This window comes from Polaribacter pectinis (assembly GCF_014352875.1).
Lineage (GTDB): Bacteria > Bacteroidota > Bacteroidia > Flavobacteriales > Flavobacteriaceae > Polaribacter > Polaribacter pectinis.
The window spans coordinates 3,129,970-3,360,655 of sequence record NZ_CP060695.1 but is presented as its reverse complement, the minus strand read 5'-3'; the positions used below and the strand labels follow the sequence as shown (position 1 = coordinate 3,360,655).

The 230,686-nt window shown below is 30.4% G+C and carries 166 protein-coding genes, 3 tRNA genes and 1 pseudogene (2 of these 170 running past the window's edge); 65 read left to right on the top strand and 105 right to left on the bottom strand.

Annotated elements, in window-relative coordinates; translation table 11 throughout:
- Window positions 1-773: the 5' portion of an Rne/Rng family ribonuclease gene (locus tag H9W90_RS14850; protein WP_187482355.1), read on the bottom strand. It extends 757 nt beyond the left edge of the window; the window shows 773 of its 1,530 coding nt (coding positions 1-773); the start codon lies at window positions 771-773; its stop codon lies off the left edge, out of view.
- A gap of 322 nt (window positions 774-1,095) precedes the next feature.
- Window positions 1,096-1,386, bottom strand: coding sequence for an HU family DNA-binding protein (locus H9W90_RS14845; RefSeq protein WP_187482354.1), 291 nt, complete (start codon window positions 1,384-1,386; stop codon window positions 1,096-1,098).
- A gap of 141 nt (window positions 1,387-1,527) precedes the next feature.
- Between H9W90_RS14845 and mutY the strand changes: the two genes are divergently transcribed.
- Genes mutY through gldD form a run of 4 tightly spaced genes read left to right on the top strand, consistent with a single transcriptional unit; the run spans window position 1,528 to window position 4,940 of the window.
- Window positions 1,528-2,571 (top strand): A/G-specific adenine glycosylase, encoded by a 1,044-nt coding sequence (gene mutY / locus H9W90_RS14840; RefSeq protein WP_187482353.1) that lies wholly within the window; start codon window positions 1,528-1,530, stop codon window positions 2,569-2,571.
- A gap of 40 nt (window positions 2,572-2,611) precedes the next feature.
- Window positions 2,612-3,043 carry a single-stranded DNA-binding protein gene (locus tag H9W90_RS14835; protein WP_187482352.1) on the top strand — a complete coding sequence of 144 codons (432 nt, stop codon included), beginning with the start codon at window positions 2,612-2,614 and terminating at the stop codon, window positions 3,041-3,043.
- An 18-nt stretch (window positions 3,044-3,061) separates the two neighbouring features.
- Entirely contained in the window at window positions 3,062-4,390 is a 1,329-nt protein-coding gene (gldE, locus tag H9W90_RS14830; RefSeq protein ID WP_187482351.1) for a gliding motility-associated protein GldE, read from the top strand.
- Window positions 4,383-4,940 (top strand): gliding motility lipoprotein GldD, encoded by a 558-nt coding sequence (gene gldD, locus H9W90_RS14825; protein WP_187482350.1) that lies wholly within the window; start codon window positions 4,383-4,385, stop codon window positions 4,938-4,940. Before gldE ends, gldD begins: the two co-directional genes overlap by 8 nt.
- 190 nt (window positions 4,941-5,130) lie before the next feature.
- Here the strand turns inward: gldD and H9W90_RS14820 are convergent, their stop codons facing one another.
- The 13 genes from H9W90_RS14820 to rplU form a co-directional block, all read right to left on the bottom strand.
- Window positions 5,131-6,900, bottom strand: coding sequence for a MutS-related protein (locus H9W90_RS14820; protein WP_187482349.1), 1,770 nt, complete (start codon window positions 6,898-6,900; stop codon window positions 5,131-5,133).
- Between the two features lie 5 nt (window positions 6,901-6,905).
- Window positions 6,906-7,997: a HesA/MoeB/ThiF family protein gene (locus H9W90_RS14815; protein WP_187482348.1), complete on the bottom strand. Its 1,092-nt coding sequence runs from the start codon at window positions 7,995-7,997 to the stop codon at window positions 6,906-6,908.
- Complete coding sequence (locus tag H9W90_RS14810; RefSeq protein ID WP_187482347.1) at window positions 7,998-9,128, bottom strand: NTP transferase domain-containing protein; 1,131 nt, start codon at window positions 9,126-9,128, stop codon at window positions 7,998-8,000.
- A complete protein-coding gene (gene moaC, locus H9W90_RS14805; protein ID WP_187482346.1) occupies window positions 9,121-9,597 on the bottom strand; it encodes a cyclic pyranopterin monophosphate synthase MoaC in 477 nt (158 codons plus the stop codon). Before moaC ends, H9W90_RS14810 begins: the two co-directional genes overlap by 8 nt.
- Window positions 9,597-10,784 (bottom strand): molybdopterin molybdotransferase MoeA, encoded by a 1,188-nt coding sequence (locus H9W90_RS14800; RefSeq protein WP_187482345.1) that lies wholly within the window; start codon window positions 10,782-10,784, stop codon window positions 9,597-9,599. Before H9W90_RS14800 ends, moaC begins: the two co-directional genes overlap by 1 nt.
- Before the next feature lie 2 nt (window positions 10,785-10,786).
- Window positions 10,787-11,779, bottom strand: coding sequence for a GTP 3',8-cyclase MoaA (gene moaA / locus H9W90_RS14795; RefSeq protein WP_187482344.1), 993 nt, complete (start codon window positions 11,777-11,779; stop codon window positions 10,787-10,789).
- 64 nt (window positions 11,780-11,843) lie between these two features.
- Window positions 11,844-12,257 carry a YeeE/YedE thiosulfate transporter family protein gene (locus H9W90_RS14790; RefSeq protein ID WP_187482343.1) on the bottom strand — a complete coding sequence of 138 codons (414 nt, stop codon included), beginning with the start codon at window positions 12,255-12,257 and terminating at the stop codon, window positions 11,844-11,846.
- A 2-nt stretch (window positions 12,258-12,259) separates the two neighbouring features.
- A complete protein-coding gene (locus H9W90_RS14785) occupies window positions 12,260-12,817 on the bottom strand; it encodes a YeeE/YedE family protein (protein WP_187482342.1) in 558 nt (185 codons plus the stop codon).
- A 2-nt stretch (window positions 12,818-12,819) separates the two neighbouring features.
- Window positions 12,820-14,052: a 3-deoxy-D-manno-octulosonic acid transferase gene (locus H9W90_RS14780; protein WP_187482341.1), complete on the bottom strand. Its 1,233-nt coding sequence runs from the start codon at window positions 14,050-14,052 to the stop codon at window positions 12,820-12,822.
- 249 nt (window positions 14,053-14,301) lie between these two features.
- Window positions 14,302-15,024 (bottom strand): LytR/AlgR family response regulator transcription factor, encoded by a 723-nt coding sequence (locus H9W90_RS14775; protein WP_187482340.1) that lies wholly within the window; start codon window positions 15,022-15,024, stop codon window positions 14,302-14,304.
- A 98-nt stretch (window positions 15,025-15,122) separates the two neighbouring features.
- Window positions 15,123-17,045, bottom strand: a complete 1,923-nt coding sequence (locus tag H9W90_RS14770) for a sensor histidine kinase (protein ID WP_187482339.1) — start codon at window positions 17,043-17,045, stop codon at window positions 15,123-15,125.
- Window positions 17,046-17,173: 128 nt separating this feature from the next.
- Window positions 17,174-17,434, bottom strand: a complete 261-nt coding sequence (gene rpmA, locus H9W90_RS14765) for a 50S ribosomal protein L27 (protein WP_036782547.1) — start codon at window positions 17,432-17,434, stop codon at window positions 17,174-17,176.
- A gap of 40 nt (window positions 17,435-17,474) precedes the next feature.
- A complete protein-coding gene (gene rplU, locus H9W90_RS14760) occupies window positions 17,475-18,143 on the bottom strand; it encodes a 50S ribosomal protein L21 (RefSeq protein ID WP_187482338.1) in 669 nt (222 codons plus the stop codon).
- Window positions 18,144-18,408: 265 nt separating this feature from the next.
- On the opposite strand from rplU, the gene H9W90_RS14755 reads away from it, so the two are divergent.
- Window positions 18,409-19,731, top strand: a complete 1,323-nt coding sequence (locus H9W90_RS14755; RefSeq protein WP_187482337.1) for a M16 family metallopeptidase — start codon at window positions 18,409-18,411, stop codon at window positions 19,729-19,731.
- A gap of 20 nt (window positions 19,732-19,751) precedes the next feature.
- Window positions 19,752-21,800, top strand: a complete 2,049-nt coding sequence (locus tag H9W90_RS14750) for a M16 family metallopeptidase (RefSeq protein WP_187482336.1) — start codon at window positions 19,752-19,754, stop codon at window positions 21,798-21,800.
- Between the two features lie 56 nt (window positions 21,801-21,856).
- On the opposite strand, the gene H9W90_RS14745 is transcribed toward H9W90_RS14750, so the two are convergent.
- Window positions 21,857-22,729 (bottom strand): DMT family transporter, encoded by an 873-nt coding sequence (locus H9W90_RS14745; RefSeq protein WP_187482335.1) that lies wholly within the window; start codon window positions 22,727-22,729, stop codon window positions 21,857-21,859.
- Window positions 22,730-22,822: 93 nt separating this feature from the next.
- Here H9W90_RS14745 and H9W90_RS14740 point away from each other — a divergent pair, with 93 nt between their 5' ends.
- The gene (locus tag H9W90_RS14740; RefSeq protein ID WP_187482334.1) at window positions 22,823-23,272 is read left to right on the top strand and encodes a cation transporter; all 450 of its coding nucleotides are present in this window, start codon (window positions 22,823-22,825) and stop codon (window positions 23,270-23,272) included.
- A gap of 75 nt (window positions 23,273-23,347) precedes the next feature.
- Here the strand turns inward: H9W90_RS14740 and H9W90_RS14735 are convergent, their stop codons facing one another.
- Window positions 23,348-24,517, bottom strand: coding sequence for a beta-helix domain-containing protein (locus H9W90_RS14735; RefSeq protein ID WP_187482333.1), 1,170 nt, complete (start codon window positions 24,515-24,517; stop codon window positions 23,348-23,350).
- 125 nt (window positions 24,518-24,642) lie between these two features.
- Window positions 24,643-27,351, bottom strand: coding sequence for a TonB-dependent receptor (locus H9W90_RS14730; protein WP_187482332.1), 2,709 nt, complete (start codon window positions 27,349-27,351; stop codon window positions 24,643-24,645).
- A gap of 332 nt (window positions 27,352-27,683) precedes the next feature.
- On the opposite strand from H9W90_RS14730, the gene H9W90_RS14725 reads away from it, so the two are divergent.
- Together H9W90_RS14725 and H9W90_RS14720 are read left to right on the top strand one after the other, a co-directional pair.
- The gene (locus tag H9W90_RS14725) at window positions 27,684-28,892 is read left to right on the top strand and encodes a porin (protein WP_187482331.1); all 1,209 of its coding nucleotides are present in this window, start codon (window positions 27,684-27,686) and stop codon (window positions 28,890-28,892) included.
- Window positions 28,893-28,971: 79 nt separating this feature from the next.
- On the top strand, window positions 28,972-31,224 hold the full coding sequence (locus H9W90_RS14720) for an inorganic phosphate transporter (protein WP_187482330.1): 2,253 nt from the start codon (window positions 28,972-28,974) through the stop codon (window positions 31,222-31,224).
- A gap of 65 nt (window positions 31,225-31,289) precedes the next feature.
- Here the strand turns inward: H9W90_RS14720 and H9W90_RS14715 are convergent, their stop codons facing one another.
- Window positions 31,290-33,488: a patatin-like phospholipase family protein gene (locus H9W90_RS14715; protein ID WP_187482329.1), complete on the bottom strand. Its 2,199-nt coding sequence runs from the start codon at window positions 33,486-33,488 to the stop codon at window positions 31,290-31,292.
- A gap of 2 nt (window positions 33,489-33,490) precedes the next feature.
- Window positions 33,491-35,281 carry an excinuclease ABC subunit UvrC gene (gene uvrC, locus H9W90_RS14710; protein ID WP_187482328.1) on the bottom strand — a complete coding sequence of 597 codons (1,791 nt, stop codon included), beginning with the start codon at window positions 35,279-35,281 and terminating at the stop codon, window positions 33,491-33,493.
- Window positions 35,282-35,463: 182 nt separating this feature from the next.
- On the opposite strand from uvrC, the gene H9W90_RS14705 reads away from it, so the two are divergent.
- From H9W90_RS14705 to H9W90_RS14680, 6 genes are all read left to right on the top strand, one after another.
- The gene (locus H9W90_RS14705; RefSeq protein ID WP_187482327.1) at window positions 35,464-35,865 is read left to right on the top strand and encodes a hypothetical protein; all 402 of its coding nucleotides are present in this window, start codon (window positions 35,464-35,466) and stop codon (window positions 35,863-35,865) included.
- An 872-nt stretch (window positions 35,866-36,737) separates the two neighbouring features.
- Entirely contained in the window at window positions 36,738-37,529 is a 792-nt protein-coding gene (locus H9W90_RS14700) for a sensor histidine kinase (protein WP_187482326.1), read from the top strand.
- 12 nt (window positions 37,530-37,541) lie between these two features.
- Complete coding sequence (locus H9W90_RS14695) at window positions 37,542-38,222, top strand: response regulator transcription factor (RefSeq protein ID WP_187482325.1); 681 nt, start codon at window positions 37,542-37,544, stop codon at window positions 38,220-38,222.
- 163 nt (window positions 38,223-38,385) lie between these two features.
- Window positions 38,386-38,976, top strand: coding sequence for a phage tail protein (locus tag H9W90_RS14690; protein ID WP_187482324.1), 591 nt, complete (start codon window positions 38,386-38,388; stop codon window positions 38,974-38,976).
- A gap of 326 nt (window positions 38,977-39,302) precedes the next feature.
- The gene (locus H9W90_RS14685) at window positions 39,303-42,764 is read left to right on the top strand and encodes a T9SS type A sorting domain-containing protein (RefSeq protein ID WP_187482323.1); all 3,462 of its coding nucleotides are present in this window, start codon (window positions 39,303-39,305) and stop codon (window positions 42,762-42,764) included.
- A 26-nt stretch (window positions 42,765-42,790) separates the two neighbouring features.
- Complete coding sequence (locus H9W90_RS14680) at window positions 42,791-42,970, top strand: hypothetical protein (protein WP_187482322.1); 180 nt, start codon at window positions 42,791-42,793, stop codon at window positions 42,968-42,970.
- A 64-nt stretch (window positions 42,971-43,034) separates the two neighbouring features.
- Here H9W90_RS14680 and H9W90_RS14675 read toward each other — a convergent pair whose 3' ends face one another.
- From H9W90_RS14675 to H9W90_RS14620, 12 genes are all read right to left on the bottom strand, one after another.
- Window positions 43,035-43,631, bottom strand: a complete 597-nt coding sequence (locus tag H9W90_RS14675) for a DUF4230 domain-containing protein (protein ID WP_187482321.1) — start codon at window positions 43,629-43,631, stop codon at window positions 43,035-43,037.
- Window positions 43,632-43,663: 32 nt separating this feature from the next.
- Window positions 43,664-44,281: a lipoprotein signal peptidase gene (locus tag H9W90_RS14670; protein ID WP_187482320.1), complete on the bottom strand. Its 618-nt coding sequence runs from the start codon at window positions 44,279-44,281 to the stop codon at window positions 43,664-43,666.
- A gap of 42 nt (window positions 44,282-44,323) precedes the next feature.
- Complete coding sequence (locus H9W90_RS14665; RefSeq protein WP_187482319.1) at window positions 44,324-44,980, bottom strand: hypothetical protein; 657 nt, start codon at window positions 44,978-44,980, stop codon at window positions 44,324-44,326.
- Window positions 44,981-45,033: 53 nt separating this feature from the next.
- Window positions 45,034-45,411 carry a TraR/DksA family transcriptional regulator gene (locus tag H9W90_RS14660; RefSeq protein ID WP_187482318.1) on the bottom strand — a complete coding sequence of 126 codons (378 nt, stop codon included), beginning with the start codon at window positions 45,409-45,411 and terminating at the stop codon, window positions 45,034-45,036.
- 4 nt (window positions 45,412-45,415) lie between these two features.
- The gene (ileS, locus tag H9W90_RS14655) at window positions 45,416-48,823 is read right to left on the bottom strand and encodes an isoleucine--tRNA ligase (protein WP_187482317.1); all 3,408 of its coding nucleotides are present in this window, start codon (window positions 48,821-48,823) and stop codon (window positions 45,416-45,418) included.
- A gap of 115 nt (window positions 48,824-48,938) precedes the next feature.
- A complete protein-coding gene (locus H9W90_RS14650; RefSeq protein ID WP_187482316.1) occupies window positions 48,939-50,921 on the bottom strand; it encodes an OmpA family protein in 1,983 nt (660 codons plus the stop codon).
- Window positions 50,922-50,937: 16 nt separating this feature from the next.
- Window positions 50,938-51,861 carry a PorP/SprF family type IX secretion system membrane protein gene (locus H9W90_RS14645; protein ID WP_187482315.1) on the bottom strand — a complete coding sequence of 308 codons (924 nt, stop codon included), beginning with the start codon at window positions 51,859-51,861 and terminating at the stop codon, window positions 50,938-50,940.
- Between the two features lie 20 nt (window positions 51,862-51,881).
- The gene (locus H9W90_RS14640; protein ID WP_187482314.1) at window positions 51,882-82,517 is read right to left on the bottom strand and encodes a cadherin-like domain-containing protein; all 30,636 of its coding nucleotides are present in this window, start codon (window positions 82,515-82,517) and stop codon (window positions 51,882-51,884) included.
- Window positions 82,518-82,594: 77 nt separating this feature from the next.
- Window positions 82,595-87,376 (bottom strand): DUF11 domain-containing protein, encoded by a 4,782-nt coding sequence (locus tag H9W90_RS14635; RefSeq protein ID WP_187482313.1) that lies wholly within the window; start codon window positions 87,374-87,376, stop codon window positions 82,595-82,597.
- A 236-nt stretch (window positions 87,377-87,612) separates the two neighbouring features.
- Window positions 87,613-88,674 carry a DUF11 domain-containing protein gene (locus H9W90_RS14630; RefSeq protein WP_187482312.1) on the bottom strand — a complete coding sequence of 354 codons (1,062 nt, stop codon included), beginning with the start codon at window positions 88,672-88,674 and terminating at the stop codon, window positions 87,613-87,615.
- Window positions 88,675-88,683: 9 nt separating this feature from the next.
- Window positions 88,684-90,003 carry an IgGFc-binding protein gene (locus H9W90_RS14625; RefSeq protein WP_187482311.1) on the bottom strand — a complete coding sequence of 440 codons (1,320 nt, stop codon included), beginning with the start codon at window positions 90,001-90,003 and terminating at the stop codon, window positions 88,684-88,686.
- Between the two features lie 87 nt (window positions 90,004-90,090).
- Window positions 90,091-90,846 carry a TerB family tellurite resistance protein gene (locus H9W90_RS14620; RefSeq protein WP_187482310.1) on the bottom strand — a complete coding sequence of 252 codons (756 nt, stop codon included), beginning with the start codon at window positions 90,844-90,846 and terminating at the stop codon, window positions 90,091-90,093.
- A 309-nt stretch (window positions 90,847-91,155) separates the two neighbouring features.
- Here H9W90_RS14620 and H9W90_RS14615 point away from each other — a divergent pair, with 309 nt between their 5' ends.
- The 3 genes from H9W90_RS14615 to H9W90_RS14605 all read left to right on the top strand — a co-directional run bounded on the left by H9W90_RS14615 (window position 91,156) and on the right by H9W90_RS14605 (window position 92,559).
- Complete coding sequence (locus H9W90_RS14615; RefSeq protein WP_187482309.1) at window positions 91,156-91,566, top strand: BrxA/BrxB family bacilliredoxin; 411 nt, start codon at window positions 91,156-91,158, stop codon at window positions 91,564-91,566.
- A gap of 92 nt (window positions 91,567-91,658) precedes the next feature.
- Window positions 91,659-91,898 carry a hypothetical protein gene (locus tag H9W90_RS14610; protein WP_088352813.1) on the top strand — a complete coding sequence of 80 codons (240 nt, stop codon included), beginning with the start codon at window positions 91,659-91,661 and terminating at the stop codon, window positions 91,896-91,898.
- A gap of 1 nt (window position 91,899) precedes the next feature.
- On the top strand, window positions 91,900-92,559 hold the full coding sequence (locus tag H9W90_RS14605) for an HD domain-containing protein (RefSeq protein WP_187482308.1): 660 nt from the start codon (window positions 91,900-91,902) through the stop codon (window positions 92,557-92,559).
- A gap of 154 nt (window positions 92,560-92,713) precedes the next feature.
- Here H9W90_RS14605 and H9W90_RS14600 read toward each other — a convergent pair whose 3' ends face one another.
- The gene (locus tag H9W90_RS14600) at window positions 92,714-92,887 is read right to left on the bottom strand and encodes a hypothetical protein (RefSeq protein ID WP_187482307.1); all 174 of its coding nucleotides are present in this window, start codon (window positions 92,885-92,887) and stop codon (window positions 92,714-92,716) included.
- A gap of 167 nt (window positions 92,888-93,054) precedes the next feature.
- Entirely contained in the window at window positions 93,055-93,927 is an 873-nt protein-coding gene (locus tag H9W90_RS14595) for an AraC family transcriptional regulator (protein ID WP_187482306.1), read from the bottom strand.
- A 190-nt stretch (window positions 93,928-94,117) separates the two neighbouring features.
- On the opposite strand from H9W90_RS14595, the gene H9W90_RS14590 reads away from it, so the two are divergent.
- Both H9W90_RS14590 and H9W90_RS14585 read left to right on the top strand, forming a co-directional pair.
- Window positions 94,118-94,705, top strand: coding sequence for a T9SS type A sorting domain-containing protein (locus H9W90_RS14590; protein WP_254712505.1), 588 nt, complete (start codon window positions 94,118-94,120; stop codon window positions 94,703-94,705).
- A 267-nt stretch (window positions 94,706-94,972) separates the two neighbouring features.
- Window positions 94,973-95,557, top strand: a complete 585-nt coding sequence (locus H9W90_RS14585; RefSeq protein WP_187482305.1) for a hypothetical protein — start codon at window positions 94,973-94,975, stop codon at window positions 95,555-95,557.
- Window positions 95,558-95,671: 114 nt separating this feature from the next.
- Here H9W90_RS14585 and H9W90_RS14580 read toward each other — a convergent pair whose 3' ends face one another.
- The 9 genes from H9W90_RS14580 to H9W90_RS14540 form a co-directional block, all read right to left on the bottom strand.
- A complete protein-coding gene (locus H9W90_RS14580; RefSeq protein ID WP_187482304.1) occupies window positions 95,672-96,445 on the bottom strand; it encodes an enoyl-CoA hydratase/isomerase family protein in 774 nt (257 codons plus the stop codon).
- Between the two features lie 57 nt (window positions 96,446-96,502).
- On the bottom strand, window positions 96,503-97,912 hold the full coding sequence (locus H9W90_RS14575) for a sensor histidine kinase (RefSeq protein WP_187484009.1): 1,410 nt from the start codon (window positions 97,910-97,912) through the stop codon (window positions 96,503-96,505).
- Window positions 97,913-97,963: 51 nt separating this feature from the next.
- Complete coding sequence (locus H9W90_RS14570; RefSeq protein WP_187482303.1) at window positions 97,964-98,425, bottom strand: hypothetical protein; 462 nt, start codon at window positions 98,423-98,425, stop codon at window positions 97,964-97,966.
- 113 nt (window positions 98,426-98,538) lie between these two features.
- Window positions 98,539-99,036: a lipocalin family protein gene (locus tag H9W90_RS14565; protein WP_187482302.1), complete on the bottom strand. Its 498-nt coding sequence runs from the start codon at window positions 99,034-99,036 to the stop codon at window positions 98,539-98,541.
- A 10-nt stretch (window positions 99,037-99,046) separates the two neighbouring features.
- Window positions 99,047-102,406 (bottom strand): leucine--tRNA ligase, encoded by a 3,360-nt coding sequence (locus H9W90_RS14560; protein WP_187482301.1) that lies wholly within the window; start codon window positions 102,404-102,406, stop codon window positions 99,047-99,049.
- Window positions 102,407-102,520: 114 nt separating this feature from the next.
- Complete coding sequence (locus tag H9W90_RS14555; protein ID WP_187482300.1) at window positions 102,521-103,078, bottom strand: DUF2911 domain-containing protein; 558 nt, start codon at window positions 103,076-103,078, stop codon at window positions 102,521-102,523.
- 207 nt (window positions 103,079-103,285) lie between these two features.
- The gene (gene feoB / locus H9W90_RS14550; RefSeq protein WP_187482299.1) at window positions 103,286-105,394 is read right to left on the bottom strand and encodes a ferrous iron transport protein B; all 2,109 of its coding nucleotides are present in this window, start codon (window positions 105,392-105,394) and stop codon (window positions 103,286-103,288) included.
- Complete coding sequence (locus tag H9W90_RS14545; protein WP_187482298.1) at window positions 105,395-105,625, bottom strand: FeoA family protein; 231 nt, start codon at window positions 105,623-105,625, stop codon at window positions 105,395-105,397.
- A gap of 51 nt (window positions 105,626-105,676) precedes the next feature.
- Window positions 105,677-106,357, bottom strand: coding sequence for an SCO family protein (locus H9W90_RS14540; protein ID WP_187482297.1), 681 nt, complete (start codon window positions 106,355-106,357; stop codon window positions 105,677-105,679).
- Window positions 106,358-106,528: 171 nt separating this feature from the next.
- Between H9W90_RS14540 and rseP the strand changes: the two genes are divergently transcribed.
- Entirely contained in the window at window positions 106,529-107,884 is a 1,356-nt protein-coding gene (rseP, locus tag H9W90_RS14535; protein ID WP_187482296.1) for an RIP metalloprotease RseP, read from the top strand.
- Between the two features lie 272 nt (window positions 107,885-108,156).
- Here the strand turns inward: rseP and H9W90_RS14530 are convergent, their stop codons facing one another.
- Together H9W90_RS14530 and H9W90_RS14525 are read right to left on the bottom strand one after the other, a co-directional pair.
- Window positions 108,157-109,032, bottom strand: coding sequence for a cupin-like domain-containing protein (locus tag H9W90_RS14530; protein WP_187482295.1), 876 nt, complete (start codon window positions 109,030-109,032; stop codon window positions 108,157-108,159).
- A gap of 116 nt (window positions 109,033-109,148) precedes the next feature.
- Window positions 109,149-110,969 (bottom strand): TonB-dependent receptor, encoded by a 1,821-nt coding sequence (locus H9W90_RS14525; RefSeq protein WP_187482294.1) that lies wholly within the window; start codon window positions 110,967-110,969, stop codon window positions 109,149-109,151.
- 68 nt (window positions 110,970-111,037) lie between these two features.
- On the opposite strand from H9W90_RS14525, the gene H9W90_RS14520 reads away from it, so the two are divergent.
- From H9W90_RS14520 to H9W90_RS14500, 5 genes are all read left to right on the top strand, one after another.
- Window positions 111,038-112,534, top strand: coding sequence for an aminotransferase-like domain-containing protein (locus H9W90_RS14520; protein WP_187482293.1), 1,497 nt, complete (start codon window positions 111,038-111,040; stop codon window positions 112,532-112,534).
- An 82-nt stretch (window positions 112,535-112,616) separates the two neighbouring features.
- The gene (locus H9W90_RS14515) at window positions 112,617-113,891 is read left to right on the top strand and encodes a Y-family DNA polymerase (RefSeq protein ID WP_187482292.1); all 1,275 of its coding nucleotides are present in this window, start codon (window positions 112,617-112,619) and stop codon (window positions 113,889-113,891) included.
- 92 nt (window positions 113,892-113,983) lie between these two features.
- Window positions 113,984-114,418, top strand: a complete 435-nt coding sequence (locus tag H9W90_RS14510) for a LexA family protein (RefSeq protein WP_187482291.1) — start codon at window positions 113,984-113,986, stop codon at window positions 114,416-114,418.
- Between the two features lie 139 nt (window positions 114,419-114,557).
- A complete protein-coding gene (locus H9W90_RS14505) occupies window positions 114,558-115,259 on the top strand; it encodes a Bax inhibitor-1/YccA family protein (RefSeq protein ID WP_187482290.1) in 702 nt (233 codons plus the stop codon).
- Window positions 115,260-115,273: 14 nt separating this feature from the next.
- Window positions 115,274-115,708 (top strand): DUF8479 domain-containing protein, encoded by a 435-nt coding sequence (locus H9W90_RS14500; protein ID WP_187482289.1) that lies wholly within the window; start codon window positions 115,274-115,276, stop codon window positions 115,706-115,708.
- Between the two features lie 68 nt (window positions 115,709-115,776).
- Here H9W90_RS14500 and H9W90_RS14495 read toward each other — a convergent pair whose 3' ends face one another.
- A complete protein-coding gene (locus tag H9W90_RS14495) occupies window positions 115,777-116,226 on the bottom strand; it encodes a nucleoside deaminase (protein ID WP_187482288.1) in 450 nt (149 codons plus the stop codon).
- Between the two features lie 67 nt (window positions 116,227-116,293).
- Here H9W90_RS14495 and dxs point away from each other — a divergent pair, with 67 nt between their 5' ends.
- On the top strand, window positions 116,294-118,063 hold the full coding sequence (gene dxs / locus H9W90_RS14490; protein WP_187482287.1) for a 1-deoxy-D-xylulose-5-phosphate synthase: 1,770 nt from the start codon (window positions 116,294-116,296) through the stop codon (window positions 118,061-118,063).
- 50 nt (window positions 118,064-118,113) lie between these two features.
- On the opposite strand, the gene H9W90_RS14485 is transcribed toward dxs, so the two are convergent.
- From H9W90_RS14485 to H9W90_RS14465, 5 genes are all read right to left on the bottom strand, one after another.
- Window positions 118,114-121,263, bottom strand: coding sequence for a T9SS type A sorting domain-containing protein (locus H9W90_RS14485; RefSeq protein ID WP_187482286.1), 3,150 nt, complete (start codon window positions 121,261-121,263; stop codon window positions 118,114-118,116).
- Window positions 121,264-121,316: 53 nt separating this feature from the next.
- On the bottom strand, window positions 121,317-122,657 hold the full coding sequence (locus tag H9W90_RS14480; RefSeq protein WP_187484008.1) for a deoxyguanosinetriphosphate triphosphohydrolase: 1,341 nt from the start codon (window positions 122,655-122,657) through the stop codon (window positions 121,317-121,319).
- Window positions 122,658-122,680: 23 nt separating this feature from the next.
- Complete coding sequence (locus H9W90_RS14475) at window positions 122,681-123,283, bottom strand: hypothetical protein (protein ID WP_187482285.1); 603 nt, start codon at window positions 123,281-123,283, stop codon at window positions 122,681-122,683.
- A 220-nt stretch (window positions 123,284-123,503) separates the two neighbouring features.
- Window positions 123,504-125,285: a ribonucleoside-diphosphate reductase subunit alpha gene (locus H9W90_RS14470; protein WP_187482284.1), complete on the bottom strand. Its 1,782-nt coding sequence runs from the start codon at window positions 125,283-125,285 to the stop codon at window positions 123,504-123,506.
- Between the two features lie 3 nt (window positions 125,286-125,288).
- Window positions 125,289-126,563, bottom strand: a complete 1,275-nt coding sequence (locus H9W90_RS14465) for a ribonucleotide-diphosphate reductase subunit beta (protein WP_187482283.1) — start codon at window positions 126,561-126,563, stop codon at window positions 125,289-125,291.
- Window positions 126,564-126,975: 412 nt separating this feature from the next.
- Between H9W90_RS14465 and H9W90_RS14460 the strand changes: the two genes are divergently transcribed.
- Complete coding sequence (locus tag H9W90_RS14460; protein ID WP_187482282.1) at window positions 126,976-128,016, top strand: COX15/CtaA family protein; 1,041 nt, start codon at window positions 126,976-126,978, stop codon at window positions 128,014-128,016.
- Window positions 128,017-128,185: 169 nt separating this feature from the next.
- Here H9W90_RS14460 and H9W90_RS14455 read toward each other — a convergent pair whose 3' ends face one another.
- Window positions 128,186-128,608, bottom strand: coding sequence for a molybdenum cofactor biosynthesis protein MoaE (locus tag H9W90_RS14455; protein WP_187482281.1), 423 nt, complete (start codon window positions 128,606-128,608; stop codon window positions 128,186-128,188).
- A gap of 63 nt (window positions 128,609-128,671) precedes the next feature.
- On the opposite strand from H9W90_RS14455, the gene H9W90_RS14450 reads away from it, so the two are divergent.
- The gene (locus H9W90_RS14450) at window positions 128,672-128,944 is read left to right on the top strand and encodes a DUF3817 domain-containing protein (RefSeq protein WP_187482280.1); all 273 of its coding nucleotides are present in this window, start codon (window positions 128,672-128,674) and stop codon (window positions 128,942-128,944) included.
- Window positions 128,945-128,946: 2 nt separating this feature from the next.
- Here the strand turns inward: H9W90_RS14450 and H9W90_RS14445 are convergent, their stop codons facing one another.
- The 6 genes from H9W90_RS14445 to H9W90_RS14420 all read right to left on the bottom strand — a co-directional run bounded on the left by H9W90_RS14445 (window position 128,947) and on the right by H9W90_RS14420 (window position 136,325).
- Window positions 128,947-129,189 (bottom strand): MoaD/ThiS family protein, encoded by a 243-nt coding sequence (locus H9W90_RS14445; protein ID WP_187482279.1) that lies wholly within the window; start codon window positions 129,187-129,189, stop codon window positions 128,947-128,949.
- Between the two features lie 11 nt (window positions 129,190-129,200).
- Window positions 129,201-131,669, bottom strand: coding sequence for a DUF5686 and carboxypeptidase regulatory-like domain-containing protein (locus H9W90_RS14440; protein WP_187482278.1), 2,469 nt, complete (start codon window positions 131,667-131,669; stop codon window positions 129,201-129,203).
- A gap of 136 nt (window positions 131,670-131,805) precedes the next feature.
- Entirely contained in the window at window positions 131,806-132,492 is a 687-nt protein-coding gene (locus H9W90_RS14435) for an N-formylglutamate amidohydrolase (protein WP_187482277.1), read from the bottom strand.
- Window positions 132,492-133,715: a glutamate-cysteine ligase family protein gene (locus H9W90_RS14430; protein ID WP_187482276.1), complete on the bottom strand. Its 1,224-nt coding sequence runs from the start codon at window positions 133,713-133,715 to the stop codon at window positions 132,492-132,494. Before H9W90_RS14430 ends, H9W90_RS14435 begins: the two co-directional genes overlap by 1 nt.
- A 1-nt stretch (window position 133,716) precedes the next feature.
- The gene (locus H9W90_RS14425; RefSeq protein WP_187482275.1) at window positions 133,717-135,162 is read right to left on the bottom strand and encodes a RimK family ATP-grasp domain-containing protein; all 1,446 of its coding nucleotides are present in this window, start codon (window positions 135,160-135,162) and stop codon (window positions 133,717-133,719) included.
- 140 nt (window positions 135,163-135,302) lie between these two features.
- Window positions 135,303-136,325, bottom strand: a complete 1,023-nt coding sequence (locus H9W90_RS14420) for a LacI family DNA-binding transcriptional regulator (RefSeq protein ID WP_187482274.1) — start codon at window positions 136,323-136,325, stop codon at window positions 135,303-135,305.
- A 214-nt stretch (window positions 136,326-136,539) separates the two neighbouring features.
- Here H9W90_RS14420 and H9W90_RS14415 point away from each other — a divergent pair, with 214 nt between their 5' ends.
- The 14 genes from H9W90_RS14415 (at window position 136,540) to H9W90_RS14350 (ending at window position 161,186) form a co-directional block, all read left to right on the top strand.
- Window positions 136,540-137,865, top strand: a complete 1,326-nt coding sequence (locus H9W90_RS14415) for a sugar porter family MFS transporter (protein ID WP_187482273.1) — start codon at window positions 136,540-136,542, stop codon at window positions 137,863-137,865.
- A gap of 4 nt (window positions 137,866-137,869) precedes the next feature.
- Window positions 137,870-139,453 carry a glycoside hydrolase family 32 protein gene (locus tag H9W90_RS14410; protein ID WP_187482272.1) on the top strand — a complete coding sequence of 528 codons (1,584 nt, stop codon included), beginning with the start codon at window positions 137,870-137,872 and terminating at the stop codon, window positions 139,451-139,453.
- 34 nt (window positions 139,454-139,487) lie between these two features.
- Window positions 139,488-142,649: a SusC/RagA family TonB-linked outer membrane protein gene (locus H9W90_RS14405; RefSeq protein ID WP_187482271.1), complete on the top strand. Its 3,162-nt coding sequence runs from the start codon at window positions 139,488-139,490 to the stop codon at window positions 142,647-142,649.
- An 11-nt stretch (window positions 142,650-142,660) separates the two neighbouring features.
- Complete coding sequence (locus H9W90_RS14400; RefSeq protein ID WP_187482270.1) at window positions 142,661-144,406, top strand: RagB/SusD family nutrient uptake outer membrane protein; 1,746 nt, start codon at window positions 142,661-142,663, stop codon at window positions 144,404-144,406.
- Between the two features lie 113 nt (window positions 144,407-144,519).
- The gene (locus H9W90_RS14395; protein WP_187482269.1) at window positions 144,520-145,404 is read left to right on the top strand and encodes a carbohydrate kinase family protein; all 885 of its coding nucleotides are present in this window, start codon (window positions 144,520-144,522) and stop codon (window positions 145,402-145,404) included.
- A 70-nt stretch (window positions 145,405-145,474) separates the two neighbouring features.
- Window positions 145,475-146,776: an MFS transporter gene (locus H9W90_RS14390; RefSeq protein ID WP_187482268.1), complete on the top strand. Its 1,302-nt coding sequence runs from the start codon at window positions 145,475-145,477 to the stop codon at window positions 146,774-146,776.
- Between the two features lie 30 nt (window positions 146,777-146,806).
- Entirely contained in the window at window positions 146,807-147,745 is a 939-nt protein-coding gene (locus tag H9W90_RS14385) for a carbohydrate kinase family protein (RefSeq protein WP_254712503.1), read from the top strand.
- Between the two features lie 41 nt (window positions 147,746-147,786).
- Entirely contained in the window at window positions 147,787-149,511 is a 1,725-nt protein-coding gene (locus H9W90_RS14380) for an alpha-amylase family protein (RefSeq protein ID WP_187482267.1), read from the top strand.
- A 90-nt stretch (window positions 149,512-149,601) separates the two neighbouring features.
- Complete coding sequence (locus H9W90_RS14375; protein ID WP_187482266.1) at window positions 149,602-151,884, top strand: NADP-dependent malic enzyme; 2,283 nt, start codon at window positions 149,602-149,604, stop codon at window positions 151,882-151,884.
- Window positions 151,885-151,918: 34 nt separating this feature from the next.
- Complete coding sequence (gene ruvA / locus H9W90_RS14370) at window positions 151,919-152,500, top strand: Holliday junction branch migration protein RuvA (protein WP_187482265.1); 582 nt, start codon at window positions 151,919-151,921, stop codon at window positions 152,498-152,500.
- Between the two features lie 4 nt (window positions 152,501-152,504).
- Window positions 152,505-159,647 (top strand): T9SS outer membrane translocon Sov/SprA, encoded by a 7,143-nt coding sequence (gene sov / locus H9W90_RS14365; RefSeq protein WP_254712502.1) that lies wholly within the window; start codon window positions 152,505-152,507, stop codon window positions 159,645-159,647.
- Between the two features lie 30 nt (window positions 159,648-159,677).
- The gene (gcvH, locus tag H9W90_RS14360; RefSeq protein WP_187482264.1) at window positions 159,678-160,058 is read left to right on the top strand and encodes a glycine cleavage system protein GcvH; all 381 of its coding nucleotides are present in this window, start codon (window positions 159,678-159,680) and stop codon (window positions 160,056-160,058) included.
- Window positions 160,024-160,401, top strand: a complete 378-nt coding sequence (locus tag H9W90_RS14355) for a VanZ family protein (RefSeq protein WP_187482263.1) — start codon at window positions 160,024-160,026, stop codon at window positions 160,399-160,401. The genes gcvH and H9W90_RS14355 overlap by 35 nt, the downstream gene beginning before the upstream one ends.
- Window positions 160,402-160,466: 65 nt before the next feature.
- A complete protein-coding gene (locus H9W90_RS14350) occupies window positions 160,467-161,186 on the top strand; it encodes an energy transducer TonB (protein WP_187482262.1) in 720 nt (239 codons plus the stop codon).
- Window positions 161,187-161,538: 352 nt separating this feature from the next.
- On the opposite strand, the gene H9W90_RS14345 is transcribed toward H9W90_RS14350, so the two are convergent.
- A complete protein-coding gene (locus H9W90_RS14345; RefSeq protein WP_187482261.1) occupies window positions 161,539-161,892 on the bottom strand; it encodes a toxin-antitoxin system YwqK family antitoxin in 354 nt (117 codons plus the stop codon).
- Between the two features lie 165 nt (window positions 161,893-162,057).
- On the opposite strand from H9W90_RS14345, the gene H9W90_RS14340 reads away from it, so the two are divergent.
- The 4 genes from H9W90_RS14340 to H9W90_RS14325 all read left to right on the top strand — a co-directional run bounded on the left by H9W90_RS14340 (window position 162,058) and on the right by H9W90_RS14325 (window position 164,279).
- Window positions 162,058-162,258, top strand: coding sequence for a dodecin family protein (locus tag H9W90_RS14340; RefSeq protein WP_187482260.1), 201 nt, complete (start codon window positions 162,058-162,060; stop codon window positions 162,256-162,258).
- A gap of 71 nt (window positions 162,259-162,329) precedes the next feature.
- Window positions 162,330-162,686, top strand: coding sequence for a DUF1304 domain-containing protein (locus H9W90_RS14335; RefSeq protein WP_187482259.1), 357 nt, complete (start codon window positions 162,330-162,332; stop codon window positions 162,684-162,686).
- An 81-nt stretch (window positions 162,687-162,767) separates the two neighbouring features.
- Entirely contained in the window at window positions 162,768-163,574 is an 807-nt protein-coding gene (locus tag H9W90_RS14330; protein WP_187482258.1) for a mechanosensitive ion channel family protein, read from the top strand.
- 42 nt (window positions 163,575-163,616) lie between these two features.
- Window positions 163,617-164,279 (top strand): hypothetical protein, encoded by a 663-nt coding sequence (locus tag H9W90_RS14325; RefSeq protein ID WP_187482257.1) that lies wholly within the window; start codon window positions 163,617-163,619, stop codon window positions 164,277-164,279.
- Here H9W90_RS14325 and tsaB read toward each other — a convergent pair.
- The 16 genes from tsaB to H9W90_RS14245 all read right to left on the bottom strand — a co-directional run bounded on the left by tsaB (window position 164,257) and on the right by H9W90_RS14245 (window position 181,731).
- On the bottom strand, window positions 164,257-164,949 hold the full coding sequence (gene tsaB / locus H9W90_RS14320; protein WP_187482256.1) for a tRNA (adenosine(37)-N6)-threonylcarbamoyltransferase complex dimerization subunit type 1 TsaB: 693 nt from the start codon (window positions 164,947-164,949) through the stop codon (window positions 164,257-164,259). The genes H9W90_RS14325 and tsaB overlap by 23 nt on opposite strands.
- A 93-nt stretch (window positions 164,950-165,042) precedes the next feature.
- Window positions 165,043-166,374 carry a TolC family protein gene (locus tag H9W90_RS14315; RefSeq protein WP_187482255.1) on the bottom strand — a complete coding sequence of 444 codons (1,332 nt, stop codon included), beginning with the start codon at window positions 166,372-166,374 and terminating at the stop codon, window positions 165,043-165,045.
- 223 nt (window positions 166,375-166,597) lie between these two features.
- Window positions 166,598-166,819 (bottom strand): hypothetical protein, encoded by a 222-nt coding sequence (locus H9W90_RS14310; protein ID WP_187482254.1) that lies wholly within the window; start codon window positions 166,817-166,819, stop codon window positions 166,598-166,600.
- The gene (locus tag H9W90_RS14305) at window positions 166,812-167,351 is read right to left on the bottom strand and encodes a DUF420 domain-containing protein (protein WP_187482253.1); all 540 of its coding nucleotides are present in this window, start codon (window positions 167,349-167,351) and stop codon (window positions 166,812-166,814) included. Before H9W90_RS14305 ends, H9W90_RS14310 begins: the two co-directional genes overlap by 8 nt.
- Entirely contained in the window at window positions 167,344-167,991 is a 648-nt protein-coding gene (locus tag H9W90_RS14300; protein WP_187482252.1) for an SCO family protein, read from the bottom strand. Before H9W90_RS14300 ends, H9W90_RS14305 begins: the two co-directional genes overlap by 8 nt.
- Window positions 167,988-168,650, bottom strand: coding sequence for a hypothetical protein (locus H9W90_RS14295; RefSeq protein WP_187482251.1), 663 nt, complete (start codon window positions 168,648-168,650; stop codon window positions 167,988-167,990). The genes H9W90_RS14300 and H9W90_RS14295 overlap by 4 nt, the downstream gene beginning before the upstream one ends.
- Window positions 168,651-168,735: 85 nt before the next feature.
- Complete coding sequence (locus H9W90_RS14290; protein WP_187482250.1) at window positions 168,736-169,077, bottom strand: cytochrome C oxidase subunit IV family protein; 342 nt, start codon at window positions 169,075-169,077, stop codon at window positions 168,736-168,738.
- Between the two features lie 21 nt (window positions 169,078-169,098).
- On the bottom strand, window positions 169,099-170,079 hold the full coding sequence (locus tag H9W90_RS14285) for a cytochrome c oxidase subunit 3 (protein WP_187482249.1): 981 nt from the start codon (window positions 170,077-170,079) through the stop codon (window positions 169,099-169,101).
- A gap of 55 nt (window positions 170,080-170,134) precedes the next feature.
- Window positions 170,135-170,722 carry a cytochrome c oxidase subunit 3 gene (locus H9W90_RS14280; protein WP_187482248.1) on the bottom strand — a complete coding sequence of 196 codons (588 nt, stop codon included), beginning with the start codon at window positions 170,720-170,722 and terminating at the stop codon, window positions 170,135-170,137.
- A 2-nt stretch (window positions 170,723-170,724) separates the two neighbouring features.
- The gene (gene cyoE / locus H9W90_RS14275; protein ID WP_187482247.1) at window positions 170,725-171,627 is read right to left on the bottom strand and encodes a heme o synthase; all 903 of its coding nucleotides are present in this window, start codon (window positions 171,625-171,627) and stop codon (window positions 170,725-170,727) included.
- 218 nt (window positions 171,628-171,845) lie between these two features.
- Window positions 171,846-173,921 carry a gliding motility protein RemB gene (locus tag H9W90_RS14270; RefSeq protein WP_187482246.1) on the bottom strand — a complete coding sequence of 692 codons (2,076 nt, stop codon included), beginning with the start codon at window positions 173,919-173,921 and terminating at the stop codon, window positions 171,846-171,848.
- Between the two features lie 30 nt (window positions 173,922-173,951).
- Window positions 173,952-174,701 (bottom strand): deoxyribose-phosphate aldolase, encoded by a 750-nt coding sequence (gene deoC, locus H9W90_RS14265; RefSeq protein WP_187482245.1) that lies wholly within the window; start codon window positions 174,699-174,701, stop codon window positions 173,952-173,954.
- A gap of 125 nt (window positions 174,702-174,826) precedes the next feature.
- Window positions 174,827-175,564: an energy transducer TonB gene (locus H9W90_RS14260; RefSeq protein ID WP_187482244.1), complete on the bottom strand. Its 738-nt coding sequence runs from the start codon at window positions 175,562-175,564 to the stop codon at window positions 174,827-174,829.
- A 163-nt stretch (window positions 175,565-175,727) separates the two neighbouring features.
- On the bottom strand, window positions 175,728-176,447 hold the full coding sequence (locus H9W90_RS14255; RefSeq protein ID WP_187482243.1) for a hypothetical protein: 720 nt from the start codon (window positions 176,445-176,447) through the stop codon (window positions 175,728-175,730).
- A gap of 8 nt (window positions 176,448-176,455) precedes the next feature.
- A complete protein-coding gene (locus tag H9W90_RS14250; RefSeq protein WP_187482242.1) occupies window positions 176,456-180,421 on the bottom strand; it encodes a T9SS type A sorting domain-containing protein in 3,966 nt (1,321 codons plus the stop codon).
- 56 nt (window positions 180,422-180,477) lie between these two features.
- Window positions 180,478-181,731, bottom strand: a complete 1,254-nt coding sequence (locus H9W90_RS14245) for a DUF4412 domain-containing protein (protein ID WP_187482241.1) — start codon at window positions 181,729-181,731, stop codon at window positions 180,478-180,480.
- Window positions 181,732-181,969: 238 nt separating this feature from the next.
- Here H9W90_RS14245 and H9W90_RS14240 point away from each other — a divergent pair, with 238 nt between their 5' ends.
- The 4 genes and pseudogenes from H9W90_RS14240 to H9W90_RS14230 all read left to right on the top strand — a co-directional run bounded on the left by H9W90_RS14240 (window position 181,970) and on the right by H9W90_RS14230 (window position 186,083).
- Window positions 181,970-182,704 (top strand): LytR/AlgR family response regulator transcription factor, encoded by a 735-nt coding sequence (locus H9W90_RS14240; RefSeq protein ID WP_187482240.1) that lies wholly within the window; start codon window positions 181,970-181,972, stop codon window positions 182,702-182,704.
- Between the two features lie 8 nt (window positions 182,705-182,712).
- On the top strand, window positions 182,713-184,629 hold the full coding sequence (locus tag H9W90_RS14235; RefSeq protein ID WP_187482239.1) for a tetratricopeptide repeat-containing sensor histidine kinase: 1,917 nt from the start codon (window positions 182,713-182,715) through the stop codon (window positions 184,627-184,629).
- A 2-nt stretch (window positions 184,630-184,631) separates the two neighbouring features.
- Window positions 184,632-185,225, top strand: a pseudogene (locus H9W90_RS15535) (7TM diverse intracellular signaling domain-containing protein); the annotation flags it as partial.
- A gap of 6 nt (window positions 185,226-185,231) precedes the next feature.
- Entirely contained in the window at window positions 185,232-186,083 is an 852-nt protein-coding gene (locus H9W90_RS14230) for a sensor histidine kinase (RefSeq protein ID WP_187484005.1), read from the top strand.
- On the opposite strand, the gene H9W90_RS14225 is transcribed toward H9W90_RS14230, so the two are convergent.
- Window positions 186,075-186,644 (bottom strand): DUF3109 family protein, encoded by a 570-nt coding sequence (locus H9W90_RS14225; RefSeq protein ID WP_187482238.1) that lies wholly within the window; start codon window positions 186,642-186,644, stop codon window positions 186,075-186,077. The two genes, H9W90_RS14230 and H9W90_RS14225, sit on opposite strands and share 9 nt — an antisense overlap.
- A gap of 86 nt (window positions 186,645-186,730) precedes the next feature.
- On the opposite strand from H9W90_RS14225, the gene H9W90_RS14220 reads away from it, so the two are divergent.
- The 3 genes from H9W90_RS14220 (at window position 186,731) to H9W90_RS14210 (ending at window position 188,803) form a co-directional block, all read left to right on the top strand.
- On the top strand, window positions 186,731-187,318 hold the full coding sequence (locus H9W90_RS14220; RefSeq protein ID WP_187482237.1) for a MarC family protein: 588 nt from the start codon (window positions 186,731-186,733) through the stop codon (window positions 187,316-187,318).
- Between the two features lies 1 nt (window position 187,319).
- Window positions 187,320-187,925: an NAD(P)/FAD-dependent oxidoreductase gene (locus tag H9W90_RS14215; protein ID WP_187482236.1), complete on the top strand. Its 606-nt coding sequence runs from the start codon at window positions 187,320-187,322 to the stop codon at window positions 187,923-187,925.
- Window positions 187,926-188,074: 149 nt separating this feature from the next.
- Window positions 188,075-188,803 carry an energy transducer TonB gene (locus H9W90_RS14210; RefSeq protein WP_187482235.1) on the top strand — a complete coding sequence of 243 codons (729 nt, stop codon included), beginning with the start codon at window positions 188,075-188,077 and terminating at the stop codon, window positions 188,801-188,803.
- A 54-nt stretch (window positions 188,804-188,857) separates the two neighbouring features.
- On the opposite strand, the gene glmS is transcribed toward H9W90_RS14210, so the two are convergent.
- From glmS to H9W90_RS14195, 3 genes are read right to left on the bottom strand one after another with little or no spacing between them, the layout of a single operon-like run.
- Window positions 188,858-190,714, bottom strand: a complete 1,857-nt coding sequence (glmS, locus tag H9W90_RS14205; protein ID WP_187482234.1) for a glutamine--fructose-6-phosphate transaminase (isomerizing) — start codon at window positions 190,712-190,714, stop codon at window positions 188,858-188,860.
- Window positions 190,715-190,738: 24 nt separating this feature from the next.
- On the bottom strand, window positions 190,739-192,307 hold the full coding sequence (locus tag H9W90_RS14200; protein ID WP_187482233.1) for a DUF4270 family protein: 1,569 nt from the start codon (window positions 192,305-192,307) through the stop codon (window positions 190,739-190,741).
- A 10-nt stretch (window positions 192,308-192,317) separates the two neighbouring features.
- Complete coding sequence (locus H9W90_RS14195; protein WP_187482232.1) at window positions 192,318-193,127, bottom strand: glycogen/starch synthase; 810 nt, start codon at window positions 193,125-193,127, stop codon at window positions 192,318-192,320.
- Window positions 193,128-193,224: 97 nt separating this feature from the next.
- On the opposite strand from H9W90_RS14195, the gene panC reads away from it, so the two are divergent.
- From panC to radA, 5 genes are all read left to right on the top strand, one after another.
- Window positions 193,225-194,073, top strand: coding sequence for a pantoate--beta-alanine ligase (panC, locus tag H9W90_RS14190; RefSeq protein ID WP_187482231.1), 849 nt, complete (start codon window positions 193,225-193,227; stop codon window positions 194,071-194,073).
- Between the two features lie 27 nt (window positions 194,074-194,100).
- Window positions 194,101-194,451 (top strand): aspartate 1-decarboxylase, encoded by a 351-nt coding sequence (gene panD / locus H9W90_RS14185; protein ID WP_088352642.1) that lies wholly within the window; start codon window positions 194,101-194,103, stop codon window positions 194,449-194,451.
- 2 nt (window positions 194,452-194,453) lie between these two features.
- The gene (locus H9W90_RS14180; protein WP_187482230.1) at window positions 194,454-195,416 is read left to right on the top strand and encodes a lysylphosphatidylglycerol synthase transmembrane domain-containing protein; all 963 of its coding nucleotides are present in this window, start codon (window positions 194,454-194,456) and stop codon (window positions 195,414-195,416) included.
- A 40-nt stretch (window positions 195,417-195,456) separates the two neighbouring features.
- On the top strand, window positions 195,457-196,074 hold the full coding sequence (locus tag H9W90_RS14175) for an HPP family protein (protein WP_187482229.1): 618 nt from the start codon (window positions 195,457-195,459) through the stop codon (window positions 196,072-196,074).
- A gap of 206 nt (window positions 196,075-196,280) precedes the next feature.
- Window positions 196,281-197,642, top strand: a complete 1,362-nt coding sequence (gene radA / locus H9W90_RS14170; protein WP_187482228.1) for a DNA repair protein RadA — start codon at window positions 196,281-196,283, stop codon at window positions 197,640-197,642.
- Window positions 197,643-197,704: 62 nt separating this feature from the next.
- On the opposite strand, the gene H9W90_RS14165 is transcribed toward radA, so the two are convergent.
- The 13 genes from H9W90_RS14165 to H9W90_RS14105 form a co-directional block, all read right to left on the bottom strand.
- A complete protein-coding gene (locus tag H9W90_RS14165; protein WP_187482227.1) occupies window positions 197,705-198,469 on the bottom strand; it encodes an SDR family NAD(P)-dependent oxidoreductase in 765 nt (254 codons plus the stop codon).
- Window positions 198,470-198,513: 44 nt separating this feature from the next.
- Entirely contained in the window at window positions 198,514-199,815 is a 1,302-nt protein-coding gene (locus H9W90_RS14160; RefSeq protein WP_187482226.1) for an MFS transporter, read from the bottom strand.
- Window positions 199,816-199,958: 143 nt separating this feature from the next.
- Window positions 199,959-200,663 (bottom strand): FadR/GntR family transcriptional regulator, encoded by a 705-nt coding sequence (locus H9W90_RS14155; RefSeq protein WP_187482225.1) that lies wholly within the window; start codon window positions 200,661-200,663, stop codon window positions 199,959-199,961.
- An 87-nt stretch (window positions 200,664-200,750) separates the two neighbouring features.
- Complete coding sequence (locus tag H9W90_RS14150) at window positions 200,751-201,722, bottom strand: polysaccharide lyase family 7 protein (RefSeq protein ID WP_187482224.1); 972 nt, start codon at window positions 201,720-201,722, stop codon at window positions 200,751-200,753.
- Window positions 201,723-201,733: 11 nt separating this feature from the next.
- Window positions 201,734-202,732 carry a PKD domain-containing protein gene (locus tag H9W90_RS14145; RefSeq protein ID WP_187482223.1) on the bottom strand — a complete coding sequence of 333 codons (999 nt, stop codon included), beginning with the start codon at window positions 202,730-202,732 and terminating at the stop codon, window positions 201,734-201,736.
- A gap of 19 nt (window positions 202,733-202,751) precedes the next feature.
- On the bottom strand, window positions 202,752-204,197 hold the full coding sequence (locus H9W90_RS14140; protein ID WP_187482222.1) for a RagB/SusD family nutrient uptake outer membrane protein: 1,446 nt from the start codon (window positions 204,195-204,197) through the stop codon (window positions 202,752-202,754).
- Between the two features lie 29 nt (window positions 204,198-204,226).
- Complete coding sequence (locus H9W90_RS14135; RefSeq protein WP_187482221.1) at window positions 204,227-207,319, bottom strand: SusC/RagA family TonB-linked outer membrane protein; 3,093 nt, start codon at window positions 207,317-207,319, stop codon at window positions 204,227-204,229.
- A gap of 356 nt (window positions 207,320-207,675) precedes the next feature.
- On the bottom strand, window positions 207,676-208,050 hold the full coding sequence (locus H9W90_RS14130; protein WP_187482220.1) for a cupin domain-containing protein: 375 nt from the start codon (window positions 208,048-208,050) through the stop codon (window positions 207,676-207,678).
- An 18-nt stretch (window positions 208,051-208,068) separates the two neighbouring features.
- Complete coding sequence (locus H9W90_RS14125; RefSeq protein WP_187482219.1) at window positions 208,069-210,315, bottom strand: alginate lyase family protein; 2,247 nt, start codon at window positions 210,313-210,315, stop codon at window positions 208,069-208,071.
- A 67-nt stretch (window positions 210,316-210,382) separates the two neighbouring features.
- Window positions 210,383-211,738: a T9SS type A sorting domain-containing protein gene (locus tag H9W90_RS14120; protein WP_187482218.1), complete on the bottom strand. Its 1,356-nt coding sequence runs from the start codon at window positions 211,736-211,738 to the stop codon at window positions 210,383-210,385.
- Between the two features lie 260 nt (window positions 211,739-211,998).
- Window positions 211,999-213,045, bottom strand: a complete 1,047-nt coding sequence (locus H9W90_RS14115) for a polysaccharide lyase family 7 protein (protein WP_187482217.1) — start codon at window positions 213,043-213,045, stop codon at window positions 211,999-212,001.
- Between the two features lie 20 nt (window positions 213,046-213,065).
- On the bottom strand, window positions 213,066-215,372 hold the full coding sequence (locus H9W90_RS14110) for a chondroitinase-B domain-containing protein (protein WP_187482216.1): 2,307 nt from the start codon (window positions 215,370-215,372) through the stop codon (window positions 213,066-213,068).
- Window positions 215,373-215,554: 182 nt separating this feature from the next.
- Window positions 215,555-216,640: a T9SS type A sorting domain-containing protein gene (locus tag H9W90_RS14105; protein ID WP_187482215.1), complete on the bottom strand. Its 1,086-nt coding sequence runs from the start codon at window positions 216,638-216,640 to the stop codon at window positions 215,555-215,557.
- Window positions 216,641-216,944: 304 nt separating this feature from the next.
- Between H9W90_RS14105 and H9W90_RS14100 the strand changes: the two genes are divergently transcribed.
- The 3 genes from H9W90_RS14100 (at window position 216,945) to acs (ending at window position 219,172) form a co-directional block, all read left to right on the top strand.
- Window positions 216,945-217,016, top strand: a tRNA-Gly gene (locus tag H9W90_RS14100).
- 20 nt (window positions 217,017-217,036) lie between these two features.
- Window positions 217,037-217,122 (top strand) — tRNA-Leu (locus H9W90_RS14095).
- Between the two features lie 142 nt (window positions 217,123-217,264).
- The gene (gene acs / locus H9W90_RS14090) at window positions 217,265-219,172 is read left to right on the top strand and encodes an acetate--CoA ligase (RefSeq protein ID WP_187482214.1); all 1,908 of its coding nucleotides are present in this window, start codon (window positions 217,265-217,267) and stop codon (window positions 219,170-219,172) included.
- 349 nt (window positions 219,173-219,521) lie between these two features.
- Here the strand turns inward: acs and H9W90_RS14085 are convergent, their stop codons facing one another.
- The 10 genes from H9W90_RS14085 to pdxA form a co-directional block, all read right to left on the bottom strand.
- Complete coding sequence (locus H9W90_RS14085; protein ID WP_187482213.1) at window positions 219,522-220,220, bottom strand: LytR/AlgR family response regulator transcription factor; 699 nt, start codon at window positions 220,218-220,220, stop codon at window positions 219,522-219,524.
- A gap of 16 nt (window positions 220,221-220,236) precedes the next feature.
- The gene (locus tag H9W90_RS14080; protein WP_187482212.1) at window positions 220,237-220,554 is read right to left on the bottom strand and encodes an Hpt domain-containing protein; all 318 of its coding nucleotides are present in this window, start codon (window positions 220,552-220,554) and stop codon (window positions 220,237-220,239) included.
- Between the two features lie 6 nt (window positions 220,555-220,560).
- Window positions 220,561-220,986 carry a response regulator gene (locus H9W90_RS14075; protein WP_187482211.1) on the bottom strand — a complete coding sequence of 142 codons (426 nt, stop codon included), beginning with the start codon at window positions 220,984-220,986 and terminating at the stop codon, window positions 220,561-220,563.
- Window positions 220,987-221,111: 125 nt separating this feature from the next.
- The gene (locus tag H9W90_RS14070; protein WP_187484004.1) at window positions 221,112-221,561 is read right to left on the bottom strand and encodes an Lrp/AsnC ligand binding domain-containing protein; all 450 of its coding nucleotides are present in this window, start codon (window positions 221,559-221,561) and stop codon (window positions 221,112-221,114) included.
- 93 nt (window positions 221,562-221,654) lie between these two features.
- The gene (accC, locus tag H9W90_RS14065) at window positions 221,655-222,992 is read right to left on the bottom strand and encodes an acetyl-CoA carboxylase biotin carboxylase subunit (protein WP_187482210.1); all 1,338 of its coding nucleotides are present in this window, start codon (window positions 222,990-222,992) and stop codon (window positions 221,655-221,657) included.
- 81 nt (window positions 222,993-223,073) lie between these two features.
- Window positions 223,074-223,550 (bottom strand): acetyl-CoA carboxylase biotin carboxyl carrier protein, encoded by a 477-nt coding sequence (accB, locus tag H9W90_RS14060; protein ID WP_187482209.1) that lies wholly within the window; start codon window positions 223,548-223,550, stop codon window positions 223,074-223,076.
- Window positions 223,551-223,575: 25 nt separating this feature from the next.
- Window positions 223,576-224,571 carry a beta-ketoacyl-ACP synthase III gene (locus H9W90_RS14055; RefSeq protein WP_187482208.1) on the bottom strand — a complete coding sequence of 332 codons (996 nt, stop codon included), beginning with the start codon at window positions 224,569-224,571 and terminating at the stop codon, window positions 223,576-223,578.
- Window positions 224,572-224,724: 153 nt separating this feature from the next.
- On the bottom strand, window positions 224,725-224,919 hold the full coding sequence (rpmF, locus tag H9W90_RS14050) for a 50S ribosomal protein L32 (RefSeq protein WP_187482207.1): 195 nt from the start codon (window positions 224,917-224,919) through the stop codon (window positions 224,725-224,727).
- Window position 224,920: 1 nt separating this feature from the next.
- Window positions 224,921-225,457 (bottom strand): YceD family protein, encoded by a 537-nt coding sequence (locus H9W90_RS14045; RefSeq protein WP_187482206.1) that lies wholly within the window; start codon window positions 225,455-225,457, stop codon window positions 224,921-224,923.
- A gap of 83 nt (window positions 225,458-225,540) precedes the next feature.
- Window positions 225,541-226,575 (bottom strand): 4-hydroxythreonine-4-phosphate dehydrogenase PdxA, encoded by a 1,035-nt coding sequence (gene pdxA / locus H9W90_RS14040; protein WP_187482205.1) that lies wholly within the window; start codon window positions 226,573-226,575, stop codon window positions 225,541-225,543.
- Window positions 226,576-226,634: 59 nt separating this feature from the next.
- Between pdxA and H9W90_RS14035 the strand changes: the two genes are divergently transcribed.
- A complete protein-coding gene (locus H9W90_RS14035) occupies window positions 226,635-227,219 on the top strand; it encodes a riboflavin synthase (protein WP_187482204.1) in 585 nt (194 codons plus the stop codon).
- Here H9W90_RS14035 and H9W90_RS14030 read toward each other — a convergent pair.
- Window positions 227,214-227,399, bottom strand: coding sequence for a PID-CTERM protein-sorting domain-containing protein (locus H9W90_RS14030; RefSeq protein ID WP_187482203.1), 186 nt, complete (start codon window positions 227,397-227,399; stop codon window positions 227,214-227,216). The genes H9W90_RS14035 and H9W90_RS14030 overlap by 6 nt on opposite strands.
- A gap of 89 nt (window positions 227,400-227,488) precedes the next feature.
- Window positions 227,489-227,562 (bottom strand) — tRNA-Ile (locus H9W90_RS14025).
- A gap of 98 nt (window positions 227,563-227,660) precedes the next feature.
- Between H9W90_RS14025 and H9W90_RS14020 the strand changes: the two genes are divergently transcribed.
- Complete coding sequence (locus H9W90_RS14020; protein ID WP_187482202.1) at window positions 227,661-229,520, top strand: FG-GAP-like repeat-containing protein; 1,860 nt, start codon at window positions 227,661-227,663, stop codon at window positions 229,518-229,520.
- On the opposite strand, the gene H9W90_RS14015 is transcribed toward H9W90_RS14020, so the two are convergent.
- On the bottom strand, window positions 229,517-230,488 hold the full coding sequence (locus H9W90_RS14015; RefSeq protein WP_187482201.1) for a polyprenyl synthetase family protein: 972 nt from the start codon (window positions 230,486-230,488) through the stop codon (window positions 229,517-229,519). The two genes, H9W90_RS14020 and H9W90_RS14015, sit on opposite strands and share 4 nt — an antisense overlap.
- A gap of 127 nt (window positions 230,489-230,615) precedes the next feature.
- Between H9W90_RS14015 and H9W90_RS14010 the strand changes: the two genes are divergently transcribed.
- Window positions 230,616-230,686: the 5' portion of a TetR/AcrR family transcriptional regulator gene (locus H9W90_RS14010; protein ID WP_187482200.1), read on the top strand. Its footprint extends 529 nt past the window's final position; only the first 71 of its 600 coding nucleotides appear in the window; its start codon is at window positions 230,616-230,618; the stop codon falls past the right edge of the window.

Here is a 230,686-nt window from a genome sequence, read left to right as displayed (position 1 = left end):
TTCAGTGTTTCATCATTTGTTACAATATTTGTAAAAGAATCATTCATTACATCTCTTAAAATAGAAGATGCTCTGTTTAATTCACTCAATATTTTTGTTGGTGTGTTTGTGTTTGCAATTCGCTTACACATAGTTTTCCAACGCTCTAATGAGTTTTGCAAATCTTTATCTAATTCTGCTACTTTTTTTCCTTCTGCAACAGTTCTTAAAATAACGCCAAAACCTTTAGGTTTTATGCTTTTTGCTAATCTTTTTAAACGTTCTTTTTCTTTTGGGTCTTCAATTTTTTGAGAAACTGAAACTCTGTTTGAAAAAGGAACTAAAACTAAAAATCTACCAGCTATAGAAAGTTCTGAACTTAATCTTGGGCCTTTTGTAGAAATTGGTTCTTTTACAATTTGTACTAACAGGTTTTGTCCTGTTTTTATTACTTTGTTAATACTACCGTCTTTGTTAATGTCTTCCTCTTTTTGGAAGTTCTTTAAAGTGAATTCTTTATACTTACCTGTGCTTACTTTCTTAAGGAATGAGTTTAATGAGTTTACCTGCGCACCTAAATCATGATAATGTAAAAACCCATCTTTTGGGTAACCTACATTTACAAAGGCCGCATTTAAACCTGTTAACACTTTTCCTATTTTGGCTAAAAATATATCGCCAACAGAAAACTTGTTACCAGTTGTTTCATTATTTAATTCAATAAGTTTTCCATCTCTTAATAAGGCAAAATCAATATCAGATGAATTTGAACGAATTATTAATTCTGTTTTCATGCTGAATTTGGTTTTAACACTGCACGTAATTGTGCAGATGGATTAATATTGTCAGGTATTTTTGTAATACCGTGAGAAAATTTACAGCCTTACACTGCTTGCAAATCTTCTAATGTCAATGAACTTTTTTGTTTGATTGATTTTCTTCTCGCTAAACAATAAACGAAAAAGTAAGCGTTAGCTTACTTTTTCTTCTTGTGTCTATTTGCTCTAGCTCTTTTCTTTCTTTTGTGTGTAGAGATTTTTGCTCTCTTTCTTTTTTTACCACTTGGCATAATGCTTGTTGTTTTTTAAACCAATTAAGGTTTAGATTAGTATTTTGTTACTTAACAGCTACTTTACTTTTTACTCCTTCAGTAAAAGTTTTTGCTGGTTTAAAAGCTGGAATGTTGTGAGCAGGAATTTTAATAGTAGTATTTTTTGAAATATTTCTACCTGTTTTTTCTGCTCTAGTTTTGATAATAAAACTACCAAAACCTCTTAAATAAACGTTGTCACCACTTTCTAATGCACCCTTTACTTCAGTCATGAATGCTTCAACAGTTGCCAAAACATCCGTTTTTTCAATTCCTGATTTGTCTGAAATTTTTGATACGATATCTGCTTTCGTCATGTCTCTATTTTTACTATTTTTTTATTAATTGTCTTCTAAAAATGCGGATGCAAATATATGATAATTAATCAATAGCAAAAAAATAAAGACTTAAATTTATGTGAATTTTAAAATGTAATATTGCATTTCTATTTTTTTAAAATGAAATTTTCTAACACATTAATATACTGGTACTTACAAAACAACAGAGAACTACCCTGGCGTAAAAGTAAGAACCCATATTTTATTTGGTTGAGCGAAATTATGCTTCAACAAACAAGAGTTGCTCAAGGTTTATCTTATTATTTAAAATTTACGGAAGCATTTCCAACAGTTTTCGACCTTGCAAAAGCAGATGAAAGTACCGTTTTAAAAATGTGGCAAGGTTTGGGTTATTATTCGCGTGCAAGAAACTTACATTTTTCTGCAAAATTGATTGCAAATGAATTAAATGGCGAATTCCCATCAACTTATAAAGAAATTATAAAATTAAAAGGAATTGGAGATTATACAGCTTCTGCAATAGCTTCTATATGCTTTAACGAACCAACAGCAGTTGTAGATGGAAACGTTTACAGAGTGCTTTCTCGTTATTTTGGCATTTTTACAGCAATTAACTCGACTGCAGGAATTAAAGAGTTTAAAACACTTGCACAGACTTTAATTGATGAAATCAAACCAGGAACTTACAACCAAGCAATTATGGATTTTGGCGCACTACATTGCAAACCTCAAAATCCACTTTGCAATTCTTGTCCTTTTTCTGAAAGTTGTATTGCTTTTGAAAAGAAATTAACCAAAGAATTACCTGTAAAAGAGAAGAAAATAAAGGTCAGAAAGCGTTATTTTAATTTTCTTGTAATAAAAACCGATGATAACAAAACCATTTTATCCGAAAGAAAAGGAAAAGGAATTTGGCAAGGTTTGTATCAATTTCCATTAATTGAGAGTGAACAAATCATCAATCAGGAAGAAATTATTGCTTCAGAAAAATTTATTGATTTATTTCCTAACGAAACAACCATTTCGCTTTTCAATAAAAAAGAGATAATACACAAACTTTCTCATCAACATTTATATACCAATTTTTGGGTTGTAGAAACAAAAAAACATAAGAAAGCTAATGTTTCTTGGAGTAAAATTGAAGATTTTCCAGTACCTATTCTTATTGCTAATTTTTTAGATCAATTCCAACTTAAAAAGTAATCGATATTTTTAGTACTTTTGATATAGAAATACGCAAGCTATGGCAGGAACAATAAATAAAGTAATTTTAATTGGTAATTTAGGAGATGATGTAAAAATGCATTATTTTGATGATCAAAATTGTGTAGGACGTTTTCCTATTGCAACTAGTGAAAGTTACACAAGTAAGCAATCTGGCGAAAAAGTAACTAATACAGATTGGCACAATATTGTTGTTAGAAATGGTTTGGCAAAAGTTTGCGAAAAATACTTATCTAAAGGTGATAAAGTATATGTGGAAGGAAAATTAAAAAATAGACAATGGGAACAAGATGGCGTTAAGCGTTATTCTACTGAAGTTCATGTTAATGAAATGACTATGTTGTCTACCAAAAAAAATTCTGAAAACAGCAATACTCCGCAGCAAAATACACCAACTAATGTTGCACCAAAATCTGTTGCACCGGAAGAAAATGACGATTTACCCTTTTAATAACTTAAATTTTTAAATTTGGACCCAGATCCCGAATCTTTATTTATACTACTAGCTTCATTCGATTTTATTACTTCTTTAAATGGAATCGTTTTAGTTGCATTGCTTATTAGTTCTGCTTTAATTTCTGGATCAGAAATTGCTTTTTTCTCGCTAAACCAAACTGATATAAATGAACTTTCTAACAATGGTAAAGAAGAAAACATTGTTGTTACCTTATTAGAAAGACCAAGAAAGTTATTGGCAACCATTTTAATAACCAATAATTTTATTAATATTTTAATTGTATTAATTTTTGCTTCTTTATCAGAAACTTTATTTAGCGATTTTAATTACCAACTAAACCTTTTCTATTTTACAATTCCAATTCGTTTTTTATTAGAAATTATACTAGTTACTTTTCTAATTCTTTTATTTGGTGAAGTTTTACCTAAAGTTTACGCCTCTAGAAATGCACTTCGCTTTTCTAAAGTAATGTCTAAATTTATTAACGGAATAAATATTCTTTTAACACCATTTAGCCTGCCTTTAATCAATTTAACAAAATGGATAGAAAAAAAGTTAGGAAACAAAAACTCTAATTTTTCTGTTGAAACTTTATCTCAAGCATTAGAGTTAACCTCGCAAGGAGCAACTACTAAAGACGAACAAAAAATTTTACAAGGAATTGTAAACTTCGGAAACACCGAAACCGTGCAAATAATGGAACCAAGAATAGATATTTTTGCACTATCGGATGACGAAACTTATGAAGCAGTTTTAGATAAAATTCTTACTAACGGATATTCTAGAAACCCTGTTTATCATGATAATATAGATAACATTATTGGGGTTTTATATGCAAAAGATTTATTAGCGCATTTAAACAAACAAGCTTTTAAATGGCAAAGTTTAATACGCGAACCTTTTTTTGTGCCAGAAAACAAAAAGTTAGATGATTTATTAGGCGATTTTAGAGCCAAGAAAAACCATTTAGCAATTGTGGTAGATGAATATGGAGGAACAAGCGGATTAGTAACTCTAGAAGATGTTATTGAGGAAATTGTTGGTGATATAAATGATGAATTTGATGATGATGACTTGTCATATTCTAAAATAGATGCCAACAACTATATTTTTGAAGGCAAAACAACTATTAAAGATTTCTGTAGAGTTTTAGACGATGAAGATGAAGAAATTTTTGAGGAAGAAAAAGGTGAAAGTGAAACACTTGCAGGTTTCATTTTAGAGATTTCTGGTAAATTTCCTAAAAGAGGCGAGAAAATAAACTTTAAGAATTATACGTTTACCATAGAAGCGTTAGACAAAAAACGTATTAAACAAGTTAAAGCAACCAGAAATGCGTAACATTTTTACATTCTTATTTTTATTGATTTTTCTTTCTTGTAAAGAAGACGTTTTACCAAAGCCCAAAGCATATTTAAGCTTATCATATCCAGAAAAAAAGTATGAAAATTTAAAATTACAAAGACCTTATACTTTTGATGTTTTAAAAAATGCTACTCTTATTAACGAACCTAACAATTGGTTAACAATTAAATACCCCAATTTAAAAGCTTCTATAGATATTACATACAGGCCAGTAGAGAATAATATTACAGAATTACTTACAGAAGCGGAAAAATTAGTTTTTAAACACACTGTAAAAGCAGAACAAATTATACCAAAAGACTTTGTTAATAAAAATAAAAGAGTATTTGGAAGCATTTATGAAATTACCGGTAATGCAGCATCTCATATTCAGTTTCATGTAACAGACAGTACAAAAAACTTTATAAAAGGTTCTTTATATTTCTATGCCAAACCAAATTACGATTCTATTCTACCAGCAGTAGATTATATTAAAGAAGATATATTACGTTTGGTGGAAACGCTAGAATGGAAAAACCCATCTTAATCTTCCCAAAGGGAAGAAACACTCTTGTGTTAATTTCTTTACTTTAATTGTTTCTCAAAAGGTTCACAGAGGTTTTTATAAATTTATTTTAGCAAAACATCGAACTATAAAATCTTACGTCATTCAGTCTTATTCTTCTTGGTTCTTGATTCACTTTTTTTAAATCCTATCTCTTTTCACACAAAAACCTCTAAATAATCTCCATTTTCTGTAACAAGAAAGAAGCATTCATGTTTTTACAAACACCATTTTTTAAAGTATAATCGAAATGCAATTCGTTGTTGATTATTTCTGCATCGAAATAATAGTTTTTAATGTCTTCAAATTCATTTTCCAACTCACATAAACTTACATCGTGTGTTGCAATAATTCCTGTAGATTTAGATTTCGATAATTTCTCTACAAACTTTTTAGAGCCAATTGCCTTGTCTTTACTGTTGGTTCCTTTTAAAATTTCATCTAAAATGATAAAATAATCTTTGTCTTCTATTTCATCAACAATAAATTTTAAACGTTTTAATTCTGAGTAAAAATACGATTCATCTTCCGTTAAAGAATCTGTAGTTCGCATACTTGTAATTAGTTTTATTGGCGAATATTTAAAACTTTCTGCACAAACAGGCAAACCACAATTTGCCATAACTATAGATAAAGAAACCGTTCTTAAAAACGTACTTTTCCCAGCCATATTTGCACCAGTAACAATAAAAAACTCTTCTTTATTGATGTTGAAGTCATTATCAACTCTTTTTTCTGAATTCAATAAAGGATGTCCTAAATTAGAAGATTTAATTACATTTTTTTCTGAAGTAATTTCGGGAAAAATAAACTTTGGATGATTGAATTTAAAGTTCGCCAACGAATTTTGAGCATCAAAATAAGCAACAACATCAAACCAATTTTCTACAGTATGTTTGTAAGCTGAAATCCATTTTTCTACTTTACAGACATTGTAAATTTCAGACAGAAACAATCCATTTCCAAAAATTGCGATAACAATATTATTTCTTTGATCGAAAGTGTCTAAAATTCTCGCGAATTCTTTAAAAATAACAGAAGCTTTTTTACTTTCTGAATTGATAATTTGCTGTTTCTCCTTTAATATTTTTGAAGTAAATCCCTCATTTTCAATTTCATTTAATAAATAATGATATTGCTTAAATGTATCTCTTGCTTTACTTGCTTCTGTGTATAAGTGGTTTATTTTCATTACAAATCTACCCGTAATAAAAAGTCCGACAAAAAACCAAATAACAATATAAGTGAAAGAAATTTGTCCGAAAGAAATCAAACCAATTAAGCTTAAAGAAACGATTGTAAAAACAATTTGAAGCGTTTTTAAAAATTTTGGAAACACAGAATTGTAATTAGAAATCCAACCAACAATTGCGTTTGTAGTACTATTTACAGACACCAAACTTGCCAAAGCAGAGAAATGCTGACGCCATTTTACTTTACCAGAAAGTTCTCTTAAAGCATCTTGTTTTTCTAAAATAGTATCTGTTTTATTTTCTGTTAAGCAGTTTGCTAAAACTACTTTTCCGTCTTTTGTTTTTGTTCTATTTATATATTGATAGAAAGACCCCAATCCAAATAAATCGATATCATTACTATAATAATGTGCAGGATTTATAAATTCCTCACCAGTTTCTAAATGATGAAAATCTCTATTTAAAACCTGAATTTCAACTGCATTTATTTTAATTTTTTCAGCAAGAATATTTCTTTTTCTTTTAAGATTTACATGTTTTGTAACCAAAAAACCAAACAGTAAAAGTCCTAAAAAAGCAACAATAAAAATATCAGGATATTTTCCAAAAGTCAAGTAAATTAAAAAACAAGTTGCTAAAAAAACAGCAAATCTAAATACACTTAAATTAGCTGATTTACTTTTTAACTCTTTCGCCTTTTCTTCTAATTCAGCTTTATGCTTTGTATAAAATTCTATTGGATTTTTCATTTATTTTATTTGTAACTCGAAATTCCTCCAGTTAAATTCAACACTTCTAAATCTGGATATTTATTTTTCAATTTTACAGTTGCTCTGTAGCTATTAAAACCGCGCTGACAAACCATTACATAAGTTTTACTTTTATCAACCGTAATTTTATCTGCATCAAAACTATTTATATGAATTGTTTGTTGCACCTCAAAAGGAAGTTTTAAGTTGTTTAAAACTGCAATAATTTCCAGATTATTAGCCTCTGCTCGAAATGACAAACGTTTTTTTAATTCTTCTGGGGAAATTTGCCAATCAGAGTTTTGTCCACTACAAGCAGCATCTACATAGGTCTGGACTTTAAATAGTTTCACAATTTTATCTTTCAAAAAAGTAGGTTTTAACTTCATTTTTAACTCTGTGTTTTGCAACGTATTATATATACGAAGTTGATTTATTAACGGTTTTCCAATGCCTGTAACTAATTTTAAAACTTCATTTACTTGTTGCATGGCAATCATGCCAACAATTGGATTTAATGTTCCTGCTTCCTCGCAATTTGGAATATCTGTTGCCATTTCTGGAAAAGCATCTCTTAAGTTTGTAGAATAACTTCCATCATTTTGTAAGACATTAAAAGTAGCTACATAACCATCAAATTTATACAAAGAACCATAAACCAAAGGTTTGTTTTTAATAACACAAGCGTCGTTTAACAAATATTTTGTTGGTAAGGAATCTGTTCCATCTACAATAATATCTACTTTTTCTATCAATTCAAAAACATTATCTTTTGTAATTGGGTTGTTAGAAAAAATTACTTCTGTAAAAGGCGCTCTTTTTTTTATAAATGCTGATAAAACTTCCGCTTTTGGTTGATCTACATCTTCTAAAGAATAAAAAACTTGTCTGTGCAAATTTGTAATATCAACAGTATCGAAATCTACTAAATGGATTTTTCCAATACCACTTGAAGCCAAATAAACTGCAATTGGGCTTCCCAAACCTCCACAACCAACCACCAAAACAGATGCGTTTTGTAGTTTTTCTTGTCCAACTTCTCCAATTTCTTGAAGAGTTATTTGGCGTTTGAAAAGTTCTTCTTTAGCAGGTTTCATTTAAGACTTAATTTCCTTTTTAGCATTTTCAAACTCTTCAGGAGTATTCACATTTCTAATAAAAGAGTCATCAATTTCAACGATTTCTACATCAGAATTAATTAACATTTTACGTGGACAAGAATATCCTTGTGCTAAATATTGTAATAAAATTGAATATGCTTTTGGTTCATAAATGGTAATCAAAGGCTCTACAAACTCTTTGTTTTTTCCTTTAATTGCTGTAGCAACTTTACTCGGATTTCTATGTTTTAATAATTGCTGAATTACTTCATCATTTACAAATGGTACATCTGTTGCTAAAACCAACCAAGCCGAATTAGGATCTTTTTGAAAAGCAGAACAAATTCCGCCAAAAGGTCCAAGATTTAGAAAAACATCTGGGATTTCGTTTTGAGATTTCTCGACTTCGCTCGAAATGACAGAAGATTCGGTTTGAACAGAATAATACGTTTCAAAATTATTATTTTCTAACAATTCTTTAGCGTGTTCTTTTTGAGGTTTTCCAAAATAATTCAATTCAGATTTATCCTTCCCCATTCTTGTGCTTTTCCCACCAACTAAAACAAGTCCTTTTATGGGAGCAACTTTCTCTTGAACTAAATTAATGATATGATTTGCAATTTTATCAACCTCCTCAATAGTATAGCAAACCTTATTTTTTATGTTTGGAAATTTCTCAACTAAAAAATCAAAAAACTCCGTTTCTTTTTTCAACTTAATAATAAACTGAATGCTATCTAATTGATCCAATCTTTTTAAAACGGAAGCTTCTTTTGCTTCGTCTAAAATAAGAATTTGTTTTGCACCTTGATAATGATTTCCGTTGATAAAAACATAATCGTATTGCGCAAATTGCAAACGTTGTTCAAATTTATTTACGTTTCCAGAAGTAGTAATTTGTAAATTTCCTTCATGATGAAAAGTAAACTCAGACAATCTATTTCTCTCAACATCTTTTGCATGTGAAGCATCAAAATACGTCAATTTATAGTTTGATAATTTTTCTGAAACCTTATGAACTAAATCTGAAATTACACCACAGTTTGTTCCTAGAATTGAAATTTCATTCGGCGCAAAATTGTCATTATTTCTTCTTTCTAAATTTGTATGTTTTTTGTGTTTAGCCATTATTAATATCCGATTTTCCTCCCGTTTTTTCTACCAACATTACTTCTTTAATCACCATTTTTTGACTGATGCTTTTACACATATCATAAATTGTTAAACAAGTAATATTTGCGCCAGTTAAAGCTTCCATTTCTACGCCTGTTTTTCCTTCAATTGTAACTTCACAAAGCACTTCTACATTTTCTGAATCAATAATTTTAATATCAATATCTACACCATTAATTAATAATGGATGACACATTGGTATTAATTCTGATGTTTTTTTAACACCCTGAATTCCTGCAATAATCGCTGTTTGAAAAACGGGGCCTTTTTTGGTAGTTAATTCATCATTTGAAAAATTAGAAATCACTTCTTTTCCTAAAAACATTGTTGCTTTTGCAATTGCTGTTCTTTTGGTAATTTTCTTATCAGAAACATTTACCATTTTAGGATTTCCTTTTTTGTTTATGTGTGTGAAATCACTCATTATCTATATCTAATTATTGGAAAAACTTCTCCACTTTTAAATTCATTTTTATCATTTGGTAATTGAATAAAAGCATCTGCATTTACCAAACTTGCTAAATCTCCAGAACCATTTCCAGTAATTGGAGTTGCCACTAAATGCCCAAATTTGTAACTTAATTTTACTTGTAAAAAATAAGTTAAGCTCGGTTTAAAAACAAAATCTTCTGATAAAATTGCGGTTTCCTCTTCAACCTCTACTCCAACTGATTTATAATACCAAGGATAAAAATAAGCCAAACAATTTACAAATGTCGAAATAGGATTTCCAGGAAATCCGAACACATTACATCTACTGGTTTTGCCATAAAAGAAAGGTTTCCCAGGTCTTTGTGTGATTTTATGAAACAATTTTTCTACACCCAATTCATCAAAAACTTCTGGTAAAAAATCGAATTTACCTTTACTGACTGCTCCACTGAAAAGCAAAACGTCATATTCTTGCAAATACCTTTCTATTTTTTGTTTTAAAATAGGTTTATCATCTGTAATATGAGCAGTTTCAGAAGGAATATGTAATCTTTCCAATAATGAAACCAATGTAAAAACATTAGATCTTCTTATTTGATGTTCTAAAGGAATTTCATCTACACCAACCAATTCATCACCAGTGGAAACAATCATAACTTTTGGTTGCTTTGCAACTTTTACAAGCGATTTTCCAACGGTTGCCAAAACACCAACTTCTGATGCTGATATTTTTGTGTTTTTTTTGATTAATAAATCGCCAATTTTTCTATCTTTTCCTTTTGGATGAACATTTTGGGCGTCTTTAATTTCATCAATATTAATTGTTACGATTCCGCTTTCGATGGTAACATCTTCATAACGAATTACTGTATTTGTATTATTAGGCAAAACTGCGCCAGTCATAACTTCAATACAATTTTCTGGATTATTTAGTGAAATTTGCTCACTTCCCGCACCTTGAATTCCTTCAATTTTAAAGCTTCTTTGTCCGTTTTTGAATGATGTAAAGTCAATTGCAATTCCATCCATAGAAACTCTATTAAATGGAGGGAAATCTCTATCTGCAAGAATATTTTCTTTTAAAATTCTATCAACAGATTTTATAAACGGAATTTCTTCAACTCGAAAATTTTGAGTTGAGTTTAAAATTATTTTTTTTGCCTCTTTTACTGAAATCATATTTATCCTCCTATTGTACTCATACTTTCAGAAGCGCCACCATCTTTTCTATTTGCTTCTGCGATAAAACCATTTTCAGGTTTATTTTTCACCAAACCTAAAAAGAGTTCTTTTAAATCGTCATTGGATGCTCCTTTTCTTATAAAATCTCGCAAATTAAAAACACCATCATCAAACAAACAATTTTTAAAAGTTCCTGTGGAAGTAATTCTAATTCTATTACAATCGTTACAAATGGTTCTTGTAAACGCAGGAATAATTCCAACAGAACCTAAATGATTTTCAACTTTATAATTTCTTGATGTAGATGATTTTTCAGATTTAATTTCTTGAACATCAAACTCTGTTTTTATCTCGTTTAAAATCTTGTTGAACGTCCAATTTTCTTGCATTTCACGTTGTCCTTTTCCATTGAAAGGCATTTCTTCAATAAATCTGACTGCAACGTTTTTATCTTTTGTCAATCTTACAAAATCTACAATTTCATCTGTATTAAAACCAGATTGTACAACTACATTCAATTTTAAATTTAAGCTACTTTTTTCTAATAATTCAAAGGTTTTATAAACTTCAGGAAAAACGTCTCTTCTGGTAATTTTAGCGAATTTTTCTCGCTGTAAACTATCAATACTTAAATTGATGTGTTTTACTTTTTCTAACTTTTCAATGATTGGAATATGTTGAGAAATCAATGCTCCATTTGTGGTAATATTAATGGCATCTAACAAATCGTTGTAAGACAACATTTCTAAAAAACCGACAAAGTCTTTACGTACAAAAGGTTCGCCACCAGTTAAACGTACTTTTTTAACGCCCAATTCAGTTAAAACACGAATTAAACGATACATTTCTTTAAAAGTAAGTAGCTCTTGTCTTGGTACAATATCTATTCCATGAGCTGGCATACAATATTGGCAACGCAAGTTACAGCGATCTGTAACCGCTAAACGTACATACTCCATTTGTCGCCCAAAATTGTCTATTAACTTGCTCATTTATATTGCAAAATTTCACTGTTTTTAATGCTTACTATATAATAACAGTCACTAATCTGTTATTTTAATTTGGAAGTTTTTTACTTATAATTCCATATAGAAAAGCTCCTAAAAGTGCACCAACTAATAAAATTAAAGCCGGTAAAAATTTAAAACCAAGAATTACAAAAATTGGTGCTGCACAAGCTCCAGAAATTCCCCAGCCTAAACCGAATAATGTTCCTCCTAAAACAGTGCTTATAAATCCTTTTTCCTTTGGTTTAGGAACAATTTTATTTCCATTGATATCTTTTATTTTTCCGCTTTTAAACAATTGCATAATTATTGCTGAAATTACAACTGCTCCTCCAATAATTCCAAACATATGAAAAGATTGAAAACGGAACATTTCGTAAAAACGATACCAAGAAATTGCCTCTGTTTTACTTAATACAATTGCGAAAAAGATTCCGAGTATTAAAAATTTTATGTTTTTCATAGCTAAAATAAAATAGGAATTATAAACCAAGCAGCAATAATACCGCCAATAAAAAAGCCAATTACCGCTAATAAAGATGGCAATTGCAAACTACTTAAACCTGTAATTGCGTGTCCAGAAGTACAACCACCTGCATAACGTGTTCCAAAACCGATTAGAACTCCAGATAAGATTAGTATTAAAAATCCTTTCAAAGAAAACACAACTTCTTCGCTAAAAATTTCGTCAGGAAAATATTGATTCGCAACATTGCTAAACCCTAAATCTGTTAATTCTTGAACTGTTTTTGGGTTTAAATCTATATTCTGATTTGGAATTAAATACATCGCTGAAATAAAACCTCCAATAATTAAACCGACTACAAAAAGCAATGCAAAATCACGTTCTTTCCAATCTTTCTTAAAATAATCCGACACTTTTCCTGCGCCAGCCATTGTACATAACGTTTCGAAATTTGTAGAAGCTCCAAAATTTTTTCCAAAATAAAAATAGAGAAAAAGTGACAATGCAATTAATGGCCCACCAACATACCAAGGCCAAGGCTGTAAAATAAAATCCATTTTTATAGTTTCGTTTTTATATAATTCATAATTAATTTTGTTGCTCCTAAATTATCTTCAATGTATTTTTTGTTGATAATTCCGGTTAAGTTTCTAAAATTTATATCTTTTTTTAAATTGATAAAAGTTGAAGTAAATTCTTGCTGATTTTTAATAGAAAGACAACCTCCTATTTTCACTAAATCTACTGCTTCTTTAAATTTTTCGTATTTGTTTCCAATGACAACCGGAATTCCGAAAGTTGCTGGCTCTAAAATATTATGTAATCCTGTTTTTAAACCTCCACCAACATAAGCTATATCTGCAGCTGCGTAAATTTTGGTTAAAATACCAATAGTATCAATTATAAAAACTTGATAATCTTTTAAATTTTCACCTTCTTTTTCAGAAAATAACACTGTTTTTTTATTGATTGATTTTTGAAGCTCTAAAATTGCATCATTTTTAATATTATGTGGTGCAATAATAAATTTCTCGTCTTCTGAAGCTTTATTATTAATGTAATTCACTAATAACTCTTCGTCTTCTTGCCAAGTACTTCCTGCAACAACTGTGTATTTATCGTCTTTAAATTGATTGATAAAATCTAACGCATTATCTTGTTCTAATATTTCTAAAACTCTATCGAAACGAGTATCTCCTGCAACAGTTACATTTTTAAAATTGATAGAATTCAGTAATTTTTCTGAATTTAAATCTTGTACAAAAAAGTGATGGAATGCTTCCAAAGATTTTCGCATAAAACTTCCATAACTCTTAAAAAACAATTGCTTTTCTCTTAAAATTCCTGAAACTAGAATAGTAGGAACTTTCTTGTTCTTTAATTCATTTAAGAGGTTTGGCCAAAATTCATATTTTATAAAAACTGCCAATTCTGGGTTTACAGTTTTTACAAATTTTCTTGCGTTCGATTTAGAATCTAGTGGCAAATAACAAATAACATCAGCTAAATTATAATTCTTTCGGATTTCATATCCTGAAGGCGAGAAAAAAGTAACTAAAATTTTATATTTTTTAGCCTTCTTTTTTAAATCTTCAATTATTGGTCTTGCTTGTTCGAATTCGCCTAATGACGCTGCATGAAACCAAATTACTTTTTCATTTTTTAAGGCTTCAATTTTAGAAAATGTTTCTTTTCTACCATCAACAAAAAGTGTTATTTTTTTATTGAAGATGGCGACTATTGGCAATAATAGTGAAGCCAAAAAAATTGCAAAATCGTACAAGAATTTCATACTTGTAAAAGTACAAAATTGAAGGTATTAAACATCAAATAAATTGAAAGCAAAAAAAGCTACCCAATAAAGGATAGCTTTAAAATATTATTAGTAGTATTTAGCTTCAAAAACATAACCATTCCCCCGAAAAATATGTTATTAACAATCTAAAACTACTAGTCAAATTTACATCTAAAATTCAATTTTAAGCCATTTAATGTTCTGAACAACATTATAATGTTCTAAAAAGATTATAGGCAATAAATCTTATATTAAATTAATTCTCTTTACAATGTCTTCTCTGTATTTTTTACCAATAGGAAGCTCTTCATTGTAAATTTTTACTGATGAATGATTGATTTGTGATAAGTGTTGTGTATTAACAATATAGCCTCTATGAATTCTAATGAAGCTTTCATCTAGTTTCTCTAAAATATCATTTAAACTAGTTCTAACAACCATTTTCTGATGATTTTTTAAAATGATTTCTATGTAAACATGCGCACTTTTAAGGTATAAAATATCTTTAAAATGAATTTTATTGTAAAAACCTTTATCTTTTACAAAAACGGAATCTTTAATGATTAAGTTTTCAGAATCTATATTTCCTATTTTATTAGAAAAATTATGCAATGCTATTTCTATAGATGTATAGAGTTCATCTTTAGAAAATGGTTTTATTAAATAAGCAGGTGGCATTACTTCTTTGGCCAAATTTACAGTTAAAGAATCTGCATTAGACGTTAGAAAAATAAAAGGAAAATTATATGATTCTCTTATTTTTCTAGCTATATCTATTCCAGATTTTTTACCAGATAATTGAATATCTAAAATTGCTATATCTGGTTTTTCTGCATCTATAGTTGCAATTGCTTCTGTATAATTAATTGCTGGCTCTAAAGTTTCGTAACCTAAATCGGTTAAAGCGTCGCAAATATTATCTGCAATTATCATTTCATCTTCTACAACAAGAATTTTAACTTTACTCATTTTTTAATTAATTACAAGACTAAAGTAATAATTCAATTTACAAATTGGTGCAAATGGTCTATAAAATGTTCTGAACAACCATTTATGGATTATAAAGATCAATTTACCAATTGTCTAGCATTATTGTCTTTAAATAAAATTTCGAATTTTGCCCCTTCTTTATTAGTTTGCTTTAAGCTTCCATGTAATTGCTTTACCAATCTATTTATTAATCGCAAACCTAAACTTTTTGCTTTTTTTACATCAAAATTATCAGACAAACCAGGACCATTATCTTCTATAGTAAGTTTATAATCATTACTTTTTTCTTTATTTATAGAAATAGAAAGATTGTTTTCTTTGTTATTTCTAAATGCATATTTGTAAGAATTTGTTATAATTTCATTAATTATTAAACCCAATGGTATTGCAGTATCCACATCAAACATCATCCCTTCAGAAGAAATAGATGTATTAATTTTGTTTTCGGAAGCATATAAAGATGATAATTCTTTAATTAATAGCTTAATATATTCATCAAAATCTACCAAACCACTTTCGTTTTGATATAATTTTTGATGAATAAGAGCCATGGATTTTACTCTATTCTTTCCCTCATTAGCCAATTCTAATGCTTTTTCATCTTCTATACCTCTAGATTGTAATTCTAATAAACTAGATACAATCTGAAAGTTATTTTTAACTCTGTGATGAACTTCTTTCACTAATAACTCTTTTTCTTTAAGTGTTTGCTCAACTAATTTATTTTTTTCTGAAAGTTCTTTAGATTGTTTCTTAACCTTTAAAATAACCAATAATGATATAATAAATAAAATAATAGCAAGTAACGCAATAACACCATATAATTTTGTTTGTTCTTTTTCGTGTACTATTTCTTTTTCTTTAAGTTTTACTGCCTGGTCTGTCTTGTAATTTGCTAGAGATGTAGATAAATCTTCTGAATAAATTTTTCTGGTAAGTACTATAGCCTTTTCTTTATAATCTAGAGCTTCAGTATAAAATTTATTAACTTCTAATGCTCGTGAACCTTCATTTAAAATATGAAAAAAATCATTAGGATTTAAATCTTTACCTAATATTTTAAATTTTTCCATCAATTCATTTACATCAGAAACCTCAAACTTATTTAAAATTTCATTTTTAACATTTGAACTAGGTTCACTAAATGAAATTAATTTTAAGTATAAAGAATATGTTTGTATTCTAGTTAAACTATTATTATAGAGCTCTTCGATAAGAAAATTAACTCTCTCATTGTTTCCTCCTTTATAGATATAAGCATCTATTAAATGTTGTGTAGTTGCGTAATAGTAAGGCGTTTTTTCTGGAAGTTCTGCTTCTAATTTTAAACTTTCTTCACTAACATCTATATATTCTTGTAATTTTCTTTCTAAAAGTAAAAAATCTGATAAATGGTATAAAAAAATAATTTGAAGCTCTTTATCTTTTAATTCCCTTGCTTTTTTTAAACTTTCTAAAGCTATTTTTTTTCCATTTTCTACATCTTGTTCTATTTGAAAAAGAACTAACGAATGTGTTCTTAATTTTAATTTGGCCTTTTGAACTTTAATATCAGAATCTTTAAAACGAAGTACATAGTTTTCTAACTCTTTCTGCTTTTCTGAAGCTAAATCTATGCTAACTTCATCTCTTAACTTATAAACTTGATCCCATTTTATTTTAAAATAGTCTTCGTTAATAGTTTTATCTTTTGGCTCTTTTATAAAATCATCTATAAATTTAGAAACCTGCTCATAGCTTATTGTATTTCGATTGGCTACACTTGAAAAAAACTGATAACTATCTGCATAAGAAATTTCTGTTCTATTAAGAATTTTCTCTAAAATTGATTTGTAATCAGAAGGAACTATTTTTTCTAAATAATAAGCAGTTGAATCTTTTTTATTTTCTAAAATTAGCTTTTCTAATTTATAGGTATATTTTTCTTGAGAAGCTTCTTCAGATTGAGCATAAAAAGAGAATGCGAAGAAAAAGAGAATGAATTTAAGGACTAGTTTCATGAGGTAAATTTAGAGTTTAAAGTTAGCCAAACAAACTGAATTAGAATAATAGAATGTTCTAAAACAAAAAACCGTTTAAACAAAAATTGTTTAAACGGTTTTTTAATAATTTTAAAAGCTTAAATATATTAAGCTTCAAAAGGAGTTATAGAAACATAAGATCTGTTGTCTTTTTTCTTTCTAAATTCAACTACTCCATCAACCTTTGCATGTAAAGTATGATCTTTACCCATGTAAACGTTTTCACCTGGATTGTGAGTTGTACCTCTCTGACGAACAATAATATTTCCTGCAATTGCAGCTTGTCCTCCAAATATTTTTACTCCTAGTCGTTTCGATTCTGATTCTCTACCATTCTTCGAACTACCTACACCTTTTTTATGTGCCATTTTCTTGAGTTTTTATAGGTTAAAGTTAAATCTAACAGAATTATTTTTCAATACCTCCGTCTAATCTATCTTGTAATTCTTTTAATTCATCCCATTTACCATCAGCAGCTAAACCAGCTTGCTTTGGCCAAGTATCTGTAACAATATGAGATAGTCTTGAACTAGCTTCAGTTAAGATTTCACTTAATTTAGAAGCATCTGTCTTTGCTACTTTTGCAAAAGTATCAATTCCTGCAGCTACTAAAGCTTCAGCAGCTTTAGGCCCTGCACCTTCAATCTTCTTTAAATCATCTGCTTTTGCAGATTTTTTAGGAGCGGCTTTTTTTGCAGCTTTTGGAGCTTCAACTTTAGCTTCTTCCTTTTTAGGAGCAGCTTTTTTAGTTGCTTTTTTAGCACCAGTTGCAGCAATAGATTCAATTTGAATCTCGCTAAAAGACTGTCTGTGTCCGTTTTTCTTTTGGTAACCTTTTCTTCTTTTCTTTTTGAAAACGATTACTTTGTCACCTTTTAAGTGACCTAAAATTTTTGCCGTTACTGCGGCTCCTTCTATAGCTGGGGCGCCAATTGTTACACTTCCTGCGTTATCAAGTAAAAGAACGTTATCAAAAGTTACTTTTGATCCTTCTTCTCCTTGTAAACGATGAACGTATACTTTTTGGTCTTTTGCTACTTTAAACTGCTGCCCTGCTATCTCTACGATTGCGTACATACTATTTGTTTTGCGTATTTATACTAATTAATTTTGCATTTACCTAATGAAAATGCGGGTGCAAATATACTTATTTTTTAGTATTCTACAATTTTTTATTCAAAAATAATTCAATCTAAATCAATCGAATAAAGTACTTTTTAACTTTATTTTTGAAAATTATCTTTCTATTTTTGGAATACCTATTTATTTGTTCAACATTTTTGTAACAAGTAACACAAATCAACGTCACATTAGACATCAATTATTAATTAAATAAAAATCAATGAAAAAAAGTATTTTATCTCTTGCTTCAGCTATGTTGATTGCATTTTCTGCAAATGCACAAAAAGTTGAATTTGAAGAGTACGATTTAAGCAACGGTTTACATGTTATACTGCATCAAGATAAATCTGCCCCAGTTGTTACTGTGGAAGTAATGTACCATGTTGGCGCAAAAGATGAAGTAGATGGAATGACAGGAATGGCACATTTCTATGAACATCTACTATCTACAGGAACTAAAAACATAGAACGTGGTAAATGGAGAGAAATACAATCTTCTAGAGGAGGAAATGGAAATGCAAGTACAGATTGGGATAGAACAAACTATTATCAAACTTATCCCTCAAACGAATTAAAATTAGCTTTATGGATGGAGTCTGAAAGAATGATGCATCCTATTATAGATCAAAAGGCTGTTGATACTCAAAATGAAGTTGTTAAAGAAGAAAAACGCCAAAGAATGGATAATGCTCCTTATGGAAAAGTTATTTATGGTGATGTTTACAATCATATTTTTGACAAGCACAATTACGGAAGACCAATGATTGGTTATATTAAAGATTTGGATGCTGCTACTTTGGAGCAATTTCAAGCTTTTTACGACAAATGGTACATGCCAAGTAATGCCGTTTTAGTTATTGCTGGTGATTTCGAAAAAGGATATGCAAAGTCTTTAGTAAAAGATTATTTTTCTGAAATAGCTGCAAAACCAAAACCAGAAAGAGTAAAAATTATTGAACCAGAAAGAACTGAAGAAAAAAAGGTTACAGTTTACGATTCTAACATTCAATTACCTTTAGTTGGTATGGCGTATAAAACACCATCTTTTAAAGATAGAGATGCTAAAGTTTTAGATGTAATATCTACTATTTTAAGTGATGGAAAAAGTTCTAGATTATATAAAAAATTAGTAGACGACAAAAAATTAGCTTTACAAGCATTCTCATTTTCGCGTCCTTTAGAAGATTACAGTGTTTATATCATTGGGTCTATTTTGGCTCAAGGAACTTCTAACGATGCTATTGTAAAAGAAGTTGACGAAGAGGTTTTAAAACTACAGACAAAATTAATTTCTGATGAAGATTTACAAAAAGTAAGAAATAAGTTCGAAAACCAATTTGTTGCAGCAAACTCTAGTGTTAGAGGTATTGCAACTACTTTAGCTAGAAACTATATTTTAGGTGGAGACACCAATAGAATTAACAAAGAGTTAGAAATTATAAACTCTATTACTAAAGAAGAAATTAGAGAGGTTGCTAAAAAATACTTAGCTAAAAACAGACGTGTTGTTATGGATTATTTACCTGCATCACAAAAGAAATAACAATATTTAAAAGAAGAATAATGAAAACAAAGATATATTCAGTTATTACACTATTATTTCTATCATTAAGTATTTCTGCTCAAGTAGATAGAACTAAAATGCCAGAATCTGGCCCAGCTCCAAAAGTAAATATAGGAACTCCTAAAAAGTTTACACTTAAAAATGGATTGCAAGTTTTGGTTGTAGAGAACCATAAACTACCAAGAGTTTCTGTTACTTTAGATATAGATAACCCACCAATGACACAAGGCAATAAAAAAGGTGTAGAAGGTTTTGTAGGAAGCATGTTAGGTACTGGAACTACAACAATGTCTAAAGAAGATTTTGATAAAAAAGTAGATTATTTAGGTGCAAACATTGGTTTTGGTGCAGAAAGTGCTTATGCTAGTTCATTGTCTAAATATTTTCCTACAGTTTTAGAATTAATGGCAGATGCTGCTTTTAATCCTGTTTTTGCACAAGATGAGTTTGACAAACAAATGAAACAATCTTTAGACGCAATAAAATCTAACGAAAATAGTGTTGCAGCAATTGCAAGCAGAGTAGATAGAGTTTTAACGTATGGAAAAAATCATCCTTATGGAGAATTTACATCCGAAGAAACTTTAAAAAACATTACTTTACAAGATGTAAAAAATCATTATAATAAAGTTTTTAAGCCTAACAATTCTTATTTAGTTGTTATTGGAGATGTAGATTATAAAACTGTTAAAAAGCAAATAACGAAACTTTTTTCTGGTTGGCAAAAAGGAGAAACAATTGCACAATCTTTACCTAAAGTTACAAATCCTACAACAACAGAAATTAACTTTATTAATATGCCAAACGCAGTACAATCTGAAGTTGCAGTTATAAATAGTGTTGATTTAAAAATGAACGATAAAGACTATTATGCAGTTTTGTTAGCTAACCAAATTTTAGGTGGTGGAGGAACTGGTAGAGTTTTTAAAAATTTACGTGAAGATAAAGCATACACTTATGGTGCTTATTCTGGAATTAGTTCAAGTAGATACGCTTCTCGTTTTAAAGCATCTGCATCTGTAAGAAATATGGTTACAGATAGCTCTGTTGTGGAGTTTATGAAAGAAATTAATAAAATTCGTTATCAGAAAGCAACTCAAAAAGAATTAGATATTGCCAAAGCAAAATATGTTGGTAGCTTTGTAACAAATGTAGAAAAACCAGCTACAATTGCAGGTTATGCCTTAAATATTTTACAAAACAATTTACCTAAAGATTACTATGAAAACTACTTAAAAAATATTAACGCAGTTACTTTAGACGATGTACAAAACGCTGCTATTAAATATTTTAGAGGAGATAAAGCTAGGATTGTAATTACAGGGAAAGGAATAGATGTGCTTAAGAATCTAGAAAAAACAGACTATCCTATTAAATATTTTGATAAAGAAGGAAACCCAACTGTAAAACCTCCAATGACATTACCAATTCCTGATGGAATGACTGCAACAAGTGTTATTGATAAATATTTAGAAGCAATTGGTGGTAAAGAAAACGTTATGGCTGTAAAAACAACCCTGATGATTGCAAACGCAACAATACAGGGAACTCCTGTAGTTATGACAAGGAAATCTTCTTCTCCTAATAAATCTTCAGTTGAGATGTCTGTTATGGGTAATACCATGCAAAAAACTATTTTCGATGGACAGAATGGTTTTACAGAAGGTAGAGGTCAAAAAACAGATATGCCAGCAGATCAAATTGCTAAGTATAAATCAGAAAATGCACTTTTTATTGATTTGAATTACACATCAGGAAAACTAGTAAGAATAGAACCTTTAGATGGAAAAAATGCTATTGTTTTAGAATACAATAATTCGGAAATTTTTTATGATATGGAATCTGGATTAAAAATTAAAGAAGTAAGCACAGAAATAGGACAAGGAGGAAAAGAAGTAAAAGTTCCAACTTTATTCTCTGATTACAAAGAAGTAAATGGAGTAAAGTTTCCACATTCTATAAGCAGAAAATTAGGACCTATGGATTTAAACTTTAAAGTTGAAGAAATAAAAGTAAATGAAGGTGTTTCTGATGCTGATTTTGAATAATCAATATTTAGAATAACTATAAAATAGAGAGTCAAGATTTAGATCTTGGCTCTTTTTTATTTCTTTTTATTTACCAAATACACACCAAAAAGTATAATTGCACCAGCAATAAACTGAATATAACTTAACTTTTCATTATCTAAAATCCCCCAAAAAACAGCCACAATAGGAATTAGATAAGTTACTGATGACGCAAATATTGGGGAAGCTAAATGCACCATTTTGTTGTAAAATATTTTTGCTACTCCAGTTCCAAAAATTGCCAAAATTGTAATATAACCTAAAGCTGTTAGTTTTGTTTCTGAATACTCGAATGTGCCAAAAAAGTCTGTAAAAAGTAAAACAATAAACGCAGGTATTACTAATAACAAAAAGTTACCAGCTACAATACTTAAGGCACTAATATCATGTAAATGTTTTTTTACAATATTAACATTAAAGGCATAACCAACAGAAGCTATAACAACCAATATTGAAAACCAATAATTCTGATCTGGGTTTAAATCTGCTCCTTTTAAAATTAATAAAACTGTACCAATTAAACCAATTACAATTCCAAATAATTGCTGCTTTTTAAAAGTAAAACCAAAAGCCAAAGCACCAACAATAAATGTATTAAAAGGTGTTAACGAATTTAATATTGAAGTAATTGAACTATCAATTCCTTGAACAGCATAGGCAAACAAAAAAACAGGTAAAAAAGTTCCTAAAAGTGCAGTTGTAAGTATGTATTTATAATGTCTCTTCTTAATTTCTTTTAAACTCTTTGTTCCTATCATCAATAAAAACAAGCCCGCAATTAAGATACGCAAAGCACCTAATTGTATAGGCGTTAACCCAATTAATGCTTTTTTCATCAAAATAAATGAGCTTCCCCAAACTAGAGAAAGTAAGATGAGATATAGCCACTTTTGTTGTTGGTTGTTCATTTAAAATTGAAATTTTGTGCAAAAGTCCGATAAATCTTTAGATATCAATCTTAATATTGATAAATTTGCAACATAATTAAATCACTAAATATTATGAAAGTTCAAAAAATAATATACTCAATTGCAATTGTTTGTTTCGTTTTAATAGGATGTAAAGAAAACAAAGAACCTAAAAAAGAAGTAAAAAAAGAAAGTGTGGCATTAGCCATTTCTGGTATGACTTGCGAGATTGGTTGTGCAAAAACAATTCAATCTAAATTATCTAAAAAAGAAGGTGTTATAGATGCTAAAGTAGTTTTTACTGATAGTATTGCTAATATAGAATTTGACGCAAATACAACTTCTAAAAAAGACTTAATTGCTTTTGTAGATGGTATTGCTGGTGGAGATTTATACAAAGCTTCTGAAAGTACATCAACAAATACATCTAAAGAACACAACTGTTCTGATGCTTGTAAAGAAAAATGCGAGCATAAAATGGGTGACAAAACAGCATGTAAAGAAGATTGTAAAATGGCTTGTTGTGCAGACAAGAAAAGCTAGACACTTTCTTATTTAAACAAAAAAATCAGGCTAATAGCCTGATTTTTTTTTCTAATTAATTCAAATATATTTTCTTTAGAAAGAATACCCTGTCCAAGAAAAAACCGTTTTATCTGCTCCACCAGAAGTACCAGCAGTTAAGTTAATTGTTGCATTTCCAGAAACAGTGTTTTTAGTATCTGTAATATCTAAACCGTTTGCAGTACTTGCAACAGCAGTTACAGAAGTTGCGTCATCTGCATCAGACTTAGAATCTTGTAAGTCTATAACATCGCTAAATTTTGCTCCAGAACCTAATTCTAAATATGCGTTTGTAATTGTTGCAGTTGCACCTCTTCTTACTTTAATTCCGTCTGACATTTCTACACCATCTGCATTATTAATAATTGTAACACCATTAACTGTAAAGTTAGATTCATTTATATCTGAAGGAGAATTACCATCTAAATTTCCATCAGCTTCAATTCCTCTTGGATCTGAAGTTACAGCAGTGTAACCATTTTCTCTAATTCCGTATAAATTTGTACAAGTTCCTGCATAACCTTGTGTAAAATCGAACATATCATCTTTAGCATTTACTACTAAAATGTTTGTTGCATTAACTGTCCCACCAAAAAACTCTATGCCATCATCATCACCATTTAAAATAGCAATATTAGATAATGTTGTACCAGAACCAACTCCGTTTAAAGTTAATCCATTGTGTTCTGCTTCATCATCAATTCTAGCTCCAGTATATTCTAAAATTACATAGTTTATAATTCCAGAATTATCAGTTGCATCAGAACCACCAAATAAAATTGAGTTCTTTACTTCTGTTGCTGCATTACTTTCTGCTCCAGATTGACGGCTTAAAGGCGCTTTACCGTTTAAGATAATTCCACCCCAATCACCAGCTTTTGGGCTAGTTGCACTAGATGTAAATTTAATTGGGTTTGCTTCTGTTCCATCTGCAATTAACTTTCCTCCTTTTTCAACTAAAATATATACATCTGTTCCACCTGCCAATGCATTAATTGTTGTACCTGCTTCTATAGTTAAAGTAGCACCATCTTTAATTAAAAGAGCTCCAGTTAAATTGTGTGCAATACCAGAAGTTAATTTTAAATCTGATGTTAAGTTTCCTGCTAAATTCTGCGCAGTTACTTCTCCACCAATTACTGTTGTGTTATCATCATCACTTAAAGAACAGCTTGTAAAGATTAAAGAAGCAATTGTTACGATTGATAAAATTGATTTTTTCATTTTTCTTAATTAATTTGTAATTTGTTTAAATAGTTTAGTTTTATTTTCTTCTGCAAAGTTGAAACAACTACGTTTAGTTTGCTTTATCTAAATCTTAATGAATTGTTATTAAAGTTGGTGTAGTTTTAGAAATTATAAGAAAATCCTAAACTTAGATTAACACCTTTTTTATAATTTCTTAACACAACATTGTCTCCTCCATTAAAACCAGCTCTTGCTAATTGAAAATCTGGATTTAACAAATTGGTTGCTTTTAACTTTACACTAAAATTTTTGTTGAAATCATAAGAAGAAACCAAATCTAAAGTTGGTATACCTTTTTCTAAAACATTCTCGAAACCTCTTGTACCAACAGAATAAACTCTTTCACTGAAATAGTTAAATACTATTGATGATATAAAAGTATTATCATTAATTTTTTTGTTGATAGAAATATCTGCATTCATTAAAAAAGGTGTAGCTCCTTCTAAATTACTTGTAGTATTTGTAAATTGGGCTACCGAGTTTTTATCTAAATTAACATTAGAAACTAAAATCGAAGTATTTAAACCTGCCATTATTTCTAAATCTTTGTCTTCAATTTTATAGACGCTTTTTCTAGCTTCAATTTCTAAACCATAGACACTTGCATCTTTACCAACATTTAAATATGTTAATGTATTTCCTCCTGAAGGAATTTCACTTCTAGCAATTGGATTTTGAATGTATTTATAAAAACCTGTTAATGTTATTAATTCTGATGATGACATATAATACTCATATTTAGCATCAAAATTATAATTGTCTGAAGGTTTTAAATTTGGATTTCCTTGAGATGAAAAACTTACATCTTGGTATTTAAAAGGTGCCGTTTCTTTAAACTGTGGAAACGTATAACTTTGGCTTCCTGCAATTCTAAAAATACTGTTTTCATTAAAGTTATATTTTACATTAAAACTTGGTAAAACATATGTTCTATCTAAATTAGAAGCGCCGTCTAAAGAAGATTGTGCAATATTTGTATTGTAGGTAACTCTTTGTTGAATTTTCTCGAATCTACCACCAACTGAAGCTATTAAATTATCTCCTAATTGATACACCAAATTACCAAAAGCGGCAAACACTTGTCTTTTACCTCTGTATGTAAATGGTACAAAAGCAGCAGTATTACTTGCACTACCCCTACCTGTTTCAAGCTCAAAAATATTGTTATCTATAGATGATTGATTAAAAACAGCATCTGGGTTATTGATGTCTATAGCAACTCTACTAGAAAAATCGTGATTAAAAATAGTTGCAGAAAACAAACGTTCTGTATATCTATAATCTCCTCCAAATTCCAAAACACTAATATCTTCTTCGTCTTTATTTAATTTGTAAGAAAATTTCCCTTTTGCAGCATAATCGTTTTCTTCTAATTTAGAAAAATAACGCTCATTTTCTCCTGCAGAACTTGTTTGTGGGCTATAAAAATTATCTCTAAATAAATATTTATTTGTTCTTCTGTCTGGCTCATTTCCTCTAATAAAATTTAAAGAACCTTTTGCTTCAAAATTTAATCTATCGGAAAATTTATAGTTTGCAATAAATTGATTTACATACAACTCATTATTATTGGTTTGTTGTCTTCTTTGAAACTCTAAATCTCCATCTTGTTCAGGATTATTAAATCCTAAATAATCTCCAACAGATTGTTTGTTATTATGAATAAATAAATGATTGTAAGCAATATTATGTCCTTCTGCAAACTTGTATTTTAAATTTGCCATTAAAATTTGCGACACATTATAATCGTACTTTTTAAAATCTTGATCTTGATAAACATCTCCAGAACTTGTAGTTTGTTTTATATTACCATCTACATAATTATAACTTCCGTCAAAACCACCAACTACAAAAAAGCTGAATGTGTTTTCATTAATATCATATTTTTTACCCGCAGCAAAAGATAAACTATTGTTTAATTGAAAATCTTGACTTTCTGGTTTCCAAGAATTATTAAAAGAGTATTTTGTTAAATCATTAACAGGAATACCTGCTTTTTGAGTTCCAAATCTATTGGTACCATTTATTGTTAAGAATTCTTTAGAAACCGTTTGTGTATTTGCACCAGCAGAAACACCAACGTTTAATAAACTTTTCTTTATTAATTCTTTCGAAACAATATCAATATTTGCACCACCAACATCACCATAAATTTCTGATGTAAATACTTTATTTACCCCTATATTTTTAATAACACTTGTATCAAAAAAATCTAAAGAGATATTTTTATACTCTGGATCTTCAGAAGGTAATGGCAAACCATTTAAAGTTGTAGAATTATATCTATCTCCCAAACCTCTTACAATAACATTTTTAGATCCTTTAGAAACACCTGCAGTTTTTGTTACAGCTCCTTCTGCATCAGAAACACCTTTTATAGATAATTCTTGTGCACCAATTGTTGTTTTAATAGAAACCGATTTTTTTTGCGCTAAAATTAAGGCAGTAGCTTTTTCTTTACTTGAACTAGATTTAACTATAATCTCATCTAAAGAAACACCTTCTTCTGCAGACATTAATTGGTTTACTGTAACAATTTCTCCTTCTTTTATAGAAAATGATTTCTCTACAGTTTTATATCCTAAAAAACTAAAAACCACAATATGGTTTCCTGCAGAAACTTTTAAAATATAATTACCATCAAAATCTGTGGTTGTACCAATTGTTGTTCCCTTAATTTGAACATTTGCAAACGGTAAAGACTCATTATTAGTTTCTTTATCGGTTAACAAACCTTTTAATGTTCCTTTGTTTTGTGCAGCAATAAATTGACTTAAAGCTAAAAAAGTAATAAATAAAAATTTCTTCATTTTATGTATAATTTACAGTTGCAAAAGTCTACTGCATTTGTAAACTCTATGTTAGTTGTAAATTATGATTGTATTACAGAAACATTAACTAGATGTTAATTAGATGAAATTTGTTAACAATTTTTTAATTTTCAGAGAACATTTAGTTTAAATGTTGGGTTCATATTTGTAATATCTTTAGAGATAATTAAAGTCATTATAATTATAGTTTTTGTCAACTTTTATATGACTAACTGCCTTTGGCCAAAGGCAGTTTTTTTGTTTTATTAATGATATATTAACATTACCTTAACATAACTATTGGTTATTTGCAGCGACAAAAACTAATAATTATGAAATTATCTGTGCTACAAAAAGTAGTAACTTTACTGTGTGTTTGTATTTTTTTAACTACAAACGCTCAAGAAACTAATGCACCAAAATTTGGAAAAGGTCTTTTTAATCTAGTTGGAAAAGACAGTACCTTTACTATGAAAGTTGGTTTACGTTTTCAAACGCTTGCTACTTCTAGATGGGATATTAGTAACGGACTTTCTAATCCAGAAACTTCTATGTTAATTAGAAGATCTCGTTTAAAGTTTGATGGTTTTGCATTTTCACCAAAATTAAAATATAAGATTGAATTGGGTTTATCTAACAGAGATCAATCTGGTGCATCAAAATACACAAGCAACTCTCCTAGATATGTAATGGATGCCGTTTTAAAATGGAATTTTACAGGAAACTTTGTTTTATGGTTTGGACAAACTAAATTACCAGGTAACAGAGAACGTGTTATTTCTTCAGCAAATTTACAGCAAGTAGATAGGTCTTTATTAAACAGTAGATTTAATATTGATAGAGATATTGGAGTACAATTAAGACATAAATTTAACCTTACTGATACTTTTTTAGTAAAAGAAATTTTTTCTATTGCACAAGGTGAAGGAAGAAATGTTACCACAGGAAATATTGGTGGACACCAATATACTACAAGAGTTGAGTTATTTCCTTTTGGAGATTTTACAAGCAAAGGAGATTATAAAGGAAGTGATTTAAAGTTTGAACAAAACCCAAAATTATCTGTTGGTTTTGCGTACGATTTTAATAACAATGCCTCTAGAACAAGAAGTAACCAAGGTTCTTATATGTTAAATGATACAGGTTTTTTCTCAACAAATATTTCAACTTTATTTATTGATGCTATGTATAAACATAAAGGTTTCTCTTTTATGGCAGAATATGCAAATAGAACTGCAGGAGATGCTTTAGCAAAAAACTCTGATGGAACTTTAACTGGAGATGAAGTACAAGTTGGTAATGGTTTAAATTTACAGACAGGATATTTACTTTCTAAAACATTAGAAGTTTCTGCACGCTACACAAATGTTACTTTAGATAAAAATATTACAGGAAAAGGTGCAGAAAATCAATATACTTTGGGATTATCTAAATATATTGCAGGACATAAGTTAAAAGTACAAACAGATGTAAGCTATACAGACATTGGTTTTAAAACAAATCAATTGTTATATAGACTTCAAGTTGATATACATTTTTAAGGTAATTAATATAACATAAAGGTAACATTCACAATTTTTTGTGTTTGTAAATTTGCAAAACTTAATTTAATCAAACAAAATGGGAGATCCATATATTTTAATGTTAGTCGCTTTAGCTGTTTTAGCTATTGTAGATTTAGTAGTAGGAGTTAGTAATGATGCTGTAAACTTTTTAAACTCGGCAATTGGCTCTAAAGCAATATCAGTTAGAAACATAATGATAATTGCCAGTTTAGGTGTATTCTTTGGTGCAATTACTTCTAGTGGAATGATGGAAGTTGCACGTAAAGGGATTTTTAATCCTAGCATGTTTATGTTCCAAGACATCATGTTTATTTTTATGGCAGTTATGATTACAGATATTCTATTATTAGATATCTTTAATTCTTTAGGAATGCCAACCTCAACAACAGTTTCTATTGTTTTTGAATTGTTAGGAGCAGCAGTTTGTATTTCTTTAATAAAGATTTCTGCAAACGATTCTCAATCAATTTCAGATATTTGGAACTATATCAACCATAAAAAAGCGTTAGAAATTATCAATGGAATCTTACTTTCTGTTGTGGTAGCTTTCTCTGTTGGTGCGTTAGTACAATTTGTCTCTAGACTAATTTATTCTTTCAATTTTGAAAAAAGAGCAACTTACATTAATGCTTTATTTGGTGGTTTTGCAATAACTGCAATTACTTATTTCATCATTATAAAAGGAATGAAAGGAACACCTTTTTATGGAGATGTAAAACATTTAATTGAAGGAAATACAATAGGAATTATTGCTGGAAGCTTTGTTGCTTGGTCTTTAATTTCGCAACTTTTAATATCTGCTTTTAAAATTAATATTTTAAAATTAATTATTGGAGTTGGTACTTTTTCTTTAGCAATGGCTTTCTCTGGTAATGATTTGGTAAACTTTGTTGGTGTACCAATTGCAGCTTGGAATTCTTACCAAGCTTGGGAAGTTTCTGGAGTTGCTGCAGATGCCTTTTCTATGGGGATTTTAGCAAAGAAAGTACCATCTAATGTTTGGTTATTATTATTGGCTGGAGGTGTTATGGTTGTTACTTTATGGACTTCTAGTAAAGCACAAAATGTAATAAAAACGGGTATCGATTTATCTAGACAAGGTGAAGGACATGAAAAATTTCAACCTAATCCATTATCTAGAGTAGTTGTAAGAGCTGCAATGGCTATTAACACAGGAATTAGTTATATAGTACCTAAATCTACCTTAGAATTTATAGATTCTAAATTTCAAAAACCTGTTATAGAATTACCAAAAGATAAAACTTTTGAGTTGCCAGCTTTCGATTTAGTAAGAGCAGCTGTAAACCTTATTGTTGCAGGTATTTTAATATCTATTGCAACTTCTATGAAACTACCTTTATCTACAACTTATGTAACTTTTATGGTTGCAATGGGTACATCTTTAGCAGATAGAGCTTGGGGAAGAGAAAGTGCTGTTTACAGAGTTGCTGGTGTACTTAATGTAATTGGTGGTTGGTTTTTAACTGCAATTACAGCCTTTTTAGCAGCAGCTGTTGTAGCATATTTAATTAGCTGGAATGTAGTTATGATTCCTATTTTATTAGCAGTAGTTGCTTTATTAATTGGAAGAAATACTTTAATACATAGAAAGAACACTAAAGAAGTTAAAAAACAAGAATATATAGAAAGAGCAGAGTTAATTACTATTAATGGAGTAATTGAAGAAAGTGCAGATCATATTTCTGAAGTAATATCTCGTGTAAATAAATTATATACCAATGTTGTAAATGATTTAGCTAATCATGATTTAAACAAGTTACGTAAAACTGACAAACACGTTAAAAAATTAAACGATGAGATTGATGGTTTAAAAGATGGTGTTTTCTATTTTATTAAATCTTTAGATGACACTTCTGTTCAGGCAAGTAGATTTTATATTATGGTTTTAGGTTATTTACAAGATGTAGCACAATCTATTAGTTATATTTCTAGAGCAAGTTACAAACACGTAAATAATAATCATAAAAACTTAAAGAAAGGACAAATAAAAGATTTAAAAGAAATAGATATTCAGTTATCTACTTTATTAAATAAAGAAGCAGCTATTTTTGAAAATAGAGATCTAGATGATTTAAATGCACTTTTAATAGAGAAAAATCAATTATTAAAGAATGTATCTGCATCTATAGAAAAGCAAGTTGCTAGAATTAGAACAGATGAAACAAGTCCTAAAAACACTACATTATACTTTAGTGTGTTGTTAGAAACAAAAGATTTAATTACAGCTTTAATGAACTTGTTACAAACGTATGAAGAGTTTCATTTAAGTACAAAACAAGTACAATAAGTATAAGTTTTAGACATAAAAAAAACCATGAATTTCTTCATGGTTTTTTTTATGTCTTATTTTTACTAAAACCAAAACCCTAAATTAAATAGCCAATATCTTTTTTTAGTATCTGGAGACCAACTATATTTAAGTTCTACAGGACCTAAAAAAGAATCGTAACTGTAACCTAAAGCGTAACCAGATTTTATATTGTCAAATAAATCTATGTTTTTAAAAACATTTTCTTCTAGTCTTGCGTAGTTTGCTATTACAGAAAAATAATGCCTTTCTCCTACTCTATATCTAAAATCGAATTGAGATTTAACAAAAGAGTTATTAGACATTGCTGTAAACTCATAACCATAAAGAGAAACAAAAGTATTTATGTAATTCTGGTTATAATCTCCTAAATAAAAATCGAAAATATTAGAAGTTGGTTTACCAAATGTAAAACCTGCTTCATTTGTATTCTGAAACGTAAATCTATCACCAAAAGAAGTAGCAAAACCTATAGTACCTTTTCCTTGAGAAAACATTTTAAAATCTTTATTATAATCTGATGATGCCATGTACCATTTAAAGTTTAAATCTGCAAAATAACCTTTGGTTGCAAAGTATCTTTTATTGTAAGTATCTAGTTTTAAATACCCAAAAACATTGTAATAATGACTTTTATCTATAATACCATCTGGGTTTACTGTAGATGCTAAAGTTTCTGTAGCGGCTCTAACCCATTTATGTTCTAAACCAAGTCCTAAAGCAAATTTTCTATTAAATGTAGTTTGAAAAAAAGTTTGATTTGTAATATCTGAATAACTTAAATTAACCTTACTTACATTTGGTAAATTAGAAACTTGGTTAAATTTAGAATTACTTCTAAAATGATTATATCTAGACCTAAAACCATAACTAACATAAAAACCATTATCTACAAAATAGCTTAAATTATACCTTAAGTTATCTCCCAAAATCATATCTAAAGAAAACAAGTCATTGTCTTTAAGTAAATGTTTTTGATTGTAAGTTGCCAAAACACTAGATTTATATAGCAAATCATAATGAACACCAATTTGAAGATTTGCATTTTCGTCAGATTCCTTTACTTTAAAATCTAACAAATAGCTTTTGTCTATTTTCTTTATTAGGTTGTACTCTATTCTATTATAATTTCTAGTTGCAGATAATAAGTATATTTTTTTAGTAATATCATTTCTAGACAAACTATCTCCTTCTTTAATATTCAGTTTTCCAAGAACATAAGCTCTTGTATAATTTTCTGCACCATCAATACCTATAGACGATATTAAAAGTTTCTTTGTAGAAAACTTTAATGTTTTTCTTTTTCTTTTTACAATTTGTTTAGCCGCTATTTCTTCAAAAACTTTTGTGTATTTTTTTGCCTCAATATTTCCTTTTTCTAAAATTTCATTCTTTTTGTCAAAATCTACAACTGTGTAACTTTGTATTTCTGGATGAATGTAAACATCTAATTTCTTAATTTCCTCATCTGTTTTGCTATACATTTGATAGCTCATAATTTGGTTTAATAATGCAACAACAGAATTAATTTTGTCTTTTTGAAATAACTTACCTTCTACATCTACTCCAATAACAATATCTATTCCTTTATTTTTCATTACACTTACAGGAAAATTATTAGCAATACCACCATCTACTAAAAGTTTGTCTCCAACATCCACAGGGTTTAAAAGAGATGGAAAAGAACCACTAGCTCTTAATGCAATTGGTAAAGAACCTTTTTCTAATATTACTGGCGAACCATTTTCTACATCTGTAGCAATACAGAAAAAAGGGATAGAAAGTTTAGAAAAATCTTGATTCCCATCTACAGAATCGAATAATTCTAACAATAAATTTAATACATTCTGTCCTTTAGAAATACCTCTAGGCAAACCAACTCGTCCTTTATTTACAGGCAATGTTATAACCGTTTTTTCTCCATATTCTTTCTCAAAAAAAGTTTCAGAACTTCTTGGCAACCTGTCTCTTATAAGGGTTAAAAAATCTGTTTTTAAAACTATTTCTTCTATTTGATTTGCAGAATAACCAGCAGCGTATAAACCTCCAATTATAGCTCCCATACTTGTTCCGCCAATATAATCTAATTGAATTCCGGCTTTGTCTATCTCTTTTAAAACCCCAATATGTGCAAATCCTTTTGCGCCACCACCACTTAAAACCAAACCTATTTTAGGTTGCTTTTTTTGTGAAAAAACAGAGAAAGAAATCAAAATAAAAAGGAGGAATATATATTTTTTCATAATTATTTTTTGTGGTAAAAGTTATACACTTTCGTGGCTCTTGAATGCCCAATTTCATTTTTTAGGTCTTCTAAAGAAGCTTCTTTAACACGTTTAGCCGATTTAAATTTACGTAATAAAGAGGTAATTGTTTGTGCACCAACATCTGGTATTTGTTCTAATTCAGATTTTATAGCACTTTTACTTCTTTTATTTCTATGAAATGTAATACCAAATCTATGTGCTTCGTTTCTTAAATACTGTGTAATTTTTAGAGTTTCAGATTTTTTATCTAAATATAATGGTATTGGATCATCTGGATAATAAATTTCTTCTAATCTTTTGGCAATACCAATAATGGCAATCTTACCTCTTAAACCTAAAATATCTAAACTTTTTAAGGCAGATGATAATTGTCCTTTTCCACCATCTACAATAATTAATTGTGGTAAAGGTTCATCTTCAGCCAGCAAACGCTTGTATCTTCTATAAACAACCTCTTCCATAGAACCAAAATCATCTGGACCCACAACCGTTTTAATATTATAATGTCTGTAGTCTTTTTTACTTGGTTTTCCATCTTTAAAAACTACACAAGCTGCAACTGGGTTTGTTCCTTGAATATTAGAATTATCGAAACATTCTATATGTCTTGGCTCTTCTTTTAAACGCAAATCTTTTTTCATTTGCGCCATAATTCTTTTTACATGTCTATCTGGATCTACAATTTTAATTTGCTTAAATTGTTCTTGTCTGTAGTATTTTGCATTCCTTTCAGATAATTCTACAATTCTTTTTTTATCGCCTAATTTAGGGATTGTAACTTTTACAGTTTCTCCTAAATTAACTTTAAAAGGCACATAAATTTCTGGTGATTGAGAGTTGAAACGTTGTCTTATTTCAACTATAAATAATTCTAATAATTCTTTATCTGTTTCGTCTAATTTTTTCTTAATTTCTGTGGTATGAGATTGAATAATAGAACCGTTAGAAATCTTTAAAAAGTTTGCATAACCATGGGTTTCATCAGAAATAATAGAAAATACATCTACATTATTTATAGATGGATTTATAATAGTAGATTTTGCTTGGTAATTGCTTAATAAATTTAGTTTTTCTTTAATTTTTTGTGCTTCTTCAAACTCCATTTTTTCAGCAGCAATCATCATCATTTTATTAAACTTCTCTAGACTTTCTTTAAAGTTCCCTTTAATGATATTCCTAATTTCTTTAATAGAATCGTTGTAATTAGCTTCTGTTTCTAACCCTTCACAAGCACCTTTACAGTTTTTTAGATGATATTCTAAACAGACTTTATATTTGCCTTCGTTTATATTTTGCTGACTCAAATCATATTTACAAGTTCTTAACGGATACAATTCTTTTATTAAATCTAATAAAACCCTAACTGTTCTTACAGATGTATATGGACCAAAATATTCAGAGCCATCTTTAATAACTCTACGTGTCATAAAAAGTCTTGGAAAACGTTCTTTTTTTATACAAAGCCAAGGGTAACTTTTATCGTCTTTTAATAAAATATTATAGCGAGGTTTGTATTTTTTTATAAGATTATTTTCTAGCAATAAAGCATCCGTTTCAGTTTCTACAACAATATGTTTAATGTGTGCTATTTTTTTAACTAAAACGCGTGTTTTACCATTTTCATGGTTCTTATTGAAGTAAGAAGAAACTCTTTTCTTTAAATTCTTTGCTTTTCCTACATAAATAATTACATCATTTTTATCGAAATATTGATACACTCCTGGTGTATTGGGTAAGGTTTGTATTTGAAGTTCTAAAGATGCAGACATACTACGAAAATAACATTTTTTACTCCATTACTAATATAGAATTGTTAGAATATTCTACTTAAAACAAGTACAAACACCTGATTTTAGTTTTAATTTTGGGTATTAACACTATATTTATTTTAAATTTCTATAACTTTAGAACCTAAACAAAACTTATTAACTAACTTAAACATTACCCAAACATGGAAAATCAACCAAACAACATCCCAAAACCTAACCCAAGAAACACTATTAGTTTAGAAGTTGCCAAACAATGGGCAAAAGAATGGAGAGATGATGAAGCTTCTTACAACAAATACAACCAGTGTAGAGCTTTTAACATACCAAAAAAAGATTTAATTGAAGTACTTGCAGAAGGTGTAGAAAGTATTAGAGCATATATTGGTGTAGAAAAAATTGACGTGAAAGGAAAACAATCAATCTTTACAGAAAAATTAATGATTGTTGGTGTTGATAAAAATGGAAAAGACATGATTTCTTCTTCGGATGGATTAACTTTAGATGATGGAAAAGGAGAAATTTTTGATTTTTCTGAACCATGCCCTCATGTTTGTGATGAAGGTAGTCCAATAAATGGTGGATAATAATACACTAAAAAGCTGTCATTAAAATGACAGCTTTTTAGTTTGAAAAATTAATCAATTCATTATTTTTTTTAATTATTCAATTTATTAAACACATTAGATGGATACTATTTTTTTATTACGTAAGAGCATCATCTATTTTGGTTATTTAGTTTTATTAATAAATGTTATTTTATATAGCATAAGTTATAAGAAAAAACCAATTGCATATAAGTATATCTATTTATATTTAGTTTTAAGTATAATTATTCAGTTTATAAGCGCATACCTTGCTTCCAAAAAATTGAACAACTTATTATACTTCCATATATTTAATATTGGTCAATTTATTTTAATCTCTTTACTATTTTTAAATATTTTAAAAAATAAAGTTCTAAAAATTATCTTAAAGTATAGCCTTTTTATTATACCTTTTTTTCTAATATTATTTTTTATTTTAAATCCAAAATCATTACTAGCATTTAATATTGCAGAAATTTTGTTTTGTTCAATACCATTGATTATTTCTAGTTTTTTATTTTTTGTAGAGAAAATTGATTCTAAAAACAGAAAATACATTTATTTCAATTCTGGCTTTTTCATATACACTCTATGCAGTACATTATTATTTTGTGCAGGTAACTTAAGCAACAAGACATTAAGGTTATTGTGGCTTTTTAACTCTTTTATTTATTTAATGTTTCAAATTATTATTTTTATAGAATGGTATAAAAACTTTAGAAAAAAAACTTATTGAATTATTTCTTAAAATCTTAAAACACGTATTAACCCCTGATTTTAATTACAGGTACAACACCAATTGTTTTAAACCTTATCTTTAACTTAAAAGTTTTTTCCTTAACTTCGTTATTTACATAATAGCCAAGCCCCCAATGGAAGAATTGTTTACAGAAGAAAACCAAGTGATAACAATTGTACTTATTGGCGTTTTATTGCTACTTCTAATGGGAGTTGCTCTACTATTATTTTTCTTCTTCTCTAGAAAAAAAATAGTAGAAAAAGAATTGGAGAAAAAAACGTTAGAGATAAATCATCAAAAAGAAATTATACAGTCTATAATTGTTACCCAAGAAAAAGAACGCAAACGTATAGCCCAAGATTTACATGATGACATTAGCTCTAAATTAAACGTAATTAACTTAAATGCAAATCTCTTAAAAGAAGGAGAGTTAACTCCAGAAGAATACTTAATTGTTAACGATAGTATTTTAGATGCAACAGATAAAACATTAGAAAGTGCTCGTAAAATTGCCCATAATTTATTGCCGCCAATTTTAGATAAATTCGGTCTTAAAGACGCTTTAGAAGAATTAGCAGATTCTTTTAATAATAGTAGAAAAATTACTATTGAATATAATTTAGAATACCCAAAAGCATATTTAAAACCAGAAAAAGAACTCCACTTATTTAGAATAACACAAGAGTTAATAAACAATTCTGTAAGACATGGTAAAGCTAAAAATTGTACCATAAGAATAAACTTAACAGATAGTAAATTAATTTTCACATATTCAGACAATGGTGTTGGTTTTAATGTTGATGACAAAAACCATCAACTTGGGTTAGGCATGAAAAATATAGAAAGTAGAGTTGCTTTATTAAAAGGAAGTTATATTATAAAAAGTGCAAAAAATAAAGGTTTTAAGACAATAATCACCATATAATCCCCCAAAATCATGAAACTAATTAACATTGTAATTGCAGATGATGAGCAGCTTTTTAGGAGTGGAATTCGTTTTTTACTAGAAAGAGAAACAAACTTTAATGTTATTTTTGAAGCTGAAAACGGACAAGAACTTGTAGATTTTATAAGCAACACAGAAGAATTTCCAGATGTTATATTAATGGATCTTAAAATGCCAGAATTAAATGGTGTAGAAGCCACTAAAATTATTCATAAAACACATCCAAACATAAAAATTATTGCACTTACTAGTTATGATGGAAAATCTTTTATAACCAATATGATTGATGTTGGTGCTTCTTCTTATTTACTTAAAAACACAAGTCCCAAAAATGTGGTGCACACTATAAATGAAGTCTTTGAAAAAGGTTTTTATTATGATGAAAAAGTCTTAAAAATTATTCATGAAAATATTATTTCTTCAAGTGGAAAAAGAATTAAAAGCGATTTAGATAAAAAATTACTTTCTAAAAGAGAAATAGACGTTTTAGAACTCATTTGTGAACAGTACACAACTGCAGAAATTGGCGAGAAACTTTTTATTAGCCCAAGAACAGTAGAAGGTCATAGAAATAATTTGCTATTAAAAACACAGTCTAAAAATGTAGCTGGTTTGGTAATTTATGGTATTCAAAAAAAATTAATAGAAATTACACCAGATTTTAATCTTTAACCTCAATAAAATCTATTTTTAAGGGTATATATACTTAACAAACAAGTATATATACCCTTTTTTATTATTAGTGATTTGTTCTCTAAAATACATCAATAGTTACTACTAAATTTGGAGTGTATAATGATATACAAACTAACTTATTAACTTAAATTATTTTATTATGGAACCATTTATTGGACAAATTATGGCATTTGTAGGAAACTTTGCTATTAGAGGATGGGCTCAATGTAACGGCCAATTATTACCTATTTCGCAAAACACAGCACTTTTTTCTATTATTGGAACCACTTATGGTGGAGATGGAAGAACCACATTTGCTTTACCAGACTTAAGAGGAAGAGCACCTATGCATTTTGGTAATGGACCAGGATTAAGTGATTATAGATTAGGAGCAAAAGGTGGTGTTGAACAAGTAGTTTTAAACCAAACACAAATGCCTTCTCATAATCACTTTGCTACAGCAACAGAAGTAACTGTTTCTTTAAAAGCAAGTTCTGCTGAAGCTGACCTGCATGTACCAGTAGCTGGATCTTCTTTGGCAGCAGGAAATGAAGTAAATGGTAGAGGAACAGACCCTATCCAAATGTATAATTCTTCTACTCCAGATGTTACATTAGGTGGTGGAACTTCAAGCGCTACTAACGTAACTATTGCAAACTCTGGTGGTAACTTGTCTCACGAAAACAGACAACCTTTTTTAACAGTTAATTATTTAATTGCTTTACAAGGAATATTTCCTCCAAGAAGTTAATCTTCTTAAAATCATTTTAAAAAGTTGCTTTTTTAAAAAAAGTTTTCAATTTCTATTTAAAAAAACCATCATTTTTATTCAGAATATGATGGTTTTATAAGTTTTAAAAAAAACTAGACAAGTTGAATTTCATTTTTATTTTAACCTTTCTAACCGTCTATTTTATTCAGTGATTTTACATATAATTAAAACTCTGTTCTAAAATATAGATAATAATAAAAATCAGGTATTTATACGCGTTTTTTTTAATCTATATAAAAATATCTTTGATAATCATTCATACAACTTAAAATTCAAGTGTATTTTAATTTTAAAATTAATCTATTATGAAAAAAATTACTCAACTCTTACTATTTTTTGCTTTTATAAGCAATGCCACATTTGGTCAAACAACAGAAACTTTCGAAGATGAAACAGCAGGTTCAACTTCTTTTACTGATAATGGACAGACATTTAATATTACTTCTACAGTTGCTTCAGAAACATATGATATTGAAAGTATTAGTGGAGCAGGTTGGAGTGGTTCTGCTAATGATAATAAATTTATTGATAATTCATTTACTGGAGACAATACAAATAATGGGACTAATTTTACCATAAAAACGAACAACTCAAATAAATTTACAGTAAAAGAGCTGTACCTATTTTGTTCTACGAAATCATTAACTGCACATAGTGGTACCTTAACAATAACTGGTAAATTAAACGGTAATCCTACAGCAGTATTTACGATTACTAAAAATTCAGGTTTTGCAAATCCAGTTACTTTTTCGCCAAATAATGGTTACACTCATATTAATTTTTCTACAGAAGGTGGTGTAGATAATTCTAACAAAATAATAGATGAATTAATTTTTTCTGGAACTGGAAATTTAGATTATTTAGGTTTAGACGCCTTTAAGTGGGATGTTGGTTCCGTAAACACTGCTCCAGTAGCTACAGCATTTAATTCTCCAACAGTAGCAGAAGATGCTACTAATGTTTCTTTATCTGGAGCAAATATTTCTGATGCACAGGCAGCAGACACACAAACTGTAACAGTAACAAGTACTGGTGGTACTATTACTATAGGAGGTTCTACTGCAGCAAGTGTAATGACTTCTGGAAATGCAGCTACTGTAACTTCAGCTTTAAATAGTGCTACCTTTTCACCTACACCAAATTATAATGGTGCAGCAAGTATCAGTATTATTTCAAACGATGGTACAGTTAACTCTAACACAGCTACTGTAAATTTTACAGTTTCATCTGTAAATGATGAACCAAGTTTTACTGTAGGAGCAAATCAAACAGTTAATGAAAATGCTGGCGCACAAAATGTAACAAGTTTTGCTACAGCTTTAGAAGATGGAGATTCAGAAGTAACACAAACATTATCTTTTAATGTAACCAATAATAACAATGGTTTATTTAGTACACAACCAGCTATTAATGCTTCTGGTAATTTAACATATACTGCTGCTACAAATGCTTTTGGAATAGCAACTGTAACAGTAAATATTATGGATAATGGTGGTACAACTAATCCTGGTGACGATGATACTTCGGATGACCAAACATTTACAATTACAGTAAATCAAGTAAATAATACACCTATTGTTATCACAAGTATTTCTGATGATACAGGAGCAAGTACTACAGATTATATAACCAATGATAATACACCAACTGTAAATGGTACAGCAGAACCAGGAAGTACAATTACTTTAGTTGTAAACGGTACTTCAACAGCTCTTTATGGAATAACAGCAACAACCAATTCAATGGGAGTTTTTGCTTTTCCTTTTCCAGCTGCTTTTGGTACTTTACCAGATGCTACAGCTATGTTATCAGCTAATTCTACATTGAATAGTACAACTTTAAGCTCATCAACTCAAGCGGTTACTGTAGATACTACAGACCCAGCATATTCTTCAGCTACAAGTTCAATGGTTGCAGAAAATACAACCGGTACAGTTTTTACAGTTACAACTACAGATGCAACTGCAGTTACTTACGCTATTACAGGTGGAGCAGATCAAGCCGATTTGAGTATTACTTTGGGTGGATTAGTCACTTTTAATACTATTCCAGATTTTGAAAACCCTGTAGATAGTGATACTGACAATGCTTATATAATTGATATTACAGCTACAGACTTGGCAGGAAATTCAGCAGTACAAACCGTTACATTAAGTGTAATAAATGGCAATCATATTTGGGCAGGTGTAACTGCAGATTGGTCAACACCCAGTAACTGGAATGAGAATTTATTACCAACTACTTCAGATAATATAATTATACCTAATGTAGGAATGAAACCTGTAATTACTTCTGGTACAAATGCAGTAGCCAATAATATTACTATTGATGCTTCATCATCTTTAACAATAAACACAGGTGGTTCTTTAACAATGGAAGGAGATTTAAATCAAAATGGAACCTTCACCATAAATTCTGATGCAACTTCTAACGGTTCATTAATTGTAAAAGGAACACATTCTGGAACAGGAACTGTAGATTATGCAAGATATCTTTCTACTTCTGGTGATGCATTAAAAGGTTGGCACTTAATATCTTCTCCTGTAAATGGTAAAAATATTGATGAATTCTTTGGAAGTTTAGTTACAAATGGTAATAAACGTGGGGTTGCACCTTATGTAAACACAAATGCAGCTACTTTTAAATGGGAGTATTATTTATCAACAGATTTTCCTGGTTTTTTTACAGAAGGTAAAGGTTATACAATGAAAAAATCTACTGCAGGAACACTAACTTTTAACGGATTTTTAAATACAAACAATGCAGGTATTTCTATAGAAGTTAAAGCAACAGGAGATCAATTTAATGCTATAGGAAATCCATATACTTCCTACATTAATAGTGGTCTATTTTTAGACAATGTTGATGCTGGTAGATTAACTGAAAAAACAATTTGGTTATGGGATGAAGCTGGTAATGCAGGTGCAGGAGAATACATCACTACAAATAGTGCAACAGCTTACAAAGTTGCTCCTGGGCAAGGTTTTTTTGTAAAAGCTTTAGCAACAGGAAATGTAACTTTTTCTGAAGCAATACAAACCCATGTTGGTGGAGATACTTTTTTAAGAGAAGAAAGCAAACCAGAAATTAAACTCTCTCTTACAGATGGTACAAATATAAAATCGTCAGAAATCTTTTATATAGAGAATAAAACAACTGGTTTCGATGACGGATATGATAGTTCTATGTTTAATGGAGTTTCTAGTCCTTTTGCGGTTTACACTCAATTAGTTACTGATAATCAAGGTAAAAATCTTGCTATTCAAACTTTGCCCGATATTAATTACGAAAACATGGTAATTCCTATTGGTGTAAATGCAGAATCTGGTAAAGAAATTGTATTTTCTTTGGAAGCATCTAACTTTTCATCGGATATGAAAATATATTTAGAAGATAGAAGCACAAATACATTTACAAGATTAGAGGAAGCAAATAGTACTTATACAGTTACTTTAACAGAAAGTCTAAACGGAGTTGGAAGATTCTACCTACACACAACAGAAAGTGCTTTAAGTGTTGATAACGAAGCGACATTAGCAAATATTAGCATTTATAAGCTTAACAATTCTACAGTAAAAATAGCTGGTTTACAACAAGGAAAAGCTTCTATAAAATTATTTAATATACTTGGTAAACAATTGATACACAATTCTTTTACAACTAATGGAACAAAAGAGATTTCTTTACCCAAACTAGCCACAGGCGTTTATATTGTAAAACTTACAACAGAAAATGGTAAGTTAAACAAGAAAATAATTATAGAATAATAACGATAATTTTAAGACAAAACATCATGAAAAACCAAAACGAAAACACTCAAGATATTGCTCAAGAAATTACTCGTAAAGAAGCAATTAAAAAAATTGGAAATTATGGTAAATATGCTGCTTTAACAGCTTTAGGAACCTATTTAATTCTAAACCCACAAAAAGCACAAGCTGCTAGTCCTGAAGACCCAGGAAGTGGATTTTAATATAATAATTATTATTATAGGGGATAGTAATTATTTAAAACCGATACATAAAGTATCGGTTTTTTTAATTTTTAAAATTACTTAAAAAACTAGTATTTGTATTATCTACTACCTCCCAACCATAAATAGCAGAAAGCTGGTAAATTTTTGAAAGTTCTTCTAATAATCTAGTTTTTGCTTTTGTTTTTAAATTAGTAACTTCTATAGTTTCCTTTATTTTCTCAATACTTTTTTGGTTGATTTTATTCAATTCTTCTTTAGAAAAAGCATTAAAACTACTTTGCTGTAAATCGAAATATTTTATATCTGGGGAAATAAGTATTTCCTCTTTTGGTATTTTATTAATACTAATTTTCTTGCCAATAGAATCTATTTCAATTTCTAATTTAGACAAATCATAACCAACCTCTACTTCTGCATTTACAGTAACAATGGCTTTTTTATCAAAAGAAAGGTAATTGTAAAAATATTTTTTAGAGTCGGAATAATTATAAACTTCAGAGAAAGTTCCTTTAGAAACTACAAGTTTACTCAAGTTTTTTATAGAGTTAACTACTACTTGAATTTCTTCTTTTTTATGATTTTCAATTTTTGGTTTGTACCAAAATTTTGCAATTAGAAAACCTAATAAAAAAACGGCAATGTATTTTAGAAAACGCATCTTTTAAAACTTTTTTTAAAGATACTAAAAGATTATGCTTCTATTTTCTTTTCTTCTTTTGGAAAAGCTTGTTTGCTAAAAATAAAAAGTAAGGCAACACCAACAGAAATAAAAGCATCTGCAGGGTTAAATATATATTGAAAAAAAGTAAAGAATTCTCCGCCAACAAAAGGAATCCAATCTGGTAAAACTCCTTGCCATAAAGGAAAGTAAAACATGTCTACAACTTTACCATGAAAAATTGTACCATAAGGATTGTCTGAAAAAAGTGTTGCCACTTTATGTTCTGAAGAATCGAAAATAACTCCATAAAAAACAGAATCTATGATATTACCAACTGCACCAGAAAAAATTAAAGAAATTGCTATAATAACAGCATTGTTTACTTTTCTTTTTATGGTTTGTGTTAACCAATAAATAATTCCACAAACAGCAACTAATCTAAACAAGGTTAAAAAAAGCTTACCAGCTTTTCCGCCAAACTCAAAACCCATTGCCATTCCATTATTTTCTGTAAAATGAAGAATAAACCAATCGAAAACTACCACTTCTTCTCCAAGAGCAAAGTGTGTTTTTACATAAATTTTAATTATTTGATCTAGAATAATTGCGATTAATATGGTAAGAATTGCAAGGTTCTTTTTTGACATTTTTCTGAATTTGTAATCGCAAAAATAAGAATAAAATTGTGTTTATTCCGTTGTTAAGAAAATATTAGCTTTTATAGAATTAATGGAGAATTTATTACTCAATTTTTTATCAAATTTTTCATACTTTTTAGTAAACAGAACATCATCAACTTTAATTTTACCTAAAGTAGAAATCACTTTAGTGTTTGTCTTTTTTAAGTTTGCATAGACATTTCCTGCATATAATTTTATTTCTGCATCTTCTTTAATGTCATGAAGTTTTAAAATTCCTTTTTCAATAAAAATAGCTAAACTACCGGCATAACTTTTAGATTCTATGTTAATACTTTCTCCAAAAAAAGTAACCTTTTTGCCTTTTGGTACTTTAATAATAGCATTTGCTCTTTTTAATCTTTTGGTAATGTATTTTCTAAAAACTGTTTCTTCACTTTTAAAATTATCAAAAGAAAATTCAATTTTAACAACTTTGTATTCTTCTTTAAAAATAATGTGTTGTTTGTTGGGGTTTTCTGCAATTAGCGTAATTTCTATAAATTCTGAATCTGAATTTTCTAGTACAAAATCATCTAATCCAATTGTAGAAATTTCTATTTCATTTAATTGACTTTGAAATTTTTGAATTACTTTTTTCTGTGAAAAGGCAACAACAGAAACTAATAAGAAGAAAAGCAAAATTCTCGACTGTACTTTAACAGACATTCGTTAGATAGTTTAAACAAAAAAGCTTCCAAAATTTGGAAGCTTTTTAATAATTATTGTTTGCGTTTTGCTTCTATGCTTAACGTTGCATGAGGCACTAACTTTAAACGTTCTTTTTGTATTAGCTTTTTAGTTACTCTACAAACACCATACGTTTTATTTTCTATACGTAATAAAGCATTTTTAAGGTCTCTAATAAACTTTTCTTGTCTAATGGCTAATTGCACATTTGCTTCTTTGCTCATTACTTCAGAACCTTCATCAAAAGATTTAAAGTTAGATAAAGTATCATCTGTACCGTTATTTGCATCGTTTTTATAAGAAGCTTCTAACAAAGCTAAATCTTCTTGAGCTCTTGCTATTTTTTTTTCAATGATTGCTTTAAATTCTTGCAAATCTTCGTCCGAATATTTTAATTTAACATCTGACATAATTTTAGATTTTTTCGATTAATATTCTACTTTTAATGGTATCGAATTCAATTTCTGTACCATTTTCTAATTCATCCACAAAAACCAATTCTTTGGTTAATGTTTCACTCATGATGTATTCTTTATTATCGTTGATAGACTGTTGTAAGTTTTCGAAATTTAAAACCGTTAATTTAATTTTATCAGTAACTTCTAAACCTGTGTCTTTTCTTGCATTCTGAATTCTATTAACCAATTCTCTGGCAACACCTTCTTTGCGCAATCCTTCTGTAATGGTAACATCTAAAGCAACTGTTAAACCACCTTCATTTGCAACCAACCAACCTTCTATATCTTTTGATGATATTTCTACATCTTCGCGTTCCAAAGTAATATTTTTTCCATTAATTTCTATAGAAATGTTTTTATCTTTTTCTATTTTGTTAATATCTTCTTGTGTAAACTTCTGAACTTCAGCTGCAACAAAACGCATATCTTTTCCAAATTTAGGTCCTAAAGCTTTAAAATTAGGCTTAATTTGTTTGATTAAAATGTCTGATGCGTCATCTAAAATTTGAACTTCTTTAATATTTACCTCATGCTTTATTAAACCTGCAACTGCTAAAATTTCTTCTTTTTGCTGATCATTATCAACAGGAATCATAATTTTTTGCAATGGCTGACGTACTTTAATCTTTTCTTTTGCTCTTAATGATAAAACTAAAGAAGAAATTGTTTGTGCATTTTCCATTTTACGTTCTAAAGATTTATCTACAAAGCTTTCATCAAATTTTGGGAAATCTGATAAATGAATACTTTCTGATGTTTCTTTACCTGTAACAGAATTTAAATCTTGATACAATTTGTCCATAAAAAATGGTGCAATTGGCGAACCTAACTTTGCAATAGTTACCATACAAGTATACAATGTTTGGTAAGCAGAAATCTTATCTGTTTGGTAATCTCCTTTCCAAAAACGTCTTCTACTTAAACGTACGTACCAGTTACTTAAGTAATCTTGTGTAAAATCAGAAATTGCTCTTGCTGCTCTTGTTGGTTCATATTCTGCGTAGAATTTATCAACTTTAGCAATTAAAGTATGTAGTTCAGATAAAATCCATCTGTCTATTTCTGGTCTGTTTTCTAAAGCAATATCTTCTTCAGAATAAGAAAAACCATCAATATTTGTATATAAAGTGAAGAATGAATACGTGTTATATAAAGTTCCGAAAAACTTACGTTTTACTTCTTCAATTCCTTCTAAATCGAATTTTAAATTATCCCAAGGATTTGCATTCGAAATCATATACCAACGAGTTGCATCTGCTCCATAAGTTGATAATGTTGTAAATGGATCTGTTGCGTTTCCTAAACGTTTAGACATTTTATGTCCGTTTTTGTCTAAAACTAAACCGTTGGAAACAACGTTTTTATACGCAACTGAATCGAAAACCATTGTTGCAATTGCATGTAACGTATAAAACCAACCTCTTGTTTGGTCTACTCCTTCTGCAATAAAATCTGCTGGAAAAGATTCGTTTCCATCAATTTTATTTTTATTTTCAAACGGATAATGCCATTGTGCATAAGGCATAGAACCAGAATCGAACCAAACATCAATTAAATCGCTTTCGCGTTTCATTGGTTGTCCAGAAGCTGATACTAAAGTAATTTCATCTACAATATTTTTATGCAAATCTATTTTCGCATAGTTTTCTTCAGAATTATTATCAACTTCAAAATCTTCGAAAATATCTTTTGCTAAAACTCCTGCTTCAACAGCTTTCGCCATTTCTTCTTTTAATTCTTTAACAGAACCAATACAGATTTCTTCTTTACCATCTTCTGTTCTCCAGATTGGTAAAGGAATTCCCCAATATCTTGAACGAGATAAATTCCAGTCGTTTGCGTTTGCCAACCAGTTTCCAAAACGTCCTGTTCCTGTAGATTCAGGTTTCCAGTTAATCGTTTTGTTTAAAGAATGCATTCTATCTTTAACATCCGTTACTTTTATAAACCAAGAATCTAATGGGTAATATAAAATTGGCTTGTCTGTTCTCCAACAATTAGGATAACTGTGCTTGTATTTTTCGACTTTAAAAGCCTTGTTTTCTGTTTTTAATTTGATGGCAATTTCTACATCTACAGATTTTTCTGGTGCGTCACCTTCTGCATAATATTCGTTCTTTACATATTTACCCGCAAATTCAGTTACTTCTGGTCTAAATTTTCCTTGTAAATCTACTAAAGGCACTAAATTATCATTCTCATCTTTTACTAATAATGGCGGAATTGGAGGTACTGCTTGTTTTGCAACCAATGCATCATCTGCTCCAAAAGTTGGTGCTGTGTGTACAATTCCTGTTCCATCTTCTGTAGTAACAAAATCTCCAGAAATTACTCTAAATGCATCTTGTTTATTCTCAAATTTACAATCATAATCTAAAATTTGCTCGTATTTAATTCCTACTAAATCTGTTCCTTTACATTCTGTAGCAATTAAGTAAGGTATTTTTTTATCGCCTTTATTATAGCTACTTAATTCTTCTACATTTTCTGCTTCAAAATTATTTTTTCCTACAAATTGTTTTCCAACTAAATTTTTCGCTAAAATAACGTGAATAGGCTCAAAAGTATATTGATTATAAGTTGCAACTACAACATAATCTATTTTTGGTCCAACAGTTAAAGCAGTATTACTTGGCAGCGTCCAAGGAGTTGTTGTCCAAGCAATAAAATTTAAATGGTCATACTTCTTTAGAAAATCTGGTAACGTGTTTTCAACAGCCTTAAACTGTGCTACAATTGTTGTGTCTGTAACATCTTGGTATGTTCCTGGTTGATTTAATTCGTGAGAACTTAATCCTGTTCCCGCTTTTGGAGAATATGGCTGAATTGTATATCCTTTATAAATAAGTTTCTTATTATAAATCTCTTTTAACAACCACCAAACAGTTTCCATATATTTTGGTTCGTAAGTAATATATGGATCGTCCATATCTACCCAATAACCCATTTTCTGGGTTAAATCGTTCCAAATATCTGTATAACGCATTACTGCTTTTCTACATGCAGCGTTGTAATCTTCTACAGAAATTTTTTTTCCAATGTCTTCTTTGGTAATTCCCAATTCTTTTTCTACACCTAATTCTATAGGTAAACCATGTGTATCCCAACCAGCTTTTCGCTTTACTTGGAAACCTTTCATGGTTTTATAACGTGGAAAAATATCTTTAATAGCACGTGCTAAAACATGATGTACTCCTGGAAGTCCATTTGCTGAAGGAGGTCCTTCAAAAAATACATAAGGCTCTGCGCCTTCTCTTGTAGTTACACTTTTTTCAAATATGTTGTTTTCTTCCCAATAGTTAAGAATTTCTTCTGCTACTTTTGGTAAGTCAAGACCTTTATATTCAGGAAATTTCGCTTTCATTGTTTCTCTTTTCTGATAAGATTGCGAAATTAATCAATTTCTTGTAATTCTTGGTTTTATGGCACAAAAAAAGAGCCTTTAAAAAGGCTCTTCTTATATTTTAACTATTTATTTATTACATTTTTGTAATTACAAACTCGGTTCTTCTGTTTGCTTGGTGTTCTTCTTTTGTACATTTAACACGGTTTGTATGATTGTCATTATCTACACAACCATTTGTTAAACGAGTTTCTCCATAACCTTTATCTACTATTCTACTAGAATTTATCCCTTTAGATATAATATATGCTACAGTAGATTTTGCTCTTCTTTCTGATAATCTTTCATTGTAAGAAGCTTTACCACGAGCATCTGTATGAGAACTTCCTCTAATTTCTAAACTTGGGTATTGTTTCATTATTGCCACAACAATATCTAATTCTGCTGCCGCATCTGGTCTTATATTAGATTTGTCATAATCGAAATAAATAGGTTTTATTTTAATTACAAGCTCATCTCTTTCGTTATAATTAAAGTCTGAAATGATATCTAATGCAAAATCTAAATCTAGTTCTATCTTTTCTTCTTCTGAACTGGCAAAAGACGCTGTATCTGGCTGATAATATTGTTTAGTAGCCATTACAGTATAGTTATTATTACAAGGTAATGTAAAAGTAAATGTTGCGTTTGCATCTGCAAACGTTTCTGTAACAACGTTACCATTAGCATCTTTTAAAACTAACTTTGCGCCTGGTAATGGTTTTTGAAACTTTTTATCTTTTACAATTCCAGTAACAGTTTGCATACATGGTGGTTTTGCAATAACCTCTGGTTTTTCTAATTCTACAACTCCATAAATATCGTCATCTCCAACACCACCTTCTCTGTTTGAAGATAAATACCCAGTTTTTGTTACTGGATTTATAGAAAAAGCAAAATCATCTAATTTAGAGTTTACTGGTGCTTTTAAATTTACCGGTTTTGTATAAACTCCTTTATCTTTTTTAGTTGCAAAAACATCTAAAGCTCCAATTCCAAAATGACCATCTGAAGAAAAATACAATACATCATCTTTTGATATGAATGGAAACATTTCTCTACCTTCTGTGTTTACTTCTGATCCTAAATTTTGAGGTGTTCCAAAAGATCCATCATCATTTATGTCTACTACATAGATATCTGTTTCTCCAATTCCGCCAGGCATGTCTGAAGCAAAATATAATTTTTTACCGTCTTTACTTACAGAAGGATGTCCTGTAGAGTATTCGTTACTATTAAAAGGAACTTCTTCTACATTAACCCATTCATTATAAACCCAAACAGATTTGTAAATTTTTAGATTGTTATATCCTTTTTTATCATTTCTATAAACTCCTTTATTGTAGTTGTTTCTGGTGAAATACATTGTTTTTCTATCTGGAGAAAAAGTAACAGAAGACTCGTGATATTTAGAATTTACATCACTTGTAAACATTGGTCTTTCTTCAGAATCATCTCCTTCATTAGTTGTTATTTTCTCTTTAATAACTTTATAAATGTCAAGGAAATTTTTGTTATTTCTTGTATGGTTTCTTTTAACAAATACGCTTCCTTCTCTTGGTGAAGAAAATAAAATTGTATTTCCATAATCTGTAACTCCAAAATCTGAATTAACTGTATTTATACTTCTTAAATTAGTAACAGTATATCCAGGGTCACCATTTATAAGTTCATTTAAGGTAGCTTCATGGTTTGTAAAATGAATTCCTCTAGAGTCATTCTTTTTAACTTGATGAAACTTTTTCATCCATTTATCTGATTCTTTAAAATTACCAGTTGCTCTTAAAGATTGTGCATACCTAAAGATATATTCTGGTTCTTGAGTTGGAAAATTTTGAAATAATCTAGTATAAGCTTCTAATGCAGTTTTCATTTCTACATTAAAATAATGGCTATCTCCAAGTCTTTGTAAGACATGTTCTGTTGCGTCTGACTCTGCTAATTTTTCATATTCTTCAGCAGCTAAACTATAAGATAAATTTTCAAAATGTGTATCTGCTTTTTTCGTTTCTTTAGTTTGACCCAATATGGTTAAAGAACTGAATAAAAGTACGATTGTAATTTGTATTATTTTTTTCATAATTGTATTGTTAAAACTAGAAGAATCTTGGAGATTTAATTTTATTTCTTTCAAAATCGAAATTAAATAATAAGAATATTTCGTGTGAACCTGAATTAAAATTACCAAGGTTTGTAAGTGTATAATCATAGGCATAACCTATTCTTAAATTCTTCCTTGCTCTTACATTTATTAATGCAGATACTGATTCATCTAATCTATATGAAAGTCCGAATTCTAATTTATCGTATAATAAAACGTTTCCAGAGAAATCTACAGATAATGGTGCTCCTTCTGCAGCTTTAACCATTATAGATGGTTTTAGTTTTAAATCTGCATTTAAATCGAAAACGTAACCACTTGTTAAAAATAAATGTTTTCTTTCTGATGCTCTACTTACCTGACCACCTTTTTTCTCAAAATGAAGAGTTTCTAATAAGTTAGGAATTGCTAGACCTGCATAAAATTTGTCTGTGTAATAATATGCTCCAAATCCAAAATTTGGTAATATTCTATTTGCTTTTTGATTAATTAGAGCTGCATCACTAGCAAGAGGTTCTGCAGGGTTTAAACATGGTAAACAAACATTAAAAAATGTTGCTCCTGCTTTTAATCCTAAAGCAAGTTTTCCTTTTTCACTAACATTTAAAGTGTAGGAAAAATCTCCATAAAAATTTTGCTCTTGAACTGGTCCCAATTTATCTACAATAACAGATAGACCTAAACCAACATTTTTACCTACTGGAGAATGAATTCCTAAAGTTAATGTTTCTGGAGCTCCTTCTATACCTACCCATTGTGTTCTTGCTAAAAAGTTAAGACTTAAAGCATCGTAAGATCCAGCGTATGCTGGATTTACGATGTTCATATTATACATGTATTGAGTATACTGTGGATCTTGTTGAGCTTTTGCAGAAACAGTAAATAAGATAACTGCAATGATTGTTATAATTTTTTTCATGTGTATTGCCTTCATGTTTATTATCTGTTTAAATATACCCATCCTGTTATTGGTTTTCTGCTTCCATCATTAAAATAGATGATGTAATAATAGGTTCCTACTGGTACAGGTTTACTCTTACTAAGTGTTAATCTTCCTGTAGAATAACCATCCCACCAGTTTGGATTTGTTTTTCCTCTATTACTATATTCATATACTTGATTACCCCATCTATTGAATATTTCTATTTTAAAGTTTGGATACTTAGTTAATATAGGTATAAAGAATGTATCATTAGTACCATCTCCGTTTGGTGTGAAAGCATTTGGAATAATACAGTTCGTTAAATCTATATGATCTGGAATACCATCTGAATCACAATCTAACATAGATTCGTCGATTGTTAAGATACCATCTCCATCATCATCAGCATCTAAATAATCTGGAATACCATCTCCATCAAAATCATCATTTGTTGGGTCTCCATCTCCATTTAGGTCTTCACTAATTGTGCTTTGACCATCATTGTCATCATCGGTATCTTGGAAATCTCTTTTACCATCTCCATCAGAATCTCTAATTTCATAATTTAGAACTCCACTATCGTCAGATGTTTCAAGAGGATCATATAATCCATTTACACCCGAACCTGTATCTGCTCCGTCAATTACTCCATCTCCATCAGCATCAGTAGCTTCTGAACCAGATTCTTCTAAATCTGTAATACCATCTCCATCTGAATCTGTATCTAAATGATCTGGAATACCATCTCCATCTGTATCTAGAGTATTGTCTCCTCCATTTTCATCTGTGTTAGGAATACCATCATTATCTGCATCTAAATCTTCACTATCCACAATACCATCGCCATCTGTATCATCTGTATCTAAATAATCTGGAATTCCATCACCATCATTATCATCGTTGTTGAAGTTTCCATCATTATTATTATCTTCATCTGCAGTAGCTACTCCGTCACCATCATCATCTTGATCTAAATAATCTGGAATTCCATCGCCATCTGAATCGTCATTGGTTGGATCTCCATCACCATTTATATCTTCATCCGCTGTATCTATTCCATCGCCATCATCATCCTGATCTAAATAATCTGGAATTCCATCGCCATCTGAATCATCATTGGTTGGATCTCCATCGCCATTTATATCTTCATCAGCTGTATCTATTCCATCGCCATCATCATCCTGATCTAAATAATCTGGAATTCCATCGCCATCTGAATCATCATTGGTTGGGTCTCCATCTCCGTTTATATCTTCATCAGCTGTATCTATTCCATCTCCATCATCGTCTTGATCTAAATAATCTGGAATTCCATCGCCATCTGAATCATCATTAGTTGGGTCTCCATCTCCGTTTATATCTTCATCTTCTGTTTCTATTCCATCTCCATCATCATCTGTATCTTGGAAATCTGATACTCCATCTCCATCTGTATCTTGAATTGTATACCCTAAATTACCGCTATCTGGAGTGTCTTCTACACCATCGAATAATCCATTTGTACCTGAACCTGTATCTGCTCCATCAATTACTCCATCTCCATCTGCATCTAACGCTCCACTTCCAGACTCTACAACATCATTAATTCCGTCGCCATCTGAATCTAAATCTAAATGATCAGGAATTCCATCGCCATCTGTATCTCTATTTGGATTTCCATTTTGTTCTACAGTATCTGGAATTCCATCATTATCATCATCTAAATCCACAGAATCTGGGATACCATCACCATCATTATCTGACTGAACGGTTATCGTTACTGTAGATGTCATACAAACTGCTGGGTTCACTGCAGTATTACAAACTGTATAATCTACTGTTACTGTTGTTCCTTCTTCTCCTGCTGCTGGTGTATAAGTCATCTCTCCTGTTAATGGATCGAAGCTTACAACTCCTGTTGCTGTTCCAGTTCCTGCATCTACAATGGTAGTGTTTGGCCCTGGTAAGTAATCATCATTTGTTAAGATGTTTACCGTTCCTGGAACTCCTTCTACAACTGTTAATACATCTGCACCTACTGTTGGTGTTAATGGATTTGGATCTGTTGTATCTGGATTACCATCATTATCATCATCTGGATCTGTAACATCTGGGATACCATCGCCATCATTGTCTGACTGAACTGTTATCGTTACTGTAGATGTCATACAAACTGCTGGGTTCACTGCAGTATTACAAACTGTATAATCTACTGTTACTGTTGTTCCTTCTTCTCCTGCTGCTGGTGTATAAGTCATCTCTCCTGTTAATGGATCGAAGCTTACAACTCCTGTTGCTGTTCCAGTTCCTGCATCTACAATGGTAGTGTTTGGCCCTGGTAAGTAATCATCATTTGTTAAGATGTTTACCGTTCCTGGAACTCCTTCTACAACTGTTAATACATCTGCACCTACTGTTGGTGTTAATGGATTTGGATCTGTTGTATCTGGATTACCATCATTATCATCATCTGGATCTGTAACATCTGGGATACCATCGCCATCATTGTCTGACTGAACTGTTATCGTTACTGTAGATGTCATACAAACTGCTGGGTTCACTGCAGTATTACAAACTGTATAATCTACTGTTACTGTTGTTCCTTCTTCTCCTGCTGCTGGTGTATAAGTCATCTCTCCTGTTAATGGATCGAAGCTTACAACTCCTGTTGCTGTTCCAGTTCCTGCATCTACAATGGTAGTGTTTGGCCCTGGTAAGTAATCATCATTTGTTAAGATGTTTACCGTTCCTGGAACTCCTTCTACAACTGTTAATACATCTGCACCTACTGTTGGTGTTAATGGATTTGGATCTGTTGTATCTGGATTACCATCATTATCATCATCTGGATCTGTAACATCTGGGATACCATCGCCATCATTGTCTGACTGAACTGTTATCGTTACTGTAGATGTCATACAAACTGCTGGGTTTACTGCCGTATTACAAACTGTATAATCTACTGTTACTGTTGTTCCTTCTTCTCCTGCTGCTGGCGTATAAGTCATCTCTCCTGTTAATGGATCGAAGCTTACAACTCCTGTTGCTGTTCCAGTTCCTGCATCTACAATGGTAGTGTTTGGTCCTGGTAAGTAATCATCATTTGTTAAGATGTTTACCGTTCCTGGAACTCCTTCTACAACTGTTAATACATCTGCACCTACTGTTGGTGTTAATGGATTTGGATCTGTTGTATCTGGATTACCATCATTATCATCATCTGGATCTGTAACATCTGGGATACCATCGCCATCATTGTCTGACTGAACTGTTATCGTTACTGTAGATGTCATACAAACTGCTGGGTTCACTGCCGTATTACAAACTGTATAATCTACTGTTACTGTTGTTCCTTCTTCTCCTGCTGCTGGTGTATAAGTCATCTCTCCTGTTAATGGATCGAAGCTTACAACTCCTGTTGCTGTTCCAGTTCCTGCATCTACAATGGTAGTGTTTGGCCCTGGTAAGTAATCATCATTTGTTAAGATGTTTACCGTTCCTGGAACTCCTTCTACAACTGTTAATACATCTGCACCTACTGTTGGTGTTAATGGATTTGGATCTGTTGTATCTGGATTACCATCATTATCATCATCTGGATCTGTAACATCTGGGATACCATCGCCATCATTGTCTGACTGAACTGTTATCGTTACTGTAGATGTCATACAAACTGCTGGGTTTACTGCCGTATTACAAACTGTATAATCTACTGTTACTGTTGTTCCTTCTTCTCCTGCTGCTGGCGTATAAGTCATCTCTCCTGTTAATGGATCGAAGCTTACAACTCCTGTTGCTGTTCCAGTTCCTGCATCTACAATGGTAGTGTTTGGCCCTGGTAAGTAATCATCATTTGTTAAGATGTTTACCGTTCCTGGAACTCCTTCTACAACTGTTAATACATCTGCACCTACTGTTGGTGTTAATGGATTTGGATCTGTTGTATCTGGATTACCATCATTATCATCATCTGGATCTGTAACATCTGGGATACCATCGCCATCATTGTCTGACTGAACTGTTATCGTTACTGTAGATGTCATACAAACTGCTGGGTTCACTGCCGTATTACAAACTGTATAATCTACTGTTACTGTTGTTCCTTCTTCTCCTGCTGCTGGTGTATAAGTCATCTCTCCTGTTAATGGATCGAAGCTTACAACTCCTGTTGCTGTTCCAGTTCCTGCATCTACAATGGTAGTGTTTGGCCCTGGTAAGTAATCATCATTTGTTAAGATGTTTACCGTTCCTGGAACTCCTTCTACAACTGTTAATACATCTGCACCTACTGTTGGTGTTAATGGATTTGGATCTGTTGTATCTGGATTACCATCATTATCATCATCTGGATCTGTAACATCTGGGATACCATCGCCATCATTGTCTGACTGAACTGTTATCGTTACTGTAGATGTCATACAAACTGCTGGGTTCACTGCCGTATTACAAACTGTATAATCTACTGTTACTGTTGTTCCTTCTTCTCCTGCTGATGGTGTATAAGTCATCTCTCCTGTTAATGGATCGAAGCTTACAACTCCTGTTGCTGTTCCAGTTCCTGCATCTACAATGGTAGTGTTTGGCCCTGGTAAGTAATCATCATTTGTTAAGATGTTTACCGTTCCTGGAACTCCTTCTACAACTGTTAATACATCTGCACCTACTGTTGGTGTTAATGGATTTGGATCTGTTGTATCAGGGTTACCATCATTGTCATCATCTGGATCTTCACTATCTGGAATTCCGTCTTTATCAGTATCTAAATTATCTAAATAATCTGGAATTGTATCTCCATTGTCATCATCATCATTAAAATTACCATTATTATTATTGTCTTCATCTTCAGTTGGAACTCCATCATTGTCATCATCTGTGTCTAAATAATTTGGGATTCCATCGTTATCTGAATCATCATTTGTTGGGTTACCATCAGATGTAACAACATCTTCTTCTTTTGTTGGAATTCCATCACCATCATCATCTGTATCTTGGAAATCTGGTGTACCATCTTGGTCTGTATCAATTGGAGTATCGTTCGTAACTCCACTTTCTGGTGTTGTTTCAATTAAATCGAATAAACCATTTGGACCTGAACCTATATCTGAACCATCTATAACTCCATCATTATCTAGGTCTGTTTGACCAAAACCTGATTCTGTTAAGTCATTTACTCCATCTCCATCTGAATCTAAATCTAAATGATCTGGGATACCATCATTATCTGTGTCTCTATTTGGGTTTCCATTTTGTTCTACTGTATCTGGGATACCATCATTATCATCATCTAAATCTACAGAATCTGGAATTCCATCTCCGTCATTATCTTTGATTTCTCTAAAGTCTACTTCTGTTGTTGCAGTATTATCAACATCTGGTAAATCTGATGCTCCATTATTTTGATCATCATTCACATCAAATAAGGTTCCTATAGTTGGTACATCATCATAAGCATCTAATAATCCATCATTATCTACATCATTATTAGCTGTTGATGCAATGAACCCTGCTTCTTTAGTATCATTAATACCATCATTATCTGAATCTGTATCTAAATAATCTGGTAAGAAATCTCCATCTGAATCTACAGGTGATAATCCACTGATTACTGCATTATCATCATATGCATCTAGTAAACCATCTCCGTCTGTATCTACAACACCCACATTTGGCATGATATAGCCTGCTGTAAGTTGAGCTTCTACATTATCTGGAATACCATCGTTATCTGAATCGATATCTTTATCATCTGATTTTCCATCACCATCACTATCAATTCCATCATTTACAGTAAATACTGGGAATGTACCTGGACCTGAATTTTGTGATGCTCCGTTTGTTTGTGAAGGTGAATTTGATGTTGTATTTCCTTCAAATAAACCATTAATTGCACATCCAGAGAATAATACAGAACCTAAATTAGTATTAGAGGTTGCTGATAATAATTCTGCAGAAAAACGAATGTTAAATGCTGCTGCATTATAATAACCAAAGAATGTTGCTAATCTTGGAGATAAATCTACTCCAGAATATGTATCATCTGAACCTTGGAAAGTTACTAAACCTGTTGCTGGGTTATCTGTAACATTTAATAATGTTTGACTATCAACTGCATATAAACCTGGTCTAGAAAGTATTACAGATTCTCTTGCATTTGCGCCATCTATGTCATAAATAACTCCACTAAATCTACTAATATTATATAGTGTGTTAGTGTTATCATTTACTAAAATAACTTTAAATGCCATTTCTGCTTTATTACCAGTTGGTGTTGGTACAGTATATTCTGGTTGCCATGCGTCTGGATTACCAGTTGTAGAATTATCTATAGATATTAAAGATGCTCCACCTTGGATATCAGTAATTTCTACAATAGCATCTAAAATTCCTCCATTACCGCCAAAACCAGTTACATCAACTACGTTTTCGAAACGGTATTTTGCTCCAATTGTACCTGAACCAGTTCCAGAACCTGCAACATAAACTGGGTTTTTAAAACTTACATTTGGTAAAATACAAGATGAGTCATTAGGGTCTGAAGATGGCTCGAATCCTAGAGATTCTACAACATCAATTATACCATCATTATCATCGTCAATGTCAATATCATCAGTTACACCATCTCCATCTGTGTCTACTAACACACCAAAAGTGTTTTTATCTCTAAAATCTACTTCTGCAGTTCCAGGGTCTTGATCGTTAGGGAATGTTGTAACATCTTGCATATTATTAGATGGACCGTTTGTATCTGTTGATCCTCCTGAATTTAAGTCAAAAGCATCATCTAAACCATCATTATCTGTATCGACACCTGTAAATATCTTACCTGGTTCAGCTACATTATCTCCATCTGTATCATAAGCTTCTACAGTATCTAATAAACCATCTCCGTCTGAATCTGTATCTACATAATCTGGAACGTCTGTACCATCTGTATTTAATGGTAAGCTAATTGGTATTCCAGAACCTGGACTTGTTTCATATACATCTGCTAAACCATTACCATCTGTATCTGGTCCTGGAGCAATGTATCCTGAAGTAGTTTGCCATTCTATGTTATCTACAATTCCGTCATTATCAGCATCAATATCTAAATAATTAGGTATTGTGTCTGAATCTGAATTCATTGGAATATTTAATGGAATTCCTGTTATAGTACCACAAGGTGTACAATCTACGTCATAAGCGTCGTCTATACCATCTTTGTCTGTATCTGTTCCTGAAGGAGCAATAAAGTTTGCAGCATTTTGTGCTTCAATATTATCTATTATTCCGTCATTATCTGAATCGATATCTAAATAATTTGGAACTCCATCTCCATCTGTATCTGTTGTTGGTAAAGGTGTTGTTGCAATAGTATCATCTAAACCATCATTATTAGTATCTGTAAAACCATCTACTGTTCCATCTCCATTTGTGTCTACACCACCTGCTTCAACTAAATCTGGTATTCCATCACCATCTACATCAAGATCAAATTGATCTATAATTCCATCTCCATCTTGATCGAAATTGTCGTCAATTCCATCATTATTTGCATCAACTGTAATGTTGTCTGGATCTAAATAATCTGGAGTACCGTCATTATCTGAATCTGCTAAAGGATCTGTACCACCATTTTCTACTGTATCTGGCACACCATCATTATCATCATCTAAATCTACAGAGTCTATGATTCCATCTCCATCATTATCTGGTTGAACTGTTATAGAAATTGTTCCTTCATTAGAAGGTGTTCCTAAATCATCATTTACTGTATAATTTACATTTGCAACTCCCGTAAATTCTGGTACAGGTGTAAATATTACGTTACCTGCATTATCTACTGTGTATGTTCCAACATTTGGAATTACTAAAGGTGTACTAGAGTTACCAGTATTTGCAGGGTTGTTTGGATCTATCAACGTAATTGTTGTTGGATCTACTGTACCGTCTGTATCTGTATCATTTGTAGTAATTGTTGGTACTGTAACTGGTGTATTTTGAACCGTTGTTGCTGTGTCATTGACTGCTACTGGGGCATCATTTTGACCTGTTACTGTAATATCTAATGTACTTGTTACATTGTCTGAACCATCACTAACCGTGTATGTTACTTGAGGAACATTTCCTGTGTAATCTTGTGCTGGATTATATACATAACTACCATCTGCATTTATTGTTAAGCTTCCTTCTGTTAAAGAAACTGTAGTTCCTGCTGGGTAATCTGTACCATTAATGGTAAATTCTAATACCGTTAATGGTGTTCCTTCTACATCAGAATCATTGCTTAAGATTCCGTTTGCAGCAGTTACTGTTAATGGTGTATCTTCTTGTGTAGTGTTTACATCTGCAACTGCTACTGGCACATCATTTACTGGTGTTACTGTTATAACTACTGTTGCAACATTTGATGTTACTCCTTCGTCATCTTTTACTGTATAATTAACATCTGCAGGTCCATTATAATTTGGCTCTGGTGTAAATACTACATTACCTGATGTATCTACTGTATAGGTACCAACATTAGGTATTACTAATGGTGTAGTAGAATTACCTGTATTTGAAGGATTGTTTGGATCTATCAAAGTAATTGTTGATGCATCTACAGTATTATCATCTGTATCATTTCCTGTAATTGTAGGTATAGTAACTGGTGTATCTTCTGGTGTTGTTCCTGAATCGTTTACCGCTACTGGTGCATCATTAACTCCTGTTACTGTTATATCTAATGTACTTGTAACTGGAGTTACTCCATCTGTAACTGTATAAGTTACTTGTGGTACAGTTCCTAAATAATCTTGTGCTGGATTAAATGTATATCCTCCATCTGCATTTATTGTCAAGCTTCCTTCTGTTAAAGAAACTGTAGTTCCTGCTGGATAATCTGTACCGTTAATAGTAAACTGTGTTACTGTTAATGGAGTTCCTTCTACATCAGAATCATTGCTTAAGATTCCGTTTGCAGCAGTTACTGTTAATGGTGTATCTTCTTGTGTAGTGTTTACATCTGCAACTGCTACTGGTACATCATTTACTGGTGTTACTGTTATAACTACTGTTGCAACATTTGATGTTACTCCTTCGTCATCTTTTACTGTATAATTAACATCTGCAGGTCTATTATAATTTGGCTCTGGTGTAAATACTACATTACCTGATGTATCTACTGTATAGGTACCAACATTAGGTATTACTAATGGTGTAGTAGAATTACCTGTATTTGAAGGATTGTTTGGATCTATCAAAGTAATTGTTGATGCATCTACAGTATTATCATCTGTATCATTTCCTGTAATTGTAGGTATAGTAACTGGTGTATCTTCTGGTGTTGTTCCTGAATCGTTTACCGCTACTGGTGCATCATTAACTCCTGTTACTGTTATATCTAATGTACTTGTAACTGGAGTTACTCCATCTGTAACTGTATAAGTTACTTGTGGTACAGTTCCTAAATAATCTTGTGCTGGATTAAATGTATATCCTCCATCTGCATTTATTGTCAAGCTTCCTTCTGTTAAAGAAACTGTAGTTCCTGCTGGATAATCTGTACCGTTAATAGTAAACTGTGTTACTGTTAATGGAGTTCCTTCTACATCAGAATCATTGCTTAAGATTCCGTTTGCAGCAGTTACTGTTAATGGTGTATCTTCTTGTGTAGTGTTTACATCTGCAACTGCTACTGGTACATCATTTACTGGTGTTACTGTTATAACTACTGTTGCAACATTTGATGTTACTCCTTCGTCATCTTTTACTGTATAATTAACATCTGCAGGTCCATTATAATTTGGCTCTGGTGTAAATACTACATTACCTGATGTATCTACTGTATAGGTACCAACATTAGGTGTTACTAATGGTGTAGTAGAATTACCTGTATTTGAAGGATTGTTTGGATCTATCAAAGCAATTGTTGATGCATCTACAGTATTATCATCTGTATCATTTCCTGTAATTGTAGGTATAGTAACTGGTGTATCTTCTGGTGTTGTTCCTGAATCGTTTACCGCTACTGGTGCATCATTAACTCCTGTTACTGTTATATCTAATGTACTTGTAACTGGAGTTACTCCATCTGTAACTGTATAAGTTACTTGCGGTACAGTTCCGTTATAATTTGGTGCTGGGTTAAAAATATAACTACCATCTCCATTTATAGTTAAGCTTCCTTCTGTTAATGTAACTGTTGAACCAGCTGGATATTCTGTTCCATTAACTGTGTATTTAGTTAAGGTTAATGGAGTTCCATCTGCATCAGTATCATTGTTAATTAATCCATTAGCTGCAGAAACATTTAATTGAGTGTCTTCTGAAACAGTGTTTGTATCTGGATTAGCAATAGGTGCATCATTAACACCCGTTACAGTTATTGTTAATGTACTTGTTGCATTTGCAGTTGAAGTTCCGTCTGAAATAGTATAATTTACAACTGGTACAGAACCATTATAATCTGGTGCTGGTACAAAAGTATAACTACCATCTGTGTTAATAGTTAACATTCCTTCAGTAATACTTGCAGTAGTTCCTGGGCTATAAGTTGTTCCATTAACTTGGAAATTAACAACAGATAATGTTTCACCTGGATTTGCATCTGTATCATTATTTAACAATCCATTTGCAGAGCTTACCGTTAATGTTACATCTTCTGATGTAAATCTTACATCTGGATTTGCTACTGGAGGTAAGAACGATTTAGGAACTGTTACTGTTACAGTAGCTGTATCACATAATCCATTTCCGTCACAAACTTGATATACAAAAACGTCTGAACCTGTATTGAATCCGACATTTGGATTGTATGTTATTGTACCATCTCCATTAATTGTCGCTGTACCATTTGCTGGTTGAGAAATAATGTTCGATACAGTTAATGTATCTCCATCTAAATCTGAATCATTAGGTAAAACATTTATAATAACTGAAACCCCTGGATCTGTTGATGAAATGTCATCAGTTGCAACTGGCGCATCATTTACTGGTGTAACTGTTAAGTCTAATGTTGAATTTGCAGTACTTGTACCATCACTTACTGTATAAGCTACTTGTGGTACACTACCATTAAAGTTTGGTGCTGGTGTAAACACATAACTACCATCTGAATTGATTTTTAAGGTTCCTTCTGGAATTGTTACTGTACTTCCTGAAGGGTAGCTTGTACCTGCTAATGTAAATTGTGTTACAGTTAATGAATTATTCTCTGTGTCTGTATCATTATTCAACAAACCATTTGCAGCATTTACAGTAATTGCCACATCTTCTGGAGTTGAATTTACATCTGCTACTGCTACTGGCACATCATTTACTGGTGTTACTGTAATATCTAACGTGCTTGTTGCAATATCTGTTCCATCACTAACTGTATATGTTACTTGTGGTACAGTTCCATTAAAGTTTGGTGCTGGTGTAAATACATAACTACCATCTGAATTTAACTGTAACGTTCCTTCTGTTAATGCAATTGGAGTTCCTACTGTTGCTGGACTTCCATTTACCATTAAGGCTGTTACTGTTAAGCCATCATTCTCTGTATCTGAATCGTTCTTTAAAACACCGTTTGCAGCTGATACTGTTAAGACAGTATCTTCATTTGTAGTATTTACATCTGCTTGTGCTACTGGTGCATCATTTACTGGTGTTACTGTAATATCTAATGTAGAATTTGCTGAACTAAATCCATCACTTACTATATAAGTTACTTGTGGTACACTACCGTTAAAGTTTGGTGCTGGTGTAAACACATAACTACCATCTGAATTGATTTTTAAGGTTCCTTCTGGAATTGTTACTGTACTTCCTGATGGGTAACTTGTACCTCCTAATGTAAACTGTGTTACTGTTAATGGGTTATTTTCTGTGTCTGTATCATTATTCAACAAACCATTTGCAGCATTTACAGTAATTGCAACATCTTCTGGAGTTGAATTTACATCTGCTACTGCTACTGGCACATCATTTACTGGTGTTACTGTAATATCTAACGTGCTTGTTGCAATATCTGTTCCATCACTAACTGTATATGTTACTTGTGGTACAGTTCCATTAAAGTTTGGTGCTGGTGTAAATACATAACTACCATCTGAATTTAACTGTAACGTTCCTTCTGTTAATGCAATTGGAGTTCCTACTGTTGCTGGACTTCCATTTACCATTAAGGCTGTTACTGTTAAGCCATCATTCTCTGTATCTGAATCGTTCTTTAAAACACCGTTTGCAGCTGATACTGTTAAGACAGTATCTTCATTTGTAGTATTTACATCTGCTTGTGCTACTGGTGCATCATTTACTGGTGTAACAGTTAAATCTAATGTTGAATTTGCTGTACTTGATCCATCACTTAAAGTGTAAGCAATTTGCGGTACACTTCCATTAAAGTTTAGTGCTGGTGTAAATACATAACTACCATCTGAATTAATTTTTATAGTTCCTTCAGTTAAACTTACAGTGTTACCTGCTATATAAGTTGTTCCATTTACTGTAAAACGAGTTACAGTTAATGAATTATTTTCTGGATCTGAATCATTATTCAATAAACCGTTTGCTGCATTTACTGTAATTGCTACATCTTCTGGAGTAGTATTTGAGTCTGCAACTGCAACTGGAACATCATTTATTGGTGTAACAGTTATATCTAATGTGCTTGTTGCAGTATCTGTTCCATCACTAACTGTATATGTTACTGTTGGTACAACACCGTTAAAGTTTAAAGCTGGAGTAAATGTATAACTACCATCTGATTGAATATTTAATACACCTTCAGTTAAATTGATAGGACTACCAACTGTTGCAGTACTTCCGTTTATAGATAGTGCAGAAACATTTAATGCGTCATTTTCAATATCTGAATCGTTTGCTAAAATACCATTTGCAACAGACACAGTTAATGGTGTGTCTTCATTAGTTGTCTTTTTATCTGCTACTGCTACTGGTGGGTCATTTACTGGTACAACTGCAATTATTAAAGTTGCTGGAGTTGTTGCTTTTCCATCAGAAACATTATATGTAATTGTTGGCACTGGTCCAAAGTAATCTTGAGCTGGTGTAAATGTATAACTACCATCAGAATTAATTTTTAAAGTACCTTCAGTTAAATTAGCTGATTGGCCAGCAGTGTATGTATTACCATCTACTACATAAGTTGAAATTGATAATGCATCTCCATCTGTATCAGAATCGTTAACTAATAAACCTGTTGCTGCTGGTTCAGAAAAAGGAGTATCTTCAAAAATTAAGTTAGTGAATGTTTCATCTGCAACTATTGGTGCATCATTTACTGCTGTTACTGTAATACCAATTGTTGCAACATTAGATGTTAATGGTGTTGTAGGATCGTTGTCATTAATTGTATAATTTACATTTGCTGGTCCATTATAATTATCTACAGGATCTAATGTTACATTTCCTAAATTGTCTAAAGTATAAATACCAACTCCTACTATTTCTAATGGCGTTGTTAAGTTTCCTGTATTTGAAGGATTACTTGGATCTATTAACACTATTGTTGAAGGAACTACTGCTCCATCATCTGTATCATTACCACCAACTAATGCTATTTCTATATCTGTATCTTCATTAGTTGTATTTCCTAAATCATCTACTGCAATTGGTGCATCATTTAATCCAATAACTTCGATATCTAATTTTCCTGGTACTGTAACTGTTCCGTCAGTTACATTATAAGTTACTTGAGGAACTGTTCCGTTAAAATCTAATGCAGGTGTAAATACATATCCTCCATCTGAAGTAATTTTTAATGTTCCTTCAGTTAAATTTGCTGTTTGACCAGCTGTATATGTAGTACCTCCAATAACAAATGTTGAAATTGTTAATGGATCTCCATCTTCATCAGAATCGTTGTCTAACAATCCGTTTGCTGCTGATACTACTAATTGCGTATCTTCTGGAGTTGTATTTGTTTCATTTAGAACTACTGGCTCATCATTTACAGATGTAACAGTAATACCAATTGTTGCAACATTAGATGTTAATGGCGTTGTAGGGTCGTTGTCATTTATTGTATAATTTACATTTGCAGGTCCATTATAATTGTCAACAGGATCTAATGTTACATTTCCTAAATTGTCTAAAGTGTAAATACCAACTCCTACTATTTCTAATGGCGTTGTTAAGTTTCCTGTATTTGAAGGATTACTTGGGTCTATTAATACTATTGTTGAAGGAACTACCGCTCCATCATCTGTATCATTACCACCAACTAATGCTATTTCTATATCTATATCTTCATTAGTTGTATTTCCTAAATCATCTACTGCAACTGGTGCATCATTTACTGAAATAACTTCTAAATCTAATTTACCTGGAACTGAATCTGTACCGTCTGTAACATTATAAATTACTTGAGGTATAGTTCCATTAAAGTCGTTATTTGGAGTAAATGTGTAGCTACCATCAGAATTAATTTTTAGAGTTCCATCTTGTAGAACTGCTGTATCTCCAGCATTATAAATTGTTCCCTCTGCTTCAAATGTTGAAATTGTTAATGGATCTCCGTCTACATCTGTATCGTTATCTAACAATCCGTTTGCTGCGGATACTACTAATTGAGTGTCTTCTGGAGTAGTATTAGTTTCATCTTGAACTACTGGTTCATCGTTTACAGATGTTACAGTAATACCAATTGTTGCAACATTAGATGTTAATGGCGTTGTAGGATCGTTGTCATTAATTGTATAATTTACATTTGCTGGTCCATTATAATTATCAACAGGATCTAATGTTACATTTCCTAAATTGTCTAAAGTGTAAATACCAACTCCTACTATTTCTAATGGCGTTGTTAAGTTTCCTGTATTTGAAGGATTACTTGGGTCTATTAACACTATTGTTGAAGGAACTACTGCTCCATCATCTGTATCATTACCACCAACTAATGCTATTTCTATATCTGTATCTTCATTAGTTGTATTTCCTAAGTCATCTACTGCAACTGGTGCATCGTTTACTGAAGTAACAGAAATATCTAAAGTACTTGTTTTAGTATCTACAATTCCATCTGTAATTGTATAAGTTACTTGAGGTAAATCTGCAGTGGAATTTAGTGCTGGTGTAAATGTATAGCTACCATCAGAATTTATGGTTAATGAACCTTCTGTTAAATCTACAGCAACACCAACTGGGTAAGTTGTTCCTCCTATTTCAAATTCTTTTACAGTTAAAATGTCTCCATCAATATCTGAATCATTATTTAATAATCCATTTGCTGCATTTATTGCTAAAGTAGTATCCTCTAAAGTTGTTTTCACATCCGGATTTGCTACTGGAGCATCGTTAACAGGGTTTACCGTAATTGTTAAAGTACTACTTGCATTTGGTGTTCCTTGACCATCTGTAATTGTATAATTAATTACTGGTACTGTTCCATTAAAATTAGGTGCTGGTACAAAAGTATATCCACCACCTGCATTAATAGTTAAATCTCCTTCTGTAAGGTTTGCTGTTTGACCAGCAGTATATGTCATACCTTCTGCTACAAATTGAGTAACTGTTACTGGATCTAAATTTGCATCCGTATCATTTTTGATTAAACTTTTTGGATCTGTATCTGCAACTGATAAAGTAACCTCTTCATCTGTTACATTTGTATCTGGGTTTGCAACAGGAGAAAATGCTGATTGTGGGACTGTAATTGTTACTACTGCAGTATCTGTTCCTCCATTACCATCAGAAATCTCGTATGTAAATGTATCTGTACCATTATTAAACCCTAATTGAGGCGTATAAGTTATAACATCATCTGAAGGGTCTGTTGTTCCTTTATCATCATAAACAGCAGTACCTTTTGTTGGAGCTACTGTAATTACTGGATTGATAGATATTACATCACCATCTAAATCTGAATCATTTGTTAATACTGGAATTTCAACTGGGAAACTTTGTGTTGGCGTAGTTGGATCTGTAGATGAAGTATCATCTGTAGCTACTGGATCATCGTTAACTGGAGTTACATTAATTTTTAATGTTGTATTTGCTGTATTAACGCCATCTGTTGCTGTATAAGTAACTGTTGGTACAGTGCCATTAAAGTTTAATGCTGGAGTATAAACGTAGCTACCATCTGCATTTAATTTAATAGTTCCTGAAGGAATTGTAGCTGTTTTACCTGCATTGTGAGAAACACCACCAACTGTAAATTTGGTAATTGTTAACCCATCTCCATCTATATCTGAATCATTACTTAAAACACCATTTGCTACGTCTACTGAAAGTACTGTATCTTCTGGCGTTGTATTTGTGTCTGCAACGAGTGTTGGTGTATCATTAGTTGGTGTAACTGTAATAATTAATGTTGAAGTTGCTACATCTGTTGTACCATCTGAAACTGTATATGTTACTGTTGGTACAGTTCCATTAAAGTTTGCTGCTGGTACAAATACATAACCACCATCTGTATTTACAGTAATTGTTCCTTCTGTAATTGTAGTTGAAGTTCCTGCTGTAACAGTTGTTCCACCTACTTCGAATTGAGATACTGTAATTGAATTTCCATCAATATCTGAATCGTTCTTTAAAACTCCATTTGCTCCTAAAACTGTTAAAGTTACATCTTCTGGAGTTGTATTAGTATCTGCAACTGCAGTTGGTGCATCATTAATAGGGTTTATTGTAAGTGTTAATGTACTATTGGCAGTATTAGTACCATCTGAAATTGTATAATTTACAACTGGTACTGCTCCGTTATAATTTATTGCTGGTGTAAATGAGTAACTACCATCTGCATTCACTTTTATAACACCTTCTGTAATTGTTGCAGAAGTTCCTGCAGTATATGCTGTACCATTAATTGTGAATTTAGTTACAGTAATTGCATTTCCTTCTGGATCTGAATCATTATTTAATAATCCGCTTGCGGCTGGAACATTTAATGCTACATCTTCATCAGTAGAATTAATGTCTGCAACTGCAACTGGTGAATCATTAATTGGATTTACAGTAATATCTAATTTAGCTGTTGCTGTTAAAACACCATCAGTAATAGTATATGTTACTTGAGGTGCAGCTCCATTAAAATTATTTGCTGGAACATATGTATAACTACCATCTGAATTTAATTTGATAGTTCCTCCTGCTGTTGTAGCTGTTTCTCCTGCTAAATAAGAATTTCCTTCAACTGTAAAACCAGATACATTTAATGTATCTCCATCTACATCTGAATCATTTTTAAGAACTCCATTTGCTGATGAAACTGTTAATGCAGTATCTTCATTTGTTGAATTTGTATCGTCTACTGCAACTGGCACATCATTTACGGTATTTATAGTAAGTGTTAATGTACTATTTGCTGTATTTGAACCATCAGTAATTGTATAGCTTACAACTGGCACTGCTCCATTATAATTTAAAGCAGGTGTAAATGTATAACTACCATCAGTATTTATTTTAATACTTCCTTCTGCTATTGTTGCAGTTGTTCCTGCAGTATAAGAAACTCCTTTAACTGTAAATTTAGTTACTGTTAATGGGTCGTTCTCTGGATCTGTATCATTTTTAATTAAACCATTTGCTGCTGTTACACTTAATACTGTGTCTTCATTTGTATTATTTGTATCTGGATTAGCTACTGGTGAATCGTTTGTTGGATTTACAGAAATATCTAATGTAGATGTAGCTGTATTAGTACCATCTGTTGCTGTATAAGTAACTTGTGGATATGCCCCATTAAAGTTTAATGCTGGAGTAAATACATAACTACCATCTGTATTTAATTTAATAGAACCCTCTGTAATTGTTGCTGTATTTCCTGCTGTGAAATTTGTACCACCAACTGTAAATTTAGTAACAGTTAATGCATTATTTTCCACATCAGTATCATTCTTTAAAACTCCGTTTGCTGCTGAAACACTTAAAGCTATATCTTCATCTGTTGAATTTGTATCTGCAACTAATACCGGTACATCATTTACTGGTGTAACTGTTATATCTAAAGTTGAATTAGATGTGTTTGTTCCGTCAGAAACTGTATATGTTACTTGAGGAACTGTACCATTAAAATTGGTTGCTGGTGTAAAGTTATAACTACCATCAGAATTTATTTTTATAACTCCTTCTGTTATAGTAACTGTTTCTCCTGCATTATAAGTTGTACCTCCAACAGAAAATTTAGTTACTGTTAATGGATTTCCATCAATATCAGAATCGTTTTTAAGAACTCCGTTCGCTGCAGTTACATTTAACGGTGTATCTTCTGCTACAGTATTTGTATCTGGAGCAACAGTTGGAGCATCGTTAATTGGATTAACAGTAATATCTAAAGTTGTTAGTGCTGTTAAACTTCCGTCTGAAATTGTATATGTAATTTGAGGAACATTACCATTAAAATTAGCTGCTGGTAAGAAAGTGTAACTTCCGTCTGCATTTAATTTTAAAGTTCCTTCTGTTAAATTAATATTAGCACCAACTGTTCTTGGTGTTCCATTAATTGAGATTGCAGTTACTGTAATTGCATCTCCATCTGGATCTGAATCATTTTTAAGAACTCCATTTGCTGCTGAAACAGTTAATAAAGTATCTTCATTTGTTGCTTTTGAATCTGCAACAGCAATAGGTTTATCATTAACTGAATTTACAGTAATATCTAAAGTACTTGTAACGGCTGTTGTTCCGTCTGAAACTGAATACGTAACTTGAGGGAAACTTCCTTTAAAGTTGGTTGCTGGTGTAAATATGTAACTACCATCAGCTTTAATAATAAGAGTACCTTCTGTTATTGAAGCAGTTGTTCCTTTAGGATATGTTGTTCCGTTAATTGTAAATTGTGTAACTGTTAATCCGTCTAAATCTACATCAGAATCATTATTAAGAATTCCGTTTGCAGCTGAAACATTTAACACTGTATCTTCATCCGTTATTCCTGTATCTGCAACAGCAACTGGCGGATCATTAACAGGGTTTACTGTAATATTTAAAGTACTAGTATCTGTTAAAGCACCATCTGTAGTTGTATACGTAACTTCTGGTACAGCTCCGTTAAAATCTGCAACTGGAGTAAATACATAGCCTCCGTCTGAATTTAATTTAATCGTTCCTTTTGATGGAATAGTAACTGTACTTCCTGCAGTATTTGTTCCTGCAATTCCGTCTACTGTGAAAGAACTAACTGTTAAAGTTGTTCCTGCATCTACATCAGTATCATTTTTAAGAACACCATTTGCTGCTAAAACTGTTAAAGTTACATCTTCATTTGTTGAATTTGTATCTGGGTTTGCAACAGGTGCATCATTTATTGGATTTACCGTTAAATCTAATGTACTTGTTGTTGTTGCTGAACCATCTGAAACAGTATATGTTATTTGAGGAACATTTCCATTAAAATCTCCTGCTGGTGTAAAAATATAACTACCATCAGTTTTTACAACTAATGTACCCTCAGTTAAGTTAACAGTATCTCCTGCATTATACGTATTTCCACCAACTGTAATTTTTGTTACAGATAATGGGTTTCCATCTACATCCGAATCATTTTTAAGAATTCCGTTTGCAGCTGAAACGTTTAGTGTTGCACCTTCATCTACATTATTAGTATCTGCTACAGCAACAGGAACATCATTTGTTCCATTAACAGTAATACCTATTGTTGCTTGATTTGTAGAGAAAACCCCATCATTATCTTTGATAGTATATTTTATACTTGCATCTCCATTAAAGTTTGCAACTGGTGTGAAAGTTACATCTCCATTAGCGTTTACAGTGTAAGTACCTACATTAGTAATTACTAAAGGTGTACCTGTACTACCAATGTTAGAAGCGTTATTTGGATCTATTAATCTTACAGTTGCTGCATCTATTGTACCATCATCTGTATCATTATTTCCTATAGCTAAAATAGTTATTGGAGAATCTTCATTTACAGTATTTCCTAAATTGTCTACTGCAACAGGTGGATCATTTACTGGGGTAACTTTAATGTCTAATGTAGAACTTAAATTTACTGTTCCATCTGTCATTCTATATGACACTTGTGGGAAATCACCATTAAAATCTAACGCTGGTGTAAAAACATAACTACCATCTATATTAAGAGTTAAACTACCTTCTGTTATGGTTGCTTTATTACCAGCAAGGTAAGTTGTTCCGTTAATTACAAAATCGATTAATGTTTTTGCATCACCATCTATATCAGTATCATTAGCAAAAACTCCGTTTGCTGCTGAAACATTTAAAGTTGTATCTTCATTAGTAGTGTTCGTATCTGCTACTAAAACCGGAGCATCATTTACTGGGTTTACAGTAATATTTAATGTACTTGTATCGTCTGTTGTTAAACCAGAACTATCTGTAACCGTGTAAGTTATTTCTGGAACTACACCATTAAAGTTTGCAACTGGAACAAATGTATAACTACCGTTAGTATTAATAATAATTGAACCTACATTTGGAATATTGAATGAAGAACCTGCAGAGATTGTTCCTGTAAATCCATCTACAGAAAAATCTACAACTGTTAAAGGATCTAAATTACCATCTGTATCGTTTTTAAGAACACCATTTGCTGCATTAACAGTTAATGTTACATCTTCATTTACAGAATTTGTATCTGGGTTTGCAACAGGTGGGAATGGTGAAATAGGAACTGTAACATTTACTACAGCTGTATCAAAACCTCCTTTACCGTCTGAAATTTGATAAGTAAAAGTATCAGAAAAATTATTTGCTCCTGCATTAGGAGTGAATTTAATAGTTCCGTTTGCGTTGATTGTTGCTGTACCATTTGTTGGTTGAACAGTAATACTACTTACTGTAATTGTATCTCCATCTAAATCATTGTCATTATTTAAAACAGGAATATCAATTGCAACTCCTGGATCTGTACCTGCTGTATCATCTGTTGCTACTGGATCATCATTAACAGGATCTACAGTAATATTTAAAGTAGAATTTGCATTATTTGTACCATCACTTACTGTGTAAGTTACTTGTGGTACATTTCCATTATAGTTTAAAACTGGTACAAAACTGTAACTTCCGTCTTCATTTACTGTTAACGTTCCTACATTTGGTATTGCTCTTACTCCTGGTGTACCTGCTGTTACCGGAACTGTTGTTCCACCAACTACAAATTGTGTTACCGTTAATGTATCACCATCTAAATCTGTATCATTTACATCTATTAATCCATCAGCTTTTGCAACATTTAATGGAGTATCTTCTGCTATACTTGCTGTATCTGGATTTGCTACTGGTGCATCATTTACTGAATCAATTGTTATGATTTCGTTTGCCGTTGCTGTCTCTCCTTTTCCATCACTTATTACATATGCAAATGTTGAAGTTCCATTGTAATTAGCTGTTGGTACAAAACTTATTGCACCTGCAGTTGTTGTTTTTACTTCTCCGTTTGGAACTGTAATTGTTTGTGCAGTTCCTGGTGTTAATGCTGTTCCGTTAATGCTTGTGATACTTAAAGTATCTCCATCTACATCACTATCTCCTGTTAATGGTAATAAGGTTACAGCTGTATCCTCATTGGTTGTATAAATATCATCTACAGCTACTGGTGCATCATTTACTTTGGTTACTTCAATATCTAATGTACTGTTGGCTGTATTGGTTCCATCACTTATTGTATAACTTACTTGTGGTACATTTCCATTATAGTTTAAAACCGGTACAAAACTGTAACTTCCGTCTTCATTTACTGTTAACGTTCCTACATTTGGTATTGCTCTTACCCCTGGTGTACCTGCTGTTACTGGAACTGTTGTTCCACCAACTACAAATTGTGTTACCATTAATGTATCACCATCTAAATCTGTATCATTTACATCTATTAATCCATCAGCTTTTGCAACATTTAATGGAGTATCTTCTGCTATACTTGCTGTATCTGAATTTGCTACTGGTGCATCATTTACTGAATCAATTGTTATGATTTCGTTTGCCGTTGCTGTTTCTCCTTTTCCATCACTTATTACATATGCAAATGTTGAGGTTCCATTGTAGTTCGCTGTCGGTGAAAAACTTATTGCTCCTGATACTGTTGTGGTTACAACTCCATTTGGAACTGTGATTGTTTGGGCAACTCCTGGTGTTAATGTTGTTCCATTAATACTTGTTATTGTTAATGTATCACCATCAACATCACTATCTCCTGTCAGTGGTAATAATACTACTGAAGTATCTTCATTAGTTGTATAGGTATCATCTACTGCTACTGGTGCATCATTTACTGAAGTTACTGTAATATCTAAAGTACTGTTTGCTGTGTTTGTTCCATCACTTACTGTGTAAGTTACTTGTGGTACATTACCATTGAAGTTTAAAACTGGTACAAAACTATAACTACCATCTGCATTTACCGTTATTGTTCCTACATTTGGAATTGCTCTTGTTCCTCCCGTAGTTAAATCTACAGGTACTGTGGTCCCATTCACTACAAATTGAGTAATAGCTAATATGTCTCCATCTATATCTGTATCATTTAAGTCTATTAATCCATCTGCTTTTGCTACTGTTAAAGTAACGTCTTCTGCTACACTTGCTGTATCTGGATTTGCTACTGGTGCATCATTTACTGGATCTATCGTAATGATTTGATTTGCTGTCGCTGTTTCTCCATTTCCATCACTTATGGTGTAAGCAAATGTAGATGTTCCATTGTAGTTCGCTGTCGGTGAAAAACTTATTGCTCCTGATACTGTTGTGGTTACAACTCCATTTGGAACTGTGATTGTTTGGGCAACTCCTGGTGTTAATGTTGTTCCATTAATACTTGTTATTGTTAATGTATCACCATCAACATCACTATCTCCTGTCAGTGGTAATAATACTACTGAAGTATCTTCATTAGTTGTATAGGTATCATCTACTGCTACTGGTGCATCATTTACTGAAGTTACTGTAATATCTAAAGTACTGTTTGCTGTGTTTGTTCCATCACTTACTGTGTAAGTTACTTGTGGTACATTACCATTGAAGTTTAAAACTGGTACAAAACTATAACTACCATCTGCATTTACCGTTATTGTTCCTACATTTGGAATTGCTCTTGTTCCTCCCGTAGTTAAATCTACAGGTACTGTGGTCCCATTCACTACAAATTGAGTAATAGCTAATATGTCTCCATCTATATCTGTATCATTTAAGTCTATTAATCCATCTGCTTTTGCTACTGTTAAAGTAACGTCTTCTGCTACACTTGCTGTATCTGGATTCGCTACTGGTGCATCATTTACTGAATCAATTGTTATGATTTCGTTTGCCGTTGCTGTCTCTCCTTTTCCATCACTTATTACATATGCAAATGTTGAGGTTCCATTGTAATTAGCTGTTGGTACAAAACTTATTGCCCCTGCAGTTGTTGTTTTTACTTCTCCGTTTGGAACTGTAATTGTTTGTGCTGTTCCTGGTGTTAATGCTGTTCCGTTGATGCTTGTGATACTTAAAGTATCTCCATCTACATCACTATCTCCTGTTAATGGTAATAAGGTTACAGCTGTATCTTCATTGGTTGTGTAAGTATCATCTACAGCTACTGGTGCATCATTTACTTTGGTTACTTCAATATCTAATGTACTGTTGGCTGTATTAGTTCCATCACTTATAGTATAACTTACTTGTGGTACATTTCCATTATAGTTTAAAACCGGTACAAAACTGTAACTTCCGTCTTCATTTACTGTTAACGTTCCTACATTTGGTATTGCTCTTACTCCTGGTGTACCTGCTGTTACCGGAACTGTTGTTCCACCAACTACAAATTGTGTTACCGTTAATGTATCACCATCTAAATCTGTATCATTTACATCTATTAATCCATCAGCTTTTGCAACATTTAATGGAGTATCTTCTGCTATACTTGCTGTATCTGGATTTGCTACGGGTGCATCGTTTACTGAATCAATTGTTATGATTTCGTTTGCCGTTGCTGTCTCTCCTTTTCCATCACTTATTACATATGCAAATGTTGAAGTTCCATTGTAATTAGCTGTTGGTACAAAACTTATTGCACCAGCAGTTGTTGTTTTTACTTCTCCGTTTGGAACTGTAATTGTTTGTGCTGTTCCTGGTGTTAATGCTGTTCCGTTGATGCTTGTGATACTTAAAGTATCTCCATCTACATCACTATCTCCTGTTAATGGTAATAAGGTTACAGCTGTATCTTCATTGGTTGTGTAAGTATCATCTACTGCTACTGGTGCATCATTTACTTTGGTTATCTCAATATCTAAAGTACTATTTACTGCATTAGTTCCATCACTTACTGTATAAGTTACTTGTGGTACGTTTCCATTAAAATTTAAAACTGGTACAAATGTATAACTACCATCTTTATTTATTGTTAATGTTCCTTTACCAGCAATTGTTGTACTTCCTCCAGAAGTTGGATCTACAGTAACTGTTGTTCCATCAACAACAAATTTGGTAACGCTTAATGGATTTGCATCAACATCTGAATCGTTTTTTAATAAACCATTTGCTGCTACTACATTTAAAGTAACATCTTCAGCAGATGTTCCAGAATCTGGTTGTGCTACTGGTGCATCATTTACTGGTGTAACATTAATATCTAATGTAGCTTGGTTAGAAACCAATCCATCATTATCTTTTACAGTATATAAAATATCAGCTGAACCATTAAAATTTTCTAAAGGTGTAAAAATTACTGTTCCAGCACCATTTACTGTATAAGTACCCACATTTGGTACTACTAATGGTGTACCATTACTTCCTTTTGGTCCTGTAGGATTATTTGGATCTATTAAGATAATTGTTGTTGGATCTATTGTTCCGTCTACATCTGTATCATTTGCTCCAATAGTTGTTAAAGTTTGAACCGCTCCTTCTAAACCAGTAGAAGTATTGTTCACTGCAACTGGTGCATCATTTACATCTGTAACAGCAATATCTATTGTTGCTTCGTTTGAAGTATTATTACTACTATCTTTTATTGTGTAATTAATATCTGCATCACCATTAAAATTTAATACTGGTGTAAATTTTACATTTCCTAAAGGATCTACTGTGTAAGAACCAACATTAGCGATTACTAAAGGTGTTCCTGTTTTTCCAGTATTTGAAGAATTATTTGGATCAATTAAAATAATTGTTGAAGCATCTGGAGTTGTGTCTTCTACATCTGTATCATTTGCTGCAATTGTTGGAATTGTAATTGCAACATCTTCATTTGTAGTGAATGGATTTCCTGCATCATTATCATCTACTGCAACTGGCGGATTGTTACTAACCGTTAAAGTTGCTGGTGGAGTTGAAGGAATATCACAAGCATAATCTGTTTTAGAAACTATTACTTGATATTTATATCCATTTTCTGCCGTTGATAAATTAGAAATTGTTAATTCTGCGGTATCTGCACCTGCGTAATTTCCTCCAGTTACTAAATCTGTAAAAGTTGTTCCTCCGTCTGTACTTAGTTGCCATTGGAAAACTGTACCTGTAGAAACCACTTTAAATGTAACAGATCCATTAATAAAACCTTCTTTATCTGAAGGCTGTGTGCTTATTACCACAGGAGTTCCTACTGTAGTTACATTCCCGTTTGTCCCTGTATACCCTTTATTTACTTCAAAACCAGTTACTTTACCATCTGTTCCATAACCAGTACCATTTAATTCTCCTGGTTTTGTAGTACTTACTAAATTACCAGCTTCTGTAACATCTGGACAACCATCATTATCTGAATCTGTGTCTTGATGATTTGGAATACCATCATTATCTGTATCGAAAGTATCTACTATACCATCGTTATTAGTATCGTTTGCTGGAGTTACATCTTTATAATTTGGAATACCATTATTATCTGAATCTGCATCTGGATCTACATTACCAGGTGTTTCTTCAGTATCTAAAATACCATCATTATCATCATCTAAATCTACAGCATCTGTAATACCATCTTTATCTGCATCTAAAATATCTCTAAAATCTACATCTCCTCCAAAAGCTAAATCGTTGTCTTCATCTAAAGTATTTGTTTGATTTCCATTAACATCTGTATAATTATCTGCAGTTTCTACGGTGTTGTCTAAACCATTTGTTCCAACAGTTCCGTTTGTAGTTCCGTTGTTATTTGTGTCTTTAGAAAGATTTCCAAATTCTATGATATCATTAATTAAATCATTATCAGAATCTAAATCTAAATAATCTGGATTATCTGTAGTATCTGTATTAACTGGAATAATTGCTGTTCCAGAATTTGTAGTATCATAAGCATCATCCAAACCATCGCCATCTGTATCTGTAAATGTTGCAGAAGGTGCAATATAATCGGCTGTTGTTTGTGCTTCAATGTTATCTGGAATTGTATCGTTATCTGAATCTAAATCTAAATAATCTGGAATTGAATCTATATCGCTATTTGGAATTGGTAATTTTGTTCCTGCTGAAAAACCTGAACTACCTGATGCATCTTGATCTACTGGATCAACTACATCTGGCATACCATCTGAATCTGCATCATTTGCAGTACCAGCACCTACATGTCCATCTCCATCTGGGTCTGTTCCTCCAGCTTCAATAGCATCTACAATACCATCATTATCTGAATCTAAATCTAAAAAGTTTTTAATTAAATCTCCATCTGTATCTGGAATTGCTAAATTAGAAGTTTCGGCCGTACCAGCAATAACAGTATCTGTAGAAACATCTAATGGAATACCTTTGGTGTTTACATCTGTACTTGTTAAAGTTCCTGTTCCTGGTTGTCCATTTCCGTCAGGATCATTTGTACCACCAGCTTCTGCATAATCTGGAATACCATCATTATCTGAATCTAAATCGAAATAATTTGGAATACCATCTCCATCTGAATCTGTTGGATTTGTTCTTGGATCCCCATCATCTGTTCCTTGATCTTCGTCTGTATCTAAAATACCATCATTATCATCATCTAAATCTACAATATCGTTAATTCCATCTCCATCATTATCTTGCGCTGATGCTTCTCTCCAATCTCTATCTCCACCTGGAGCAGCAGGGTCATCATCTGGATGTGTTTGAGGAGTTTGACCAACATTGGTTGCATTATTTAAATTTGAAGTTGCGCCAACAACTTTATTTTCATCAAAATCATCATGCAAACCATCTCCATCTACATCTACAAACTTTGCAATATCTAAATCTCCATCTGCATCTGCATCTAAATTATTTGTAAGAACTATTGCTTTGTAAAAACCTTCGTTTATATCAAAAATACCATCATTCTCAGCATCTGTATCTGCGTAGTCTGGAGCAGAACCTCCATCAGTATTTGCATAACCAATTGCAATACCACCTGCAGTATCTACATCATAAGCATCGTCTATACCATCGTTATCTGTATCAGTTCCTTTCGGAGCTACATAAGACGCAGTTGCCTGACCTTCAATATTATCTATAATTCCATCATTATCAATATCTATATCTAAATAGTTTTTTACACCATCTCCATCTCTATCTTTATTAAATCCAAAATTAGATGGAATATTTGCTACTACATTTCCAGCAAAATCTGGGTCGTTTGTATCTGCTAAACCATCTCCATCTGAATCTGCTGGTGTTCCTGTACCAACTACACCGTTATTGTCTCCATCTGAAACTTGAAAGTTTCCTTCGAATGTATCTGGTAAACCATCTCCATCTGAATCTAAATCTAAATAGTTTGGTAAAGAGTCTGCGTCTGAATTTAATGGTGTTGGAAAAGTTGCTAATGTTGGAGCTGATATTCTATCGTCCCAACCATTATTATCTGTATCTACAAAACCATCTACAATTCCATCATTTGTTGTATCATTAAAAGTAGCATTGTTAGAAAATGCTTCTTCTGTATCTGAAATACCATCATTATCTGAATCTCTATCTAAAGAGTTAATAAATGTTGATTTTATATCTGAACTTGAATCTGTGTTTCTTGGTGCTATTTGTGCAACACCACTTTCTGGAGAAGTTTCTAAAGTATCTGCAAAACCATTTGCACCAACACTTGTTTCTGCTGCATCTGCAATACCGTTATTATTTGCGTCTACATAACCAGCTTCTAAAACATCTGGAATTGCATCGTTATCTGAATCTAAATCTAAATGATTTGGAATTCCATCTCCATCGAAATCGAACTGTGCTGTTCCTCCTGGGAAATCTGCATCTAAATAGTTTGGAGTTCCATCATTATCTGCATCTGCAGTTGGGTCTATTCCTTGACCTTCAACAATATCTAAAATACCATCGTTGTCTGAGTCTAAATCTGCAATATCTGCAACCCCATCATTATCTGAATCTGGGTTGATTGTTATTGTTAAAGTTGATGATGCTGTTCCTGGAGTTCCTGGATTGTTATCTGTAATATTGTAAGTTGTTACAGGAACTGCCCCAGTATAATTTGCTTCTGGTGTAAATACATAACTACCATCGTCGTTAATTTGTAAAGTACCTACTCCTGTAATTGTTGCTGTTTCGTTTGCATTTTTTGTTTGCCCATCAACCGTAAATGTTGTTACATTTAATGTTGTACCAGTGTCAACATCTGTGTCATTACTTAAAACTCCATTTGCTGCTGCAACAGTTAATGTTATATTTTCTGTTGTAGAATTTACATCTGCAACTGCAACTGGCACATCATTTACTGGTGTAATTGAAATGTCTAATAATGCTTGATTAGAAGCAAAACCACTGTTGTCTTTTATTGTATAGTTGATATCTGCATCTCCATTAAAATTTGCTTCTGGTGTAAAAACTACAGTTCCTGCTGCATCTACTGTATACGTTCCTTTTCCTGCTATTACTAATGGAGTACCAGTTTTTCCTGTATTGGCAGCATTTGCTGGATCTATTAAAATAATTGTTGATGGTACTACATTTCCATCTTCATCTGTATCATTAGAACCAATTGTTGTTAAAGTAACTGGATTATCTTCTAATGCTGTACCTGCATCGCCTACTGCAACTGGTAAATCGTTTATCGCAGAAACAGAAATATCTGCTGTTCCTGTTACTGGTGCAGCTATTCCATCTGAAACTGTATATGTAAAATCTCCTGGATCATCTGTTCCATTATAAGCTGTTGGTGCATCGTAAACTAAACCTGCAATTTCTGCTGGAGTTAAAGTTGCGCCGTTTGTTACTGTAACTCCTAAAGAAGTTTTTACAACTCCTAAAGTTGGTAAACCTGTAACTGTAATTGTTAATGTGTTTCCATCTGGATCTGAAGGTGCTGTTAAACCTAGTGATGTTCCTGTGCTTTCTTCTTCTACTGTTATAGTATTGCTACTTGCTACTGGAGGGTCGTTTGTAAAAACTGTTAAAGTACCTGCATCTGAAGTTGTAGTACATACATAATCTGTTTTAGAAACAATTACTCTAAATTTAGAATTATTTTGTGCACTTGTTACTCCTGTAATTGTTAAGGTACTTGTTGTTGTACCTCCATATACAGAACCATCTAATATTGTATTATAACTTGCCCCACCATCTGTACTTAATTCCCATTGAAAAACAGTACCATCTGTTGTTACAGGAAAAGTAGTATTTCCACCAACTATGATATTTCTATTTGGCGGTTGTACTGAAACTGATGCAGCAGTTCCTGCAGAAGTAACATTTGAATTTGATCCAGTGTAAGCTGTTGTAAAACCTGTTACTTTACCATCTGTTGCGCTATAACCTGTACCATTAACTTCTCCTGCTTTTGTTGCACTTTCTTTATGACCTGCTTCAAGAACATCATTACACCCATCTCCATCTGCATCTGTATCGAATTGATCTATTTTACCATCCTTATCAATATCATATCTATCATCTATATTATCTGAATTAGTATCTTCAAAATCTGGATGTGCTGGATCTTGATAATCTAAAATTCCATTATTGTTTGTGTCTACAAATGGGTCTCCACTTGTAGCATTTTCTGCGGTATCTAAAATACCATCATTATCATCATCTAAATCACAACCATCTGCTACACCATCATTATCATTATCTGCATTATCATCAAAACCGTTACATTCATCTACAGAATCTAAAACACCATCTCCATCTGTATCTCCATCAACTTTTACAATAACTGTTGCAGTATCACAATTAGATGTGTTTGCTTTTTCACAAATTTTGTAAGTAATAGTATATGATCCTGTTGCAGAGTTTGCTGGAACACTTATGTTTCCATTAGCATCTACAGTTACTCCTGTTAAGCCTCCATCATTTAGAATGGTAATATCTATATTTGTATCTGTAACCGCAACACTATTTAATAAATCGTTAGTTGTAATATCACCAGATGCACCTCCAGTAATACCATTAACAGCTGTTGCAGAAAAATCGTCATCTACAGCATCTATATCATTTATTGCTAAAACCCTTGCAAAAGCAATATCATCTTCATGAATTGTTTCTGTATGTATATGAAATATTGGGCTTGTAACTTCTGTACTTGTAAAACCAAAAAGATTTACAAGGCTACCGTTAGTTATGTTTGTTGCAGTAACATCATAAGCAGAACTCGAATAAACCCAACATTCTTTTGGATCTAAAATATTGTTTGAGTTTGTATCTCCCTCTACATAAGTTAAAGTAGTGCCTAATGAATTAGTTATTGCTACATTATTTAAAGCAATAGCACCTGTATTACTAACTGCAAGTGAATACGTTATTTTATCTCCTGCATTATCTGTACCATCTGCAGCAGTTGCGTTTGCAAGCATTGTTACAGATTGACCATAAGAAATTGTACTTAATAAGCCAATAGCAATAAACAAAAGAAATTTCTTTGTGTTTATTACCCTTATTTTGTTAAAGTTGAAAAGCTTGTGCATATTTTTCATCTATATATTAATTAGTTGTTGCTGTTAGGAGTTGAGTCTATGTCTGTTTCTGTTGTAGAGAAAACTTCTGTTTTATTTGTATATATTGTACCAGCTGTATTAACAGTTGCGCCAATTTTTAATTGATAACTACTTCCCTTGGCCAGTGTTAATAGGCTTAAGTCCCAAATACCAGTACTAGAATCATAGGTTGTATTTGTTGGTATAACTGTAGTTGCTGCATCATAGGTTAAACCTGTTGGTAATAAGTCTATAACATTTACATTTGTTGCTGGTTGATTACCATCATTTTTAAGTGTAATTGTAAATACTATTTTTTCACCAACTTTCTTTATTGGTTTGTTTACCGTTTTTGTAACACTTAAATCTATGGAACACGCTGTTTTATCATTTGCGTCTAAAACTGCTGCTGTATTGTTTTGTTCATAACCAGCACCACTAACTATTGGATTACCTTCTGCGTCAGATGTTAATCCTAAATTATCTAAACTACCTCCAACACTTCCTCCTGCAAAAGCTGTAAGTTGACTTAACTGTATATCTCCAGCTGCTTCGATTGCATCTGGACAACCATCATTGTCTGAATCTGTATCTTGGTAATCTGGAATACCATCTAAATCTGTATCACAAGCTGCAGTTATTGAATCAAATAAAAACCCAGGTTGACCTGAAGTACTTAAATTTTGTACAACTATTTTAGAGATTTCTAATTCTTTAAAATCAAAAAAGACAAGGTTTTTTCTAGTAAACGTATCATTATCTTTGTTATTTGGTTGAGATAATTCTACATAATCATCATCTAATGTCCCATCTTTTGTAACATCCTCGCCTAAATCGTTATAAAATACTGGTACTCTAGAAGCAAAAGTGGTTCCTTTAGTACCTTGTGCAGTATTAACTATGTAATTTTCTGGGTTAGAAATAACAGCACCAGCTTTATCGTAAACTGTTACTCTATGTTTTTCTCCTAGTTGATCGATATCTGTAACCATGAATTTCAATTTCACTGGCGAAGAAAAGGTCATTTCTTGGGTAGAACCTTCATTTGGATAAACGTACTTAAACTGTGTACCTATTGCGTAAAGTTCATCTGCATCTTTTATTGGTTCTGAATAAGGTGCAATTGATGAACCACCTGTGTTTGTATAAGTTATTGAAAAAGAATTTGCAAAACTTTGGGTAAATACAGGGTTAGAACCAGTAATATCAACATTAAAATCTCCATTAGAAGCTCGAAGAAATGTGGCACACTCTGCTGTATCTATAATACCATCATTGTCATCATCTAAATCTGCAAAATCTGCAACACCATCATTATCATTGTCTAAACAAGTATTTACACTCGCGTCTAAATAATTTGCATTAGGAGTTGAATATGAAGCTCCTGAAACTTTTCCGTTAGAATTATCTACAGCTGGTGTACCAGAGCCATAAAAACCATTGTTATCTGCATCTGCATTATTTACTGAACCATAATAAGCTTCATCTGCATCACTACAACCATCTCCATCTGAATCTGAATCTATATCGTCTGTAATACCGTCTTTATCAGTGTCTTTTATAATTTTAGCTTGTAATTGTATTCCTAAGGGATCTACTCCTGAACCGAAAAAATCAAATTGAATAGAAACAATACCTTTATTTAAGGCTTCTTCATTAGGAAATTGTAAAAAACCTGTTGCCTGTCTACCTGATGTGTTATTTGTAGCATCTTCCACGTATTTTTTACCTCCAATGGTTACTTTCTTTAAAACTCCTTCTGTTACTGGTGGTCCTATATTGAAAGGTGAGCCTGGAAAGCGTCCAAACATTACTCTAAAATCTGCATCATTAACCACAGTTCCATCTGCCAACGTAATTACAAAATTTCCTAGGGTAGATGTTACAGCAGCACCGCTATTACCTAAACCTAGCAATTGAAAATTAACCTCTCTTAAAGGTAGCGTGCTTGTTATGGTATAAGTATCTGTTACACCAGTAGCAAGATCTTCATCTATATTATAAAAATCAAAACTATCATTTCCGGTTGGTGCAGTTGCAGAGGTTGTTGTAAAAGTCATTGTAGATGTTTGCCCTCCTGAAACCAATGATAAATTTGAACCATTTATATCCCAAACTTTCGCTTCAGCTCCTTCAATTACATCAGTAATTCCATCATTATCATCATCTAAATCACAACCATCAGGAACACCATCTGAATCGTTATCTAAAGCATCATCAAAACCATCACATTTATCATCACTATCTATAACACCATCATTGTCAATATCACATTGTCCATTGGTATCTCTTGTAGCCTGATCTAAAGAGGTTCCTATTGGTTGACCATTAGTTTGGTTAACATTATTTGGAACTCCTTGATTATTTACTGTTCCTGTTAATCTTCCATCAGAATCTACTGCTGTTGCTAATAAATTATCTGCCCCTTCAATTGCATCGAAACAACCATCGTTATCAGAATCTAGATCTAAACTATTTGGAATTCCATCTTTGTCTATATCCGTATCACAAACCAATGTATATTGTAAATCTGCAATACCTATTCTTTGTCTTGTATTTGGGCTTGTTAAATCGTTAAAATATTGAAAGCTTATTTCTGTTATTGCTTCCGGAAACGTAAGTGATAAAACACCATCTCCAGGATTTGAATTTGTAACATCTCCAGTTCCTACAAATGTATTGTTACCATCATAGTTTACTGCAGAACCACTAAAAGTAACGTTTGTTGCTTCTGAAATACTTATTATTGAGCCATCTAATTTTGTTGCTTGAATAACTATTTTATCTTTAAAATCGTTACCTCTTGCATCTATATCTTGCATGGTAAAGGTTAAATTCCTTACTTCATTTGTAAAAGAAAAGGTTGTTATACCACCACCTGTTTCTCCTGGTGCATTTGCAATTTGAAGCACAGTTCCTAAACCAAAAGCATTTTCTATGGTCATAAACTCTAAACCAGGATTTGCTGGGTTATCAGCAAAAGAAACTGTTAATCTTTGATTGTCTTTAAGACTAGAAACCAAAGGTAAATTCCCTGAAAGATCTGTACTAGAAGCAGACACCCCAAAATCTGTATCCCAATCGTAAGAACCAGATGTGGCTGTAACACAGTTTTCTTCTACCGAATCTAAAATACCATCGTTATCATCATCTAAATCTACAGAATCAGGAACTCCATCATTATCATTATCAAAACAAGCGTTTACACTTGCATCTATATAATATGAGTTTGGACTAGTATAGGCAGCTCCTGAAACCTTTCCAACACCATCTACTGTTGGAGTTCCTGAACCATAAGTTCCATTATCGTCTGTATCTGCATTTGTTACAGTTCCAAAATATGCTTCATCTGCATCACTACATCCATCTCCATCTGAATCTGTATCTAAATAGTCTGGTATTCCGTCACTATCTGTATCTCTACAATAAATAGCAGCAACAGAAATTGATGTTGTAGATAGTTCTGCAACAATATTTCTACCAACACCATCATCTATATTTATATCGTCTACAATTAAGTTAAATGAACTTGTTGGATTTGTAGGCGAAAATGTAGCATTATAGCCAAATTGAACATTGTTATCTGCGTTATTAAAAATTACTTCAGACACTGCACCTTGTTCTACAAAATTTGTAAAATCGAAATTATCTAACTCTGTTTGTGTAACATTGTTAACGGGTGTAGCACCTATTGGAGAAGTTGTAATTTGAGCTGACCCTAAAGTATTACCTGCTGATGTTAGATTAGACCATGTTCCAGGAATATCTATAGCAATTGCATCTTGTGCTTCAGAATTATCCATATTACCAATACCTACTAAACCAATTGAGGTAACTTGAAATGGAACTCCATCTGCAGAAAACGTTGTAACTTTAAGCTTTGGTTGGTCTTCTGCACTACCATTTGCACCTATTTCAAAAACAATTTGTCCTGTATTTATATCTGTAATTATTGTACCATCACTAGGACCAACACCTACAACGTTATTACTACCAGCAGTTCCTGCAGCTTCTAAAACAACTTTATTACCAGCAGCATCTTTATAGACTAATTTACCACCAGCATTTACGTTTCCTAAAACACTTTCTGCTGGAACCAAACTAAAAGATGAACTTGTAACCGCATTACAGCCTTCATCTACATCTAAAATACCATCATTATCAGCATCTGCATCATTATCATCAATAACACCATCACCATCTGTATCTGGTGCAGAAGTAACTGAAATATTATCTATTGCAGCATCACTTCTAAAATTACCCCCTACAATTCCTTCGAATCTAATTTTTATTACATCTCCATCAAAAGCACTTAAGTCTGCTATAGTAGATTGCCAAGCATTTCCTTTATCACCAGATCTACTAAAAACATTTGTTAAAACACCATTTTTGTTAACCAGCACGTTTAAAGTTCCCATATTAGAACCATACATGTGGTAATCAAAATTAAGTTGAGATTTTTGTTTTCCAGTTAAATCAAACTCTTTCTCTAACCATGCTTTTTTACCCGAATTATTTGATGCCTCTATGAAAAGATAAAAATCGCCATCTGAACCTGAACTAGGACCAGTGTTAGAACTTGGAGTCCCTAGAGAATCACGTGTCCAATTCATATCATCTCCAGAGACTTGCAACCAACCATCAAAGTCAGTTTCAAAACTATCTTGTGCGGTAATTGTATTAACAAAACTAAATACAAAAAGTAAAACAATATTTAATATTGTTTTACTTTTTGCAAGCAAAAAAAACTGTTTTACAGTACTACAGGCTTGTAATAAGTATTTTTTCTTCATATATACTGTTTTAACTAAACTATAATTTCTAAAAAAATTGATAAAAAAAATGCCCCCAATATGCCTTTATTTAAAAAAATAAATGTTTTAATTGAAAACAAAGGCATATTGGGGGCACAAAGACAAATGTAAAGTAGAAAATTGATTTATACAATAAAATTTAAGGAAAATGTTAATAAGGTGTTAATAAGATAAAAAAAATAGCTATCAACTATTAAAATTTCAAAAAAATTAGTCTAATTAGAAGAGTTAGGTGAAGAATCCACATCTTTTTGTTCAGTTTTAAAAACTTCTGTTTCGTTTAAAACAATATTTAAAGAAGCAACTGTAGCACTTATCTTTAACTCTAACCACTCATTTACAGCTATATTTTTGTTTGAAAAATCCCAAATACCTGTACTTGAATCATAAGTTGTATTTGTTGGAATTATAGTGTTTACTGCATCATAATTTAAACCAGTAGGCAACAAATCTTTTACTTGAACACCAGTTGCAATATCTGTTCCTTTATTAGTAATTCTTAACGTAAAAATAACATTATCACCAAGTTTTACAATGCTTTTATCTACTGTTTTTAGCAAGCTTAAATCTATCTTCTTGGCTGTTATTGTAAAGTTTTCTGTTAAATCGTCTGAAGAAAGATTAGTATCTATTTGATCTTGGGTGTTAGATACCACGTTAGAAAAAGTTCCTTCTGAAGGTTTATTAGGAACTTTAGAAACAAATTTTAATGTAAAAAGCTCACCAGCTTCCATAGTTCCAATAGTCCAATCTGGACTATTCCATGTTCCTTGGCTTGGCGTTACACTAATTAAATCTAATTCTGTTGGAAAAATATCTTTTACCACTAAATTTGTTACTGGTTGCAATCCAAAACTTTCTACAGTAACTGTAAAATTGATGATATCTCCATCTGTAACTGTTCCTGTAATATCACTTGTTTTAGAAACCACAATATCTGGGTCACAATTATAAACAGATACAATTTTAGACGAATAAGAACAAGTTCCTTCGGTTACAATAACATTATATTCTCCTATTCCAGTAGGCGTATATGTTGCAGAAGTTGCACCAGCAATTATAACGTTATTTTTATACCATTGATAGGCATCAAAACTTTTAGTTTCTTCTTCTAAATCACCTGCAGGATAACAACCACCACCAGTAATTTGAACACCTACAACTGGAACAGTATCAAAACCTGAAAAATAACCCGCCAAACCGGCATTAGAACCTAAACTCATGAAAGTACCTACTGCAATTGGACCTGTAGAAGTTACGTCTATTTCTCCGGCCAAACCTGTAACCTAAAAGGTTTTCCAATCGGACGTTCCTGCAGGAACTGTTGGAGTTGGTAAAGCTACTCTAACACCATTTTCTCTAACTACTATATTAGCATCTGCCGTTAAAGAAGATGCTATTATTGTAATTGCAGAGATATTAGAGTTAGCACCAGCAATCTTATCAATATCAGAAATTTCATCCATTAAATTTGGTAACAAACAATTTACTGGAGCAATAAAATTCATACCAATTGTTTGTATTTTATTTGTAGCTCCTTGCAAACATTGGTATGCATAAACTTCTTTAGAAGTAGTTACAAACATACTTGCACCGGCATTTCCAGAAGAATAGTAACTACCAGGAATTTCTATATAATCTCCATCGTTAATTGTACCTATTTTTGTATTTCCTGCAAAAACATCTGTATTATTTTGGGTAGCTACAATTATAGGAAACTCTGTTTCATTAGACCCTAAACCTCTTACAAAAACATATTCTCTTCCTAAAGAGGCAACACCCACAGGTTGGTCTATACCTACATCTCTATTCCCACTTGTACTCCTTATCCCTACATTTAAACCTCCATTACTAATTACAATAGGTTTAGTCGCATGTATTTTTGATCCCAACCAGCCATCTATATTTGCTGTGGTTTCATTTTTTGCAGCTTCTAAAACAAAAGTTTCTCCTTTATTTAAAGTAATTGTTTGCGAATCTGCAGTAATTCCTCCTCTTGCAGTTCCTAGTCTAAATTTACAATTTGGATCGTAGCCAGAAACTGTAACAACGGTTCCATCTTCTGTTGCCATCATTCCTAAACTGGTTGTTAAATTTGTATTTCTTGCTCTGTTTGGAATACCACCCCACCTAAAATCTACACCTTTTGCTTTAGAACCTTTGGACGTTAAAGAACCTGCCTGTGCAGAAGACCTTCCTCTATAATTTACATAAAATTTCTTTCCACTTGGTGATATAATTCTTAGCCCTGCATTCGTTAAAACTTTACCTGTATTTGCATTAGTTAATAAAGTAATATTGTTATCACCATTTCCTAATCCGTTAGAATTATCAAATATTTTACCATTTCCTTTAGATAAACCCGTTATTGTTAACAAAGGAGTTGTACTTGTACCCCTGTAAATTTCTATAGAAAACGGAGTAGTTTCTGGAGTTGAAAAATAAACGGCTTGCTGAACAATTCCTTGATTATTAGATACTTGCTTTAAGGGTGGTAGATAATGCTCACTATCTAATTGCGCATAAGATTGCACACTAAATAAAGTGACACCTAAAAACAATAACATTTTAAGAACAGTAAATAATTTACGATTCAATATATTCATATAACGCAATTTTTTCGGGGGGAAAATTCAATCAAAAATAAGTGAAAAAAAATAAGCACAATTAAAGTAGGTTTTTTAAGCCATAACTTACAAACCTCTTTCTTTTTTTATTTTCTCGTAAGCTGTTTGTATGCTTTGAAACTTTTCTTTAGCTCCTTGTAAATGCTCTTTTCCTAAATCTTGTAATTTGTCTGGATGGTATTTTTTCACCATTTTTCTGTAAGCAGATTTTAACTCATCATCTGTTGCAGATTTTGTAATTTCTAAAATTTTATAAGCATTGTCAGACTCATCATAAAACATTGCCTTTATAGAGGTAAAATCTCGCTGATTGATATACAAATACCCTGCTATTTTTCTAATTTCTTCAACTTCTTTTTCGGTTACAAATTCGTCTGCTTTTGCAATTCCGAATAAAAAGTGAAGTAATTGTAAACGAGATGCATGAGACATGTGTTCTCTAATTTGAATACAAACCTGTCTTGCAGAGATTTCTTTCTTTACAATTCCTTTAAATAATTTAAAAGCATTGTTGGCTCTTTCTTTACCATACATACTTAAAAATTGAGCACGTACAAATTCTAATTCGCGTTTGTCTATTTTACCATCTGATTTTATAACTATAGATGCCAAAACAAGCAAACTCATTTCAAAATCTCCAGATTGCGTGTTTACATGTCTGTTATTTTGGGTTTTACTTTGATATTCTCCTTGCTCTAAAAGCAGATCTTTTTCGGAAAAACCATCTACAAAACTACCTATTGCAAAACCTATTGCTGCACCTATTGGACCACCTAAAGTAAATCCTAATCCTGCACCCAACCATTTTGTGAAATTTGCCATATTCTATTCTCTTTCTTTATAATTACAAGGTAGCAAAGTTACAAAGTTCCTTTTAAAGTTTGTTTAGAACCATTATGTTTATTGAACTTTTAAATCCTTAATACTTTTAACACAAAGGGTTAACATTCTGCGTGAAGGATTGAAGCATTTGTTTGAGCTCTTTTTTCTTTTTTAGAAAAAAAGCGAGTGCGGAAAGCCTGACGATTTTTTAAAATAGAATGTAGTGATAACGGAATAGTATTTTTAAAAATGGGCACGCCCTAAAAAAGAAAATATTAAGTATCTTTGCAAAGAATTAAATTAAAAATTATGTATCCAGAAGAATTAGTAAAACCAATGCGTGACGAGTTAATTAACGCAGGTTTTGAAGCATTATATACAGGTGAAGACGTAGAAAAAGCAATGGCAAAAAAAGGAACAACTTTAGTGGTTGTAAACTCGGTTTGTGGTTGTGCTGCAGGAACTGCAAGACCAGGAGCAATTGCTTCTTTAGGTGCAGAAAAAACTCCTGATAATTTAACAACTGTTTTTGCAGGTGTAGAGAAAGAATCTACACAAAAAGCACGTGAATTTATGATTCCTTTTCCTCCTTCTTCTCCAGCAATGGCGTTGTTTAAAGACGGAAATTTAGTACACATGTTAGAAAGACACCATATTGAAGGTCGTTCTGCACAAATGATTGCACAGAATTTAGCACAAGCTTACGAAGAGTTTTGTTAGACTTACAATAAATCCTTTTTTTTTGAAGGAAAGAATTTTAAAAATCCATTCTTTTAGAGTGGATTTTTTTATTTTTATAAAAATTTAAAACTATGGCATCTTTGCTTTCTACTTACACCGTAAAAGAATTACAAAAGAAATTAAAAACACAAAAAATCTTATTTGTTGTACAAACAATTGTGGTTTTATTAATGGTTGTTTTGGCAATTTTTTCTTCTATTGATGAAGGTGTTTCTTTTCAAACCTTTTTACCATTATTCTTTGCTCCTATGAGTGTAATAATGTTTTTTGAAATTAAAAAAATTAAAAAAGAACTTGCTTTAAGAAAATAAAATGAACGAAGAAAAAGTAATTGAAAACACTATTTTATTTGTAAAAGAAGAGTTAAAAGATGCTGAAGGTGGGCATGATTGGTTTCATATAGAACGTGTTTTTAAAAACGCAATTTTAATTTCTAGAGAAGAAGATGTAAACGTTTTTGTAGTTTCTTTAGCTGCATTATTACATGACATTGCAGACCCTAAGTTTTACAATGGAGATGAGACTATTGGGCCTAAATTAGCTACTGAATTTCTTGAAAAACAGAAAGTTAACAAAGAAACAATTTTACATGTTGTAAACATAATCAACCATATTTCTTATAAAAATTCATTTGATAAAAATGGTGAAAAATTTACGTCCAAAGAACTTGAAGTTGTTCAAGATGCAGATAGATTAGACGCAATTGGTGCTATTGGTATTGCACGTTGTTTTAATTATGGCGGTTTTAAAAATAGGGCTCTGTACGATCCAGAAATTTTACCAAACTTAAATATGACAAAAGAAGAATATAAAAAGTCTTCTGCACCAACAATTAATCATTTTTATGAAAAATTGTTATTATTAAAAGATAAAATGAACACCAATTCTGGAAAACGAATTGCTACTGACAGACATAATTATATGGAGCAATTTCTAAATCAGTTTTATAATGAATGGAATGGTGTTAAATAATTAATTCTAATACAAAAATAATTGTTATAGATTTTAATTATGCAAAAAGGCTTTTTTTAACACCTATTTAAAAGCTTATTAATTTTCCCTAAGTAAATTGTAAGACTCACCTTTACAAACCTCCTTTAAAGCTTCTAAAAACAATTTTTAAAATTTAATTTTCCTTTGCGGCTTCTAAAGCTATAATTTTATATTCCAATTCAGAAAGTTTTGCGGATTTCTCTATAATTTCATCTACAGTTAAATTTGTACTTGAATTTATATAATTTAAAATATCATTACTTTTAAAAGTATAATAATTTAAGGTTTCTTCTATTTTATCTTTCATTTCGCATCTTTTTAATTAATGAACATGATTCAATATTTGGTTTCTAAAAATAAGTGCAAACTTTTATGCAAATTACGTTTATAAAAAAAAATAGAAAAGAACCAAAAACGTTTATGTGAACTTTATGTATTTTGGCTAATAAAATTCAGTTTTTGTATTATACTTTTTTATTGAATTAAATTTTTCATTTCACTTCTATATTTAGAAGCACTTTTTCCTGTAAAATTTTTAAAGAGTTTATTAAAGTGAGAAAAATTATTAAAACCACACTCGAAACTTACATCGGCAATACTCATTGTACTTTCTGCCAATAATTTTGTAGCATGTACAACTCTATATTCATTTACCAATTTTGTAAACGTTTTTCCAGTAGATTTTTTAAAGTATCTACAAAATGCAGGAACAGTCATACTTGCTAATTCTGCAATCTCATCTAAACTAATATGTTCTTTAAAGTGCTCATTAATATGCTTGTAAATAATTTCTATTTTATTACTGTCTTGTGGTATGGTTTCGAAAGCAAAACCATTTGCATTTAATAAAGTATAGTCTTCCGTTGTTGCTAAATCATTTAAGATTTCTAAAAAAGAAGAGATTCTATTTACTCCTTCTAGCTCTACAAGCTTTTCAATTTTTGCACCAATTCTTTGTTTAATTTCTATATTGAAACGAATTCCTTTTTTGGCTCTTTCAAACAATGAATCTATTGCAATCATTTCAGGAATTTTAAAAAACTCTTTTCCTAAAAAATCTGGAGAAAACTGTATTAAGGTTTCTGAACCATTTGTAGTTAAACGATCTAAATAACCAACATGTGGTAAATTAGAACCTATTAATACTAATTGGCTATTATTAAAATAACTAACATGATTACCAATATGTCTCTTACCTTTACCTTTATTAACGTACACCAACTCTATTTCTGGATGAAAATGCCAAAATGGTGTGTTCTCTTTTAAAAACTCTATATGTTTTTTAACTAACAATGAGCTTCCAAAATTTGGCGTAATTTTTTCTAATGTAGGCTTCTTTTGAATCATATGCTACAAAAATACAACACTTAAAAATAATAACATATATAAAATTACCTCTTTTGTATGTTATTTTAACTTAACACGAATTTAACATAGCTAAAAATGATAATTTAGCACATAAACCTATCAATTTTGATGTTTTGAGGCGTTAAAATCTGCTATAAATTTGCAGTGTTATTAATTGATAAAATGACAAATGATGAAAACAAAAATGAAAAGAAGTTTATTAGTAGTATTAATGTTAGGAACATTAATAGGTTACGCAAATGAGAACAATACATCTACAACTGTTTTAGATGCAAAAAAAGTAAAGGTTGAATTTAAGTCTGTAAAAAAAGGACAAACTATTACTATTAATGATGAAAACGGAAGTCAAGTATACAATCAAAAAATTGAAAACTCTGGTACTTATTCAAGATTTTTTAATTTAACTGCTTTAAAAAATGGAATTTATACTGCAGAATTAAATAAAGATTATGAAATCTTAATTAAAACTTTTAAGGTAGAAAACGGAAACGTAACTTTTTTAAGTGAAGAAAATAACAAAGTATTTAAACCAGTTATTAGAAATGAAGAAAACTTGGTTTTAATTTCTAAAATAGACTTTAATAACAAACCTTTAAATGTTGTTATCTATTATAAAGATGAAGTTATTCTATCTGAAACTGTTAATGGAAATGATATCTTAAGTAGAGTATACAAATTATCTGAAACTGAAAAAGGAAATTATAAAGTTGTTATTAATACAAACAACAGAATGTACATAAAAGATTTTTCAATCTAAAAAAGAATAGTTAATTGGTCATCAAAACACTGCTATATTTTGATGAGAAAAGCGAGTCATAAATGACTCGCTTTTTCTTTTTCTATTATTTTAACTATGCATGCATAGTAAATAGAATTACCTCTATTATATTCTATTTTAACTTTACATTAAATTAACATTAAATAATATTGATAATTTAGCACACATACTTGTCAATTTAGATGTTTTCAGACATTTAAAACTACCATAGATTTGTAGTATCAATAACAAGTAAAAAAAAGAAAAATGAAAACAACAATTAAAAATTACATAGTAGTAGCATTAATGTTAGGAACATTATTAGGTTACGCAAATGAAAGCAACACTTCTTTTAAATCAATTGATGGAAAAAGAGTAAAAGTTGAATTTAACGCTGTTAAAAAAGGAAACACATTAACCATTAAACAAAGAAATGGTGTTATTTTATACTCGTCAGAAATTAAGAATGCAGGAACATTTTCTAAAATATTTGATCTTTCTGCTTTAACTTCTGGAAATTATATTGCAGAATTAGAGAAAGATTTCGAAATCATTAAAAAATCTTTTAAAGTAGAAAACGGAACTGTTATTTTTACTTCTGATGATGAAACGGAATTTAAACCAGTTATTAGAACTCAAAACGAATTGGTTTTAATTTCTAAAATATCTTTCAGCCACAAGCCAGTAGAAGTAACAATTTACTATAAAGATGACGTAATTTACTCTGAAACTATTGTAGATACAAAAGAAATTCTAAACAGAGTGTACAAGGTTTCTAATGAACAAAAAGGAACATACAGAGTAGTGGTAAATACTAATAAAAAATCTTACACACAAGATTTTAAAATCTAACAAATAGAACCTTACTAATTCAAATTATTGCTATGATTTGATAAAAAAAGCGAGCCTTAATTGACTCGCTTTTTTTATTTTATTATTACTCCTCAGCAATTAAAAGGAATTTCTTTAAAAATTTGGTTTTCTTTTTTCTAAAAATGCAGTGGTACCTTCTTTAAAATCTTCTGTACCAAAACACTCACCAAACTCATCAATTTCTATATCAAATCCATTTACTCCGTCTTCAAAATTTGCATTTACTGCTCTAATTGCAGCACTAATTGCAACAGAAGAATTTCGCATAATTCTACCTGCGATTTTTTCTGCAAGTGGTAATAATTCTTCTTGAGAAACTACATGATTTACCAAACCACATTCTTTAGCTTCTTGTGCAGAAATCATTCCAGCAGTCATAATCAATTCCATAGCTTTTCCTTTACCAACTAATTGTGGCAAACGTTGTGTACCTCCATAACCTGGAATTACACCCAATGAAACTTCCGGTAAACCCATTTTTGCATTGTCAGATGCTATTCTAAAGTGACAAGACATTGCCAACTCTAAACCACCACCTAAAGCAAAACCATTAACAGCTGCAATTACTGGAGTTGCTAAATTCTCTACATAATCAAACAACATTTCTTGCCCTGCTCTTGCTAAAGTTGCACCTTCTTCTATAGAAAAATGAGCAAATTCTGAAATATCCGCACCAGCTACGAAGGCCTTTTCTCCACTTCCAGTTAATATAATTACTCTTACATCCTCATCATCTTCTAGAGACTCAAAAACTTCGTGTAATTCTTCTATGGTTGCTTTGTTTAATGCATTTAATTTTTTTGGGCGGTTAATGATTACTCTTGCTAATCCGTTTTGTTTTTCAACTAAAATATTTTCGAAATTCATTTTTAAAAATTTTTATTAATAAAATATAACTTATTAAAAACTATAACTACAATGTATTTATGTTTTTGGTAAAATCACTGTAAAAACCGTTCCAACTCCTTCTTTAGAAGTAAAGGAAATAGTTCCATCATACGCTTCAATAATATTTTTTATAATTCCTAAACCTAATCCCATTCCACTTGTTTTGGTGGTAAATTTAGGTTCAAAAATTAATTCTTTTACCTCATCTGGAATTCCTTTTCCATTATCTGAAACTATTATTTTAACTGAATTTCCTTCTGCTAAAACCTTAACTTCAATTATAGGGTTTTCTTCATTACCAATTGCTTGCGAAGCATTTTTAATTAAGTTTGTTACTATTCTAATTAGCTGTGTTTTATCTAAATTTGCAAACAACTCTTTTTCTTGCGGAAGATATTTAACTGCATCTTCGTTAAAAATATCTAAAGCTAATTTTACTACCTCAATAACATCTATTTTTTCTCTTTTTTGAGATGGCATTTTAGCAAAATCTGAAAATGCAGAAGCAATTGAACTCATTACATCTATTTGCTGAATTAAAGTCTGACTATATTCTGCCAGCTTTTCTTTAGAATTCTTGTCTTGAGGATTAAATTTTCGCTCGAAACTTTGCACCGTTAATCTCATAGGAGTTAACGGGTTTTTAATTTCGTGGGCAACTTGTTTTGCCATTTCTCGCCAAGCTTGTTCACGCTCACTTTTAGCTAATTTCACAGCACTTTCTTCTAGCTGATCTATCATACTATTGTAAGCTTCAACTAAAACTTCTATTTCTGAACTTGCTTTATCTAAAATAATTTTTTCATTTCGCTCGTTTAATCGCGTCTGCTGCATTTTATCTGAAATAGTTTTTATAGATCTTGTAATGTAACTAGATAAGAAATATGCGAGTGCAATTGCTATGATAAACATTAATAAATAAACCAAACTCAAGCGATACATAAATTCTTTTAACTCATGTTCAATTTCTGAATTATCTTGGGTAAACTGCAATTCTAAAATACCTATTCGTTTAAACTTTGGATCATTAATATACGAGTAAGAAGATTGATAACCAATACCATCTTCTTGTCTATTCTTAAGAATTCTATGGTTTGAATTTTGAGCTAATTCTTTTAGAATATTATCTGGAATTGCCTCAACATTTATTTTCTCGAAAGCACTTGCAATCGATGATTTCAATAGCTTACCATTCAAATTATAAATAGAGATATTTAATCTATTTATGGAAGATATTTCATAAATACGTTCTTGAAAAATTTTAGGTAAATTTTCTGTATTTACAGGGTAAGTTGTTTTATTTTTTAATTCTAACTCTATTATTTCTTTGGTAATTGCTTCCTTTCTTTCAAAACGCTGAATATTATAATCTTTTGTTTGCTCATCATATTGATAAATTGTTACCACCAATATTAAAACTGATGCCAACAATACCAACAAAATCATTGATAAAAAAATACGTATTCTTAAAGAAATATTTTTAAAATGAATCAAATTTTATTTTTTTATAATTGTTGTTTTCATAGTTAGTAAATCATCAAAATCTCCATCTTCATCCCAATCGTACTTGCTTTTTCCTAAAAAACCTTCTTCAGTTTTTGTAATATGATAACTTACTTTCATATCTCTTCCTCCATAATTAAATTCAACAAAAAGAGAGTCATTTACAACATTCCATTTTCCTTTAGAGCTAGATATATGTTCTCCTTTTTTATTTAAAAACCAAGCAGAAAATGTACCATCTTCATTGTATTTAGATTGCGCTACTAATTCTGGATTGTTGTCGAACTTGTCTTCATAAACATTTAAAGAGTCAGATTTTTGATAGGTTGGCATTTCTAATTTTAAATACGAAGTTTGCCAACTATTTATCATATATTCTTTTACAGTTTTTTCTTTCTTACAAGCAACAAAAAACGTTCCGAAAATAATAATTAATATAAAATTCTTTGTTTTCACCTTATATATATTTTAGATTGACAAGATAGCTAAATAACAAATCACAAAAAAGCTGTTGAGAAATATTTCACAACAGCTATAATTTTATCTATTTCAATAAAAAGTTAAACTTGCTAATCAAAATTGCCATAAGGATCATAATACTCTGCACTAATTTCGAGTACATCTAAATCTCCATCATTATCATAATCAATTTCTAATTGATAAGTAAATTCTGTCTCTGTAACATCTATTAGCTTATATTTAGTTACATATTGTTCTCCAAAATAAAACTTAATAATTGCTCCCGATAATTCCCATCTTAAATTTGTTGTTGAAGTTGCACAAGGAGCACAATTATCGCAATTGAGTACTATTGTTTCTTCAAAATCAAACTCTTTACCTTGTTCGTTGTAAAATTGAAAAAAATCTTTTTTACAACTATCTGTATGAGGATAAAGAAATATTTGCCCATCTACTTTTACAGTATTAATTGACCAAGAGCCAATAATTGCCTCTGCAAAATAAGATTCTCTTGGATCTATTATTTCTGGTTCCCCTTCTAATTCTTCATTTTTTGAACAAGAAATTATTATTAAAAGTATAAATGTAGATAATAGAAGTCTTTTCATAATTAACTTTTTAACCAACTATGTTTACAATTTTCCCAGGAACAATAATAATTTTTTTAGGAGTTCTACCTTCTAATTGCGCAATTGTTTTTTCGTTTTCTAAAACTGTTTTTTCTATTTCTTCTTTTGATAAATCTAAAGGAAGCTCTAAAGTAAAACGCATTTTTCCGTTAAAAGATATTGGGTAATTTTTAGAACTTTCTATTAAATGTTTTTCATCAAAAACTGGAAAAGGAGCTGTTGAAATTGACTCTTTATTTCCTAATTTACTCCATAATTCTTCTGAAATATGAGGTGCGTAAGGAGATAATAAAACCAATAAAGGTTCTAAAATTTCTTTCTTATTACATTTTAAGCCTGTTAAATCGTTTACAGCAATCATAAACGTAGAAACAGAGGTATTAAAAGAGAAATTCTCTATATCTTCTTGTACTTTTTTAATTGTTTTATGTAAAACTTTTAGTTCGTTTTTAGTTGCTTTTTCTTCGGATACAATTACGCCATCTTCAGAAACATATAATTTCCATAATTTCTTTAAGAAAGAATATACACCAGATATACCAGAAGTTTTCCAAGGCTTTGCTTGTTCTAATGGCCCTAAAAACATTTCGAACAAACGCAAAGCATCTGCTCCATATTCTCTTACAATATCATCAGGATTTACAACATTGTATTTAGATTTAGACATTTTTTCTACTTCTCTACCAACTTTGTAAACACCATCTTCTAAAATGAATTCAGCATTTTTATAATCTGCATTTAAAGGATGATTTTTAAAACCATCTACATCTAATTCATCTGAAGAATTTACCAAAGAAACATCTGAATGTATAGGTGTTTTGGTAATCATTACTAAATCTGCATAATTAGGATTCAATAATTTATTATCTAATAAGTAGTTTTTTACAACAGTTTCAAATTCATCATCATTAGAAAATAAATTTTTAGAAACAAATACGGTTGGTATTTCTGCGATAATATCATCATTAGATTTTTCATCAGAACAACCACAACCATTTTTAATAAAAGGAGTTGCTTTATATACAAAAGCAGAAGTTCCTAAAATCATTCCTTGATTGATTAGTTTCTTCGCAAATTCATCTACAGGAACAATTCCTTTATCGAACAAGAATTTCTGCCAAAAACGAGCGTATAATAAATGCCCTGTTGCATGTTCTGAACCTCCAATATATAAATCTACTTCTTTCCAATAATCTAAAGATTCTTTACTTGCAAATGCTGTGGAATTTTGCGAATCCATATATCTATTAAAATACCAAGAACTTCCTGCCCAACCTGGCATTGTGTTTAATTCTAAAGGATACACTGTTTTGTTTTTCAACTTTTCGTTAGAAACAACTTTATTTCCACGAGAATCCCAAGCCCATTCTGTTGCGTTTCCTAAAGGTGGTTTTCCATCTTCAGTTGGCAAGTATTTTTCTACTTCTGGCAAGACGATTGGCAAGTGTTTTGCGTCAATCATTTGTGGCATTCCGTCTTTGTAAAATACTGGAAAAGGTTCTCCCCAATAACGTTGTCTGCTAAAAACAGCATCACGCAATCTGTAGTTTATTTTTCCATAACCAAAACCACGTTTTTCCATTTCGAAAATGGCTAATTTTAATGCTTTCTTGTATTTTAATCCTGATAAAAAATCTGAATTTGCAATTTTAGTTCCTTCTTTATCTGTGTGCGCTTCTTCAGAAATATCTACACCTTCAAAAATATTAGGAATTGGAATTCCGAAATGTTTTGCGAAATCATAATCACGTTGGTCTCCACAAGGAACTGCCATAACTGCTCCTGTTCCATAACCTGCCAAAACGTAATCTCCAATCCAAATTTGAATTTTTTCACCAGAAAAAGGATGAATTGCATACGCTCCTGTAAATGCTCCAGATATGGTTTTTACATCTGCCATTCTATCACGTTCAGAACGTTTTGCTGTTGCTTCTATATACGCATTAACCTCGTCCTTTTGCTTATCTGTCACGATTCTTGACACCAATTCGTGTTCTGGAGCTAAAGTCATAAAACTTACTCCGTAAATTGTATCTGGTCTTGTTGTAAAAACATCAATTTTATATTGATTTTCCTCTTTTAAAACTTCTTTTTTTGAAGTTTCATTAACCGTTACTTTTGGAAACTGAATTGCAAAATTAATTTCTGAAACAACTTTTTCTACATTTTTAAGAACCTCTTCATTTGTAAAACGAATTACATTAAAGCCTTCATTATTAAAATAAGTTGTTCTTGCTTCTTCATCTTCTTTTCCAGAAAATTCAACAATTAAATTTTTAGAAACACATACATAATCCACTAAAAATGTACCTATTGTATATTTTCTTCTAAATTTTGAAGCTCCTTTTTTATTCTTTAATTCGTTCCAAAGTGTCGTTTCTGCTTTTGTAGAATTTTGTCTTATTTCTTTTAAAGCTTCTAATTCTTTGTAAGATAATTTTACTTCATTCGATTGTTTTTCACTTCCATTATCAACCTTAAAAGTAACCATTGCTCCTTGAGAACGTCCAATCCAATTGGTTTGAGAATCTTTTAAAGGTTGTGGCCAATCTATAGTTTCTAATCCATCTAACAAACGTTGTGCGTATGCAGAAATTCGCATAGACCATTGTGTCATTTTTTTACGAATGACTGGATGACTTCCACGTTCTGAAACTCCGTTTACAATTTCGTCATTTGCTAAAACAGTTCCTAAAGCAGGACACCAGTTTACTTCTGTATCTGACAAAAATGTTAATCTGTATTGTAATAAAATTTCTTCTTGTTCTGTTTTTGAGAATGCTTTCCATTCTTCCGCAGAAAAAGGTTTTATATCTTCATCACAAACTGCATTTACTTTAGAATTCCCTTCTTTTTTGAAGAGTTTTTCTAAAGTTGAAATATCTTCAGCTTTGTCTGAATCTTTGTTATACCAAGAATTAAACAATTGAATAAAAATCCACTGTGTCCATTTATAATATTCTGGATTAGAAGTTCGTACTTCACGAGACCAATCAAAAGAAAAACCAATTTTATCTAATTGTTTTCTATAAGTTGCAATGTTTGCTTCCGTAGTTTTTGCTGGATGTTGCCCAGTTTGTATTGCATATTGTTCTGCTGGCAAACCAAAAGAATCATAACCTTGAGGATGCAAAACATTAAATCCTTGGTGACGTTTGTAACGTGCATAAATATCACTTGCAATATATCCTAAAGGATGCCCAACATGTAAACCTGCTCCACTTGGGTAAGGAAACATGTCTAGTACATAATACTTTGGTTTCTCACTTTCATTACTGGCTTTAAAAGTTTGGTTTTCTGCCCAAAATTTTTGCCAATTCTTTTCTATTTCTTGATGATTGTATTGCATTGTAACTTCTAAATTTAAGCGGCAAATTTACGTTTATTATACCAAAGTATAAAGCATAAAAAAGCCGCAATTAATAATTGCAGCTTTTTTAAAAATTCTTTTGAGTTTAAAACTCTATTCTTCTAGTTTTTCATAGACTACAGGAACAGAAACTACTGTATTTTCCCAACCTAAATGCATTGTTGCTTCATCTTCTTCTCCATCAAAAACAATAGAAAATGCTTCAATACTATCTTTTGTTTTAGACACTTTACCAGGAACTCTTAAAACATCTTGTTTTTCATCATAAAAATATGACCCCCAAATGTTTTTTTGATTGCTTAATATCACTGTCCAATTACCATCTTGAGGTATTGTAAATAAAGTGTAAGTTCCTGCTTCAACTTTTTTACCACCAAAATCTACTGTTTTGTAAAAAGTAATTTCTGGAGCTTCATTTGCGCCAGTTCTCCAAACTTTGTCCTTTGGTGCTAATTTATCTAAAGCTCTTCCTTTTAACTGTGGACGACTGTAAACAACTTTTACTAGTTTTTCTGATTCTTTCCAATTATTAGGATATGCTGCTGCGTCCATTGGACTAACATCCATTTTTGGGAATTTCTGCGCTGTTAATTCTGAAGACATTAAAAATGTAATTGCAAAAATTACAAGTGATAAAATAGATTTTTTCATTTAATATTATATTTTAATTAGATTATTATTTTCAAGTCTATCAAAAATAGAAATCATTACAATAAAAAGCTACTAATTTTCTGTTAAAGATTTAACTACAGCCACAATCGGTACTACAACCTTTATCTTTCTTTGAAGGAAATACATATTTTTTTATCAAAAAAACAACTGCTAATCCTAAAATTGAATATGCTATAATTTCTTGCATTAACTTAGTATTTGATAGATTATAAATGAAGAAACATAGGCCAATCCTGTCATTCCAAAGAGCTGAATTAATGGCCATTTCCATGTTTTTGTTTCACGTTTTACAATTGCTAATGTTGCCATACATTGCATAGCAAAAGCATAGAAAACTAACAAAGACATTCCTACAGGAAAATTAAAAAGTTTTCCTCCTGTTTCATTTACTTCAGAAGCCATTTTTTGTTTAATAGTTGTTGTGTTTTCATCATCTGCTTCTACGCTATAAATAGTAGCTAATGTTCCTACAAAAACTTCTCTTGCTGCAAAAGAAGTAATTAATGCAATTCCTATTTTCCAGTCATAACCCAAAGGTTTAATTGCTGGTTCTATACTTTTTCCCATAATTCCTATGTAGGAATTTTCTAGTTTTGCAGAAGCTACTTTTTGTTGAATTTCTTCGGAAGACAATGTTTGATTATCTGCATTTTCTATAACGTTCTTTTCTGCATTTTTATATGATTCTGGTCCGTTTGAAGCTAAAAACCATAAGATAATTGAAAGTGCTAAAATTATTTTTCCGGCACCGAATACAAATGCTTTTGTTTTTTCTAAAACATCGAAACCTACATTTTTAATTGATGGTAATTTGTAGTTTGGCATCTCTATTACAAAAAATGATTTCGATTCTATTTTTAATGTTTTATGTAAAATATAAGCGGCTAAAATTGCTGTTGCAAAACCAAGAGCATATAAAGACAATAAAACTAGACCTTGTAAATTTAAAAATCCAAATATTTTAGTTTTTGGAATAATTAAAGAAATTAAAATTGCATAAACTGGCAAACGTGCAGAACAAGTTGTAAACGGAACTACTAAAATGGTAATTAATCGTTCTTTCCAACTAGAAATAGTTCTGGTTGCCATAATTGCAGGAATAGCACATGCTGTACCAGAAATTAATGGAATTACACTTTTACCATTCATACCATAACGTCGCATAATTTTATCCATTAGAAAAACAACACGACTCATATAACCTGTTTCTTCTAAAACAGCTATAAATAAGAATAAAATTGCTATTTGCGGAATAAATATAATGACTCCTCCAATACCAGGAATAATACCTTCTGTTAATAAATCTGTAAGAATTCCTGGCTGCAAGTTGTTTTTTGTAAAGTCAGAAATTTGTGCAAAAGTACTATCAATAAAATCCATTGGAACTGAAGCCCAATCGAAAATAGATTGAAAAATAACTAATAAAATAAGCGCAAAAATTGCGTAACCAAATATCTTATGTGTAAATATTTTATCTAACTTACTTCGTAAGTCTGTTGCTTTACTTTTATCTACTATATACGTTTTCTTTAAAATTTTATTGATTTCTTGATAACGATAAATAGTTTCTTTATGCTGATATTTTTTTAGTTTAGAAACATCTTTTTTAAATGCTAAAAGTTTGTCTTTTTCTTCTTTTGTAATTGTTTCTGGATAATTGTTTTGGGTAACCATTAACCACAATTCGTACAAAGAATAATTAGGACTAATTTCTTTTAATTTATGAAAATAATCTGGATCTATTTTAGAATTAATCCCACATAATGGCGAAGCTTTTGCGGCAACGTGACAACGAATTATTGCTGCTTTAACATCATCTATTCCTTGGTTTTTTCTAGCACTAATTAAAACAACCTCTGTATTTAGCTCTTTTTTTAATAATGATAAATCAATAGAAATTCCCTTTCTAGTCATTTGATCTACCATATTAATAGCCAAAACTGTTGGAATTTCTAAATCTTTAATTTGTGAAAAAAGTAATAGATTTCGTTTTAAGTTTTCGATATCTGCCACTACCAAAATTACATCTGGAGATTCTTTAATATCTTTTTTTAATAAGGTTTTTAGAACAATACTTTCATCTAAAGAAGTAGGATTTATACTATAAGTTCCTGGCAAATCTGTAATAACCGCATTTTGCGTTGTAGATAGCTTACTAGTTCCTTGTTTTTTGTCTACTGTAACTCCAGGATAATTACCAACTTTTTGGTTTAAACCCGTAAGTTGATTAAAAAGTGAAGTTTTACCAGTATTAGGATTTCCTATTAAAGCAACTTTTATATCGTTTTTAGGCATTTATGAATTCGCTTTAAGAATTATAATTTGAGCCGCTGTTTCTTTTCTAATTGCTAAATGACTTCCGTTAACACAGATATATAAAGGGTCTTTTAATGGTGCTATTTGTACCAACTGCACTTCTGCACCAGGCAAACAACCCATTTCTAGCAACTTTAAAGGTATAAAATCTAAAGATTCTTCAGATATATAACCGATTTCTCCAATATGTAAAGAGGCAATTGTACTCAACGTTTTTTATTTGGTAAGCAAAGGTACTAAATTAGAATCATTCTAAACAAGTTATTTAGAAGCATATTCTTCTTTTAAAAGAGTAATATCTTTTTTTAACTTCTCCATATCTTCTTTTTCTGTTCCGTCGTAATAACCACGAATACGTCTTTCTTTATCTACCAAAACAAATTGTTCTGTATGTATAAAATCGTTTTCATCTCCATTTCCTTCATCTAGAACAGCAAAATAACTTTTTCTTGCCAGTTCGTAAATGTGTTTTTTACTTCCGGTTGTAACATTCCATTTGCCATCAATTACACCTTTTCTATCTGCATATTCTTTTAAAACAGAAACACTATCAATAACTGGAGTTACTGAATGAGAAAGAAACATAATATTGTTATCATTTTTATAAAAATCTTGTAATTCGCTCATATTATAAGCCATTGCAATACAAATTGTTTGACAACGTGTAAAAAAGAAATCTGCTATATAAATTTTGTTTTTATAATTATTATTGGTGATAATTTCTCCATTCTGATTCGTCAGTTCGAAATCTGCAATTCTATGATTTTTGGTAACATGCAATATACTTTCGTCTACCAAACGTGGGTTTACATCAACTGGATTATATATTTTTAATTTTTTATCAACTTTTAATAAATGATAAAAAACAGGAATTGCTACTGCAGAAAAAACTACTAAAAAAATAAGTGTAGGAAGCGATTTTTTAAAAAACTTAAAATCCATAAAAACATGTTTTAAACTGCAAATTTACGACTTAAAAAAGCTTTAAAAAGTAGATTTTAAATTCATTATTCAAAAATCTTTGTTAAAATAAAAATCAACCTTTATTTCTGCTTTTTAAACTCTCTTTAAAAACGTACATTTGCGACTATTTTAATTATGATTTAACGCTGAATGGAAATATTAATAAAAGCATCTCAATTTATTTTAAGTTTATCTTTACTAATTGTTTTGCACGAGTTAGGGCATTTTATCCCTGCAAAATTGTTTAAAACTAGAGTAGAAAAATTCTACTTATTCTTCGATTATAAATTTTCGCTTTTCAAGAAAAAAATTGGTGACACTGTTTATGGTATTGGTTGGATTCCTTTAGGAGGTTATGTAAAAATCTCTGGAATGATTGATGAAAGTATGGATACAGAGCAGTTAGCTCAGCCAGCGCAACCTTGGGAATTTAGATCTAAACCAGCTTGGCAACGTTTAATAATTATGTTAGGTGGTGTTTTTGTAAATTTTGTTTTAGGAATTTTAATTTACATCTGCTTAATGTGGGCTTATGGAGAGAAATTTTTACCAAATGAGAGTGTAAATAATAAAGATGGTATTTGGGTTCAAGATTCTCTTGCCATGAAAATTGGTTTAGAAACTGGAGATAAAATTTTAACTATTGACGGTGAAAAGATTAGAAAATTTAACGGAATAACTCTAGGGTTTATCAACGGAAATAATTTTACAGTAGAAAGAAATGGTGAAATTTTAGAAAAAAAGCTTCCTGTAGATTTTATTGCGAAATTAATGGACAGAAGAAAAAATGAAGAAGGGCCAGTTGTTTCTACAAGGTATCCTTTTATTATTGCTAAAGTTCAAAAAGATTCTATTAATGAGAATAGTGGTTTAAAACCTAAAGATATTGTTACTTCTATTAATGGAGACAATATTAAATATTATGACGAAGCAGAAGCTATATTATCTAAATACAAAGGACAAGAGATTACATTATCTGTAAAAAGAGGAAATGAAATTAAAGAAATCCCTGTAAAAGTTACAGATAGAGGAACTTTAGGAGTTGTGTTTGGAGGAGTTTCTTATAATGATTTAGCAAAACTTGGTTATTATGATTTAGCAGATATCGAATATTCTTTTGCTGAAGCTGTTCCTGCTGGTTTAAATAAATCTTGGAAAACGTTAACCGATTATGTAAAACAGCTAAAAAAGATTTTTAACCCAAGTACAGGTGCTTATAAAGGTTTAGGTGGTTTTATTTCTATTGGAAGTATTTTTCCTGATGAATGGAGTGCAGAATCTTTCTGGAACATCACCGCATTTTTATCTATTATGCTAGGGTTTATGAACTTATTACCAATACCAGCTTTAGATGGTGGACATGTAGTTTTTACACTTTGGGAAATGATTACAGGTAAAAAACCTGGAGATAAATTTTTAGAATATGCACAAGTTGTAGGGTTTATATTATTAATAGCTTTACTTCTATTTGCTAATGGAAATGATATTTTTAGGCTCTTTAAATAAGAGTTTAAAACATAAAAAAAGCCTCGAAAACATTTGTTTCGAGGCTTTTTTTATACTCTTAAAGATCGATTAATAAAAGGAAACCAAGTATATTCTGTGTTACAATTATCACAAGCATAACCTTTGGTTCCTGGCATTAATCTAGCAATCCCTTTTCTTTTCATTCTGTGCTTAGACACAGATTTACATCTTGGGCAGGCTTTCATAATAAATAATTATTTGTTTAAACGGGTGCAATGTAATGAAAACAAAGTAATTAGATATACGTAGAACTACCTATTTTTGATGTTATTTAATTGATTTGTTTTAATGATAGCTTGTTCGTTTTTCCAATCTATCCATTTCTGACCTTTTATTCTTCTCATTAAATTATCGATGGTTCTCATTATAAAAACATTGTAAATTGCTTTCGATAAATTTTTAGGTTTTCTTGCAATAGCTCGTAAACTCATAGAAAAACCTGGGGTAATATATTTCATATAATGCCAATAACCTTCTGGCATATACAACACTTGCCCATGTTCTAAATTGGTTTTATAACCTTTTGCTTTTTTTAGAGCTGGCCATTTTTTAAAATCTGGATTCGAAAAATCGATATCTTCTCTTGTAATTAAAGAATGTGGAATTTTATATAGATACTTATTCTGCTTTTGATCGAACAAAATAACTTCTTTTTTACCTTCAAAATGAAAGTGAAAAATATTTGCTAAGTCTATATCATAATGCATAAATGTGTAGGAATCTGTTCCTCCAAAAAACAACATTGGTAAACCTTTCATTAAACGTAAACCAAAATCTGGAAATGTAAAATCTTTTTGTAAAACAGGCACCTCTTTTAAAACATTCCATAGAAATATTCTAAATTTAGTAGGTTCACGTTTTAATAAATCTACATACTCGCTCATTTTCATTGTTGCATGTGGTTCATTAAAACCATCTTTAAAATCTACAGGTCTATCATCATACAAAGGCACCGTTTTATCTCCAGCAACTTCTTTTATATATTCTAAATTCCATTTTTTATACGCTGGCCAATCTTCTATAAATTGCTCAATTACTACTGGCTTTTGTGGTTTAAAATAGTTTTTTATAAAATCTTCTTTGGTAATTGTTTTTACTCTATCTATTTGAGATAAATTTAAACTCATATCTTTTTTTTTCAGCCTTCAAAGGTAAGAAATAGAATAGAAAATGTTTTGTTAAAAAGAAAACCACCATTCAAAAAAAGTTGAATGATGGTTTAAAGGTTGATTGATATTGTTTGTTAGAAGTTATAACGCAAACCAAATAAAACATTACTTGTTGGCATTGGTAGAAATCCAGATTCTACATATTCTACATTAAAAATATTATTTGCTGTTGCTGTAAAACTGAATTTACTAACATCTACAATTACTGAAGCATCCCAAACATTATAACTAGTTCCAATAGAACGTTCTGCGTATTTGTAAATAATATTTTGTCTCACATTTTTAAATAATTGTGAAGAAAAACGAGTTGTAAAATGATGTTTTAACGTGTTTAATCTATAGCGAGATAAACTTTTATTCTGGTCATTTATATCATCTTCTAAAAATGTATAACCAAAAGCTAAAGATTGATTAAATTCTTTAATTTTAAAAATGTAATTTACATCAAACTCAAAACCTTGTGTATTTACTTTAGCAATGTTTGTGGCTACAAATTTTGTTTGTGTAGCATCTGGTCTAATAAAATCTATAATATTATCAGAAGCTCTACTAAACAATGCAAGTGTAGCAGAAAAATTGTCATTGGTATATTTTAAACCAAATTCTTGTGCAATTGCTTCCTCTGGTTTTAAATTAGGATTACCTATTGTACTAGAATCATTATAAAACAAATCTGTATATGTTGGTATTCTGTATGTATAACCAATATTCCAATAATATCTTAAATTATCTGATACTTGTGCACCAATATCTAAACCAGGAAACGCATGAAACTTAAAATCAGAAAAATAGGTTGCTGCAATACCTGGTGTAATATCTACTGCTCCTAATTTAAAACGATGTTCTAAAAACAAACTTGCCATAGTTCTATTTCTATCTCCTAAATTATTACTGCTAATAGAAACTCTAGAAACATCAACACCAAAGCCAGTAACTCCTAAATTAGAGGTGTAAGATGCATTTGTTTCTACACCAATTTTATTGGTTGTATGTAAATTTCTATAAAAACTAGGATCATCTCTTTTTAATAGAAAAATATCTTGTCCTCTTCTCCAGTAAATTCTTGGAGTAATTTTCAATTTTTCACCTTTAAAAGTAGTTTGCACGCCTAATAAACTATTTTGTGTTTCCTCATATTCGTTCAAACCAAATGCTTCTGGTGTATAAAAATTTTGAGCTCCGAATTTTTTATCGAAAAAAGTACCAATCACTTCAATTGGTTGATTTTTCTTATTGAAAACGGCTTTTAAGAAATAATTGTAATTATTATAATCAGAATTTTCTCTGTAACCATCTGAAGTTAACGCACCAACATGTGCAATAATTGATGAATTTTCGAATTCTTTACCAAAAGTTACAGAACCGTTTAATTGACCAAAAGAACCTGCTTCCACATTTGCTGAAATAGTTTGATTCAACTTCTTTTTAGTCACAATATTTATTGCGCCAGTAAAAGCATTTTGTCCAAAAACTCTTGCTGCAGGACCTTTTATAATTTCTATTCTTTCAATAACTTCAATTGGTAAAGCTGCATTTAAGGTATGATGTCCTGTTTGAGAATCATCCATTTTTATACCATCGATTAACAATAAAGTTTGGTCAAAACCTCCACCTCTAATGTATAAATCTGCTTGACTTCCTGCAGTTCCTCTTCTTCTAATATCTACCCCAGCAACTTGCTGTAATAAATCTGCCACATTTGTTGCCGCACTATTTTTTATATCCGCAGATGAAATAATATTAATAGTTCTAGAATTTTCTTTAAATGGTAAATCTATTCTAGTTGAAGTAATAATAACTTCTTTTAAAGTGTCTCTTTTTACAGAATCTACTTGTGCTTTTACTTCCACAGCACAAAATAACATAACAATTATTAAGCTAATCTTAATTTTCATAAATAGTGATTTTTAAAACGCTGCAAAAATCGTAACTTTCCGGACGATTAAACTAGTCCAGTTTTAAAATGATAGATAGTCCGGTTAATACTCTTTTGAAACAATTAATAGATTTCGACAAAACGATATCTCAACCAATATTTATACAGGTTTCTCAACAGATTTCAAATGCAATACAACGTGGCTATTTAACCAAAGGCACAAAACTACCAGGAACACGTATATTTAGTCAATTATTAGAGATTCATAGAAATACAGCAGTTGCTATTTATGAAGAATTAGCTTCACAAGGTTGGGTAGAAATTATACCAAATAAAGGCACATTTGTGTTAGAACCTGAACTAAAAACAGCAAAAATAAAAGCGCAATCACAAAAAATAAATGAAGCATATTCCTATGCTAAAATTACTGGGTTTCCTTTTCAAAAATCATTCAATTTAGCATCAACAACTCAATTAACAACTGCAAAGTATTCTATTAACGATGGCAAACCAGATTTGCGTTTACACCCAGTTCATCAATTTACAAGATGGTACAGTGCAGCAATGAAACGTAAAACATTGATAAAAAAATGGAACAGACCAGATGAATCTTCTTATTCGTTATTTCAAACACAATTATGTAATTATTTAAATGCAACAAGAGGTTTTCATATAAATTCTAAAAACCTAATAAGTACACGTAGTACAGAAATGAGTTTGTACATTGTTTCTCAATTATTGGTAAAACAAAATGACATCGTTCTAGTTGGAAATTTAAGTAATTATGTTTCTAATATGATTTTTCAACAAGCTGGTGCAACCATCAAAACAATTCCTATAGATGAAAATGGTTTAGATGTTGAATTCATAAAAAAACACTTTACAAAACATAGTATTAGATGCGTGTACGTTTGTGCGCATAGAGATTACCCAACAACAGTAACTTTAAGTGCAGAACGCAGATTAGCATTATTAAAACTTGCTGCAGCCTACAAATTTGCCATTATTGAAGATGATTACGATTTCGATTTTCAGTTTGAAGGCTCTGCAATGTTGCCAATGGCAAGTGCAGACAAAAACGGAATGGTTATTTATTTAGGGAAAATGGGGCAATCGTTATTCCCAAGTTTTCAAACAGGATTTGTAGTTGCGCCTGAAAACTTAATTTCTGAAGCAAATAATTACTTACAATTGTTAGATGAACAAGGAGATTTAATTCAGAAACAAATGTTATCAGAATTAATTAATGAAGGTGAAATTTATCGCCTTATGAAAAAAAATATTGTAGTCTATAAAAAAAGACGAGATTGTGTCTGTAAACTCCTAAATGATTTTTTTTCAGAAATTTCAAAATGGAAAATTCCTTCTGGCGGATTGGCAATTTGGTTAGAATTTCAATCTAAAATATCTTTAGTAAAATTAGCTGAAGAAGCAGAAAAAAACGACTTATTTCTACCAAAAACTGTACTTTATCAAGATAAAAACACCTGTGCTATTCGTTTTGGTTTTGGGCATTTGAATGAAGAGGAAATAGAAATTGTTATTCGAAAATTAAAAAAGGCTTACAATCAAATAGCTATATAAATCGTCTTAAAAATCATCTTTTTTAACACAATAAGATATCAACAACGCTATTTTGCCTGCTATTTTTTAATACTTTTATAGCATGTTTGCATTGGTCGATTGTAATAATTTTTATGCTTCTTGTGAACGGGTTTTCAATCCGAATTTACAAAATAAACCTGTTGCTATTTTAAGCAATAATGATGGTTGTGTAATTTCTATGAGCGATGAAGCCAAGAAATTAGAACTGCCTTTTGGCGCGCCAATTTTTAAATACGAACAGTTTTGCAAAGCAAATAATATTACTGTTTTGTCTTCTAATTATCCTTTGTATGGAGATATGAGCACAAGAGTTATGAATATTCTCGCAGACTTTTCTCCAGATATTGAAGTGTATTCTATTGATGAATCTTTTTTAAAATTAGATGGTTTCGAAAAATATGATTTATCTGATTATGCAACAAAAATGAGAAGTAAAATTCTAAAATGGACAGGCATACCAACTTGTGTAGGAATTGCACCAACAAAAGCGTTGAGCAAAGTTGCCAATAAAATTGCACGTTCTAATTTAAAACAATCGAAAGGAATTTGCGTAATAGATTCTGAAGAAAACAGAATTAAAGCTCTAAAATGGACAAAAATTGGCAAAGTTTGGGGAATTGGAAGTCGCTTAAAAAAACGTTTACAAGAAAAAGGTTGCGAAACTGCTTATGACTTTACACAATTACCAAGTGATTGGGTTTTAAAAAATTTTTCTATTGTAGAATGGCGATTACAGAAAGATTTACAAGGCATTTCTAAAATTCCGTTAGAAGACGCAATTACATCTAAAAAGATGATTGCAACCACACGTAGTTTCGAATCTACCTATTCTAATATAGACGATATAAAAGAACGTATTTCTACCTTTGCAGCAAGTTGTGCCAAAAAATTACGCGAGCAAAAATCGAATTGTCATGTAATAACCGTTTTCTTGCGTAGCAATCGTTTCGATAAAAACCAAGCTTATCAAAAAGAAAATAGAACCGTTATTTTATCTTACCCAACAGATTCTACTTTAACAATTTCTAACGCAGCAGTAGAAGCCGTTAAAACCATTTTTAAAAAAGGTATTGCTTATAAAAAAGCAGGTGTTATTATTTCTGGTTTAGTCCCAAATGACAATTTTCAACTAAATTTATTTTCACACGAAAATCCAAAACACAAGCCTTTAATGTCTACTATTGACAAATTAAATAGTAAATTTAAAACTGATAAAATTAAATTAGGTAATCAAGATTTAAAACGAACTTGGAAAATGCGTCAGGAGCGCTTATCACCAAAATTTACAACAAATATTAAAGATATTTTGATTGTAAAAGCTTCTCAAAATCATTAAAAACATTTCTATTTTTAAGGCTAAATTAGTTATTTCTGTATTTTAAAATAAAATACTTAAAAATTTAAAGAAAAGTTATAATTTGCACACAAATGGAAACATCTAAAACACTTACTTTTTTTACACCAAAAGCCTCTATTGGTAATGGAGCTATTTTTGTGGATACTGGTATTTCTGCTGGTTTTCCATCACCTGCAGACGACTTTAGCGAAACACGAATTTCTTTAGACGACGAGTTAATAAGAAATAAAGATGCTACTTTCTTTGCAAAAGTAAAAGGGCAATCCATGATTAACGCAGGTTTAGATGATAATGATTTATTGGTTATTGATAGAAGTTTAGAGCCAGCAAATAACAAAATTGCAGTTTGCTTTTTAGATGGAGAATTTACAGTAAAAAGATTGCGCGTAGAAAAAAATGAGGTTTGGTTACAACCAGAAAATCCAGATTATCCTATTATAAAAATTACAGAAGATAATGATTTTGTTATTTGGGGAATAGTAACGAGTGTCATTAAAAAAGTATAGAAAAGCTTATAGTTTAGGTCTTCAAAAAACAATTTTTAAAATTAAAATTCTTATAAAACTAACTTCTAAAAAACAATATATTTGTTCGTTAGATATTAGAATATTTATCGTAAAATAAATTCAAGAAAAAAATAAAACTATGGAAAACACTTTCGACAACAAAACTTTACTAATAGAATCTACAGACCAAGTTCGTGTAGATTTTTATAAAAAAACATACACGCACGTTGCTGGTGGTGTATTATTATTTGTTCTTTTTGAATATTTATTATTACAAAGTGATGTAATTGTAAACTTTATGTTGTCGATGACACAAGGTTGGAAATGGCTTGTAATGTTAGGTGGTTTTATGCTAGCAACAAGCTATGCAGAAAGTACTGTTATGAAAACTTCTGATAAAAACATACAATACATGGCTTTTGCATTATATGTTTTTGCACAAGCTATTATTTTTGTTCCACTTTTATACATGGCTATTTTTTATACAGAAAGCGCTGCATTAGTGCAACAAGCTGCCATTGTTACTTTGGCTCTATTTGTGGGTATTTCAGCAGTAGTTCTTGTTACTAAAAAAGACTTCTCTTTCTTAAAAGCAGGTTTAACAGTTGGCTTTTTTATTGCAATAGGTTTAATTATTGCAGGTGCGTTATTTGGTTTCGATTTAGGTCTATGGTTTTCTGTTGCTATGTGTTTATTAGCTGGAGGATCTATTTTATACCAAACTTCTAACTTGGTAAATAAATTTGGTACAGAAGACTATATTCCTGCAGCATTAGGTTTATTTGCTTCTTTAATGTTACTTTTTTGGTATGTTTTATCAATATTTATGTCTAGAGATTAATTTTAAAATAAATTATGAATCAAGAAGAAAAAGCAAAAAAGAATAGCAAAACGTTGGGAGTAATTATTGGTATGATTGCTTTTGCTATTGCTTTTATGGGAGTTAAGTATTTGTTTAAAAACGATATTACATTAGAGCTTAAAAAAGGAGCTATAGAATTAAATAAACTATCTCCACAACAAGTAGATGATTATACAAGGTTAGATAGTGCAGCTTCTATTGGTAAAACTAATTTTATCTATTACTATACACTTTTAAGTTTAGAAAAATCTGAAGTAAATTTAGACACAGTAAATAAATATTTAAGACCAGAAATTATTAAAGGTGTTAAGGAAAATGTAGCTTTAAAAGTCTTTAGAAAGAATAATATTACAATGGATTATAAGTATTATGATAAAAACGGAGAGTTCGCAATGGAAATTTCTGTAACTCCAGATTTGTATAAATAAGAAATCATTTTACTTTAAAATATTTAAAAAATCAGAGAAAAATTTCTCTGATTTTTTTTGTTTAAGTTTTAATTCAAATTACGTTTTTCAATAAAAAAACGTTTTAAGATTTGTGAACATTCGTTTTCTAAAATTCCACCTACAACTTTCGTTTTTGGGTGGAGTTTTGTATTTAGGTTGATAAAACCTCTTTCTGGTTCTGAAGCTCCGTAAACAATTTTACCAATCTGTGCCCAATAACTTGCACCAGCACACATTTGGCAAGGTTCTAATGTTACGTATAAAATACAATCTTTTAAATATTTTCCACCTAAAAAATCTGCAGCTGCAGTAAATGCTTGCATTTCTGCATGTGCTGTTACATCGTTTAAAGTTTCCGTTAAATTATGTGCTCTAGCAATAATTTGGTCTTTAAAAACAATAACAGCTCCTACAGGAATTTCTCCCTTACTAAAAGCGTTTTCTGCTTCTTGAAAGGCTTTTTTCATAAAATAAGTATCATCAAAAGGTTGAATCATCTTTAAAGATTTAAGTTTTCAATATTACAAAACTTTTTGATTCCTAAAATTGTATTTTTGCATTCAAATGAAGAATTTGTTAGAAAACATATCAAATCCAAAAGATTTAAGAAAATTAAATCAGAATGAATTACCGCAGTTAGCAAAAGAATTGCGTGAATTTATTATTGATATTGTTGCCACAAAAGAAGGTCATTTAGGTGCAAGTTTAGGCGTTGTAGAATTAACTATTGCACTACATTATTTGTTTGATACTCCAAACGATTTATTAATTTGGGATGTTGGACACCAAGCTTATGGCCATAAAATTCTAACTGGAAGAAAAGATGTATTTCATACCAATAGACAATTTGATGGAATTGCTGGTTTTCCTGCAAGAAAAGAAAGCGAATATGATGCTTTTGGAGTTGGACATTCTTCCACTTCTATTTCCGCAGCTTTAGGTATGGCAATTGCTTCTAATTTAAAAGGAGAAACAGAAAAACAACATATTGCTGTTATTGGAGATGCTTCTATTGCAAGCGGAATGGCTTTTGAAGCTTTAAATCATGCAGGCGTTTCTAAAGCTAATTTGCTCATTATTTTAAATGACAATGCAATTGGTATAGATCCTTCTGTTGGCGCCTTAAAAGAGTATTTAACGAAGGTTAAAACTGATAGAAGACTTGCTGCACAAAACAATATTATAAAAGCATTAAATTTTGATTATTCTGGTCCAATTGATGGACATAATTTACCAAAAGTTTTAGCTGAATTAGAACGTTTAAAATCTGTAAAAGGACCAAAATTCTTACACGTAATTACCACCAAAGGAAAAGGTTTACAGCAAGCTGAAGAAGACCAAGTAACCTATCACGCACCTGGAAAATTTGATAAAATTTCTGGAGAGAGAATAAAAAAAGAAGCAAGTTTATTTACGAAGTATCAAGATGTTTTTGGAAAAACAATTGTAGAATTAGCAGAACAAAATGATAAAATAGTTGGTATTACACCAGCAATGTTAACAGGAAGTTCTCTAAAGTTTATGCTAGAAAAATTCCCTAAAAGAACTTTTGATGTTGGTATTGCAGAACAACATGCTGTAACTTTAGCTGCAGGCATGGCAACACAAGGTTTAATTCCGTTTTGTAATATTTATTCTACATTTTTACAAAGAGCTTACGATCAAGTAATACATGATGTTGCTTTGCAGAATTTACCAGTTATTTTCTGTTTAGACAGAGCTGGTTTGGTTGGCGAAGATGGCGCAACACATCATGGAGTTTTTGATTTAGCGTATTTACGCTGCATCCCTAATTTAATTGTTTTTGCACCAAGAAATGAAATTGAGTTACGTAACATTTTATACACTTCTCAATTAGATTTAAAAAACCCTATTGCAATTCGTTATCCTAGAGGAACAGGAACTATTATCGATTGGCAAAAACCATTTGAGAGAATAGAAATAGGAACAGGAATTCAACTTAAAGAGGGAAATAAAACTGCCATTTTATCTATAGGAACCATTGCAAAAAATGTTTTTGATGCTTTAGATTTAGTTGACAATAAAACAGCTTTTTCTCATTACGACATGCGTTTTATAAAACCTTTAGATGAAAAATTACTACATCTTATTTTTCAAAAACATCAAACAATAATTACTATTGAAGATGGAACCATAAAAGGTGGTTTCGGTAGTGCTATTTTAGAGTTTGCCTCTGAATACAATTATCAAAATAGAATTGAAACACTAGGTATTCCAGATAATTTTATTGAACATGGAACTGTTTCTATGCTACAACATAAGATTGGTTTAGACGCTAAAAGTTTAGCAAATCAATTTTATTTATTTTCATAAAAAAAAGACGCCAATGGCGTCTTTTTTTTTTAATGAAATCTTAATTGTTATTATTCAATTACAATTTTACTTGAAGATTTTTTATTATTTTCATCTATTACATTAACAATATAGATTCCAGAATTTAAACTCACTGAAATTTCTTGCTTTGTTTTTGATGAGAAATCTACATTTTGATTGTAAACTTGTTTTCCGTTAATATCAAAAATATTCAATTTCGTTTTTCCTAATGTATTTTTAGCTTGTAATGTAAAATTACCGTTAGAAACTGTTGGGTAAATTGTAAAATCTTTTTTACCAGCTAATACATCATCAACAGAAGCAACAGCATCTGTAAATTTACCAGAGAAAACACCTCTACCATAAGTAGCTGCATACACAGCATTGTCATCTCTTAAATCTAAATCCATAACTTTTACGTTACTCATTCCGTTATTAGATTGTACCCAAGTTGGATTCGCATCATTAAAGTTTGCTGTTCTCCAAACACCTAATTCTGTTCCAATAATTACTTCTTCTAGTTTTAAAGGATTTTGCAAAATTGCTTTTACAGGAATGTCTGGCAAGTTTCCTTCTTTTGCAGACCAAGTAGCTCCACCATCTGCAGAATACCAAACATTTTCGACACCATAATTATGCATGGTTACAAAAATATCATTTTCACTTGCTCCAAATTCAATATCAGAAACAGTACCTACAAAATCTGGCCCTGTAATTTCTGACCATTGTATAAATACATTTGCGTTGTCTACTTTTAAAAGTTTACCGTTTTTTAAACCAACTAACAACTTTGTAACATTTGTTGTGTAAGGAGAAACTTTCATTGCAGAAGGTTCAGCATCCATTAAAGCGTTAGTTAAATCTGTTTTTTGAATTGTACCAGATTTAATATTAGAATATCTTCTAATGATATTAGTAGTTGCATTAGAATAATTAGAATATAATATATCTAAATTAGAATCTAACTCTTCTTGGTTGATAAAATCTCCATTTTCAGCACTTTCAGAATTAATGTTTCTAGTAGTTCCGTTTGCTAAATTGTATAAGTTTATGTTACCATTATACACATAATTTGCAATATAGTATTGGTCAGTTCCATCTTGATCGAAAAAACTATAAGCACCATCTCCACCTTGTGTTTCTGTAGAACCATCTACACCTGCATTAGAGTTTCTAAATAACTGTGTTCCATTATCTTGTGCACCAGCAAGAAAGTTATCTCCTGTTAATGCTGTTGTTGGAGCAACACCTACTGTATAGAATTGTAGTGTATTAAATCCATTATTTCTAGCACTTGTTGTTGTTCCACCATCATTAGAAAAATAGACTCCACCATCATTTGAAAACACTACTCTATTTGGTGATATACTAGAAAAAGCCATTCCATGTTGGTCTGCATGAACTTCTTGAAATCCAAAACCACCATACCAGTGAGAAAATTGAGAATACAAACCACCCCCATTTGAGCTTTTAAATAAATCGATTCCTCCTAAATACAATACATTGTCATCTGTTGGATCTACTCTTATTAATAAATCGTAAAATGCTTGTCCTCTTGTAAAATCATTAGCAGATATTCCGTTATCTGCATCATTTGGTAAACCTAATGCAAAAACATTTCCAAAATTATTTGTTGTTTTATAGACACCTACAGGGTCTGTACTTAATTGAGCTAGCACATAAATAGTTCCTGCATTTTGAGAAGAACAAGCAATTTCTGTTCTTAAACCATTAGGAACTGTATGTCTTAACGCAAATGTTGTTGCATCTGCATTAGTAGATTGAAAAATTGCTCCTCCACCGTCACCAAAAACATCTGATGTTGTAGAAATATACACAGAATTGTCTGCTGCAATTTTTATGTTGTTAGGTTCATATTCTGTTCCAGCTGAATTTAATGGTAAATCAATTTTAGCAAAATTAGTACCATCAGTAGACTTATATACACCATAATCGTTTCTTCCAAGTAGTGTTGTAGGAGTTGCAGAACCATAAACAGTTTCGGCAGCAGCTACAAATACTTCAGAAGTTCCACCATTGTTTCTAACAATAATATCATTTACATGTTGTACTCCATTAGAAACATTAAATCCAGAGCTATTACCGTTTGAATTTGATAAAGTTGCATTTACACCACTACCTAAAGCTGCTATAATGTTATCTCCATCTTCTTTAGACACCATTAAAGAAGGTATTGTTATTCCTGCATCATCTCCTGCTTGTCCTGCAGCATTCCCAGCAACATTATTTACAATAATTACCGCAATTGCTCCTGCATTTTGAGCATTATTAGCTTTATCTACAAAAGGACAACTACCTCTTCTAATAACTGCAATTTTACCATTCATTTGAGCACTGTTAGTTAAAGCAGTACAACCATCTTCATTTGGTGCTATTCCATCATCACCTAAAACTAAATCTCCTGTTATTGGAATATTTAAGTTTCCTCCAAAATCTGTAGCTAAAACTGCTAAATAATCTCCTGCCAAACTTGCTGGAGCATTAACTTCTACTGTTGCATTTGCTTCGAATATAGATGCTCCATTAACACCACCAAAAACATTAGACCAAGTTGTACCTCCATCTGTAGTTTTCCAAACTCCATTTCCATTTACATCTCCTCCAGTATAAGACTCTCCAGTTCCAACATACCAAACATTAGAATTATTTGGGTCTATAGCAATACATGAAACTGATAAATTTTCTGGAATAGCCACTTGTGTCCAAGTAGAATTTGCATTAGAAATATTAGTGTTTTTCCACAAACCTCCACTTACACCTCCAGCATATACTGTTTCTTGTGTAGCGTCATTAGGATCAAAAATAACAGCTCTTGTTCTTCCACCTACGTTGTTAGGACCTCTTTCTACCCATTCATTAAAACTATCTCCAGGAGATTTCTGACCATCTCTTGTTGATTTTAATTCTTGCTGTAAAGCAAATACATTTTCTTTATGAGTTCTTCCTGTATAAGGATTCATTTCATTCAAATATTCTTGTTCAAAGAAAGCATTTGGAGGTAAACCTTGTAATTTTCTATCTTTTTTTGATAGAGACATTGTTTTATTATAAGGATGATTCCTTAAAAACTCTGCATGTTTTTTTCTTGTTTTTTCTACGTCTGTTTCTTGTGTAGAAACATTGTATACTAAAAGAATAGCTGCTAGAGCTAAAAGAGATAATAGTAATTTTTTCTTCATAATTATTATGTTTTTTTTAATAAAGTGACCAAATTTAATTAATATTCTTAATCTTATGTAATATTTCCTGTTAATTTTTTGTGCATTCGTATTGCGTAACTGTCTGACATTCTTGAAACATAACTACAAATTTGCAATATTCTTTCATATAAATTGCTTGTTTCTCTTTGATACTCTTTTGGTAAAAGGTTTAAAACTAACTTATCGAAATTAGACGCTTTGCCATCGAACTTGTTATTTAGTGCAGTTACAAACACATCTAATAAGTCTGCTATAATTCTATAACCAGCAATTTCTTTCTCTATAACTTCTGTGCTTTTGTAAATTTTGTCTACACTTATTTTTATTATGTCGTTAATTTGTGCTTCATACTTACATTTATCTAACAAAGATTTCTCGAAAGTTCCATTTAAAATAGTTTCTTCGTTATTTAAAAATATATCTACAGCTTCATTAATTAACACACCAATTGCCAAGGCACGTAAATAACTAATTCTGTCTGTTTTATGTTTTAATGAATGATATTTTTTAATGTCTATAGTATCTTTTACTAACTTAATCATATATTCTAAAGCGAATTCTTCTTCAATTAAACCGAGGTTTATTCCGTCTTCGAAATCTATTATTGTGTAACAAATATCGTCTGCAGCTTCTACCAAGTAAGCCAAGGGATGTCTGTAAAAAGAAATGTCTTCTGTAGCAGATTTTTGTTTCATCCCTAAATCTTCCACTACTTCTAAAAATGATTCTTTTTCCGATTGAAAAAAGCCATATTTTTTATCTACAATATGGTTAGTTGGTTTCTTTGGAAGACTTTCTTTAGGATATTTTAAAAATGCACCCAATGTTGCGTAGCTTAATCTTAATCCGCCAGAAATCCCTTCTCTGCTTTCTGTAAGAATTTTGAATCCGTTTGCATTTCCTTCGAAATCTATTAAATCTTGGTATTCTTTTTCTGTTAAATCGTCTTTGTATTTTGCTCCATTTCCAGTTTTAAAATACTCGCCAATGGCTTTTTCTCCTGAATGTCCAAAAGGCGGATTTCCAATATCGTGTGTTACTGAAGCTGCTGCTACAATTGCACCAAAATCGTTAAAAGTGTAGCCTAATTCTGCTAACTTTGGGTGACGTTCTAACAACACTTTCCCTACTCTTCTACCCAAAGTTCTACCAACTACAGAAACTTCTAAACTGTGTGTAAGTCTTGTGTGTACAAAATCGGTTTCCGATAAAGGAATTACCTGTGTTTTATCTTGTAAGCTTCTAAATGCGGATGAAAATATAATTCTATCGAAATCTACATCGAAACCTAAACGCGTTTCGTCTTGTGCTATTCTTTGGCGTTTTTGTGTATCGCCAAAGCGTTTTAAAGAAAGGAGTTGTTCCCAGTTCATTTTATGCTGCATTTAGTTCAAGGTTAATTTTTATTGTAATTATTTAGAAATTCTTCAACTTTATAATATTCCTTTTTATAAAAAATTGGCTTTCCTGAAAAATCACCTAAAGATATTTCAATTACATAATTTCTGCCTGATTTTAAGTTTATTTCTAAAGGATCAAATCCTAAATTCCTATACTTAATTACTATTGAATCTTGAAAATTATTTTTTACAAAAACCACATTATTTTTATTCAGGGATGTATAACCTTTATCTTTTATTTCAATCGATCCATTATATGGATAAGTTAAAACCTGTTTTTGATTTCTTACAATAAATTTGAGTTGAATTGAATCTTTAAAACTATCTGTTTTGCTTAATAATTTTACTTTGGAAGTATTTCTGGATTTCGTTTTATCAAAATTTAAAAATAATGAATCATTTTTTATCTGATAATTTCCTGCTCCGTATTCAATTACACCTATATCTCCTATATGTTCATATACGAAAAGACCTTTATTAAAATTATAACAAGTGCTAAAATCTTTAGTTTTATAATCTTTACAATGAAGACCAATAAATTTAGATTGAGAGTTCAAATTATAGCTAATTATAATTAGCAAAAAAAAAAGAAATTTCATATTCATAACTTTTCCAAAAATACGAAAAAAGATGCTTAATTAAATTTCTAAAATTTTCAAAAACAACAAAAAGTAACTAAACAAGTTTAGCCTAGATTGAAACGACATCCTTTTTGCCTTTTTTGGCAAAAAGATATAGTGGAAAGCTGGAAATAGCTCCAAAAAAAAAAGAGAAACATTGCTGCTTCTCTCTTCTACGAACTTTTAATTTAATTTTTGATTATCCTTCACAAGAAGCACATTCTTTCTTTTGCTTGAATTTCTGTGCAGCATTCATACTGTGTTGGTAATACATAGATTTTACACCTAATTTCCATGCATTAATATATACTGCATTTACGTCTTTAATTGGCATATCTGGGTGCACCATTATATTGATAGATTGTCCTTGATCGATATGGTTTTGTCTGTTTGCAGCTTGATAAACGATTACGTTTTGGTCGATTTCTGAATATGTTCTAAACACATCTTTTTCTGCTTCTGTTAAGAAATCTAAATGCAATACAGAACCATCATTATCTCTGATGCTCGTCCAAACTTCTTTGATGTTTTTCCCTTTTTCTTCTAAAACTTTTTCTAAAATTGGGTTTTTAATGGTCGTTTTAATTTTTGCAATATCTTTTACATAAATGTTAGACCAAATTGGCTCAATTCCTTGAGAAACTTGTCCTAAAATAAATGCAGATGACGTTGTTGGTGCAATTGCATTTAACGTTGTATTACGTCTTCCATATCCTTTTAAAACTGCTGGCTCTCCATATTCTTTTGCCATATCTTCTGAAGCTTTGTAAGATTTCTCTTTAATCACTTTAAAGATTTCGCTATTTAAAGCATAAGCTTCTGCACTATCAAACGCATGCATTTTAGATTGTAATAAAGAATGCCATCCTAAAGCTCCTAAACCTAAAGCTCTGTTATCTTTTGCGAAATTATACGCTTTTTCCATAAAACGGAACGTAAACTGGTCATCTCTATCTGCAGAATCTCTATAAACTTCTAACTTAGTGATGAATTCTTGCATTACTGCATCCAAGAAATACGTTAAAGTTTCTACTGCATCTGTGTCTTTCCACTTATCATAATGTAATAAGTTTACAGATGATAAACAGCAAACGAAAGACCAATCTTCATTTGATGGTAACATGATTTCTGTACACAAGTTACTTGCATAAATTTCGTGGTTATTGTCTTTGTAAACATCAACCGTTCCATTATTTGCGTTGTCTCTAAACAATATATATGGATATCCTATTTCTCCTCTTCTTTGTAAAATTTTTGCCCAAATGCTTCTTTTTTCTACATCTCCAGCAATCATTTCTTCCATCCATTGGTTACCAACAGTAACTCCATGTGTTAATTCTTGAATTGGATTTCCTTCTGTTCCAATTTCTAAAAATTCTTTAATATCTGGATGATCTACTGGTAAATATGGAGAAAAACGACCTCTTCTTACTGAACCTTGACTAACAACATCAACCATTTTTTCGAACAACTGCATGATGTGAACTGAACCAGATGATGAACCATTATTTTTTACATCTGCTCCTCTTTCACGCAACTTACCAAAGTAACCAGAAGTTCCTCCTCCTAATTTAGACATCATACCAACTTCTGATTGCGAGAATAAAATATCTCCCATATCATCTGCCACATGACTTCCAAAACAACTAATTGGCAAACCTCTTTTCTTACCAAAATTCGACCATATTGGCGATGCTAAAGAATAAAATCCTGCAGCCATATATTTATAAAACTTATCTGAAAAACCAGGTTTGTTTAAAATCTTTTCTGCATTGTCTGCAATTTCACGGATTCTTTGCTCTGGAGTTGTGTCTCCTGTTAAATAACCAGATTCTAAAAATTTACGACTATTTTCTGTAAGCCATTCAATTTCAGGTTCTTTCATATTATCAAGCATTTCTTTTCTTGATGCGTTTCTAGCCTGAATTAATCTTTCGTGCTCTGTAAGTTCTGTTGTTGTCTTTGTGTCTGTTTGGTTCATGGTTTAAAATAAGTCGTCGCTGGTTATACTTTTTGTTCTTTTACTATAGTTGATAGATCTCTTTACGAAGAAATCTCCATGTTTGGTTCCAATAATTTCATCATCAAACCAATCTGTTTCTGCCAATAATGCTTCATCTGTATCAAATACTTTTTCGATACCAATACTTTCTAAAGATTTATTGAATCTGTTTTTTATAAATTCTTTTATTACCGCTTTTGGTAAAAAGTCTAATTCTCCTTTTTCGAAAATCCAATCGATTATTTTACTTTCTGATAAAAATGCTTCTTTACAAGTTTCTTGTACTAGTAAACTATGGCTTTCATCAAACCATTCTGGATTTTCTTCTTTAATAATTTTAATTACATCAATACCAAAATCTCCATGAATTTGCTCTTCTTTAGAAGTTGCCTCTACCACATTAGAAATTCCTTTTAACACATTTTTGTGCTTGTTAAAAGCCATGATAATTAAAAACTGTGAGAATAAAGAAACGTGTTCTATAAATAATGAAAACAAAATTATAGATTCAGAAAACTCTTTATTGTCTTCGCTATTCACGTTTTTTAATGCTAATTCTAAATAATTAACACGTCTCATAATCACTGGGTTTTTCTTCAAGTTTTTAAACTCGTTGTTTAACCCTAAAACCTCTAATAAATGAGAATATGCATCATGATGTCTTACTTCACTTTCTGCAAACGTAGAACCTACAGAACCAATTTCTGGTTTTGGCATTCTCTTATAAATGTCTCCCCAAAAAGTTTTTACAGCAACCTCTATTTGAGAAATTGCCAACATCGTATTTTTTATCGCACTTTTTTCTACTTCTGTAAGCGAAGTTTTAAAATCTTGAATATCGCTTGTGTAATTAAATTCTGTATGAATCCAATAAGAGTGTCTAATTGCATCTACATATTCATTTAATTCAGGATAATCGTAAGGTTTTAAATTCAACCTTTTTTCGAAAATATTTCTTTTTCTGTTTCTTGTTTGCTCGTCTCTATATAAAATATAAGCTTTTGCAACATCGCGAAAACGACTGTCCATTAACTTATATTCTACAATATCTTGCACCTGTTCTACAGTTGGTGTATAATTGGGTTCGTTTAATTTTCTTTCTAATAAAGTACCGTTAACGATATTAGTAATTGCCATTGCATCTTCTAAAGAACCATTATTAACAGAAATCATTGCTTTTTCTATGGCTCTTGTAATTTTGTCTAACTCGAAATTGCTAGTTCCAGAGTCTCTTTTAATAATTTGAGTAATTTTCACGGTAAAATGGTGTTATTTGAAAGTTAATTAATCGCTAAAAACGACCTCTACAAAGATTGCGATTTTTGATCCAAAATGAAAGTCATACTTATTCACAAATCCCTTGAAGTTTTTAACAATTAACCTTGAATTATGAATATCGTAAAATTTTAACGTTTTTTCAATAATCTGAAAATCAAATAATTAAAAGACAAAAAAGAGGTAACTTACTGCTATTGCTGACATTCCTAAAAAAAACTTTTTTAGATAAAAATATCATCAGAAATAAAAAATAAAATTTGTTGTAAAATAAAAATGCAATTCTTTCTCGATAAAAAAGCTTGTTTATTTAGAACTTTTATGCATAAGAGAAGCTTTCTCTAAATATTTTTGAACACTAATTTTTGAAGTATCTTTGCAAAAAGTTTTTTTGATGAAAAATAGGTTTCCAAAAGTTGTAAAAATCTCAATAATTTCTGTTTATTTAATCTTTTTAGCAGGTTCTGTTGTTAGAATGACAGGTTCTGGAATGGGTTGCCCAGATTGGCCAAAATGTTTTGGATATTATATTCCACCAACTTCCGAAGAACAAATTACCTGGAAACCAAATGCAGAATTTAAAAAAGGGTTTATCATTATAAAAGACGAAGCTTTATTTGTTGCTGAACATGATTTAAGAACAGCTTCTGAATTCAATATAGAAAACTGGGCAAAATATACCAAACACGATTATAACAAGTTTAACAAGTTCCATACTTGGACAGAATATATAAATAGATTAGCTTCAGTTTTAGCTGGTTTTGTTTTTCTCTTTTTAATTTACGGTGCTTATAAAAACAGAAAGAAAAACAAATTAATTCCTATTCTTGCTTACACATCTTTCTTTTTAATGTTGTTTGAAGCTTGGTTAGGAAAAACTGTAGTAGATTCTAATTTAACGCCCACAATTATTACCATTCATATGGTAGTTGGTCTTGTAATTATTGCACTTTTATTATGGTTACAATTTATAGTTTCTAATAAACAAAAAGTCTATAACTACAATGCTCTATTTAATAAACTAATTATAGTTTCTGTTATTTTCTCGTTGATACAAATTGCAATGGGAACACAAGTAAGACAGTTTATAGACGAGCAAGTAAAATTATACGGTTTCGAAAACAAGAATTATAGTTTAATGAATGCTAACTTTAAATTCTATTTTCACAGATCTTTTACCATTGCTATTGTTTTGGTAAACTTGGGACTGTTTTACATCAATCAAATAAAAAATCTTGGTTATAAATTGGTGAATTGGATTGTTTTCTTAATCTTTTTAGAAACCATTACTGGAATTTTAATGTATTATGCAGACATTCCTTTAGGAACACAAGCAATACATTTATTAGCTGGCGCAATTTTATTTGGGTTGCAATTTTATTTATGGCTTCAAAGTCGAAAGACTTTGAGTACGAAGTCTTCAGTGGGCAATTAGCAGTTGTTGCTCTAAAAACTTCTCGATACAATTTCGATGAAAAATCGAAATCACTCGAAGTGACAGAATCCAACAATTTGAAACTTTGAAACTAAATAATAAAAAACTTCGCCACTTTTCGAGAAAAAATCTGACTGCAAACTGAAGACTGAAAAACTGCCAACTGAAATTACGGATGTGCATTTACCCAAACTTCGCCATCAGAAAAATATTCTTTTTTCCAAATAGGAACCGTTTCTTTTAAAGTATCTATTGCAAATTCACAAGCTTCGAAAGTTGCTTTTCTATGTTTTGAAGAAGCTGTAATAATTACAGGAATTTCGCCAATTTGCAACATTCCTTCTGCATGATGAATGGCTATTTTATAAATAGGAAATTTTTCTAAAGCCAAATCTGCAATTTTCTGCATTTCTTTAATAGCCATAGGTTTGTAGGTAGAAAAATCTAGTTGAGTAACCTCTTTTCCTTGAGTATCGTTTCTTACAGTTCCAATAAATGCAGAAATTCCACCACAGGAATCATCTTCTACAAAACTGTAGCATTCTTGTAAATCTAATTTTTGTGATGTTATTTTAATGGAAGTTCTCTTCATTATTCAACAAAAATAGCAATTCAAAATGTATCTTTGCAATCTAATTTTCAATACTTCATAAAAATGAAAAATTTCTTTAGAATTGTAAGTTTATTAGAAGGAGTTTCTTACTTATTACTACTATTTATAGCAACACCAATTAAATATTTACAAGGCGATGCTTCTTATGTAAAAATGCTAGGAATGCCTCATGGAATTCTTTTTATGCTATATGTGGTTTTAGCAATTGTTATTAAAAAAGAAATGAATTGGGACAACAAAACATTAGGAATTGTTTTAGTTGCTTCTGTAATTCCTTTTGGTACTTTTTATATTGATAAGAAATATTTAAGGTAGTTTTAACCTCCACTTACTGGCGGAATTATAGCAACAACATCACTTTCTTTTAAAAGCAAATCGTTTTCTGCATATTCTTCATTTACAGCAATTGCATAGGAATTTATGTTTTCTAATTGCGGATATTTTTCTTTCAGCAATATTTTAAAATCGTTTACAGAACTATTGTCTGAAATCGTAATTTCTAGATTATTTGTTGCTACTAAATCTGCAGTAATTCCGAAAAAAAGGGTTTCGATTTTCATCAATATATATTTTAAAACAAGCTTAATCTAAACAATAAACCATCACTTTTAACACCTCCATAATTAGAGCGCACATAATCTATTCTTAAAAACCTCCATTTACCATATCCTATATTGTCTAAACCTACAGAATATTCTGTATATGGTTTTTTATCTGCCATAAAAAGTGTTTTTGCACCACCAACCAAATGGAAATTCAATTTATTTATTAAAGGAACTTTTCCTAAAATAGCACCTCTAAAGTTATGCTCTATATGCGCTTCTACATATTTATCATTAGTGTAAAACTTATAGTATTCTAACAAACCAAAACTGCTTAACCTGTTTCCTAAAGGAAAAGTTAACTGATTTCCGTTTGCTTGTAAATAATCCATAAAAGCAATATTCTTCTTTTTTAAGAACATTCCACCTCTTATATTGTATTGAAACTTACCATAATTCCCCACATTTACATCTTGTCTTAAACTAGCAATAAATAAATCTGAATTTAATTGAGAATCAGAAGCTCCAAATCTTTTTGTATACTTTACATTTAAAGTTGGATATTTTGCATTGCCTTCGTTTTCTTTTCTATCTGGATACGATAAATATTTCTGTGCAAAAACAAAAGTAGCTCCCACATTTAAGGTTGCTATTTTATGCTCTAGGAAAGGTGAGTTTACAAAATCTGTAGCATCTAGAGGATTATTAGAAGTGTAACCACCGTTTTTATCTTGTGGTGCAAAAGAATAATTAGTGGTATTAAATAAAGGTTTTCTATTAGCATATTCTAAAGAAGTAGAAAAATAAATTCCGTTTTTAATTTCTTCTGAATACCCAATTCTTGCATAACTCTTCTCATAAATTTTTAAATAATTTAATCTGCTTAACAAAGAACTAATTGTGTTATTTAATTTTAACACCGGTGTTCTGTCATTAAATTGAGGTGTTGTAATTCCTCCAGAAATACCCAATCTTGGTCTAGAAATGTTATTCCATTTTTTAGTGAAGAAAAAAGTTGGTCTTAATCTTTTATCAGAAAAACCATAATTGGCATTTACTCCTGCTCTCCACCATTTTCCTTCTTTGTTTATTTGTTCAAAATAACTAAAACCTGCAGAAGTATTTACACCCTGTACAGTGTTAAAACTAGTTTTTAACAAAGGTCCATTATATGAAAAAGAATTATTTTTATAAGAATTATCATATGTATAACCCATTAACGGATCTAACAAACCAAACTTATTTCCTTTAGCATCTATAGAATCTAAATACTTTTTAGATTTTCTAATTACTTTAATAGAATCTTTAATTCTATAGTCTTTTACCTCTTCTGTTGTTAATGGTACAGGTCTTAATTTATTCCAAAAAACAGTATCTTTTTTAGTAGCATCTTTCTCGAAAGACAAAATTTCATTAGTAAATGTACTTTCCTTAAAAGTTGGCTTAAAATTATAATCTGAATATGTGTATGAAAATTTACCACTTGGTTTGAAACCAAAAATAGAAATATCGAAATCTATAGTTTGACTTATTAAAACCCAACCTTCTATTTCTTCGGAATAATTATAACCTTGCTTTAGTTTTAAAGAATTTACAATTGGTATGTTAACTTGCGCACCAGTTGCCGTAACATCTGTACCATACAAAGCCCAATCGTCTTCTACTATGTAAATAAAACCACTAAAAACACGACCATTTTTACGTTTCGGTATCAGTTTTATTTTATTGATGAGTTTTCCATTTTTATCATAAAACGTTCCTTCTAATTTGAACTTATAATAACTAAAAGCGTTGGTAGAAATGGGAGAAACTAAATCGTTAAAAACAGCTATACTGTTTTCGTACAAATCTATACTCGAATCTTCTGCTCTGTTAAAACTGATGCCATTATCTTGTCCAGAAACTTTAGAAGCAACAATTTTTTCTTTAAATTTTTTAGGATTTTTCTGATATGAAATATTAGAAAAAGTTTCCGATAAATAAATAATTCCAGTTCTAGTAGAATCTAAACCACCACCAAAATCTCCAGTAGATTGACCGAAAAATTTTTCTGGTGCGTCTTTAATTCTTGTTAATCCTCTTGAATAAAATTTAGCAGTATAATTGGCATATTTATCTGTGTTTTTATCCTTATTATCAATTACATTTCTAATAATTCTATTTGCAGGATTGTCTTTTGTAGAAATAGAAATTTCACTCAACTTAACACTTTCCTCTTCTAAATGCACATTTAATATAAAAGGAAAAGAAGTAATATTTACTTTCTTTTTTAATGTTTTGTAGCCTAAAAACTGAAAAATAATTGTGTGATTCCCCTTCTCTTTTAAATCTAAAATATAATCTCCACTATCATTAGAAGTTGTGCCACTTGTAGATTTTTCTAAATAAATACTCACAAAAGAAAGTGGTTCATTTTCTGCGTCTGTAATACTTCCTTTTACTTGTGCAATATTTATTGATACTGTAAAAAATAATAATAGAAAAGTAATTTTTTTCATAAAAAAGTTTCGTTGATAGTCGCAAACATAAAGTTTCTGTTACAAATTAAAGTTTAAAAAATGTTAAACCAATTGTAATCTTCTTTTTAAGACGCAAAAAAGAACTAAAACGTTGTACAAAGTTTAAAAAACTATACTAGATTGATGCAATTGTGCTTTCTAAACTTTTATAAATCAGCTTTTTTATTGAACTGTTCATTTTGTTATTTTTAGAAAATTGCTGATTTACCTCCAACTCAATTCCAATATAATTCTTTGAAAACTGTTTTCGTAAATACGTTGTAAAACCATCTGCTTTTCCTAAATATGGATAATTATAACGCACATTTATTGTTGAATTTATTGCTGAAATTTCACTTTTAAAACGTTTACAAAATTCTTTTTCCGCTGTTTTTCTGGAATCGTATAATAAACCAATATCACAATTTCTTTTTTCTGAATTGAAAACTGGCGTAAAAGAGTGCACAGAAACATGCAAAATCAATTCATTATTTTCTATTGATTTTCTTATTTCAGATTCTACAGAATTTCTATAGGTTTTATAATTTAATATCAAATTCTCTTTTTCTACTTTGGAAAGTGATTTCGAAAATTCTGAAAACAGATTTTTATGATGTAAAGATCTGTTCAACTCAATTAACAACCTGCTTTCTTCACTAAAAAAAGAGGCGTTTGCCAATGGTTTTAAATGTTGAAATAAATCCAATGCACCCAAATCGAAACCTCTGTGAGTTTCTAAAACTGCTTCATTCTTTTTAAATATATGTAGAAGGTTGGCAGGAATGTGATTCCCTCCATGTTCACAAGAAATTATGACTTTCATTAAGAAAACAAACGATTATCTGCTAAACAATTTGCCAAATCTGTATATATTTTTTTGATATTTGTTTCTGATAAATCATCATTTAAAGCATTTAAAATTCTTGTGGAAAGTGTTCCTTTTTCTAAAATAAGTTCCAGTGCTTCGTAATGAGATTTATTGATATTAGGTTTTGCCAAATTGTACAAATGTTGCCAAACTTCTTTTGCAGTAGCTTCTTTTTCAATTCCAAAAATTTGTAAATAATCTAAATTAGAAATAACTGTATTTTCAGCATCTTTAATAGTATCATTTAAAATTGGAAAAAGCGCTGTGTTTTTCCAATTTTTCTGATTAGAAAGTGTTGCCAAATCTAAATTAACAAGCAATTTTAAAACTTCAATAATTAAGACACATATAGCAATATCTGCTTTTGGACATTCTTGAATATCTACCAAACGAATTTCAATGGCATTTCTATCGAAACGCGCAATGGCACCTCTACTATTTAAAAAGTGATGCTCTAAAATATTATCCGTATCAAAAGGTTTTATCGCTTTATTTATCGGATTAAAAATTACTGAATTGTAGTCTTTTTTGTTAAAAACATCTTCAGGAATTACCATTCCTGTCATTGCTGGAATTTCTTTTTGGTTCGTTTTATAATATTCTAAACGAGTATCTTTAAAACCTGTATTTTTTCCTTCCAAAACTGGCGAACTTGCGCACAAAGCTGGTATTAATGGTAAAATAACACGAACTGCTGCATGTAATTTCTCAAACTCTTCATCGTTAAAAAACGGCAAATTTATGTGCGTACTTTGCACATTGCTCCAACCATGACCTTTGCAATCGAAAATTTTATTGTACAACGCATAAACCTCGCTATAACTGTGTTTCCATAGAGAAGTATCTGTTAAAGGGTTCATTAATGGATGTGAAGCTGTTGGCAATAAATTGACATCTAAACTTTCTAAAAGTGCATTAATTTCAATAATATTTTTATGAAATAATTCTGATAAACCGTCCAAATTACTGGTTGGTCCGTTTGTTTTTAATTCCACAACATGCGCCACCAATTCATTGCTCCAAGCAATTTCTCCATTTTCTATATCGCCAGTTAATTTGCCATTTTTTTTTGTTAAAAGCGCATCTACAATTGGTGCAACTTTAAATGTTTTGGTATTTGTTAACATGTATTCAAGTTCAATACCAAACACTTCAAATAAATGATATTTTTTACCCATTTTATTGTAATCTTGTTTTAATTGCTGCTAAAATTTTAGTGTAAATTACATCTCCATAATATTCGTCTTCTACACCAAAATCTATATTTGGATTGTCGTTAATTTCGATAACCATTGGTTTATTGTTCACCACTTTTATATCAATTCCATACAAACCTTTTCCCATTAATTTTGCCGATTTTAATGCCATTTGAATCACTTTTTTTGGCACTTTTTCAATTGGCAAACAAGTAGCATCTCCATCTTGTTCTTTCTTCTTTTTTGCTTTCCAGTTGTAAATTTGCCAATGCCCTTTTGCCATGTAATATTTGCAGGCGTAAAAAACCTCATCATCTATAATTCCAATTCGCCAATCATAATCAGATGGACAAAATTCTTGCGCAATTATCAAGTCAGATTCTTTCAACATTTCATCTACCAACTGCGTATATTCTTCTTCTGTTTTCGCTTTTTTAACTCCGAATGAAAACGTAGAATCTGGCGCTTTTAAAACACAAGGCAAACCAATTAGCGCAATTACTTCATTTCTATTGTCTTTATGAACAATTACAGTTTTTGGTGTAGCAATATTTGCGTTATTCAGCGCTTCTGCCATATAAACTTTGTTGCAACATTTTAAAATTGCATCTGGGTAATCAATAATAGCAATATCTTCTTGTTGTGCTTTTCTTGCAAACGCATAAGCTTCATTGTTTACTTCTGTACTTTGGCGAATAAACAACGCATCAAAAGAAGTTAATCTGCTTAAATCTTTTGGAGTTATAATTTCAGCGTAAATATTCATTTTTTCAGCAATTTCTATAAACTTTTTTAAAGCTTTAAAGTTGCTTGGTGGTGCAGGATCATTAGGATTTACCAAAATAGCCAAATCAAAATCTGACTTTGTTAATTTTGGGGTATCGTACCTTTTTTTAGAAAAATATTGGTTTGCAAATTCGTGCACACTTTCTAAATGTTCTGCAGGAATTTCCGATTCAGAAATTGCTTTAATACTTTGAATGTTCCATTTTGTGTTAAAAGAAAATTGTACACGTAAAAATGGAACCTGAAAATGTTTGTAAAAAAGACTGCTTAATTCTTTGTATTTCTGCGCAACATTTTGTCCGAAATAAATACTTAATGTAAATTCTCTAGACTTTATGTTTTTTAGGCTTTGCTGAATTACATCATCAAAATCTTCTGAAACAATTTTTACCAATTTTAAATCTTTTAAATCGACCAAGTTTTTAATGGTAGGAATTGCAGAATGTCCTCTGGCTTCGGCTAAAAGCGATACATAATATCCTTTTGTTTGGTAAGTGTAATCTTTGCATAAATTAAAAATTCTTGCTTTTTTAATTAGTGCGAATTTCGAATTTGTAAGATATTCTTGAGACGAAATTACAGTTATATTATCAATAGAAAATTTCCATTTTTCTGGTTGATTTACAACAATGTACTTATTCATTAATGTGCATAATAGCAGTATATATTTACTACAAAATTATATTATTTTTTAATATGTTTTACAAAGTGATAAAAATATTTATTTCTATTTTAAATACTGATAAACAAAGGATTAAAACCTATGCAAAATGAATCTTAATATTAATTTTTTGTAGACTCTCTTATTACTAAATCTGTATCTAAAACAAGTTCTTTAAAACTAAAATCAGAATTTTTCTTTTTCTTCTTTATTTCTTTATAAAGTAATTTAAATGCATTTATTCCCATTTCTAAACCTGGTTGATTTATAGTTGTTAAAGAAGGTGAAATTACAGATGCCATAAACCAATTACTAAAACCAACAATACTTATGTCTTCTGGTATTCTTACGCCTTGTTTCATAAATTCTGTCATTGCGCCAATTGCAACTAGATCTGTATTTATAAAAATTCCATCTACATCTTTGTGTTCTTTTAAAAGTTTTTGCGCATTAAGTTTTCCTTCTTCGAAACTCATATCTCCACATTCACATATATATACTAAAGAAGAATCGTATTCTAAACCATTATCCAATAATGCTTTTTTATACCCTAAAAATCTATCAATTGAATTTTGAGGCAATAAAGGACCTCTAAAATGTGCAATTCTTTTACAACCAATATCTATTAAATGTTGTGTTGCCTTGTAAGATGCTTTTCTATCGTCTATAATAACTTTAGAACATTTTACCATTTTAGCAATTTTATCGAACATAACTAAAGGTGTTTCATTCTCAATAACATCATTTAAATGTTTAAAATCTGCTGTACCATTTGCTAAAGAAATTAAAATTCCATCTACTCTTTTACTTAACAATAAGTCTACTTGTTTTTTTTCTAACTCATAAGACTCATTAGATTGTAGAATAATTACCAAATACCCTTTCTTTTCTGCTTGCTCAATAATCCCTTTAATAACACTCGAAAAAAAGTGATGCACAATTACTGGAATAATTAATCCAATAGTTTTAGATTCTCTAGTTCTTAAATTTACAGCGAAAGAGTTTGGTTTGTAATTTAGCATAGATGCTGTTTCTCTTACCAACTTCCTTGTTTTTTTACTAACATCTGGATATTCTTTTAACGCTTTTGAAACCGTAGTTATAGAAATACCTAATTCTTCTGCTATTTGCTTTAATGTTACCATGTTAAATTCATTCTTTTGATAAAAAATATGTGCTTAATTACCTCGTAAATATACTAAATTATCTTAATCGAAAACGTTTTCGGTAAATCGAAAACGTTTTCGATTTATTATTTAAACAAAAAAAAGTCTTTTAATTTAATTTTGTTTAATATAAAGTACAAATTTTATTAAATCGATAAAATAGAACTAAAAATCATCTAGATACACTAATAATATGAATAAAAAAATAATAATATGGTCATTAACAACTGCTTTGGCAGGTTTCTTATTTGGTTTTGATACAGTTGTTATTTCTGGAGCTGAAAAAAAACTACAATTAATTTGGGAATCTACAGATATGTTTCATGGATTGGTAGTTATTGGTATGGCATTATGGGGTACAGTCATTGGAGCTATTTTTGGTGGAATTCCAACAAATAAAATTGGTAGAAAAAACACCTTAATATGGATAGGTGTCCTTTACACTATATCAGCAATTGGATCTAGTTTAGCGAATGACCCTTGGACTTTTGCTTTATTTAGATTTATTGGAGGTTTAGGTGTTGGAGCATCGACAATTGCTGCACCAGCTTACATTTCAGAAATTGCACCTGCAAAAGATAGAGGTAAATTAGTTGGCTTATATCAATTTAATATTGTGTTTGGTATTTTAATAGCTTTCTTATCTAATTATTTATTAAATAATATTGGTGAAAATGCTTGGAGATGGATGTTAGGAATAGAAGCAGTACCTGCTATTATTTATACTTTAATGATTTTATCTGTACCTAAAAGTCCTAGATGGTTGTTAACTAAATCTAGAGAAGATGAGGCAAGAGCGGCTTTAAAAATCATTAATCCAAAATTAAACTCAAATGCTTTAGTTGAAGAAATTAAACAAGAGATGAAAGATACGATACCTAATGAAAATATCTTTCTTAAAAAGTACAGATTTCCATTAATTTTAGCTTTTTTAATTGCTTTTTTTAATCAATTATCTGGTATTAATGCATTATTATATTATGCTCCAAGAATATTAGAAGAAGCAGGTTTAGGAGAAAGTACTGCTATGTTAAGTAGTATTGGTGTTGGTGTTACAAACATGCTATTTACATTGTTAGGTATATTTTTAATAGATAAATTAGGTAGAAAACAACTAATGTATATAGGTTCTTTTGGCTATATTATATCATTATCATTAGTTTCTGCAGCTTTCTTTTTTGACTGGCAAGGAACCTATATGCCTATTTTCTTATTTATTTTTATTGCTGCACATGCAATTGGACAAGGTACTGTGATATGGGTTTTTATATCAGAAATATTTCCAAATCATTTAAGGGGTTCAGGACAGTCTTTTGGTAGTTCTGTACATTGGGTATTGGCAGCAGTTATTCCTTCATTAGTACCAGTATTATTTTCTACTATTGGAGCCAGCGTTGTCTTTCTGTTTTTTGCAGTTATGATGGCCATACAATTACTATTCGTAATCTTTATGATGCCAGAAACTAAAGGTGTTTCATTAGAGGAGTTAAGTAAAAAACTAATCAAAAATAAAAATTAAGCAAATGAAATTCAAAAAATTAACTTTTATAGCTCTTGTATTGCTTGTGTTTTTTAACTGTAAAAAAACAGCAGAAACTAAAGAAAAAACTTCTGAAAATATTACAGAAGAGGAACTTTACAGACCTAACTTTCATTTTACACCAAAAAAAGCTTGGATGAATGATCCTAATGGAATGTTTTATTACAATGGTTACTATCATTTATATTTCCAATACCATCCAGAAAGTAATGTTTGGGGACCTATGCATTGGGGGCATGCAATTAGCACAGATATGATTTCTTGGACAGAGCAACCTATTGCCATTTATCCTGATGAACTTGGAACCATCTTTTCTGGAAGTGCAGTTGTAGATATAAGCAATAGCTCTGGATTAGGAGAAGTTGAAAAATCTATTCCAATTGTTGCTATGTATACGAACCATAAAGATTTTGGTAACGGAAAAGTTAAACAAGTACAAAGTATTGCTTACAGTCATGACGAAGGTAAAACTTTTAAGAAATACGAAAACAACCCGGTTATAGATAACGATTCTATTAAAGATTTTAGAGACCCAAAAATTACTTGGGATGATGATAGACATAAATGGATTATGTCTCTTGCAGCTGGAGATAAAATTATGTTTTACGATTCTAAAAATTTAAAAAAATGGAACTTACTTTCAGAATTTAAAAAAGATGAAAACTCTAAAGATGGAGTTTGGGAATGTCCAGATTTATTTAAACTACCAATTAAAGGCACAGAAGAATTTAAATGGGTATTATTTGTAAGTGTTGGAACTGGTGGGCCAAATGGTGGAAGTGCAACACAATATTTTATTGGAGATTTTGATGGTAAGAATTTTATAATTGATAAAGAATTTGAAAAAAGCTTAAAAGAAAATCATACATATTGGTTAGATTTTGGTAAAGATAATTACGCTGGTGTTTCTTGGTCTAATGCAAGAACAAAAGATGGTGCTAAATTAATGATTGGTTGGATGTCTAATTGGGATTATGCAGTAAAAGTACCAACAGAAATATGGAGAAGTGCGATGACAATTCCTAGAAAAGTAGAACTTAAAAAAGATAATAATGGTTATCGATTAATTACGAACCCAGTACAGGATTTAAATAAATATAGAGGCACCAAATTTAAAAAAGAAAATATTTCTGTAAACGGAAATACAAAAATTATTGGTTCAGAATCTATTGATTTAGCAAGCACAGAAATAAAGTTTAACATAGCTAATTTAAATGATAAAAGCTTCACTTTTATACTATCTAACAAAGTTAATGATTCGCTTTTATTTGGCTATGATCATACTAAAAATTCTTTTTTTATTGATCGTAAAAAATCTGGAAAAACATCATTTTCAGAAAAGTTTGCTGATAAAATATCTACCACTTTAAGAACTTCATCTAACAAAAACCTGTCAGGAACAATATTAATAGATAAAACATCTATAGAGTTGTTTTTTGATGATGGAGAAACTGTTATGACAGAGATATTTTTTCCAAACCAACCCTATTCAACCTTTTCTATAGAAACAAATAATCAAGAATTACTTCTAGATAACATCGTAATAAATCAATTAAACATTAACTAAATTAAATTAAACATTAACTAAATTAAATTAAATTATGAGACGTAAATTACTCTTTTTACTTACAATATTTGCTCTTATCAGCATATCCGCCCAAGCCCAGGTTAAAGGTGTGGTTACTGATAAAGATGGAGATATGCCATTACCAGGAGTTTCAGTAGTTGTATCTGGTACTACGGTTGGAACAACAACCGATTTTGATGGAAATTATACTTTAGCCAAAGCAAAAGCTGAAGATACATTGGTTTTTAGTTACCTAGGTTACAAAACAGAAACCGTAAAAATAAATGGAAGAAGTGTTATAAATATTGTTTTATCAGCAGAAGCAAGTCAACTAGACGAAATAGTAATAACAGGTTATACTAAAGAAAAAAAGGTAGACGTAACTGGTGCAATATCTGTTGTAGAAATGGCTCCTATTAAAGGAGTTGGTTTAAGTACAGGTAGTGCCGTACAAAGTTTACAAGGTCAAGTAGCTGGTTTATTTATTGAGAAAAACGGAGACCCAACAGGTACAAGCAACAATATACTAATTAGAGGTGCAACTACTCTTGGTAACAACAACCCATTATTTGTTATTGATGGTGTGCCAACATTAAGACAAGAAGTTTTTGCAAGCTTAAACCCAAGTACAATAGAATCTGTTCAAATACTTAAAGATGCTTCTGCGTCTTCACTTTATGGAGCTCGTGCAGGAAATGGTGTGGTAGTTGTATCTACAAAAAACAGATCAAAAGCTGGTGGTGCTGAAAAATTTAAAATAAGTATAAATTCAAACATTTCAGTTCTTTCAGAAAAAAAACAACGTTATAAAATGCTAAATGCATTGCAAAGAGGTGAAGCTTTATGGCAAGCTTCTGTTAATGATGGTGCAGACCCAAATAGCGGTTATGGTGAAATATATAATTTTGATTGGAATGGTGATTTTAATAACCCAGTTTTAAATAATGTAACTGTACAACCCTTTGTTGGAGGTGATACATCTATACCAGTTGGAGATACTGATTGGCAAGATGAAACTTACCAAACTGGATATTTATACAATAATGAAATTTCATTTTCTGGAGGTACAGACAATTCATTTCACTTAATAAATGTAGGTCATTTAAGTAATTCAGGTATCTTAAAAAACACAGGTTATGAAAGAATTACAGCTAAATTAAACTCTAATTTTAATTTGTTTGATAATAGATTAAGAGTTGGTGTAAACTCACAAATGTCTACTTCTGATGAAACTTTAGCTTCTAGAGATGTTGGTAGTGCATATACAACAAGTTTAGCTATATCATTAGCTCCAACAATTCCTGTATATGATGCAAACGGAGAATTTGCTGGTCCTTTAGGTTCTGGTTATTCAGACAGAAACAATCCTGTTTTAATGCAACAACTTAATAGTTGGGACAACACTAGTAGAACCACTTTTTTCGGAAATATTTATGGAGAATTTGATATCGCAAAAAATCTAACCTATAGAACTAGTTTAGGTATAGACTATAATGTAGTTGACAGAAGAGATATTGAAAGAAAAGTTAATAATGGTTTTATTACAAGAGCTACAAATAGATTAATACAAGGAAATCAAAAGTTTACTAGTTTAGTATTTACAAACACCTTAAACTATAATGTAGAATTAGCTGAAAAGCATAATATAGGAGTGCTTTTAGGAGTGGAATCTATTAAAGACGATCAAGATAGCTTTATTGCGCAAGCAGATGGATTTGCAGTAGAAACAGAATCATTCTTTCAGTTAGATGCAGCTACAGGAGCAAGAACAAACGTAGGTTCTTCTACTGGTAGTAGATTGTTATCTCAATTTGCTAAAGTAAACTATGGTTACGAAGACAAGTATTTAGCTTCTTTTACTTTACGTAGAGATGGATCATCAAGATTTGGAGCAGACAATAGATATGGTATTTTCCCTGCAGCAACAGTAGGTTGGAGAATTAGTAATGAAGATTTTTGGAAAGAAAATGAAATTGTAAAGTCTTTAAAATTTAGAGCAGGTTATGGTGAAGTTGGTAACCAATCTATTGGAGATTTAGCACGTTTTGGTTTATTTCAATCTAATTATGGGCAAAATCAATTACAAGCAACTGGAGACACTTTTTTCTTTAATACGTTTTACAACGTTGGTACCGCTTATGATTTAAACGGAAATAACACAGGAAATTTACCATCTGGTTTTGTATCAATTCAAGCATCAAACCCAGCTTTAAAATGGGAAACTACCAAAGAATTTAATTTTGGTGTAGACTTTTCTTTATTAAACAATAAAGTAACTGGTTCTTTCGATTATTTTACTAGAGAAACTAGTGATATCTTAACAACACCACCTATTGCTTCTGTTGTAGGAGAAGGACAACAAAGAGTATTAAATGGAGCAACGACAGAAACAAACGGTTGGGAATTAGCTTTAGCGTACGCTAATACTTTTGAAAATGGATTAAAAATGACAGTTTCTACTAATTTCGGAGCTTTTAAAGATATAATTACAGCTTTACCAGATGAGGTTGTATCTTCTTATCCTGGTACTGTAGATAATTCTATAATTGGACATTCTCAATTTTCAATTTTTGGATATAAAACAGATGGCTTATTTCAAAGTCAAGCAGATGTAAATGCGAGCCCAACTCAAGTTGGAGCTAGACCAGGAGGATTAAAATTTCAAGATTTAGATGGTAATGGTAGTATAGATGCAAATGATAGAGATTTTATTGGTACAACTTTACCAGATTTAGAATATGGTATTAGAGTAAATTTAGAGTATAAGAACTTCGACTTTTCTGTATTCGGTTCTGGTGTGGCAGGTAGAATAGGTTTAGACCCATATATATACTGGAATAACTTTGTACAAGGTAGAGAAAATGCTGGTTTAGGTGTTTTAAACGCATGGACTCCAAACAATACGGGTTCAAATATTCCAGCGGCATCACTTGTAAATAACGATACAAGAACCTCTGATTATCTTTACAGAAAAAATTCTTATTTCAAAGTAAGAAACATGTCATTTGGATATTCTTTACCAGAAGAAATTGTAAACAAATTCGCAGGTATGACAAGTTTAAGATTTTACGTTCAAGGAGAAAATTTATTCTGGTTTACACCTAAAGACTATATAGGATCAGATCCTGAAAGAACAAATGTAGATAACATTCCTGTTCCAACAACATTATCACTTGGTCTTAACATTAACTTTTAAAAAATATTAAAATGAAGAATATAAAATTATTATTAGCGGGAATCTTTGCTACATTTTTAATAGCAGGATGTTCTGATGATTTCCTAGAATATGAGCCAGAAGGTGTATTATCTAATGAAAACGTAGCTACAGCAGAAAATGCAGAAGCATTAGTGGTTGCTGCATATGCAGGAATTGCAAATGATGACATGGTAGGTCCACTTACTAACATGTGGGTTTATGGAAGTGTTAGATCTGATGACGCCTACAAAGGTGGTGGTGGTAGAGGTGATGTTGATATCGTAGATAGATATGAACAATACAACTTAACAATTGCAGACGATCCTTTAGATTGGATGGGACCAAGAACTTGGACTAATTATTATAAAGCAATCTCGAGAGCTAACTTTGCATTAAAAGTAATTAATGATATACCAGATGCAGAATATTCAAACAAAGCTATAAGACAAGGAGAACTTCGTTTTTTAAGAGCGCACTCTCATTTTATGCTTAAACTATTGTTTAAAAAAATACCATATATCACAGAAGATTTAACTCAAGAAGAAATTATTAAAGTTTCTAATGATGTAGATAATGATGCTTTATGGAACACAATTGCAGATGATTTTCTATTTGCCTACAACAACTTACCTCAATCTCAAGATCAAGTTGGTAGAGCAGACAAAAACGCAGCAGCTGCTTATTTAGCAAAACTAAGTTTATACCAAGCTTACGAGCAAAATGACAATCACGCCGTTACAAATATAAACATGTCTAAATTACAAGATGTTGTCGATTATGCAAACGACGTAACTAGTTCACTAGAATCAGATTACGGTAATAACTTTTTAGATGGTTTTGATAATGGTTCAGAATCTATTTGGGCTGCACAATTTTCTATCAATGACGGTACAACTGTTAGTAGAGTAAGTTTTGTAACTGGATTAAATTCACCTCATGGAACTGGTTTATATGGTTGTTGTGGGTTTCATTTGGCTAGTCAAAATATGGTGAACGCATTTAAAACAGATGCTTCTGGTTTACCATTATTAGATACTTTTAATAATAGTAATATTTTTGATGTTGTAGATGCAAATGGAGAAACTGCTTTAGCTGCAGGAATTACTTTAGATCCAAGAATAGACCATACAGTTGGTATTCCTGGACGTCCTTTTAAATATAGAAATACGGTAAATACTTCTGGAGATATGATTTATAACTTTAGTTGGGCAAGAGACCCAGGTGTTTATGGATATTTTGGGAACATGAAAGAACAACAAGCTCCAGATTGTGGTTGTTATGTAAAAGAAGGTCCATTTGTTGGAACATCAAAAAATGTAGATTTTATTAGATATGCAGATGTACTTTTATTTAAAGCAGAAGCTTTAATTCAAATGAATCAAGTAGATGCTGGTTTAGCCATAATTAACCAAGTTAGAAGAAGAGCTGCAGCTAGTACGCAAAGACAAATAGATGCAGGAGCAACAGATGTATATAATGTTGGAGAATATCCAATGGGTTTATCTAAATCTGAGGCTTTTAAAGCTTTAATGTTCGAAAGACGTTTAGAGTTTGGTATGGAAGGTCCAAGATTTTTTGACTTAGTAAGATGGGGAATGGCAGAACAAGTTCTAAATGCATATTTAGCAGTTGAAAAAACAAGAAAAGATTTTTTAACAAATGCTAATTTTACAGCAGGTAGAGATGAATACTATCCAATACCTCAAAGAGAAATAGATTTTACTGGTGGTTTATATAAGCAAAACCCTGGTTACTAAAATATTGTTGATTGATTTTTGAATTAAATTAATTGTTATCAAGAGAGATTGACATTGTTTAATCTCTCTTGTTTTTATTAACAATTAAATTGTTTTATTTTAAATATTAAAAAATGTCAAAAGTAGTTTGTTTTGGAGAAGTATTATGGGATGTTTTTCCTACTCACAAAAAAATAGGAGGCGCACCATTAAACGTTGCAAGTAGATTAAGTTCTTTTAATCAGGAAGTAGTTATGATTAGTGCAGTTGGAGATGATAAACCTGGTGAAAAACTAATAGAGTATTTAGTAGAAAATAATGTTAATACAGAGCATATTCAAACTAAAAAAGAATATCAAACAGGTAAAGTAAAAGTAATGTTAAATGAAAAAGGTTCTGCTTCATATGATATTAAATATCCTAGAGCATGGGATAAAATTCGTTTTACTGAAGGGGCTAGAAATGCAGTAAAATCTGCAGATGCTTTTGTATTTGGAAGCTTGGTAGCTAGAGATGAAACCTCTAGAGATACCTTATATCAATTAATTGAATTAGCTAAATATAAAATTTTTGACCTTAATTTAAGACCACCTTATTACACCACTGATGTTTTAATTCACTTAATGGAAAAAGCAAACTTTATTAAGTTTAATGATGATGAATTATTTGAGGTTTGTAAAGAGATGGGTTCTAAGTACAATTCTTTAGAGCAAAACTTAAAATTTATAGCAGAAAAAACAAATACTAAACATATTTGTGTTACTAAAGGTTCTCATGGTGCAGTTCTTCTTCATGGAGGAAATTTGTATTATAACAGTGGTTTCTTAATTAAAGTGGTAGATACTGTTGGTGCTGGAGACTCTTTTTTAGGTTCATTAATAAGTCAATTATTAAATGAAGTAAAACCCCAAGAAGCTATAGATTTTGCTTGCGCTATTGGAGCATTAGTTGCAAAAAGTGAAGGGGCTAATCCAAAAATATTACAAACAGAAATTGAAGCTTTTATTAATCCAAAATAAAAGATGTTTAAACGTAATTATTAGATAACTTAGACTTTCTTGTCTTAAATAAAAAAGAATAAAATAAATTATGAAATTCAAAAAACCTAAATTAAGCTTTTGGCAAATCTTAAATATGAATGTTGGGTTCTTTGGAATTCAATATAGTTTTGGATTGCAACAAAGTGCAGTTACACCAATTTACGATTTTTTAGGTGCAAGTCCAGATCAAATTCCATTATTACATCTTGCTGGTCCAGTAACAGGTTTGTTAGTACAACCAATTATTGGAGCATTAAGTGATAAAACTTGGAGTCCAAGATTTGGAAGACGTAAACCTTACTTTTTAATTGGAGCAATTTTATGTAGTTTAACTTTATTGGCATTTCCTTTTAGCAGTTCTTTATGGATGGCAGCAGGTTTGTTATGGATTTTAGATGCAGGTAACAACACTGCAATGGAACCTTACAGAGCATTAATTGCAGACAAATTAGATGACGAGCAACAACCTTTAGGGTTTCAAATGCAAAGTTTCTTTACTGGTTTGGGGCAGGTTTTGGCAAATTTATCATTATTTATATTTCCATTAATTTTTATAGGAACCACAGGTGCTTTACCAACTTGGGTGTATGCCTCTTTTTTCTTGGGAGCTGCTTGTTCTATAGGAACCATTTTATGGAGTATTCGTAAAACGAAAGAAATTCCTCCAACAGCAGAAGAATTAGCAAAATTAAGAAGTGAAAAAAGAAGTGTTATTGGTCCTTTGGTTGAAATTTTTTCAGCAATAAAAGACATGCCAAAAGTAATGTGGCAATTGGCATTGGTTTATTTATTTCAATGGTATGCACTGTTTTGTTATTGGCAAAACTCATCTAAAAGTGTGGCATTGTCTGTATGGAATGCAACACCAGACAATACAGAATTATATAGCGAAGCTGTAAGTTGGACAGGTTTAGTAAACGGTTGGTATAATGTAGTTACTTTTTTAGTAGCGTTTGCACTGGTTGGTTTTGCAAAAAAATATAGTGCAAAAAGAGTACACGCATTTTGTTTAATAATTGCTGCAATAGGGTTTTTAGCTTTTCCACATATCGAAAACAAAAACTTATTATTTTTTGCAATTACTGGTTTTGGTATTGGTTGGGCAAGTATGATGGGTATTCCGTATTTAATGGTGGTTGCAGACATTCCAAAAGAACGTTATGGTGTGTATATGGGTATTATTAATATGATGATTGTAATTCCAATGATTATTCAAACATTATCCTTTGGATACATTCTAAAAAACTTTTTAGATAACGACCCAAGAAACGCAATAACTTTTGCAGGTGTTTTACTGATTATAAGCGCCATTTTCACCCTATTTATTAAAAGTAAAAAACAAGTTCAGTAGTTTTTTTACTCAATTACAAATTAGATTATTTTGAAAAATTTTATAAGAAATATAGATATTTTATGTGTTGGTGAAGTCTTAATCGATTTTATAGGTCACCAAAACGATGTCTTAATTAACGGAACCAGAGATTATCATAGATATTTAGGTGGTTCGCCAGCAAACGTTGCTATGAATTGCAAACGATTAGGGTTAAATTCAACAATGGTTGCAGCAGTTGGTAAAGATGGTTTTGGAGAGTACGTTTTAAAAAGATTAGATGAAATTGGTATTGATACAAAACACATAAAAAAGCTTGATAATAAAGCTACAAGTGTCATTTTTGTTTCAAAATCAAACGGAACACCAGATTTTATACCATATAGAGATGCAGATTGTGCAATTTCTGAAGAGCAAATAACAGCAGAAATGTTAGCTGCTACAAAAATATACCACACAACTTGTTTTGCGTTGAGTAAAAAACCTGCGCAAACTACTATTTTAAATAAAGCTGCAGAAGCTTTTAAAAGCGGATGTAAATTAAGTATCGATTTAAATTATGCCAAAGAATTATGGTCTAATAGAGAAGAAGCTTTAGAAGTTATAAAAACATATTGCAAATACAATCCATTAATAAAAATTAGTGATGATGATATGTTTCGATTCTTCGAAAAAGAATTATCGCACGAAGAAATTTTTAATTTCTTTCATAATTTAGGAGTAGAAACTGTTTGTTTAACTTTAGGTAGTAAAGGTGTAAAACTTTCTCAAAAAGAAAAAGAAGTAATTCAATTACCAGCAATAAAAATAGAAAAAGTAATGGATACAACTGGCGCTGGAGATGCATTTTGGTCTGGTTTTTTATTCGCTTATATTAAAGAAAAACCAATAGAAGAATGTTTGCAAGTCGCTTTAAAATTAGCAGCTTTAAAACTTCAGAATGTAGGTAGGCTTCCAGATAATATTAATGTTTTATCCAAACTTCTATAAGTTTCTTTCAAAAAACAATCCAATTTATACAATCAGAAAATATGAACATTATTTCTAACGGAGTTATGCTTAATGCATATCCAGACAGTATTGGAACCAATTTAAGTGACACTGTAAACTTGCTTCAAAAAGAAGAACTTAAAGATGTTTTTTCGTTGTTTTATGTGTTGCCAACTTTTTTTAATAGCGATTTAGACAGAGGTTTCTCTGTTATAGATTACAACTTAAATAAAGAATTAGTTTCTACAGATGATTTAAAAACGCTAGAAAGTTTAAATATTGAATTAAAATTCGATATTGTTTTGAATCACTTATCTGTAAATTCTCCACAGTTTAAAGATTTGTTAGCAAATGGTGAAGCTTCAAAATTCAAAGAATTTTTTATCGATTGGAATACTTTTTGGGAAAATAATGGAACAAAAAATAAAGACGGAATTGTAATTCCTAAAGAAGAATATCTTAATAAGTTATTCATGAGAAAATCTGGTCTTCCTATTTTAAAAGTCCCTTTTCCTGATGGAACAGAAAAACCGTATTGGAACACCTTTTATCAAGAAATAAACTATTCAAAAATTACTATTGAAGAAATTTTAACTATTGAGGGAGTTACTGAAGATCAAGCTAAAACTATTGCTAAAAAAGTAAACGGAGCCATTGAAAATAAACTTAAAATAGAAGATGTTGATTTTGAAAATTTCAATAATTTAAAAGGTAAAATTATTCCTATTGTAAATAAAAATAGGTCTTTTTTAGGACAAATGGATGTAAATGCAAAGTCGGAATTAGTTTGGGATTTTTACGAAGAAACATTAGCAAAAGTAAAAAGTTTTGGCTGTAAAATTCTACGTTTAGATGCTTTCGCTTATTTACACAAAGAAGTAGGCCAAACAAATTTTTTCAACAAACCAGGCACTTGGAATTATCTAGATAGAATTAATGAAATTGCAAAGAAAAACGATTTAATACTTTTACCAGAAATTCATGCAGAATATGGTGTAAATCTTCATGATGAAGTTGCCAAAGAAGGATACCAAATTTACGATTTTTTCTTACCAGGATTAATGATCCATACATTAGAAACTGCTTCGAACAAAGCAATTATAACTTGGGCAAATGAAATTATTGAAAAAGGGTACAAAACTGTAAATATGTTGGGTTGCCACGATGGAATTCCTGTTTTAGATTTAAAAGGAAAAGAAATCAATGGAACTTATAACAAAGGTTTATTAGAAGATTCAGAAATAGAATCTATTATGGAAACTGTTATAAATCGTGGTGGAAGAGTTAAAAACTTATACGATCCTTCAGGAAAAAAAATATCATATTACCAAGTAAATGCAACTTTCTTTAGTGCATTAGGCGAAAGTGAAAAGAAGTTATTATTGGCAAGAACAATACAAATGTTTATGCCAGGAATACCACAGGTTTGGTATTTAGACCTTTTTGCAGGTAAAAATAATTATGAAGCTGCAGACAAAGGTGGTAGTGGTGGTCATAAAGAAATTAACAGAACAACACTTTCTAACGAAGATATTGAAGAGGGTTTAAAAACAGAAATTGTTAAAAACCAACTTAAAATAATGCGTTTAAGAAATACCTCTAAAGCATTTTTAGGAACAATGGAAATTAAAAATTCAAAGGAAAATGAACTTCATATTAAGTGGAAAAATAACAATGAATTTGCCGAATTAAAAGCAAATCTTGTTACTAGTTCATTTACCATCAATTTTTCTGAAAATGAAACTATTAAAAAAATGAATTTCTAAACCAATTTTACAACAATTATTCTTTAGTTATTTTCATTTGCTCTTTCATTGAAAACCATATATTTGTAGGTTCAAACAAACAACAGATTTATGAGTGATTCTAGAAAAAGACACGAAGCTTTACTATACCACGCAAAACCAAAACCTGGTAAAATTGAAGTTGTACCTACTAAAAAGTATGCAACTCAACACGATTTAGCATTAGCTTATTCTCCAGGAGTTGCAGCACCTTGTTTAGAAATTGCAAAAGATAAAAACAACGTTTATAAATATACATCTAAAGGAAATTTAGTTGCAGTAATTTCTAACGGTACAGCTGTTTTAGGTTTGGGAGATATTGGCCCAGAAGCCTCTAAACCAGTTATGGAAGGAAAAGGTTTGCTTTTTAAAATATTTGCAGACATAGATGTTTTTGATATTGAAGTTGATGCAACTGACGTAGAACAGTTTATAGCTACTGTAAAAGCAATTGCACCAACTTTTGGTGGAATTAATTTAGAAGACATAAAAGCTCCAGAAGCTTTTGAAATTGAAACTAGATTAAAAGCGGAATTAGACATCCCAGTAATGCATGATGACCAGCATGGAACAGCAATAATTTCTGCTGCTGCATTAAAAAATGCTATTGATATTACAGAGAAAGACATTAGTAAAGTTAAAATAGTTGTTAACGGAGCTGGTGCAGCTGCAATTTCTTGTACAAGATTATACTTAAAGTTAGGTGTAAAAAGAGAAAATGTTGTTATGTGCGATAGTAAAGGAGTTATAAGAAAAGATAGAGACAACCTTACTTCACAAAAAGAAGAATTTGCTACAGACCAAGATATTACTACTTTAGAAGAAGCAATGCATAATGCAGATGTATTTATTGGCCTTTCTATGGGTAATGTAGTAAATCCAGAAATGCTATTATCTATGGCTAAAGATCCAATTGTTTTTGCAATGGCAAATCCAGATCCAGAGATAGAATACGATTTAGCAGTAGCAACTAGAGATGATATTATTATGGCAACTGGTAGATCAGACCATCCTAATCAAGTAAATAATGTACTTGGATTTCCATTTATTTTTAGAGGTGCTTTAGATGTTAGAGCAACTAAAATTAATGAAGAAATGAAAATGGCTGCTGTTCATGCTTTAGCAGATTTAGCTAAAAAATCGGTACCAGAACAAGTAAATATTGTGTACGATGAAGTTAGTTTAACTTATGGAAGAGAATATATTATTCCAAAACCATTTGACCCAAGATTAATTTATGAAATTCCTCCAGCAATTGCAAAAGCTGCAATGGATTCTGGTGTTGCATTAGAACCAATTGAAGATTGGAACAAATATCGTGAGGAATTAATGGAACGTTCTGGTTCTGGAAGTAAAGAAATTAGGTTGTTACATAACAGAGCTAAAAGCAATCCTAAACGAATTGTTTTTGCAGAAGCAGATCATTTAGATGTATTAAAAGCCGCACAAAGAGTTCATGAAGAAAAAATTGGAATCCCAATTTTACTTGGTAGAAAAGAAGTTATTTTAGAATTAAAAGAGGAAATTGGCTTTACAGGTGATGTGGCTATCATTGATCCAAAAACTGATGAAGAAAGCGATCGTAGAAATCGTTTTGGAGAAGCTTATTGGAAAACGCGTCAAAGAAAAGGAAGAACATTTTCTGAAGCAAAAAAATTAATGCGAGAACGTAATTATTTTGCTGCAATGATGGTCAATGAAGGGGAAGCAGATGCCTTAATTACTGGGTATTCTAGACCTTATCCTTCAGTAGTAAAACCTATGTTAGAGTTAATTGAAAAAGATAAAGATGTATCTAGAATTGCTGCTTGTAATTTAATGTTAACAAAACAAGGACCATTATTTTTAGCAGATACAACAATTAATGAAAACCCTACCGCTAAAGATTTGGCAAAAATTGCACAAATGACAGGTAATTTTGCAAGTATGTTTGGTATGAAACCTAATATTGCTATGTTATCTTTCTCTAATTTTGGTTCTTCAAATTCAGAAACTTCTAAAAAAATTAGAGAGGCTGTTTCTTATATTCATAGACACTTTCCAAAAGTAGTTATCGATGGAGAGATTCAGGCAGATTTTGCATTGAATCCAGAATTATTGGCTAAAGAATTTCCATTTTCTAAATTGAACGGAAAAAAAGTAAATGTGTTAATTTTTCCTAATTTAGAATCTGCAAACATTACTTATAAATTATTAAAAGAAGTACAAGGTGCAGAATCTATTGGTCCAGTAATTTTAGGCTTCAACAAACCTGTTCATATTTTACAATTGGGTGCAAGTGTAGATGAAATGGTAAATATGGCTGCTTTAGCTGTTGTAGATGCGCAACAAAAAGAAAAACGTAATAACAAATAAAAATAGTTACTTTAGAAGCCTATAAAAATAGTATATGATTACACAAGTTAGAGGAAGATTAGTAGAAAAAACCCCAACTGAAGTTGTTGTAGATTGCAATGGTGTTGGGTATTTACTGCATATTTCATTAAATACATTTACTAGTTTACCTGCTGATGAAAATGTAATTCTATACACACATTTATCTATTAGAGAAGATGCTCACACTCTTTTTGGGTTTATTAACAAAACTGAAAGAGAAGTTTTTAAATTACTAATTTCAGTTTCTGGTGTTGGTCCAAGTATTGCAAGAACAATGTGTTCTTCTATGACATCCGAAGAAATACAAAATGCAATTGCATCAGAAAATGTGGCTTTAATACAATCTGTAAAAGGAATTGGTGCAAAAACTGCACAAAGAGTAATTGTAGATTTAAAAGATAAGATTTTAAAAACTTTTGATATTGATGAAGTTTCTGTTCACACAAGCAATACTAATAAAGATGAAGCGTTATCTGCTTTAGAAGTTTTAGGTTTTCAAAGAAAACAATCTGACAAAATTGTAACTGCAATTGTTAAAGAAAATCCTGATGCTACTGTTGAACAAATCATAAAACTATCCTTAAAAAGCTTATAATCAATTGGATATAAATTTAAAAAAAATATTTTCATTTGTACTTTTTGCCTTTTTGGCAAGTAGTTTTTCTTACGCACAAACAACTACTAATAAAGATTCTACAGATGTAAAAAAAGATACTTTAAAATTAAGGTACAATTTTAATAAAAATCAAAAAGGTGGTTTATTTTTAGATGATTTAGCTGAAAAAACCATCATTTTTGACAAAGCATTAAATAAGTACGTAATTGTTGAAAAAATTGGTGATTACCAAACAAAAACTCCTATTTATCTTACTCGAAAAGAATACGAACAATATCGTTTAAAACGAGACATGTTACAGTATTTTAAAGACAAAGTAAGTGCTACAAACGGAAAGAAAAAAGGAGCAGCAGACGCACAAAAAGATTTACTACCCACTTATTATGTAAATTCTAAATTTTTTGAATCAATTTTTGGTGGAACAACTGTAAAAGTAACGCCTGCAGGAAGCTTAAATGTAAAATTAGGCTTCATATATCAAAATACAGAAAACCCACAAATATCAGAAGAAAACAGAAGTAGTTTCACTTTCGATTTCGACCAACAAATTAATGCAAGTATTAAAGCCAAAGTTGGTGAACGTTTAGAGTTTTCTGCTAATTACGACACACAATCTACTTTCGATTTTCAGAATTTAGTAAAAATAGATTTTACACCTACAGAAGACGATATTATACAAGGAATTGAAGCTGGTAATATTGCAATGCCAATTAAAAATTCATTAATAAATGGTGCGCAAAGTTTGTTTGGTGTAAAAACACAATTAAAGTTTGGAAACACCAATGTTACAGCTGTTTTTTCTCAACAAAATTCAGAAAGTAAAACAGTTATTGCAGAAGGTGGAGCTTCTATTCAACCTTTTGAATTAAGAACTACAGATTATGATAATGACCGTCACTTTTTCTTATCACAATTTTTTATAGATAATTATGCAAACTCTCTAAAAGATTACCCACTAATTAGTAGTCAAGTAAATATTACTAGAATAGAAGTTTGGATTACCAATAGAAATGCAAGTACGGAAGATTACAGGAGTATTGTAGCGTTTGCAGATATTGGAGAAACAAATTCTAACAACCCTGCAGATTATCAAAATTTAGTAAATAATAATGTTAACAGCACAGCTAATGCACCAAGTATAAATGTTGCCGGAAACACTATAAATCTACCAATAAACGAATCTAATAATATATACAGACAATCTATTTTAAACGGAATAAGAGATGTTTCTAATGTAGAAAAAACATTAAGAGATGAATTCTCAATGGCTCCTGGAACTGATTTCTCTATTCTAGAAAACGCAAGAAAGTTAGATATAAATGAGTTTACTTTAAATCCGCAATTAGGTTTTATTTCTTTAAACAGAAGATTAAATGATGGTGAAGTTTTAGCAGTTGCTTACGAATATACAGTTGCAGGTAGTGTAAACGGAACCACAAAAACATCTTTTAAAGTTGGTGAATTTTCTAATGACGGAATTCAAGCTCCACAAAATTTAGCTGTAAAATTATTACGTTCAGAAATTTTACAAACCAAACGTAAAAATGCTGCTAATGAAGACGAATCTTTTCCTACTTGGCGTTTAATGATGAAAAACGTGTATGCTTTAGGGGCTTTTCCGTTAACTCAAGATGGTTTTCGTTTCGAAATTCAATATAGAGATGATGCAACAGGAATTCCTTCTAACACATTACAGAATGCACAAACAGCGGGTATTTCTAATCAACCCTTAATACAAGTTTTAAATTTAGACCAATTAGATCAAAGTCAGTTTAAAAATCCAGATGGTTTTTTCGATTACGTAGAAGGAATTACAGTAAACTCTCAAAACGGGTATATCTTTTTTCCAGAACCAGAACCTTTTGGAAATGATTTAGAAGATCAATTAACAAACCCAGCAGATGACAACTACTTGTTTAAAGAACTATATTTAAACACCAAAATAAACGTAAAAAACAACAACCAAAACAAAGATAAATACTTCTTAAAAGGGTATTTTAAATCAGAAAATGCTGGCGGAATTCCTATTGGTGCATTTAACGTTCCTAGAGGTTCTGTAAAAGTTACTGCTGGTGGAAGACAATTGGTAGAAGGTGTAGATTTTGTGGTAGATTATCAATTAGGTCGTGTACAAATTATAGATCCAGGTTTGCAATCTTCTGGAACTCCAATAAGTGTTTCAACAGAAAATAACGCAGTTTTTAATCAACAAAGAAAAACCTTTATGGGTGTAGATGTTGAGCATAAATTTTCTGATCAATTTATAGTAGGTGCAACCATTTTAAATGTAAACGAAAGACCAATTACACCTAAAGTTAATTTTGGTTCAGAACCAATTAACAATACTATGTTTGGGGTAAATGTAGATTTTTCTACAGAAGTACCATACTTTACAAAATTGGCTAATAAATTACCATTTGTAGATACAGATGTGCCTTCTAATTTATCTATTAGAGCAGACATGGCATATTTATTACCTGGAACACCAAGTGGAATTGATGTTGCAGGAGCAGCAACTTCTTATATAGATGATTTTGAAGCATCGCAAGTACCAATTAGCTTACTATCTCCATTAGATTGGTATGAAGCTAGTACACCACAAAATAAAGCAAATGATATTTTTAATGGTGGTAGTAGTAATTTAGATTATAATTATAATAGAGCAAAATTAGCTTGGTATAATGTAGATCAAATATTTTACGGAGTCGGAGATACTCCTGCAAATATTACTGCAGATGAACTTTCTAGAGCAGAAACTAGACAAATAAATTATAAAGAGTTATTTCCAAATCAGCAATTAGATATTACACAAAATACGTTGGTTAGAACGTTAGATTTAGCGTATTTTCCTGAAGAAAGAGGTTCTTATAACTTTAACCCAAATGCAATAGATACAGATAGAGGTTTAAAATTGCCTAACCCAGAAAGCAATTGGGGTGGAATTACACGTGCATTAACAACTAATAATTTTGACCAAGCCAATGTAGAATACATTCAGTTTTGGATCATGGATCCTTACCAAAATTATTCAATTACAAATGCAGAAGGTTTACCACAAAATATCAACCCACAAGACCCATCTAATCAAGTAGGAGATTTATTTATTAATTTAGGAAATATTTCTGAAGATGTTTTAAAAGATAACCGTAAAATGTTCGAAAACGGTTTGCCAGAAGATGGTGCAAAAGTAAATACCGTAAACGTAAACAGAACAACTTGGGGAGATGTACCAAGAAATCCATCAATAATTTATGCATTTAATGAAGAAGATGCTGCTAGAATAAATCAAGATGTTGGTTTTGATGGTTTAAATAATACAGAAGAAAAAGATTTACTAAATATCCCTCAAAAATATAAGAACTTATTAGATCCTGCAGCAGATGATTTTCAGTTTTTTAGAGGAGGAAATTTAGATGCTGCAAACGCATCTATCATTACTAGATATAAAAACTATAATAACACACAAGGAAACTCGCCAACGTTAAATCAATCGCCAGAATCTTATCCTACTTCTTCATCAACTTACCCTGATGTAGAAGATATAAATAGAGACCAAACTATGAATACTGTAGAGAGCTATTTTCAGTATAAAATCTCTATGAACAGAAACGATTTGGTTAAAGGTAAAAACTTTGTTGTAGATGAAAAAACAACGCAAGTTACTTTAGAGAACGGAAATACCCAACAAACAAAATGGTATCAATTTAGAGTACCAATTAGAAGTGGAGAAGCTATAAACGATATTCAAGATTTTAACAGTATTCGTTTTATAAGAATGTATTTAACCAATTTTAAGATGCCTGTTGTTGTTCGTTTTGGTGAATTAGATTTGGTACGTGGAGATTGGAGACGTTATACAAAAACATTAGATGACAATATTAGTCCGCCAGAAGATTTACAAGGTAACGATTTACAAGATTTTGAAGTTGGTGTAGTAAGTATCGAACAAAATGAAGGAAGTTATGTACAACCTCCAGGAATAGAAAGAGAGCGTTTACAAGGAAGCACAACTGTACAATTACAAAATGAACAATCTGTAACTTTAAAAGTAAACAACTTACCCGCAGAGAAAATTAGAGCTATTTATAAAAATATTAGTGTAGACTTAAGACGTTTTAAAAATTTAAAAATGTTTATGCACTTGCAATCTAATTCTGGTTCTAATATAGAAGCACAAGGTTTAGCGGCTATTATAAGATTAGGTACAGATTTAGATGACAACTATTATCAAATAGAATTACCTTTAAAAGTAAGTCCAAATGGAACTTCTCAATTAGATGTTTGGCCAGAAGAAAATAATTTAGATTTAATATTAGAGCAATTAGGTAAATTAAAAATTGAAAGAGATGGTTTAGGTATTTCAGTTGCTCCTCCAAATAAAATATATCCTACACCTACAGCAGGAGATCCTAAACAACTAACAATTCGTGTAAAAGGAAATCCTACTTTAGCGCAGTTGAGAACTATAATGTTAGGTGTAAAAAATACCACTACATCTCCTTTAAGTGGAGAAGTTTGGTTTAATGAATTACGTTCTGCTGGTTTCGACAACAAAGGTGGTTGGGCTGCAGTTGTTAATGCAGATGCTAATTTTGCAGATGTTGCTAATGTTTCTGTTGCAGGAAGTATGTCTACCATTGGTTTTGGAAATGTAGAAGATAGAGTAAACCAAAGAAGTTTAGACGAAACAAAACAATATGATGTTGCAACAACTATTAATTTAGGAAAAGTATTAACACCTAAAGAATGGGGAATTCAATTACCAATGAGTTATAGTGTTGGAGAGAAATTTATAGATCCTAAATTTGATCCTCAATACCAAGATGTGACCTTAAAAGATGCATTAGAAGAAAATGATAATAGCGAGTTTTCTAGAGATTATACAAAAAGAACTAGTATTAGTTTTACCAACGTTAAAAAGAATAGAAATCCAAATTCTACAAAAAAACCTAAATTTTACGATGTAGAAAATTTAGCAGTTTCTTACTCTCACAACAAAGAATTTCACAGAGATTATAACGTTAAGAAGTATATAAATGAAAACGTAACAACTTCTGCTTCATATAATTTTAGTTTCAACTCTAAACCAATAGAACCTTTTAAAAATAACGATTCTATTTTTAGAAGTAAATACTGGAAACTACTAAAAGACATTAACTTTAACCCAATTCCTAGCACATTAGGTATTAATTCTAGAATTAATAGAAACTATAATGAACAACAATCTAGAAACTTGGTCGAAGGTTTATCTGAACAACCAGAATTAAAACAACGTAGATTTTTATTCGATTGGGATTATACCATTGGTTTCGATTTAACAAAATCTCTACAACTAAACTTTAATGCTACCAACAGTTATATCTATGATGCTTTTGACAGCCAAGAAGAATTAGAAATTTTTGACGATTTCTTTAACACAGGAAGAGCAACACATTATCATCAAAAATTAAATGCTACTTATAATTTACCTATTGATAAAATTCCATTTCTAAAGTTTGTAAAAGCAGATTATGGTTATACTGCAGATTTCGATTGGCAAGCATCATCACAAGATCAAACTGTGGTAGACAAAATTGGTAATGTAATTCAGAATGCAAATACCCACAATTTAAACACTACTTTAAGTTTAGAACAATTTTATAAAAGCCTTGGTTTCGAAAAATTATTACTTACCAAAACGCAACGTAAAAACTCTAAAGGATTAAACAGTTCTGGCTTACCTCCTACTCCAGGAAGAGTAAAACAAAAGAAAACATTATCTCTTGGCAAAAAGATTTTAAAAGGAGTTTATGATGTAGTAACTTCTGTAAAACAAGGTAAGATTAGTTACTCTGAAAACAACGGACAACTATTACCAGGTTACACAGAAGATATTGGATTTTTAGGAGGCGCACCAACATCATTTGCTTTTGGTAGCCAAGTAGATATTAGAAATAAAGCATTAGAAAATGGCTGGTTAGCAACACGCCATGTAGATAGTACTTACTATAACAAAACATATAGCAAAACACATTATAATAAGTTAGATTATACTTTTACTGTTAAGCCTATTAAAGATTTAAATATTGATGTTCGAGGAAATAAAATTCAAACACAAGATTTACAACAACAATTAGATGTTAGAGGTTCTATTTATAATTCTGAGGGAGAACTTACAGATGCAGCAATAGATTATGGTGTAGACGCATTTAAAACAGGAAACTTTAGTTCTAGTCACTCTATGATTTCAACCGCATTTACAGATGGAGATGTATTGTTTCAAAAAATGAGAGATTATAGAACTATTATTTCTAATAGATTAGCAACAGAAACAGGCGAAGATGTTGCTGGTTTTGGTGAAAATAGTCAACAAGTATTATTACCAGCATTTATGGCAGCATACTCTGGTAAAAGCCCCGGAAAAGTAAATACTGGTTTGTTTAGAAACATACCAATACCAAACTGGACAATGCGTTACAGTGGTTTAATGAAATATAAATTCTTTAAGAAAAACTTTAGCAATTTTGTTGTTTCACATGGATACAGATCATCATATACCGTATCTAGTTTTACTAATAACTTGCAGTATGACCAAAACAATCCTTTTGCAACACCAAACGCAAACTCTGGTAATTACGAACCAGAATTGTTGGTTTCAGCTGTTACTTTAGTAGACGAATTTTCTCCTCTATTAAAAGTAGACATGAAAATGAAAAACTCTTTTTCTGTTAGAGGTGAAGTAAAGAGAGATAGAACATTAACCATGAATTTTAATAACAGCACATTAACAGATATAAAAGGGACGGAGTATATCTTTGGTTTTGGTTACGTGTTTAAAGATGTAAAAATGAACACGCGTTTTACAGGAAAAAAACAAACCTTAAAAGGAGATATCAATTTAAGAGCAGACGTTTCTTTAAGAGATAATATTACACAAATTAGAGCTGTAGATGAAGATAATAATCAAATTAGTGGTGGACAGAAATTATTTTCAATTAAATTTACAGCAGATTATAGATTAAGTAGTAATTTAACCGCTTCGTTTTATTACAATCATCAAACGTCTAAATATGCTATTTCTACCACATTTCCAAGACAGGCTATTAATGGTGGATTTAACATCGTTTACAATTTAGGAGGAAACTAAAATTAATATCAACATAAAATAATAATTATAATGAACATTCCATCAGACTTAAAATACACTAAAGATCACGAGTGGATTAAAATTGAAGACAACATTGCTACTGTAGGAATTACAGATTTTGCACAAGGAGAATTAGGAGATATTGTCTATGTAGATGTAGATACGTTAGATGATACAGTAGAAGAAGGAGAAGTTTTTGGTTCTGTAGAAGCTGTAAAAACAGTTTCAGATTTATTTATGCCACTTACTGGAGAAGTTGTAGAATTTAATGAAGGTTTAGAAGATGAGCCAGAATTAGTTAACACAGATCCTTATGGAAAAGGCTGGATGATTAAAATTGATATTGCGGACAGTTCTCAAATAGAAGATTTATTAGATGCAGAAGCGTATCAAAGCCTTATTAAAGGATAATATTTTTTTAATAGCCATTTTTATAACTATATTAATTGGTTATTTAAGTCTAATGAAAATGCCAAAATATGCACCAAACGTATCTGGTATAGATAAATGGGAGCATAGTTTTGCTTATTTTACATTAACTATTTGTTGGTTATTTACTTTTTATAAAAAACCAACAAAAAAATATATAGTTATAATTTCTTGCATTCTTTATGGCATAGTTATTGAAGTTTTACAAAGCACAGTAACCTCTTACAGAACTGGAGATTATTTAGATATTCTAGCAAATACCCTTGGAGTTCTATTGGGATTACTGGTTTTTAATCAAATTTTGAAAAAAAATCGAGTTAAATAACAATAAGACTTGTAAATAACACATTTTTTTAATTAAATTAGCGAACTATAATAAAACTATCTACAATGGAAATTAAGAAAAATCCGAAATCGAATTTAGAGAACTACAGCAAAATATTTATGCAAATTGGTTTAGTTTTAGCCCTTTTTGTAACTTATGCAGCTATAGAAAAGAAAACATACGATAGAAATATTGGTGATTTGGGTACTGTTAATATGAATGCAGAAATGGAAGAAGAAATTCCAATTACTGAAAGAATAGAGCCTGTAAAACCTAAAACTCCACCACCACCAGCTCCAGAAAAAATTGAAGTTGTTGAAGATGAGAAAGAAGTAGAAGAAACTGTAATAGAATCTACAGAAACAGATGAAACAGAAGCTGTAGAAGTAGAAGAAATTGTAGAAATTGAAGAAGTTGAAGAAGTTGTAGAAGACGTAAGTTTTATGATTATTGAAGACGTACCTGTTTTTCCTGGTTGTAAAGGAAGTAAAAGTGAGTTAAAAGCTTGTTTTAGTAAAATGGTACAAAAACACTTTTCTAGAAAATTTGATGCAGAATTACCAAACGAACTTGGTCTATCTTCAGGTAGAAAAAGAGTATTTATTGGTTTTAAAATTGATAAAAACGGTAACATTGTAAACGTAAATGCTAGAGCTCCACACCCAAAAATTAAAAGTGAGGTAATTAAAGTAATGAAACAATTACCAAAAATGAAGCCTGGTAAACAAAGAGGTAAGCCAGTTGGTGTAAAATATAGTATTCCATTTACTTTAATTGTAGAGTAGACAAAAAAATATAGTAATATATAAAATCGTTTAGAGTAACTTCTAAACGATTTTTTTTGTGCTTATAATAATATCTCGTCACAACTAGTCCAACTACTTTTTTACAATAATAAACTGCTATAAATAGCATTTGTATTAAAGTTATAATAGGCTCAATACATTAAAGTAAATAAACATATTAATCGTAAAGTAGCTACTGTATAAATAGTTCATTAAACAAGAAATTAAGATCCGTAAAAATCTTATTGAAAGTAAATGCTAAGCAGGCTTAATTAACTTCAATAAAAAAACTCCAAAGAATTTTATTCTTTGGAGTTTAATAACCTTTAAAAATTAAATTTAAAAAGTATAATTATTTTCTATTGCTAGCTAATTTAGCTTCAGGTTTCCATAAGTTTACGTTAACAACAACGTTGTTATCATAATTAATCTCTTTTAAAGATTCTTTCGTCCATACAAACCACTTCCCAACTTTCTTACCATCATTATAATAAGCAAGTTGTATTTTATTACCTTCTTTATCAAAACGAGTCCATTCGCCTGTTAATTTCTTATCTTTAAAATAACCTTGTGTTTTTACAGCACCATCTTCAAAATAGTAAGTAGCTTTTACTAAATCTCCTTGTGCTGTATAAGTTGGCTGATTATCTTGAGAATACCCTATTGCCGCAACAAAAAAGATACATATTGCTATTAGTTTTTTCATGGTTCTATTTTTTATGGTTAACACTATATTTACAAATATATGTATTATTATAACAATTTACAAACATTTACATAACATTAACTTAACATTGGAATGAGCTAAAGAATAATTATTAAAAATATCCTATATTTACTATAATATTAATCTAATAAAAATTGAAATATTATGGCAGTAATGAAAGTTATTGAAGTATTAGCTAATTCAGAAAAAAGCTGGGAAGAAGCTACAAAGAAAGCTGTAAAACAAGCAGCAAAATCTGTAAAAAACATTAAATCTGTATTTGTTCAATCTCAAAGTGCAGTTGTTAATGGTGATGATGTTACTGAATTTAGAGTAAACTTAAAGATTACTTTTGAAGTAAATTAAGCATATAAAACTAACTACTATTTTAAGCGATTTAATTTAACTATTAAGTCGCTATTTATTTTGCAATTATTATGAAAACTATACAAATTATCTTTATTAGCTTGGTTGCAATCATCCATATTTATATTGTCTATTTAGAAATGGTTCTCTGGACAACAAAAAAAGGGATTAAAACATTTGGGTTAAAAAGTAAAGAATTTGCAGAAGAAACTAAAGTTTTAGCAGCAAACCAAGGTTTGTATAATGGATTTTTAGCCGCTGGTTTAATTTGGTCTTTGTATACAAAGAATTTAGACACAGCATTATTCTTTTTAATTTGTGTATTTGTTGCTGGACTTTATGGTGCTTTTTCAACAAAGAAAAAAACCATACTCTACATACAAGCAATTCCTGCATTATTAGGAATTCTATCAATACTATTTTTTTAAAATAATATTACTTCCTTTATCATTTCGTAATCAATAATTAAACTATTAGTTTTGCAATTCTAATAATTATTAAAATTAAAGATGGAAGAATATATTGAAAAAATTAAAGTATTACTAATAGAGTATACTCCAAACATTTTAACTGCTTTAGCAATCTTAATCATTGGTTTATTTATAATAAATTTAATGGTAAGAACTTCTAGAAAAGTAATGCAAAAGAGAGGTGTAGATATTACACTTCAACAATTTTTGGGCAACCTACTAGGCTGGATTCTTAAAATATTATTATTTATAACCGTAATTGCAAAACTAGGTGTTGCTACAACTTCTTTTGCGGCAATATTAGCGGCAGCAGGTTTAGCTGTGGGCTTAGCCTTACAAGGATCTTTAGCAAATTTTGCGGGTGGTGTTTTAATTATGATTTTTAAACCTTTTAAGGTTGGTGATTTAGTAGAAGCACAAGGTGAAATTGGAGTTGTTAAAGAAATTGAAATCTTTACAACAAAATTTACAGGCTTATCTAATAGAGAAATAATAATTCCAAATGGTTCTTTATCTAACGGAAACATTATCAATTTTTCTACTGAAGGTACAAGAAGAGTAGATTTAGTTATTGGTGTTAGTTATGATGCGGATATTAAAAAAACAAAACAAGTTTTAACTGATGTTGTAACATCTCATGCTAAAGTTTTATCTGACCCAAAACCTACAATTGCCGTTTTAGAGTTAGCAGATAGTTCTGTTAATTTTGCAGTAAGACCTTGGTGTAATACAGCAGATTATTGGACTGTTTATTTCGATTGTATGGAAAATATAAAAGAAGAATTAGACAAAGCAGGAATAGAAATACCTTATCCACATAGAGTAAACATTTCTAAAACGGAATGATATTTGATAAAACATATAAATAAATAATTAAATTACTAAATAATGAAAATAAGCACCTATTTATTTTTTCTTGCCTTGTTATTGACTTTTCAGTCTTTTGGTCAAGATATTGAAGAAAAAACAGAATTTATTCTAAATAGTGATCAAGTTCTAGAAGTAGACAAAAGAGATAAAGAAACCAAAGGTACAAGGTATGTAAATACAAAATTTTACTACGGAAATATAGCAGGTTCAAATAAAAACGTATTATTTAAATTTGATGCACTTCTAGGTGAAGTTGAAGTAAAGGTAGACGAAAAGTCTAGTGTTTATATCACAAAAAAACTAGGTACAAAAGTTACCTTTTTAAACAATGCATATCAAGTTTTCAAAAACGAAGAAGGTAATTTAACTTACTATCTAACAAGTAAAAATTGCAACAAATATTGTTTACTAATAAAAGAAAACAAGAAATTGGATGAAGCCGTAATTCCACAGAATGGTTATGAAAAATATAAACCACCAACTTTTTCAAAAACTAAAGAAACGTTTTATGTTACATTTGATGGGGAAAACGCAAAAAAAATTCCTACAAAAAAGAAATTATTTTATAAATTCTTTGGAGAGCAAGAAAAGGCTGTTAAAAGTTTTATGAAAAAAAATAAATTGAAAAGGAAAAAGAAAGAAGATTTAGAAAAAATCATTATTTTTTATTCAAATTTATAGCTTTCTTTTCTGGAATAGCAATAAAATCTTTTAAGTAAAAAGGTTCAAAATAAGCGACATCTTCGATGTCGTTTTTTTTGTACTTTTCATTAGACAAACTAGCCATTTCTTTTGCTGAAGGAAATTTACCATCTACAAAAATGGCATTTTGGTTAGTAATTGTTTCTTTACATTTTTCTGCGCCATCTCCTAAAAAATATACTTTGCCTTTAGATAGTTCTTCAGAAAAAGAATTGTTATCAATTATTTCTGCTTGTATTTCTCTTTTTTGTTGATAATCTATATCGAAAACTGCCGAATATACTTCCATTCTTCTAGCATCTAACATTGGAACTATCAAACCATTTTCAACAGAAATTGCATTTGCTAAAGATTTTAAAGTATCAAGCGATATTAATGGCTTATTAAAGGCAAAACAAAGCCCTTTTGCGGCAGAAACACCAATTCTTAACCCAGTATAAGAACCAGGACCTTTACTAACAGCTACAGCGTCTATTTCTTGAGTTGTAATTTTTGCTTCACTTAAAATATCAACTATAAAGGGGTGTAAAACTTCTGCATGAGAATAGTTGCCATTGTTTAATTCTTTAATCGCTAAAATTTTTCCATCTTTTGCTAAACTTACAGAGCAATTTTTGGTTGCAGTTTCAATATTTAAGATAATTGCCAATTTCTATATTTTTTTTACAAAGATAAGAGTTACAAAAAAGAAAACCTCACAAGTTTAAAACTTGTGAGGTTAGATATTTATTTTAAATAATTTCTATTCTAAAACCAACTCTCCAGAATAAAACTGTAATACTTTGGTTTTAAAAACATAATCGTATTTAGAACGAATCATTAAACCTTCTGCATTTACCAAACGTGTTCTCACTAAATCGAAATCGAACAAAGTCATAGCGCCATAATTGTATCTTTCTTGTGCGTTTTTAAAGGCTTCTTTTTGTGCTTCTAAAGAAATTTTTGCTGCTTCGTAAGCTTTTAAAGAAGATTTTACATCTAAAAATGCTTGTTCTATAGTTTGTTTTAATGTTAGTTTTTCGCTTTCTAATCTTGTTTCAAAAATTTCTTTATTAATTTTAGATCTACTAACATTTGCATCCGTTTTAAAACCATTAAAAATTGGAATATTTACATTAAAACCAACACCATAACCTAAATTTCCGTCTAATTGATCAAAAAAACTACCTGTTGGAACACCTGATGGTTTTATAATATATCTGTAATTTGAGTTGGCAAATATTGAACTTGTAACCGTTGGCAAATAACTACTTTTACTTATCTCGATTCCTAAAGCTGCGTTTTCAATTGCTAACTTTGCTCTTTGAATTTCTGGCATCCTAGCTAAAGATTTGTCATAAACAGAAGATGAGCTTTTATATAATAAATCTGATGAAGGTGAACCAACATCTATTGGAGCTACATCAAAACCTTCTGCTGGAACTTGAAGCAATTGAGCTAAATTTAATAAAGCAAGATCTAAAGCATTTTCTTGTGTAATAACATTTTGCAAATCGTTTGCAGCTGTAGATTTAAAATTTAACAATTCTCCTTTTGCAATTGCACCAGCTTCAAACCTATCATTTGCAGCTTTTATTTGTTTTTTACTAATTTCTGCTTGTACTTTTGCTACTTCTAAATTTTCTTTAGCAAAAAGCACATTTAAATAACCATTTACCACAAATAGAGAAATGTCATTCTCTATTTTTTCTAAATCTAATTTGCTAGACTCAATACCCAACTTTGCCTGCTTGTATAAATTTAAATTTCTATACCCATTAAACACGGTAATTCCTGCGCTTAAACCTACACTTCCCCCAAAAAAAGTTGTACTTGCAGATCTATTATTGGTAACTGGATCGAAATTAGAACCTGCAGATAAATTTCCACCAGTACTTGCACTTACAGAAGGTAAAAAATTTCCTTTAGTACTTTTTAAATCAGTTTCTGCTATTTCTAGACTTAATTTATTTTGTTGAATTGTAATATTTTTCTCTAAAGCTTGATCTACACATTCTTTAAGTGTCCATTTTTTTTGAGAAAAAGTAGCTATTGAAGAAATTAATGCTACAAATAAGATAAGTTTGGTTTTCAAAATTTTAAGTTTTATGTTTCCTTATGGTTGATTTTCAATGGTTGTACCAAAAAATAAAAAAGCATAATTAAACTGATAATGAGTGTTTTACGTTTTTTAAATAATTTTTAATTATCTAAAACCGAACACTTTTTCATCAATATTGAACACTTCTGTCTTTTGATAGTTTTAATAAGACGACTAAAAGTAGAATATGTTACAGAAAACTCCTCTTATTGAAATGTTAATTTTTGGCTTTCTTTTTATATCTGTAAATCACGTAGAATAAAATACCAATTAAAAGATATGGAAAAACCATTAAATAGGTAATTCCGTTATTTACACCTTCAGCCATAGAAACATCTCCATTTTCTACTACAGCTTTACACATGGCACATTGAGAGTATGATGATTTTACCGTAAAAATCATCATTAATAAAAATACTAAAATTTGTTTTTTAAGCATAATATGGAGATATCATTACATACACTACAACTCCTGTAATTGCAACATATAGCCACAATGGAAATGTGAATTTTGCTATTTTTTTATGTTGTGGAAAATTACCCAACTTGGCTCTCATAAAAGTAGTTAACACAAAAGGAATTACAATTATAGATAGTATAATGTGTGTTATTAAAATAAAATAATAAATGTATTTTATAGTTCCTTCTCCTCCAAATTTAGTGGAGTCGGATGTCATATGATATGCAATGTATAAAAGTAAAAATAACAATGAACACCCAATTGCAAAGGTATTCAGTTGTTCGTGTAACTTTCTATTTCCATTTTTAATTGCAACAACTGCTGCAATTAATACAATTGCAGTTAACCCATTTATAGTTGCATAAATTGGAGGTAAAAATGTTAAAGGTTCTACATTAAAACCTAATTTTCTTAAATTAACACCAAATAAGGCTGCCACAGCCAAAGGAATTATTACTGATAATAAAGTAATAATTTTTTTATATTTTTTTTCTTGCTCTAAATTACTCATCTAACAAAATTTTAATATCTTCTTTTAATTCTTTAATTTGATTTGAAAAACCTTGTTCTTCAATTGCTCTATAATACATTATTGGGTTTCCATATTCGTCTTTTCTAGAACGTATAAATCCGTTTTTATCTACCAAGGCAAATAAACCTGAATGCTCGAAACCACCATGATCTTCATCTCCTTTTCCTGCATATAACTTAAACCCTTTGTTTGACAAAGCATAAACAACCTCTTCCGATTTTCCTGTTAGTAAGTGCCAATTAGGATGTGTTATACCTGTATTTTTTGCGTACTCTCTCAAGGTTTCTGGAGTATCTATTTCTGGTGTTATAGAAATAGACGCAATTCCGAAATTAGAATCTAAAGCAAATTCATCTTGAATGGTTACCATTTGTTTATTCATAATAGGACAAATAGTTGGGCAAGTTGAAAAGAAAAATTCTACCACATATACTTTATCATCATATGTATTATTCGTAATCTTTTTTCCTTTTTGATTTATGAATTCAAAATCTGGCACCTTATTAAAGGTATATAAAGTATCTTTTTTATTTACTCTATTACCTAAATTTCTAACAACATAAATACCAAATAAAAGTATAATGAAAGAAACACCTACATAAGAATATTTTTTACTCATAACCCTACTTCTTTTCTATCTGCCTTATTTTTATTTTTATCTTTAAATGCTGCATAATACTCATAATAAAGTACTTTAACATCGTCTTTTAATTTTGCATTTAATTCTGAAACAGATTGCATATTGTAACCGTAAAGCATTCCATCTTTGTAATCTTCGTCTGCTATTCTTCCTCTTAAATTTCCGTTTTTATCAACCAAAAACGCTTTTGAAGAATACATATTACTTAAAGAATCATTTGTATTAAAACTCTTATATAAATTGCTTATTGCTTGGTTTGAACCAGAAATAAACTTCCATTTTACCATATCTGTAAATGCACCTATTTCTTTTTTTAACCTTTTTGCATCATCTTCCATTCCTTCAGGATAAATTGCAATAATTTGAAACTTTTTGTATTCAATAAATTTTTTATAAACTTTCTCATTCAAATTAAAAAAACCTCCTTTGCTATTTTCTATATTATTACCAATAAAACAAACTATAGTAATGTTTTCTTTAAATGTTGTGTTGGCATCTATTGTAGAAGCATCTAATATATTTTCTGTAACAATAGGCAGTTTAGTAAAGTTATTCTTACCTGTAGATAATATTAAAAAACATATTAAAGGAAAAATAAAAAGTAAGAATAAAACAATTCTCTTTTTTGTTAGTTTCATGATTATCTTATTTTTAAGAAGCTGAATATTAAGTTCAGCGCAAAAAAAAGGTGGTTAAAACCACCTAATTATTATTTTTTTTAAATTACCATTTTACAAGTGGCCCTAGTGTGCTATATAGGTAATCTCCTTCTATTAAGAGTAATGTTACTAAATAACATATTAGAAAAACTGCTGTCCAAACAACAGATCTTCTAAACCATTTTTTTTCTCCTTCCATGTGCATAAATGCCCAAGTAATATAATATGCTTTAACTAATGTTAAAATGATAAACAACCAGTTTAATGGGCTTGTACCTAAAAAACTTGTAAGGTGTAATCCTGCTGGTTTATATATACCTAATATAACTTCTACGATAGTAATTACAGATAAAATTCCGAAAACTACCCAGATTCTTTTTAAATTCGATTCGTGTGCGTGTGCCATTTCTTAATGCTATTTTATAAATTAAACAAGGTAGAAGAAGGTAAATACAAATACCCAAACTAAATCTACAAAGTGCCAATATAATCCTACTTTTTCTACCATTTCATAATGCCCTCTTCTTTCATAAGTACCAAGAATAACATTAAAAAAGATAATGATGTTTATGATGATTCCTGAAAGTACGTGGAAACCGTGGAAACCTGTAATAAAGAAAAAGAAATCTGCAAAAATGGTATTTCCGTATTCATTTACTTTTAGGTTTGCTCCTTCTACAACCATTTTAGTTTTTGCTAATTGTGCTGCTCCTTCTTCTCTAGATAGAATTACTTTGCTTTTCTCATCAGCATTTATTAATTCTGATTTTACTAAAATATCTGGATTTGCATTGTAAGCATTAATTACTTGGTCTATAGAATATGTAGAAATAGTTGCTTCTTTTTCGAACCATAACCCGTTTTTTCTAGTATGTTCTACTCTACCATCTGTTCTATCTCCTACTACAAAATCTGATAATGCAATCTGATGCCCATCTTTTACAAACTGTAAAACTTTACCATCTGTAGTTTTAACTGCTCCATAAGAACCTTTAATAAAGGTATTCCATTCCCAAGCTTGAGAACCGATAAATATAATACCTCCAATAATAGTTAAGAACATGTAAAAAGTTACTTTCTTTTTATTCATGTGGTGCCCAGCATCTACTGCTAAAACCATTGTTACTGAAGATGCAATTAAGACAAAAGTCATAAATGCAACATAAATCATTGGGTAACTTCCATGAAAAAAAGGAATGTGAGTAAAAACTTCATCCGCAATTGGCCATGAATCTATAAATTTAAAACGTGTTAAACCGTAAGCTGCCAAAAACCCCGAAAAGGTTAATGCATCAGAAACGATAAAAAACCACATCATCATTTTACCATAACTTGCGCCAAATGGTTGTACTCCACCACCGTTCCAAGTGTTTTTTCCGTCTGAAGGTACAGCAATATTTGCTTCCATATATATTCTCTGTTAATTAATTCTTAATTAGTTTGCCAAAAATAACTATTTTCTATCACTTGATAAAATAGAAAAAGAAAAATAGATAAATCCATAGTATATCTACAAAATGCCAGAAGATTGCACCTAGTTCAAACCCAAGCATATCATCTGATTTATATTTGTATTTAAAATGATTATAAATAACAACAAGTAGCACAATTAAACCTGCTAACAAGTGTATAACATGCATAAATGTAATACCAATTATAAAAGAAGTTGATACTGTACTTTCTGGTCCAGTAAAAAATAACCCAACACTCTTTAATTGATTAAAGCCTACATATTGTAGCCACACAAAACCAATTCCTAAAATTAAAGTTATAACAACTAATATTAAAGACAATTGTCTTTTATTTTGTTTTAGGAATCTTTGCGATAAAAATAAGGTAATACTACTTGCAACAATTAATATGGTGCTTGTAAAAAAAGCGTCTGGTAAATCGAAAGAAACCCAATCGTCTCTTTTCATACTAATTACGTAAGCACTTGTTAATCCTGCAAAAAACATAACCATACTAATCATAGAAACCCATAGCATTGGTTTTGCAGATTTCTTTTTAGCAGTAGTTAATTCTCCTTGTAATGTTTGTTCGTCTATCATTTTTAATGTAAAAATTTATCTACTACATATATAATTTGCACAACTGTAATATATAAAACACTTGACAACATTAATTTTCTTGCATCTGTGTTTTCTTCGCTTTTATGTAATTTTATTCCATAAAACAACATTACACCTCCCAAAAGCGCAATAATTACTGCAGTTAAAGGATAAATATAAAATGCTCCTGAAACTTTTAAAACAGGTACTACAGAAACTAAAATCATTATTACTGTATAGAAAATGATTTGTTTTACTGCACCTTTGTCTTTAGTATTCATTGGCAACATATTAAAACCTGCTTTTTTATATTCTTCATATTGTAACCAACCAATTGCCCAAAAATGTGGAAACTGCCAGAAAAACTGAATCATAAAAAGCATTCCTGCTTCAATACCAAATTCATTCGTAGCTGCAACCCAACCTAACATAAACGGAATTGCGCCAGGAATTGCACCTACAAAAACTGCTAATGGTGTTACAGATTTTAAAGGTGTATATGCACTTGTGTATAAAAATATTGAGATTGCACCAAACAAAGCCGTTTTTGGATTGATGCTATACAGAATCGAAATTCCGCCAATTGTAAATAAAATTGCTATTGTTAGTGCAACATTTACAGACATTCTACCTGTTGGTAAAGGTCTGTTTTGTGTACGTTTCATTAACTTATCTGTATCAATTTCTATAATTTGATTGTATGCATTAGATGCACCAACCATTAAGAAACCACCAACAGCTAACAAAATTAAGGTTGTGTAATTAATAATATCTACAGCTAATAAATAACCAGCAACAGAAGAAAACACAACACTTAAAGACAAACCAACTTTTGTAAGTTGTTTGAAGTCTGAAATTATAGTTTGCATAGATGTTTTATTGGCCGTTATAACTGTTGAATTCATTACTTTACAATTCAGCTGCAAAGATATTTGATAAATATGACTTTACCATAGATTTTAGTATGTTTTGTTTAGGAATTGTATAAAAAAACCCACTCAATAAATTGAGTGGGAAAATTGCTATGAAAAAGAAAAAGTGTGATCTATGAAAATCACGGTGTAAATATATATATAAATCTTTTACTTTTTATAATAGTTTTTTATAAATTTTTCATAAAAAATTAAAAATCGAAATACCAGTTAAATAAATCTGCTCTTATTCCTGCAGACAACCACACGTTATTTCCTGACGGAAAGCCAACTAGGGAAACTTCTGGTGTAAAACTTCTATAGCTTAAGCCTGCAAAAAGACTTAAATTATTAGCAGGATTCAATAAATAATTTGCTTGTACATCTACTAAAAAAAGATTTGCGGTGTTTCCTTGCGCTAATTCATTACCAGTATCTGCAAATCTATCATTATAAGATTGATAAATATTTCCACCATAACTTACAGTTTCATCTTGAAAATCGAATCCTTTTTTTCCTAAAATTATTTTTGCGCTTCCGCTCCATCTATCTTTCTTATATCTTGCAATGGCAATTGCTTCCCAAAAATTTGCGCCCCAAAGATGCCCTAGAGGTTGGCTGTAATTTCCGTAATTAAGTATAGGTGTTTTATGAGCAAATGTATAAGGTCTTGCAGAATTGTATTCTAATTGAAGAAAAAGGTTATCTACTTTAAAAGCATTGAAATATTTTGCACCTATTTGATATGCAAACTTGTTTCTCCAATCTCCTAAATCGTCTAAATTACCTACAGAAAATTCATCAATAATTAATTGAGAGTATAAAGATATATTATCATTTAACTTGTATTTACCTGTTAAACCAACAAGTGCATTTCCTGCATCTTCTCCTCTATTAAACTCTACAGATCTGTAAAAAATTATAGGATTTAAAAAACCTGCGTCAAAACCTTGTTCTCCTGTAGAAATTGCACTTTCGAAAAAACCAATATTTAATCTCTTATTTAAATTGATACTTAAATAATGAGCTGCAACATATTTTCTTGCATGTTCATTAGGGTTAGATGCTGCTAAAAGTGATGGTTCTGTATTCCACATCCAAATATTTGTGTATTGTATTTTCCAGAAATCTACTTTTGCTTTTAAATATGTTGTTGGAGATGAAACATCTGACAAAACAAAAGATCTATAACCATCTCCAATAAAATTTTTACCATTACCAAACTGAAACTGCATAAACTTATTTGGTGTATATGAAAGGTAACCTTCTGCTACAGGATAATCGTAAGAATCCGTTTTAAATCCTTTTGCTTTTCCTCTTCCTGGAACCAATCCTTCAGAAAATTTTGGTCTTGTAGTGGCTGAAGTGTTTGAAATAAAACTATTTATATAGTCTGCAAACCTACCTTGACTTTCATAAATTGTTGCAGAATAAGAAAAATTCTTTCCCAAACCTCCATTTACTGTTACCAATCTTGTATTATTATATGTGTAAGATTGGTCGGAATTATCTTTACCTAATTGAACATCAACCAAAAAATCTAAAGTTAACCAATAGTCTTTCTTTTTAATTTGTAGTAAATGTTCGTTCCAAAGTTTGTTACCTAACCAAGTTCTCTTTTCTGGTTTTAAAAACTTCTTTTTTTCTATAGATAAATCTAAATACTCGCTAATTTCATTATAAATATATGGTTTAGAAGCAGTATGTGTTCCGTTTGCTTTATGTAAAGCAAATTCGTAATCCACATATTTTTGATGTGTAAATGGAATATTTAACTGACTACTATGCTCTAAAAAAGTAGAATCTGCAATTTTGTTTTTTTCTACAACTTCGAATAAATCTTCTTTTGGCTGTATAGTGTTGGTTTGCGAATTTAAGTCTGTATCTAGATTTGTATTTTTAGAAACTGGAAATAAAATAGGCATTTCGAATTTCATTTCTATTGCGTGATTATTATACCAACCTGGAGTAATTTTTGGAAATGCTTCAAAAACTCTTTCTACCTCTTTTCTAACCTCTGCATAAGGCGTATTTGCATATATTAATTTAAAATCTCCTTCTGCTGTAACTACAAAAAGTACATTTGCTGTTCCTGTAAAATTTTCATTTTCTACAATTGCTGGAGTTTTAAAATCTGCAAAAAAATGTTTTTTTGTCGTTTTATAAAAGCAATCTTTTATCGAGTTAATTTCACTTCCTTTACAAACATCAAAAATTGGATATCTTTCTGATTGTGCCAATAATATTGATGGAAATAATAAAACTAGTAGTATATATTTTTTTATCATCCTATAATTTATAGAGTTGCTATTGTTTAATTAATAGCCTGTTGATTTTTCTTTTAATTCTTTATTTACAATTGCTTTAGATGATGATGTACCAATTCTATCTACGCCTAAAGTTATCATTTTTAAGGCTGTAACATAATCTCTTACGCCTCCAGCTGCTTTTATTTTTAATGGTTTTGCATTTTCTGAAATTAATTTCATTGTTTCAAAAGTAGCACCATTTGGTAAATTATTTTCTGTTTTAAAAAACCCTGTTGATGATTTTACAAAAACCTTATCGGCATTTTCTTTATCAAAAACATTAAAAACAATTTCTTTAATCAATTGCGAAATTACAATTATTTCTTCGTTTGTGAGCGCTGCAACTTCTATGATCCATTTTACTACTTTTTTATTTTTAAGACAAAGTTTTGTGCCTTTAGTCACTTCTTCTGTTACTAAATCTATATTTCCTTTTTTAAAAGCCTCATAATTTATTACAAAGTCTAACTCATCTGCACCAAGGTTTATTGCATTTTGTGCTTCCTCTAACTTTTCTTCTATGGAATAAGTTCCTTCATGAAACCCAATTACAGTACCTATTAATGTTTTAGAAGCTGCTTTTGTTAGCATTTCTTTTGCTAAAGGAATGTGTTTTGCACGAAGCATTACCAATTTATAATCATACAAAATTGCCTCATTTATTAAATCAATAACTTTTTGTTGATTTTGTTCTTCTGTAAGATTTGCTTGACTTGCTGTTTTTAAATAAGTAGCGTCTAAAAATTGACTGATTCCCATTTTACAAAAATAGCAAATAAGAAGTTTTCTTTGTACATGAAAATAACAATTATTAAAAGCCATTTTAAACGACTCTTAAAATTTTATTCATAAAAAAACCCAACCTATTTGGTTGGGTTTTTGTTTTATTCTACTCTAAAAGCTATTGGTAAAACATACCGTACTTTTACTGTTCTGTTATTTTGTTTGCCAGGTTTAAATTTTGGCAACTTTTTTATTAACCTATCTGCTTCTTTTTCTAACTGTTTGTGTGGTGCTCTAATTTTAACATCAACTACATTTCCGTTATTATCGATTACAAATTGGGTTTGAATTTTATGCTTTCCTGAATGTAAACCTAGTTCGTTTGCCAATTCTGCATCAAAATTTCGTTGTACAAATTGTTTCATTTTTTCATCGAAACAAATTTTATTTTCTTTTTTTGCTAATCCTTCACATCCTTTAAAAACTGGTGCGTCTTGTACCATTGTAAAAGGTACGTCTTCAATAATTGGGTCTTCTTCAGGAATATTAACAGTTATAATATCTCCTCTATTTACTTTTACAACCTCTTTTTCTTTTGGTTTTTCAATAAATGTTTCTATAGAGCCGACTTCAATAGGAGCATCTATAATAAGAGGTTTAGATTTTAATGGTTCTACTTTCTCTACAACTTTAGGCTCTTTTGTAAAAAGAACTTCTGTGCTGGGTTCAATATAGACATAGTTTTCTATATCAGGTTCAAAAACAATTGCTGTTTTCTGTTCTGTTTGGTGCTCCATTGTTAAGTAGACAATAAATAGCACGAGTACAAGTCCTAACTGGGTAAAAATGTTAGAGAACTTTTCTAATTGTTTGGTTGGTACTTTTTTTAAGTTTTTCATAATTAGAAAGTTTTTAAATGTTAAGACTTTGTTAAAACAAAGAACGTGCCATAAAAACACAGCATCAAAAAATTTTGATGCTGTTGGCACAATTAAAATATTAACCCCTAATTTAATTACAATTAATTGTGCTTTTTTCTTCTTCTCTAATTTCTTTAATTATTTACCAACTATAAGTTTCATTATTTATATGATCTGTGTATGTACCAGAACCATTAGCATTCCATAAATAAGTTGCATACAATGTGCTGGATTCGTATAGTTTTAAAGTTCCTGAATTATCAGAATTATTAGATTCTAGAACAAATCTGTAGCCATCAGAATCTAGTTCAATTTTAGTTGTGGTTTCAGTAACTGTCCATTTAATTGTAGAAACTAATTGATTATCTGAATATAAATTAGCTTGCGCATAACTACCATCTTTTAATTGATAACCATCCATTAATTTACCCGTAAAACTGCTAGATACAATATTGTAGGTAAAAGAATATCTGTCTGATTCTTCTGAAATTGTATAGTTAATTGTTGTATCTCCTGAAGACCAAGTATAAGTTTTGGTTGATAAAATAGTAGATTTTGAAGCAGTTTTGCTTGACGATTTTGCAGAAGTTGCGTTTGCTGGTATTGTAAATAATGATGCAAAAGAAGTTCCCAAACTTTTTAAGGCTTCGAATTGAGCATTTGCTTGCTGTGCATATTGATTATTAGAGTTAGCCAAACCTGTAGGAACAGACATATTTTGAATGTCATCTGCAAAATCTTGCATTACAATTTCTGATAATTCTTCTTCTTCTAAAATATCATCATTATTGTTACTACATGCTGCAAATGTTATTGCAAACACAAGTACTAAAAGTTTTAAAAATTTGTTTGTTGTTTTCATAGCTTTTTCTATTTGATTATTAATTTTTTAGAGGTTATTTTATTTTCTGATTTTATTTTGATGAGATAAATTCCTGATGACAATTTTGATGTATTTATTGTCATTTTAGATTGATTGTTTCCATTCTTTAAAAGAACTCTTTTACCCAACATATTATAAACTTGAACACCATTTATAGGTTTATTTTTTAGCATTTTTACACTTACTGTTGCTTTAGCAGGATTTGGAAAAAGAGAAAACTCTTCTCTAATTGCAAATTCTTTAACACTTGCAACTGCTGGTGTTCTAAATTTATTTTGAATTGTATTGGTAATAATTGCTGGGTTTTGATCGAAATATATATAAGCTATATTATCTACAATAGTGTTTTCTGGAATTGTTTCTTTGGCTTTTATTTTGTATTTTAAATAGCCTTGGCTTCCTTCCGGATTAGACAAACTATCTGGTAAAAAAATGTTTTCGAAAAAGAATTTTTTAATACTTTTTGCCTCACTACCTACTTCCGACACTTTAATATCATGACTGCTGTCTAAAATCTTAAAAGAATTTCTATCAAAATCATTATGAATAGTATCTAATACATAAACATCTTTAGCAGAAAAGTTTCCATTATTTTGAAAACGGACTGTATACGTAAGCCACTTTTTATCTATATCTACTTCATTTAATTTATCTGGAACTCCTGGAGTTACTAATTTATCATTTGGGTCATAAGAACTAAAAACTGGTGTGTAATAAGGTCCGTCTGAATATATTTCTTTAGGATCTCTATAAATATCATCTTCATCTTCATAAATATCTTCTGGTTCTTCATAAGGCGAAAAATCTTCATCTCTACCAGATTTTGAGTCTTCACTTTCTGGAGTAGTATCTATCCAATTATCTGTATCATTATTATTTCTTCCACTTGTTGCTGCTTCCCAATTAGAAGAAGAAACGTCTGTAGGACCATATTGAATAATATCTCTTATTGCTGTAGGATCAAAAACAGTAGTTTTTATTTCTAAAACAATTGCTTCAAATGGATCTATAGTACCTATTTCAATTTCTAAAGTTTTAGTTTTATCTATATCCGTTTCTGTAAAAGTTGGGTTATTGTCTGTAGAAAGAGTATAATTATTACTACCTAAATTTACTTTCCAATTCTGACTTCTACTTGGGTCGATATTAATTTTATCTATAATATGTGTATTCTGGTTATTTTTTAAGCGGTGAATAGTAATTGATTCTATAGCATTATTGTTATAATTTGTAGCACTACTATTTAAATTGATAAATTTATATCTAACTTTTACATCATTAAACGTTTTAGCGTTTGATAAGTTTCCAATAGCAGATACAAATTTATTCTCAAAACCATCTCTTATAAAACCCCAAGCACCTTCTTTTGCAGATCCTTTAACATACAAGCTTTTAATTTCTTCATTTTTCAAAGGAATATTATTATTACTATAATCTGAATCTAAATTTACTACATCTACTTTGTAAACTCTGTCTGAAGCATAAGAAAAACCATCTGTAGATGTTATAGCTATTTCATAAGTTTGGTTTGCTATATGTATTGGGAATGAGTAATTTCCTTGAGTATCTGTATAAACAATAAAAGAAGAACTAGCGTTTTTAATGTTTAATGATTGATTAACTATTACCTGATCTGTAGCCTCTTCAAAAGTTCCGTTATCATTTACATCTACAAAAATTTTTCCAGAAACTTTACCTCTTAAATTACTTGCTGTTGCTGCATTTACAATTCCTGCAGCATCATTTACCTCTTTAAACTTTAATAATTTAGGTAATGCAGAGTTAAGGCTTGCGAACCATTTATTTCCTTCATTGTCAATAGTTATTTTATTAAAATTTGTAAAAAGCGGTCCTTCAGCTATTCCTCCTTGAATTAATGCGTTAGAATCGAACTCCTTAGTCGTAGGTGTCGCATTTTGCACATCAGAAATTTTTAGAAACCCAAAAGAATTTAATACATATAAATTATTATTTGCATCTAATTTGGCATCTTTAATAATGTTTAAAGTGGGATAATCTGCCTTTAAAAACTTGTGAGTTTCTACTCCGTTTTTTAAATAAACAACTCCATTTCGGCCTATTAACCACAACTCATTAGTACCTGTACCAAAAAGAAGTTGTTGAATATGTGAAATTTCTGAATGAGTACTATTCGTTAAATCTGTTAAGGTTAAAACTCCTTTAGTATCTGTAATTGGGTCGTACCAAATAATACCTTCTGATGGTGAAATTGCCCACACTCTTTCATCTGGTGATTCTGTTAAAAAATCTAAATTCCCTGTACCAAAATCGAAATTAGAATTATTTGCATTGTAGCTAACATTGGTATCTAAATTTGTAAGTCTTTTTCCATTTTTATCATAATACCATTTATTAAAACCCTCTACTGCAAATTCATCTTCAGAATTAAAAGAGTAATCTTCTAATAAATTACTAAACACAGGGTAATTTAGTACTGAAAAAGTGTTTGTATTACTTACATTGTACCCAGTAATATATCTTCCATAAATATTACCTTTTTCATCTATTTGTCCCTTTTCTTCAAAACCAACTACATTTGTAACACCTCTTCCTAGTGGATAATTTTCAATAACGTTATTCTTTAATTTAGAAACTACAACAATATCTTTAGTTGAGGTATTATTAGTATAGGTATTGAATACTATTCCGCCAGTTTTATCTTGTTTTATATAGCCTATTTTTCTTTCATTACCTGAAGGAATATTGTTTTTTTGAGCACTAAAGTGTTGCCAATTGTTATTTTGATAGACAACAGTTCCGTTTCCTGCCATTGTTATATATAATTTTTCTCCATAAGAAGCCAAATCATTAATTCCATATCGATCACCGAAACCACTACCATAACCGTAAAAGTGTTCTACAAATCCTTGCTCTTGAAAAAAAGCTTCATTATGGTGTTTCCATATTGGAGCATTATTATTATCAAAAGTAAGTGTATAGACCCCATATAAATTTTCTGCAATAGCATATTTTAAACTAAGCCAAATTTGGTTACCTATTGCTTCTACTCTACCAAACTGAAGTGTTTCATTACCTACAGTATGTTCAAAATTTTCAAAAGTATTATTTGCAATATCCCATTTAGATACACCTCCTTTAGAAGCAATTCTATAAGTAATCCATAAATTTCCATCGACATCAAAATCTAAATCTAATAATAAATTTGATGGTAAACCATCTGCTTCTGTAATTTTAGTTGCAGTTTCTGTTGCTGGGTCAAAAACCACAACACCCTCATTTTCAACGGCCAAGTAAATTTTATTATCTGCACTTATATCTATTCCTTTTATAATTCTACTAGAACCAATTCCTAAAACTTGATTATTGTAAACCTTATAAATGCCATTATGGTATTTCATTAAATTACTACCTCCTAGTGAAACAGCCCAAATACTATTTTTAAAATTACCAGTATTTTCATTTTTTTTAAATTGTTCAAAAGCATAGTTTTGGTTATTAATTTGGGTAATTGTATTGTCTGTTAGGCTATATTTTTGCGTTCCTTTACTTGCTCCATGAAAAATAATATTACCATTTCCATCATCTATAGCCCCATAAAAAAATGCTGACACATTATCTTGACCAAAGATTAAAAAAGAAATATTACGCCATTTTTTTTGAGTTTTATTGTATATAGAAATTCCTTTTTGAGTAGCAAATACAACATAATCTTCATTGTTATATGCAAATTCATGAGAAGAAATAACGTTACCATGTGTAAGCCCAAAACTTTCTGTTGTTACCCTATCTGGTCCATCACACCAAAAATATTCATCTGTAGTAGGCTCTGCCTCATTGTTTGCGCAAGCATTAATGTGATACGTTAGTTTTACTCCTGGATAAAAAACTTCCCAAGTTTGGGTGTTTTCTATTTGAGCTTTTAAAAAAAAGCTGCAAAAAAATAGTAGTGAAAAAAGTAATTTTGTTTTCATAGTAATTAATTTTATTTTTATTCAGTGACTTTTTCGATTGTTTGTTATTCTAAAAATTAAAAACCCATTGACTTATATTCAGTTGTGTTAATGGTTATATTTTTATTGCTGTTATACTTTACAGCTTTCATATTTGCAGTTTCATTACCAGATTTCCAACTTAATTCTAAAACAAAACCATCAATTACACCACCTTCATGCATGCCTAGCATTGTAATATTTGTTCCTTTCATTGGAAAATTTTTAGTTGCCCAAACCGTAAAGGAGTTTCCATCTTTTTCATATTTGTACTCAAAACAAGTATATCCTATAATAGATTTTGAAGCTCCTGTTTTCTTTAAATCGTCTGGATTATTAGGCACTTTATCAGAAAAATCTGATTGTGAATATTTTTCTTGAGGAACAGTTTTTTTCATTTTCATACCAGCAGCACTAATAAACATAGTTATGCTTTTGGGAGTAATTACATTATATACATTAGCGTTTTCTCCCATTTCTTTGGACGAAATAGACATTGCGTAAATGTCTGAATAGTTCCCTAACAAGAACTCCATATTTGCACTGTTACCTCCGTTTGAAGTCATTTGCATTTCCAAACTCGAGGTAAAAGAAAAAGTATCGGGAATTGTAATTGAAGAATTATCAGAATTTTTAAACAAATCTTTTACATTTTCATTATTTGCTGATGAATTTTGTTTGTTTTTTCTAGTTTCTCTTTTGTAATCCGTTTTTCTAACATCATTAATTTTGGTAACATTTAGACTTACATAAGAAGCGTTAATTGGCTTTTTATTTTCCCCAAAACCCCAAGTTCCTTTTAATGAAAAAACTACTTTTGTACTATCTGCATGATGAATAATAATTTGCCCTTTTTCTGGATTTAGGAATCCGTTTTTATTAAAAGCCAAGGCAAAACCTTTTGGATACGCATCCACAGGTTTTATTAATTTATCTTCATTATACGTTTTTACAGAACTAGATAAATTATCTTTTGTAAATGTTCCATAAACAGAAACTGTTATATCTTCCGTTTGATATTCGTAACCATCATTCATTAACATTAAAACAGATGAACCTCCTACAAATTTTGGTAATTCAGCAGATAGTTTTGTTTGTTCCTTCTTTTTACCATCTATAGTTTCATTTATTGTCTTATCTGTTTTTTTATCTAAATTATCTATTACTTTATCTTCGATTTTAGATATTTTTTCTTCTGCTTTCTTCTTTAATTTTTTCCAAAATTGAGCATTTACAGAAGTGCTGGTTCCTAATAATAAAATACTTAAAACAAGTAATTTAATAAGTTTCATAGATTTTCTTTTTGGGTTAATACAGTATGTTTCAACAAATATTCAATAATTAAATCCCTAAAAAAGTTAATATTGTATAACTGGCTTAAAATATTGTGTAGTTGGCTTTTAACTCTAATTGATTATAAAAACACCATATATCAATAAAAATGAGCTAAATACATCTATAAGCAAACAGTCTACACAAGAATTTTAACTTGTAAGAAAATAAGTTTTAACTTTGATAAAATTGATTTATATGATTAAGGCTGTAATAATTGACGATGAACCAAAAGCAATACAAGGTTTAACCTGGGAACTTTCTAATTTTGAAAATGAAATAGAAGTAATTGCAACTTTTACAGAACCAGAGAAAGCAATTCCGTATTTAAACGATTCTCAAATAGATTGCCTTTTTTTAGACATAGAAATGCCAACAATGGATGGTTTTCAGTTTCTAGAAAAATTAGATAAAAAAGATTTTGCGGTTGTAATTACTACTGCTTATAATGAATATGCTATTACAGCACTAAAAAAGGAAGCCATTGATTACCTTTTAAAACCAATAGATTCAGACGATTTAGCAGAAACACTTTCTAAAATAAAAAAATACCTTTCTAAAGGTTTTAACGCAGATAAATTTGAAGACATTTTATTAAAATTCAATAATAAGTTAAACCACAAAAAAATTACCATTAATACTGACGGGAAATTAGTTTTTTTAGAACCAAAAGATATTTTTTATGTGGCTTCAGATGGTAATTATTCTACATTATTTTTATCTGAAAACAAAAAAATTGTGGTCACAAAAAAGTTAAAAGAAATTGATGAATTACTACCTAAAGATCATTTTTTTAGAATTCATAATTCTTATATCATCAACCTTAATAAAATAAAAGAATTTTTAAAAACAGATGGTTATGTAGTTTTAGAAAACAATGCCAAAATACCTGTCTCTAGACAAAGAAAATCTGCTTTCCTTAAAAAAATATAACTTTTCTTATGAAAAAAAAACACTTTCATCTTTTAATAATATTTGTATTTTCTTTCAATTTGTTTTCTCAAAAAAAAACAATAAATTTTGAGAAGCGTATAGATAGTATTCTAAAAATTACTCCAAGTACTTATAAAGAAATAGATAAAATTTTAAAACCTTTTCAAAGAGATTCTTTTAAGGTAAAAGCAATTATCAAAAAATTTATTACTGCAGATTATAAAGATGGCTTGGCCTATGAATATATTAAACTAGGTAATATTTATAGAAAGTACTCTAACTATGACAAAGCTGTAGAAACGCATAAAAAAGCATTAAACATTGCAGACAATAAAGAGTTTAAAATTTTTAGCTTAAACATGCTGGGCGTAGATTTTCGTCGAAAAAATATTTACACTTCTGCTATTGACTTCAATAAAAAAGCATTAGAAATTGCTGAAAAAATAGAGAAACCTAATTCTGGAATTTTAAGAAGTATGGAAGTTTCTCATAACAGTATTGGTAACATTTATATTCTTTTAGAACAATACAATTTAGCTGAAAACAGCTTTAAAAAAGCGATAGAAATTGCTGAAAAATCTGGAAATAAATGGTCACTTTCTATTAATAATGAAAACATTGCCAAAGTAAAAGAAGCCCAAGATAGTATTAATGCTGCAATTTTTTATACACAAAAAGCGCTAGCAATAGACCAAAGTATTAACAACCATTATGGACGAATGATTTGTTATAATAGACTTGGTAAATTGCATATTAAAAAAGGCGAATACTCAAAAGCTAAAGCATTTTTAAACGATGCAGTTCCTATTGCTAAAAGTGTTAAAAATAAATATTACATCGCTTTAATAAACAATAATTTAGGTTGGGCAAACACCAAAATAAAAAACTATTCAAAAGCAAAAGAGCATTTTACAATTAGTCTAAAAATTGCTGAAGAAAAGAATTATAAAACTGCTTTAACAGAAATTTACACAAACTTTTCTGAATACAATGAACTTACAGGAAATTATGCTGAAGCATTAAAATACCAAAAAAAACACACAGCAATTTCAAATGAATTACTCAATGATAAAACAAGTAAATATGTAAATGATTTGATTGCTAAATACGATAGCGAGCGTAAAACAAATCAGATTAAAAACCTTGCAAAACAAAATGAAATTTCTCAATTACAATTAGTAAAAAATAGAAATATTTGGATTATCGTTTTTGTTACACTACTTCTTCTTTTAGTTGTTTCTTACTTTTTGTACAGACAACGTTTGTTTGATAATGAGAAAAGAATTTTAACACTAGAACAAGATGTTTTGCGTACTCAAATGAATCCGCATTTTATTTTTAACGCGCTAAATTCAATCAAACATTATATTATAAATAACGAGCAAAAAAATGCAGTTCATTATTTGAATAAATTTTCTAAATTAATCAGAAAAATTTTAGAATCTTCCGCGTTAAAAGAAGTGTCTTTGCAAGAAGAATTAGAGACGGTAGATTTATATATGAATATAGAAAATATTCGTTTTTCAAACGGAATAAACTATCATATCCATGTTGATGAAACATTAGATTTATCTGAAATAAAAGTGCCTCCTTTAGTATTACAACCTTTTTTAGAAAATGCTTTATGGCATGGATTATCGTCTAAAAAAGGTGATAAAAAAATTATATTATCCGTACAAAAACTTTCTAATGATTTTATTCAAATTGAAATCGAAGACAATGGAATTGGTAGAAAAGCATCCGCAAAAATAAAATCTAATAAAGTAATTAATAAAAAATCGATTGGAATAGAATTAACAATTGAACGTCTTAATAATTTTATAAAAGACTTTAAAAATCCTTTTAGTATTAATTTTAATGATTTATTAGATACTAATGAAAATTCATTGGGAACTAAAGTTATTTTAAAAATTCCAACCCAATAATTATGGAACTCTTTTTTAAAGTTTTTCCAACATTTCTACAAGGAATATTATTTATTTTAATAATATACCATTGTAGCGTGCACCTCTTTACTAAAGACAAAAGTTTCTCAATTTATGCAGGTTATTTACTATTGGTATTTATTTATTTAATTCCCAAAACCCCCAATGAATTTTCTAACGCGATTGCTTTAAAATTCAACTCTTTTTTTCAGGCTTCAAATTGGGTAATTCAAGTTTTCTATTGGGTTTTGTATACTTGGTTTTCGATTCACTTTCTAAATATTGAACAGAAAAACAAGAAACTTGCTAAAAATATCTACACATATATATATGTTTCATTTATAATCAGTTTGGTATTTTTCTTAATAGATTTATTACTTCTTAATGGAGCATATTTTGTAACGTATTTCATATTCATTTACATGCCAATATCATTATTTGTAACCAGTTTTTTCTTAAAAATAATATACAATTTTAAAGATAAAATAAATAGTTTTTTTGTTATTGGATTCTTATTTTTCTTGGGCTTTTCTTTAGTTTCACTTTATTTTAGTTCAACAAAAATATATGTATTTGGCTACATAAGACCCATAGATTTTTTTATGATTGGTATTTGTTTAGAAGTAATAGTTATCTCTATTGGTTTGGGTTATAAGTATCATATTTATCGCCAAGAAAGAGATAATTATAACGAATTACTAATCAAGGAATTTCAAAAAAATGACAAATTAAAAGATCAATTAAATGAAAAACTTTCAGAAAAAGTTGAACATTACAAAATTTCTGAAGTTGAGGCTTTGTACCAAAAACAGATTAACGAGTTAAAATTAACAAGTTTATTAAGTCAGATGAATCCGCATTTTATATTTAATGCGTTAAACTCAATTAAACTCTACATTATAAACAACGAGTCTAAGCTTGCCGCTAGATATTTAAATAAATTTTCTAAATTAATTAGACGAATTTTAGAAGCATCTACTACCAAAGAAGTTTCCTTACAAGAAGAATTAGAAACGATGGATTTGTATATGACAATAGAAAATATTCGATTTTCTAATGAAATAGACTTTCAAATTAAAGTTGATGAAAGTGTGAGTTTAGAAACCATAAAAGTACCACCTTTATTGCTGCAGCCTTTTTTAGAGAATTCAATTTGGCATGGTTTATCTTCAAAAAAAACAAATAAAAAAATTACACTTTCTATTGCTGAAAACAATAAAAAACACCTTTCTATAATTATTGCAGACAATGGGATTGGTAGAAAAGCTTCCGCTAAAATAAAAGCAGAAAAATCTATTAATAGAAAATCTATAGGTATTAACTTAACTAAAGAAAGGTTGACTAATTTTGTAAAAAATCTAAAAAAGAATTATTCAATAACTTATGAAGATTTGTTAGATGATAACAAAACTGCAATAGGCACAAAAGTTATTCTTAAAATCCCTTTATTTTAAGTGTTTCTCTGCAACTTTTTCTAATTCATCATACCAATTTTGCCCAAATTTTCTAACTAAAGCTTGTTTTACAAATTTGTAAACTGGTACTTGTAATTCTTTTCCTAAAGAACATGCATCATCGCAAATTTCCCATTTATGATAATTTACAGCAGCAAATTCACTATAATCTTTAACTCTTATTGGGTATAAATGACAAGAAACTGGCTTTTTCCATTCTATTTCTCCAGAATTATATGCTTCTTCAATTCCGCAAAGTGCTGTTTTTTTCTCATCGAAAATAACATACGCGCAATCTTTGCCTCCTATTAAAGGCGTTTCTAATTCGCCCCATTCACTAGTAACCCAAGTTCCTTCTTTTTCGATAACATCAATTCCTTCTTGACGTAAAAAGGGTTTTACTTTCGGGTAAATTTCTTCTAAAATTTTGATTTCTTCTTTATCTAATGGTGCACCAGCTTCGCCATCTACACAGCAAGCTCCTCCACAAGCAGATAAATTACACACAAAATCTTTTTCTATAATATCTTCCGATACAATGGTTTTTCCTAATTGAAACATACGCAAAAATAGTATTATTTTTTTCTACAGAATTACACTTTCCTCATTTTAGTTGATTAATTTTGCAAAAAAAATAATTACCCATTATGGATTTTAATTTTAAAGAAATTTTTACAGCTTTTATGGTATTGTTTGCAGTAATAGATATTGTTGGTAATATTCCTATTATTATTGATTTACGTAAAAAAGCAGGTCATATTCAATCTGAAAAAGCCTCTTTAATTGCTGGTATTATTATGATTATCTTCTTATTTTTAGGACAAAGTTTATTAAGTCTTATTGGTATAGATGTAAATTCTTTTGCAGTTGCGGGTTCATTTATTTTATTTTTTATTGCTCTAGAGATGATTTTAGGTATTACATTATATAAAGATAATGATGGTGATTTTAATGCCATTACAGCTTCTGTTTTTCCACTTGCTTTTCCATTAATTGCAGGTCCAGGAAGTTTAACAACCTTACTTTCTTTGCGTGCAGAATTTCATATAGAAAATATAATTGCAGCTGTTTTATTAAACGTAATACTTATTTATATTGTTTTAAAAACATCTTCCAAAATAGAACGTATTATTGGCCCTAACGGAATACAAATTATTAGAAAAGTATTTGGTGTAATCTTATTGGCAATTGCAGTAAAGTTATTTGCCCAAAACATAAAAGCTTTATTTATTTAAAATGGTTTTCGATGCATTAATTATTGGTGGAGGTGTTTCTGGAATGCAATGTGCTTTAGTTTTAGGTTCTGCTAAAAACAAAGCTTTTGCTGCTAACAAAAACATTGGTATTGTTATGCATCAAAGAAATTCTCATTTACAAAACGCATTGTTTAACAATGTTTTAGGCTTATTGCCAAAAACATTAGGTGAAAATGTTTTAGCTGAAGGAAAAAAACAATTATCTACCTTATATCCAGAGATTAACCAAATAGAAAACGAGAAAGTTTCTTTAATTGAAGATTATAAAGGTGAATATAAAATAACTACCAATAAAAACATCTATTTCTCTAAAGTTGTTGTTTTAGCTTTAAATTATTCTAAACCTTTTAGTATCGAAGGCTTATCTGAATTTATTGAACCTCACCAAAAAGCAAATCCTGAAAAAGATAGAATTCAGCTTAAAAATAGAGATCATCTCATTAAAAACAATTTATATTGTTGTGGAACCATTGCTGGTTTTCGAAGTCAGTTTGCTATTGCTGCCGGAAGTGGTGCTTCTGTTGCTACAGATATTTTAACTCTTTGGAATAATAATGTACCTACAAAAGTGCATGACAAAATATGATTTAAGTCATATTTTAAAATCTAATTACTATCTACCTTTATAGTGAGTATTTATAGTGAGTAATCTATATCATATACCACTCTTATATTTCTCCACGACTATTATTAAATAGCCTGTTTATATTTTATAAAAACTTAAAAGGTTTTAAGATGGAAGTTAAAAAAAATCCCAAGAAACAGTTGGAAAATTTTAGTAAAATTTTCTTTCAAATAGGTTTAGTTCTTACTTTGTTTATTATCTACACACTCATAGAACATAAAACCTATGAAAAAAATGATTTGAAAACTTTAGGTACCACCAATATGGTGGACGAAATGCAAGAAGATATTCCCATCATAGAAATGAAAGATATAAAGCCACCTCCAAAAAGTGCTCCAACTTTAGTAGAAAAAATTAAAGTTGTAGAAGATGAAATGAAAGTAGAAGAAACTATTATAGAATCTACAGAAACAGATGAAGGAGACGCAATTATAATAAATACAGAAGATATTGTTGAGGTTGAAGAAGTTGAAGAAGTTATTGAAGATATTCCTTTTATTTTAATTGAAAACGTACCCGTTTATCCTGGATGTAAAGGGAATAACAAAGAACTTAAAGACTGTTTTACAAAAAAAATAACAGAATATTTTGGATCTAAATTTGATGTGAATTTAGCTACAGAAATTGGTTTAACTGAAGGTAAAAAAAGAATATTTGTTGTTTTTAGAATTGATAAAAAAGGTAAAGTAACAGATGTTAAAGCAAGAGCTCCTCATAGAAGATTAGAAACAGAAGTAGTATCTATTATTAGCTCTTTACCTAAAATGATTCCAGGAAAACAAAGAGGAAGAGCTGTAGGTGTTAGTTATAGTATCCCAATAACTTTTGAAGTTAGATAATAAAAAAATCCAGCATTAAGCTGGATTTTTTTTATAAGATAAAACAAAAATAAATTACTCTACAGTAACAGATTTTGCTAAATTTCTTGGTTGATCTACATTTTTACCTAACATTACTGCAATATGATATGACAATAATTGGAAAGGAATTGTAGTTAACAATGGTGTTAAAGCTTCTTCCGTTTCTGGAATTTCAATTACGTGATCTGCAATCTCTTTAACCTGTGTATCTCCTTCAGTAACAATAGCAATAATTTTACCTGCTCTAGATTTTATTTCTTGTATGTTACTAACTACTTTTTCGTAATGACCTTTATTTGTTGCAATTACAAAAATTGGCATATTTTCGTCAATTAATGCAATTGGTCCATGTTTCATTTCTGCAGCAGGGTATCCTTCTGCATGAATATATGAAATTTCTTTTAACTTTAAAGCTCCTTCTAAAGCTACAGGAAAGTTAAAACCTCTTCCTAAATACAAACAGTTTTTAGCGTCTTTATAAACAGCTGCAATTTCTTTAACTTTTTCATCAATTTTTAAAAGAGCTTCTACTTTTGCAGGAATTAATTGCATTTTTTGTAGATAAGTTCTTAAATCAGATTTAGAAAGCTCTCCTTTTTTAGAAGATAATTTTAAAGCTATTAAAGTTAAAACAGTTATTTGAGTTGTAAATGCTTTTGTTGAAGCAACACCAATTTCTGGACCTGCATGTGTATAAGCACCAGCATCAGTTTCTCTTGCAATTGAAGAACCAACAACATTACAAATTCCAAAAACAAAAGCACCTTTAGATTTTGCTAATTTAATTGCGGCTAAAGTATCTGCAGTTTCTCCAGACTGAGAAATAGCAATAACAACATCTTTAGATGTAATAATTGGATTTCTATATCTAAATTCTGATGCATATTCTACTTCTACAGGAATTCTAGCAAATTCTTCAATAAGATATTCTCCCACTAAACCAGCATGCCAAGAAGTACCACAAGCAACAATTATAATTCTTTCTGCATTTAAGAATTTATTCATGTGGTTGTCAATACCTGCCATTCTTATAATTCCCTCGTCAGCAAGCATTCTACCTCTATAAGTATCTATAATAGCTTTAGGTTGCTCATGAATTTCTTTCAACATAAAATGGTCATAACCACCTTTTTCTATTTGCTCTAAACTCATTTTTAGTTTCTGCACATTAGCATCAACTAAAGAGTCATCATTTATTTTACGAACTTTTATACCCTTACCTAGCTTTATGATAGCCATTTCTTCATCTTCTAGATAAATAGCGTCTTTGGTATACTCAATAAAAGGAGAAGCATCAGAAGCTACAAAAAACTCTGAATTATCTTTACCAATACCAATTGCAATTGGGCTTCCTAAACGTGCAACAACAACTTCATTGGGTTTAGTTTTATCAAAAACAGCTATTGCGTAAGCTCCAATAACATTATTTAACGCTAATTGAACTGCTTGTCCTAACTTACAACCTTCTTGTTTTTTTACTTCTTCTATTAAGTTTATAAGAACTTCTGTATCTGTATCACTTTTAAAGGTGTATCCTCTAGAAATTAACTCCTTTCTTAAAGAATCGTAATTTTCTATAATTCCATTATGTACAATAACTAAATTTCCTGATTGAGAAAAATGTGGATGAGAATTTACATCATTTGGCACTCCATGAGTAGCCCAACGTGTGTGTCCCATACCAATATTTCCATTTTTTCTTTCTACTTCTTTATCAGTAATTAATTCTAAATCAGAAACTTTTCCTTTAGTTTTAGATAAGTGTATTTTGTCTCCATCATACATCATTATTCCAGCACTGTCGTAACCACGATATTCTAATCTTTTTAGACCGTTAATTACTATTGGATATGCTTCTCTAAAACCTATGTAACCAGTTATTCCACACATAACAATTATTTTTTTTTTAGTTGATTAATTTTTTCTTTCAGAATATATAATTCTTAATTGCGCTTTTCTCGTATCTTTAATTTCACCATTACTAGGTAAATGATTTGTTAATGTTACCGCTCTTGGATTCCAATTATAATTTGTAACAACAGTATCTAAAGCTTGATTTTTTATAGGATTATCTGTTGTATTGTATACTTTTAAAACCAAGTTAGAATTTTTTACTGAAGTAGGTCTTAAAATATCAGAAATATAGTCTGTAATTTTAAAACTATAACGATCATTAGCTACAAAATTAGAATTTTCATCATATTCTTTTTGTAATGAACCAGAAAACACATCTAAACCTTCCGAATAAGAATCTTTAATTGGTGCTGAATAATTTGTTTCTTCTTTGTATAAATATAAACGTAATGGAATTGCTGTTGTATCTTTATCTTTATCTATATAAAAAGTTAAAGTGGCATCATTAATTAACCAATCTTTTGCTTTTAAATCTTGTAATTGAGTTCCTTGTAAAATTTTTACGTCTGCAATTTTTCCAGCAGCGCCTTGTATAACAACTTGGTTAGCACTAGCAGGATTAGGTTCTGGCGACATTTTATAAATTCTACTTTGAACTCCAGATATTGGAAAAGAAGCCATTTTTCTAATGGTATCCAAAACTTCTCCAGTAGATGTTTTTACAACAGTATTAGTGTAATTAAGCTCTAATGTAGGTATTAAAGTTCCTGTAAAACTAAAAGGAAGAAGAGAGTTTTCATCTCCAGAAGCTTCTATAATTAAACCTCTAAAGTAGTTATTTAAATCATCTTGTGAAGAAAATTCATCATCTTCAAACTTGTCATAAAGTAAAGACTTCATTAAAGCTTTATCTAATGGAACTACTAAAAACGGATTTGAATTCACCAGCTTTAAAGTATCTTTAAATGTGTTTCCACTTTTTAAAGTTCTATCATATACGTAAATAGTATCATTAGGATTTGGTATAAATGTAAAATTTGCATCTTCATTTAATAATTCTCCTTTTTCAAAAACATAATCTGTATTATAAGAATTTCCTTGTGATGGATTTTGAGGATCTAAAGAGTGTAAAAAAGTATTATTTCTATAAATTTTTAAAGAAACACCTACAGTTGTGCTACCAATTAGAGAATCTAAATCAAAAACCGGTGTACCGTCATCAGGATTATCTTCTTTTTTTGTTGCAATGTATGGCAACTTAATAAAAGCATTATCCATAATAGAAGTTACAGTTGTTGTATCTGTTAAACCGTCTGTAACATCTATTGCTAAAGAATTAGAAATTTGAGAAACCAAAGAAGCTTCAATTTTTTCATAATCTCCTTTTTTGTCTTGGTAAACACCTAATAAATATTCTCCTACTGAACCAATTGCTAGATTATCTCCTCTTATAGCATCTATATCTCTTTGAGTTATAGTTACTTCTAAAATAGTATCTTTAGTTTTAAATTTAGAATTATCAATAATACTTGTACCAATGTCTGTAAAGTCTTTTTCACAAGAAATAACTCCTGAAAAAACCAATAATAAAGCACTTAAGTAAGCGCTCTTTCTAATAATATTTCTCACTTTAAAATAATTAATTAACCGTTAATAAATCGGTGTAAAAATTTAAATAATTTTCTTTTAAATTCTCTAATTGATATTCCAAAACAGGCATATCTTGTGCATCTATAAAAGATGTTAAATCATCAGAGATTGACTCACTGCCATGAATAATTGCATCAGAATTTTCAATGGCACTTTTTAATATATTAGTAAAGTTTGGTGTTTTAATTGTTGCTACTTTCTCTTCGTTACCTAAATCAAATTTAACTTTATCTGCTAAACCTTCATTTAAATTACCTTCAAAAGGGTTGTTGTAAAGCGAAGTTACTATTTTACTTTCTGTAAATAATGGTTCTTCATTATAAAATTCTCTTAAATAAAGAGGCAATAAAGAAGCCATCCATCCATGAACATGTATAATATCTGGCGCCCAATTCAATTTTTTTACAGTTTCAATAACTCCTTTTGCAAAGAAAATTGCACGTTCATCGTTGTCTGGAAACAATTGGTCATCTTCATCCGTAAAAACAGCTTTTCTTTTAAAATACTCTTCGTTATCTATAAAATAAACTTGCATTCTCTCTTTTGGTATAGAAGCCACTTTTATAATTAATGGCATATCTACATCGTTTACAACCAAGTTCATACCAGAAAGACGAATAACTTCATGTAATTGATGTCTTCGTTCATTAATAACACCAAATCTTGGCATAAAAATTCTAGTCTGTACTCCTTTAGAATGTGCGTTTTTTGCAGCATTAAAAGCTGTTGATGATAATTCTGTTTCGGGTAAATAAGGAACCACTTCAGACGAAACAAATAATATTCTCTTGTCCTTCATTAAATCAATCTCTTTTATAAGAAGCGCAAAAGTACAAATTATTATGCTAATATCGTGTTAAATTGGTAAGTTTGCAGACTTTACTTAACTTTTAAGGATGAAAATATTTACAACAAAACAAGATTTAAAAAGCTGTTTGTCAGAATTTAAAACAAAAAATAAAGCAATTGGTTTTGTTCCAACAATGGGTGCATTACATGAGGGACATTTGTCTTTAATTAAAAAAGCAAAAGAAAAAAACGATATTGTTGTGGTAAGTATTTTTGTTAATCCTACACAGTTTGATAATGTTGAGGACCTTAAAAAATACCCAAAAACAATAGAAAATGACATAAAATTATTAGAATCTGTTTCTTGTGATGTATTATTTTCTCCTTCTGTTGAAGAAATTTATTCAGAAAATATAGCTTCAGAAAAATTCGACTTCGATGGTTTAGAGCATCAAATGGAAGGAAAATTTAGAGACGGTCATTTTGATGGTGTTGGTACAATTGTAAAAACTTTATTTGAAATTGTGGAGCCTAACAAAGCGTATTTCGGGCAAAAAGATTTTCAGCAGTTACAAATCATCAAAAAAATGGTGAAAAAAAATCGACTTCCAGTTAAAATTAAAGGTTGCCCAATTTTTAGAGAAAAAGATGGCTTGGCAATGAGCTCAAGAAATGTTCGCTTATCTAATGAACAAAGAGAAATTGCACCGTTTATTTTTAAAACACTTAAAGAAGTTCGAAAAAAATTTGGCATTACAAATATTTCTGAAATTAATAAATGGGTAGAGAATCAGTTTAAAAAACAACCTTTATTAGAATTAGAATACTTTACAATTGCTGAAGAAAAAACATTAGAAACAGCAGAAACTAAAGAATCTAATAAAAAATACAGAGCTTTTCTTGCAGTATTTGCAGGAAAAATAAGATTGATTGATAACATTCGTTTAAGAAATTAATAACTAAAAAAATAGTATTTTTGCCAAATGTTAGTACAAGTTGTAAAATCAAAAATCCATCGTGTAAAAGTTACAGGTGCAGATTTAAATTATATAGGAAGCATAACCATAGATGAAGATTTAATGGATGCTGCAGGAATTATTGAAGGTGAACGCGTTCAAATTGTGAATAACAATAATGGAAATCGTTTAGAAACTTACGCAATTCCTGGTCCAAGAGGCAGTGGAGAAATCACTTTAAATGGTGCAGCTTCACGTTTAGTTGCTGTTGGTGATGTTTTAATCTTAATCGTTTATGCTTTTATGGAATTAGAAGAAGCAAAAGTTTTTAAACCTCAATTGGTTTTTCCTAACGAAAAAGACAATACACTTACCTAATTTTGGACATCAAAAAAATTTTAAAAATCATACTACCTCTCGCTTTGGGAGGTTTTTTAGTTTGGTATTCTTTGTCAGCAATTTCTTTAGAAACTTTAGGGAAATATTTTAAAGAGGCCAACTATAGTTGGATTTTCCTTGGCTTATTCTTCGGGATTTTAAGCCATTTATCACGAGCATACAGATGGAAATTTATGTTAGAACCTTTAGGTTTTAAACCAAGATTTACCAATAGTGTTTTAGCAGTTTTGGTTGGTTATTTGGTAAATTTGGCCTTGCCAAGAGCTGGAGAAATTTCTAGAGCAACTGTAATGGCAAACTACGAGAAAATACCGTTTGAAAAAGGTTTTGGAACCATTGTAGCAGAAAGAATAGCAGATTTAATAATGATGCTTTCCATTGTTGCAATTACACTTTTTGTACAATTCGATTTTATTTATGAGCTTTTAACAAAAAACTTCGATCCATCTAAAATAATTATTGGTTTAACAATTTTAGTAATTGGTTTTTTCATTTTTAGATTTTACGTAAAAAAAGCTACTTCAGGTTTTTTACTAAAAATTAAAACCTTTGTTTCTGGTTTAATTGAAGGCGTTACAAGCATCTTCAAAATGAAAAATAAATGGGCATTTATCTTTCATACCATTTTTATTTGGGCAATGTATGTTGCTATGTTTTGGGCAACAATTCCTGCAATTGAAGGTTTAGAAGTTCCAATTGGTGGCATTTTAATCGGTTTTATTGCTGGCGGATTTTCTATCGCTGCAACAAATGGTGGCATTGGTTTATACCCAGTTGCTGTTGCTGGGGCTTTGGCTTTATTCGGTATTGCAACAGAACCTGCAACCGCTTTTGGTTGGATTATGTGGACAGCACAAACAGCCATGATTGTAATTTTTGGAGGATTGGCATTTCTAATTCTTCCAATTTATAATAGAAAACAAACTTTAACTTCAGAAAAATAATATTTCAGTTGCTACTTAAAGTTTTAGAGAATTCCTTATTATGAATGACAAAGTTGGAAAGAAGGAAAAAATAAGTCAGAACATAAAAAGACAAGCAAGAATTTCTCGATATGTAATTTACAGAGAAACACAAATTGACTTTAGAGAGCAATTTTGGTCTTTTATTGGTGCATTTTTCGGAATAGGAATCATTGCTTTTATTCAGTCTTTTTACCTAACAAAATTCGAAAATATCTTTTTAATCGGTTCTTTTGGAGCCGCAAGTGTTTTAATCTTTGGCGCAATACAAAGTCCGTTAGCACAACCCAGAAATTTTATTGGTGGGCAATTAATTTCGGCATTTATAGGCGTTACAATTCTAAAATTTATGCCAGATATTCTTTGGCTAAACGCTCCACTTGCAGTTGCCACGTCAATTATTGCTATGCAAATTACCAAAACCTTACATCCTCCAGGAGGCGCAACTGCCTTAATTGCAATAATCGGAACAGAGAAAATTAAAGCATTGGGGTATTTCTACGTTATTTCACCAGTTTTATCAGGAAGTTTAATTCTGTTTTTTACTGCGCTCGTTTTCAATAATATGACCAAACACAGGCAGTATCCAACCAACAGCAGATTAACCAGAATATTTAAAACCCGAAACTTTAAAGATTAATATTTTATTTTGGGCGTTCCCTAAAGGTCGCGCTTTCATTACTCGCTTTTTTGTAAAAACAAAAAAGAGCTCAAACATGCCATTCAATCGCTAACGCAACTATTTGCCAGCTTTTAGATATCTTATTTTTTTATCCATTTTTTAAAAGTTATAAGCTCAAAAAACTTTGTAACTTTGTTACTCTAAAACTTTGAAACTCTTTAACAATGGCCAAAACCAAAACAACTTTTTTCTGTCAAAATTGTGGCACACAACACGCAAAATGGGTTGGACAATGTGGCGCCTGTAAAGAATGGAACACCATTGTTGAAGAAATTATTCAAAAAGAAGAAAAACGAGTTTGGAAACAATCTACAACCGCAAAACAAACCATAAACAAACCTTTAAAAATTGCTGATATTCAGCTAAATCCAGAAGAAAGAGTTGTCACCAACAACAACGAATTAGACACAGTTTTAGGAGGTGGTTTGGTAAAAGGTTCTGTAACACTTTTGGGTGGAGAACCAGGAATTGGAAAATCGACTTTATTATTGCAAGTTGCTTTAAATATCAGCCAGAAAGTATTGTATGTTTCTGGAGAGGAAAGTCAATCTCAAATAAAAATGAGAGCCGAAAGATTAGATGCAAAAAATTCTAATTGTTTAATTCTTACAGAAACGAATACACAGCAAATCTTCAAAAATATTGAGGAAACAGAACCCGAAGTTTTAGTAATCGATTCTATACAAACTTTACACACCAATAATATTGAAGCTTCTCCAGGAAGTATTTCTCAAATAAGAGAAACTTCTGCAGAGTTGATAAAATTTGCCAAAGAAACTGCCACTCCAGTTTTATTAATTGGTCATATAAACAAAGAAGGAAATATTGCTGGACCCAAAATTTTAGAACACATGGTAGATGTTGTTTTACAGTTCGAAGGCGATAGAAACCATACGTATAGAATTTTAAGAAGTCAGAAAAACAGATTTGGGTCAACTTCCGAATTAGGAATTTACGAGATGCTTTCTACTGGTTTAAGAGAAATTTCAAATCCGTCTGAAATTTTAATTTCTAAAAAAGACGCAGATTTAAGTGGAACAGCAATAGCAAGTACTTTAGAAGGAATTAGACCTTTAATGATAGAAATACAAGCTTTGGTTTCTACTGCTGTTTATGGAACGCCACAACGTTCTACAACAGGTTATAATTTAAAACGTTTACACATGATTTTGGCTGTTTTAGAAAAAAGAGCTGGTTTTAAATTAGGCGCAAAAGATGTGTTTTTAAATATTACAGGAGGTATAAATGTAGACGATCCTGCAATTGATTTAGCAGTTGTTGCTGCAATATTATCATCTAACCAAGATATTGCTATTAACCCAAATGTGTGTTTTGCAGCAGAAGTTGGTTTGGCTGGAGAAATTAGACCGGTTTCTAAAATAGACCAACGTATTTTAGAAGCAGAGAAATTGGGTTACAAAACCTTTGTTGCATCAAAATATAATAAGATATCTTCTAAAAACCATGGAATAAAACTAATTTTAGTAGGCAAAATTGAGGAAGCTTTTGCTACTTTATTTGCTTAACGAAAAAACACCTTTTCATTAAAATGAAAAGGCGTTTTACAATTAATCAAATTTACTAAATTTTAAATTCCTAATGCTTGTCCACCACCAACTTGGATAGTTTCTGCTGTTAGAAAAGCTGAATCTTTACCAGCTAAGAAAGAAACAACACCAGCAACATCTTCTGGATTCCCTAATCTTCCTAACATAATATTATTTGCCCAAGAAGCAAAAACTTCTGGTTTAGTTGCTTTAATTTGAGCATGAAAAGGAGTGTCAATAGTTCCTGGAGAAACTGCGTTTACTCTAATACCATATTCTGCTAAATCTTTTGCTAAAGCTCTTGTAATTGCATGAACTCCTGCTTTAGATGTTCCGTAGATACCAGCTCCTGGACCACCTGCATTCCATCCCGCATTAGATGTATAGTTTATTATTGAAGCATAATCACTTTTCTTTAAGAAAGGAATAGCTGCTCTTGAAGCATAAAAAGTAGAATCTAGATTTAAAGCCATAACGAACTTATAAAATTCAGTTGTCATTTCTTCAAAACGAGATCTTCCACCTAAACCACCTGCATTATTAACAAGTACATCTATTTTACCATATTTCTCACCAATTGTATTAATATTAGAAGTAACAGCATTTTCATCTGTAACATCAAAACCATAATACTCTGCAGAAATACCTGCAGCAGTTAATTCTTTTATTCTTTCAGCTCCAGCTTCATCATCAATTCCGTTAAGAACAACAGTAAAACCGTCATTTCCTAATCTTCTAGCTACTTCAAAACCTATTCCTCCAGTAGCTCCTGTTATTACTGCTACTCTACCATCTGATTTACTCATATTTATTTATTTATTTAATTCTTTTTATTAATTTTTAACTATTCTTATTTTCTTAATGATTTCAATTGTTCAATTTTAGGAATTAAAACCCACACACTTGCCATTACTATAAAGGCTAAAGCAGCCCCAATTATAAAAGCAGGAGTATAATTACCTCCAGTGGTTAACATTGGCACTAAAGCCACTAAACCAGCTCCTGTTAATTTTGCAGCAGTTCCTGCAAATCCAGAAAGTGTTCCTACAGTTTTCTTACCATATAAATCACTTGGTAATGTTTGTACATTTCCTATTGCAGTTTGAAAACCGAATAATACTGCAGCCATTATTAAAACAGCAGCAAATGGAGTTCCAGGGTCTGATAATGCTAATAATGCAGGAAGCATAATTATACAACCAAGAGTTATGACAAACTTACGAGTTTTATTAACGTTCCAACCAGCTTTTATTCTATTTTGAGCTAATAAACCACCAAAAAAAGCACCAAACATTGCACCTACATAAGGTACCCATCCATAAATACCAATCGCTTTTACATCCATTCCATAAACTTCAGAAAGATAAATTGGAATCCAAAAAACAAACAACCACCATATTGGATCTATAGCAGCTGAAGCAATAATTACACCCCAACTTTGTTTACGTGATAGTAATTCTCCCACTTCAGGATTATATTCTTCAGTTTCTTCAAGAGATGCTACTTCATTTTCTTTTTGACCTCCTAAAATATATTTTTTCTCATCTTCTGTTAACCAAGGATGACTCTTTGGTGGAGCTTTAACTAATATTAACCAAGGTACTAGCCATAGTAAACCAACTAGACCAATGATTATAAAAATCATTTGCCAACTAAAATAAATTGTTAAACTTGCTATAATTGGTATTGCAACTATACCACCTATTGCTGCTCCAGAATTAAAAATACCTTGTGCAAAGGCTCTTTCTTTTACTGGAAACCATTCTGCATTTCCTTTTGCAGCCCCAGGCCAGTTTCCTGCTTCAGACACACCTAAAAGTGATCTAAAAATAGAAAAACTAACAACACCTTTTGCTAAAGCATGTAATGCTGTAGAAAGTGACCAAAAACCAATTGATAAGACAAAACCTATTCTTGTTCCAACTTTGTCAAATATTTTACCAAAAATGGATTGACCAAATGCATATGAAAACATAAATATTACTGAAATTAAAGCGTATATTTCTTTTCTTTCAGTCATTGATTTATCAGGATATAAATCTTCTGAAATACTTGGCCATAATACAACTAAAGCTTGTCTATCTATGTAATTAATAACTGTAGCTAATGCGATTAAAGCAATTACCCACCATCTTAAACCTTTTATTTTCATATTATTTATGCTGTATTAGTTGATATTTGAAACTGGTAAACCAATTTGGTTTACCAAATATATGTTTTTTTAATAGATTATCCAACCGCTTTTAATTAAAAAGTGCGATAATATTAAAAAATATAAAATTATGCTTAGTTGTTTTATTTTAAATTATAACAATATTGATACAACACTTTGAAGTGTTCTTTCATTTTTTTCTTTGCTAATTGTGGGTTTTGACTTTTAATAGCATCAAAAATTGCTTGATGTTCTGTAATACCTGATTGTGCTAAACCTGCATCACAGACATGATATTTTTCGAAATTGGTAATAATTTCTGGAGTAATAATTAACATAAAAGTATTCATACTACTATTTCCGCTTGCTCTTGCTATTGCTAAATGAAATAACAAATCTTCTTGCACTGCATCTTCACCATTTACAACTTTTTCTTTATAAGCTTCTAAAGCTTCTTCCATTTTAAGTAAATCTTCCTCAGTTCTTCTTAAAGCAGCTAATCTTGCAGTTTTTAGTTCTAATAAGATTCTTGTTTCTACTAAAGATTTAAAATCTGGATCATTTAACCTTAAAATATCTTCAATCATTCCGTTCATAGCAATAACACCTATGTTTGCAACAAAGGTTCCGCTTTGTGGAATAGATTTTAATAAACCGTAAAACTCTAATTTTTGTATTGCTTCTCTAATGCTACTTCTACTTACTTCAAATTTTTCTGAAAGCATTCTTTCTGAAGGTAACTTATCTCCTGGTTCTAAATTTTTATAATTAATTAAATCTCTAATACCTATAATTATTAGATTTTGAACCTTTTGATTCTCATTTTTAGTAAGTACTTCTAACTTCATATTCTAATATTAAATTTCTAACTGACAAACAAAAATACATACATAAATATATGAAAACTAATTGTTTTAAACAATTATGAAAATTATTTAATGGCTAACTTCTAATTCGTAAAATTTTACTTTAGAAAAAGAACCTTTATCTCTTGATTGAAAATAATTACCTGCTTTAAAGTAGTTTTCGAAAATACCCCATTTCTCCATATGTACACCTTCGTATACCTTATATTCATTTTTATTTAGAATAATTACCATTTTACCTTCTGAAACCTTAACTTCTAGTGTAAATTTCTTAAAACCTACCTTTTGTTTAAAATTAAAACCTTTATCGTTATCCCAAGCTTCTTCATGTAACATTCCTTCATAAGGAGTTCCTAGAAATTTTAGTGTTTTTGTTTTTACACGTATTTTACCATTATCCCAATAAATTTTTAATATTGGTGGTGCATTATTATCTTTTTGCCCTATTAAATCGCGTTGCTCATTTGTTAATCTACCATGAATTTGCATAATAATAGTTCTATGATATTTACCATTTTCATCTTTTGTGGTTTGTTCCATAGCTATCTTTCCTTTCATGTAAGCCCCTTGCTTAAAAGTCCAGTTAACATTATTTTCTCCAGGCACCATTTGCTCTCTAAGTTCTGAACGCGTATACTTTGTGTTTGCTGTTTTAGAGTCTGTTGGCATTGCGTGAAATACGATTGCTCCTGCTGTAGAATCTATATACATATAGGGTTTTGCAATTTCATTCTTTGCAAAATCTAAGATTTCTGGAGGGCTAATTTCATACGGTTTACCTTTTTCATTTGTTACTGGTAAAGTAACTTTCCAATGGCTTAAATCTATTTTCGGAAGTTTTACTTTCTTCTTTCTTTTCTTTTTCTTTTTCTTTCTTTTCTTTTTTTCTTTTTCTTTTTCTTTTTCTTTTTCTTTTTCTTTTTCTTTTTCAATTTTAACATCCGATTCTGAAATGCTACTTTCAGAAGTCTGACAAGTAGCATTTACAGAAATAAATATTGTTACTAAAAGTAATAGTATTTGTTTTCGGAAATTTTTCATTTTATTTAAAATTAGTTTGCAGTAATTGTAACAGAGTCTACTTGTATTTCTTCATCTCCGTTGTTAAATATACCATTAAATTGTTGTTGTTTAGAGTCGTTAGATGTGTCATCACCACCTATTCCTCTCATATATAAAGCTACACTAGTATTATTTCCTGCATTGAAAGTGAATTCGTAAGATGTATAAGAACTATTGTTGGGATGAGCTATTGTTTTAACAACAAGATTGTTAGCAGTAGCTTCCACTTGATTAATAGTTGTATAACCAAAGTTATCTTGAGGGAAATCTGCAGCAGCTGTATAATAAGTTGGAGAATATCCACTTACATAACCAGCACCAGATAATATTCTTAATTCTAATGTACTTGGAAGTGTACCTCCTGCAGAAGCATCAAAGCCAACAATTACTTTAACAGTGTAATCTGCATTTGGAGTAACTTCAAATTCTTGATATGCAGCATCTGGTTCATCATTATCAAATTTAATAACATCAGATCCGTTTCCTGAAGTTGATTCTCCTTGACTACCAATACTTTTATTAATCCAACCTGAACAAGCACAATCAGAACCGGAAGATTTTGCTTGTTTATCAAATTCTGTATTAATTAAAACTGGATCTGCAATAATTGGAATTAATGGTTTACTTACTGTAATCGTTTGTGTAGAAGTACTTGTAACTCCTAAATCATCTTGAGCGGTAAGTGTAACAATATAATCTCCTTCTGCTGTATAAATTGTTGATGGTTCAAAGTCAGTAGAAGTATCTCCGTTTCCGAAATCCCAAACATAACTTGTTGCGCTTGAAGAAGCATTACCAAAACTATACATTTGCCAATCATCTACACCTGCACCAGCACTTTGTGTTGCTGTAAAAGCAGCTGAAGGTGGTGTTAAATCTTCGATTGAACCTGTTCCTGCAACTTCATGCTCAAAATTACAAGAAGCGAACATAATTACTGTAAGTAAAAGAACTATTTTACTTAAAGATGGTATTTTTATATTATTCATAATTTTTAGTTTTTAATTTTTAGTAACCTGGATTTTGAGTTAACAAGCCGTTACTTAAGTTAATTTCATACTGTGGTATCGGTAACAATAAATCTGTTGTACTAAAGTCATAAGCATTGTCATTTGAGAAAGTAGATAAGATATTAACTGCTTCTCCCATTCTAATTAAATCGAATAAACGTTGATTTTCGAAAGCTAACTCTACTCTTCTTTCATCTAGTAATTCTGATTTTTCTATAATACCGTCTGCATCATCTGCAACATTTGCTCTTCTTCTAACAGAATTAAAAGAAGCTACTGCTACACTACTTGAAGTAGATGGACCACCTGCCATAATTGCTTCTACGTGCATTAATACTACATCTGCATATCTAGAAACAATCCAATCATTTCCAGAAAGTTGTGCATTTGAAGAAAATGTTTTACCATCTGCACCACCATCTTCTCCGTTAGGTAAGTATTTAGTTACCTGGTTTTGTGTAGGTTGTCCAACATCTACTCTGTAAGACACAGCAGTTCTATCACCACCCATAGCATCTAATGCAGCTACTCCTTCTGTTGTTACGTAATTAACACCACTTGTTCTTCCTACAGCATTTAACCATTCTGCAGAGAAATTTTGGCTATCAACAGAACTTCCTGATTCATATCCTATTGCAAAAATAACTTCGTCATTACCTTCTGTATAAAAGATATCTCTAAAATTAGAGATTAAGCTAAAACCTCTTGTTGGTTGCATTATGCTTTCGCACAAAGCTTGTGCTCCTGAATAATTAGGAGATGGTTGTGTTAAATATACTTTTGCTAATAAGGCTTCTGCAGCCGCTAATGAAGCTCTATTTTTATGAGTATCATCTAAACCATCGATAGCAGTTAATAAATCTGAAGTAATTAAATCATAAATATTGGCTACTGCTACTCTTGTATATGCTGTTTCTTTATCTGCTGGTGTAATTACTCTATCAATTAAAGGGATGTCTCCAAACAATCTTACTAAATTAAAATAAGCATAAGCTCTTAAGAATTTAGCTTCAGCTTCAAACTTTATAGCATTATCTGCTGTTGCAGCTTCTAAATTTTCTAAAACAACATTTGATCTAAAAATTACATTGTAAAAGCTTCTGTAATAATCTGCAACAAAACCATTGGTAGCTTCAACTTTAAAACTATCAAATTGTGCTGATTCTCCTTCTTGACTTTTAGTTCTCGTATTATCACTACGCATTTCTGTTACGTAAAACTCTACCTGAACAGCATGGTTTGCAGTTGAACTAGAATTAGCGAATGAATTTACACCTTGTATTCCATCATAAATATTTATAACAGCTTTTTCTATTTCTTCGTCATTGGCATAATAGCTTTCTGCGTTAATACCAGTAGTTAACTCTGGTGACAAAAAAGTGTCTTCACATGAGGTAGCAAATATTGTAATTACCAATAATGCTAAAAATTTTATTTGTTTCATAATGTTTTTTGTTTTCAAATTAATGGTTCTTAAAAATCTACATTTATTCCTAAAGATATTGTACTAAATACTGGCGAACCTGCTCTTTGGTAACCATAAGTTGTTGCGCTAGTAGTGTTTATAGATTCTGGATTAAAACCAGTATAATCACTTGCAGTTAAGTACATTAAATTTTGACCAGAAGCATAAACTCTTAATCTAGATAATTTTAAGTCTGATAACATATCAACAGGTAAGTTGTAACCAATACTTACATTTCTTAATGCAATATATGAAGCATCTTGAATTATATCATCTGTAAATATTTTTTGTCTAATAAAGTCTTGTTGTGGTGTAGTAGCAGTATTATAATCTTGCCCACTATTAAAGTGATTTAGAATGTATTGGTCTCCCATATTTCTAACTTCTGCACCATGACTTCCTTGAAACATGAATGAAAAATCTACATTTCCAATATTAAAATTATTGGTAAAACTCCAAACTAATTCTGGATAAGGGTTTCCAAGAATTGTTTTATCATCGTCATCTATAATACCATCACCATTTAAATCTTTTACATATACATCTTGTGCTTCTGCGCCAATTGGATGAAAAGGATTGTTTAAAAATTCTCTTGGAATATCTCTACTTGTAACCCAACCATAGAAAGAAGATATAGGGTTTCCTTCTAAATTAATCCACTCTGCTGCTCTTTTAGAATCTACACTTAATCTTTGACCATTAGAGTCTGCAAAATTTGTTAATTCATTTTTATTTGTCGAAGCAATAAAAGTAGAACTCCACTTAAAGCTTTCATTTGTAATATTCTTTGTTCTTAACTCTACTTCAACACCAGAATTTACAACTTCACCAATATTAATCAAAGCGCTGTTAAAACCAGTTGTTGTAGAAATTGGGTTATTTAATAATAGCTGATCAGAAGTTCTCTTGTAATAATCTACAGAACCAGAAAATACATTATTGAATAAACCAAAATCTATACCAGGGTTAAATTCAATTTGTCTCTCCCACTTTAAATCTGGGTTTTCAATATTTAAAGGATTCACAGAACCAACAACTTGACCATCTATAATTGCAGAAGCATTACTACTTTCGTCTAAAATTGATATATATGGGTAATTGTTAATTAAATTACTACCAGTTCTAAATCTATTATTACCAGTAACACCATAACTTACTCTTAACTTTAACTTGTTAATAACCTCACTATCTGATAAAAAATCTTCTTTATCTACATTCCAACCTAATGAACCTGCCATAAAGTTACCGTATTTATTATTAGCTCCAAATACAGAACTACCGTCTCTTCTATAACTATAAGATATTAAATATTTATCATTATAAGCATAATTTATTCTACCAAACATAGATAATAAAGTACTCTCATAATCTTCTTTGTATTCTGGACTAGAAATATCATTATAATTAATATACTGGTTACTATCATCTGTATAACCTTGAGAACTTATTTGATAATGATCCGTTTTATATTGCTCACCAGAAATACCTACAACAGCATTAATTTCATGTTTACCAATTTCTTTTTTATAAGTAACAATATTATCTAAAGCTAAATGCTTTGTCTTTGTCATAGAACTATCTAACTGAGCTGCACTTGCACCATTTCTACTAGCTAGTACACCTTGGTAACGTTTTCTTCTGTATTCTTGATAATCTCCAGAAAATGTAGTTTTAAAGTGAATACCATCTGCAATTTTATATTTTCCGTAAATACTACCAAAAATTTTCTTCCTATAATCTCTTCTATCTCTTTCTAAAACTTTAGCTGCAGGATTTGTATTAGATGTATTACTAATATCTATTCCGCTACCACCATTTGGCACAGGTAAACCCGTACTTAAATCGAAATCATCGAACATACGTTGTATTGCATAATCTCCAATTTTAGCATCTGCATATTTACCACCATCTCTAGTTCTATTTACATATTTTATAGTATTTGCATCTAAATATACTGGCAACCAAGATGGTTGTCTTAAAATATCGTGTGTAGAACCGTCAAAACGTCTTCTCTCTGTATAAGAAGGAGTTGCACTTACACCTACTGTAAATTTCTTATTAATTTTATAGTCTAGTTTTAATTTTACACTAAACTTTTTATAATCATCCGTTAACAAAACTCCTTCATCATGATTATAGTTTAAGTTGGTACTGAATTTTAATTTTTCATTACCACCTCTTGCACTAAAACTATGGTTGGTTATACTACCACCATCAAAAATAACATCTTGCCAATTTGTTTGATCTCCTAATAATAGCTTATATTTTGTTTTATCTTGCAATGTTCGAGAAAACTCATATTCTGCTGCTGCATTTTCTGTTACGCTACTGTAATAAGCATCACTTTGTCTAGCAGTTTTCATACCTGTAGATGTATTATAGCTATATTTTACTTTACCATCTTTACCACTTTTTGTAGTAATCATTACAACTCCGTTACCACCTCTAGAACCAAAAATTGCAGAAGATGCTGCATCTTTTAATATTTCGAAAGATTCTACATCATTCATATCTAAAGAACCTAAGTAATCACTAGGTACAACAACTCCATCTACAACTATTAGAGGACTTGCGTCACCTGTAATAGAACCAACACCACGAATTCGTAAAGTTGGAGCTGAACCAGCTTCACCTTCAGTTGCCTGAATATTTACACCAGAAACTTGCCCCACTAAAGCATCATCTATTCTAGAAACAGCAATATTTGCTAATTTCTCACCTTTTACTTTAGAAATAGACCCTGTTAAGTGGCTTTTCTTTTGAGTTCCATAACCTACAACTACAATTTCATCTAGAATGTTACCATCTTCAGCTAACTCAACATTGATAATTTTTTGATTCACAAAAGGAACCGTTTTTGTTGTAAAACCTAAATATGAGAATTGAATTATTTCTCCTGATTTTACTTTAATTTGATAATTACCATCAAAATCTGTACTGGTTCCTTTTTTTGTGTTTAGTACAATAATGTTAGCCCCCAAAATAGGTTCTCCATCTGTTTTTGAAGTTACAGTTCCTTTTATTGTTACTTCCTCTTGTGCAAACAATGCACCACAGAATAAAAGCATTACAATAAATACTGATTTGATTTTTAAATTCATAGTTAATTGGTTTGAATTATTTTGTTTAAAATTTGAACTTAATTCTTTTAGGAAGATGTCATTTTAAAACTTTAAGGATAAATACTGCTAACTATATGACTTAAAGCTTAATATATATGTTTACTACTTAAAAGAATTTACCTGGTAAACCAAGGTGGTTAACCAAATTGGTTTACCAAATATATATATTTTTTTGAAATAAAAAAATTAAATGTTAATTATTCCATAAAATCTTAACTTATTAAGACTAAAAAAAGGCTTAAAAGCCTTTTTTTTAGATATAAGATAGATTTTAAAGAGAATTTGTAATATAAATTCTCTTTAAAATCTTATTGAAGTTGTTAATCTTTTCTTTATTATTTTTTATCTCCAAAATAAGAGACTCCGTCACCACTTAAGAAGTCTTCTCTTACAGGACTGAAGGTGTCAATTAGCTGACCTTCTTCCAAACAAATTGCACTATGTAATAAATTAGGCTCTATATAAACACCATCTCCTGCTTCTACAATTTTCTTTACACCATCAATTTCAAATTCGAATTTTCCTGAAACACAATACGTAGCTTGGGTATGAAAATGTTGATGAGGAGAACCTAATGCTCCTTTTTCAAATTTTACGCTTACCATCATTATTTGATTATCGTAACCCAAGAATTTTCTTGATACTCCTCCACCAAGTTCTTCCCATTCCATTTCTTTTGTAGTGATATATTTTTCGCTAAATCTTTTCATCTTTTTAATTATTTTAAGTTATTCGAAATAATAAGAACCAGACCATTCGTAATTCTTATTGTTAATTTTAATTTTGTGTTTTGCTTCTTTTGAAGCATTTGTATTTGATGTTATAAAAAGTTTTACATTATCATTTACGTTAGTTATCTGCACTGCAGTATAATCTTCTGTGTCTAAAACCACTTGCAACTCCTTAATATTACTGTTAGAGTTTACTGCAGATTCTGTAACAGGACTATAACTTCCATGCGCCTCAATTGCCGAAACAAAAAGTGTATTTTTAGTATCTTTTCTTCTTAACATTAACGCTGCCTCTCGTCTTAAATTAAATTCAGGATCATTTGCACCAATTCTTGTAAAGAATAATTCATCATTATTATTAGTTAAAGTTGTTAAGGTGTAAAACTTCCCCTTATTTAACCAAGATAGTTTGCTATTATCATTAGAAGCTTTCGCTGTTCCTTCTACATACAAGTGTTGATACCCATTTTTATCTCCTAAAGTATTTAGGGTTTTAGGAGTGTTATAATCAAAGTTTGTTTTTAATACTTGACCTAAAAAGTAATATGGAAAATCATATTGATTTGCTTTATTAGAAGTTACCTTCATAATATCTAACATATATGGTTTTTCGAAATCTGTATCTTTTATAACTGCCATTGTACGAAGCATATCTGTACCTGGATAAGCATTGCTTTCTTTTGCACTGGCTACTTGTACGTTTTCATTTTCTGAAGAAAAATAGTTTAACACTGAATGATGCTGACTTCCTATTTCATATTTAGCATTAAAATGTGAAGTTTCATTTTGTGTTACTGTATTATGTGCAATGGTTTGTTTTGCCCAAGTTTTGTTTTCTTTTAGGTAATTTCCACCCCCTTTTTGCTCGATATTTACAAATCTTGCCAAACCATAATCTTGAAGAATTTCATCTCCTTTTTCATGTAATGAATAAGATAGCTTATCATAATGACCATGACTAGATCCTTGTGCAGCATATTTAAATACCAACTCAATATCTTCATTTCTTAAAATTGCAACACCTCCTTGTTTTCCATTTGGACCATCAGAAAGATTAATAGACTTTTTATTAAAAGGTGCTATTTTACCATCTTTAATACCAAGCGCAACTGACAAACCAGAATCGTCTAATAATACACGATCTTGAGCAGCTGCTATAGACAACAAACCTGGATCTTGATCTCCAAAATGATAGGAAATATCTACAGCTGTAACTAAAGCACTAGTGTAATAAGACATACCTTTCTGACCATCGTTCAATGGAAAAAAATCGCCATCTGCATCTGATAAATTTAATAAAGCATTTATAGATTTTAATAAGACACCATCTTTGTATTCAAATATTTTTAATTCTGATTTTACGTTGTGTAGTCCTTCTGCAAAAATTAAAAAAGGATACATTGCATAACGTTGATAATATGGACCTTCATTATAATAACCATCGGGTGAAAATGGCTCTTCTATGTTTGCTAAAAAACCAGCTTTTCCATCTTTATTTAAAAAACCTCCATCATCATCTTTTTCTGTAGTATCTAATTTTAAATCTTTAATTCCGTAAAGTGCACGATCAATTAATTCTTGATCATCCATTACCAAACCAATCATTCCTACTGCTGCATTTCCCCAAGTACTATGGTTGTGAACTCTTTGATAAAATTGAGGATTACCAATTGAAATAAAATCTGCAAATGGTTTAAATAAATTCTTTTCTAATTTGTTACGTTCTTCTTCAGATAAATAATTATAAACACAATCATAAGCTTGACTAACATAAACCAACCAATTAGAATCGTTTAAACATTGCCAAAATAATTTACCTCTTGCATACGATCTTGTTTTAGGATGCACAGGTAATGTTTTATACATTGCCTCATATTGCATCAACATGTCTTTTACATATGCTGCATACTTTTCGTCATCTAAAATTTGATATAGTACACCAGCTTTTTGCAAAACCACCATATTTCTTTTGTGCTGATCGTGAGAATAGCCTCCAGAATAATGTTTAGGAATTGGCATTTTTATACCATCAGCAATTTCGGCATCTACTTCTTTTTTTACCTTTTCTAAAGTTTTATCAAAAATCGGAACAGAACCTAGAGAAGCTCTAATTTTTTCTACACCTTTTTTAGTTAAAATTAGTTTTGGATGCTGATTTTCATCTGCAGAAACTGTTGATTCTTTTTTATCATTACAAGAATAAAAGACTGTTAGTACTAATAAAAGTGTTTGAAAATTCTTCATTTTAAAAAAAATTGAAAAAAAAGAACCCATAAAATGAGTTCTTTTTTTATTTAATTATAAGGTTTAATTATTTCTTAATTAACTTTTTAGAAGCTACAGACTCTCCACTCGTAAGTTTCATCATGTAAACTCCTTTAGCTAAAGAAGAAATGTCTAAATTGTTATTATTTAATTTTGAAGTACTTATAACTTTTTTACCTAATAAGTTATAAACCTCTACTTTGTTAATTTCTACAGCAGAAGAAATTGTTACAAACTCGTTTGCTGGATTTGGATATACAGAAACTTTAGAAGTAAAAACGCCATCTATAGATGCAGTTGCACTAAAATCTGGATTAACTTCTCCATATGTAGAAGTAGCAAGATTTGTACTAGATAAAGAGGTTGGTATGTTTCTAGCTGCATTACTGCTAAATTTCCAACTAGGATATGAAAGTGAATTTACACGTCCAGCCATCCAATCATCATTATCTACACCATCTGTGGTTGCTGCATAACCTGTTTTAACACCTTGTCTAGCAACATAATTAGGATATTGATCAAGAGTTACAATTGTAGGAGAAATAGAAGCATCGAAATGAAGTAAAGGATCTGTAGAAAGTAACCTTTCAACAAAAATAATTTTTCCGTAACCAAATTCACCTACTTCACTATTTCCAGTAGTAATATCATCGTCATCTAATATGCTTACAGAGTCATAAATAGTCCAACTAGTTGCAGCTCCATCTAAAACTCCATCTTCATTAGAATCTACAAGTTCATTCTTAGGGTTACCAGCTGTAGATTTAACGATCATATAAGTAGCACTTTGATCGCTTATACTTCCATCATATCCAATATCTGGAGTTTTAGAAGATATATTAAACTTATTTAATGTTTCATTAATACCATCTCCACTAGGATCTTCGTCTGTCCAATCTATAGAAGATGCAGTTAGTTGTATGGTTACAACATTAGCTCCAGAAGATGCTAAATCAGTAGCGTATGGATTAATCCATTTAGTTCCACTAATATCAAGAGTTCCATCTGCACCTAAAGCACCAGAATCCATAGTAATATCTACTACAATTGCTAAAATTCCATTAGCTCCAAACTGCAAACCGCTTAAGTTTACTGCGTCTCTAACTTTACCAATATTGGCACCAACATCACTATCATCACCATCACCATCAATCATAATAAAATATACATCATTATCAATTGTAGCGTTTGGTGTTCCTCTAAATTCAAAATACTCTATTCCATCATCTACATCACTTTGATAATCTGGAATCGAAGCATTATCAGAGTCGTTTATTAAACTTGAACTGTTTGGTGGACTTGGAATTAATTCACTAATAAAATAAGTACTGTTATCATAGGTTTGAGAAAACCCAAAAGTACTTACAAACAATATTGTAATTAAAAGTAATGTTTTTTTCATGTGTTTTGTTTATATAAATTAATAACTGCATTTTTAATTGGTAAACCAATTTGGTAAACCAAATATACAAATAAATTTGTATTTTCAAAGGAGAAGTTAAAATTAGTTTAAAAGCCTAACTATTAATTCTTTAAAACACCTACTATTATCAAGTAGTATAAAAACAAAATTATTGATTGAAAAAAAACAAAAATTAGACTCTTTAAATATAGCTTTATTATTCTATGAAACCACTAAATATAAAAATGAAATTATAAGGTTTACTCTAAATTTGGCGAGGTACCAACACCTACTGTAGCTTCTTTAAACCAAACTTCTGAATAACATCCATTAGCATATTGCTTTGCTATATCTCCATTATAAGTTTCAGAACCTGTATACCAAACTATATTGTCTTCAGGATTTTTTCCGTTTGTTTGATTGTAAGCACCTTGTTTAAAATAATTTATCTCGCCAGCGTATGCATTTTCACGCTCAACACCATCTCTACCAATAGAAGCATATAATGACCATATTTGTTGTGGAATATCTTCCTTTTTAGAAAAATCTGATTTCAATAAATTTTTAGTGAATTTTATAGTTTCATGCCCCTCACTTTCAAAAGTAAGATACATGATGCCTTTATACACATTTATTGTATAACTAAACTCCTCACCTAAAGCAATACCGTCTTTTGGCTCTTCTGGATAAGTTTCTGGATTAGTTCCAACTACAGACATATCATATCCCCAAATAGCTTTAGAATAATCCCATCTTTTAGAGTTATCTCCTTTTGTATTGATTTCATAATTCCAAAAAACAGAGCCCTTTGTATGACCTGGAAACTTTTTATAGAAGATTTTTATTGGTTCATTTTCATGACCTTCATCACTATGAATTTGCCCAACTACAACAGAATAAGAAGCTGCTACCCTTGCATCTCCAGAAGTTGAAACGTGTTGTACTTTTAAAGTACCAGTTAATTTGCCACCAACTTCAGGAATCCAATGTTTTTTTTGCCCTAACTCTGTTCTTGTATTGCTTGAAGTTCTTGAGGTAACTCCAGAATTTGGTGTTTTATAAACCACCCAATCTGTTTCTCCTTCAGTTTCAACATAAAAGAAATTGTCTTTTTGGTAATTAATTAAACTATCTACATAAGTTCCATCTCCTAAAAGTATTTTCCATTCATCCATAAATGGGATTACATCACTAGGGTATTTTGTGATTTTTTCTGTATTTGTTTTTTCTTCTGAAGTAACTTTTGCGTTCTTTTTACAAGCAACTATTGATAAAAATAGTATTGCAATAAATAATGTTTTTTTCATATTATGAATTCTTTAAATTTTTAATACATCAACTTCATTACTAAATTTTCTTCTGTATTAATTTTTCCAGAATTAATTAAAGTATTGTTAGATTCTACATTATTTTTTGCTCCCCATAAAATAGAAACAAACTGAACTTTGTTGTTTTTAAATGTATTATTGTTGATATCTACGTTTACAATTCCTCTGTGATTTAACAACATTTTATTTTTTTCTTTAGCACCACAATTTGTAAATGTAGAGTTGGTAACTAAGAGATTTCCACCAATTGTAGATTCGTCATAACCACCTCTATAATAATCAATCACATTTTGTTTTACATTATTGAACGTACAATTATCAATCGTTAAAAACTCTGTATTGTAATCTCCTCTATCGTTTGTTTCTTCAGATAACTCTATTCCGTTTTCACAATTAGAAATTGAGGTGTTTTTAAAAGTTACAGTTTCTGCAAATGTTTGTTTGTAAGCTTTTAAAACATAATTAAAATTAGAAATTTCAGAATCAGAAACAGACAAACCAAAATGATTAGACATCTTTTCTTTTAAACTTGCAAAAGCTTGGTTTTTTCCATTTCCAGAAAGCTTCACATTTTTCAACGTTAAAATTCCATAAGGATTTAAAGAAAAAGCTGGTGTATTTTCTGCTCCTTCAAAAACAATTTCTGCTTTGTTTTCTGATGCAGATTGAACGGTAATATTTTTATCAATAATTAATGATTTTGAAATAATATATTTCCCTGCATCCAAAGAAATAATATCACCTTTATTTGCCGAGTTTATTTTTTCTGATAAATTATCTGAAGCTGAAACTTTAATTGTTTTTCCTTCAACAATTGCATCAACTTTAAACCAAGTTGCACCATATTTACTTCTATCTAAAATATTTGGGTTTGTAATATCTGCTTTTACAGTTGCACCAATAGCGTTATTTTTTTCTCTTGAATTTCCGGCTAAATCAGTTTTAATTAAATCGAAATCGAAACCATTATAGGGTTTTACATCTACCGAAGAAATGTTAGGTAACATTATATTATCACTGATTTTATTCAAATCGAAATTGGCAGATTTAATACGTTTAGAATCTTTAAAATCAGCACCATTGTTATTAATTACGTTGCTTTTAAATAAAACTCCATCTGCTTTATCATGCTCTACAATTACATTTTTATCTTCAACAGAATTGTAAATTACATTGTTTGCTACAGTAGTTCTAATTGGTCTTGCAGATCTAATTTCCGATTTTGGCAACACAGCACTTTGTGCAATATTTGTTCCTACACCAAATTGAAAAGGAGATTTACAATCTACATACGTATTGTAAGCAACCACAACATCTGTAACTTGGTTGTATCTGTTTAATGGACTTTTTGGAATTCCATTCATAACTGCTAAAGGACTTCTAAAATTCTCGCCAATAATTTTATAGAAATAATTGTTTACAATCCAATGCCCTGTATTTACAATTCTAATTCCTCCATAATTTTCGTTTTCTCCATCACCAATAAAATAGTTACCATCAATCATTGTGTAATTTCCATGACGAGTTACAACAGAACCTTCACTTTTATAAAAAACATTGTTTTTAATTTCGTTGAAATTTGTTTTACTCGAAATGATTTCAACTTCTCCATTACACTCTTCAAAAAAGTTATTTGCAATAGTTGTATTACTTGGACTCATAGACGTAAAACTGCTTCCTAATTGAATCGTCTCTCCTCTTGCACCACCTTTTCTTGGTCTTGGCCCAAAATGATTATTTGTAATTTTATGATAATTTTTAATACTTTCTATTCCTTTTAAATCGACTCTAACAGTTGGCCCTCCATTTGTTTTTCCTGCTAAATAACAATGGTCTAATTGATTGTGTCTTCCATAAAACTGCACCCATAAATCGTCATTATCTCTTTCTAATTTATTAAAATCTACAATTACACAATTGGTAACTCTACAATTATTTGCAACGTTATTTTTATCTGTTCTAAAAGCAATTACATTTACTGTAGGAGAATATCCATTTCTAAAATGCAGACCACTTACTACTAAATATTCGCCACCAAAAGACAAATTAGAAACACCTTCAATAAAAACTTTACCAGGAGTTTCTGCTCTTAAAGTGATTAAATTGTCTTTTGTTCCTTTTGCAGAAAACTCAATTTCTACATCTTTCCAAACACCATCTTTTAAAACAATGTCGTCACCAGGTTTTGCATTTTTAATTGCATCATTTAATTCTGATGAATTTTTAACAAAAACTGAATTTGTAATCTCTTTATTACAAGAAATAAGTAGAAATAATAAATTAAAAGTTAGAAATAAATTCTTCATAAAATGAATATAATTAAGTAATAAAATGAATAAAATAACAAATTGGTTTACCAATTTGGTTTACCAAATATAGAAACTAAATTTGGTTTAATAAAATTTTTGGTTTAAAGTTAGAGATATTTACATAATATATCACTGTAAAAAACTTACATATTGTAATAACTATTGCTGCAAATAAAGAATTACTTCACGTAACATTTTAAAACTTTAACTGTAAAATTATTATTTTTAAAAACAATAAAATACAATCCTTTAGAAAGTTTAGAAACATCTATTTTATTGTTGTTTAATCTTTTTTCAATAGAAATTTTTCGACCAGAATAATCGTACATTTCTACGGAATTATAATTACCTGAATTCGCATTTTTAAACTCAACCTCTTTGGATGAAGGGTTTGGATACAAAAAAATATTCTCTGCTTTTTGTTTTAATACCTCCAAAGAAACTGAAAGCGTAGGTGGGTTTTCTTGTATACTAAAATCCGCAAACTTCACAATTTCATCTTGTAAATTTACTTGGTTATTTAAGCTTCTGTAAATCCCCCATTTTGGTCTTGCAAATTCTGCACCATCTTGCCAATTATCAATAGCATTATTGTGATAACTAAAAATTACTTCATTTGTAGCAATGTCTTTAATTTCTAGAGAATAGCTACCAGCATCACTAAATTTAATAGTTTCATTTACAGAAACCCATTTCCCTCTAAATAAATCTAAATTTGCAGTCTTTAAAGTTGTTTGGTTTGTTGTGGAAGTATGTCTTAACTCGAGTCTATCTGGATTAGATTTTCTTAACGTAAAAGATATCATTGGTATTGAGGCATAAGATCCCCCAACAGATTTTATTTGATGAATATGAGTGAAACTAGTTGATGGTTTAAAATCATCAGAAATCTTAAATTTCCATTTGTATTGAACTGTTTCTCCTTCATTTGCTTTTAAATTCTCTGGAGAATTATCATATGTTTTTATTTCATTTCTTTGTCTATCATCAACGCCTTCTTTACAACGATCGTCATCTGGTGTAACATGTATATAAAATCGGAATACATTTTTATTTAGTTCAGTATCGAAGACTTCATCTATATGTCTACCAAAAGCAGAGTGATTACAATCTGGAACTTCAACAACATCTCTATTTGGAAGTGCTAGAACAGAATTAATTAATTCATACGTATTTCCTGGTCCATCTGCTTCTAAAACAACTTGAGCGGGTATTACTTGAAAAAATAATATAAAAATTGATATAAAAATAAATTGTTTATTCATGTTAAAATTGGTTTACCAATTTAGATTCTCAAATATACATTTAAAAATTACAAAAAAAAGACAAGTATCTTCTATAAAGATGATCTTACATAACATTATCTCCTATTTTCTTGTATTTTATTAAAATAATAAATTAAACTTAATTACTAGAAATCAGATAAATAAAAAAAAATAGTAAATTAGTACATAAATAAAGTTTAAAAAAAGCAAAAAGTATTTGTAGGATTAACAAAACTTGTTATATTTGCACCGCTCTTATAATTACATATTATAATTAGCTAAAAGTTCATTAAAAAACATGACTGCGAAAGTAGCTCAGGGGTAGAGCATCACCTTGCCAAGGTGGGGGTCGCGGGTTCAAATCCCGTCTTTCGCTCTATTTCATATAATACCAATGCTGAAGTGGTGGAATTGGTAGACACGCTGGACTTAAAATCCAGTGGTCAGTAATGGCCGTGCGGGTTCAAGTCCCGCCTTCAGTACAAGAACCGTAACATTTATTTGTTACGGTTTTTTTGTTTTATAATAACTTCACAAAAAAGCACTCATAATTGACCGTTTACACCCCTATAATGAAAATATATTTTTATATTTTTAAGGAATCTAAAAACAACATTTCAAATTATGAGTAATTACCATATTAAACATTTAGAAGAATACTACCAAGTTTATAGAAAATCTGTTCGTGAACCAGAAAATTTTTGGGAAGAAATTGCTGAAGAACATTTTATATGGAGTAAAAAATGGGATAAAGTTTTAGAATGGGATTTCTCTAAACCGGAAGTAAAATGGTTTAAAGGAGCAAAATTAAATATCACAGAAAACTGTATTGATAGACATCTAGCAACTCGTGGAGATAAAACGGCTATTTTATTTGAACCTAATGACCCAAACGAACCAGCAGAAAATATTACTTATAAACAGTTACACATAAGGGTAAACCAGTTTGCTAATGTTTTAAAAGAAAATGGAATTAAAAAAGGAGACAGGGTTTGTATTTATGTTCCTATGATTCCAGAATTGGCAATTTCTGTTTTAGCTTGTGCAAGAATTGGCGCAATACATTCTGTAGTTTTTGCAGGGTTTTCATCTACAGCATTATCTACCAGAATTAATGATTCAGATTGTAAAATGGTAATTACTGCAGATGGTTCTTTTAGAGGTAAAAAAACAATTGATTTAAAAGGAATTGTAGATGAAGCTTTAGAAAGTTGTACTTGTGTAGAAAATGTTTTGGTAGTAAAGAGGATTAATTCTGACATTCATATGAAAGAAGGCCGTGACAAATGGTTGCAACCTTTATTAGACAAAGCTTCCACAGAATGTAAAGCAGAAATTATGGATGCAGAAGATCCATTATTTATTTTATATACTTCTGGTTCTACAGGAATGCCAAAAGGAATGGTACACACAACTGCTGGTTATATGGTTTATACAGCTTATACATTTAAAAATGCTTTTCAATATAGAGAAAATGATGTGTATTGGTGTACTGCAGATATTGGTTGGATTACTGGACACTCTTATATTGTTTATGGGCCTTTGGCAAATGGAGCAACCACAGTTTTGTTTGAAGGTGTGCCAAGTTATCCTGATTTTGGAAGATTTTGGGATATTGTAGAAAAACACAAAATAAATCAATTTTATACAGCACCAACAGCAATTAGAGCTTTGGCGAAACAAGGAACAGAATTAGTAGATAAATACGATTTATCTTCTTTAAAAGTATTAGGTTCTGTTGGAGAACCCATAAACGAAGAAGCTTGGCATTGGTATAATGACAATGTTGGGAAAAAGAAAAGTCCGATTATAGATTCTTGGTGGCAAACAGAAACTGGTGGAATTATGATTACTCCAATTCCTTATGTTACTCCAACAAAACCTACCTACGCAACTTTGCCTTTTATAGGGATTCAACCTGCTTTAATGGACGAAAATGGAGACGAATTAAAAGGAAACCAAGTAGAAGGAAGATTGTGTATTAAATTTCCTTGGCCAAGTATTGCAAGGACTATTTGGGGAAATCACCAACGTTATAAAGAAACTTATTTTTCTGCATTCGATAACATGTATTTTACTGGTGATGGAGCTTTAAGAGATGAAGTTGGGTATTACAGAATTACTGGACGAGTAGATGATGTAATTATTGTTTCTGGCCATAATTTAGGAACAGCACCAATTGAAGATTCCATAAATGAGCATCCTGCAGTTGCAGAATCTGCCATTGTTGGTTTTCCACATGATGTTAAAGGAAGTGCTTTGTATGGTTATGTAATTTTGAAAGATGCTGGGGAAAGCAGAAATCACGATAATTTAAGGAAAGAAATTAACCAAATTATTACAGAACATATTGGACCGATTGCAAAGTTGGATAAAATTCAATTTTCTGATGGTTTGCCAAAAACACGTTCTGGAAAAATTATGAGACGTATTTTACGTAAAATTGCTTCTAATGAAATGGATAATTTAGGCGATACTAGTACTTTATTAAATCCTGAAGTGGTACAAAACATTATTGATAATAGACTGTAAAAACCGTCTTAAAAAAGATAATAGCCAACAAGCTAGTATAGCCCTGATTGAAACGGCATCCTTTTTTCTATTTCAGAAAAAAGATATAGTGGAAAGCAGGAAATAGCTTCAAAAAAAAATAAACGCAATAAAAAAGAGCTGAAAAAATTTTCAGCTCTTTTTATACAATCTATAAATCCCCCAACTTATGATTGTTTCACTATGATATTAACTCAAACTTATTATGTAATTACCCTAAAACTACACTACAAAGAAACGATAGAAATAGCTTCTTTTTAAAAGATTTCGATGATTGTAATTGTAAGTTCGATGAATGGTAGGTTCCTTTAGTTTAAAGGATTTAAAAATATTAAAGTAAATTTAATTTTTTCATTAATTCACTTTTGTTAGATCTACTAACAGGAATAACGTTTTTTTTAATTAGCACGCTATTGTCTTCTATATCTATTATTTCTGATGTATTAATAATATAAGAACGATGAACTTTAAAGAATAATGAAGATGGAAGTTTCTCTTGAATTTTCTTTAACGTAGAATGTACAATGTAGCTTTTAGCTTCTGTTTTTATACTGATATAATCTCCTTTAGCCTCTATTAAAAAAATTTCAGGAATCTTAATTTTTACTAATCTTCTATCTACGTTTACATATAAATAATCAGAATTTTCTTTCGTTTTTGTATCTACAGTTTCTTCTTGCTTAAAGCTAGCTAATTTTTGTAAAGACTTGTTAAAACGTTCTAAAGTAATTGGTTTTAGCAAATAATCTACCACGCAATTGTATTCGAAAGCTTCTAAAGCAAAGTTTTTATCTGATGTAGTAAGAATGATTTTTGGTGGCGATTTTAATGTCTTGATAAAATCGAAACCTGAAAAAGTAGGCATATGAATATCTAAAAAAATAAGATCTATAGTATTCTCATTCAAGTATTTAATAGCGTCAATAGCTGAAGAAAACTCTTCTATTACAGAAACTTCTTCAGTTTTAGTACACAGCTGCCTTACAATTAACCTAGCTGTAGCATCGTCATCTATTATTATACAATTCATAAATTTTTAGAGGAAATTATTTATCCAATAAATATACGTGAATTTTGTTTAGAATATTTATAAAATTATCATATAATTTTACATCACCTTTCTTTAAATCTTTTTCGAATTTAGAAGCTAATTCTAGCCCTTTTTTAAAACCTAAAATACTTATTTTATGTTTTATTTTATGCACATTAACAGAAGCCTCAGTATAATTTTTACTGTCAAAATTTTTAGTAAATAATTGGTATTCTTCTGGAAATTCTTTTTTTAAGATGTTAATTAAACTTTCTTCAAAAGCAATATCTCCTCCAGAAAGTTCTTTTATGTAAGACAAATTAGGTGTTTCCATCTAAATTTAAGTAGTTTTATGTTCTTTGGAAATCAGCTTGTTTTGTTTCCAATATTTTAATAATGATTTTACTTTCTTTGCATACTTTGAGTATTGTGCAGGTTTTGTAAAATAACCCGAAATTCCGAAATCATAACATTTTTTTAATTCGTCTAAATCTTCTGAATTAGACATAATTATAATAGGAATGTTCTTAAACTCTGTGTTCGATTTTAATTCTGCCAAAAGTTCTAAACCATTCATTTTTGGCATGTGCAAATCTAAAATAATAATATCGAATGAAAATTCTATATTATTTAGAAAATATAATGCTTGTTTTCCATTTAATGCCTCTACAATATTAGATGCAGAGCCAATGTCTTTACAAACTTTTTTAAACTTTATTCTTTCAATTTCATCATCATCAATTAAAAGTATAGAAAGTGATTTCATTATAAAACAACAATTAAATTACAGGGGATACTGCAAAAATGAACTAAAAAAGTATAGCATTTATTTTTGTTAGTTTAATCGTTTTGTTTGCTTGACGAATGGTATCATTTTATAGACAAATAAAATTATATTAGGATTTGCCTGTTAATATGCTGTTCTAAAGAAATAAAAGTTTCTGTTCTTAATACGCCTTTTATATTCTGAATATCTTTGTTTAGCAAGTACATTAAATCCTCATTGTTTTTACATAAAACTTTTATAAAAACAGCATAATTACCTGTAGTATAATGACTTTCTACAACTTCAGGAATTGCTTTCAAGCTTTTTATTGTTGGTGCTAATTGACTTGAAGCATCTAAAAAAACGCCTATAAAAGCTGTTGTTGTATATCCCAAAGATTTAGGGTTTACAATCATTTTATAGCCTTCAATCAATTTAGATTTTTCTAATTTTTTTAAACGTTGATGAATTGCAGCGCCAGAAACTCCTACTTTTCTTGCAATACTTAACACTGGTGTTCTAGCGTCATTTATCAGCATTTTTATAATAGTTTTATCAATTCCGTCAATTTTCATCATAGATATTATTTAGCCTAAAGATAAAAAAAATAGAGAATACAAAGTGTATTCTCTATTTTAGATATAAAATTTTAAGTAAAATATGGAAATTTATTTCATTTCGAAATCTTCCATAAATTTAGTTGTGTAGTTTCCTGCAACATAATCTGGGTGATCCATTAATTGTCTATGAAAAGGAATTGTAGTTTTTACACCTTCAATTACAAACTCATCTAAAGCTCTTTTCATTTTATTAATTGCTTCTTCTCTGGTTTGAGCAGTAGTAATTAATTTTGCAATCATAGAATCGTAATTTGGCGGAATCATATAACCTGCATACACATGTGTATCCATTCTAACTCCATGACCTCCAGGAGAGTGAAAAGTTGTAATTTTTCCAGGAGCTGGTCTAAAGTTATTATAAGGATCCTCTGCATTAATTCTACATTCTATAGAATGCATTTGTGGATAATAGTTTTTACCTGAAATTGGCACACCAGCTGCAACTAAAATTTGCTCACGAATTAAGTCATAATTTACAACTTCTTCAGTAATTGGGTGTTCTACTTGTATACGAGTATTCATCTCCATAAAGTAGAAATTTCTATGTTTATCAACTAAAAACTCTACAGTTCCTGCTCCTTCATATTTAATGAATTCTGCTGCTTTTACTGCTGCAGTTCCCATTTTTTCTCTCAATTCATCTGTCATGAATGGAGAAGGAGTTTCTTCTGTTAATTTTTGATGACGTCTTTGTACAGAACAATCTCTTTCTGATAAATGACAAGCTTTACCAAAAGAATCTCCTACAATTTGAATTTCTATATGTCTTGGCTCTTCAATAAGCTTTTCCATATACATATCATCATTTCCAAAAGCAGCTTTAGATTCATGTCTTGCAGAATCCCAAGCGTCTTTTAAATCTTCAGGTTTCCAAACTGCACGCATTCCTTTACCTCCACCACCAGCAGAAGCTTTTAACATAACAGGGTATCCTGTTTCTAGTGCAACTTTTTCACAATCTTCAAAATCGACAATTACACCTTCACTACCTGGAACACAAGGTACGCCAGCAGCAATCATAGTAGACTTTGCATTTGCTTTGTCTCCCATTTGGTCTATCATTCTACCTGATGCTCCAATAAACTTAATATTATGCTCTTCACATAAATTAGAAAATTTAGCGTTTTCTGATAAAAAACCGTAACCAGGGTGAATTGCATCTGCATTTGTAATTTCAGCTGCAGATATAATGTTAGACATTTTTAAATACGATTCTGCACTTGATGGGGGGCCAATACAAACTGCTTCATCTGCAAATCTAACATGTAAACTTTCTGCATCTGCAGTAGAATACACTGCCACAGTTTTAATGCCCATTTCTCTACAAGTTCTAATAACACGTAATGCTATTTCACCTCTATTGGCAATTAATATTTTTTTAAACATAAGTCTTCAATTTTTCAATATTCAAAAAACAAACTCCTATGATATAATTAAGAGTTTGGAAATTAAAAATTGTGATTTATATTAAGATGGATCTACTAAAAATAATGGTTGATCGAACTCTACAGGAGAAGAATCATCAACTAAAACTTTAACGATTTTTCCTGAAATTTCAGATTCTATTTCGTTAAATAATTTCATTGCTTCGATAACACAAACTGTATCACCAACGCTTACTTCTGTTCCAACTTCAGCAAAATTTGGTTTATCTGGAGATGGTTTTCTATAAAAAGTTCCAATAATAGGAGACTTTATAGTAACATAGTTAGCTTCTGCACTATCTGTAACAATAGTAGTTACTGCTTCTGCAGCAGCTGGTGCTGCAACTGGTGCAGCTGCTTGTGGCATACTTGCCATAGGTGCAGCTTGTAAAATAGTGGTTTCTGTTTTACCAGAACCAGTTCTAATAGTAATCTTTATATCTTCCATTTCTAACTTTACCTCGCTTGCGCCAGATTTAGCTACAAATTTTATAAGATTTTGAATTTCTTTAATATCCATATTTCTTATTGTTTAATTGTTTGGTTTATGAATTATATGCCCATTTTACGTATGCAGCTCCCCAAGTGAAACCGCCACCAAATGCAGCAAAAATTAAATTATCTCCTTTTTTTAATTGGCTCTCATAATCTGCTAATAAAAGAGGTAAAGTTGCAGATGTTGTATTTCCATATCTTTGGATGTTCATCATTACTTTTTCAGATGAAACTCCTACTCTTTTTGCAGTTGCTTCAATAATTCTTTTATTTGCTTGATGTGCCACTAACCATTGAATGTCTGGTTCTGTTAAATTATTTCTAGTCAACATTTTTTCAGCAACATCTGCCATATTAGAAACAGCATATTTAAAAACTGTTTTTCCTTCTTGATATACAAAATGCTTATTAGCTTCAACTGTTTCTTTAGTTGTAGGCATTAAAGAACCTCCAGCTTCTATTCTTAAGAAATCTCTTCCAATACCATCGCTTCTTAAAAACTCATCTTGCAATCCTAATCCTTCATTATTTGGTTCAAACAAAACGGCTCCTGCTCCATCACCAAAAATAATACATGTTGCTCTGTCTTTATAATCTATAATTGAAGACATTTTATCAGCTCCAATTAAAAGTACTTTTTTATATCTACCAGATTCAATATAACTTGCAGCTGTAGACATACCGTATAAAAAACTAGAACATGCTGCTTGCAAATCGTAGCCAAATGCATTTACTGCACCAATTTCTGTTGCCACATATGCTGCAGTTGATGCTACTGGTAAATCTGGTGTAGCAGTTCCAACAATTACTAAATCTATTTCTTTTGGATTAATTTTTGATTTTTGCAATAATTCTTCCGCGGCTTTTATTGCCATGTAAGAAGTACCTAATCCTTCGCCTTTAAGTATTCTTCTTTCTTTGATTCCAGTTCTTGTAGTTATCCATTCATCATTGGTATCTACATAGGTTTCTAACTCCTTATTGGTTAAAACGTATTCAGGAACATATTTCCCTACTGCTGTGATTGCTGCAGTGATTTTAGTCATAATTATTGTTTGTTGTCCAAGTATATGGAAATTCAAAAGTAATGAAAATTATTTCACTTTTTAGAAGAAAAGTTGTCAAAAACAATCACTTTTACTTTAAAAACGCAAAAAAACCCTCGATTTCGAGGGTTTTTTATACTGTCTAATTTTTTTCTATGCTTCTGCTGCTGCAGATTCTAAAACCACTTGACCTCTGTAATATAATTTACCTTCATGCCAGTGAGCTCTGTGATATAAATGCGATTCTCCAGTTGTTGGATCTGTTGCAATTTGTTGAGCTGATGCTTTATAATGTGTTCTCCTTTTATCTCTTCTTGTTTTGGATATTTTTCTTTTAGGATGTGCCATTTTATGTCTTTTTTTCTGTTATTAAATTCTTTAATTTATCCCACCTTGGGTCTGTTGTTTCAACAGTTTTTTCTACTTTTATTTCTAATTCTTCTAATTTATTTAATGCTTCAGATTCCATTGTACCATCCAAAACTTGTGGATGAACTCTTTTATTAGGAACTGCTAACACAATCATTTCATAAATAAATTGCGCTACACTAAATTGATACACTTCATGAGGAAGAATTAAAATATCTTCATTTTCATCATTATATTCTGGACCAAACTTAACAACTAAAGGCAATTCTGAAGTTATTTCTTGATCATAAAACTCACCTGAAACATCACAAGGAACATTTACAGTTCCTGAAGCAACAAAGTTAAGTTCGAATAATGTACTTTTTTTAACAAATTCTAATTCAATATTTATATTCGAATTTTCGTATTCATCAAAATTGTAAAGTGCAAAGAACGTGTTGTCAATATTATATTCAAATAAATGCCTTCCTTCTTTTAATCCTACAAACGGTATGTTGAATTGTTTCAAGTCTTTCATTATCAAACATCAATTGAGCGTGCAAAGATATAAAAAAATGTTTTTATACACTCTTTTATATTAAAAATTTATTTTATAATTATTTACCTTACTAACAGTGGGTTTTTTGTTAGTTCTTTATATTCTTTTCTATTCTTAAAAATTTGAATGGCAGCAAATAAAGCTTGTGTAAATGACGAAGAGCTTGCAATATTTTTACCTGCAATATCAAAACCTGTACCATGGTCTGGAGAAGTTCTAATTTCACTTAAGCCTGCCGTAAAATTAACTCCGTTACCAAAAGAAAGCGCTTTAAATGGTGCTAATCCTTGGTCGTGATAAGCTGCTAAAACTCCGTCAAACTGTTTGTAGGTTTCTGAACCAAAGAAGCCATCTGCCGCATATGGCCCAAAGACAAGTTTACCAGTTTCTTTAATTTCTTCTATTGTTGGCTTTATAATTTCATCATCTTCTTTACCAATTACACCATTATCTCCACAATGAGGATTTAAACCTAAAACCGCAATTTTTGGTTTATTAATTCCAAAATCTTGCTTTAACGAAGTATACATTGTATCTACTTTTTCTTTAATTAGTTCTGGTGTAATTGTTTCTGCAACTTTAGAAATAGGAATATGTCCAGTAATTAAACCTATTCTTAATTCATCTGTCATTAAAATCATTAAACTTTTTCCTTCTAAATTAGCTTCTAAATATTCTGTATGACCTGGAAAATTAAATTCTTCTGATTGAATGTTTTCTTTATTAATTGGTGCCGTTAACAAAACATCAATTGTTTTCTCTTTTAAATATTTTACTGCAGACGCTAATGATTTTGCAGCATATTCTCCAGAAATTTTAGTTGAATTTCCTAATTCTACTGCAACATCCTCTTTCCATATATTTAATAAATTAATTTTATTATGATTTAGTTGACTCAAAGAAGTAATTCCATGAACTGGAACTTCTGAATTGAATGCTTTTTTGTGGTAAGAGATTATTTTTGTTGCACCAAATATTACTGGCGTACAAAACTCTAACATTCTTTTATCTTGAAATGTTTTTAGAATAACCTCTATACCAATTCCGTTTAAATCTCCAATTGAAATTCCAACTATAATTTTATCAGATTTATCCATAGTAACTCTTGTAATATTAGTATTTTTGATTTGTGCAAAAGTAACCAAAATTTAATGATATGTTTACCGGAATTATAGAAACACTTGGCGAAGTTAAAAATCTTGTTAAAGAACAAGATAATCTTCATTTAACAGTAAAAAGCAACATCACAAATGAGTTAAAAATAGATCAAAGTGTGGCTCACAATGGTGTCTGTTTAACAGTTGTAGCTATAAAAAATGATGAGTACACTGTTACTGCCATTAAAGAAACGTTAGAAAAAACGAATATAGGTAATTTGAAAATTAATGATTCAATTAACCTAGAACGCGCTATGAAATTAGGCGATAGATTAGATGGACATATTGTACAAGGTCATGTAGATGAAACTGGAATTTGCACTAATATTATAAATGAAAACGGAAGTACTGTTTTTACTTTTTCCTATAACTCTGATAAAAACAATATTACCATAGAAAAAGGTTCTATAACTATAAATGGTGTTAGTTTAACAGTTGTTAATTCTAAAAAAGCAGCGTTTAGTGTAGCAATAATACCTTATACTTTAGAAAATACAGGTTTTAAGAATATTAAATTGGGGGATATTGTTAATTTAGAATTTGATGTTATTGGCAAATACGTAGCTAGGTTAACTACTTTATAAATTATCTTTAATCTTTTTCACTCCAAAAATTAAACCAGAAATCAATAAAAAAAGAAGGCCTCCATCAACTGGTAAACCAGGTGGTGGTGGTGGTGGCATTGGTGGTGGCACAACTTGTCCACTAACCGTGCATATTAAGACAAACACTAATAATAGTGTAAGATATTTTCTTTTCTTCATTTTATCCCCCCAGATTAAAATTTTGAAATTTGTATGTATTATTTCTGCAAATATATAATTTTTTATCGATTATACCTTGCAGATAAAAGTGGTCCCACTTGGGCTCGAACCAAGGACCCTCTGATTATGAGTCAGATGCTCTAACCAACTGAGCTATGGGACCTAATTATTGGGTGCAAATGTACTATTTATTTTAAATAATTTAATAATTTATTGTGTTTTTTAAGAAAAAAAACCTTGATTTGTATTTTAATACCAATTATGAAACTCTTTACAAGCATCTTATCTCTTCTTTTATCCTTTCAAATTTCTGCACAATTAGTAGAAAAATCAAGCGAAATTGGCGTAAACCATCTATTTAACGATTTAGCAAATATGGGAGGTGGCGCAGTTTTTTTCGATTATAATAATGATGGCTGGGAAGACTTATATATATCTGGAGGTATAGACGAAGACTCTCTTTACAAAAACAAAGGTGATGGAACTTTTGAAAAAATTAACAACATTGGACTTTCTGCAACTGGTGATTATAATACAACATCAGTTGTAAGTGGAGATATTAATAATGATGGTTTTAGAGATTTATTTATTACAACATGGAGAGAAAACCAAGGCGCAAGTGGTTTCGGTAGAAATCTTTTATTTATAAATAACGGAAATGAAACTTTTACAGAAGCTGGAACTTCTTGGGGATTAACAGAAAAAAGCTTCTCAATGGGAGCTAATTTGTTAGATTATAATAACGATGGTCTTTTAGATATTTATGTAATTAATTATCAAAAAAGCTTAAGTACTGTAACTAATTCAAATGGTGATGTTGTAGGTTTTAATGCAGAATGCTATGAGAATTTTTTCTATGAAAATAACGGAAATAATACTTTTACAGAAAAAGCAGCGGCTTTAGGAATTGACAATGATGGATGTGGTTTAGCAACAATGCCTACAGATTATAATAAAGATTTTAACCAAGACATTTATATTGCAAATGATTATGGTGCTTTTAATGTACCAAATACGCTTTACAAAAACAATGCTTCTGGAACTAGCTTTTCTGATGTTTCATCTTCTACAAAAGCTAATGTAGCAATATATGCTATGGGTATTTCTTCTGCAGACATTGATAAAGATGAAGATTTCGACTATTACATCTCCAACCTAGGTAGAAATGTTTTATTACAAAATGATGGTAATAATGTTTTTAAAGATATAGCTACCTCTGCCGGTGTAGAAAACACATTTTCATTAGACGGAAATGGATTATTTAGCACAAGTTGGGGAACCGCCTTTTTAGATATTAATAATGACACTTGGCCAGATTTATTTGTTGCAAACGGAAGGGTACCTGCTGCACCTTTTATTGGCACAGGAGACAGTGACCCAAACTACCTTTTTACTAATAATGGTGATACTACTTTTACACAAACCAAAGTGAGCGTTAACAATAGAGATAAAGGAAGAGGAATGGCATATGCAGATTACGACAAAGATGGAGATTTAGACCTAATTGTTGTTGTTTTAAAAGGTTCTGCAAGTGCTAATCCAAAAACTACTTTTTTTCAGAATCAACTAAACCCAACAGGAACTGATGGTAAAAATTGGATTCAATTTAAATTAGAAGGACAAACCATAAATAAAGATGCTATAGGTGCAAAAGTAATTTTAACTGTTAATGGCGAAAAACTTATTCAAGAAGTTCATGGACAAGGAAGTCATGCAAGTCAGCACTCTTTAGTACTTCATTTTGGCTTGGCAAACAACAGTGTTGTTTCTAATGTTGAAATCCAATGGTCTGCTACATCTAAACAAAGCTTTACAAATATTAATGGAAATAAAAGATATGAGCTAAAAGAAGGTGGCACATTAAGTATAGATACTAATCCTGTTCTAAAAAATAAAGAAATCTCTGTACACCCAAATCCAGTTAAAGATTATTTATCTATTAATAACATTAATGAAAAAAGTACATTTACCATCAGTACAATAGATGGTAAAATTCTAGTAAAAAACCTTTTAAAAGTTGATGAAAAAATAGACTTAACTTACCTAAAGACTGGTGTCTATATGTTGCATATTTTTAACAAGAAACAGAATTTTAATCAATTAATTATAAAAAATAATTAAATAGATCTGTTCATTAACCACAATCCAAAATTCTTAAGATTCGTTTTATCAGCATCTTTAATATCCATTTTGGCCAAAGTATCAAATGCTTTTTGAGTATAATTCTCTATTTGATCTTTTACTAAATTAGGAATATCATACACTTTAAAAATCCTTTTAACATCTGCAATTTTAACCGTATTTTCTTTTAGTTTCTTTCTGTAAAGATATTTTAACTTTCCTTTATCATGATCATTAGAAACTTCTAACGCTTTTAAATATAAATACGTTTTTTTATTTTCAATAATATCTCCACCTACTTGTTTCCCGAATGTTTCTGGATTCCCAAAAGTATCTAAATAATCGTCTTGTAGTTGAAAAGCCAAACCTAAGTTTAACCCAAAATCGTAAATTAAATTTGCATTTTCATCATTGGTTTCTGCAACAATTGCACCCATTTTTAAAGCCGCTGCAACTAAAACCGATGTTTTTAAACGAATCATATTAATATATTCGTCTATGGTAACATCACTTCTTGTTTCAAAATCTACGTCTAATTGTTGACCATCACAAACTTCTAAAGCAGTTTTACTAAATAATTTTGCTAATTTCTGAAAAACAACAGGCTCGTAATTCTCAAAATATTGATATGCCAAGATTAACATTGCATCTCCAGAAAGAATTCCAGTATTTAAATCCCATTTTTCATGAACAGTTGCTTTACCTCTTCTTAAAGGTGCATCGTCCATAATATCATCATGAATTAAAGTAAAATTATGAAAAACCTCAACAGCTAAAGCGGCTGGCAATGCTTTCTTATGACTAGAAGAAAAAATATCTGCCGCCATTAAAGTTAAAACTGGGCGAATTCTTTTACCTCCTAATTGTATGATATAATCAATTGGTTCATATAAATTTTTAGGCTCTCTAACCCAATTTTTTGATTCTAAATAAGTTAGAAATTCTTTCTGATAATGTAAAATGTCCAAATCTATAATTTTTGGTAAAAATAATGTAAAGATTTTTCTCTTCGATATCTAATTGTTAAAAAATATTTAAAACTTTGGAAACTTTTATTGTTTCTAAAGTTTCCTTATGTATATTTGCACCCGAATTATGAAAGAAAAAATAATAGAAAAATCGACAGAACTATTCTTAAATTTAGGTTTTAAGAGTGTTACTATGGA

Coding starts and splice junctions, on each gene's coding strand:
- H9W90_RS14395 (WP_187482269.1), top strand. CDS start 144,520: ATGTCAAAAGTAGTTTGTTTTGGAGAAGTATTATGGGATGTTTTTCCT.
- H9W90_RS14175 (WP_187482229.1), top strand. CDS start 195,457: ATGAATGACAAAGTTGGAAAGAAGGAAAAAATAAGTCAGAACATAAAA.
- H9W90_RS14030 (WP_187482203.1), bottom strand. CDS start 227,399: ATGAAGAAAAGAAAATATCTTACACTATTATTAGTGTTTGTCTTAATA.
- H9W90_RS14530 (WP_187482295.1), bottom strand. CDS start 109,032: ATGAGTTTAAATTTATCTCAAATAGATAGAGTAAAAACAATTACCAAA.
- H9W90_RS14555 (WP_187482300.1), bottom strand. CDS start 103,078: ATGAAAAAATCTATTTTATCACTTGTAATTTTTGCAATTACATTTTTA.
- H9W90_RS14290 (WP_187482250.1), bottom strand. CDS start 169,077: ATGGCACACGCACACGAATCGAATTTAAAAAGAATCTGGGTAGTTTTC.
- H9W90_RS14665 (WP_187482319.1), bottom strand. CDS start 44,980: ATGTCTGTTAAAGTACAGTCGAGAATTTTGCTTTTCTTCTTATTAGTT.
- H9W90_RS14110 (WP_187482216.1), bottom strand. CDS start 215,372: ATGAAGAATTTATTTCTAACTTTTAATTTATTATTTCTACTTATTTCT.
- H9W90_RS14250 (WP_187482242.1), bottom strand. CDS start 180,421: ATGAAAACAAAATTACTTTTTTCACTACTATTTTTTTGCAGCTTTTTT.
- H9W90_RS14240 (WP_187482240.1), top strand. CDS start 181,970: ATGATTAAGGCTGTAATAATTGACGATGAACCAAAAGCAATACAAGGT.
- H9W90_RS14220 (WP_187482237.1), top strand. CDS start 186,731: ATGGATTTTAATTTTAAAGAAATTTTTACAGCTTTTATGGTATTGTTT.
- H9W90_RS14585 (WP_187482305.1), top strand. CDS start 94,973: ATGAAAACAACAATTAAAAATTACATAGTAGTAGCATTAATGTTAGGA.
- H9W90_RS14410 (WP_187482272.1), top strand. CDS start 137,870: ATGAAATTCAAAAAATTAACTTTTATAGCTCTTGTATTGCTTGTGTTT.
- H9W90_RS14195 (WP_187482232.1), bottom strand. CDS start 193,127: ATGAAGGACAAGAGAATATTATTTGTTTCGTCTGAAGTGGTTCCTTAT.
- cyoE (WP_187482247.1), bottom strand. CDS start 171,627: ATGAATTCAACAGTTATAACGGCCAATAAAACATCTATGCAAACTATA.
- H9W90_RS14810 (WP_187482347.1), bottom strand. CDS start 9,128: ATGGCTAAACACAAAAAACATACAAATTTAGAAAGAAGAAATAATGAC.
- H9W90_RS14670 (WP_187482320.1), bottom strand. CDS start 44,281: ATGTCAAAAAAGAACCTTGCAATTCTTACCATATTAATCGCAATTATT.
- H9W90_RS14035 (WP_187482204.1), top strand. CDS start 226,635: ATGTTTACCGGAATTATAGAAACACTTGGCGAAGTTAAAAATCTTGTT.
- H9W90_RS14255 (WP_187482243.1), bottom strand. CDS start 176,447: ATGAAAACAACAAACAAATTTTTAAAACTTTTAGTACTTGTGTTTGCA.
- H9W90_RS14210 (WP_187482235.1), top strand. CDS start 188,075: ATGGAAGTTAAAAAAAATCCCAAGAAACAGTTGGAAAATTTTAGTAAA.
- H9W90_RS14330 (WP_187482258.1), top strand. CDS start 162,768: ATGGAAGAATATATTGAAAAAATTAAAGTATTACTAATAGAGTATACT.
- H9W90_RS14085 (WP_187482213.1), bottom strand. CDS start 220,220: ATGAATTGTATAATAATAGATGACGATGCTACAGCTAGGTTAATTGTA.
- H9W90_RS14725 (WP_187482331.1), top strand. CDS start 27,684: ATGAAATTATCTGTGCTACAAAAAGTAGTAACTTTACTGTGTGTTTGT.
- H9W90_RS14045 (WP_187482206.1), bottom strand. CDS start 225,457: ATGAAAGACTTGAAACAATTCAACATACCGTTTGTAGGATTAAAAGAA.
- dxs (WP_187482287.1), top strand. CDS start 116,294: ATGAAGAATTTGTTAGAAAACATATCAAATCCAAAAGATTTAAGAAAA.
- H9W90_RS14720 (WP_187482330.1), top strand. CDS start 28,972: ATGGGAGATCCATATATTTTAATGTTAGTCGCTTTAGCTGTTTTAGCT.
- H9W90_RS14455 (WP_187482281.1), bottom strand. CDS start 128,608: ATGAAGAGAACTTCCATTAAAATAACATCACAAAAATTAGATTTACAA.
- H9W90_RS14355 (WP_187482263.1), top strand. CDS start 160,024: ATGCAGAAGCGTATCAAAGCCTTATTAAAGGATAATATTTTTTTAATA.
- rpmA (WP_036782547.1), bottom strand. CDS start 17,434: ATGGCACATAAAAAAGGTGTAGGTAGTTCGAAGAATGGTAGAGAATCA.
- H9W90_RS14785 (WP_187482342.1), bottom strand. CDS start 12,817: ATGGATTTTATTTTACAGCCTTGGCCTTGGTATGTTGGTGGGCCATTA.
- H9W90_RS14325 (WP_187482257.1), top strand. CDS start 163,617: ATGAAAATAAGCACCTATTTATTTTTTCTTGCCTTGTTATTGACTTTT.
- H9W90_RS14285 (WP_187482249.1), bottom strand. CDS start 170,079: ATGGAAGCAAATATTGCTGTACCTTCAGACGGAAAAAACACTTGGAAC.
- rseP (WP_187482296.1), top strand. CDS start 106,529: ATGGAAATATTAATAAAAGCATCTCAATTTATTTTAAGTTTATCTTTA.
- H9W90_RS14470 (WP_187482284.1), bottom strand. CDS start 125,285: ATGAACCAAACAGACACAAAGACAACAACAGAACTTACAGAGCACGAA.
- H9W90_RS14260 (WP_187482244.1), bottom strand. CDS start 175,564: ATGAAAAACTTAAAAAAAGTACCAACCAAACAATTAGAAAAGTTCTCT.
- H9W90_RS14745 (WP_187482335.1), bottom strand. CDS start 22,729: ATGAACAACCAACAACAAAAGTGGCTATATCTCATCTTACTTTCTCTA.
- H9W90_RS14580 (WP_187482304.1), bottom strand. CDS start 96,445: ATGAATTTCGAAAATATTTTAGTTGAAAAACAAAACGGATTAGCAAGA.
- panC (WP_187482231.1), top strand. CDS start 193,225: ATGAAAATATTTACAACAAAACAAGATTTAAAAAGCTGTTTGTCAGAA.
- H9W90_RS14520 (WP_187482293.1), top strand. CDS start 111,038: ATGATAGATAGTCCGGTTAATACTCTTTTGAAACAATTAATAGATTTC.
- H9W90_RS14820 (WP_187482349.1), bottom strand. CDS start 6,900: ATGAAAAATCCAATAGAATTTTATACAAAGCATAAAGCTGAATTAGAA.
- H9W90_RS14375 (WP_187482266.1), top strand. CDS start 149,602: ATGAGTGATTCTAGAAAAAGACACGAAGCTTTACTATACCACGCAAAA.
- H9W90_RS14145 (WP_187482223.1), bottom strand. CDS start 202,732: ATGAATAATATAAAAATACCATCTTTAAGTAAAATAGTTCTTTTACTT.
- H9W90_RS14235 (WP_187482239.1), top strand. CDS start 182,713: ATGAAAAAAAAACACTTTCATCTTTTAATAATATTTGTATTTTCTTTC.
- H9W90_RS14020 (WP_187482202.1), top strand. CDS start 227,661: ATGAAACTCTTTACAAGCATCTTATCTCTTCTTTTATCCTTTCAAATT.
- H9W90_RS14390 (WP_187482268.1), top strand. CDS start 145,475: ATGAAATTCAAAAAACCTAAATTAAGCTTTTGGCAAATCTTAAATATG.
- H9W90_RS14770 (WP_187482339.1), bottom strand. CDS start 17,045: ATGAAACTAGTCCTTAAATTCATTCTCTTTTTCTTCGCATTCTCTTTT.
- H9W90_RS14125 (WP_187482219.1), bottom strand. CDS start 210,315: ATGAAGAATTTTCAAACACTTTTATTAGTACTAACAGTCTTTTATTCT.
- H9W90_RS14405 (WP_187482271.1), top strand. CDS start 139,488: ATGAGACGTAAATTACTCTTTTTACTTACAATATTTGCTCTTATCAGC.
- H9W90_RS14790 (WP_187482343.1), bottom strand. CDS start 12,257: ATGAAAAACATAAAATTTTTAATACTCGGAATCTTTTTCGCAATTGTA.
- H9W90_RS14500 (WP_187482289.1), top strand. CDS start 115,274: ATGAATCAAGAAGAAAAAGCAAAAAAGAATAGCAAAACGTTGGGAGTA.
- H9W90_RS14475 (WP_187482285.1), bottom strand. CDS start 123,283: ATGAAATTTCTTTTTTTTTTGCTAATTATAATTAGCTATAATTTGAAC.
- H9W90_RS14815 (WP_187482348.1), bottom strand. CDS start 7,997: ATGAAACCTGCTAAAGAAGAACTTTTCAAACGCCAAATAACTCTTCAA.
- radA (WP_187482228.1), top strand. CDS start 196,281: ATGGCCAAAACCAAAACAACTTTTTTCTGTCAAAATTGTGGCACACAA.
- H9W90_RS14340 (WP_187482260.1), top strand. CDS start 162,058: ATGGCAGTAATGAAAGTTATTGAAGTATTAGCTAATTCAGAAAAAAGC.
- H9W90_RS14605 (WP_187482308.1), top strand. CDS start 91,900: ATGAACGAAGAAAAAGTAATTGAAAACACTATTTTATTTGTAAAAGAA.
- H9W90_RS14080 (WP_187482212.1), bottom strand. CDS start 220,554: ATGGAAACACCTAATTTGTCTTACATAAAAGAACTTTCTGGAGGAGAT.
- H9W90_RS14735 (WP_187482333.1), bottom strand. CDS start 24,517: ATGAAAAAATCAATTTTATCAATCGTAACAATTGCTTCTTTAATCTTT.
- H9W90_RS14595 (WP_187482306.1), bottom strand. CDS start 93,927: ATGATTCAAAAGAAGCCTACATTAGAAAAAATTACGCCAAATTTTGGA.
- gcvH (WP_187482264.1), top strand. CDS start 159,678: ATGAACATTCCATCAGACTTAAAATACACTAAAGATCACGAGTGGATT.
- H9W90_RS14700 (WP_187482326.1), top strand. CDS start 36,738: ATGGAAGAATTGTTTACAGAAGAAAACCAAGTGATAACAATTGTACTT.
- panD (WP_088352642.1), top strand. CDS start 194,101: ATGTTAGTACAAGTTGTAAAATCAAAAATCCATCGTGTAAAAGTTACA.
- H9W90_RS14845 (WP_187482354.1), bottom strand. CDS start 1,386: ATGACGAAAGCAGATATCGTATCAAAAATTTCAGACAAATCAGGAATT.
- H9W90_RS14620 (WP_187482310.1), bottom strand. CDS start 90,846: ATGGCAAATTTCACAAAATGGTTGGGTGCAGGATTAGGATTTACTTTA.
- H9W90_RS14480 (WP_187484008.1), bottom strand. CDS start 122,657: ATGAACTGGGAACAACTCCTTTCTTTAAAACGCTTTGGCGATACACAA.
- H9W90_RS14115 (WP_187482217.1), bottom strand. CDS start 213,045: ATGAAAAAAACATTATTTATTGCAATACTATTTTTATCAATAGTTGCT.
- H9W90_RS14310 (WP_187482254.1), bottom strand. CDS start 166,819: ATGCTTAAAAAACAAATTTTAGTATTTTTATTAATGATGATTTTTACG.
- H9W90_RS14775 (WP_187482340.1), bottom strand. CDS start 15,024: ATGAGTAAAGTTAAAATTCTTGTTGTAGAAGATGAAATGATAATTGCA.
- accB (WP_187482209.1), bottom strand. CDS start 223,550: ATGGATATTAAAGAAATTCAAAATCTTATAAAATTTGTAGCTAAATCT.
- moaC (WP_187482346.1), bottom strand. CDS start 9,597: ATGAGTGATTTCACACACATAAACAAAAAAGGAAATCCTAAAATGGTA.
- H9W90_RS14660 (WP_187482318.1), bottom strand. CDS start 45,411: ATGTCAGATGTTAAATTAAAATATTCGGACGAAGATTTGCAAGAATTT.
- H9W90_RS14225 (WP_187482238.1), bottom strand. CDS start 186,644: ATGTTTCAATTAGGAAAAACCATTGTATCGGAAGATATTATAGAAAAA.
- H9W90_RS14430 (WP_187482276.1), bottom strand. CDS start 133,715: ATGGGTAAAAAATATCATTTATTTGAAGTGTTTGGTATTGAACTTGAA.
- H9W90_RS14755 (WP_187482337.1), top strand. CDS start 18,409: ATGAAAAAAAGTATTTTATCTCTTGCTTCAGCTATGTTGATTGCATTT.
- H9W90_RS14335 (WP_187482259.1), top strand. CDS start 162,330: ATGAAAACTATACAAATTATCTTTATTAGCTTGGTTGCAATCATCCAT.
- H9W90_RS14495 (WP_187482288.1), bottom strand. CDS start 116,226: ATGATTCAACCTTTTGATGATACTTATTTTATGAAAAAAGCCTTTCAA.
- H9W90_RS14400 (WP_187482270.1), top strand. CDS start 142,661: ATGAAGAATATAAAATTATTATTAGCGGGAATCTTTGCTACATTTTTA.
- H9W90_RS14680 (WP_187482322.1), top strand. CDS start 42,791: ATGAAAAACCAAAACGAAAACACTCAAGATATTGCTCAAGAAATTACT.
- H9W90_RS14140 (WP_187482222.1), bottom strand. CDS start 204,197: ATGAAACAAATAAAATTTTTAGCATTATTGGTAATTACAATATTTGCT.
- H9W90_RS14215 (WP_187482236.1), top strand. CDS start 187,320: ATGGTTTTCGATGCATTAATTATTGGTGGAGGTGTTTCTGGAATGCAA.
- H9W90_RS14135 (WP_187482221.1), bottom strand. CDS start 207,319: ATGAATTTAAAAATCAAATCAGTATTTATTGTAATGCTTTTATTCTGT.
- H9W90_RS14055 (WP_187482208.1), bottom strand. CDS start 224,571: ATGACTAAAATCACTGCAGCAATCACAGCAGTAGGGAAATATGTTCCT.
- H9W90_RS14450 (WP_187482280.1), top strand. CDS start 128,672: ATGAAAAATTTCTTTAGAATTGTAAGTTTATTAGAAGGAGTTTCTTAC.
- H9W90_RS14600 (WP_187482307.1), bottom strand. CDS start 92,887: ATGAAAGATAAAATAGAAGAAACCTTAAATTATTATACTTTTAAAAGT.
- H9W90_RS14705 (WP_187482327.1), top strand. CDS start 35,464: ATGGAAAATCAACCAAACAACATCCCAAAACCTAACCCAAGAAACACT.
- accC (WP_187482210.1), bottom strand. CDS start 222,992: ATGTTTAAAAAAATATTAATTGCCAATAGAGGTGAAATAGCATTACGT.
- rplU (WP_187482338.1), bottom strand. CDS start 18,143: ATGTACGCAATCGTAGAGATAGCAGGGCAGCAGTTTAAAGTAGCAAAA.
- H9W90_RS14650 (WP_187482316.1), bottom strand. CDS start 50,921: ATGAAAAAAATAATACAAATTACAATCGTACTTTTATTCAGTTCTTTA.
- H9W90_RS14070 (WP_187484004.1), bottom strand. CDS start 221,561: ATGAAAATTGACGGAATTGATAAAACTATTATAAAAATGCTGATAAAT.
- H9W90_RS14780 (WP_187482341.1), bottom strand. CDS start 14,052: ATGAAATTCTTGTACGATTTTGCAATTTTTTTGGCTTCACTATTATTG.
- uvrC (WP_187482328.1), bottom strand. CDS start 35,281: ATGTCTGCATCTTTAGAACTTCAAATACAAACCTTACCCAATACACCA.
- H9W90_RS14130 (WP_187482220.1), bottom strand. CDS start 208,050: ATGAAAAGATTTAGCGAAAAATATATCACTACAAAAGAAATGGAATGG.
- H9W90_RS14445 (WP_187482279.1), bottom strand. CDS start 129,189: ATGAAAATCGAAACCCTTTTTTTCGGAATTACTGCAGATTTAGTAGCA.
- H9W90_RS14380 (WP_187482267.1), top strand. CDS start 147,787: ATGAACATTATTTCTAACGGAGTTATGCTTAATGCATATCCAGACAGT.
- H9W90_RS14105 (WP_187482215.1), bottom strand. CDS start 216,640: ATGAATAAACAATTTATTTTTATATCAATTTTTATATTATTTTTTCAA.
- H9W90_RS14295 (WP_187482251.1), bottom strand. CDS start 168,650: ATGAAACTAACAAAAAAGAGAATTGTTTTATTCTTACTTTTTATTTTT.
- H9W90_RS14435 (WP_187482277.1), bottom strand. CDS start 132,492: ATGAAAGTCATAATTTCTTGTGAACATGGAGGGAATCACATTCCTGCC.
- H9W90_RS14245 (WP_187482241.1), bottom strand. CDS start 181,731: ATGAAACTTATTAAATTACTTGTTTTAAGTATTTTATTATTAGGAACC.
- H9W90_RS14460 (WP_187482282.1), top strand. CDS start 126,976: ATGAAAAATAGGTTTCCAAAAGTTGTAAAAATCTCAATAATTTCTGTT.
- H9W90_RS14740 (WP_187482334.1), top strand. CDS start 22,823: ATGAAAGTTCAAAAAATAATATACTCAATTGCAATTGTTTGTTTCGTT.
- H9W90_RS14415 (WP_187482273.1), top strand. CDS start 136,540: ATGAATAAAAAAATAATAATATGGTCATTAACAACTGCTTTGGCAGGT.
- H9W90_RS14525 (WP_187482294.1), bottom strand. CDS start 110,969: ATGAAAATTAAGATTAGCTTAATAATTGTTATGTTATTTTGTGCTGTG.
- mutY (WP_187482353.1), top strand. CDS start 1,528: ATGAAATTTTCTAACACATTAATATACTGGTACTTACAAAACAACAGA.
- H9W90_RS14675 (WP_187482321.1), bottom strand. CDS start 43,631: ATGCGTTTTCTAAAATACATTGCCGTTTTTTTATTAGGTTTTCTAATT.
- H9W90_RS14645 (WP_187482315.1), bottom strand. CDS start 51,861: ATGAAAAAAATTATAACAATCATTGCAGTTATCTTATTTACTGTTTCT.
- H9W90_RS14420 (WP_187482274.1), bottom strand. CDS start 136,325: ATGGTAACATTAAAGCAAATAGCAGAAGAATTAGGTATTTCTATAACT.
- H9W90_RS14485 (WP_187482286.1), bottom strand. CDS start 121,263: ATGAAGAAAAAATTACTATTATCTCTTTTAGCTCTAGCAGCTATTCTT.
- H9W90_RS14565 (WP_187482302.1), bottom strand. CDS start 99,036: ATGAAAAGACTTCTATTATCTACATTTATACTTTTAATAATAATTTCT.
- H9W90_RS14155 (WP_187482225.1), bottom strand. CDS start 200,663: ATGAAGTTAGAAGTACTTACTAAAAATGAGAATCAAAAGGTTCAAAAT.
- feoB (WP_187482299.1), bottom strand. CDS start 105,394: ATGCCTAAAAACGATATAAAAGTTGCTTTAATAGGAAATCCTAATACT.
- moaA (WP_187482344.1), bottom strand. CDS start 11,779: ATGAGCAAGTTAATAGACAATTTTGGGCGACAAATGGAGTATGTACGT.
- H9W90_RS14690 (WP_187482324.1), top strand. CDS start 38,386: ATGGAACCATTTATTGGACAAATTATGGCATTTGTAGGAAACTTTGCT.
- H9W90_RS14610 (WP_088352813.1), top strand. CDS start 91,659: ATGGCATCTTTGCTTTCTACTTACACCGTAAAAGAATTACAAAAGAAA.
- H9W90_RS14350 (WP_187482262.1), top strand. CDS start 160,467: ATGGAAATTAAGAAAAATCCGAAATCGAATTTAGAGAACTACAGCAAA.
- H9W90_RS14075 (WP_187482211.1), bottom strand. CDS start 220,986: ATGAAATCACTTTCTATACTTTTAATTGATGATGATGAAATTGAAAGA.
- H9W90_RS14505 (WP_187482290.1), top strand. CDS start 114,558: ATGGAAAACACTTTCGACAACAAAACTTTACTAATAGAATCTACAGAC.
- H9W90_RS14750 (WP_187482336.1), top strand. CDS start 19,752: ATGAAAACAAAGATATATTCAGTTATTACACTATTATTTCTATCATTA.
- acs (WP_187482214.1), top strand. CDS start 217,265: ATGAGTAATTACCATATTAAACATTTAGAAGAATACTACCAAGTTTAT.
- pdxA (WP_187482205.1), bottom strand. CDS start 226,575: ATGGATAAATCTGATAAAATTATAGTTGGAATTTCAATTGGAGATTTA.
- H9W90_RS14305 (WP_187482253.1), bottom strand. CDS start 167,351: ATGAGTAATTTAGAGCAAGAAAAAAAATATAAAAAAATTATTACTTTA.
- rpmF (WP_187482207.1), bottom strand. CDS start 224,919: ATGGCACATCCTAAAAGAAAAATATCCAAAACAAGAAGAGATAAAAGG.
- ileS (WP_187482317.1), bottom strand. CDS start 48,823: ATGAAAGCGAAATTTCCTGAATATAAAGGTCTTGACTTACCAAAAGTA.
- H9W90_RS14515 (WP_187482292.1), top strand. CDS start 112,617: ATGTTTGCATTGGTCGATTGTAATAATTTTTATGCTTCTTGTGAACGG.
- H9W90_RS14165 (WP_187482227.1), bottom strand. CDS start 198,469: ATGAGTAAATCAGATGGTAGAGTAGCAGTAATAACAGGAGCTACTGGA.
- H9W90_RS14540 (WP_187482297.1), bottom strand. CDS start 106,357: ATGGATTTTAAGTTTTTTAAAAAATCGCTTCCTACACTTATTTTTTTA.
- H9W90_RS14440 (WP_187482278.1), bottom strand. CDS start 131,669: ATGAAAAAAATTACTTTTCTATTATTATTTTTTACAGTATCAATAAAT.
- H9W90_RS14160 (WP_187482226.1), bottom strand. CDS start 199,815: ATGAAAATAAAAGGTTTAAGATGGTGGGTAATTGCTTTAATCGCATTA.
- H9W90_RS14625 (WP_187482311.1), bottom strand. CDS start 90,003: ATGAATATATTGAATCGTAAATTATTTACTGTTCTTAAAATGTTATTG.
- H9W90_RS14715 (WP_187482329.1), bottom strand. CDS start 33,488: ATGAAAAAATATATATTCCTCCTTTTTATTTTGATTTCTTTCTCTGTT.
- gldD (WP_187482350.1), top strand. CDS start 4,383: ATGCGTAACATTTTTACATTCTTATTTTTATTGATTTTTCTTTCTTGT.
- H9W90_RS14695 (WP_187482325.1), top strand. CDS start 37,542: ATGAAACTAATTAACATTGTAATTGCAGATGATGAGCAGCTTTTTAGG.
- H9W90_RS14730 (WP_187482332.1), bottom strand. CDS start 27,351: ATGAAGAAATTTTTATTTATTACTTTTTTAGCTTTAAGTCAATTTATT.
- H9W90_RS14800 (WP_187482345.1), bottom strand. CDS start 10,784: ATGATTTCAGTAAAAGAGGCAAAAAAAATAATTTTAAACTCAACTCAA.
- H9W90_RS14345 (WP_187482261.1), bottom strand. CDS start 161,892: ATGAAAAAACTAATAGCAATATGTATCTTTTTTGTTGCGGCAATAGGG.
- ruvA (WP_187482265.1), top strand. CDS start 151,919: ATGATTACACAAGTTAGAGGAAGATTAGTAGAAAAAACCCCAACTGAA.
- H9W90_RS14270 (WP_187482246.1), bottom strand. CDS start 173,921: ATGATAAAAAAATATATACTACTAGTTTTATTATTTCCATCAATATTA.
- deoC (WP_187482245.1), bottom strand. CDS start 174,701: ATGGGAATCAGTCAATTTTTAGACGCTACTTATTTAAAAACAGCAAGT.
- H9W90_RS14510 (WP_187482291.1), top strand. CDS start 113,984: ATGGAAACATCTAAAACACTTACTTTTTTTACACCAAAAGCCTCTATT.
- H9W90_RS14300 (WP_187482252.1), bottom strand. CDS start 167,991: ATGAGTAAAAAATATTCTTATGTAGGTGTTTCTTTCATTATACTTTTA.
- H9W90_RS14120 (WP_187482218.1), bottom strand. CDS start 211,738: ATGAAAAAAACATTACTTTTAATTACAATATTGTTTGTAAGTACTTTT.
- H9W90_RS14835 (WP_187482352.1), top strand. CDS start 2,612: ATGGCAGGAACAATAAATAAAGTAATTTTAATTGGTAATTTAGGAGAT.
- H9W90_RS14615 (WP_187482309.1), top strand. CDS start 91,156: ATGTATCCAGAAGAATTAGTAAAACCAATGCGTGACGAGTTAATTAAC.
- H9W90_RS14590 (WP_254712505.1), top strand. CDS start 94,118: ATGATGAAAACAAAAATGAAAAGAAGTTTATTAGTAGTATTAATGTTA.
- H9W90_RS14150 (WP_187482224.1), bottom strand. CDS start 201,722: ATGAAAAATTTCCGAAAACAAATACTATTACTTTTAGTAACAATATTT.
- H9W90_RS14575 (WP_187484009.1), bottom strand. CDS start 97,912: ATGATTTTGTTGGTATTGTTGGCATCAGTTTTAATATTGGTGGTAACA.
- H9W90_RS14280 (WP_187482248.1), bottom strand. CDS start 170,722: ATGATAGACGAACAAACATTACAAGGAGAATTAACTACTGCTAAAAAG.
- H9W90_RS14685 (WP_187482323.1), top strand. CDS start 39,303: ATGAAAAAAATTACTCAACTCTTACTATTTTTTGCTTTTATAAGCAAT.
- glmS (WP_187482234.1), bottom strand. CDS start 190,714: ATGTGTGGAATAACTGGTTACATAGGTTTTAGAGAAGCATATCCAATA.
- H9W90_RS14230 (WP_187484005.1), top strand. CDS start 185,232: ATGATTGGTATTTGTTTAGAAGTAATAGTTATCTCTATTGGTTTGGGT.
- H9W90_RS14635 (WP_187482313.1), bottom strand. CDS start 87,376: ATGAAGAAAAAATACTTATTACAAGCCTGTAGTACTGTAAAACAGTTT.
- H9W90_RS14560 (WP_187482301.1), bottom strand. CDS start 102,406: ATGCAATACAATCATCAAGAAATAGAAAAGAATTGGCAAAAATTTTGG.
- H9W90_RS14425 (WP_187482275.1), bottom strand. CDS start 135,162: ATGAATAAGTACATTGTTGTAAATCAACCAGAAAAATGGAAATTTTCT.